Raw genomic sequence first — 227,148 nt, 5'->3', positions numbered from 1 at the left:
AACAGATTGTCGTGCATCACCTGGCCGAGCTTCTTGCCGGTTACGGCCTCGACCATCTTGCCGGCCCAGTCGATGCCGATTCCGTATTGCCAGCGCGCGCCGGGGTCGAACAACAGGGGCGTCGTCAGTGACGTGTCGAGCCCGGTGCCGATGGTCGGCACGTCCATGACCTCGCGATACCGCAGGATTTCCGGGTTCCAGATGTCGTAGCCGAAGCCCGCGGTATGCGTCAGCAGATGACGCAGCGTGATGTCGCGCGCGGGCTTGCGCAGGCGCGGCTCGCCTGCCGCATCGAAGCCTTCCAGCACCTTTACTTCGCCGAGATAGCGGATCACGTCCTTCGCCGGCGCATCGAGTTTCAGGGTGCCGCGTTCGACCTGCTGCAGGGCGACCGCGCCGGTCACCGCCTTGGTCATGGACGCGATCCACAAGACGGTGTCGGGGGTCATGTCGGAATCCTGGCCCAGGATCGCCTTGCCGAAGCCGCCCTCGTAGATCGTGCCGTTGCCGTCGGTCGCGACGGCCGCGACGCCGGGCACGTCGCCGCGCTGTACCGCTTCGCTCAGGAGCGTGTCGATGCGCGCCTTCATGATTTCACTCCTGCAAGGCCAACCGTGTCGAGCGCGAAGGCATAGCCTATCGCCACCTCGTCGAGGCGGGAGAAACGGCCCGACGCGCCGCCATGACCCGCACCCATGTTGGTGTGCAGGATGACCGGCCCCCCGCCCGTCATGGTCGCGCGCAGCCGCGCCACCCACTTGGCGGGCTCCCAGTAGGTGACACGCGGGTCGGTCAGGCCGGCCATCGCCAGGATCGCCGGATAGTGCTGCGCCGTCACATTGTCGTAGGGCGAGTAGGAGCGGATGTAATTGAAGGCCGCCGCGTCGGTGATCGGATTGCCCCATTCGGGCCATTCCGGCGGGGTGAGCGGCAGCTTGTCGTCGAGCATGGTCGCCAGCACGTCCACGAAGGGTACTTCGGCGAGGATGCCGGCAAACAGGTCGGGCGCCCGGTTGGCGACCGCGCCCATCAGCATGCCGCCGGCGCTGCCGCCGTGGCCCACGATGCGTCCGGCCGACGTGTATTGGGCCTGGATCAAGGCACGACCGGCCGCGACGAAATCGTCGAACGTGTTGGTTTTCTTCTCGCGCTTGCCGTCGAGATACCACGACCAGCCCTTGTCGGAGCCGCCGCGGATATGGGCGATGGCATAGACGAAACCGCGATCGACCAGCGACAGGCGGTTGGCCGAGAAGGACGCGGGCATCGCCATGCCGTAGGAGCCGTAGCCGTAGAGGAGCAGCGGTGCGCGGCCGTCGAGTACAAGGTCGCGACGATGCAGGATCGACACCGGCACCTCGGCGCCGTCGTGCGCAATCGCCGTGATGCGCGTCGTGACATAGGCGGCGGGATCGTGACCGGACGGAATCTCCTGGCGCTTGCGCAAGGTCCGCTGCCGCGTCGCCATGTCGTAGTCGTAGACTTCGCCCGGCGTCGTCATCGACGAATAGGCGAAACGCAGGGTCGTCGTGTCGAACTCGTACCCGCCGATCATGTCGAGCGAGTAGGCGGTCTCGTCGAAGGCGATCTTATGCTCGGCGCCGGTCGCCAGATCACGGATCACGATCGAGGGCAGGGCGTTGGAGCGCTCCAGTCTGACAAGATGCCCGGCATAGAGATCGACGCCCAGGATGTACGTGCCTGGCCGGTGGGGCACCAGTTCGCGCCAGTTGGCGCGCTCGGGAGCGGCGAGCGGCGCGGTGACGATCTTGAAATCGGTGGCGCCGCCCTCGTTGGTGAGGATGAACAGCTCGTCGCCGCGATCGGCGACACTGTAGCGCACGCCCTTTTCGCGCGGCGCGATCAGGCGTGGCTCGGCGTCGGAGCTCGAGAGATCGATCAGCCGTTCCTCGGTCGTGTCGTGGTCGCCGCCCGAGATGACGCAGAAGCGGCCGCTGGCGCTTTCGCCGATGCGGGTGAACCAGCCGGTGTCCTTCTCCTCGTACACGAGGACGTCGTCGGCCTGGGCCGTGCCCAGCCTGTGTCGGTAGACCTTCAGCGGACGATGATTGTCGTCGACCTGGACGTAGAAGAAGAACGAGGAATCGCGGCCCCAGACGACGATGCCGCTCGTCTCCGTCAGAATATCCGGTAGGTCCTCTGCGGTATCCCAGCGCCGGATGCGCAGGGTGAAGTATTCCGAGCCGCGCAGGTCGGCGCTCCACGCCTCGAGCCGGTGGTCTGGCGAATGCCGCGTGCCGCCGAACTTGAAGTACTCCGACGTCCTGGCCAGCGCGTCGCCGTCGAGGATCGTCTGCATCTCGCCGCCGTCGCGCGGCGTCCGGCCGATCTGCTGGTGCTGGCCGCCTTCGCGGAACTTCCAGAGATAGGAAAACGGCCCGTCCGGCGTGGGCACGCTCGAATCGTCTTCCTTGATGCGGCCGCGCATCTCCGCGACCAGCGTCTTCTGAAGCGCCTGCGTAGGGCCGAGCCTCTCCTCGGCATAGGTGTTCTCGGCCTCGACATAGGCGCGGATCTCGGGATCGAGCAGGGACGGGTCGCGCAGCACCTCCTGCCACTTCTCGTCCTTCAGCCACGCATAGTCGTCGGTGATCGTGACGCCGTGCAGGGTGCGGCGCGACGGGTGTCGCGGCGCGATCGGTGGCTTCATGGGGAACTCGCAGAGGTTAGTAGTTTCCGGCCTTTGCGGGCGCCTTGGCCGGCGCCGCGGGCTTATCGCCCAGCAGGCCGCGCATCTCGGCGCCCTTGGTGTCCCACCAGTCGGCGAGGATGCGGACGTCCCAGCCGATGCAGAAATGCTTCACGCCCATGTCCAGATACTTGGCGGCCTGGCTGGGATCGCGCAGCTCGACGCGGGGATGCAGGCCCTTCTTCAGCGCCGTCTCGATCGTCTTCTTCTCGGCCGCCACTACGTCGGGGTGGTTGGCCTGGCCGGTCAGGCCGATGCTCATGGAAAAGTCCGAGGCGCCGAACTGCACCATGTCGAGGCCCGGCACGTCGAGGATGCGGTCGAGATCGTCCACGCAGGACTTCTTCTCCACCATGATGGCGATCACCACCTCGTTCAGCGCATCGACATAGGCGGGCGAGCCGCCGGTGCGCACCGTCCCGACGTCGCGGCGCATCCCGACGCCGAGGCGCCCGCGGCCGCGCGCGCCCTGGGCCATCGTGGTTTCCGCGCGGACCGCGTCGACTGCGGCCTTGGCATCCTCAACCGAGCGGATGTCGGCGAACAGCACACTCTGGAAGCCCGAGCCGATCGCCCGCATGGCCTGGTGCGTGTACTGGGTCTGCTCGATCTTGATCATGCCCGACATGCCCATCAGCTCGAACGAGCGGCCGAGATTGTCGAGGTCGTGCATGGTGAAGGGCGCGTACTCGGCGGTGAATTCCACATAGTCGTACTGTTTGGAATGGCCGATCAGCTCCACCAGCGTCGGCCACGCCGACAGGATGTGCGTGCCGAGAGTGGGCTTGCCCTCGTTCAGGCGTTCGCGAAGCGGATTGCGGCTCATCTTGTTCCCCCAGGGTGGTCGTTCGGGCTAGTGTGGCACCTTGTGCAGGGGGAGTTCCATGTTTCCGACGAGAGATAAGCTGACAATCTGCTTCGCGCATGCGGCATACCAGATGAAGGCGCGGTTCGATGCCCGGAATACCGGCATCAACAGCTTCCAGGTGCGCAGCTACGACGAGTTCGTGCAGAGGGTCGGCGAGGCCGATGTCGTCTCGGCCTCGGGCATGTGGAAGAACGACATCATCCCCCACGCCACGAAGCTGAAGTTCGTCCAGTCCATCAGCTCCGGCATGGACCAGTATTCAAAGGAGTTGCTGGGCGCCAAGGGCATTCGCCTGGCAAGCGCCGCCGGCGTCAACGCCCGCGCCGTGGCCGAACACGCGCTGGCCCTGATCCTCGCGGTCTTCCGCCGGCTGCCCGAGGCGCGCGACAACCAGCACAAGAAGGTGTGGCGGGGCATGCTGGGCGACCTAACCCAGCGCGAGGACGAGCTGGGCGGAAAGACACTGTTGATCGTCGGCATGGGCCGGATCGGCAGCCATCTCGCCAAGCTCGCCAAGGCCTTCGACATGAAGGTGATCGGCATCCGCCGCGATCCCAAGGCCGGAACGAATGGGGCCGACGAAATCCATGCCATGGACGACCTGGTGAAGCTCGTCCCACAAGCCGACATCGTGGCGCTGACCTGCGCGCTGACGCCCGAGACCACCGGCCTGATGAGTGCAGCCGCTTTCGCGGCCATGAAGCCGTCATCGGTCTTCGTGAACGTCGCTCGCGGCAAGGTCGCTGATGAGGCGGCGCTGATTGGCACCATGCAAGGCAACAAGATCTGGGCGGCGGCACTGGACGTCACCGCCGAGGAACCGCTGCCGGCGGCATCGCCCCTCTGGACGATGCCAAATGTCTTCATCACCCCGCATACGGCCGGCGAAACCCGTGCCTATGAAGACAACGTCATCGACATCCTGATCGAAAACCTCGACCGCCTGTGGCGGGGCGAGACAACGCTCCGCAACCAGGTTCTGTAGGCCGAGGCTCCAAGCCTGCGTTCAAGAAGGACGCGCTAGTCCTTGTCCTTCTTGTTGTTGTTGTTCCGCTGAGGCTGCGGCTGCTGTTGTTGCGGCTCGGCCTTCGGCGGCTGGGCAATCTGCTGCTGCTGCGGGGCCGGCGCACGCGTCTCCCGATCCTTGGGAGCCTGCTGCTGTTGTGGCTGAGGCTGCGGGCGCTGGGGCTGAGCCTGCTGCGGCGGCTGTTGCGGCTCGGCCCGCGGCTGCGGGGCCGGAGCGGCCTGCCGAGGCGCTTCCTGACGGGGGGCAGCCTCAGGCTTGGGCGCTTGCTGCGGCGCGGCCTGGCGGGGCGCCTCCTGACGGGGAGCAGCCTCGGATTTCGGCGCGGGCTGCGGAGCAGCCTCCCGGGGCTCTTCCTGTCGCGACTGGGGAGTGGCGGCAGGTGCCCGCTGCGGCGCGGCCTGTTTCGGCTCATCCTGCTTCGGCTGCGGCGCCCCGTTCGGCTTCTGCTGATCGGGTACCGCCTGCTTGCGCTCTTCCTGACGGGATTGCGGCTCGGCCGACTTCTCGGTGGCGGGAGCGGCCTGCTTCGGCTCGTCACGCTTGGTGTCATCGCGCTTTGACGGCGACGGATCAGGCGTGGCCAGGGCGGGCTTCGGGGGCGCTGGGGCGGCCTCCTTCTGCGACGGCGCTGCCACCTTGCCAGGCTCCTGTTTCGCCGGTTCCGGCTTTCCCGACTCCTGCTTGGCCTGCTCGGGGGCCGCCTTGTCCGTCTCCTTGAGGGCGGGCGGGGCAGCGCCCTGACGCGGCTGCAGGGGCGGTGCCGTCGGCTTGGCCGTCTTGCCATCGGCCTTGTCGCCGGTCGCCGCCTTGCTGTCGGTCGAGGCGATCTTCGGACCCGGGGCGACAGGCTTCTTCTCGCCTTCGGCCGCCTTGGGCTTGGCCAGGGTCTGCATGTCCGCCACGGCGGTCTTGGCTACCGAAGCCTCAGGCCCCTTGGCCTGCGCGTCCGCCTGGCCCTTGGGCCCGGCCGCCGACTTGTCGTCGGTCGGCCGCGCGTTGGCCTTGCCATCGGCCACGGTGGCGATGGAAGCGGTCGGGGCCGGCGGTGCGGAGATGGGCGCAACGGCCGCCTTCGCGATCTGATCGGCCGTGACCTTCAGGGCGGCGCGCTGGACGGGCTGCGAGCGAACGAAGGCCTGCGACGGCACGATCGTCGCGAAACGCTGGTTCGCCAGCACGGGATTCTGGCCCGCGACGAAAGCCTCGCGGCGTTGCGCACGCTCCCAACGTTCCTGGAGTTCGCGATCCTGGATGCGCGCGGCGCGGTTGATGCGCTGATAGTAGTCGCGATTGGTCGAATAGGGCGGGACGTAGACCTCGCGCGGTCCGAGGGGGAACCAGCCTACCGGTCCGGCATTGCGGCCCTGGTTGCCGAGCTGCGCTGCCAATTCGAGGCCGCCCACGAAGGCGACCAGCGCCGGCGCGTAGACCGGGCGCTCCTCCCGCTGCGGCGGGACCCAGACCCAGCGGTTGTTGCTGTTGGCCCAGCGGCCATAGTGATAGGGCGCGAAGCCCCAAGGCTGTTCGTCGATCCAGGTCCAGCCCCACGGCTTCACGTAGGACCAGTGGCCGGTGCGATAGGGTGCCCAATCGGCCGGGGTGGAGCGAGGTACCCAGACCTGGCCGTAACTGCCGTCGTTCACCCAGTTGCCGTAGCCGTTGAGGTCCTCGTAGCCGGTCATGCCGGCCGGCAGGTATTGCGGCTGCTGGTCGTACACCACCTGCCGGTCGCGGGCCGCCCACGAGGCGGCCGGGGCTGGCGGGGCCGCTCTCACGGTCTTGAGCTGCATCGATGAGCCGTCGCCGTAGACTTCGCCGACTTCACCCGGCCGCACCGCCAGAGTCTGGCCGTTCAGGCCCTGAATCTGGGCCGCGCCCGCGCGCACGCCGAGGCGCGTCGGGTCCTGCTGGGAGCCCGCCTCGACATAGTAGTCACCCTGCTGCTGCAGCGTGATCGTCCCGCGTGGCGTCACGATCTCGTAGGGCTGCGTGGCCTCCATCTGCGTGGTTGTCTTCACATCGACCCGGCCCTGCGCCAGTTGCAGGCGGACCTGCCGGTCGTCGATCTGCGTCATGTCGAGCTCGGTGGACCCGTCCATGCGGATGCGCGTGCCGGCGAGCGACACTTCGCTGCGGGAATTGGGCTCGGTCCACAGGGCGTCGCCGGTCGTCAGGGGCGTGTTGACGACAGCCTTGCTCCAGCCATTCTCCTCGTCATCGTGGAACGAAACCGTGCCCTCGACATAAGCGAGACGCCCGACGCGGCCCGGCGGGTCGTTTTGAGTCTGCGCGAAGACGGTGCAGGTGATCAGGGAAGCTCCGACGAAACCGGCCAGAACCTTCATCGTCGTGCGTCCAAACACTTCGCCCATACGGGACCTCCTGCTAGGCTAGGTCTCGTGAACGCCCAGCCGCTATCGCGGTTGCGCGCGTGGAGAGAAACACAGGGGGAGAGAAGATGAGCGTCGCCGACCCGCACCGCGTCGTCCTGACCGGCGAGAACCCGTTCCTTCGCCTCAGCGAGAAGGACGGCGATCCCAATTCGACCGATGCCAGCTACTGGCGGATCCTGTTCTGCCCGGCGGGCCCCGGGAACGTGCTCTACCTGAAGAGCGAGCTGACGCACGGCCACTGGCGAATCTATTCCGACAACATCGCCATGGCGCGCTGGCTGCAACAGACCGTGCAGGGAATGCTCAATCCGGAGCTGAAGGACCTGTCGATTCCAGTGATCGACGCCGACTTCAGCAAGTCGGGCGACCCGCGCTACTTCTGGACCGAGTATGTCTCGGCGGCCGACGCCGAGATCGCGCTCACCTGGCACGATATCGGCGATCCTCTGCTGATCCACACCGAGCCCAACCAGGAGCCGAACCCGCGGCCCTACGGCGTCTGCACCGTGCTTGTCCCCGCGCTGTCCGGCCGGCTCACGCTGAACGGCCAGCAGGCCCGCGGCAAGCCCTGGCCGCGCGAGCGCGAAGGCCGCCCCTTCAGCACATCGGCATTGGCCTTCTCGGAGAGCTGGACGGAGCCGCGGTAACGCTTCAGGCGGCGCTCTGCACCATCGGGCGGAAGGTACCCTTTTCGGTGCCGCAGTCAGGGCATTGCCAGGTCGTTGGCAAGGCTGAAAAGGACGTGCCGGGCGGAAAGCCTTGCTGCGGCAGGCCCTGGGCCTCCTCGTAGACATAGTAGCAGCCCCGGCAGATGAAGCGCCGCTCGGGCGGCGAAGGCGCGGGCACCGGCGCGGCCCCTTGTTGGTGTGGATGGCCGAGCGGCACGGTCACCGGGGCGCCGACGCTGATGCTGCCTGTCTTGCGCGTAACCAGATAGACGCCCAGGTCCTTGTGGCCGAACGCGGTCCGCAAAGAGGTCGGAATATCGAGGTCGCGACGGCCATTCTGCGGATTGACGTTGGTCGCGCCGCATCGTCCGTTCCGCCGATCCACGCGCATCACGGCATCGCCGACGACGATGTCTCGCCCGATCCACTCGAATTCCTCCCAGGGCTGGAGGCCGTCGATGTAGATGTTGGCGCGAAAGCGCAGCGGATCGACCTCGACTCCCCACTGCTCTTCGAGGGCACGAACGGTCGCGAGATTGATCAACGATATGATCTTGTCCGGCTTGTCCATGAAATGGCCGCCTGTCTCGGCGCGCACCAGCCGTGGCGTGCCGTTCAGGGTGGGCACGAGCTGCTGGAAAAATGCCTCGACGTCGTTGCGCCCTTTCTCGCTGGCGAGATTGACGGCGAGGAGCTGCCGGCTGCCTTCCCGAATGGTGAAATCGAGCGTCTCGACGTCGAGATGCGTGCGCACCCGGGCCAGCGCCTCGTCGAGCATCAGCATCACGAACAGGCCCTTCTTGGCCCATTTGGTGACGTGCCCATCGATCGGGCTGCGGGGCCGCGCCAGCGCGAACATCCGGTCGTGGGGGAAAGCATGCCCGGCCTGGAGGACCACGTCGGTCACGCGCTGGGGGCTGAGGCCCTTGATCGGATAGCGGTAGATGTTGCTCACGACGGGCATCGGAATTCGGCTCTTGATTGGATCGTCCGAGCCCGAGCTTGCCCGAGGGGCGACTGGCCGACGTAGAGCCGGCTGTTGCGGAAAACGAGGAGCCAGATGGCCGGTCGCAGTGGACGCCGCAGGCAGGTCGACGCTCGGTAGTTCGAGGGCATCGTCGATCGCCTCGGAGAGGCGCGCGATCCCCTGCTCGATCTGGCGCGGCATGAGAGCCGCGTAGCCCAACAGGACGCCTCGGCGCGCGAGATCGGAATCGGTGGCGTCGTAGGCGCCGCCTCCTGCCATCGAGTAGACGCCGACCCGCGCGCGACGCGCGATCTCTTCGAGGACAGGCGCGTCCGGTACACCAACCGGCAGCCGCCAGAGAAGGTGCAGACCGGTCGATGCGCCGCTGATTTCGGCACCGCCGAATTGCCGCCGCAAGGCCAGGAGCAGAGCGTCGCGGCTTTCCTTGTAGCGGACCCGGATGCGCGCGAGATGGGCGGCATAGCTGCCGCTGCGGATCATCTCGGCAAGGGCGGCCTGGTCGAGCCAGGAATTGCCGTTGTTCAGCAGCGCCTTGGCGTTGCGCACCGCGACGGCGAGCGGCTCCGGCACGACGAGGTAACCGAGGCGAAGTCCGGCGCCGAGCGACTTCGAGAACGTGCCCAGGTAAAGGGTGCAATCGGGTGCCAGCGAAGCGATCGACGGCAGCGGCGAGCCTTCGTAGCAGAAATCACCGTCGCAATCGTCCTCGAGAATGTAGCACCCGGTGCGGCGCGCCCAGGCGATCAGGGCATGACGCCGTTCGAGCGACATGACATGGCCGGTCGGATATTGATGCGATGGTGTCACGAAGACGAGAGCCGCTGGGAACTGCGGCAGCGCATCGGTGACAATGCCCTCCGAATCGACGGGAACGCCGATGACCTGTGCGCCATGGGCTTCGAGGGCGAAGCGGGCGCCCTGATAGCAGGGATCCTCGATCACGCTGACCGTGCCGGGGCTCAGGAACAGGCGAGCTGCAAGGCTGATGCCTTCCTGCACGCCGCCGGTCACGACGACCCGATTGACGTCCGCGACGATGCCGCGCGCAGCCGCGACATGGCCCGCGATCGCCGTGCGCAGGACCGCGAGACCGGCGGGATCGGCATACTGCGACAGGCCCGTGGCGCCGCCATGAGACAGGCTCGCCTGAAGGAGACGGCGCCACGTCTTGAGCGGGAACAGTCCGACGCTGGGCCGGCCGGGGAAGAAATCGACGGCCAGCCGGTTGCGGTTCTTGGCCACCAGGTCTTGCGCGCGGATCGGCACCGAGGGGAGCGGCATCGGGGAGAGGCCGCTCATATCGGCTGCGAATGCTGTCCTGGCGACCGTCCGTGGCGTGTGCTCGGGCGGATGGCTTGCTGCGAACATGCCGGAGGCCCGGCGCCCTTCGACGTAGCTCTCGATCATCAGCCATTCGTAGGCGCGGACCACGGTGTTGCGCGACACATCGAGTTGGGCCGCGAGTTTGCGCGAGGACGGCATGCGGGCGCCGGGCGCGATGCGGCGTTGCACGATGGCGTCGCGGAGTTGCTCAACGATTTGCGCAGCCAGCGTGGCCGGCCGGGAGCGATCGAGAAGCAGCGGGATTTGCATCCTCGAGGGCTTGCAGAAGAGGTGCCAAGGCCAGCGCTGCCGATCGGTCCAGTTGATCAAAAGTCGAGGCGTCCAGAAGCGCAACTGGCCCTGTCCTGGTGGCGCAATCTGGAGCCATCGTACCCGCGCGCACGGCCAGTACGCCCAATAAGTCGGCAGATTTGCCCGAGTGCGAACGCTTGCTGTCGACATGGTGATCAAAGAGACGCCACTGCGCGCTTCATGCCTCATGCCGACTGGCACCCCCGCATTTCCCCACTGTGGCTCTCAGGTCTTTGTCCCTGCACCCGCATGCTGGGGCCACTCACGGATGACCAGAGAGGCGGGGGCCTCTCTTCCTGCAACGCGAACTGAGGAGAGAGCATATGAGAAAGGCACGAAATTCCTGGATGGGGGCGGTGGGCGGGGTGCTGCTCATGGCCTGCGGCCTTGGCGGACAGGCCCAGGCCCAGGCGCCGGAAACGATCAAGATCGGCATCCTTCATTCGCTGTCGGGAACGATGGCGATCAGCGAGACCATCCTCAAGGATCTGATGCTGATGCAGGTCGCGGACCTCAACGCCAGGGGCGGCCTGCTGGGCAAGAAGGTCGAGGCGGTGGTGGTCGACCCGGCGTCGAACTGGCCGCTGTTCGCAGAGAAGGCGCGCGAACTGCTGGTCAAGGACAAGGTGGTTGCCGTGTTCGGCTGCTGGACGTCGGTCAGCCGCAAGTCGGTGCTGCCGGTGTTCGAGGAGCTCAATGGCCTTCTCTTCTATCCGCTCGAATACGAGGGTGAGGAAGCCTCTTACAACATCTTCTACGGCAGCTCCGTTCCCGACAACAAGGCGATCCCGGCCGTCGACTATCTGATGAGCAAGGACGGCGGCGAGGTGAAGCGGTTCGTGCTCGAAGGCACGGACTACGTCTATCCGCGCACGTCCAACAAGATCATCCGCGCCTATCTGCAGAAGAAGGGGGTGAAGGAGGAAGACATCATGGAGAACTATACGCCGTTCGGCTTCGCCGACTGGCAGACCGAGGTTGCCGCCATCAAGAAGTTCGGCTCGTCCGGCAAGAAGACCGCCGTCATCTCGACGGTCAACGGCGATGCCAACGTTCCCTTCTACAAGGAGCTCGGCAACCAGGGCATCAAGGCGAAGGACATTCCCGTCATGGCCTTCTCGGTGGGCGAGGAGGAACTGGCCGGCGTCGATACCAAGCCGCTGGTGGGCCATCTCGCGGCCTGGAGCTACTTCCAGTCTGTCGACAATCCCGACAACAAGTCCTTCGTCGCCAAGTGGCGGGCCTACGCCAAGAATCCGAAGCGCGTGACCAACGATCCGATGGAGTCGGCCTACATCCTCTTCAACATGTGGGTGCAGGCGGTGCAGCAGGCGGGCACGACCAACGTCGATGCGGTCCGGCAGGCAATGACCGGTCAGAAGGTCAAGTCGCCCTCGGGCTTCGAGGTGACGATGGGATCCAATCATCACATGGCCAAGCCGGTGATGATCGGCGAGATCCAGGGCGATGGCCAGTTCGCCATCGTCTACCAGAGCAAGGCGATGCCGCCCAAGGCGTGGAGCCCCTATGTCGAGGCAAACGCCGGCCGGATTGCCGATTGGGCATGGCCGTGGGTTTGCGGCGGTTGCACGACGCCGAAGTACGCGGCCGCCGCACCGCAGTGATCTGATCCGCACAGGACGCCCGCTCGTCCCGTGGTGAAAGGGGAATGGCAGCTCGCAAGGGCTGCCATTCTTTTTGCCCGATCGCCTGGAGGCTCGTCGAACATCTTGGCGAGTTCGGTGTAGCTGTCGCGGCGGACGTGCTCGTCGTGGGTCCAGGTGACGACGGCTATTCCGACAACCTCGCCATGGCGCGCTGGTTGCAGCAGACCGTGCAGGGGATGCTCAATCCGGAGCTGAAGGACCTGTCGATTCCGGTGATCGACGCCGACTTCAGCAAGGCGGGCGACCCGCGCTACTTCTGGACCGAATACGTGTCGGCGGCCGATGGCGAGATCGCGCTCACCTGGCACGATATCGGCGATCCGCTGCTGATTCACACCGAGCCCAACCAGGAGCCGAACCCGCGGCCCTACGGCGTCTGCACCGTGCTTGTCCCAGCGCTGTCCGGCCGGCTCACGCTGAACGGCCAGCAGGCCCGCGGCAAGCCCTGGCCGGGCGAGCGGGAAGGCCGCCCCTTCAGCACATCGGCGCTCGCCTTTTGGGGAGAGCTGGACCGAACCCCGCTAGAAGTGTGACCGTCGTGGCGAGGTGGCGATCCGCATGGTGCCAAGCCTTTGCTTTTGGATTGGGGGCCGCCGACCGAGACCAAGCAACGCCCTCGGGACACTGCAAATGCAGGGCGTGTGAATGGGCTCAACAGACTGATTGCCGTCAATCGGTTTGGGATCGGATTGAAAGACTGAATCGGAGTAAGTTACTTTCCGAGCGCGCGGCCTCCAGGCGCGATAATCGAAAAGACGGGATGCGGACATGCTGACGAAACGCCAACTCCTTCAAACTGGCGCCGCCGCTGCCCTGCCCCTCGCGGCTTCGCCCCTCAACGGTGCGCGCGCGCAGTCGAGCGGCGGCCGACCCGGATTCTTCAAGGCCCGGGATATCGCCGAAGAGGGATTCATCTACGGCTTGCCGATCGTGATGAACTACGGCGTCATGTACGAGTACGCGGTCGATCGGACGTCGAGCCAGTTCAAGGCTCCGTTCAACCAGATCAAGAACGAACCCAACGTCTTCACTTACAAGGACACGGCGATTCCGACACCGAACAGCGACACGCCCTATTCGCTGGCGTGGCTGGATCTGAGGGCGGAGCCGATCGTTCTCTCGGTCCCCGCCGTTGATCCCAAGCGCTACTACTCGGTCATGCTTTGCGATGGCAACACCTACAACTACGGGTACATGGGGAGCCGTGCGACGGGAAGCGACGCCGGTGACTATATGGTCGTCGGACCGGACTGGAAGGGGGCCACGCCACCCGGCATCAGGAAGCTCTTCAGGTCGAGCACGCAATTCACGCTGGCCGCGTATCGCACCCAGCTTTTCGACGTGGCTGACCTGGACAACGTCAAGAAGGTTCAGGCGGGCTATCAGGTGCGAACGCTGTCTGCGTACCTCGGCCAGTCAGCGCCTCCGCCGGCGCCTGCCATCGACTTCCCGAAGTTCGACAAGGAGTTGGTGAAGCTGAACTTCTTCGAGTTCCTCGATTTTGCGCTTCAGTTCGCCCCGGAACAGCCGAACGAAAAGGATATTCGCGCCAGGCTGGCCAGCATCGGCATCGGTCCAGGCAAGACCTTCAATTTCAAAGACCTGTCGCTCGAGGACAAGGCCGAGATCCTGCTGGGGATGAAGGCGGGCGACCGCAAGGTCGATGCGGCCGTCGCTGCGGCGGGAAAGGCGGTCAACGGCTGGCGGGTGAGTTCGCTGTTCGGTGACAGCGCCTTCTACAATGGGGACTGGATGAAGCGGGCGGCCGGCGCCCGCGGCGGCATCTACGGCAACGACGCCGAGGAGGCGACCTATCCTCTGACGCGCAGCGACGGCGATGGCAAAACGCTGGACGGCAGTGCGAACAACTATGTGCTCACGTTCCCGGCCGGTCAGCTCCCCCCGGTCAACGCCTTCTGGTCGCTGACGATGTATGACGGCAAGACCCAGCTGCTGATCGAGAATCCGATCAACCGCTATCTCATCAACTCGCCGATGCTTCCGTCGCTGAAGACGAATGCGGATGGCTCTCTGACGCTCTACATCCAGAACAAGTCGCCGGGAGCGGACAAGGAAAGCAACTGGCTTCCCGCTCCGAACGGCCCGATCTATCTGGTGATGCGCCTCTACTGGCCCAAGACGTCGCCGCCGTCGATCCTGCCCGTGGGGGATGGTTCCTGGCAGCCTCCCGGCTTGAAGCGGGTCTCTTAGTTCGACGCACTCGACATTGTAGGATCAGACAGGCGCGAAGCCGTAGGCTTTGGCGAGTTCGGTGTAGCTGTCGCGACGGACCTGCTCGTCGTGGGTCCAGGTGACGACGGCCATCTCGTCGACGCCGACCCGCTCCTTGAGTTCGGTGATGCGTGCCGCCACTTCGGGGCCGGTGCCGACGAACGAGTCCTTGCGGAACTGTTCCATCTTCGCCGCTTCGTAGGCGGTGACAGGCGCCTGCGCCGCCTCGTCGGGCGGCAGCAACGGGCCCAGGATGTTCTTGTCGCGATTGATCCGGCTCAGCGCCCGCGACGTGAAATGGTACTGGGCCTTTTCCATCGTGTCGGCGGCCAGCGCCCAGACGCAGAGGGCGGAATGCGGTTCGGGATGGCGCGCGCTCGGGCGGTAGTTCTTCTTGTAGAGGTCTATGGCACGCTCGCCGCCGGCGCCGTCGCTGAAGAACCAGGCATAGCAGTAGGGCAGGCCGAACAGCGCCGCGACCTGGGCGCCGTAGTCGGAACTGCCGAGGATCCAGGCCTCCGGTGCCGTCGGGCTCTGGGGAAAGGCCTTCACCGTCGCGAAGGGATGGCGCTCGACCAGCGGTTCGTTGTGGACCCAGGCGATCAGGTCGCGCACGTCGGCCGGAAAATGTTCGGGCCGTTCGTTGGCCGCGGGATTGAGGGCGAAGGCGGTGCGCCCGTCCGAGCCAGGCGCGCGCCCGAGGCCCATGTCGATGCGCCCCGGCGCCAGGGCGTCGAGCACGCGAAAGACCTCGGCCACCTTGAACGGCGAGTAGTGCGGCAACATGATTCCGGCACTGCCGATGCGGATTCGCTCCGTCGTCGCCGCGATCGCCGCCATCACGATCTCGGGTGCGGTCCCGACGATGGTAGGATGGTTGTGATGCTCCGACACCCAGAAGCGCTCGTAACCCAGAGCCTCGCAGCGCTGGGCGAGCGACACGGTGTTGCGGATGGACTGGTCCTGCGGCCGGCCTGAAACGGCGATCGACTGGTCCAGCACGGAGAGGCGGAAGGGACGTGACATCGGCTGGAGATGGGCCTTGCGACCTATTCCGGCAAGGTCGCGATCATATAGAGCGTCTGGAGTTGCTGCGTCGGCCGTGCGTTCTTGCCGAACACGTCGCCGAAGATCGTGGCGATCTGGCCCGATCGGTAGATGTGGCTCAGCGCCCGGTCGACGGCCAGGCGGAAGGGGCCTTCGCCCAGCTTCATGGCGAGGGCGAAGGGCTCGAGGCTGAGATAGGTGTTCGCCAGCAGAATGCGGGCGGCGTCCTTGTGGTCCTTGATCATCGCGGTGAGCATCGCGCCGCCGGCGAAGTAGGCGGCGATCTCGCCCTTCTCCAGCGCCGTCATGGCCACCGTGAAGTCGGTGAAGGGGACGATGGTGGCTTTGATCTGGAGCGAGGCCAGCGCCTTGCGAAGTTCTTCTTCCGTCAGGGTGCCGGCAACCGCGCCGACCTTCTTGCCGGCGAGATCCTGCATGTCGCGCGGCCCGTCGTTGCGGATGGCGAAGCTCGTGCCGTCGACGAAGGTGGTGATGGAAAAGTCGACCACGGCACGGCGGTCGAGCGTCTCGGTGAGCGAGTCGCAGAGCAGGTCGATCTTGCCCTGCTTGATCATGTCGAGGCGGTTTTCGGTGGTGACGGGCACGAACTCGACCTTGAGGCCCGGCAGCTTGAGCTGCTGGGCGATGTCCTTGGCAACCGCCTCGCAGAGCTGGACCATGAAGCCGGCGGGCTGGCCGTTGGGGCCCTTGTAGGCGAAGGGATGGGCGTTCTCGCGGAAGCCGCCGCGGAGCACGCCGTTCTTGGCGATATCGTCCAGGGTGCCCGCCCAGGCGCTGCCGGCGGCCAGGAAGCCCAGGGTCACGGCAAGGCCGCTCAGGAATCGCTTCATCTCGTCCCTCTTTGAATGACGGCGAAACAATCCGATATTCGGCCCGTTGCCGCCACCGGAAATCCGGAGGAAGTCATGGCCCGTTCCAGGAAGTCGGCTCCCGCATCCCGTGTCACCGGCATCGACCACATTTCCATTCGGGTCAGGGACTATGAAAAATCGAAGGCCTTCTATGGCGGCCTGTTCGAGTTCCTGGGTTTCCAGGTGTCGGACGAGTACCCGTCCACCATCGGCTGGACCAACGGCAGCACGCGTTTCTGGATCGCGCCGGCGGAAGGGCGCAAGACGCACCGGATCGGCGATGTCGGCCTTCACCATTATGCCTTCCAGCTGCGCAGTCGGAAGGATGTCGACGCGCTGCAGGCCTATCTCGAAGGTCAGGGCGTACGCATCGTCGATGCCGCCGGGGAGTATTACGAGGACTACTACGCCGTCTTCTTCCTCGACCCCGACGGGCTGAAGCTGGAAGGGATGAAGTACGGCGAACTGACCGCGAAGCGGAAGCGCAAGCCCCCGAAGAAGAAGGCGTAGGCCGGTCGTTCTGCTTGTGGCGCGGCGCCCTGCGGGCCAAACTCCGGCCCGTTTTTCTGGATCCCGGAGGACCGCCAATGTCGACCGCCACTGCCGAAATGAAGACCCAGGCCCAGCCGGCCAATACCTACAAGCCCAAGGGCATGCTGATCGGCGGCAAGTGGGTCGAGAGCGCGTCCGGCGCCCGCATCACCATCGAGAATCCCGGCAAGCGCACGGCCGTGGCCGAGGTGCCGCGCGCGGCCGAAGCCGACGTCAACGCCGCCGTCGAGGCCGCCGAAAAAGCGTTCCCCGCCTGGAAGAACGTCGTGCCGCGCGAGCGCGGCAAGATCCTGCTCAAGATCGCCGAGGTACTCGAGGCGCGCAGCGAAGAGATGGCGCGGACCATCGCGCTCGAAACCGGCAATGCGCTGCGCACCCAGGCGCGCGGCGAGGCCAAGCTGGCCGCCGACATCTTCCGCTACTTCGGGGGCCTCGGCTCAGAGCTCAAGGGCGAGACCGTGCCGCTGGGCGAGCACGTGCTGTCCTACACGCGGCGCGAGCCGATCGGCATCGTCGGCGCCATCATCCCGTGGAACGCGCCGGTCATGCTGGGCGCGCTCAAGATCGCGCCCGCTTTGTGCGCCGGCAACGTGCTGGTCATGAAGGCGGCCGAGGACGCGCCGATGGCGGTACTGCTGATGGCCGACATCTGCCAGGACTTCCTGCCGCCCGGCGTGTTGAACGTGCTGACCGGCTACGGCGCGGAGTGCGGCGGCCCGCTGGCCAACCACCCGAAGATCCGCAAGCTCTCCTTCACCGGCTCGACCGAGGTCGGCAAGGTGATCATGCGCGCCGCGGCCGAGCGGATCGTGCCGGTCTCGCTCGAACTGGGCGGCAAGAGCCCCTCGATCGTCTATCCGGATGCCGACGAGGATTGGGCGGTCGACGGCATCATCAACGCCATGCGCTTCACCCGCCAGAGTCAGAGCTGCACGGCCGGCTCGCGCATGTTCCTGCATGAGGACATCTTCGACAGCTTCCTCGCGAAGCTGGAGAAGAAGACCACGACGCTGAAGATCGGCGATCCGCTCGACGAGGCGAGCGACATCGGGACCATCATCAACAACAAGCAGTACAGCAAGGTCTGCAAGTACGTCGAAGACGGGCTCGCCCGTTCCGACGCCAAGCTGGTGTTCGGCGGTCTGCCGCCCAAGACCGGCCCGTTGAGCGAAGGCTACTTCACCATGCCGACCGTGTTCGCCGACCGCTCGAACGACTGGCGTCTCGCCCGCGAGGAGATCTTCGGGCCGGTGCTGGTGGCGATCCGCTGGAGCGACGAGGCCGAGGCGATCCGCATGGCCAACGACAGCCATTACGGTCTCGCGGCCTATGTCTGGACGCACGATATCGGCAAAGGCCTGCGCGCCGCGCACGCGATCGAATCGGGCTGGGTGCAGGTCAACCAGGGCGGTGGCCAGACGCCCGGGATGTCGTACGGCGGCTACAAGCAGAGCGGCCTCGGCCGCGAATTCTCGCTCGAAGGCATGCTCGACAGCTTCACGCAACGCAAGAGCGTGACGGTCAACCTCGCGGTCTGACGGTTTGAGTAAAGGTCCCTCGCCACGCACGGGATGACATTATTGGGAGAGTTGGCGCAGTACGTCGCTCCAAGAAAAATTGTCATCCCGAGCGTTAGCGAGGGACCTTTCTCTTATTGCGGCACCCGCGTGTGAAAGTCGGTCGCCCCCTGATAGGCGTGACCGATCCGGTAGAGCATCGCCTCGTCGAACGGCCGGCCGACCAGTTGCATTCCGATCGGCGCGCCATTGACGTCGAAGCCGCACGGCACCGACAGCGCCGGAATGCCGAGCGTATTGAACGGACGGGTGAGGCCGGTAAAGCCCGCCACCATCTTCAGTACCGCCGGACCGCCCTTCGTTTCCGTATCGGTTTCCTCGATCGTGGGCAGAGGGAAGGGGATGGCCGGCAGCAGCACGGCATCGACGGCCTCCATCGCCGTCGATAGGAACTCCTTCACGAAGTGGGCGCGCAGCCGCAGCGCGTCGATATATTGCGTCGCCGGAATGAAGAACCCCGCCTCCATGCGCGTACGCACCTGATTTGCGTAGAGCTCCGGCGTCTTCTCCATCCACGGCCGGTGCATGGCGGCCGCCTCGCATTTCACCATCACTTCGGCCGCGCGGTAGAGCGCGGTGAAGTCGGGCAGGGTGACGGTCGAGACCTTGGCGCCCAATCGGCCCAGCGCGTCGGCGGCGGCCTGGATTGCCGCGCCGATCTTTGCGTCCAGGGGCGCAAGTCCTTCCTTCGGCAACGCAAGCCCGATGCGCAAGCCGGCGACGCCGCCGTCGAGCAGCGCTTCGTAGTCCGGTACCGGCTTCTCGCTGGTCGTCGAATCGTCTGGATCGTGGCCGGCGATGACCGAGAGCATGCGGGCATTGTCGCGCACGGTTCGGGTCAGTGGGCCGACATGATCGAGGCTCCACGAACGCGCGACCGCGCCGGCGCGGCTCACGCGGCCATAGGTGGCCTTCATGCCGACGACGCCGCAGGCGGCCGCCGGGAGGCGGATGGAACCGCCCGTATCGGAACCGAGGGCGCCGTAGACCATGCGGGCAGCCACCGAGGCGCCCGAGCCGCTGGAACTTCCGCCGGTCACGCGCGTCTGGTCCCACGGGTTGCGGCAATGGCCGTGATGGACATTGTGTCCGGTCGGGCCGGCGGCGAACTCCGCCATGTTGAGGAAACCCAGCTCGACCACGCCGGCCGCGTCGAGCTTGCCCAGCACCGTCGCCGTAACGGGCGCCGTCCAGTCGCGACGGATCGCACTGCCGCCGGTCGAGACCTCGCCCTTGCGGTAGTACATGTCCTTGTGCGCCATCGGCACGCCGTGCAGTGGCCCGCGGCTCTTGCCGGCGGCGAGTTCGGCGTCCATCGCCTTCGCCTGGGCCAGCGCCTTTTCCCGGTAGACGCGGAGAAAGGCATTGGTGCGCGGCTGCCAGGTCTCGATGCGCGCGAGGCAGGCTTCGGTGGCTTCGACCGAGGTGATGCGTCCCTCTGCGATGGCGTCGGCGATCGCCGTCAGATCCTCGAGGGCGAGATCGTCATTCCTTATTGCGGGACTCATGTGCGGGCTGCCTTCGCCATGACGCTGGCGAACGCGGCCGGTTCGTCGTCGAAGGTGAGGCGCTGGGCGGCGGCCTTGCGTACGGCATCGTTCAGGATCTCGACCTCGGCCGCCAGCTCGGCCAGCCGCTTGTCGTCGTAGGTCATGCCCTGCAGGCCCGCGGCAATGCCGGCGGCCGTCTTCGTCTTCTCGTCCATCACCGTCTCCTCAGAGCTTGAGCCGGCAGGCTTCCAGCCGGGCGCGATCCTCGGGCGTGAAGGTCATGATCTTGCGGACCTTCTGATCGAACTTCATGCCCACCGCCTCGGCACAAGCAGCAAGCGTGCCGCTCTCCGCCTCGAACAGGAAGTGGGTGAAGACGACGACCTTGTCGGAGAAGCTCGCCAGACCGCTCATCACAACGGCGAGGTCTCCGGCCTGCAACGGCCGGCGATAGTGGTTCAGCATCTCGACCACGACCGAACCTTCCTCGCGCTCCTGCATGGCGGCCCGGTCGAAGCCCAGATGGTTCCACAGAACCGGCGCCCCGTCGGAATACCGGCCGAACTGGTGGCGCGGCAGAAATTCAGCCCTCTCGTCGCATTCGTCGGGCGTGATCTGCGTCCGGCCGACCTCGATCAGGCCGACCGATGCTGCTTCGGCGAGGGTCAGGTCGGGCAGAGAGAGTTTGCCGACGCTGCGGGGCTTCGCCGTATCGGGCAGAGCGATGCATGCCGCTTTGGCGCGTGCACGAAATTCGGCGGGCCACGGACGGTTGCAGGTGATGGTGCGACGGATCGTGGCAGCGACCTCGCCCTTCGCGGGATTGCGCACTTCGTGATAGGCGACGATCTCGCGCTCGCCGACTTCGACCGGCGCAGAATGGACCTCGACCGGTTCGACCACGCGGAACTCGCGAACGTAGCGGACATGGTCGTCGGACGCTCGCGTCACGGCGCCGGCCGCGCGCTGCGCGCGCGGTCCGAAGCCCAGGCTCGCCAGCAGGCTGGCCGAGGCCTCATGGGCGAACTCGGTGTAGAATTGGACGTTCAGGTGGTTGTTCTCGTCGCACTGCCACGTGTTCACGGCGGTGCTGAAAGTCGGGATCAGGGCGGGGCTCGACACGCTTGATGCTCTCTGCAATCTGTGGATGACTGGCTTTGATGGCCCAAAAAGCCCCAAAAATCGACATTTTCCGCGCATTCCGCACTTGCGGGGGATCGATTCGTGGATAACCTTGGCGCCGTCAACGGTGCCCTGGGGCGTCAGGAGACGTTGGCGAAACCAAGAAATGTAAGGGACCCCCTCAACATGGCTACCAAACCCACTACCGTTCCCACCATTCCGCTTTCGAAGGTCGCAGCTGAGCTGGCCGAAAAGACGGGCATGACCAAGAAGGACGCGAGCGGCGCTCTCGACGAGTTCGTCGGCCTGGTCGTTCGTCACCTCAAGAAGGGCGCCAAGGTTCGCATCACCGGCCTCGGCATCCTGCAGGTCCGCGCCCGTCCGGCGCGCATGGGCCGCAACCCGGCGACTGGCGAAGCGATCAAGATCAAGGCGTCGAAGAAGGTTGCCTTCCGCGTCGCGAAGGATCTCAAGGACGCGATCTAACTCGTTCTCCACGAGTCAAGATTGGGCGGGTTCCGGCGCAGGCCGGACCCGCCCTTCTTTTTGTGCGCGAGCTCCTGTCATCGCAGGGCGATCATCACACGCGTTTGAACGAGCCTGCCGCGCCTTGTTCTAGTATAGCCGGAGCGCGACGCGAGCCGGCATGAACACATTCATCCTCCTGAAGATCCTTGCCACCCTGATGGTGCCGCCGGCTTCGCTGGCCGTCGGTGTCGTGTTGTGGCTCGCGATCCGGCTGATGGGCTGGCGCCGGCTCGCCGCCACCGTCCTTGGCCTTTCGATCTTCCAGACGCTCGTCCTGTCCTTTCCACCGGTATCGGGAATGCTGGTCGGCCTGCTCGAGTCCAAGGCCCGCGCACTCACGGCCGGCAACCCGTCCTGCTGCTATGAGGCGATCGTCGTGCTGGGCGGCGGCATCGCGCCGGCCTCGCCGCCGCACACCACCGAGCCCGAGCTGACGGAAGGGTCCGATCGCATCTGGCAGGCCGCGCGTCTCTATCGTGCGGGGGCGGCACCGAAGATCATCGTGAGCGGCGGCTCGTTCATCGAACAGCAGGGCGGTCCGGCCACCACCGAGGCCGAGGCCATGCGGCGCTTCCTGCTCGACCTCGGCGTTCCCAACGAAGCGATCGTCTCCGAAGGCAAGGCGCTCAACACGATCGAGAACATCGCCAACGTGCGCGACATCGTGAAGGGCGGGCGCGTCGCGATCATCACCTCTGCCTATCACGTGCCGCGCGCGGCAAAACTCGCGTCGAAGGGTGGGCTCGATTTTGCGATGTTCGGCGTCGACTGGAGCCCGCCGGACGCGGCGATGCCCTGGTGGGACCGCTGGCTGCCCTCCGTCGCGGCCCTGAATTTTTCGAACCGGGCGCTGAGGGAACTGGTCGCGCTCTCCTTCGACCGTCGCGGGGAGAGGCTCGCCCAATGACCGCCTATCGCCTCGATCGTCGGGCTGCCCTTGGCCTCGCCGCCGGCAGCTTGCTCGCGCCGCTCGCCCGGTCCGCCCGAGCACAGTCGTTCGACAAGCTGGTCTTCCAGACCGACTGGCGCGCCCAGGCCGAGCATGGCGGCTATTATCAGGCGCTGGCCGCCGGCCTGTACCGAAGGGCCGGCATCGACTGCGAGATCCGGCAGGGCGGGCCGAGCCTCAACATCGGCCAGCTGCTGCTGACGGGCCGTGTCGACATGACCATGTCGAACAGCTTCGAGGCCTTCACCTATCTGCGCGAGAACGCGCCGTTCTTCACCATCGCCTCGATCTTCCAGAAGGATCCGCAGGTCCTGATCGGCCATCCCGACACCGGCTTCGACGGCTTCGACGATCTGAAGGGGCGTACCTTGCTGATCGGCAGCGGCGGGCGCGTCACCTACTGGCCCTATCTCCGCAGGAAGTTCGGACTGAGCGACGACCAGCTCCGGCCCTACACGTTCAACATGGCGCCCTATCTCGCCGACAGGAACGTCGTGCAGCAGGGCTTCATCTCGTCGGAGCCCTATTCGATCTCGAAGGCCATCGGGCGCATGCCGCCGTACCTGTTGATCGCCGATGCAGGCTTCAGTGCCTACCAGACCACCATCGCCATCTCGCGCAAGCTCGCGACCGACAAGCGCGACCTGATCCAGCGCTTCGTCGATACCACGCTCCAGGGCTGGGCGCAGTATCTCGAAGGCGGGCCGGCCACCGAGGCCGCCAATGCGCTCATCAAAAGGGTCAATCCGGAACAGACGGATGATCGTATCGAGTATGCGATCAAGATGATGAACGAGCGTGGAATCGTGATGTCGGGGGATGCATTGCAGGGCGGAATCGGCGCCATGACGGATGCGCGCTGGCGGGGCTTCTATCATTCGATGGTCGATGTCGACGTGTTGCCGAGGGGGCTGGACGTAGCCCGGGCCTATACGCTCGACTTCGTGAACAAGGGTATCGGAAAGCCGAAGTGATCGGATCAGGAGGAGCTGCAATGTACCAGGTCAACGAAGAACATCAGATGCTGCGCGATCTCGTGAAGAAGTTCGTGCGCAACGAACTCATGCCGCTCGAGAAGAACGTCCTCGAGCGTTTCGCCACGGGCCAGCAGGCGTCGCTGTCCGACGACGAGAACGCCAAGCTCTTCAAGCAGTGCAAGGATCTCGGCCTGTGGGCGCTCGACGTGCCGGAGGAAGCCGGCGGCGCCAATCTGCCGGCCGTGGCGCTGGTTGGCGTCAACGAGGAGCTGGGCTACACCTGCGTGCCCTTCACCTTCCCGCCCGACTCGCCCAACCTGCACATGCTGCTGGCGACCGCGAGCCCCGAGCAGCGCAAGAAGTACCTCGAACCCTATGCGGCGGGCGAGACCAGCTCGGCGATCGCCATCTCCGAGCCCGGCGCAGGCGGCGATCCGGCCGGCATGAAGACCCGGGCGGTGAAGGACGGGACCGACTGGGTGATCAACGGTCGCAAGATCTGGATCAGCCGTATCGCCAAGGCCGATTTCACCATCGCCATGGCGGTGACCGACCCCAATCTCGGCGCCCGCGGCGGCATCACCGCCTTCCTGATCGACAAGGGCACGCCCGGTCTCGTCGTGGCCCGGGCCATCCCGATGCTGGCCGGCCAACGCACCTACGAGGTCGTGTTCGAGGATTGCCGCGTACCGGAGACGCAGGTGCTCGGCCGCATCGGTGCGGGCTTCGCGCCCATGCAGATGCGCCTCACGATTCGCCGCCTGCAGATGGGCTCGTGGTGCGTCGGCATGGCACAGCGGGCGCTCGACATGCTGGTCGAGCATGCCAGCCAGCGCGTCACCTTCGGCGAGAAGCTTTCGGACCGCCAGGCCGTCCAGTGGTGGGTGGCCGATGCGGCGATGAAGCTGCATGCCTGCCGCCTGATGGTGATGGATGCCGCGGTGAAGCAGGACGAGGGCCGCGACGTCCGCATGGAAGCCTCGATGATCAAGGTCTATGCGACCGAGATGGCGAGCGAGGTCATCGACCATGCGCAGCAGGCGTTCGGCGCCATGGGCGTGACGCAGGAGCTGCCGCTGTCGATCATGGCCCAGAAGGTCCGCACCATGCGCGTCTACGAGGGCCCGTCGGAAGTGCACCGCATGGTGATCGCCCGCCGCATCTTCGGCGGTCGTTGACAGGAAGAGGCAGGCAGGCGGATCATTTCCGCCTGCCACTGGCTTGAAGGAGCTGCCGCATGACCTACACGCTCGATACGTTTGTCAAGGACGCGCAGGTCGCGCTCAAGACGCATGAAGGATCTGCCGGCCGCGAGCAGGTTCGCGTGTTGCTGGAGAAGCTCCTGGCCAACCCGTCCTTTGTCGATGAGGCAGTCGGCCCGGCCGCGCCGATCGGTACGCGCAAGCTCTATGAGGACAAGGACCTCGGCTTCGTCGTGCTGGCGCATTGCAATCCCAAGCCGCACAAGAGCCCGCCGCACGATCACGGCGCCTCGTGGGCCGTCTACGGCCAGGCCGTGAAGTACACCGACATGAGCGAATACAAGCGCGTCGATGGCGGCAACGACGCGGGCGACGCCAAGCTCGAGCAGGTGAAGGCCTATCGCCTCGAACCCGGCCGCGCCGGCGTCTACGATGTCGGGGCGATCCACGCCATCGACTATCCCGATGGCAGCCGTTTCGTGCGCGTCACCGGCCGCGATCTCGACTATGTGCGTCGTCTCAAGTTCGACATGGCGGCCGGCAAGGCCATCACCATCGAAAGCGCGACGGCCGGCGCCAACTAGCGCCCCTCGGACCGTCCGCGCTTGCGCGGACGATTCGCATCGCCCCATTCCTCCATCGCATCGAGGATGGGGCCGAGGCTCATTCCCTTTTTCGTGAACGAATACTCGACGTGAGGCGGCACTGTGTCGTGCACCTTGCGCGACACGATTCCGTCCTGCTCCAGCGCGCGGAGCTGCAGCGTCAGCATGCGCTGCGTGATGCCGGGAACGAGGCGTCGCAGCTCGTTGAAGCGCCGCGGCTGGTCCTTCAGATAGAACAGGATCGTGGGCTTCCAGCGTCCGCCGATCACCTCGACCGTCGCCGTAACCGGGCACCAGGGAGCCTTCGTCTCGGCCATCGCGCACGCGCCTCCAAAACCATGACTGATACCTAGTATAAAAAATGTGCGTACTTATGAGAAGCGTACCGGAATGCTAGGGCGGCCTCCAACCCTGGAGGTCGCAATGTTCGTTGTCATGGGAGCCACTGGTCAGGTCGGTGGCGCAGCGCTCGAGGCCCTGAAGCATCGCGGTGTCGCCCTGCGCGCGGTGTCGCGCGATCCGGCGCACGCCCCGGGACTCGGGGTCGAGACAGTCCGAGGCGATGCGTCGGATACCGAAAGCCTCGCCACGGCCTTCGCGGGCGCGGAGGCCGCCTTCGTGATGCTGGTCCCGCCCTATCAGGCTCGGGATGTGCTGTCTGAGTCGCGCGTCCTGGCCCGGTCGATTTCCGCCGCGGTTCGCGCCGCACGGGTGCCGCACGTCGTGGCGCTCTCGTCGGTCGGGGCGCATCTCAGCGAGGGCAACGGCATCGTGCAGGTGCTGCATGACTTCGAAGCGGCCCTTGCCGACGTCGCGCCCTCCCTGGTGTTCCTGCGGCCGGGCGAATTCCTGGAGAACTGGGCGGGCATGCTGCCGGCCGTGCGCGAAGCGGGCGTGCTGCCCTCAGGCAAGGCCACACTCGACAAATGCCACGAGGCCGTGTCGGCGCTGGATGTCGGCCGCGCTGTGGCCGAGCTGCTGCTCGATCCGCGAGCGGGGACGCGCATCGTCGATCTCGCGGGGCCGGCGCCCTGTTCGGCGCTCGATGCGGCGGCGGTCCTGTCGCGTCTGCTGGGCAAACCGGTGACCGCGGTGCCGTCGTCGCGCGAACAGTCGGTGGCCGCGCTGGTGGCGGCGGGCCTCGGGGCCGACTATGCGGCGAAGCTCGCGGATCTCGACGAGGCGATCAATGCCGGGCGGCTGGACTTTCCGCCGGGCGGCGAGATGCGTCGCGGGACCGTGACGCTCGAGGCCGTGCTGCAGCGCCTCGTGGGCACCGTCTGACGCTCGACCGGAGGGATCGGCGGCCTGTCGCGCCGGCCGCCGCCACGGTCCCGTCCGTCGCCGTGCTGTGCTGTGCTAGGCCAAGCGCGCGGCGGCGGCCTGGTTGGCCTCCTCGCGCTTCTGCAGCATGGCGTGGATGCGCTCCTTCAGGCGGTTTACGCGCTCGGGGCCGGCCTTCTCGGGACTGCCGGAATCGAACGGCGGCTGCGGATCGTACTCGAGTGTGAGCTGGATCGACTTGGCGACTTCCTCGCCGGCCAGCTCGGCCACCAGGGTGAGTCCGAAATCGATGCCGGCGGTGACGCCGCCGCCCGAGATGCGATTGCGGTCGCGCACGACGCGTTCAGCGACGGGGATGGCGCCGAAGGCCGGGAGGAACTCGCGCGACGTCCAGTGGCAGGCGGACTTGTATCCCTTGAGGAGCCCCGCGGCGCCGAGCACCAGCGAGCCGGTGCAGACCGACGTGACGTAGCGCGCCCCCTCGGCCTGCTTGCGCAGGAAGGCGAGCGTCTCCTCGTCGGTCATCAGCGCGACCTGGCCGCCGCCGCCCGGCACGCAGATCACGTCGAGCTGCGGGCAGTCGTCGAAGGTGGTCGTCGGCACGATCGAGAAGCCGGAGTCCGTCCGCACGGGATCGAGCGTCTTCCAGATCATGTGAAGCTTGGCGTTGGGCACGCGACACAGGACTTGCGCGGGACCGGTCGCGTCGAGCTGGGTGACGTCTGGAAAGAGCAGGATGCCGATGTGAACCGTGTCTGCCATGAAATGTCTCCTCTGTTGGCCGGACCCTACGCAATCCCGTCTCTGGCAGAAATGACAAATATAAAGTAATTTCTGCCAATGCCAAAAGCCCACCGCATCGCCCTCCTGGCCTATGAGGGCTGCCAGCTGCTCGACGTGACCGGGCCCGCCGCCGTGTTCGGGGCGGCCAACGAGGGGCGCGAGCGTCCTGTCTATGAAGTGGAAATCGTCTCGCCCGACGGCGGCGCGGTCGCTTCCAATTGCGGCGTGTCGCTGGTGAGCCGTCGCTTGGGTGGGCGCTACGACACGCTGTTGGTGGCGGGCGGTTCGCGTGGGCTCAAGGCCGTGCTGGCGCGCGAGGACGTAAGGCGCTGGCTGCGCAGGGTGGCGCCGCAGACACGGCGCTTCGGGTCGGTCTGCACCGGCGCCTTCGTGTTGGCCGCGGCCGGGCTGCTCGACGGCAAGCGCGTGGCCACGCACTGGGCAAGTTGCGGGCGCCTCGCCGAGAAGTTCCCCGCGCTGACCGTGGATGCCGACGCGCTCTATGTCGTCGATGGCAAGGTCTGGACCTCGGCCGGCGTGACGACCGGCATCGACATGGCGCTGGCGCTGGTCGAGGCCGATCTGGGCGCGGCGGCGGCCAACTTGATCGCGCGGCACTTCGTGCTCTACGCGCGCCGACCCGGCTATCAGTCGCAGTTCAGCCCGCTGTTGCAGGCGCAGACCGAGGTCGATGCGCCGTTCGCCCGGCTGATCGAGTGGATGCAGACCCATCTCTCCGAACCGCTCGACGTGCCGTCGCTGGCCGCCCGCGCGGGCCTCTCGGAGCGCAGCTTCCATCGCAAGTTCGTCGAGGCCACCGGCAAGACGCCGGCGCACTTCGTCGAGGGGCTGCGGCTCGACGCGGCGCGCACGCTATTGGCCAAGGGGCTGCCGCTGAAGGCGATCGCCGGCCGGGTCGGCCTGCGCTCCTCGGCCCGGCTCGGTCAGGCCTTTGAGCGCCGATTTGGCATGGCGCCCTCGCTGTTTCGCGAGATGCACGCGACGTCAGTGCCGTAGGCGCAGGCTGCTCACGATCAGGGCGGTGAGGGCAAAGCCGGCGGCCAGCCAGATCGCGGCGCGTGCCGCATCGGCGGCACCCCCGCCCGAGAAATCGAACAGGCCGAATACGAGGGCGACCAACGCGGAGCCCATAGTCTGACCGAGCGTTCGGGCCGAGGCGATGATGCCGCCGGCGCTGCCGCTGCGGTCGCGCGGTACGGCGTTCATCATCAGCCGGTTGTTGGGCGAGGCGAAGATGCCGAAACCCGCGCCGCACAGGACCAGCCGCCACATGATGTTGAAGGCGGACGGGTCCGGCGGCAGCAGCGCGGTCAGGATCAGGCCCGAGGCCATGCAGGTGAGGCCGATTGCACCGAGCGCGCCGGCATGGTGGCGGTCGGCCAGCCGGCCGGCGATCGGTGCGACGCCAGCGAGCGCCAGCGGCCATGCCGTCAAGAGCAGGCCGGTCGCGGTGGCGTCGCGACCCAACACGGTATGGAAGAAGAAGGGCAGGCTGACGAAGGCGAGGCCCTGTGCCGCGAAGGTGCAGGTCGAGGCCGATATGGAGAGCGAGAAGATCGGCCGGGCGAAGACGTCGATCGGCATCATCGGGTCGGCGAGACTGCGCTGGCGCCAGACGAAGAGCGTGCAGAGCAGGGCCGAGCCGGCCAGCTCCGCGAGAATCACCGGCAGGGCATGGCCGTGGCCGACGCCGTCGATGCCGAAGATCAGCAGGCCGAACATACCGCCGGACAGGACCGCCGAGAGTACGTCGAACGGGCGCTTGGCATGGGTCGTCACCGGCAGGTAGCGGGCAGCAAGCAGGAAGGAGATCACGCCCAGCGGGATGTAGACGGCGAACAGGATCGGCCAACTCGTGATCGCGAGGAGGGCGGCCCCGAGGCTGGGGCCGGCGGCCAGCGAGGTCGCCACGACGGTGGTGTTGAAACCGAGGCCGCGGCCGAGCGCGGCGCGCGGATAGATCGACCTGACCAACGCGGGCTGGATGGCCATGATGGCCGCGCCGCCCAATCCCTGGAACGTGCGCGCGGCGATCAGCCAGGCAAACGAGGGTGCCAGCACGCAGCCGATCGAGGCCAGCGAGAAGACGACCAGGCCCCAGCGATAGACCGTGCGGTAGCCTACAATGTCGCCCAGTGCCGCCACCGGCAGCAGCATGATCATCAGGGCGATCTGGTAGGCGTTGACGATCCAGATCGAGCTTTCCGCGGTGATCGCGAGGTCGTTCGCGATGTAGGGCAGGGCGAGATTGGTCATCGAATTGCTGAGCACCGCCATCGACAGGCCGATGGTGATGGTCGCCACGGCGGCGAGGCGCCGTGGCCCCGAGGGCATGCCGTCGGGGAGCGGACCGGCTGAAGCGGGTTCGGCCATCTGTTACTGCGGAACCGTCAGTTCGTCGCCGCCGATGGTCGTGCGCTGCATCAGGCGCTTGTGCTTGGTCGCATCGTAGTAGGTGGCGCGATGCAGGACGGCGCGATTGTCCCAGACGATCACATCGCCCTCGCGCCAGGCATGGGACATCATGAATTCCGGCTGCTCGGCGCGTTGCGCCAGCTCCCACAGGATCGCCTTCGACATCGGCTCGGGCCAGTCGAGGATGCGGCCGGCATGGGCGCCGATATAAAGCGCACGGCGACCATTGATGGGATTGTCGCGGAACATGCGCTGCTTGACCGGCGGCAGCTCCGCCAGCGACTTGGCGCTCAGGATGCCCTTCTGGACGCGGTCGCGTGAATGAGCGAGCGCGTGTTCGGCCACCAGCGGATGGATCGTCGCCTGCAGGGCGGGCGGCAGCGCATCCCAGGCCGCGCGCATGTTCAGGAACTCGGTATTGCCGCCCTCGGGCGGGCAGATCCGCGCCGTCAGGATCGAGCACAGCGACGGGATGCGCTTGAAGGACGAGTCGGAGTGCCAGAAGTAGTTGGCCTTCTGGTAGATCATGCGCATGTCGTCCGGCGGGATCGGCTCGCCGGTCATGATGTCGAGGTTGGACTGGCGCTGGAACTTGGTGCCGGCGGCAGGATTGGCGCTGAGCGTCGTCTCCAGCGGGCCGAAATTTTCGCTGAAGGCGATCTGCGTGTCGTCGTCCATCGCCTGGTCGCGGAACAGGAGTACGGAATGTTCCTCGAAGGCGGCGCGGATCGGCCCGAACTCGCGCGCCGAGAGGGGACGTGTGATGTCGATGCCGGTGATCTCCGCGCCGAACAGCGGATGGAGCTTGCGGACTTCGATGCTGCCGGTGTTGCGCATGACTTCGTCCCTCAGTCGATGATCGCCTGGTAGGTCAGCACGCGCAGCTCGCGCCGGATCGGGTAGGTCGAGGAGGGCATGAGCTGCGTCAGCAGCACCACGGCCATGTCCTCGACCGGATCGATCCAGAAGGCGGTGGAGGCGGCGCCGCCCCAGGCATATTCGCCGGGCGTGCCGGCAATGTAGGCCTTGGCCGGGTCGAGCATGACCGAGAAACCGAGACCGAAGCCGATGCCGGTGTAGGTCGATTCCGAGAAGCGCGGCGTGCCCATGTCGGCCATGTCGCCGTTGAGGTGATTCATGGTCATCAGCTCGACCGTCTTGCGGCCCAGCAGACGCACGCCGTCGAGTTCACCCTCGTTCAGCATGAACTTGCAGAAGCGCAGATAGTCGGACGCCGTCGAGACCAACCCGCCGCCGCCCGAATTCACCTTGCGCGGCGCGAGGTAGCGGCTCTTGGCCGGATCGTCGATCAGGTCGAGCCTGCCGCCGGGGCCGGCGGCATAGTTGGCGGCAAAGCGATCGTGCTTGGCGGCCGGGACATGGAAGTCGGTGTCGACCATGCCGAGCGGGTCGATGACCTTTTCCTTGAGGTACTTCTCGAAGGGCTGGCCGGAGATCACTTCGACGAGATAGCCCAGCACGTCGGTAGCGACCGAATAGTTCCAGGCCTTGCCCGGCTGGGCGATCAGCGGCAGCTGGGCCAAGCGCTCGACGACCTGCTTCAGGCTGGTGTCCGCCGTCTGAAAATCGACGCCGCCTTCCTTGGCACGGTAGGCGGCATCGACCGCATTGCTCTCCATGAAGCCGTAGGTCAGGCCCGACGTGTGGGTGAGCAGGTCCCGGAAATTGATCTCGCGCTCGGCCGGCACGGTTTCGATCTTGCCCCGGCTGCCGCCCGACATGACGCGCGGGTTGGCGAAGGCGGGAATGAATTTCGAAATCGGGTCGTCGAGCTGAAACTTGCCCTCTTCGTAGAGCATCATGATGGCCGTCGAGGTGAGCGGCTTGGTCATGGAATAGATCCGGAAGATCGTGTCGGCGCGCATCGGCGTGTTGCGGGCCACGTCCGACTTGCCCACGACCTCGGCGAAGGCCAGTTCGCCCTTGCGCATGACGCAGGTCACCATGCCGGCCAGCTTTCCGCTGTCGACCCACTGTTTCATCCAGGTGCGCACGCGGTCGAGCCGCGCTGCGGAAAGCCCGACCTGTTCGGGGGTAACGAGCGGCAGCGTGTCCATGGCGATCCTCCCTTGAGCCCCGCTAGACTAGCCCAGGACGGTAGGGTTCAGACACGCAAAAGACGGGAGGCACCAATGGCGAGATTGTGCGAGGGACGGGTTGCGATCGTGACGGGCGGCGCCCGCGGCGTCGGCCGGGAGCACTGCCTGATGCTGGCGGAGCATGGCGCCAAGGTGGTCGTGAACGATTTGGGCGGTGACCGGGCCGGCAAGGGCAACGACGTGGGGCCCGCCCAGCAGGTCGTGAACGAGATCAAGGCGATGGGCGGCGAGGCCGTGGCCAACGGCGACGACGTCTCCGACTGGAATGGCGCCAAGCACATGATCGACCAGGCGGTCGAGGCGTTCGGCAAGCTCGACGCCATCGTGCTCAACGCCGGCATCTTGCGCGACCGCATGCTCGTCAACATGAGCGAGGACGAGTGGGACGCCGTCATCAAGGTGCACCTCAAGGGCACCTTTGCGCCGGCCCGCCATGCGGCGGCCTACTGGCGCGATCAGGCCAAGCTGAAGGGCGGCCCGGTCGATGCACGCATCATCACCACCACCTCGGTCTCGGGCATCTACGGCAATATCGGCCAGACCAACTACGGGGCGGCCAAGGCCGGCATCGCCTCCTTCACCATCATCGCCGCCCGCGAACTGGCGCGTTATGGCGTCACGGTGAACTCGATCTCGCCCTCGGCCTTCACCCGCATGACCGAGGACCTGCGCGAATACACGGAGGAGGACAAGAAGCGCCGTGACCCGAAGTGGATCGCCCCGGTCGCGACCTGGCTGGTGAGCGAGGACAGCCGCGAGGTGACAGGCCGCGTGTTCCAGGCCGGAAACGGCATTTTCGCCGTCGCCGAGGGCTGGCATAAGGGCCCGACGGTCGACCAGATCATGGATCCGGTGCAGGCCGGCAAGGTGCTGGGCGAGATCGCCAGGAAGGCGCGCAAGAACGCCGGGATGAACGGTCTCGATCTAGACTGACGACGAACAGGGACGAAGAAGGAAAACACATGAAGATGATCAATCGCCGCACGGCGCTTGCGGCCACGGCGGCGGCTGCCTTGATTCCGGGTGCTGCGCGCGCGCAGGCTTGGCCCAACAAGCCGATCCGCTGGGTCGTGCCGTATACGGCGGGCGGGCTCACGGATGTGGTGACGCGCCTGACGCTCGAGAAGATGAACGTCGGCCAGACTTTCGTGGTCGACAACAAGCCTGGCGCCAATTCGCTGATCGGTGCCGAAGCCGTCGCGAACGCTACGCCGGACGGCTACACCTTCCTCACCGTGATCGCCGCCCACGCCGCCAACAAGACCCTGTATGCCGGCAAGCTGAAGTTCGATCCGGTGAAGAGCTTCAGTCCGGTGTCGCTGGTGGGTGTCGCGCCGCTCCTGATCAGCGTCACCAACGGCCTGCCGGTGAAGAACGTGGCCGAGCTGATCGCCTACGCAAAGGCGAACCCCGGCAAGCTCTCGTTCGGCTCGTCGGGCGTCGGCGCGGCAGCGCATCTCACCAGCGAACTCATGAAGCAGGTGACCGGCATCCAGATGGAACACGTTCCCTACAAGGGGACGGCGCCGGCGCTGGCCGATCTCTCCTCGGGCAACATCCAGCTGCTGATCGACGCGCCGATCGGCGTGATGACCCAAGTGCGGGCGGGCAAGATTCGCGCCCTCGCCATGCTGTCGAAGGACCGCGTGCCGGGTGTCGAGGAAGTGCCGACCATCGTCGAGGCGGGCGGTCCGCTGATCGAATCGGCGACCTGGGTGATGTTCCTGGCGCCGGCCGGAACGCCGAAGGAGATCGTCGACAAGGTGTCGGCCGAAGTCTCGAAGGCGGTGAAGGACGAGGCGCTGCGCAAGCGGCTGGCCGAGCAGGCCGTCATCCCCGTCGGAGCGACCCCGGAGGACACGGGCAAGTTCCTGCAAAGCGAGATCGACAAGTGGGAGAAGGTCATCACCACCGCCGGCGTCAAAGCCGACGCCTGATCTCCCGAACCAAAGTTCAAGCAGCGGCGCCGGCAAAACCGGCGCCGCTGTCGTTTGACCATCTGTCTTTGTCAGTTGGCGGCGAAGCAATAGAGCAGTCCGACGCCGCCCGTCGTCACCAGAGCAGGCAGGTCGCAGCCGCGCGATGGATGCGACGTGTTCCAGGACTTGGAGGGCGCATCGTCGCGCAATCCCATGCGATCGGTGTGACCGACCATGGCGCTGCCTTCTCCATTTTTCGTCCAGTTGCCGCAGGTCATGTCCTTGTCCGGCGGGAAGGCGGTGCCGTCCGCCTGAGTGCCGGTCAGGATGTCGTGCTGGTTCACGGTGTAGAGCCGGCTGGGGATCAGCTTGCCGTTTTCGGCGACGCTTGTTTCGGCGGTGAGCTTGTTGTTGGCCGAGTGAAGATCCTCGACGCTGGCCGCGATCTGCACGCCGTTGGGATTGACCCACGGGCCCTTGCCGATGCGGTCCCTGGCATTGACTGCGGTCGCCCCGCCGACTGCCTGCGTGCTGAGGTAGGCGCGCCAGGTCTTGCTGCCCGCGCCCGCCTTGGCGGCGAGCGTCTGGCAATGCCGGTCGGCGCCCTCGAGACCGCCAAAGTTGGCGCCCTGTGGGCCGCCCACGCTGGTGATGAAGAACGTCATGTTGGGGAATTGGGGTGCTGGCTGCTGGGCCTGCGACGACGTGGCCGAAAAAGTCAGTGTTAAGAGCGTCGCGGCCACCGCCACATACCTCGATTGGATCGTCATGTCGGTTTCTCCCTGAATTTTCGCCACTTTGAGGGGTTTATCCTCGCCTTCACGCCTTGTGAGGCCCAGTCAATTTCCCGTGGGCTGCAGTTGTAAAAGCGTGATGCCGACAGTCTCTGTGCAGCCTCAGCGCTTTACTCGCTTCGTGCTGTGTCGTTTCCTCTCTTCATGGTTTCGACTTTGAGCCTGGCGAACGGGCTTACGCTCCTTTTCGCTGCCCTTTGCCTCTGGACGATGGCGGCGCAGTCGCGCGGTGGCGTCACGACGCTGGGCCGTGTGGCCTTGCCGGGTGGCTTTGCGCTGATGGCGACGTTGATGCTGCTCGCCGGTGTGTTCGAGGCGAGCGTGCTGTTCGACATCCTGTGGGTCGCGGCCTTCGCATTGGGATCGTTGATCGGGCGCATCCGCGGATGGATGCTGACCCTTCAGTCGAACAAGGACGCGGGCCTTGTTTCCCTGCCTGCGACGGTAGACGGCCTCATTGCGGCGATCATTCTCGTCGTCTTGTCCGTGATCGATTTCGTTTCCGCGATGCTCGGAGACGCCTTGATCACGCCCGGCTACGTCGCGGCAGCCAGTGCCCTGTGTGCCGGCTTTCTCGGTTACCGGGTCCTCGTCATCGCGTTGCGCGTCGTTCGCCCGACGCCCAACAAGGTTTCGAACGCCGTCTGACGGCGCCTCGACGTCAAGGCGTTTTCAACGTCACAAAGCTTTCAACGTCTCCAGCACCTTCGGCTGCGGCCATGCCCAGTCGCTCGCGCCTTCGTAGGCGCGCATCGCCCGCAGCACCACTTCGTCCGCGCGGGGCGGGCCGATGATCTGTATGCCGACGGGAAGTCCGGCCTTGGTGAGACCCGCAGGCATCGAAGCCGCCGGCTGGCCGGTGAGGTTGCAGGGCAGCGTATACGGCGCGCCCTTGGTCCAGCGCGGGAAAGCTTGCGAATTGTAGAGCGTATCGACCGGAGGTGCGGCCGTCGGTGCCACGGGCGCGAGCAGCAGGTCGTACTTGCGATGCCAGAGGGCGAGATCTCGCGCGAGCTTGCTCCGCGCCTCGAAGGCCCTGGCATAGTCGGCGAGCGTAATCGCCAGGCCTTTTTCCATGAGGGCGCGCAGGCCGGGATCGAGCTTGTCGTGAAGCTGCGTCGGGATCTGCCGGAAGCGGGTGGCGAAGCTGCCGATCCACAGCGGTTCGAAATGCTCCTGCAGCGGCTCGAACATCGGGCCGACTTCCTCGACCTGCGCGCCGAGCTCCTCGAAGCGCTTCGCCGCAGCGGCAACGAGGTCACGCACTTCCGGGTCGGCCTTCACATGACCGAGATCCAGGCTGAGCCCGATCTTCCATCCACGCACGCCGGCGTCGAGCCCGACCGTGTAGTCTCGCGCATCCGCCGGCAGCGAGCGCCAGTCGCGCGGGTCGGGGCCTGCCGTGATGTTCAAGGCCATCGCCGTGTCGAGCACTGTGCGCGCCAGGACGCCCTGGCTGATGACGTCGGCGAACGGTGAATCGGCGGGGAACTGCGGGATGCGGCCGTAGGAGGGCTTCAGGCCGACGAGGCCGGTGTGGCTGGCGGGAATGCGGATCGAGCCGCCGCCATCGTTGCCGTGGTTGAACGGATTGATGCCTGCCGCCGTAAGCGCGGAAGCACCGCCCGAGGAACCGCCGGGAGAGCGGGCGAGATTCCACGGGCTGCGCGTGGTGCCCTGCAAGGGCGAGTCGGTCAGCGCCTTCCAGCCGAATTCGGGGGTCGCCGACTTGCCAAGAATGATCATTCCCGCTGCAAGGAACCTGTCGGTTACTGCGGCGTTGTCGTGAGCCGCAGTCTCGTCCGTGGAATGCGATCCATAGCGCGTGGGCCAGCCTTTGACGTTCGTCGTATCTTTTATCGACGTCGGAATTCCGTCCAGCGGCGACAGCGGCTCACCTCTATGCCAACGCGATTCCGCAGCCTTTGCAGCAGCTTGCGCACCGTTTTCATCAATTAGGACGAACGCATTCAGATGAGGCTGCATGATTGATGCACGCTTCAGCATCGCGTCGACGACGTCGACGGGGGACGCGTCTCCTCGCGAGAAGAGTTTTGATAGTTCCGCTGCGGAAAGCCAGTCGAATGCAGACTCAGACATGCGTTTTTTGTCGGTTCTCGACGGAGGTTGGATGTTTCAGAGTGCAGGTGACGCAACAGTGTCGACTCTGATTTCTCCCAAGTCGAGAGCGTATTGGAGGACGTGATGGAAACCATCGCCGCGCTTGTCGCCGCCGGTGCCGCCTTCGGGGCAAGTTATGTCATCGGCCGTTCGTTGACCGCCTCGTCGCTCGTCGTCACCCTGGGCGGCTTGCTCGTGGGCGTCAGCTTCGCCGTCTTGTTCTTCGTTGCGACCGTGACGGTCGGGCATCTCACGCCCGGCCTGTTCGAACCCCGGTCGCTCGGTGTTCATTTCATCGCTCTGATCGTCGCGGCGCCGCTCGGGGGCGCTGCCATTGCGGCGCTCACTCACTGGCACGTCGAGCGTGTCGATGCGGCCCGCCTGCCGTTCTGATCTCGACGTCCGAGCGAAACGATCGGCTTTCCCGTACCGGCCTTGCGACGCTAAGCTCCCCGGCAAATAGGGGAGCGAGACATGGTCGAGGTGAAGCTCGGCGCCGGCACTGCCGTGCGCATCGAGGAAAGCTACGAACCGAACTTCGACGCCAAAACCTTCTTTCCCGATTGGGATCCCGCCGTCGTCGAGCGGCATCGCGACTGGCTGATGCCGGCGCACTATGACGAAGCCTCTGCCTTCCTGAAGCTCAGCATCCATAGCTGGCTGTTGAAGATCGGCGGCAAGAACATCCTGATCGATACCTGCGTCGGCAATCACAAGTCGCGTCCGCATCGGCCGAAATGGCATCTGATGGAGACGAAGTATCTTGAGCGGCTGAAGGCCGCCGGCGTCGAGCCCGATGGGATCGACATGGTGATGTGCACGCACCTTCACGTCGACCATGTCGGCTGGAACACGCGCCTCGAGAACGGCAGGTGGGTCCCGACGTTCAGGAATGCCAAGTACGTTTTCAGCCGCACCGACTACGACCATTACCTCAAGCTCGACAGCGATCCCGCGACCGGCCCGGTCAACGCCGGATCGTTCCGCGACTCGGTGTTGCCGGTGGTCGAGGCGGGGCTCACGCAGATGGTGGACGGCGCCGCCCAGCTCGACGAGAACCTCGAGGTCGAGCCGGCGCCTGGACATACGCCGGGCACGATCGCCATCAAGTTCGAATCGCGCGGCGAGAAAGCGCTGTTCTGCGGCGACATCCTCCATCACGCACTCCAGGTCTATCATCCCGAGTGGAACAGCTTTGCCTGCGCCGACGGCGCCGGCGCGCGCAAGAGCCGGCGCGAGGCGCTGGAGCACTGCGCGGGCAGCGGCGCGCGCCTGATGCCATGCCATTTCGGGGCGCCTTTCAGCTGCCACATCGATCACAAGGACGATGGGTTCGTGCCGCGCTTCGGCGGGCAATTCTAGGGAGAGAGACGATGATCTACGAGATGCGGGTCTACAGGTGCGTGCCGGGCCGTCTTCCGGCGCTGCTCAATCGCTTCAACACCATCACGCTCAAGATCTGGGAGCGGCACGGCATCAAGCAAGCCGGCTTCTTCACGACCCTGATCGGCGAGTCGAACCAGGAACTGACCTACTTCCTCGCCTGGGAGTCGCTGGCCGATCGCGAGAAGAAGTGGAACGCCTTCGCCGCCGATCCAGAGTGGCTGGCCAAGCGCGCCGAGACCGAGAAGGACGGCGCCATCGTCGAGAACGTATCGGTGCAGATGCTGACGCCGACGGGCTTCTCCTCCGTTCAGTAGTCGTTACTCCGCCTTGAGGCCCGCCTCTTTCGCGAGGCGGGCCCATTTGGCGAAGTCGTTGGACACATAGGCCGCGAACGCTGAAGGCGATCCGAATTGCGGATCGGCCCCCAGCGTCACGAATTTCTTTGCGATGTCGGGCGAGCGGATCGTGCCCTCGATGGCTGCGTGCAGGCGCTCGACAAGCGTCGTCGGTGCACCGGCCGGCAGGAACACGCCATAGGAGATCGCGGCTTCATAGCCCGGCAGTCCCGACTCCGAGATCGTCGGGATGTTCGGCGCCGCGGGCGAACGCGTGAGCCCGGTCTGTCCCAGCGCGCGCATCTTTCCGGCTTTCACGTGTGGCAGCGCCGTCGAGAGACCGCCGAAATACAGATCGACCTGGCCCGCCATGAGGTCGGCCATCGCAGGCCCCCCGCCCTTGTAGGGCACGTGCACGATATCGAGCCTGCTCATCACCTTGAAAAGCTCGAGCGCCAGGTGGGTCGCGCCGCCGGCGCCGGCCGAGGCGCCGTTCAGCTTGCCCTGATGCGCCCTCGCCACGTCCAGCAGGTCGGCAACCGTCTTGACCTCCAGATCGGGCCGAACGACGAGCAGCATCGGATTGATGCCGACGGGCGCCACGGCAATGAAGTCGGTCCGGATGTCGTAGGGGAGGGAGCGGCCCAGCGCCGGCGCGACCGTGGTCGAGCCGTTGGAGGCCAGCATGAACACGCCGCCGTCGGGCGGACTCTTGGCGGTGAAGCTGGCGGCGATCTCGCCGTTGGCGCCGGCCTTGTTCTCGACCACGACAGTGCGACCCAGCCGTTCGCCGATGCCGGGCGCGATCAGCCGCGTCAGCAGATCGTTGGGGCCGCCGGGCGGGAAGCCCACGATGAAGCGCAACGGCCGGTCGGGAAAGTCAGGTGACTGTGCGCGGGACCGCGTCCACGTCGAGGCCAAGGGCAGAGCGGCGAGGCCGGCGAGGACGCCGCGGCGAAAGAGCTTGCTCATCCGAGAAGTATGCTAGGCTTTTTGCAACACAGGGAGGAAACAAAAATGCGACGCAGAACTTTCGCGCGTGTGGGTACCGCGGCACTGGTTGGTTCACTGGCCGGTTGGCCGGCTATGGCGCAAAAGATCACCGGCGACGTCCGCTTCCTCTGCGGCTTCGCGCCCGGCGGCACGGCCGATCTGCTCTGCCGCATCATGGCGGAGGCCCTGACGCCGGAAGTCGGGCAGAAGGTGATCGTCGATACCAAGACCGGCGCCAGCGGCTTCATTGCCAATGAGGCGCTGGCCAACTCGAGCCCGGACGGCCGCACGATCGGCCTGGCCGCCATGGCGGCTCTGTGCGTTTCGCCGGTGATGCCGGGGCAGAAGCTGCCGATCAACGTCGACACCGACCTGACGCCGATCGCCAACGTTGCGGGCGTCACCAACATGCTGGTCGTCGGCAAGCACATGCAGTACCGCACGGTTCCGGAGATCATCGACTTCGCCAAGAAGAATCCCGGCAAGCTCACCTATGCGTCGGCGGGCAACGGCACCTCGCAGCATCTCGCCGCCGAGCTGTTCAAGAAGATGGCCGGCATCAACATGGTGCACGTGCCCTATCGAGGCGGTGCGCCCGCCATCCAGGACATGATCTCGGGCAATTGCGACATGATGTTCGGCAACATGCCGGAGTTCCTGGGGCAGATCGGCGGCGGGGGATTGATCCCGGTCGCCTTCGGCTCGCCCAAGCCCTCGCCGCTCTTTCCCAACCTGCCGCTGATCTCGAAGTTCCTGCCGGGCTTCGAGGTGGTGAACTGGTTCGGCGTTTTCGGCTCCAGGGGCTTGCCGGCCGACCTGGTCGAGCTTTGGAACAAGGCCCTGCGGGCGGCGGTGGCCAAGCCCGACGTACAGAAGCGCTTCGTCGAGAACGGCATGGACTCGGTGATCGGTTCGCCGGCCGAGTTCAAGGCGACGATCGTGGCCGATCGCAAGAAGTGGGAAGAGGTCATCAAGGGCGCGGGCATCCGCGCCGACTGACGATGCCTTTCGCCGCCACCGCGCACGGGACCCTTCACTACGACATCGTCGATCAAGTGGCGCCGTGGCGTGAGGCGCGCTTGCCGATCCTGTTTCACCACGGGATCGGCGCCAGCGCCGGGATCTGGGCGGGCTGGCGGCCGGCTCTGACCGATGCCTACCGGCTCGTGACCTTCGACATGCGCGGCTACGGCCGCTCGAACATTCCAGCCGAGGAATTCAAATGGTCGCTCGACCTGTTGGTCGACGACCTGTTCGCCGTGGCGGACGCCGCCGGGCTGTCGCGCTTTCACCTCGTCGGGGAATCGATCGGCGGAACCGTGGCAATGGCGGCGGTGCTCGCACGGCCGGCGCGAATCGCGACGCTGACGGTCAGCAACGGCGCCCATCTCGGCGCTTCGATCCAGCGTGCCGACGCCTGGCGGCGGCAGCTCGAGGAGGGCGGCTCGAAGGGCTGGTCCGACGCCTTCCTGCGCGACCGCTTCCACGACGGCGCGCTGTCGCCCGAACGCCGTGCATGGTTCGCCGCCGAACAGGAGAAGTGGTCGCCGGCCTCGATCCTGAATGCGCTCGGCGTGCTGATCGGCACCGACCTGACGCCGCGCCTGGCCGACATCGGGTGTCCGACCCTGCTGCTGCATCCCGACGCCAGTCCGTTCATCCCGGTCGCCGTGGTCGCCGACCTGCTGAAGGGGCTGCCCGATGCCGAGTTGAATATCTTCGGCCGATCACGTCACGGTCTGCCCTTCTCGCACGCTGTGCAATGCGCCCAGGCTTTGAGGTCTTTTCTCGACTCCCGCAGAGCGGACTGATATTCGAGTTGTCAGACAACTAAGAAAACGAGGAAATCATGAGACGGATTCTGGCTGGTGCCGCGGCGCTGGCGATCGCCTTCTCGGCCGTTCCGGGCTTTGCCCAGGAGAAGCTCACCGTCTGGTGGGTGAAGGGCTTCTACAAGTCCGAGGACGAGGCGCTGTTCGCCGCCATCAAGAAGTTCGAGGCCAAGACGGGCGTGAAGGTCGACCTGTCCCAGTACGCCGTGCAGGACATGATTCCCAAGACGGTGGCGGCCCTCGATTCCGGTTCGCCGCCGGACATCGCCTATTCCGACACCTACGACGTCCAGGTGGCGGGCAAGTGGGCCTACGACGGCAAGCTCGAGGACATTTCCGACGTCATCGAGCCGATCAAGGACCGGTTCGCGCCGGTCACCATCGAGACGGCTCTCCTCTACAACGACAAGGCCAAGAAGAAGGCCTTCTACGGATTCGTCCTCAAGCAGCAGACGCTGCACATCCAGTACTGGAAGGACATGCTGGCGACGGCGGGCTTCAAGGAAAACGACATTCCCGGCACGTGGAAGGAATACTGGTCCTTCTGGTGCGACAAGGTCCAGCCGGCCTATCGCAAGGCCACCAGCAGCCGCGTCTACGGCATCGGCAGCCCGATGGGCGTCGAATCGACCGATTCGTTCCAGTCGTTCCTGAGCTGGGTCGACGCCTACAACGTCAAGCTGGTCGACGATTCGGGCAAGCTGCTTGTCGACGATCCCAAGGTGCGCGAAGGCCTGATCGCCGCCCTGCGCGACTATACCGACGTCTATACCAAGGGCTGCACGCCGCCCTCGTCGACGACCTGGAAGGATCCCGACAACAACGTCGCCTTCCACAATCGCACGACGATCATGACCCACAATTACACGATCTCGATCGCCGCCAAGTGGCTGGACGATGCCAACAATGAGCAGCTCACGCCCGAGCAGCGCGCCGCCGGTCGCAAGGCCTATGACGAGCTGATCGCCACCGCCGGCTTCCCCAAGAAGCCCGATGGCACGCCGATGGTCTATCGCACGGCGGTCAAGGTCGGCGTGATCTTCCAGGACTCCAAGAACAAGCCGCGCGCGCGCGAGTTCCTGAAGTTCCTGCTCGAGGAAGAGAACCTCCGCCCCTACGTCGAAGGCGCACTCGGCCGCTGGTTCCCGGTGACCAAGGCCAGCCAGGAGAGCCCGTTCTGGCAGGCCGACAAGCATCGCAAGGCGGTCTACGACCAGTTCAAGGCCGGCACGCTGCCGTTCGAGTTCACCAAGAACTACAAGTTCACCATTCTCAACAATGAAAATGTGTGGGCCAAGGCGATGAACCGCGTGGTGAGCGAGAAGGTCTCGGTCGAGAAGGCCGTCGACGAGCTGATCGCCCGCATCAAGGAAGTCGCCAAGTAAGTCTGCTTTCGCGAGTACGCGTATGACGGCGACCACGATCGACACGACGGCCCGCCGGGAGAAATCCCGGTGGGCGGGCTTTGCGCTGTCGGAGCGGCAGGCCTGGAGCCTGCTGTTCGTCGCGCCCTATCTCGCGATCTTCGTCGGCTTCGTGGTGTTTCCCGTCGGCTACAGTTTCTGGCTGGCGCGCAGCCCGCAGCTCTATGTCGACCTCGCGGCCGATCCGATCTTCCTGCGGACGGTCATCAACACCTTCATCTTCCTGATCGTCGCCATCAACGTGAAGATGGCGCTGGCGTTGTTCCTGTCCGGCTTCTTCACGCACAAGCGCTGGTGGGTGAAGGTGCTCGCCGTGCTGTTCGTGCTGCCCTGGGCGGTGCCGTCGATCCCGACCATCCTGTCGGTGCGCTTCATGCTCAATCCCGAGTGGGGCGTCGTGAACCAGCTGATCTTCAAGTTGACGGCCGAGGACGGGCCGAACTGGCTGAACGATCCGGCGCTCGCGCTCACGCTGTCGATGCTGGTGCACATCTGGAAGTCGCTGCCCTTCTGGACGCTGATCCTGCTGGCTGGCCGGCTGGCCATCCCGGGCGAGCTCTACGAGGCGGCCTCGGTCGACGGCGCCGGTGCCTGGCATCGCTTCCGCTACATCACCTGGCCATCGATGAGCACGCTCTACGTCACCTGCACGCTCCTCTCGATGATCTTCACGGTGGGCGACTTCAACAGCGTTTACCTGCTGACCGGCGGCGGACCCGCCGACCTCACGCATGTGCTGGCGACGCTCGGCATCCGCTACCTGCGGCTCGATCAGGTGGGACTCGCCATGGCGTCGATCGTCTGTGCGTTGCCACTGATCCTGCCGCTGGTCTACTTCATGATGAAGCGTCTTTCGCGATGAGCCCGCGCAAGCTCCTGCGCACCATCGGCTTCGAGTCCGGATTGCTGCTGATCGGCATCCCGGTGCTGTTGTGGACGCTGATCCCGATCTACCACATGTTCCTGTTCGCGATTTCGCCCAAGGACGCGGCCTTCTCGGGCCAGCTTTGGCCGACCAATCCGACGCTGCGCAATTTCGAGATGGTGCTCGGCCAGAAGCACCATTTCCTCAATCATTTCTGGCTGCAGATGTTCAACTCCGTGGTCATCTCGATCGGCACGGCGGCGATCACGCTGTTCGTGGCGACCGCTGCAGCCTTTGCGATCAGCCGCCTGCGCATGAAGGGCGGGCGGACGGTGATGAACCTGGCGCTGCTGACCTATTTCATTCCGGCCGCCTTCCTGGCGGTGCCGATGTACAAGACCATGGGCATGTACGGGTTGCTGAACAACGACTGGGCCCTGGTCATCGCGATGGCCACCATCGCCTCGCCGTATGCGATCTGGATCCTGCGCCAGGCCTCCGACAAGCTGCCGGTCGAGCTCGACGAGGCGGCGATGATCGACGGCGCCTCGCCGTTCCAGCTCTTCCGCCTGATCTACCTGCCGCTGATGGTGCCCTCGCTGATCGCCGTCGGCACGTATGCGCTGCTGCTGGCCTGGAACGAATATCTCTACGCCTTCCTGCTTCTCTCGAAGGACACGGCGATCACCCTGCCGGTGGCGCTGGGCAACTTCCTCTCGGCCGACGATTCGCCATGGGAACTGCTGATGACGGCGGGCTTCCTCTACGCCCTGCCGCCGGCGGCGATCTACTATGCCTTCCGCCGCTACATGTCGTCGGGGCTGACGGCCGGCGCCGTGAAGGGGTAGGCGTCACCGGCGTCGCGTACGCGTCCGGGTGGAGAAGGAGGCCCTGAGCCGGTCGGCGAATTGCTCGACCTCGGTCCGCCAGCGCAGCGCCGGATCCCAGATGGCGGCCAGGTCCATGCCGAGGACGATGCCGTTGGCGATGATCTTGGCGGTGTGGAGATCGGTTCGGGTGGTTGCCGGGATGACGGCCGTGCCGAGGCCGGCTCGCGCCAGCGCCAGGATGACCGTTCCCGATCCGCCTTCGTGACGGATGCTGGGCGACAGCGACAGTAGCCGGAGGGCCGCGTCCAGGGTCAGGCGCGACTGGTATCCGCGGTCCAGCACCAGCAGGTCGCGCTCGCATAGAGCCCGGAGATCGATGCCGCTCCTTCGTTCGCCCGCGCTGAACGGCAGGGGCGACGCCGCCAGGATGTCCAGGCGCACGATCTGCTGATCGACGAGGCCCGTGTCGTAGCGCGGGCGCCCGGTGATGCCCATCGATGCGTCGCCGCTCAGCACGAGGTTCTCGATCTCGACGCCGTTCGTCTCGATGACGCCGATGCGGATGTTCGGCTTGTCCCGCACGAAATCGGCGATGCCCGGCGCCACCACCGTCTCGATCGTGTGCGCCGTCGCCGCGACGGTGATCTGCACGGAGGGCTGCACGCTGTTGGCGCGGGCGGCGGCTTCCAACCGGGCGATGCCTTCGAGAGCCGACGAGGCCAGCGGCAGCAGATCGTGCGCGTCGCTGGTCGCGACCATGCCGCGACCGGACGGCTCGAACAGCGCAAGCCCCAGCCGGTGCTGCAGTTCCGTGATGCGGCGCGACAGGGCCGACTGCGAAATATTGAGACGCTCGGCCGCCTCCACGAGCGATCCCGACCGATAGACGGCCACGAAGGATTCGAGGAGCCGCTTGTCCATTCGTGCATAAACCTCAGTAATAAGCCTGCAAACAATGCACTTCATGCATAAGGTGGTTCGGTGCTAGCGCTTCGTCAACCGCACCCGCCGTGGGGCGGATCGAGAGAGGAAGCCAGGGATGAAGCGCCGCCACCTCCTATCGCTCGCGTCTGCCGCTGCCGGATCGATGATCGCGAGCCCGGGCGCGCGCGCGCAGGGTGCCTATCCCGACCGGCCGATCACGCTGGTGGTCGCCGCCCCGCCGGGCGGTGGCACCGACATCGTGGGCCGCATCTTCGCCGAACATCTTTCCAAGGAGTTCGGCCAGCAGGTCATCGTCGACAACAAGGGCGGGGGAAACGGCAACATCGCCACCGCGCTGGTCGCGAAGGCCAAGCCGGATGGCTACACGCTGCTGATGCAGTACTCGTCGTTCCATTCGGCCAATCCGGCGATGATCAAGAACCTGAACTGGTCGCCCAAGGATCTGACGGGAGTGGCCATGGGGGCGATTGCGCCGCAGCTCATCGTCATCGCCAAGAAGGTGCCGGCCGACAACCTCAAGGACTTCATCGCCTACGCCAAGGCCAATCCCGGGAAGCTGAACTACGCATCCTTCGGGCCGGGCTCCGTGGCCCATATCGGCGGCGTCCTGCTCAACAAGGCCGCCGGCATCGATCTCGTCCACATTCCGTACAAGGGCGCGGGACCGGTCAGCGCCGATCTCGTGGCGGGCCAGGTCGATCTGGCGGTCATGAGCCCCCCGTCGCTGGCATCTCACATCCGCAACGGCAACGTGAAGGCGCTCGCGCTGGCGAGCGAGGCACGCCTTCCCACATTCCCCGAGATCCCCACGACGGCCGAGGCCGGTCTGCCGAGTTTCATCTTCGATGCATGGTACGGGATGTTCGCGCCGGCGGGAACGCCGAAGCCGATCGTCGACAGGCTGAACGCCGCCATGAGGAAGATCTCGAAGTTCGACGTCGTGGTCGAACGTTCGGCCCAGCTCGGAGTCGTCCTCAAGGACTGGACTCCGGAGCAGTTCGATCAGTTCGTCGCCACCGAAGGCGAGGTCTGGTCGAAGCTGATCCAGGAAAACAAGATCACCCTCGACGAATAGGCAACGGAGATACCCATGTCAGGCTCACTGAACGCCAATGCCGGCCCGCGCTATCGTCACACCGCCGATGAGAGCGCGCCCTACGAGACGATCACCGTCGACAAGCTGACGCCGATCATCGGTGCCGAGCTGGGCGGCGTCGATCTCAGCAAGCCCCTGTCCAACCGGCAGCAGGACGAGATCCATCGCGCGCTGGCCGAGAACCTGGTCATCTTCTTCCGCGACCAGGTGCTGACGCCGGAGCAGCATATGTCGTTCGGCCGCCTGTTCGGCGACCTGCACGTCCATCCCGCGGCGCCGCACGAACCGGGCATGCCCGAGATGATGATCATCCACTCCGACAAGAACAGCCCGCGCGCCAATGGCGAGGGCTGGCACACCGACGTGAGCTGCGAGGTCGAGCCGCCCATGGGCTCCATCCTCCACATCAAGACCTGCCCGCCGCGCGGCGGCGACACGCTGTTCGCCAGCATGTACGCGGCCTATGAAGCGCTTTCGGACCGCATGAAGGCCTATCTCGACGGGATGACGGCGCTGCACGACGGCGAGCCGGTCTATCGCGGCCTGTTCAAGCCGATCGGCGTGGCCGACAAGCCCGAGTATCCACGGGCCGAGCATCCGGTCGTGCGCACCCATCCGGTGACCGGCCGGAAGTGCCTCTACGTCAATGCCGGCTTCACGAGCCGACTGATCGGCGTGCCGCGCGACGAGGGCGATGCGATCCTGCGCTACCTCTACCAGCACATGGAGAACCCGCTGTTCCAGTGCCGCTTCCGCTGGCGCGAGAACTCGATCGCCTTCTGGGACAATCGCTGCGCCCAGCATCGCGCCATGTGGGACTACTGGCCCCACACGCGCAGCGGCCATCGCGTGACGGTCACCGGCGATCGCCCGTTCTAGGGATCAGGCACCTTTCGGCAGGGTCGCCATGAAGGCCTTGAGCCGCGGCGCCCACTTGGCGGCGTCGAGGCCTGAGGCGGAGTGGCCGAGTTCGCTGTCGATCTCGAAATAGTCGGCGGTGACACCGGCGGCCTTGAGCTTTTCCATGACCGCCGGTGCGATGGAGGGCGGGAAGAGCTTGTCGGTGCGCGAGATCACGTAGAGCACCTTGGCTTTGATCTTCGACATGTCCTTCTCGGCGTCGAAGTTCACGCTGGCCCGCCGCAGCACGACCAGCGAATTGCCGTCGAACACCTTGGACCACCCCTCGGCGCGGCGGACGATCTCGGCTTCACGGGCGGCCTTGTCGGGAAACTGCGCGGCGAGCTGCTCGTCGATGCCGTAGCGCTTCAGGGTCGCGACACGCATCTCGGTGAGCACCTTCGTGATGCCGCCATTCTCGTAGTAGTGGCCGCCGTTCCAGTTGGGATCCTTGGCCAGCGTATCGATCAGTGCCTTGACCGAGGCCTCGCCGCCCGAACCCTTGGGCGCGCTGACCACCGGCACCAGCCCGTCCATGAAGTCGGGATAGGTGACGCCCCACTGGAAGGTCTGGTAGCCGCCGAACGACGGACCGGCGACCGCCACGAGATGCTTCACGCCGAGACTGTCGAGCAGCGCCTTCTGGGCGTTGACGATGTCGACCAGCGTGATGGTCGGGAAGTCGGGGCCATAGGGCTTGCCGGTCTTCGGATTGACCTGCGCCGGGTTGGTCGAGCCGTAGGAGGAACCCAGCATGTTGGACGACACGACAAAGAGCCTGTTGGTGTCGATCGCCTTGCCCGGCCCGACCAGCCCGTCCCACGAGCCCTCCGCGCCGTTGGCGCCGACGCGCCCCGCCATGTGCTGGCTCGACGTGTAGCCATGCGTCAGAAGCACCGCATTGCGGCCATCGGGCGCCAGCGTGCCGTAGGTCTCGTAAGCAATCCGGACGTCGGGCATGACGGTGCCGCTCTCGAGGCGGAATTCCTTCAGGGTGAAGACCTGCTTCTGGATGTTCACGAGTTCTCCCTGGGCGGCAGCGCCCCTGGCGGCGATGAAAGGTGCAACGGCGAAGGCGGCCAGCAGTGGCCGACGGGACAGCGACGAAGTCATTCGAACCTCCTTGTGATGGTCGGCCCGGTTCAGGCGCGGGCAGGCTGAAGCGGCAGGCCTGCGACGGCGTGGGAGGCCAGCCGCACGCGGTCCTTCTCGGGGCGGATGAAGAGCAGGCCGATCAGGCCGCCGGCGAGAAGCAGGCCGCCGAGTATGACGTAGCCCTGTTCGTATCCGGCGATCGGCGTCGCGGCGTTCTGGATCATCGAGCCCATGATCTTGGGCGCGAGAATGCCGGCGAAGGTCACGACCGAGTTGGTGATCGCCAGCATCGCGGCGCGCTGCGGGTGCGGGGTGAGTTCGCTGATGATCATCGGCAGGACGACGTAGATCGTGCTGCCGAAGGCCGAGCCGAACACCAGGAAGGCGATTTTGAGACCGTCGGTCGGCATGGCGCCGACGAACGGGAGGGCGCATCCACCGGCGACGATCGTGAGACACGGCAACACGCCGCGGCAGAGGCGGCTGGAAACACCTTTCCGCTTCAGACGCTGGGAAACGTAGCCGCCGGTCAGCACGACGAGGGCCCCGAAGACCCAGGGCAGCACGGTGAGGTTGCCGCCGAGTTTCTGGCTGAAGCCGAGGCCTGCGACCAGATACGAGGTGAACCAGGTGAGGCCGAGCGCCAGGCCCCAGTAGCTGGCGAAGCCCGCGGCACAGACGGCAAGGATGGTGGGGCAGGTGAGAAGGTAGCGGTAGGGCACTCGCTCGTTGGTGGCCTCCCTGCTGCTGACCGGCGCATCGACGAGGGTCCCCTCGCGACCGAAGATCAACCAGAGGACGGTCCAGACCAGTCCCGCGATGCCGAGCGCCCCGAACGCCCAGTGCCAGGTGTAGGTCTCGATGATCCAGTTGAGCAGGGGAACGGCGATGATGACGCCGAAGGCCGATCCCTGGGCGATGACCGCGGTCGGCAGGCCGCGCAACGAATCGGGAAACCATTTGTAGATGGCGTGGGTCGCGACAGGACCGGCCGGGCCTTCGCCGGCGCCCAGGATGATGCGGCAGACGATCAGCGTCTCGAGGCTCACCAAGCCCAGCATCGGGAACTGCACCAGCGACCAGATGATCGCCATGACCAGCAGCGTGTGCTTGGTCTTCACGCGGTTGGAGATGAAGCCGACGACGATCGCCGAGATCGCGAAGAGCAGGAAGAAGGCCGAGCCGATATCGCCGAACTGCTCGGGTGTCAGGCCGAGATCCCGCGTGAGGGGAACGGCTGCCAGGCCGACGACGACCTTGTCGGCGAAGTTGATCAGCATGAAGAGGAAGAGCAGGGCGGTCATGCCCCAGGCCCCCTTGAGGGGCCGGTCCTGGACGGTCACGTGGGCGTTTCTCCTCGGCGTCCTGTTGACCGGACGCGCAATCCCATCTGACAGGGGATTGCTTCGCTACGTCAAGGAAATGCCGGGCATGCGGCGAAGCGCGGCGCGGGCGCCCAGTCTCCGGCGATCAGCTTCAGGCCGAATGAATATCAAACCGATGAGACCGCTTGCCAGCAGCAGGCCCCCCAGGATGGTGAAGCCGTTGTCGTAGCCGGCGAGCCGCGTGGAGGCGTCCTGCACCACGACGCCCATAGCGAAAGGCGCGACGACTCCGCCGAGGGTCATGATCGAATTCACGATGGCCAGCATGGCGGCGCGCTGCGAGTGCGGCGTCAGCTCGCTCACCACGAGCGGCACGACCACGAAGATCGTGCTGCCGATCGCGGTGCCGGCAACCAGGATCGCAAGCTTCAGGGCCGGCGCTGATGCGAGGCCGATGAACGGCAGGATGCAGCCGCCGGCCATGACCGCGGCCGAGGCCAGGATACCGCGCGAGACCCGGCTCGAGGCACCGCCTGCCTTCAGCCGCTGTGAGAGCCCGCCACCGGCGAGCACGACCACGAGACCGGCGATCCAGGGCAGGACGCTGAGATTGCCGCCGAGCGTCTGGCTGAAGCCCAGCCCGTCGACGAGGTAGGGCGTGAACCAGGTGAGGCCCAGCGCCAGTCCCCAGTAGCTGGCGAAGCCCGTGCAGCAGGCCGCCACGATGGTGGGACAGGTCAGGAGGTCGCGGTAGGGCACGCCCGCCTCGCCGTCGACGCGTTCCGTGACCGGAGGGTCGACCAGGGTGCCTTCGCGGCCGAAGAAGAACCACAGGACGGTCCAGAGCAGGCCCGCGATGCCGATGGCGCCGAAGGCCCAGTGCCAGGAGTGGTGGACGATGATCCAGTTGAGCGCCGGCACCGCCACGATGACGCCGATCGCCGAACCCTGTGCGACCACCGCGGTGGGGACGGCGCGCAGCGAATCGGGAAACCATTTGTAGAGCGCATGGGTGGCTACCGGGCCGGCCGGCCCCTCGGCGGCACCCAGCAGGATGCGGCACGCGATCAGCACCTCGAAGCTCACGAGGCCCAGCATCGGAAATTGCAGCAGCGACCAGAAGGCTGCCATCGCGAGCAGCGCATGGCGCGCCGGAATGCGATTGGCTGCGAAGCCGACCAGCACGGCGGAGAAGGGGAAGAGGAAGAAGAAGGCCGAGCCGATCAGCCCGAACTGCTCCGGGGTGAGCTGGAGGTCGGCCATGATCGGCTTTGCGGCGAGCCCGACAACCATCTTGTCGGCGAAGTTCACGAGCATGAAAAGGAAGATGAGGAATGTGATTCCCCAGGCCCCTTTGAGGGGCCGATCCTGACCGGCCAAGCGACGCTTCTCCCCTGCTCCCCTCGCGCATCAGATGTGATGCGACGTGGCTCGTCAAGGAATGGGGGCTCTCCCATACTTGGCCCAAGAAAACGGGAGTGAAACGAATGATCGGGACAGGCAGGACCAGCCGGCGCGCCGTGCTGGCGGGCGTAGCAGGGCTTATCGCGACCGGGGCGGCCCGGGCGCAGAACTATCCGACGTCGCGCGTCACCCTGGTGGTTCCGTTCCCGCCGGGCGCTTCGACCGACACCACGATGCGCGTGATTGCCGACAAGCTGTCTCAGATGTGGGGCCAGCCGGTGCTCGTCGACAACAAGGGTGGAGGTAACGGCATCATCGCGGCGGAGGCCGTCAAGAACGCCAAGCCCGACGGCTACACGCTGCTCGCCACCTCGTCGATGACGCATGCCGGCAATCCCGTGCTTTACGACAAGCTGCCCTACGATCCGATCGCCGACTTCGAGCCGATCACGCGCATGAGCCTGGTGCCGATGGCGGTGCTGGTCACCAAGAAGCTCGGCGTAAAGACGCTCGCGGAGCTGACGGCCAAGCTGAAGGCCGAGCCCGGCAAGCACAATTTTGGCTCGGGCGCGATCTCCGCGAGGGTGGCGGGCGAGCTCTATCGCATGCAGGCCGGCATCGACGCGGTCTCGGTGTCCTACAAGAACAACCAGCAGGCCGCGCCCGACCTGAACAACGGCATCATCACCTTCATGATCTGCGACACCGGCAGCGCAAAGATGATCCTGGCCTCGGGCTGGGCCGACGCGCTGGCGGTGACGCAGTCCGAGCCCTATTCCGCGCTGCCCGGCGTGCCGAGTGCGGCGCAGGCCGGCATGCCGGAACTGGTGTTCACGACCTGGTCGGCCTTCTACGCGCCCAAGGGCACGCCGCGCGAGATCATCGTGAAGCTGAACAAGGACATCATCGCCGCGGGCACGTCGCCCGAGATCCTGGCCAAGCTCGAGAACATGGGCGGCGCGCCGAGCTTCACCACGCCCGAAGGGCTGATGGAGTTCACCAAGAGCGAGATCGAGGCGTGGCGCAAGGTGGTGAAGGCCGCAAACATCAAGATCGAGTAGTGGGTCGAGCTTCGCTCGACCGACGAGCGTCAGGACATTGCTTGGCAATGTCCGGGAGCGCCGCAGGAAGAGCGATCAGACGAAGCTCATGACCCTTCCATCGACGTAAGACGTCGACACCTCCCTATTTGAATGGGAGGGCTATCGCATATGAGATAAGGGTCCCTCGCTCACGCTCGGGATGACACTGTTTGTTCGATCGGCGCACTGCGCAAATCTCGACAAAGTTGTCATCCCGAGCGTAAGCGAGGGACCTTTCCTTCCTCAGAGGCTGGCCGGAAATGAATTGAATCGATTCAATCACTTACCTCATCCTGAGGAGCCGCGCCTTGCGCGGCGTCTCGAAGGATGGGCAACAGGCAAGGTGCGCGTTCCCACCCCAGCGCGGAGGTTACTCCGCGCGACGAGACACATCGCTGCGCGATGTTCCTCAGGGGTGAGGTTATTGGGGATGTTCATAGCCCCTTGTTTTAGCTGCATTCATTTCCGGCCAGACTCTCAGGACGCCAGCCACTGCGGCCCGTTAAGGCATATGCGATAGCCCGAATTGAATGGAAAGGCGGCACAAAAAAGGGGCGCCTCGCGGCGCCCCTTTCTCTGTCACGATCCGCGAAGGATCACTTCTTCACGAACGGACAATTGCCGTCCTTCATCGGACGATAGGCCTCGTTGCCCGGAACCGTCGCGATCAGCTTGTAGATGTCGTCCTTGCTCTTGGACTCGGCCGGCGTCTTGACCTGGAACAGGTACATGTCGCGCTCCAGGCGGCCGTCCTCGCGCAGCTTGCCGTTCTTGGTCATGACGTCGTTGACGGGAATCTCCCGCATCTTCGCCATCACCGCCTTCGGCTCGTCGGTGCCGGCGGCCTGCACGGCCTTGAGGTAGTGCAGGGTCGAGCTGTAGACGCCGACCGTCAGCATGCTGGGGATTTTGTCCTTCTTGGCCCGGAAGCGCTTGGTCCAGGCGCGGGTCTCGTCGTTGAGATCCCAGTAGAAGGCCTCGGTGAGCACGAGGCCCTGCGCCACCGGCAGGGTCAGCGCGGCCACGTCGGTCGAGAAGACGAGCAGTCCGGCGAGGCGCTGGCCGGACTTGGTGATGCCGAATTCGCCGGCCTGCTTGATCGAATTGATCGTGTCCTGGCCCGCGTTGGCGAGACCGATGACCTTGGCCTTCGAGGCCTGGGCCTGGAGCAGGAAGGACGAGAAGTCCTGCGTGCTGAGCGGATGCTTGACGCCGCCCAGGACCTTGCCGCCGGCCGCCGTCACGACCGCGGTCACGTCGCGCTCGAGCGCGTGGCCGAAGGCGTAGTCGGCGGTGAGGAAGTACCAGGAGTCGCCGCCGTCCTTCACGACCGCACCGCCGGTCACCTTGGCCAGCGAGTAGGTGTCGTACACCCAGTGCGCACCCGTCTCCGAGCAGGCCGCGCCGGTCAGGTCGGCCGAGGCCGCGCCGGTGTTGATGTCGATCATGCCCTTTTCCTGGGCGATCTTGCGCACGGCCAGCGCCACCGACGAGGTGCCGATTCCGGTGATCATCTTCACGCCGTCGACGTCGTACCACTTGCGGGCGATCGCCGCGCCGACGTCGGGCTTGGTCTGGTGGTCGGCCTGCAGGATCTCGATCGGACGGCCGAGAACCTTGCCGCCAAAATCGTCGATCGCCATCTGCATGGCCTCGACCTCGCCCTGGGTGAGGTCGCCGTAGACGCCCGAGAAGCCTTCCATGACGCCGATCTTCAGCGGCTGGGGAGCCTGGGCCTGCGCATAGGCCGCCAGGCCGATGACGGCGAGACCGGCGACGGCGGCGGCCGCTCCGGCATGTCTGATACTGGTTGTGAATTTCACGGTTTTAATCCTCCCAATGTTTTCCCCGTTTCTAGTGGTCGGAAATCTATCCATCTGTCGGACGCGACGCCAGTGCTGGACAGCGGCTCAAAGCTTCGATTTATTCGCGACACAGGGAGAGCCGATGGCCAAAGAAGAAATAATTCTCGAGGCGTCCGGGCTGACGAAGGAGTTCAAGGGCTTCATCGCAGTCAAGAACGTCAATCTGCGCGTCAAGCGTCATACAATTCACGCGTTAATCGGGCCAAATGGTGCCGGCAAGACGACGTGCTTCAATCTGCTGACTCACTTCCTGTCGCCGACCGCCGGCCAGATTCACTTCAACGGACGCAACATCACCGGCAGTTCACCGGCGGCGATCGCGCGCATGGGCCTGGCGCGGTCCTTCCAGATCTCGGCGGTGTTTCCCCATCTCAGTGTTCGTGAAAACGTCCGCGTCGCCCTGCAGCGCAAGCTGGGCATCTCCTTCCAGTTCTGGCGCTCCGAAAGCGTGCTCGCCCGGCTCGACGCGCGGGCGCTGGAGCTGGTGGCCGCCGTCGGGCTCGCGGAGTTCGCGGAGGCCCAGGCCGTCGACCTTCCCTATGGCCGCAAGCGCGCGCTGGAGATCGCCACGACCCTGGCGCTCGAACCCGAGATGATGCTGCTCGACGAGCCGATGGCCGGCCTCGGCCAGGAGGACATCAAACGCATCGCCGACCTGATCCGCACCGTTTCCAAGGATCGCACCGTCCTGATGGTCGAGCACAACATGTCCGTCGTCGCCGACCTCTCCGACACGATCACCGTGCTGGCGCGCGGCGAAGTGCTGGCCGAGGGGCCGTACGCCACGGTTTCCAAGCATCCCGCCGTCGTCGAGGCTTATGTCGGAACCGGTCATGGCTGAGACATTATTGAAAGTCGCAGGCCTGCAGGCCTGGTACGGCGAGTCGCACATCCTGCACGGTGTCGACTTCGAGATTCGCCGCGGCGAGCTCGTCACGCTGCTCGGGCGCAACGGCGCCGGCAAGACGACGACCCTGCGGTCGATCATGGGCATTCTCGGCAAGCGCACCGGCTCGATTGCCTTCGAGGGCAAGGAGACGATCGGCATGCAGTCGGACCACATCGCCCGACTCGGCATCGCCTACTGCCCGGAGGAGCGGGGCATCTTCTCGAGCCTGAACGTCGACGAGAACCTGCGCCTGCCGCCGGTCGTCAAGCCGGGCGGGCTCAGCATCGATGAAATCTACAAGCTCTTCCCGAACCTGCTGGAGCGGCGGTCCAGTCAGGGCACCAAGCTTTCGGGCGGCGAGCAGCAGATGCTGGCCATCGGGCGCATCCTGCGCACCGGCGCCACCCTGCTGCTGCTCGACGAGCCGACCGAGGGCCTGGCGCCCGTGATCGTCCAGCGCATCGGCGAGATCATCCGCCAGCTCAAGAGCCGCGGCTTCACCATCCTGCTGGTCGAGCAGAACTTCCATTTCGCGGCCACGGTCGCCGACCGCCACTACGTCATGGAAGACGGCCGCGTGATCGACACGGTCGCCTCGGGCGACGTGCAGCAGAGCATCGGCAAGCTGCAAACCTATCTGGGGGTATGAGGCCGCCATGTTCGAACTTCTAGGCATTCCTCCCCAGGCGCTGTTCGGCCAGCTCCTGCTCGGCCTGATCAACGGCGCCTTCTATGCGATGCTCAGCCTCGGCCTCGCCGTGATCTTCGGCATGCTGAACGTCATCAACTTCACGCACGGCGCCCAGTACATGATGGGCGCCTTTGCGGCCTGGCTGCTGCTCGGCCTGCTGGACGTGCCGTTCTGGGCGTCGCTGGTGATCGCCCCGGTCATCGTCGGCCTGTTCGGCATCGTGCTCGAGAAACTGATGCTGAAACGCATCTATCATCTCGATCATCTCTACGGCTTCCTGCTGACCTTCGGCCTGGCGCTGGTGATCGAAGGCCTCTTCCAGTGGAAGTGGGGGTCCTCCGGCGCGCCCTATCCCAACCCGATCCCGGGCGGCTTCAATCTCGGCTTCATGTTCCTGCCGACCTATCGCGCTTTCGTCGTCGTGGCGGCGCTCGTGATCTGCCTGGCCACCTGGTATGGCATCGAGCGCACCAAGCTCGGCGCCTACCTGCGCGCGGCCACCGAGAACCCGACGCTGGTCCGCGCCTTCGGCATCAACGTGCCGCGGCTGATCACGCTCACCTACGGGCTGGGCGTGGCGCTCGCCGCTCTCGCCGGCGTGCTCGCCGCGCCGATCCAGCAGGTCTCGGCGCTGATGGGCGTCAACCTCGTGCTGGTCGTCTTCGCGGTCGTGGTCATCGGCGGCATGGGCTCGATCATGGGCTCGATCGTCACCGGCTTTGGCCTGGGCCTCGTCGAGGGCCTGACCAAGGTCTTTTATCCGCCGGCTTCCAACACGGTGATCTTCGTCGTCATGGCGCTCGTCCTGCTGGTCAAGCCGGCCGGCCTCTTCGGGCAGACGAAATGAACGCGCAACGCCTCCTCGTCGCGATCCTGGCCGCGCTGGCGCTGGCCGCGCCCTGGTTCGCCTATCCGGTGTTCCTGATGACGGCGCTGTGCTTCGCGCTGTTCGCCTGCGCCTTCAACCTGCTGCTGGGTTATGTCGGCCTGATGAGTTTCGGCCATGCCATGTTCTTCGGCACGGCGGGCTACTTCTTCGGTCACGTCGTGAAGGCCTGGGACATGCCGCCCGAACTCGGCCTGCTGGCCGGTGTCTGCGGCGCCGCGCTGGTCGGGCTGGTCACGGGCGCGCTGGCGATTCGTCGCCAGGGCATCTACTTCGCCATGATCACGCTGGCCTTCGCGCAGATGATCTACTTCTTCTGCGTCCAGGCGCCGTTCACGCATGGCGAGGACGGGTTGCAGGGCATTCCGCGCAAGGCGCTGCTGGGTGGGCTCATTCCGACCAAGGACGACCGCGTCCTCTATTACGTCGTGCTGGCGATCTTCGTGTTCGGCTACTGCGCCATCTACCGGATCATCCATTCGCCGTTCGGCCAGGTGCTGAAGGCCATTCGCGACAACGAACAGCGCGCTCAGTCGCTGGGCTACGAGGCCGACCGTTACAAGCTGCTGGCCTTCGTGCTCTCGGCGGCCCTGGCGGGCCTCGCCGGGGCGACCAAGGCCATGGTGCTGCAGTTCGCGACCCTGACGGACGTGAGTGCCGCCATGTCGGGCGAGGTCGTGCTGATGGCCCTGGTCGGCGGGCTGGGCACGATCGTCGGTCCGGTGGTCGGCGCCTTCATCATCATCACGATGCAGAACTACCTCGCCGCGACCGGCGAGTTCGTTCTGGTGATCCAGGGCGCCATCTTCGTCGTGATCGTGCTCGCCTTCCGCAAGGGCGTCGTCGGCGAGCTCGCGGAATGGTGGAAACGGCGACAGGCCCGCTGAGCGACCGGCGGGGCTTGCCCGCCGCGTTCATTCGCGCGAAGAACGAGCCCGTATCCAGGGGAAACCATCGACATGACCGAGCTTTCCGAAGACCAGCTGTTTGCCGAGCTGCGCAAGATCGATACGCCGACCATCACCAACGTGGTCGCGACCTATCCGAAGAATCCCCTCTGTCTCGGCCTCTACAATCCCTGGACCGAGAACTGGTACACCGACACGTCGATCCGCTGCATGTACCCCGAGATGGGCGCCATCATCGGCTACGCGGTCACCTGCGTGTACGGGCTGCCCGATCCGAACTTCGCCGGCCGGCTCAACTTCATGGACGTGGTCGACGCGCTCGATGCCATGAAGAAGCCGACCATCCTGGTCATCCAGCAGAAGTGGCCGCCCGAGCTGATGAACAAGGCGGGCCTCGCCGGTGAGATGATGACGACCTCGATGCAGGCGGTGGGCTGCGTCGGCCTGCTGTCGAACGGCCCGTCGCGCGACGTCGACGCGATCCGGCGCATGAAGTTTCAGATGCTGCTCGGCGGCGTCACGGCCGGCCATGGCGAAATGGCGGTGCAGTCGGTCAACGCACCCGTGTCGGTCGGCGGCATGGACGTGGCGCCGGGCGAGCTGATCCACATGGACGAGAACGGCGCGGTCAAGTTCCCCGCCCAGCATGCCCGTGCGGTGCTGAAGAACGCCCAGGCGATGCTGGCCGACGAGGCCGAAAAGCTCGAGAAGATGCGCAAGGCCAAGACGGCGGCCGAGATCCGGGCGATCAACTCGGGCGGCACCTACGGCGCCAAAAAAGGATAGAGGCCCGGCATGACCGAGACGGTCGCCGAGCCACGGCCTGTACGCTGGGGCCTGGCGGCAAAGCTGTTCGCGATCCTGCTGCTGCTGGGCGCGGTCGCGGTCATGATCACCGGCGTCCTGGGCTACATCCGCGCCCGAGAGGCGCTGGAGCGCGCGATCTTCGCCCAGCTCACGGCGGCGCGCGAGACCAAGGCCCACCAGGTCGAGTCGTATTTCCGCACCGTGCGTAACGAGGTCCGGCTGCTCGCGGCCTCGAAGATGGTCGTCGACGCCACGCGCGGCTTCCGCGAGGCGGTGGACGAACTGGACGCAAAGGAAGTGCCCGCCGACGTGAAGCAGGCGGTGCACGGATGGTACGACGCCCAGTACATGCCGATGGTGCGCAAGCTGCTCGGCAAGGACGTGAGCGCGGACGAATACCTGCCGATGACGGCCGCGCCGTACTTCCTGCAGGATCTCTACATCGTCAAGAATCCGCATCCCGAGGGGCGGCGCGATCTGCTCGACAACCCGGGCGACGGCAGCGCCTACAGCAAGGTCCACGCGATCTACCATCCGCTGATGCGGACGGCGGGAGCGACCCTGGGATTCCAGGATTTCATGATCGTCGACCCGCGGACCGGGCGGCTGATCTACACCGTCGACAAGGACCCCGATTTCGCGACATCGCTGCGGGCGGGCCCCTATCGCCATTCCAATCTGGCGGCCGCCGCGGCCCGTTGTGCGACGTCGCCCGACCCGTCGGCCACGTGCCTCGAGGATTTCTCAGCCTACCTGCCCGCGGAGGGTCTCCCCTCGGCCTTCATGGCGGCGCCGGTGATCGACCGGGGCGTCGTGACCGGCGTGCTGGTCGCCGAACTGTCGATCGAGGAGATCGACGCCATCGTCACCGGTGGTCGGCGCTGGCGCAACGAGGGCTTCGGCGCCACCGGCGAGGCCTACCTGATCGGGCCGGATTTCCTGGTGCGCTCGAGCGGCCGCAACTACTTCGAGAATGCCGACCTCTATTTCTCCGAGCTGAAGGCGGGAGGCGCGTCCGAAGAGGAGCTGGCCGCCATCAAGCGATTCGGGTCGCCCATCCTTCACCAGCGTGCCGACACGCCCGCGACCCGCGCAGCGATCGGCGGCGTGGAGGGAGTCGGCGAGGTCGTCGGCTATCGCGGCGTTCCGACGCTCGCCTCGTGGGGGCCGATCAGGATTCCCGGCGTGAAGTGGGCGCTCGTTGCCAAGATCGACGCGGCGGAGGCCTTCGCACCGGTCTATCGACTGGAGCGCGATCTCCTGATCGTGGGCGCCATCGCCTTCCTCGTGGTGATCCTGACGGGCGCCTGGCTGTCGCGCTCGCTGCTCGGCCCGCTGCGCGAGCTGACCGCCGGCGTGCGCCGTTTCGCGGCGGGCGATCATGAAGCGCATGTCCCGGTTCGGACGCGCGACGAGATCGGGCAGCTTTGCCTGGCCTTCAACGGGATGATCGACGACATCAACCAGAAGAACGTCGTGATCGAATCGAAGAACCGCGAGAACGAGGAGCTGCTTCTCAATGTGTTGCCGGCGCCGATCGCCAACCGCCTGCGCGGCGGCGAGAAGGGGATCGCCGACGGCTTCGCGGAAGTGACGGTCGCGTTTGCCGATCTCGTCGGATTCACCCAGCTGTCGTCGGAAATGCCGCCGTCCGAGGTCGTCACCCTGCTGAACGGCCTGTTCACCCGCTTCGATGTCGCGGCGAGCGAGCTGGGCATCGAGAAGATCAAGACGGTGGGCGACGCCTACATGGCGGTGTGCGGCCTGCCGGTTCCCGTGCCCAACCATGCCGAACGCATGGTGCGCATGGCGATCCGCATGGTCCACATCACGCGCGAGCACGCGATGGAGCATGGCGTGTCGATGAAGCTGCGCGTCGGCATCAACAGCGGTCCGGTGGTGGCCGGCGTGATCGGCAAGAGCAAGTACATCTACGATCTGTGGGGCGATACCGTGAACCTGGCGAGCCGCATGGAGTCGGGCGGTATTCCCGATTCGGTGCAGGTCACGCGCCCGGTCTACGAGAAGCTCAAGGACCAGTTCGTCTTCGAGGCGCGCGGCGAGCTCGAGGTCAAGGGCAAGGGCAAAGTCGAGGCCTGGGTGTTGAGGCTCTGAGCCTTCAGCCGAGGCCGAAGCTCAACTTGATGGCGATTACGAGTCCGGTGACGGCGATGCTCGACAGGATGAGACCGAAGACGCGGCTCACGATCTCGATGCCCGGCTTGCCGAGCAGGCGGAACAGGGTGCCGGCGAGCGCATAGGCCGCGAAGAGAAGACAAAGGCAGAGCGCCAGGATCGCCGTGGTCGTCACCTGCTCGCCAAACGAACGCACGGTGTTGTCGGTCAGTAGCACGACCGTGAGGATCGCGCCTGCGCCGGCGATTCCGGGAACGGCCAGCGGAAAGACGGCCCGCTGCAACGGCGTCGCGTCGGCCGGCATGGAGGCGGCTTCCTCGGTCACCTTGCCGAGCACCATCTTGAGCCCGAACAGCAGCAGGATGAGCGAGCCTGCAAGCTGGAACGAGGCCATCGGTATATGGAGGGCCGACAGAAGCGGCCGTCCGACCAGGATGAAGAACAGCATGATCAGGAACGCAACACCCACCGCATAGGCCGCGACCAGCAGCGACTGCCGCCTTGGCAGCCCGGCCGTGACCATGAGGAAGATCGGCACCGTGGCCACCGGATCGAGGATCACGATCAGGGTGACGAACTCGTAGAAGAAGTGGTTGAGGAAGGTCGGCGCCACGCGGCTGTCCTTTGCTGTTGTGCCTCAGGGAAGACGGCCGGCCCGGCGAGAATTGACGCCACGCTCTCTGTCTCTGGAAGCCGCTTGCGACGTAGATCCGAGAGTCTAGGTCACACGGTCCCGATCCAGAAGCGCAAAAACCCCATCTGCGTTCGCTCTCGTTCACTCCAGGGCTGCTCTGGGCGACGGACCCGCGACAATGGCCAGGTGGCTACCCTCGCTCAGCTGATCCTGACCATCGGTCACCACGACATCGCCTGGCCGGAGGCCCTCACGGACCACCACGACGTCATCGCTGGTCGTTCCCAGGATGAGCGGCCGGACGTGTGCCGTTTCGCTCTCGGTGACGATGTAGGTGTAATAGCCGACGTCGGATTGCCGGATGGCAGCCAAGGGAATGGTCAGGGCGGCACGTGATCCATTCCCGCGAACCACCACGTCGACGGACAGGCCGGGCGACAAGGCGCGATCCGTGTTGGGAAACGTGGCCACGAGGCGTCCGGTCCGCGTCTCTTGCGGGTTCCCATCGTCGCCGAGGACCAGGCGACCTTCGGCAAGCGGATGAAGCCTGTCCTTGCCGTAGGCTCGTACTCGGATGAGGTGATGCCCGTTCGATTGCGGCGGGACCGTGTGCAGCAACATTTCCGGCAGCGTGAAGACCACGGAGATGGGGTCGATCCGGCTGATGACGACAAGGCCCGTCTTGTCGCCGGGCGTGATGATATCGCCGATGCGGTGCAGTGGCCTGCCGACAACGCCCGAAGCGGGCGCGCGAATGTCGGTGGCATTCCGCTCGGCGCGAGCCTGTTCGACACGGGCCTCATCGTTTGCGATCGAGCGTTCGAGCAGGTGCGCCTGCACCTTCGACGCGGGCGTACTCGCCTGAAGCGCCTGAAGCGCCTGATCGCGGTCGCGGATCGCAATGGATTGATCCAGCTGGGCCTGGAAGGGCCGGGAGTCCAGTCGCGCGAGGAGGTCGCCGGCCTGTACCGGCTGGCCTTCGGTAAAGGCGATCTCCGAAAGCCGGCCCGCGATCCCGCTGCGAACGACGGTGGTCCTGCTGGCGACCGCTTCACCGATTCCCTTCAGATAGATCGGAACCTCGCGGATTGCCGCCGCCGCCGTGACCACGGGCATTGGGGCCTCGTTTGGCGTTGCCGTTCGTGAGCCAGACGATTGCGCCCAGGTCGGCCCAGCCGCGCCGATTGAGAAAGAGAGTATGAGCGTCGCGACACGAATCGCCCGTGTCTTGCGTCCGATGAGATCGAGAGGTGAAAGACGCATGGTGCAGCCTCCTGAGCAGGATGAAGCTGCGTACCGCATCGGGCGTCCGGAGGGACCTCACCAGAAAGGCTATGAGCCGGGCTCGTTGGTCTAGCCTCGCTATACTTTGGTTCAATGGAGAGGATCAGCCACCGTTGCGGGCCTTGGCCTTTTTCCCGAGGTCGCGGGCGAGATCAACGAACGCCTTGAGAGCGGCCGATGGATTGCGCCGACCCGGATAGTAGAGGCAGAGGTCGGCGATCGGCGGCGTCCAGTCCTCGAGTACGCGGGTGAGGCGACCGGCCGCCACGTCGGCGCGCACGTCCTGCTCCAGGAAGAACCCGATGCCGATACCTTCGAGAACCGCCGCGCGCGCCAGGCTGGCTTCGTCGAGAGTGATCGGCCCGCTCACATCGATCTGAACCGATTCGCCGCGTTTCTCGAAGTGCCATCTGAACAGCGATCCGTTCGGCAGACGGGTCCGGATGCATAGTTGTCCGGCGAGATCGGTCGGCGCGTGCGGTTTTCCGTGCTGCTTGAAATAGGCGGGCGAGGCGACCACGGCATGGCGCTGAGGGTGGCCGAGCGGGACGGCGATCATGTCGGCGGGCACAAGGTCTGCCCGGCGGACACCGAGATCGAAGCCGTCGGCAACGATGTCGACCAGGCGGCCCTCGGTCACGAGATCCACATGCACGTCGGGATGCCGGCGCAGGAACTCGAGAACGAGCGGGGAGATGATTTCGCGCGCACCGGCGGCGAAGGCGTTGATGCGCAGCGTCCCGGACGGGGTCGCCTGTTGGGATCGGACGGCGTCGAGGGCGCCGTGAATGTCGCGCAACGCCGGGTTCACCTGCTCGACGAAGGCGCGGCCCGCGTCGGTCAGGGACACGCTGCGCGTCGTCCGGTTGAACAGGCGCACGCCGACTTGCGCCTCCAGCTTCGCCACGGCGTTGCTCAGCCCCGTCGTCGACATGCCGAGCGCCAACGCGGCGCCGCGAAACGACCCCTCGCGGGCGATCGCGACCACGGCATCGAGCTCGTTGAGGAGGAGGCGGGAGATTTTCATTATCCCGAAAAAGGGAATTACACGTCCCGATTTGTCCCTCTAATCGGGACGCTTGTCCACGCTTACATGGTTCGCGTCGGACACACTCAGCAGGGAGAAGACCATGAAGCTGCCCACGCCCCTCCAGATCTACTTCGAGGCCGACCAGGCCGGTGGCGATGACGCGCCGTTGGAGGCCTTCGCGCCCGATGCCGTCGTTACCGACGAGGGCAGGACGCATGCCGGTCATGCCGCCATCGGCGCGTGGTGGCGTGCCGCCAAGGCGCAGTACGGCCATACGGCGGAGCCGTGCGAAGTCCGGGAGGAGGAGGGGCTGACCCTCGTTCGCGCCAGGGTGACCGGACGCTTTCCTGGGAGCCCCGCGATGCTCACCTTCGCCTTCCGCCTCGCCGACTCGCGGATCGCGGCGCTGAGGATCGGCGCATGAGCAGCTTTCTCGATCTCGAAGGCAGGACTGCGTTGATCACCTCGGGCACGCGAGGCGCCGGCGCGGCGACGGTCGCGCTCTTCCGTCAACTCGGTGCGCAGGTCCTCACGACGGCGCGATCGCGTCCAGAGGCGCTGCCGGCATCCGAGTTCGTCGCCGCTGATCTCACCACGGCCGAGGGCTGCGCCGACCTGGCTGCCGCAGCGCGCGAACGGCTCGGCGACATCGACATCCTGGTCCACATGCTCGGTGGTTCATCGTCGCCGGCCGGCGGCTTCGCAGCGTTGGGCGACGCCGAATGGACGAGGGAACTCGAGCTCAACCTGATGCCCGCCGTCCGGCTCGACCGCGCGCTCGTGCCCGCCATGGTCGAGCGGGGGCGCGGGGTCGTGATCCATGTCGGCTCGATCCAGAGCCGGCTGCCGCTGCCGGAGTCGACGACCGCCTATGCCGCGGCCAAGGCGGCGCTCTCCACCTACAGCAAGAGCCTCTCGAAGGAGGTCTCACCGAAGGGCGTGCGCGTCGTGCGCGTGTCGCCGGGCTGGATCGAGACCGAAGCCGCCCTACGGCTGACGGAGCGGATCGCGAGCGACGCCGGCGTCGACAGCGCGGGCGGCCGGGAGATCATCATGAAGGCGCTGGGCGGCATTCCCATCGGCCGTCCCTCGGCTCCGGAGGAGGTCGCGAACCTCATCGCCTTCCTCGCCTCGACGCGCGCCGCGACCATCACCGGTGCGGAGTACGTGATCGACGGCGGCACCATTCCGACCGCCTGAGGGAGAGCACGAGCGATGCTATCGGCCCGAGAGGTTCCAGCCGCCGATCCTGGCATAGATCGCGTCGCGCAGGCGCCGGACATGGGTGTTGAGGGCCGCCAGCCGCGGCGCCGTCTCGCCGGAAACCGTAAGCAGCGCCTCGCCCAGGCAACCGGCCCTGGTTCGCAACAGATCGCCCTGTTCCGTCAGTTCCACGAGGACCTGCCGCTCGTTCTCCGGATTGCGGGTCCGGCGCACCAGCCCTGCCTCTTCGAGACGCTTCAGCAGCGGCGTCAGCGTGCTCGACTCGAGGCCGAGCTGGTCGGCAATGACGCCGACGGCCCGGCGATCTTCGACCCAGAGAACGTTGAGCACGAGGTACTGGGGATAGGTGAGTCCCAGACCGTCCAGAAGGGGCTTGTAGGCGCGCTGGATCGCCATGTTGGCGGAATAGATCGAGTAGCAGAGCTGCTCCTCGAGGGGGACCGGCGCGCCGGTCCCGTTCTTCGCCTTCTTCACGTTCGCCTCCTGCGCTCGCCGGGACCGTGGCCCGGCGCCTCGGCCGGAAAAAGTATATCGCGATAATTATCGCGATTGACAAGTCTGCCTGCCGATACCAGCTAATAGATATCGCAATAAATAATATCGCAATATTTTAACCCAAGGAGCCACTCTCATGACCGACAATGCTGTTTCGGACTTCGCCCGGCGCGGGCGGGAAAATCAGGCGCGTCTGACGGCGGCGCTCCGCTCCGGCTACGACTTCATCGTGTGCGGTGCCGGCTCCTCCGGATCCGTGATCGCCCGCCGGCTGGCCGAGAATCTCGACGCCCAGGTCCTGCTGCTCGAGGCGGGCGGCAGCGACGAGTCCGACTCCGTCCTGAACCCGGCCCTGTGGCCCACCAATCTCGGCAGCGAGCGCGACTGGGGGTTCCAGGCGCAGCCCAATCCCCATCTCAACGGGCGCGAGATTCCGATGTCGATGGGCAAGGGGCTGGGCGGCGGGTCGAGCATCAACGTGATGGTCTGGGCCCGCGGACATAAGAGCGACTGGGAGTTCTTCGCGTCGGAGGCCCGCGATCCGCGCTGGGGCTACGAAAACGTGCTCGGCATCTATCGCCGCATCGAGAACTGGCAGGGTGCTCCCGACCCCGCATACCGAGGCACCGCAGGGCCGGTCTGGGTGCAGCCGGCTGCCTCGCCGAGCCCGCTCGCGCTGGCCATGCTGGACGCCGCGCGCGAACTCGACATCCCCGTGTTCGATCATCCCAACGGGCGGATGATGGAAGAGGAGGGCGGCGCGGCGATCACCGACATGCTGGTCCGCGACGGGCGGCGCCAGTCGCTGTACCGCGCCTACGTCCATCCGTGGCTCGATCGCCCGAACCTGACCGTGCTCACGGGTGCGCTCGTGCAGCGGGTGGTCTTCCAGGGCACGCGGGCGACCGGGGTGGAGCTCGTGTACGGCGGGCGGCGCATGAGCGTGGGCGCGCGGATGGAAGTCGTGCTGTCGCTCGGTGCTATTCAGACCCCCAAGGTCCTGATGCATTCGGGGATCGGCGAGCGTCGCCAGCTGGAGCGCTTCGGGATCCCGGTCGTTCAGAACCTGCCGGGCGTCGGGCGCAACCTGCAGGACCATGTGTCCTTCGGCTGTACCTGGGCCTTGTCGGAGCCTCTGGCTCCGCGCAACAGCGGCAGCGAGGCGACGATGTACTGGAAGAGCCGTCCCGACCTCGATACGCCCGATCTGCTGTTCTGCCAGGTCGAGTTCCCGGTGCCGAGCGAACGCACGGCGTCGCGCGGCGTGCCGGCTCACGGCTGGACGATGTTCGCGGGCCTCGCCCATCCCGAGAGCCGGGGCCGCCTGCGCCTGCAGAGCGCCGATCCGGCCGCGGCACTGGCGATCGACGCGAACTTCCTGTCCGACGCCCGGGACATGACGACGGCCGCGTCCTGCATCGAGCTCTGCCGCGCCCTGGGCAATGCGCAGGCCTTCCGTCCCTTCGTCACCAGCGAAGCCATGCCGGGCGACGTGAAGGGCGATGAGCTCGAAGCCTATGTGCGCGACGCGGCCGTCACCTACTGGCACCAGAGCGGCACCGCCAGGATGGGGCAGGACGATATGTCGGTCGTGGATGCGACGCTGCGGGTCTACGGCGTCAGCGGGCTGCGGGTGGCCGACGGCTCGATCATGCCGCGGGTCACCACCGGCAACACCCAGGCGCCCTGCGCCATCATCGGCGAACGCGCCGCGGAGATGATGCGGGAGGACCACGGTCTCTGATGCGCCGGTGCCGGGGCCCTCGGGCCCCGGCGTTGGCTTCCGCAGGGGGCTCGCCTACTGCTGCCCCTGCGCTTCCCTCTCCAGGCGGACGCAATCGATGCGATAGGAGAAGCGACCCATTTGTTCCAGTACGCCTTGCCTCTTCAGCGAGGCGATGACCCGAGTGACGCTTTCGCGGGAAACGCCCGCGAGTGCCGCGATATCCGTCTGGCGAAGGTGCCGCGTTACGACGACTCTGCCCGCGGGATCTTCCTTCTCGCCGAACAGGTTCATCATCTCGACCAGCGCCTTCGTCACGCGGACGCCTATCGGCTGGAAGCTTGCTGCGGCTTCTTCGTCCGCCTTCCGCAGGCGACGGACCAGCGTATCCAGCAACTGCTGGAGCAGGGCACTGTCGGTGAGGAAGAGGGCGTTGAGACCATTGCGCGCAACGAAATACAGTTCGCTCGGACGGATGGCTTGAACCGTTGCCGACCGCGGACCTTCGTCCAACATGGCCAGCTCGCCGACGACTTCGCCTGGCCCGAGCAATCCGAGGATACGCTCTTCACCGCTGGGCGACATGGAGGTCGCTTTCAGGATCCCACGGTTGATCCAGTAGCAACCGTCGCTCGCATCACCTTTGTGAAACAGGATCTGGCCGGCCTTCAGGGAAACGTGGCGGGCATGCGACTTAAGGGTTGGGGTTACCTGTTGCGGAACCGCAGGAAGCACGCCCTGAGGCGCCTGCCCGACCGCGCGCTCACTCGGGGCTTGAAAGGAAGCGCGCATTTCGGACGTTACCCTCGGCAACGACGTTTCGGCAGGCGGCTCTGTATGATCGCATATACACTGCAAGTATTTGTCGGGTTTTTGCCTGTCGTTTAGGCACTATCGCCACATCGGTGCGGTTTGATCTGTCACTCGAGACCTGATCATGGTGCTTTGGGGGCAAGCAGTATCAGGATCGTACGCTAGCGAACTCGCACCACTCTGGTGTGGATTCATTATCGCAGTCAAGACGAAATATTTCTCTCCCAGTGCGTCTACAGACGCACCGCGCTTCTTGGTGTCTCACTAAGTTGGATCGGACTCTTCCCCGCGCCGTCACTCGATAGCGCCGTGAACGGGAGAGCGATCCGGCAATCGTGTGGGACGAGAACCGGCTCGGCAATCGTGGGCACCGCAAGTGCCGACCTGGGAGTGTGGGACATGTCTGTTACTTCGGCTTCTATCGGCTCCATCAGCACGGACTCCGGCTCGAGCAGCACCGATTTCACCACGAACGACACGACTTTGACGTTCGCTGGCGTCTATACGTCGAATAATACGGGCGGCGCGAATCTGTACCTGTGGATCGACGGCACGCTCATCGGAACGATCTCCGCATCAGCGAACAGGACCAATGCGGCCTGGACGTACACGTACGGCACCGCTCTGGCAGAAGGCTCCCACAGCGTCGTCGTCAACACCAGCAATACCAATGTCGGCAGCGGTGTGCGGGATACCCAGGCTGTCGTCATCGACACGACGGTGGCCGCGCCGACGGTAGCGCTTGCCACGGACAGTGGCGCGAGCGCCGTCGACAACATCACCAAGGTTGGCACGTTGAGCGTGTCCGGCACCGAGTCGGGGGCGACGGTCGAGTACAGCGCGAACGGCACAAGCGGCTGGAGTACGTCGGCGCCGGCGCTGACGCAGGGCTCGAACACCGTCTATGTCCGCCAGACTGACGTTGCAGGTAACGTGAGTACGGCGACCAGTTTCACCTTCACCTACGACAACGTTGCGCCAACGACGACGATCGCAAGCGCTGCATTCAGCGCGGACACCGGCTCCTCGAGCTCGGACTTGATCACCAAGACAGCCTCGCAAACCGTCAGCGGCACGCTGAGCGCAAGCCTCGCGGCCGGCGAGACGGTGCAGGTCTCGCTCGACAACGGCACGACGTGGCAGTCGGCGACCGCGACGGTGGGACAGTCGACATGGTCTCTCTCGGGGGTGACCCTGACCACCAGCAGCACCCTGCGCGTCAAGGTCACCGATACGGCTGGCAACGACGGTACGGTCTACAGCAACACCTATACATACGACACGACGGCGGCGGCGCCGACCGTAGCCCTGGCGACGGACAGCGGCTCGAGCAGCAGCGACAAGATCACGAACGTTGGCACGCTGACGGTCAGCGGCACCGAGGCGAGTGCCACGGTGGAGTACAGTGCCGACGGCACGAACTGGGCCTCCTCGGCGCCGGCTCTGACGCAGGGATCGAACACCGTTTATGTCCGCCAGACGGACCTCGCCGGCAATGTCAGTGCGTCGACGACGTTCACGTTCACATATGATTCGGTGGCGCCGTCCAGCCTTTCTGCGTCGACCCTGGTGCTCGCTACCGCCAGCGACAGCGGCGTGAGTTCCAGCGACGAGATCACCAACGTCACGACACCCACCGTCACGACCAGCTCGCTCAACGGCATCGCGATGTCGGCGGGCGACGTGATCCAGGTTGTGGACACGAGCAATTCCAACGCCGTGGCCGGTACGTATGTTGTCCAGGTGGCCGACCTCTCTGGCGGCGCCTGGTCGGGGACGACCAAGTCGATCACCTTGTCCACGCTTGCGGCCGGGGACCACGCACTCGCCTTGCGACTGGTGGATTCGGCCGGCAACGTCGGAACGGCAGGGCCGTCGAACACGATTACGATCGACACCGCGGCTCCGACCCTCTCGAGTTCCTTCCCGGCGGCGGCCGCGACCAGCGTCTCGACGAACAACAGCATCGTCCTCACTTTCAGTGAGGCCGTCTATGCCGGTGGCGGCACGGTCACGGTCCAGCAGGGGGGTACAAACACTTTCGTCATGACGCTGACGGCTGGCGCCACGAGCGGAGCCTTCAGTACCGGCAGCGGCACCTGGACGATCGCGGGCAACAAGCTGATCATCGATCCGTCGGGCAATCTTACAAACTCAAGGACATACGACGTCGATATCACGAATACCGCGCTGAAGGACGCGGCGGGCAACGCCTATGCGGGCGTGACATCGTTCAATGGCTCGAACATCTACTTTACGACCGGCACGACGACCGATACGACGGCGCCCGGTACCACGGTTTCGACACTCGCCTTCTCGGCGGATACGGGCTCGTCGGGTACGGACTTCATCACCAGGACGGCCGCGCAGACGATTAGCGGCACGTTGAGCACGAATCTCGCGGCTGGCGAGACCGTCCAGGTGTCGCTGGATGGCGGCACCACATGGAAGTATGCCGACCAGTCGGCCGTGGGTTCGAGCACGTTCAGCCTCTCGAGCGCGACCCTTACGGGTTCGAACACGTTGAGCGCACGCGTCGTGGATGCAGCCGGCAACGGTGGCACCGCCAAGACGCAGTCCTACGTACTGGACACGACGGCGCCGAGTGCGCCATCGATCACGTCGGTGACGGACGACGCGGGCAGCGTCACGGGGGCGCTGTCCTCGGGTGCCCGCACGGATGATACCAACCTGACGGTGAAGGTGTCGCTCACCGGCACCAACGCGGTGGCGGGTGACCAGATCCAGCTGTTCAACGCGACGACGGCGCAGGGCACGGCCTACACGCTGACGGCAGGCGACATCACGAACGGCTTCGCCAATGTGGCGACCGGCGTGCTGTCGGACGGCACGACCTACGCCCTGAATGCCAAGGTGATCGACGTCGCCGGCAATGCGAGCTCGGCGTCGAGCAGCTTCAGCGTGACGGCGGACACGACGGCGCCGAGTGCGCCATCGATCACGTCGGTGACGGATGACGTGGGCAGCATCACGGGGGCACTGTCCTCGGGCGCCCGGACGGACGACACCAACCTGACGGTGAAGGTGTCGCTCACCGGCACCAACGCGCTGGCGGGCGACCAGGTCCAGCTGTTCAACTCGACGACGGCGCAGGGCGCGGCCTACACGCTGACGGCGGGCGATATCACGAACGGCTTCGCCAATGTGGCGACCGGCGTGCTGTCGAACGGCACGAGCTACGCGCTCAATGCCAAGGTGACCGACGCCGCCGGCAACACGAGCTCGGCGTCGGGCAGCTTCAATGTGACCGTGGACACGACGGCGCCGAGTGCGCCATCGATCACGTCGGTGACGGACGACGTGGGCAGCGTTACCGGCGCGCTGTCCTCGGGCGCCCGGACGGATGATACCAACCTGACGGTGAAGGTGTCGCTCACCGGCACCAACGCGGTGGCGGGCGACCAGGTCCAGCTGTTCGACGCGACGACGGCGCAGGGCTCGGCCTACACACTGACGGCGGGCGACATCACGAACGGCTTCGCCAATGTGGCGACCGGCGTGCTCTCGGACGGCGCGTATGCCTTGAACGCGAAGGTGATCGACGTCGCCGGCAACGCGAGCTCGGCGTCGAGCAGCTTCAATGTGACCGTGGACACGACCGCGCCGTCGGTGAGCGGGGCGGTGACGGGCTCGGCGACGGAAGACGCGGCGACTTCGACGCTCGATGCCTTGGCGTCGTCCACCCCGATCGGCGGCGAGACCCTGTCGATGACAAATGTGCCGGGAACGCTGCCGGCCGGCGTGACCTACGATGCGGGCACCCACAGCTTCACGCTGGATCCGTCGAATGCGGCCTACCAGCATCTGGCGGACGGCGCGACGACCACCGTGACGGTAAACTACAAGGTGTCGGACGGTCTGTTTACCACGCCGGCCAGCGTCAGCTGGACGGTGACCGGTACGAACGACGCGCCCTCTGTAAGCGGTGCAGTGACAGCCGAGGTAACCGATCATGGTGCGCCCTCGACCTTGGACGGGCTGGCGAACGCGAGCGCGGTGGACGACGGCGACACGCTGTCGGTGACGGACGTGCCGGCGACGCTGCCGGCCGGCGTGACCTTCGATCTGGCCACGCACAGCTTCTCGCTCGATCCGTCGGATGCGGCGTACCAGCACCTGGCGCCGGGCGACAGCGCCACGGTGACGGTCGACTACATGGTGTCTGACGGCACGAGCAACACGCCGGCCAGCATCGTCTGGACCGTCGAGGGCGCGGACGACGCGCCCTACGTCAGCGGCACGGTGACGGGCTCGGTGACAGAGGACGGTGCGACTTCGACGCTGGACGCGCTGGCGAATGCGAGCGCGGTGGACGACGGCGACACGCTATCGGTGACGGGCGTGCCGGGCACCCTGCCGGCGGGCGTCACCTACGATGCGGGCACCCACAGCTTCACGCTGGATCCGTCGAACGCGGCCTACCAGCATCTGGCGGACGGTGCGACCACGACGGTGACGGTCGACTACACGGTGACGGACGGGCTGCTGAGCACGCCGGCCAGCGCGAGCTGGACGGTGACCGGCACGGACGACGCGCCCTATGTCAGCGGTGCGGTGACGGGGTCGGCGACCGATCATGGCGCGGTCTCGACGCTGGACGCACTGGCGAATGCGAGCGCGGTGGACGACGGCGACACGCTGTCGGTGACGGGTGTGCCGGCGACGCTGCCGGCGGGCGTGACCTATGATGCCGGCACCCACAGCTTCTCGCTCGATCCGTCGGATGCGGCCTACCAGCACCTGGCGCCGGGCGACAGCACGACGGTTCAGGTCGACTACGCGGTGTCTGACGGCTCGAGCGACACGCCGGCCAGCGTGAGCTGGACGGTCGAGGGTGCGGACGACGCGCCATATGTGAGCGCTGCGGTTACCGGTTCAGCGACGGAAGACGGTGCGGTCTCTACGTTGGACGCCTTGGCGAACGCGAGCGCGGTGGATGACGGCGACACGCTGTCGGTGACGAACGTGCCGGCGACGCTGCCGGCCGGCGTGACCTACGATGCGGGCACCCACAGCTTCACGCTGGATCCGTCGAACGCGGCCTACCAGCACCTTGCGGACGGCGCGACCGCGACGGTGACGATCGACTACAAGGTGACGGACGGGCTGCTGAGCACGGACGCCAGCGTGAGCTGGACGGTGACCGGCACGGCCGATGCGCCGGCCGTGAGCGGTGCGGTGACGAGCGCTGCGACGGAGGATGGCGCGGTCTCGACGCTGGACGCGCTGGCAAACGCGAGCCTGGTGGACGACGGGGGCACGCTTTCGGTGACGGGTGTGCCGGCGACGCTGCCGGCGGGCGTGACCTATGATGCCGGAACCCACAGCTTCACGCTGGATCCGTCGAATGTCGCATATAGTTCGCTTGGACTTGGCGACACCACGACGGTGATTGTCAGCTACACCGTGACGGACGGTACGAACGACACGCCGGCCAGCGTGAGCTGGACAGTCAGTGGTGCGGCCGACGCGCCCATCGTCACCGGTGCGGTGACGGATGCAGCGACGGAGGACGGCGCGATCTCGACGCTGGACGCCTTGGCGAACGCAAGCGTGGTCGATGACGGAGGCACGCTGTCGGTGACGGGTGTGCCGGCGGTCCTGCCGGACGGCGTGACCTACGACGCGCTCACGCACAGCTTCACGCTGGATCCGTCGAACGCGGCCTACCAGCACCTGGCGCCGGGCGCCAGCACGACTGTGCAGGTCGACTACACGGTGACGGACGGCACGAGCGATACGCCGACCAGCGTCATCTGGACGGTTTCTGGCGCGGACGATGCGCCCACCGTCACCGGTACCGTGACCGGTTCGGCAACCGAGGACGGTGTTGTCTCGACGCTGGATGCGCTGGCGAATGCGACCGCGGTGGACGACGGGGAGACGCTGTCGGTGACGGGCGTGCCGGGCACACTGCCGGCGGGCGTGACCTACGACGCGCTCACCCACAGCTTCACGCTGGATCCGACGGATGCGGCCTACCAGCATCTCGCGGACGGTGCGACTACGACTGTGACGGTCGACTACCAGGTGACGGACGGGCTGCTGAGCACGCCGGCCAGCGTGAGCTGGACGGTGACCGGCACGGACGATGCGCCGTCGGTGAGCGGCGCGGTGACGGGTTCGGCGACCGACGGCGGAGCGGTCTCGACGCTGGATGCACTGGCGAATGCGACCGCGGTGGACGACGGCGACGTGCTGTCGGTGACGGGCCTGCCGGGCACACTGCCGCCGGGCGTGACCTACGACGCGCTTACGCACAGCTTCTCGCTGGATCCGCTGAACGCGGCCTACCAGTCCCTGGCGCTGGGCGACAGCGCGACGGTGACGGTCGACTACACGGTGTCTGACGGCACGAACGACACGCCGGCCAGCGTGAGCTGGACGGTGAGTGGCGCGGACGACGCGCCGGTCGTCACCGGCGCCGTGACGGGTTCGGCGACCGAGGATGGTGCGGTCTCGACGCTGGATGCGCTGGCGAACGCGAGCGCGGTGGATGCCGGGGAGACGCTGTCGGTGACGGACGTGCCGGGCACACTGCCGCCGGGCGTCACCTACGACGTCCTCACGCACAGCTTCTCACTCGATCCGTCGAACACGGCCTACCAGCATCTGGCGGACGGTGCGACCACGACGGTGACGGTCGACTACCAGGTGACGGACGGGCTGCTGAGCACGCCGGCCAGCGTGAGCTGGACGGTCGAGGGCACGGACGACGCGCCGGCCGTGAGCGGTGCGGTGACGGGTTCGGCGACCGATCATGGCGCGGTCTCGACGCTGGACGCGCTGGCGAATGCGAGCGCGGTGGACGATGGGGACACGCTGTCGGTGACGGGCGTCCCGGGCACACTGCCGGCGGGCGTCACCTACGACGCGCTGACCCATAGCTTCTCGCTGGATCCGTCGGATGCGGCCTACCAGCACCTGGCGCTGGGCGACAGCACGACGGTGACGATCGACTACACGGTGTCTGACGGCACGAACGACACGCCGGCCAGCGTGAGCTGGACGGTGAGCGGCGCGGACGACGCGCCGGTCGTCAGCGGCACGGTGACGGGTTCGGCGACCGAGGACAGCGTGGTCTCGACGCTGGACGCGCTGGCGAATGCGACCGCGGTGGACGACGGGGACACGCTGTCGGTGACGGGCCTGCCGGGCACACTGCCGCCGGGCGTAACCTATGATCCCGACACGCACAGCTTCACGCTGGATCCGACGAATGCGGCCTACGCCTACCTCTCGTTGGACGACAGCACGACGGTGACGGTCGACTACGAGGTGACGGACGGGCTGCTGAGCACGCCGGCCAGCGTCAGCTGGACAGTGAGCGGCACCCTGAACGGGACCGTCGCCGCCAGTGCCCTCAACGCCCTGGATGTGGCGCATGCGGAAGTCATTGATGCATCGCGCGTGACGACAGTCACCGGTGCCCTCGCCGACGTCTCGACCGCCTTCTCGTCTTCGGGCATCAGCGGACTGGGAGGAGCGGCCGCGGTCTTGTCCGACTCGACGCTGGCGGTCCTCGACCTGAATGCGCTGGACGGCATGACGACCGGCATCATCGACGCTTCGTCGGCAACGCTGCTTACGGGCAACCTGGGAGATGTCGTTACGACCCTGACCTCGAGCGGGATCAGCGGTCTGGGCGACGAGGCGGTCGCACTGACCAACCCGTCGATGTCGGCCGCCAGGCTGAATGGGCTGGACCTGCTGACGTCCGGCACAATCGACGCCTCGTCCCTCACCAGCGTGGTCGGTGCGGTTTCCGACATCAAGGCGGCCTACGCGTCCTCCGGGCTCAGCGGCCTCGGTGACGAGGTGCTGAACGTGCAGGACAGGACCGTGGCCGCCACGGACCTGAACGCGCTCAACGATTTGACCACCGGCACGGTCAACATGGGGGCGGTCCAGACGGTGACCGGGGCAGTGGCGGATCTGGCCCTTGCCTATTCCGCGAGCGGACTGAGCGGCAGAGGCAACGAGGCTCTCACGCTGTCGGATACGACCGCGGCTGCCACGGACCTGAACGCGCTCAACGCGGCGACGACCGGCATGGTCAACATGGCATCGGTCCAGACGGTCACCGGGGCATTGGCGGATCTGAGCGTTACCTATTCCGCTGCCGGGATCAGCGGCAGGGGTGACGAGGCGATCACGCTGTCGAGCACCACGGCGGTCGCTTCTGTCCTCAATACGTTGGACAGCAAGACGACGGGCGTGATCGACGCTTCGGCGGTCACGCTGGTTACGGGTACCCTGGCCGATGTTGTCGCAGCGTTCGTCTCGGCCGGCATCAGCGGCCTGGGCGACGAGGCGGTAACGCTGTCGAGCGCGAAGATGTCGGCCGCCGAACTGAATGCTCTGGATTTGTTGACGTCCGGCGCGATCGATGCCTCGTCGGCCACCAGTGTGCTCGGTACGATCGTCGACGTCTCTGCTGCCTATGCGTCCTCCGGGATCACGGGCCTGGGAGACGAGACGGTAACATTGTCGGACATCACGGCGGCGGCTACCGACCTGAACGCGCTCAACTCCGCGACGACCGGCACGCTCATCATGTCATCGGTCCAGACGATCACCGGGGCTTTGGCGGATCTGAGCGTTGTCTATACCGCCGCCGGCATCAGCGGCAGGGGCAACGAGGCGATCACGCTGTCCGACACGGCGGCGAACGCGGCTTCGTTGATGTCGCTGGACACCAAGACGACGGGCATGATCGACGCCTCGTCCGTGACGCTGCTGACCGGTACGCTGTCGGCGGTCACCGCCGCGCACGCCTCGGATGGAATCAGCGGACTGGGCAACGAGGGCGTCACTCTCTCGGACGCTTCGGTGTCGGCAGCCGGGCTGAACGCGCTGGACCTGCAGACGACCGGCCTGATCGATGCCTCGTCGGCGACAGGCTTGCGCGGCACGGTGACCGACCTCAACACGGCCTATATGTCCTCGGGCATCACCGGCCTGGGAGACGAGGGGATGACGCTGTCGGATACGACAGCGTCCGCCACGGACCTGAACGGGCTGAACGACCTGACGACCGGTACGGTCAACATGACGTCGGTCCTTACGGTCACGGGGGCGCTGGCCGATCTCAACGTTGCCTATACCGCCGCCGGCATCAGCGGCCGAGGTAACGAGGCCGTCACGCTGTCCGATACGACCGCGACCGCGACGTCGTTGAGCTTGTTGGACAGCAAGACGACAGGCGTGATCGATGCATCGTCGTTGACGCTGCTGACCGGTACGCTGTCGGCAATCGCCAAGGTCGGCGCCTCGGCTGGCATCAGCGGTCTGGGCAATGCCGCCTACGACGTAACCGGCACGACGGCGGCCGAAACCATCGTCGGTACGGCCCACGACGACAGGCTGAATGGTCTCACCGGCAACGACACGCTGATCGGTGGAGACGGCGCTGACACCTTCGTCTTCAGCACCGCGCTCAACAGCAGGAGCAACGTCGACAAGATCACCGACTTCAACGTGGCTCAAGGCGATGTCGTCGAGCTTTCCTCGACGATCTTCGCGGGCCTCGCCACGGACGCGGGAGGCCTCCTCTCGTCCGATGCCTTTGCCCTGAACACGGCGACGGGGGCCGCACCGCAGATCGTCTACGATAGCGCATCGGGTGCGTTGTATTACGACGCGAACGGCGCGGCGGCCGGCGGAGCCACCCAGTTCGCGACGCTGACGTCGCCGACGGGGGTGATCGATCACCATGGCTTCTGGGTCGTCTGACCGAGAAGACGGACGCGCATGAGCCCCGGGAGGCCGTGAGCCGCTCCGGGGCCGTTCGCGCAGTCGATTGGGGTGTCCGAGGTTGGCCAGGCGGCCGCCCATCCTGTTGAAAAGGGACGGGCTTCCTTGAAGCCGGCCGCGGCTATCCGCACGCATGCGGCGCTTGTGGGCGATTGGCCCTGAGGTTTTCACGAAACTCTCTGTAAGACCGAGGTGAGGCTACCTGAAGAATGCAACAGCTAATCGTTGCGTAAGGTATCTGTCCTTCCAGCACGTCGCCTTGGAGCAGAGTGCGGATTGAACTAGGGTGATCCCGCAATCCAAGTGCAGGGATCTCGATGGCTCTCGTCAAGAAGACCAAGTTCACCGCCGGCCGCGCGGGCGCCGCGAGCACCAAGGCGGCTGCCCCTGCAGGCGCGTCCGTTGCGACGCCGGCCGGCCGGTCCGGTGCTGCGGCCAGGGGCACGTCCGTTACGCGCGGCAAGGTGTCGGAGCGGTTGGCGGCTGCGACCGAGGAACTGGCGAGCGGTCTCACCGAGGCCTCGGCCGCGGCCGAGGAACTGCGCCGGTCGATGGACCAGATCGCCAGCGGCGCGGCCGAAGCGGCCGGTGCGTCGCAGGAACAGGCGGCGGCCATCAAGCGTGTGGTCTCGAGTCTCGCCTCGGCTCGCAGCCTGGCCGACGTGACCCGGCGGCGCACCGAAGTCGCCGAACTCTCCCTGGCAGAAGCGGCGGGCCAGATCACCACGTCGGCCCGCGCCATCGAGCGCAACGGCCAGCGGCAGGGTGAGTCCGTGGCGCTGGTCACGGAGCTGGAGCGCCGCGCGGGCGACATCGCGGCAATCACCCAGTCGGTCAGCCGGATCTCCGACCAGACCAACCTGCTGGCGCTCAACGCCGCCATCGAGGCCGCGCGGGCGGGTGAGCAGGGACGGGGCTTCGCCGTCGTGGCCGATGAGGTGCGGGCGCTGGCCGAGACTTCCGAGAAGAGCGCGCAGGTCGTGCAAAAGCTCGCCGACGAGATCCAGGCGGACGTGCGCGACGTTGCCGCCGCCTTGCAGAAGGCTGCGGCGGCCGCCGCCAGCCAGGTGAAGGCGGGCGGGGCGGTTGTGACCACCCTCACCACCTTGAGGCAGGACTTCCAGACGATAGCCCGTGGCAGTGACGATACGCTGACCGGTGTGCTTGAGGCCGAACGCGCCGCCAGCGAAGCCCAGAAGGGTGCGATGCTGGTTGCCGAGGCGGCCGAGGAGCAGACCGCGGCGGCGGGCCAGTCGCAAGTCGCGGTGCAGGAGCAGTCTAAGGCACTCGACCAGGGGCAGCTCGCCGCCCAGGCACTGGCGCGGATCGCCGAGAAGGTCCGGGCGGGCGACGAAACGCTGGCGGCCGCCGAGCAGGTCGGCGCCACGGCCGAGCAACTGTCGGCAACAATGCAGGAATTGTCCGGCGCTGCGCAGCAGATCAACAGCGCCGTGTCGCAGATCAGCCGGGGTGCGCAACAGCAGTCGGCGGCGACGCAGCAGACCTCGGCGGCGCTGACGCAGATCGAGAAGAATGCCCGGGCGGCTCAGACCAATGCCACCCGCGCCGAGGAGCGGCTGGCGGCACTGCGCACGATGCTGGGGGAAAGCGCCTCCGCGGTCGACGACCTGCTGGCGGGTGTCGCCGGTGGACTGGAAGAATCGCGCGCCGCCCTGGGGACGATCGGCCGACTCGAAGCGGTCGGCCGTCGCATCGAGAAGATCGTGAGCGGCATCTCGCTGATCGTCGTGCAGACCACGATGCTGGCGGTGACAGGATCGATCGAGGCGGCGCGGGCCGGTGCCGCCGGGCGGGGCTTCGCCACCGTCTCCAACGACATTCGCGGTCTTGCCCGCGAGGCGGCGGAGAGTGCCGACACCATCAAGGACAAGGTGGGCGGCATCCTCGACCAGATCGCCTCGGTGCGGCGCGACCTCGAGCAGATCGTTGCCGCGGTCGATGTCGAGGTCCAGGCCAACCGTTCCCTGCAGGCCGTCTTCGCGAAGGTGACGGACGAGGCCTCTACGCTGGCCAACGCCACTCGCGAAATCCTGCACAGCGCCGACCAGATCCTGTCGTCCACGGTCGAGACGGCCGCCGGTGCACGGCAGATCGCGGCCGCCGCCGAAGAGGCGAGTGCGGCATCGCGCCAGGCCGCGCAGGCATCGGCCGAGCAGGCCCGCGGCACCGAGGACCTTGCCGCCGCGATCGAGGAGATCGCCTCCCTTGCCGACGAGTTGCGCCGGGATCGGAGCTGACGTGGCGGCGACCGCAACGGTCTCTCCAGCGGCGTCCCCGCAGATTTCCGCGGTGGCAACGCGGCGCTTCCTGACGTTTCGCGTCGAGAATCGGCTCTATGCCCTGCCGGCCGAAGAGGTGACGGAGGTCATCCTCATGCCGGCGCTCGCCCGCGTACCGCATGCACCGAAAGGATTGCTGGGCGTCGCCAATCTGCGCGGGGCGGTGCTGCCGGTGGCGGGGCTGCGCGGGCTGCTGGACCTTACCGATGCGCCGGCCACACGCGCCCTCGTGCTCGACGGCGCCGCTCCGGTCGCGCTGGCGGTCGATTCGGTTGAGGCGCTGGTCACGATCGCGGACGACCGGATCGAAACGCGGCCTGCGGAGCTGGCGGCCCGGCCTGGCGAGACACTCCGCGGCGCTTTCGCCGTCGGCGACTCAGATACCGTCGCCAGCATCGTCGACGTGGCGGCGCTGATCGCGGCCGCGTTCATAGCGCAGGATCGTCCGCGCCATCGCCACGCCGTATCCGCTGCCGGTCGTTCGCAAACCGCGCCCGGCGCCAACGACGAGCGGCGACGGCTGGTCAGTTTCGAAGTGGCGGGGCAGGAATTCGCCCTCGATCTCGGCTCGGTGCAGGAGATCATCGATGCGCCGGCCGGCCGTGCGACGTTGCCGGCCAGTGACGGCGCCGTACTCGGCGTCGCGTCGTTCCGCGGCAGCCTGCTGCCGCTCCTGTCGCTGCGCGGGCTGCTGGGCTTCGCCGAGTCGACCCAGTCGACCGGCCGCGAGAAGGTCGTCGTCGCGCGTATCGGCCCGGCGCTCGTCGGCCTGATGGCCGATCGCATGCGTACGCTGTTCGCGGCCGATGCCGACTCGATCGAAGAGGTGCCGCCCGTGCTCGCGGCCCGGATCGGGGGCGAGGCCCGGGTGACGGCGATCTATCGCGGCGAGGGCGGCCGCCGCCTCGTATCGTTGCTGGAGCCACGAACCCTGTTCAAGGAGGAGGTCATGCAGCGACTGGGGGCCGCGCGGTCCGCCGTGCCGGCCAGCAGCGACGAGACGCAACAGGAGCGGGGCGAGGAACGGCAATTCGTGGTGTTTCGCCTGGCCGACGACGAGTTCGCGCTGCCCATCGAGGCGGTGAACGAGGTCGCCCGTGTTCCCGAGCAGATCACGCGCGTTCCCAAGACGCCGAAGTTCCTCGAAGGCGTGATCAACCTGCGCGGCGAGGTCCTGCCGGTGGTCGACCAGCGCCGTCGCTTCGATCTTCCGGCGATGGCAGACAGCCGCGCGCGGCGTCTGCTGGTGGTGCGGACGGCACAGCATCGAGCCGGCCTCATCGTGGATTCGGTGTCGGAGGTGATGCGCTGCTTGGCCGACGAGATCGAGCCGGCGCCCAGCCTCACCGGCGAGAAGGTCCGCCTCGTCCAGGGCGTGGTCAACCTCGACGGGGCAGGGCGCATCGTTCTCATCCTCGATCCGGCTGAACTGCTGACGCGGGCCGAACGCGGCCTGCTCGACGCGCTGGAGAAACCGGAGAAGGCGCGTCCGTGATCCGCCTGCTCGTCGTCGACGATTCGGCGTTGATGCGGCGGCTTCTCGGTCAGATCTTCGCCGGCGAGCCGGAGTTCGAAGTCGAGTTCGCCCGCAATGGCGTCGAGGCCCTCGAACGGATTGCATCGTTCGACCCCCAGGTCGTGACCCTCGACATCAACATGCCGCAGATGGACGGGCTGGCCTGCCTCGACCGGATCATGGTCGAAGCGCCGCGCCCGGTCGTCATGGTCTCGTCGCTAACCGCCGAGGGCGCCGAGGCGACCCTCGAAGCGCTGCGGCTGGGTGCCGTCGATTTCGTCGCCAAGCCCGAGGGTGCGATCTCGCTGCATCTCGATGCCTTGAAGGCGAATCTGGTCGGCCGCGTGCGGGCGGCCTCGCAGGCACGAATCCGCTCGAGCACGCGCCTGCGCGACCGCATCCGCCACCGCATTGGCGGCGCGGCCTCGGCCGCTTCCCGACGACCCACCCAGAGGCCGGCCGGGCCCGAGCCCGAGCCCATCGCGGCGGTGGGTGACGGGCTCGTGCTCGTGGGCACGTCGACTGGTGGACCGCCGGCGCTGGAGGCGCTGCTGACGGCGCTGCCCGCCGACTTCCCGTGGCCGGTCGTTGTGGCCCAGCACATGCCGGCGGCCTTCACGGGCGCCCTGGCGCGACGGCTGGACGGGCTCTGTGCGGTGACCGTCAAGGAGGTGAGCCGCACCACCTCCTTGCGGCCAGGCCATGTCTATATCGGTCGCGGAGACGCCGATGTCGTCGTGGCGCGGCTGACCGGGGGACTGGTCGCCATGCCCCGCGCGGCCGATCCCGACTATCCTTGGCATCCAAGTACCGAGCGTCTCGTTGTGAGCGCGATGGAACACGTGGCACCGACTCAGCTGATCGGGGTGTTGATGACGGGAATGGGATCCGACGGCGCGCAGGCGATGGCCTCGCTGCGCAGCCTCGGCGGCCGCACCATTGCGGAATCCGAGGAAACCGCCGTCGTCTGGGGCATGCCGGGCGAACTGGTGCGGCGGGGCGGGGCGGAGTGGACCCTGCCGCTGCCCGAGATCGGCCCGCGGCTCGTGCGGCTGGTGCCCTGACATGCCCCTGGTTCGCAAGCCACCGGGCGGGCCGGCAGCGTCACAGCCGGTGAGCTTTAATGCCCACAGCCTGGCGGCCGGCGACGACGACGCACGCTGGGCCGCCGCCCGCGCTGCCGCCTCGCATCCCGAGGCCGTTGCCGCTCTGGCCGAGGCTTTGCCGCGCGAACGCGAACCGCGCGTGCGCGAGGCGATCCTCACCAGCCTTGCGCGGATCGGTTCGGCCGAAAGCGCCAGCGCGCTGCTGCCTCATCTCAGGTCCGACGTTGCGAGCCTGCGGACGGGCGCGCTCGATGCGCTGCGCGCGATGCCGGCTGCCGTCGCGCCCCACCTCCCGGCGCTGTTGAGCGACGATGACGCCGATGTCCGGCTGTTGAGTTGCGAGCTGGTGCGGGAGCAGCCTGAGAGCCAGGCCAACCGGTTGCTGGCGGCCGTGCTGGAGGGCGAGGACGATGCGAATGTCTGTGCCGCAGCACTGGAGGTCGCGTGCGAAGTGGGCGACAGCGGACTGCTGGCGGCCCTCATCCGCTGCGAGCAGCGCTTTGCGACGGACCCGTTCCTGGCGTTCAGCATCGCCGTGGCGTGCGAGCGGATCGAGTCCCAGCGCGCGGGTTCCCGTGACTGAGTTCCCGCCGGTTTCCGAGGAGGAGTTCCGCAAGATCAGCGAATTCCTCTACCGGCGCACCGGCATGGTCTTCGGCGAGACCAAGCGCTACTACGTGCATCGCCGCATCGCCGAGCGGATGGCCGCGCTCGGCTACGAGGATTTCTCCGCTTACTTCCACCGCTTGAGGGCCGACAGCAAGGGCGAGATCGAGCAGTTCATCAACGCCTTCACCGTCAACGAGACGTACTTCTACCGCGAGGACCACCAGCTTCGTTGCCTGACCAACGACATGCTGGCCGAGCGCATGCGCGCGAAACCGCCGGGTGCGCCGTATCGCCTGTGGTCGGTGCCGTGCTCGACCGGCGAGGAACCGTATTCGCTCGCGCTGTGGCTGCTCGAGAACTGGCCCGAGGTCGACACGCACGAGATCGAAATCGTCGGATCGGACATCGACACCGATTGCATCGAGGCGGCCCGTGCCGGCTTCTACGGCGCGCGCGCCCTGATGCGACTGACTCCTTCGCTGGTGGAGAAGTATTTCGAGCCGGCCGGCCCCGATCAGTGGCGCCTGGTTTCCGATCTGCGCGACTCCGTGCAGTTCAGTCCCGTCAACATCGTCGATGCCGGATCGGTGCGGGCGCATGGCACCTTCGACGTCATCTTCTGTCGCAACGTCCTCATCTATTTCGACGATGCCGCACGCCGCCTGGCCGCCGAGAACCTCTATGAAAGTCTCGCACCGGGTGGTTTCATCTGCCTCGGCCACACGGAATCCATGAGTCGCGTGTCGCCTCTGTTCGAGGTACGCCGTTTCGCCGATGCCATCGTCTACCAGCGACCGCGGGGGAAAGCCCATGGATGATGCTTCCTCGTCGAGGCGCATTCTGATCGTCGACGATGCCGGCCTCGTGCGCCGCTTTCACCGCGACGTGCTGGAGAAAGCCGGCTTCTCGGTGGTCGAGGCCCTGAACGGAGTCGAGGCGCTGGAGAAGATTCTCGCCGAGCCCTTCGACCTGGCGGTGGTGGACGTGAACATGCCGCAGATGGACGGCGTCACATTCCTCGCGGCGTTGCGGGCTCTGGATGGCATCGAGGGATCGCTGCCCGCGCTGGTCGTCAGCACCGAGGCGGCGGCGCACGACCGGGAGGCGGCGCGGGCAGCCGGCGCCAACTTCTATCTCGTGAAGCCGGTTCGCCCGGATATCCTCATCGAGCATGTGACGCTGATGTGCGGGGGCCCTCGATGAACGAGTTCATCGAGCAGTTCCTCATCGAGGGGCGTGAGCTGGTGGCGCAGGGGAGCGACGACCTGCTCGCGCTGGAGGAGAATCCCGGCGACCGGGAGCGTCTCGACAGCGCCTTCCGCGCCTTTCACACGCTCAAGGGCGCGGCCGGTATCGTCGACTTCGAGGCCATGGCGCAGGCGCTTCACGCCGGCGAAGACGTGTTGTCTGCCGTGCGATCGGGCGCGGTCGTGATGACCGCCGCGCTGACGGATCTCTGCCTCGCCTGCCTCGACCAGGTGACGACATGGATGGACCAGATGCAGGCCACGGGCGAAGTCCCCGCCGACGCCCAGGCCCGCGCCGACCAGATCGTCCGGCAATTCCGTCTGGTCAGCGAGGCCGCCGGGGCGGGCGCCGAAGCATCGCCGGACCTCCGGCCGGAAACGTCGCCCGACGTCGATGGACAGGGCGGCTCGTTGCCCCAGGCTGCGCGCGGCATCCTGGAAGAGCAGCTCATGCTCCTGCGCGATGCCGCGCCAGCAGGTCTTGCGGGTCGTCGGGCATCCGCCGTCCGGGTCGCAGCCCGTGTCCTGCGAGCGATCGACAGGGCTTCGGCGGCCGAGCAGCTCGAAAACCTCGCCGGAGCGACGGTGCCGCCGGAGTCGGTCGGGGAGGGGGTGGCCGACCTGCTGAAGGAGCTTTGGCCTGCGGCGGCGTCGCAGGCCGGGAATCTTGGGGCGGCGCCGGCAGAGACGTCGGTGCGTGTCGACGTCCACCGGATCGACGCGCTGGTGAAGCTGGCGGGCGAACTCACCGTCGCCAAGAACGCACTCGGCCACTGCGTACGCCTGATCGATGAGGGCGAGAGCGATCCGCGGCAGGCGGCGGCCGAGCTGAAGGCGCAACATCTGCGTCTCGAGCGTCTGGTCGCGGACCTGCAGCGGTCGGTGGTGGCGCTGCGCGTACTGCCGCTCCAGACGGCCTTCCAGCGCTTCCCGCGACTTGTGCGAGAGATGGCGAGTGCGCTGGGCAAGCCGGCGCGTCTCATGGTCGAGGGAGCTGCCACGGAGGCGGACAAGACCATCGTCAGCGCGATTTCAGAGCCGCTTCTGCACGTGATCCGCAACAGCCTCGATCACGGGCTTGAAACGGCCGCGGAGCGCGTCGCCCTGGGCAAGCCCACGATCGCCACAATCCACCTGCGCGCGCTGCGCCAGGGCGAGCACATCGTCATCGAGGTCGAGGATGACGGTCGCGGCGTCGACCTCGACCGGGTGCGCGCCGTGGCCGCCGAGCGCGGTGTGGCATCGAAGATGCTTCTGGACACGATGAGCGACGCCGAGGCGATGGACCTCATCTTCGCACCGGGCTTCTCGACGGCGGCGGCCGTGAGCGACCTGTCCGGTCGCGGTGTCGGCATGGACGTCGTGCGCACGACCGTCGAACGGCTGGGCGGTAGGGTCTTCCTCACCAGCCGGCCCGGGCTCGGTACGCTGGTGCGCTTCAACCTGCCGTTCACGGTGATGATGACGAGGGTCATGACCGTCGAGGCGGGCGGGCAGATGTTCGGCCTGCCCCTGGAAGCGGTGGTCGAGACCGTGCGCGTCCCGCGCACCGCCATTGCTTCCGTGGGCGCGGCGCGGGCCTTCGTCCTGCGCAATCGTACGATTCCCGTCATCGATCTGGGCAAGGCGCTGGGCTGGGAGCGTGCTGTCGGGGCGGCTGACGCAATCATCGTCGTGGTCAGCGCGATGGGCCAGCTGGGCGGCCTGGAGGTCGACCGGCTGGGCGACCGGCTCGACGCGATGCTGACGGCGCCCGATGGCCTGCTGGCGGAGGTGCCAGGCATCGACGGCACGACCCTTATGGGCGACGGTCGCGTCCTGATTGTACTCGATGTGAGAGAATTTCTTTGATATCGGTGCGTCTCAACGTTACCCATCGAACAGAAACGACATTGGGTGTTGACGTACACGTCGCCGGGGGAGACACGGGGCGATGAGCTACAGAATTCTGATCGTGGACGACAGCAAGCTGGCCCGCATGGCCGTGGCCAAGGTGCTGGCGGCTGTCCATCCCGACTGGATCCGGGTCGAGGCGGCAAACGCCGACGAAGCGGTTGCGCGGGTCGGCGAGACCGCGGTCGACCTCGCGGTGCTGGATTTCAATATGCCCGGTCGCGACGGTCTCGCGCTCGTTGCCGAGCTTCACGCGCTGAAGCCCGGCATGCCCCTGGCGGTCATCTCGGCCAACCACCAGACCGAGATCGTCCAGAGGGTCGGGGAGGCGGGTGCCACGTTTCTTGCCAAGCCGCTGACCGAAGCGGCGCTGCGCACGTTCCTCGAGTCCGCGGTAAAGCGTCTCGAAGCTGCAAAGACGTGACAGAGATCCTCGACGAACTCGAGCTCGACGCTCTGACCGAGATGGTCAATATCGGTGTCAACCGGTCGGCGGCGAGCCTGCGTGAGATGGTCGGCGAGCAGGTCCATCTCTCGGTACCGCGAGTGGCCCTCGTCAGCCGCGAGAAGGCGATCGCCACCCTGGGCGAGGGCAACCCCGACACGCTGGTGGGTGTGCATCAGGTTTTCGAAGGCGACATCGTGGGGCGCGCCCTACTGCTCTTTCCGGATACCAAGAGCCTGGAACTGGTCCGCGCCGTCGCCGGCCCCGACCTCAGCCTCGAGGAAATCATCGAGCTCGAGCACGAAGCGCTGGCCGAGATCGGCAACGTCATCCTGAACGGTTGCCTGGCCACCATGGCGAACATGCTGCAACGAAGCCTCAAGATGTCGTTGCCCGAGATCCTGCGTGGCGACGCGTCCAAGTTCTTCAGCCTCGCGCCGCCGCCCGAGGCAGGCGAGGTCGTGATGCTTCTCTACATCGACTTCGCGCTTCGCAGCCGCGACATTCGTGGCTACATCGCGATGCTTATGGACATGCCCTCCCTGGCCGTGATGAAGGTCATGTTGCGCGAGTTCATCGATCGCACGGCGGGCGGCGTCGTGCCGCTCCATGATCACTCCTGACTTTCATCCCGCCGTGTCGACATTCGACGCGGTCGACATTGGACTGGTCATCCTCGACGGGGATCAGTGCGTCCGGGCGTGGAACGCCTGGATGGAATCCGCCAGCGCCATTCCAGCAAGCGAGGCGATCGGCCGCTCTCTCGACGTGCTGTTCCCTGGGCACATCACGGCGCGTTTCTCTTCCGCCGTGTCGCATGCGCTCGAACTGGGGACGTCCGGCCTCCTCACCCACGCGCTCCACCCGCCGCTTCCCCTGCGCACGCGCAGTGGCCAGCCGCTGATCCACAACCTGGCGATCGGCCCGCTGGGCGATCCGCCCACGCGGCACTGCCTAGTCCAGTTCACCGACGTCACCGCCACGGTCGGTCGGGAAAAGGTCCTGCGGGAGCGCCAGAATGCGCGTTACGACGCCGTTGTGGGCGGTGCACCCGACGCAATCCTGACGCTCGACTCCGGCGGCACGATTCAACTCGTCAATCCGGCCGCCGCGCAGGAGTTCGGCTACGCGACCACGGAGCTGGTGGGGCGCAAGCTCGAAGCACTGCTGCGCGATCCCACCGACTGGAGCAACGCCTTCCGGTCGGTCCTGTCGGGCACGCCGCTCGCCCGTCCGGTGGAACTGGTGGCGGAACGGCGCAGTGGCACGCCCAGCTACCTAGAAGCTTCCGCCTCGCGCTGGGAATCGGACAAGCGCGTCTTCGTCACGGTGATCCTGCGCGACGTGAACGAGCGTCGCATGGCCGTCGACGCACTGCGCCTGCTGAACCGGACCCTCGAGCGCCGTGTGGCGCAGAGTACCGCCGATCGCACGCGCATGTGGAGCCTGTCGGCAGACGTGATGGTTGTCGCCGATCGCGACGGCACCATGAATTCGATCAATCCGGCCTGGACCCAATTGCTCGGGTGGCCGGAACCCTCTCTTGTCGGCGCAAGTCTGTTCGATTTCGTCGTCGAGGAGGACCGCGCGCGGTTCAGGGCGGAGTTGCAGACCCTCTTTACCGAAGGCGCCCCGCGGCGGATCGAGGTCGGAATGCGGACGGCCGACGGTGGCAGCCGGCGGGTCGAATGGAGCGGTGTCGCGGGCGACGGTCTGGTGCAGGCCGTGGGACGCGACGTCACCGCCGAGCGCGAGGCCGAGAAGGCCCTGGCGAAGGCCGAGGAGGCGTTGCGCCATTCGCAGAAGATGGAGGCGATCGGCCAGCTCACCGGCGGCATCGCCCACGACTTCAACAATATACTGACCGCCATCATCGGCTCGATGGAGGTCCTGAAGCGCCGCATCCGGGCGGGCCGCTTTGACGACCTGCAGGGCTTCATGGATGGTGCCATCGCCTCGGCCAATCGCGCCGCCGCTCTGACGCACCGCCTGCTCGCCTTCGCACGCCGCCAGCCGCTCGACCCCAAGGCTGTGGACGTCAACCGGCTCGTGGGCGGCATGGAAGACCTGTTGGGCCGGACGCTTAACGAGAATGTCAGGCTTGAACTCGCGCTGGAGGCCGGGGTTTGGCCGGCGCTGACCGATGCGCACCAGCTCGAGAACGCGATACTGAATCTCGTGATCAATGCCCGTGACGCCATGCCCGGGGGCGGGGACCTCGTCATCACGACAACCAACGAAGTCGTGCAGGAACGCCAGCGTTTCGGCCAGGAGGAGGTCGAGCCCGGCGACTACGTCGTGATCGGTGTCCGCGATACCGGGTCCGGAATGCCGTCCGACGTCGTTGCCAGAGTATTCGAGCCGTTCTTCACGACCAAGCCGATCGGGCAGGGGACGGGCCTCGGCCTGTCGATGATCTACGGTTTCGCACGCCAGTCGCGCGGTGTCGTCCGGGTCGAAAGCGAAGTCGGCCATGGCACGTACTTCCGGCTTTACCTGCCGCGCTACGCAGGCGATGTGCAGCCGCGCGCTGTTGCGGCCAACCAGGAATTCGAAAAGGGCTCCGGAGAAACTGTTCTGGTCGTGGAGGACGATTCGCACGTCCGCATGATCATCACGGATGTGCTGAGGGAACTTGGTTACTCCTGTCTGGAAGCGGGCGATGGCCAGGCCGCATTACCGGTCCTGACCTCCAACACCACGATTGATCTTCTGATCACAGATGTCGGGCTGCCGGGAATGAACGGCCGCCAGATCGCGGAGATCGCCCGCAGGCACCGGCCCGCACTGAAGATCCTCTTCGTCACCGGTTATGCCGAGCACGCTACCGGCCATTCGCCATTCTTGTCCGCGGGCATGGAGATGGTGACAAAGCCGTTCGCGCTTGACGCACTTGCGCTAAAAATTCGTGCCATGCTCGGAAAATAGCAGGTCGATGAATGATGGCTGCAATGCCGGGTAAGTCCGACGAATAGGCTGGCGCCACAGCCTCTACAGGCTTCACAAACAAAGTGATCACAGTTACCCGCGCGCGACAATTCGTGCTCTGTGGGATGGACCTGTGGGACATATCGAAGCCTTCGAACGCTGAATCCGAATTTGGATTCAGTTTCAAAGCGCTAAATGGCGGACCCGGCGAGATTCGAACTCACGACCTCTGCCTTCGGAGGCAATTTTGCCGGCTCCTCCGAATAGCACGATAGGGCACGCTACGATGCGATATGTACTTGAAATTACTAGATCTTTCGACTTCTTTGACCGAAATGGGTACTCGAGCATTCGCTCCCATTTCCGACCGGCTGCTTCCGTGGTGCTTCCGCGAAAGCAGTCCGTCTCCAGCGGGGAGAACGTCGCATGACGAAGCTGACTAAGCGCACCGTGGACGCGGCCGATATCCGCAAAGCGGACTACTTCGTCTGGGACGATGACCTGCCTGGCTTCGGCTTGCGCGTTTTTGCTTCGGGCAAACGTAGCTACCTGATCCAGTACCGTGCCGAAGGACGGACGCGGCGCTACACCATTGGTCTACATGGCGTGTGGACGCCCGAGACAGCTCGGCAGGAAGCCAAGGCTCAGCTTGGGCGTGTCGCGCGCGGCGACAACCCCGCTGAAGAACGCCAACTCGATCATAAGGCAATAACCGTCAAGGAGCTTTGCGCCCTTTATGTCGCTGATCTGAATGCCGGACTTATCCTCGGGAAGGGTGGCCGCCCGAAGAAGGCTACAACGGTTGACACCGATACAGGCCGCATTGATCGACATATCATTCCATTGATCGGTACGCGACGGGTCAAGGATCTCTCCAACGCCGACATTAACAGAGTCTTGAAGGACATCATGGCCGGGAAGACGCGCGTGTCAGTCAAGACCGAGAAGCTGCGCGGCAGAGCGATCGTGCGTGGCGGCGCGGGAACGGCGGCCCGGACGGTCGGACTGCTCGGAGGCATCCTCACCTATGCGGTCGAGGCCGGCATCATCGACCGCAATCCAGCACATGGTATCAGAAAGCCGAAAGACAACGTTCGCAACCGCCGCCTCACTCACGCCGAGTATCGGACTTTGGGCGAGATGCTGCGGGAGGCCGCCGAGAATGAGAAGTATGCGATCACGGTCGACATCATTCGACAGATCGCCCTGACTGGCTGCCGTCGCACGGAAATGATCAAGCTGATGTGGACAGAAGCCGATACGGAAGGCAGCTGTCTGCGCCTCGCTGATAGCAAGGAGGGGGCCTCCATCCGTCCGATTGGGCTTCCAGTAGTCGAGTATCTTGAGGAACGGCGTAAGGATCAAAAGAACACCTATGTCTTCCCAGGCCAGGACGATGACAATGTGTTTGGGAGCTTCCCGAATCATTGGGAGCAGATATTCAAGGACTCGCCGCTTGTTGGTGTGACGCCGCACGTCCTCCGGCATAGCTTCGCCAGTATCGGGAATGACCTCGGCTTCACCGAAGCCACCATCGCTGCGCTCGTCGGCCACTCCAAGGGATCAGTTACAAGCAAGTACATCCATACGCTCGACACAGCTCTGATCATGGCCGCCGATACGATTTCATGCTTCATACAGGGCCTCCTTGACGGCAGGGAATTCAGGAAGACTGCCTACGCCCTTGATAGGGGTTCCCGAAAGGCGGCTCTTTCGCGATTTCTAATAGAGGCGGGCGGGGAAGAGGTTGAGATATAGCGCCTTGCGGCCTAGCTTAGACGGCCGCACCGTCAAGTGCGTGCTTTTGTTGGCGCAAACGCTCGTTTCGCTTCTCGGGAGTGAGCTTGGCGCCTGCCGTGAGACGGGCGAGCAGACGACTTAGTCAATCGAAGCTCTACGCTGTCTCGAGCGGCCACAAAGGCAATCAGTGAGTAGTCCAGCCAATACCGCCACCGGAGACGTACGATTAGCAGCATTGCGAAGGTAATGGGCGAGCCAGGCGATTGGACAATGTCCGTCATGGTGGCGACGTCTTCGGCACTCGGCCTCACGGAGAACGAAGGGTGAGAGTGCCATTCGCCAAGATAGTTGAAGCGCTCGTAATCCCGACCGGTGCGGTCGAAGAAATCATCGAGCGTCGCTCGATGAATCTGCGGGTCTCGGCGGAAGTGCGTGTGCGAGCCGGAAAAGCCATCGACTGAGAAGTCGACAATGCGAAAATGGTCGGGAGACAATTGTTCGGCCATAAGCATGCCGCCGATCTCACGGCGGCCGGCCTTGCGAAGAGCTAGTCGAATGCGCCGTTCAACCTCCGGTGTCTGTTCGACCTTCATCCTTGGCCTTCTTCAAGAGTGCAACCATGAAATCGATGGCTTCCTCTGTTCTCTCTGGAGTGGATGTAGACCATGGTCCATCGGGAACGAAGTCGATCGGCCTGGTGTCGAAGGGGGCGGTAAAGATCCAGGCTGCAGCGAGACCAACGGCATAGGCCGGATGAGGAAAAGCCGATTCCGCGGGCTGAATCAAAGTGTCGAGCGCCAGCCTCGTCGCATGCGCGGCGATCACGGCAACGTCAGCGTCATCCGCAATAAGAGGCCGATCGTCCGGGCCGGCCGCACCGTATTCGCGATCGCCGCCGTGCCAAGGGACGCCCTGATCGTGGCACCAGGTAAGATATTGCCGCCGGGCCGAATGCGGCGGCGGCTCTTTATCAGGTCTCACCCTGGCTACGAAGCCACCAATGCCACCGGCGTAGACTTCCGCCCACACCATCGGGTGAAGACCGCTGCGCGCCGCCGCAGCGACAAAGTTGAAGGCGTGGGCATCTGCGGTGGCATCAACCAAGAGATCGCAGGTGGCCAACTCATCGAGCACGATTGCTGTGCCGCCCGAGGATTCTTGGCCGCCCAGAGCGAAACGAAACACTCGCACCTTTATGCCTGACGCCAGGGCCAGCAAGCGAGCCTCGAGCGCTTCTACCTTGTGGGCGCCGACACTGCCTCCGTCGAGCTCGTGACGCAGCAAATTGCCCGGCTTCAGGATGTCATCGTCTACTAGGACGATTGCGCCCACACCGCACCGGGCAAGACTTGCGGCAATCTTCGAGCCGAGCGACCCGCAGCCGACAAGCCCCACCTTTTTCGAATGAAGCGTTGCGTAGCTGGAGGGCAAGCGGCCGCCCACGTCGTCCGAAAAGTCGACAGTCTGGTAGGGAATCACATGCCGTTCGCCGGCCTTCAGATATGAAAAGAACGCTCGTGCCGAATGCTCGGTCGCGAGCACAACAAAGCGGTTCGAATGATCATCAAAGAACTCCGCTGGCGTGGCGCCAGCGTCTTGGACCAATCGCTCCAATGCAGCGTGGCCTGGCCGTATGGGCACACTGTCGAGACTTGCGACGCGCAGCAGAAGGCATGCTTCACCGGCCGTTCCAGGGATGGATAGGCCCGTTTCGACCCAGTCTGGTGCTGTTTCCGAGCCAAGTCGTCCGACATGCGCCGTCCAGATCTTTTTCGGGGGCTGCGCTTCCTTAACGAAGCCTTGCTGAATGCTGGGGCAGGGAAGGGTGCCCACATGCTCGAGTAGGCTTCGCGTCACCAAGAACCGAAATGTCTGACCTCGCAAGTCCTGGCCAGTCGACGTGTGATGTGCCGAAGGCGCCGGTGCTCGGTGCTCCGCATCCGGATCTTCGGCCGCCAAGAGCCGATGAGCGCTTTCGATCATTATCGCGCCAGTAACAGCAGGATCCCAATTGTCGGCCCGGTACTCGAGGCAAAGCTCGCCGCCGTCGCCATACTGATGCCCAGATAGGCGCCGGCCGTCTCGTGGCGTGATCTGCGGAGGTGCTGCCGGAAACAACGCCGGATAAGTCAGCAGAAATGGATAGGTTATTCCGCTGACCGTGATGTCGAAGTCGAAACCAAGCCTAAACGCCGGAAGCGCCCGAGGTGCTGCCGTTGAGAGCCACGAATGGTCGATCTGCAGCTTCTCGATGGCTGCAACTTCCTGCTTCGCGCGAACCGGATTCTGCACCCACCACATCAGCCAAATCCACGCGGCTTGTCATCAACGCGAGGCGCCTTGGGGAAAGCCAGCGGAGCTGCCGCCGGCGCGGCAGTGCCAACGCTCAATAGGCTCGCCCCAGCCTGCGCCCGCGACTCCGCCCGGTCACTGAAGAAGGTGGTTGCAAACACCTTGTCCCAGCACTTCAAAGCTTGTTGCCGTGTGCACCCGTACTCAAAGAGCGGCGCCAAACTGTCGATTGCTTCTGAAAGCTTATCGCGCAGAAATCGTGCGCGCGCATCGTCTGGTCCGGAGGTGATTGTTTCGTTCGGCGTGACAGGGTGATCGATGACAAGAGATCCGCGCAGCCGATCCCGGATTGCGACCATCGTATTGTAAAGCGCCTTGTCCTCCCGGCCGGCATCGGCACGATAACGCTCCGTCACCAGTTTGGTGATGCCGAAGCCGCTCAGGACCTGCCCCTTCCAACTGTCGCGGCTGCGAGCATATTTCTTGATCAGCCGCACGATGCGGCGAAGCTGCCGTCCGTTGCTTGTGTCGGGGCTCTGGCGGTCGTTCTCGGCCTCGAACCATGAAGCAACGGCACGCGCATCCGAGCGCTTCCAATCGCTGGCCGCAAGCTCGTAGTGATAGGTGTCATCTCCCCAGAGGTTCTTGGTCGTCACGCGTCGATAGACCGGTACGTCGACATGAAAACCGGCTTCGTAGTAGACCCGCACGCAGTTTTTCCGGACCTCCGGCGGTTTTTTAAAAGACCCATCATCTAGAGCGTCCCGCACCATCTGACGCGCTTGCAGGCCAGACATCTCCGCACCCCGATCGCCGACAAGGTCTTCCTTGTGAAAATAGACGCCGTCGTCGATGTCGTAGTCCTTGCCGGGGTGCTGCGTCATGGTCTTCATGGCGTAGCTTCCCTGGACGACGAACTCCCGTGGCGCAGGCTTCCCCGCGCTGCTGAGACCTTTCTTGAGACGATCGCGATTGGCGTTTCGCCGGTTGCGCATATCGGTCTGCTCAGCCTGCGGCAAGGTCACCTTCTCGTTGTGATATGCCAATACGTCCTTTGCACAATCGAACATATTCTACGTCCTCTTTTCTGTTGCTAGCCTGCCGCCGTGTTTGCTGTCTTCTACGACCCGTCGGAGACTGGCTCGGTACGTGGCGGCGCCGAGCTGAACAGCGCGCAAATCAGAGCCGCTTCTGGATCGCTGTTCGCATACGCACATTTGCTGTTGGTCATGTCGGCGTCCGTGCGCGCCTGGTTGACGAGGGCCTGAATTGCCTCGGGACGCGTCTCGTCGAGACCGAGATAGGGGATCAGGGCAGCTGGCACCCTTTCACTGGGGAAACGGATGATCGTGCATTTGCGGTCGACGTGACGCGCAAGCTTCTTGGCGACATGGTCGAACGCGAATTGCTGGGCATCGATGGAAAGCGCCGCCGCTTCGCCGCCGAACTTCCATTCGGCCAGGCCGCGATGAGTGGCGTCTTTCGAGATTTGCTCCCCTGCCGGCATCGGGCAGGTCCCAAGGCAGAAGATCTCGATTTCCTGACCGGATTTGGTGAGATCGAGCGCATCGACCAGACCGACCAGCACAGGATTGTTCGCCCACAGCCCACCATCAACGAACATGTTGAAACCGTCGGTCTCATCCTGAAGCTGGTTCGGCGCGGCTTGAACGTTGGCCGACGCGACAGCTGCAGGATGATTGACGGCCGCAAGCGAGCGATAGACGGGTGCTGCCGATGTTGCGAGGCAAACATCCACCAAGCTGTAGTTGTCGTCGCGATGATTGGTGCCCGGAAGGTGTGGGGTCTTGAACACCCACGCCCGATGCTGGCTCATCTCGACCGCCGGGATGGCGAGAGCAATGTGCCGCTCGGTGTAGACTTGGCCCATCGTCTTCTGGCCGAGCTGAGCTTGGAGCGCCGCGCGCAGGCTTTCCGTACCTGCTGCCAATGCAGCCGGCCGCTTGTAGAGGTCAACGATCGCACTGCTCAGGCCGGAAGGCATTGCCCGTGGAAAGATGCTCGCCCCGTATCGCCGGTAGAGTGCCACGACATTCTTCAGCGGCACGTCGGCGGCGAGAGCGCAGGCGATGATCCCACCGGTGCTGGTGCCGACGATCAGATCAAAGGCCGCTCCAATATCAAGGGCAGCGACATTGCGCTGCCGCGCAAAAGTCGCTGCGACAAGATCCAGATAGGTAGCGGTATACGTTCCGCGCATCCCTCCGCCATCCAGGCTAAGGACTCTAAAGGGTCGCCGCTCAGTCATGGTCGATGCTCGCACTTTTCTCGTTCATTGAATCCACTTAACGGCCGTTAAAAAAAATCAGCCCACCCGCTGATACACAAACTCGACGCCACCTGAATTCGCGGCACTCTCTCGCCGGAGCAAGAATCCCTGCTCCCAGAGCTGTTTGAACTTCATGCTCGCATTCGCGATCGTCATATCGCTCTTGCTCTCCGCAAACTCAGCGGCACGCACGGTTGGATGACGCAGTGCAAACTGAAAAGCCTCCCGGCAACCCTGGGTCGGTTCCGCTCCAATAAGCCGGCCCGTCCTTCCTTCCCACACGAGAAGCGGTTGGCCCTTCCTTGCCGCTGCAGCATCCCAATTCTCGATCAGATCGGGGTCAGTCAAGTCGATCAGACAAAAGCCTTTGCTTCCACGATATCGCCGCGCAATCTCCACCACCGTTTCCGAAGCAAACGATATGTCAACCCGCTTGACGTCCTTCATGGAGATCTTAAACACTCTCGTTCCTGGGCTTTCTTCCACCGATCTGAGCAGACGCTGATAGACCTCGCGTCCCTGTGCACGCCCCCAACCTTCTGGGCGATCCATGATTTCACGCAGGGCAAGCACGCGAACGTCCTCGTTCATTTAATCCATTTAAGCAGACTTGGTCGATAAATCAACCCCCAAGCCGGAAGCCGAACCCAATGTGTGTGCCCCACATGAGCGGAAGCCCGTCGTAACAGTCCGCAGTGTTGACCTTATAGGCGCCTCGCGCGGGGATCAGCACGACGCGCTGACGGGGCAGTCGCACATCGAGAACGGCTTGAAATTTGATGGCCTTGGCGGCGCTTCCCTTCAGCCCACAGCCCCGATCGGGACCGTGCCGAGATAGTCCCTGCCGAAATATTTCGACAAGCAGTTGGGTATCGGAAAGGTCTGTGAGCCTCGGAAATTCCTTTCCTATGGTCGGCCGGAGCGTTTGCATGATCCCAAGACCGCTGTCCGACACCGCCACCGAGAGCCGATCGCCCTTCGGATAGACCTGTAGCGCCGCGTATCCGTCCAGGACGGTGCTGCTATGGGAGAAGACGTTGTCGATCAGCTCGGCAAAGATGGTCCATGCCGCGCCTTCAAGCTCGGCAGCGTCCGGCCGAGTATGGCAAGAACGCATGAGAGCGGCGGTCAGGCGGGTAGGAAGTTCTTCGTCGCGCTCATCCTTGCTGATACGAGCGATCTCGACCAGCGCCGCGTTACCTCCCCGGTGGGCTTCTGCCGCTGAATAGCCTGGCCGAGACGGGAGCACTTCAACTTCAGCCGCGAGATGGTCGAAGAAGCCCATCCGATTGAGGTATCCCATTGTCCCGGTATCGCCCTCTTCGAATTTCATGCGCACGCGTCGTGTTGTCGCCGCCAGTTGATTGGCGAGGGACAGAAAGCGGATCGCCGCTTCGACCATGATCTTGCAGCCGCTGGGGACGTCGAATGTCACCTCGAATGTCCCCGGATCATGGGGGCCGCAGGAAGCGCGTAGCGCGAGATCAAAGCGCGAGGCGTTGATCCATTGGGCCGGAAACCGAACTTCGCAGTGCACTGACTACCTATTCAGAAGGACAGGGCGCAACTCATGATAGCACACCAATCGTGGCAATTACCCACTTTGCTTGCGCGCCCTTGGTCGCTAGCCGCGCTTGTCTTTGGACTCTAGGGCAACGGCGTGTTCAGCCCATTCGTGCAGAGCGCCAGCGGTGACGTCCTGTGTCCCCGGTCACTGCAGCGGAGAGTGAGAGGGCTGCGCGGTTTCCACGACGGATTGGAGGTCGAGAGAGTGTCTCCCGGCCGTCCGTCGCGGAGTATTCCTCATGGCAAAGGTCGTTCAGAAGATCACCCTCAGCGCTTCGCGCGACATCCCCTTCAACAGGCTGGTGCTCAGCCAGTCCAACGTCCGGCGCCTGAAGGCGGGCGTCTCGATCGAGGACCTGGCCGGGGACATCGCCCGGCGCGGGCTCCTGCAGAGCCTCAACGTCCGGCCAGTGCTCGATGCCGAGGGCGCCGAGACCGGCATGTTCGAGATCCCGGCCGGCGGGCGCCGCTACCGGGCCCTCGAACGGCTGGTGAAGCAGAAGCGTCTTGCCAGGACGGCGCCGATCCCATGTATCGTGCGCGACCCCACGGTCGAGATTTCGGCTGAGGAGGATTCTCTGGCTGAGAACATCCAGCGCGTCGCCTTGCATCCACTGGATCAGTTCCGCGCCTTCAAGGTTCTGCGCGACCAGGGCGCCGGCGAGGAAGAGATCGCTGCCCGGTTCTTCGTCACGCCTGCCGTGGTGAAGCAGCGGCTGCGCCTGGCATCGGTCTCCGAGAAGCTGCTCGGGATCTATGCCGAGGACGGCATGACCCTGGATCAGCTCATGGCTTTCACGATCACCACCGACCATGCCCGGCAGGAACAGGTCTGGGAGGCATTGCAGCAGTCCTATGACAAGGAGCCTTACCTGATCCGCCGCCAGCTCACCGAGAGCGCCGTGCGCGCGTCGGACCGACGGGCGCGGTTCGTAGGGCTCGACGCTTATAGGGCAGCGGGCGGGGCGGTCCTCCGCGACCTGTTCGAGGAGGACAACGGCGGCTGGCTCCAGGACATGGCACTGCTCGATCGCCTGGCGACCGAGAAACTGGCGGCCGAGGCCGAGAAGATCGCCGGTGAAGGCTGGAAGTGGATCGAGGTGGCCGTCGACTTCCGGTACGGCCATGTCGGTCACCTCCGGCGGCTCGACGGCGTGGTGGGCGAACTTGCGCCCGGCGAACAGGCGACGTTCGACGCCCTGACCGCCGAGCAGGTGAAGCTTGAGAGCGAGTACGAAGGCGCCGACGAGTTGCCGGACGAGGTCGACACTCGGCTGGGCGAGATCGAGGAGGCGCTTGCAGCCTTGGAGAGCCGTCCGGTCCGCTACGAGCCGGCCGAGATCGCGCGTGCCGGCGTGTTCGTCAGCATCGACGCCGACGGACGCCTTGCCGTGGATCGCGGCTATGTCCGGCCGGAGGACGGGCCGATGCAGGTCGGCAGCGAAGACCTGCAGGAAGGCGAGACCGGCGGGGCGGCTGAGACAGCGTTTGCCACTCCCGCCCAGCGCACCGTCATCACCATCGGAGGCGACCAGCCGGAGGACGGTGACGACGACACGATCAAGCCGCTTCCGGAACGGCTCGTGAGCGAGCTGACGGCTCATCGCACCCTCGCGCTGCGGGACGCGGTGGCGAGCAACTCGCAGGTTGCCCTCACGGCGCTGCTGCACAAGCTCTGCCTCGACACCTTCCAGCACAGTGCCCCCGGCGCGTGTCTGGAAGCCTCGGTGCGGCATGTGTTCTTCCCGGCCCAGTCGGCCGATTTGAAGGACAGCCCCTCGGCCAAGGCGGTCGCCGACCGGCACGAAGCCTGGAAGGCCGAGCTGCCCAAAGAGGAGGACGCGCTGTGGGATTGGCTCGCTGCCCTCGACGACAGCCGTCGTGTCGCGCTGCTGGCACATTGCGTATCATTCGGGGTGAACGCTCTTTACGAGAAGGGCGACCGGTACGGCGGACCGGGCGTGTCCGCCCACGGCGTGCAGCAGCGCATCGCCCAGGCCGACCGGCTGGCCCGCGCCGTCGGTCTCGACATGGTCGAGGCCGGCTGGCGGCCCACCGTTGACAACTATCTCGGCCGCGTCACCAAGCCCCGCATTCTGGAAGCGGTGCGCGAGGCCAAGGGCGACCAGGCAGCACAGCTCATCGACCATCTTAAGAAGACCGAAATGGCGAAGGAGGCCGAGCGGCTGCTCGACGGCACCGGCTGGCTGCCCGAGCCGCTGCGGCTCGCTGACAGTGCGGACATGCCAGACACTCCCGCGGACCCGGCCGAGGAGCTTCCCGCTTTCCTCGCCGGCGGAGAAGGGGGTGTAGCGGCCGACGAGTCGGAGCCGCGTCCCATCGCTGCGGAATAGTGTGAACACCGCGGGTGGCCTCGGTCCTCCGCGGTGTCTTCGCCAATCGTTGGAAAAGCCCGGCCGCCGTGCCGGGCTTTTCCTTTGAGGGATTCCTCACCTTCGACGCGCAAGGCGAGAGGGAGAGGACGGCCGGGACGGGTTTGAGCCGGGCAGGTCCAGAGAGAGCGCCTTCCGGTTCGGACCGTCCCGCTCTCCCGAGGTCTCTTCCATGTCGAATGTCTCCTTCTCGGCGGCGGCGCCCGCGCCGCTACGCTCGCTCGCTGGCGTTCCTGCGGATGCGTTCGCCGGCATTGCCGCGGCAGCGCACCTTCTTCTCCCTCACCTCGAGCGTGGCAGCCGCATCGATGCGGTTGTCCTGCGCGCCGCAATGGAACACGCCTTCGGCGGCTCCGACGCCGCCGGGGCCTGGGACTGGAAGACCGCCTACGATGCCTGCGAGGCGGCGACCGTGCTGTTCATGCGCAAGTTCGGCCCGACCATTCGGGCACGGGCTGCTACGCCGGCTGCCGAGCTGTCCATGCTCGGCAGGATTGCGGCCCTTCTTCCCACCCATACCCGCCGATCCGAGGAGAGCCAGGCGCTGCAGCAATTCTCGACGCCGCTCGCTCTCGGGTTTGTCGCCGCCAGCGCTGCTGCGACCACCCCGGCCGATCTCGTGCTCGAGCCTTCGGCCGGCACGGGCCTGCTCGCCATCTTCGCGGAGCTTGCCGGCAGCGGCCTGCACTTGAACGAGCTGGCGGCCACGCGCGCGGCCTTGCTCGGGCGCCTGTTTCCGGCTGTCGCGACGACACGCTACGACGCGGCTCACATCCACGACCATCTCGACGATGCCGTGCGCCCGAGCGTCGTGCTGATGAATCCGCCATTCTCGGCAGCGGCGCATGTTGACGGCGCCGTGGCGGATGCCGCCCTGCGCCATGTCTCCTCGGCGCTTGCGCGGCTCGCCGAGGGCGGGCGCCTGGTCGCGATCACCGGCGCCAGCCTGTCGCCGGACTATCCGTCTTGGCGCGAGGCCTTTGTCCGCCTCCAGGAACGCGGCCGTGTCGTGTTCAGCGCTGCCATCGATGGGCGCATCTATGCCCGTCACGGCACCGCGGTCGAGACCCGGCTGACGGTCATCGACCGCGTACCGGCCGATGATCCGAGGTCGTTTCCAGCATCACGCGGCATGGCACCCGATGTTGCCAAGTTGCTCCAATGGGTGTCGTCGGATGTTCCACCGCGCTTGCCTGTGCATGGTAACGCGCTTCCTGCCTCCGTCCCTCCCATCACGGTCATGTCGAGCCGAAGGCTCGCGCGGCAGCCACGCGCCGTTGCCGGCGATCCTCTTGAACGAGTGGGGGCGGACCTCGCCTACGAAACCGTGGACTGGAAGCCGGCCGAGGGCGGCAGCCTTACCGAGGCGCTGTACGAAGGATACGAGCTGCAGTCGATCCGGATTGTCGGTGCGCAGGCCCATCCGACACGGCTCGTGCAGTCGGCGGCGATGGCGTCCATCGCACCGCCTAAGCCGAGCTATCGGCCATGCCTGCCGGCCAATGTCATCGCCGAGGGCCTGTTGTCCGACGCGCAGCTCGAGAGCGTCGTCTATTCCGGCGAAGCGCACCTCGGGCATCTCGCCGGATCGTGGGTGGTCGACGAGACCTTCGACCTCGTCTCGGCCGCACCCGACGGTGCCGAGGATGCCGTTCGCTTCCGGCGCGGCTGGATGCTGGGCGACGGCACGGGCGCCGGCAAGGGTCGCCAAGTCGCCGGCATCCTGCTCGACAACTGGCTGCAGGGTCGCAAACGCGCGGTGTGGGTGTCGAAGTCCGACAAGCTGATCGAGGACGCCCAGCGCGACTGGTCGGCGCTGGGGATGGAGCGCTTGCTGGTCACGCCGCTCGCCCGCTTCCGCCAGGGCACGCCGATCCGCCTGGAGCACGGCATCCTTTTTACCACCTACGCCACGCTACGGACCGACGCACGCGAGGAAAGAGTTTCGCGGGTCCGGCAGATCGTCGACTGGCTGGGATCGAACTTCGATGGAGTGATCGTGTTCGACGAAAGCCATGCGATGGCCAATGCCGCCGGCGGCAAGGGCGAGCGGGGCGACCAGGCGCCGTCGCAGCAGGGCAGGGCCGGCTTGCGCCTGCAGCACGCGCTGCCCAACGCCCGGGTCGTGTATGTCTCGGCCACCGGGGCCACCACTGTGCACAATCTCGCCTACGCGCAGCGGCTGGGACTGTGGGGCGGCGAGGACTTTCCGTTCGCCACGCGCGCCGAGTTCGTGCAGGCGATTGAGGCCGGCGGCGTAGCGGCAATGGAGGTTCTTGCTCGCGACCTCAAGGCGCTTGGCCTCTACGCGGCACGATCCCTGTCCTACGAGGGAGTAGAGTACGAGTTGGTCGAGCATGCGTTGTCGCGCGAGCAGATCCGCATCTACGACGCCTATGCCGGCGCCTTCCAGGTCATCCACAACAACCTCGACGCCGCCCTGCAGGCTGCCAACGTCACCGGCGAGCGCGGCACGCTCAATGCCCAGGCGAAGTCCGCGGCACGCTCGGCTTTCGAATCCGCCAAGCAGCGCTTCTTCTCACACCTGATCACCTCGATGAAGACGCCGGCCCTGATCCGAGGGATCGAGCGCGACCTCGAGGACGGACATGCCGCCGTCATTCAGATCGTCTCCACTGGCGAAGCGCTTTTGGAGCGTCGGCTTTCCGAAGTTCCAACCGAGGAGTGGGGCGACGTACAAGTCGACATCACGCCGCGCGAGTACGTGCTCGACTATCTGGCGCACAGCTTCCCGACCCAACTGTTCGAGCCCTTCACGGACAGCGACGGAAATCTCTCTTCCCGGCCGGTCCATCGTGACGGTCAGCCCGTGCAGTGCCGCGACGCCGTCGACCGGCGTGACCGCCTGATCGAGCGACTGGCTTCGCTCGCCCCCGTACAGGGTGCGCTCGACCAGATCGTGCAGCGTTTCGGTACCGACCTGGTCGCCGAGGTGACCGGCCGATCCCGACGGATCGTTCGGAAGGGCGACCGGCTCTGCGTCGAGAACCGGGCGGCCTCCGCCAATCTCGCGGAGGCGCAGGCCTTCATGGACGACGCGAAGCGCATCCTGGTGTTCAGCGATGCCGGCGGTACCGGCCGTTCCTACCATGCCGACCTTTCAGCGCGGAACCAGCGGCTGCGGGTTCACTATCTGCTGGAATCAGGCTGGAAGGCGGACACAGCCATTCAGGGGCTGGGGCGCAGCAACCGCACCAACCAGGCACAGCCGCCGCTGTTCCGGCCGATCGCCACCAATGTGAAGGCCGAGAAGCGCTTCCTGTCGACCATCGCCCGGCGTCTCGACACCTTGGGTGCCATCACCAAGGGCCAACGCCAGACGGGTGGGCAGGGCCTGTTCCGGGCCGACGACAATCTCGAATCGCCCTACGGCCGGGCAGCGCTGCGCCAGCTCTACCTGCTGCTGTTCGCCGGCAAGGTCGAGGGCTGCTCACTGGAGGCCTTCCAGGCAGCTACCGGACTGCATCTCACGGACCGGGACGGCAGCCTGCGCGAGGAGCTGCCGCCGATCACGACCTTCCTCAATCGTCTGCTGGCCCTCACCATCGGCCTTCAGAACACGCTGTTCGGTGTGTTCGAGGATTTGCTGCGCGCGAAGATCCAAGCGGCGCGGGTCTCAGGGACCTACGACGTCGGCGTCGAAACCCTGACGGCCGAGAGCTTGACGGTGACGAAGCGCCAGGTGGTGTATGTCCATCCGACGACCGGCGCCGAGACGCAGGTCTTCACCGTCCGCCGCCAGCAGCGCAATCAGCCTCTTGCCTTGGCCGAGGCACTGGACAGGATCGGCGACCCGCGTGCGGTCCTGCTCGTGAATGCGCAGTCGGGCCGGGCAGCGGTACAGGTCCCGGCGCCCAGCGTCATGCTGGACGATGGCGAGGTCGAGCGCCGCGTCCGGCTTGTGCGGCCGATGGAGCGGACCGCCCTTTCGGTAGCGGCCCTCGAGCAGTCGCACTGGCAGCGGTCAGATCAAGCTGCCTTTGCCCAAGCCTGGGCACGCGAACTCGCAGAGATACCTCCTTACACGGAGAGCGAGCTCCATATCGTCACCGGTCTGCTGCTGCCGATCTGGAAGCGGCTGCCGGACGAGTCCATGCGGGTCTACCGCCTGCAGACCGATGCCGGCGAGCGTGTCATCGGCCGGCTGGTCTCGCCGGCCTGGGTGGCGCAAGCCGTCTGCGCCGATGGCGTGAGCCTCGCGCCGGCGGATGCCTGGACCGCCGTGCTTGATGGTCGGACCATCCTCGAACTCCAGAACGGGCTGTCACTTCGCCGCGCCAAGGTCATGGGCCTGTTCCGGGTGGAACTCTGCGGCTTCACCGACGGGATGGTCGATCGCCTGAAGGCGATGGGCCTGATCTCCGAGATCATCGCCTGGAAGCTGCGGCTATTCGTGCCGACCGGCGCCAATGGCCCGGAGATCCTGGCGGCGTTGATGGATCGCTACCCGATCGTGCGCATCGCCGATCGGATGACGGCGTGAGGGCAGTCATGCCATCGCACGCGGCGGACCTGGCCCGCCGCCTGGCGCGCAATGCCGAGGCGGTGTGCCGTCACTATCTCTCCAACGGCCGTCGTGAGGGCCGCTACTGGCTGGTCGGTGACGTCGCCAATACCAAGGGCCGCAGCCTCTTTGTTCGCTTGAGCGGACCGGACCATGGCAGGGGTGCCGCCGGCAAGTGGACCGACGCCGAGTCGGGCCAGCATGGCGATCTTCTGGACCTCATCGCCCTCAATCGCGGGTTCGACCGCTTGCGCGATACCCTGGAGGAGGCGCGCAGGTTTCTCGCTCTGCCACAAGACTCGCTCGCTCCGCGACAGGATCGTCTTCGCGCACCGCGCGGTTCGCCTGAATCTGCGCGCCGTCTCTACGCAATGTCCCGATCGATCGCGGGCACGTTGGCGCAAACCTACCTGCAAAGCCGAGGGATCGTAGCTGTGCCCGATGGTGACCCGCTACGTTTCCATCCGCGCTGCCATTATCGGCCCGACGAGCACAGCCCGACCGAGACCTGGCCGGCCCTGATCGCTGCCGTGACGGACCTTGGTGGCGGGATCACCGGAGTGCATCGCACCTGGCTCGATCCCTCCGGACGGGACAAGGCGCCGATCGCTTCACCGCGACGGGCCATGGGGCACCTTCTCGGGCACGGAGTTCGCTTCGGCATGGCCGCCGACGTCATTGCCGCCGGGGAGGGGATCGAGACCATGCTGTCCCTGCGCATGATCCTGCCGACCCTGCCGATGGTGGCCGCGCTCTCGGCCAACCACCTTGCCGCCCTGCTGCTTCCCCCGACACTGCGCCGTCTTTATGTCGCCCGCGATACCGACCCGGCCGGTGACTCCGCCACGGCCAGCCTGTGCACCCGCGCGGAAGCCGCCGGTATCGAGCCGTTCGTCCTGTCGCCTTGTCTAGACGACTTTAATGACGATCTCCGATACCGGGGAATCGAATGGCTCCGCGCATCGGTGCGCCGACAACTCGCCCCGCCGGACGTGGCGCGTTTCCTGGCTTTGGTTCGTGAGGGGATGAGCACGGGCGCGTGAATCTCTTCGTCATTGGTCGCTCTACTGCCCTTCGGATCGGACCGGAGCGCGCCCCGGCCTTCTAGAGGGGCGATCGGACGGCAGCCAGGCCGTTCCCGCAACGGCGATCCTTCAGCTTTCTTCCCCTGCCGGCTGCGCCGGCATTCCTCGCGAGGCAAGAAAGCCTCGGCCGGCCGTCCTCCGCTGCGCTCCGGCCGCAAGCGCGGTGCCGGGCCGTCCTGCCTGCCGCCTGTCGACGCCCACGAAGGCCGCGATGGGCGCGACCGATCCGACAAAGGACAGCATCATGGCGACCCACGACGATTCCGACTTCGAGCCCGTGCACGCATCATCCCCGACCGATCACGTCCTCACAGAGCTGCAGCTGCATGGCCATCGTCCCTTCCAGGACGAGCCCGATCCCCGCCCGCTGCCGGAAGGCAGCACCATCGCCGGCGCGGTCGTCGACATCTTCGATGCGCTGGTCTCGACCCTCACCGACACCCGCCTCGAGCCCGACTTGGAGGACTTGCTTTGGTCGGCCATCAACCTGTTCCATCGCGCGGTCGACCGGATCGAACGCGAGCTCGACGGCAATGAGCAGGCGCAGCGTCGCAGCCAGAAGGAGCAGAACGGCTCGGAGGTCCGCTCGGTCGAGCTGGAGCGTCTCGTCGCCGAGGGCCTGACCCTGATCGAGCGCCGCAATGGAATGGAGCTCTTCCGCGATCAGGCCGCCGAACGCTTCGAGGTCCACACCGGCTCGACCTGGCGGCCACGCACCGGCTCGATGGTCAACCATCGGGCTCTCACCGCCGCGATGATCGACAGTCGCGAATTCCTGAATGCGCGGCGCCGCGCCGAGACCGAACTCCTTGTTCCGGCCGGTCCCAAGATCGCCTTCACCGGCGGTGCTGACTTCAACGACCACCAGCTCATCTGGAGCACGCTCGACAAGGTCCGCGTCAAGCATCCCGACATGGTGCTGCTGCACGGCGGCTCGCCGACCGGCGCCGAGCGCATCGCCGCTCGCTGGGCCGATAGCCGCAAGGTCACCCACGTGCCGTTCAAGCCCGACTGGGCCCGTCACGCCAAGGCCGCACCCTTCAAGCGCAACGACCAGATCCTGGAAGTCCTGCCGATCGGCGTCATCGTGTTCCCGGGCTCGGGCATCCAGGAGAACCTTGCCGACAAGGCGCGCAAGCTCGGCATCCCGGTCTGGCGCTTTGGTTCGGGTGGCGCGTGAGCGCCACCTCTTTCCTGCGCCCACGGGCATATGGGAGCGCTCTAACCTTGTTCTATGAGTAAGCCTTTCAAATTGCGCATGACGGTGGCAGACACGACAGCGGGCGGCATGCCGTGCAGGCGTGCCAAACCATCTACAGCGATCCAGACATCGCTCGGCACGGTCGGACGGGCGGCGGTCTGGGTGAATGGTCCATCTGTTTCCGTCAGAACTCGATCCAATGGGAGCGCCTTGGTTATCGCTGCGCGCTTCTCATTCGCGAGCATCTCCGCGTTCACCGAAAAATAACAGCCGAGATCGACCGCCCTCTTGGCCTCCGCTGCGGTGCCGGTGAACCAATGAAGCACCACGCGACCGCGGGTAGGCGGCAGGTAATGCTCGATCATGTCGAGCACGGCCTTGGTCGCTCGGACGCTATGGGTTGTTACGATCTTGTTCCCCGCCACCGCGCAGAGCGATAGTACGCGAGCAAAAATCTCCTTCTGCGTTTCAAACGACTTGTAGAATCGCGGGCTGGCGTCCAACCCGACTTCGCCCACATAGCGGGTTCGCGGCAGCAATTCCTCCCAAAGCCCGATTTCGTGAGCCCGTTCGGCGACCAGTTGAGGATGCAAGCCGAGAGCTGCCCGAACATGACGAGTGGCAGATGCCAGTTGGTGGTTCCGTGGCCAAGCCTTGGGCGTGGTAGTCACGGTGAGGGTGAACACGCCGTCGCGCTCGCAACGCTCCACCGCGGCCGCGTGGTCGGGGTAGAGATCGAGGTGGCAATGAAAATCGACGAGACCAGATCGCATAGGGCGTCTTACGACGGTGCGGCTCTAACGCCAGTCAGCAACCGTCCAACCTCCTCCAATCCGCGGCGATAGACATCGGCCAGGGCATCGTGCCGGGAAGGATCATCGTAGAGTGGCCCCGGCTTGTGTATGAGGGCCTTGGCGAGATCCGGGCGCTTCGATAACCGTGCGATCGCGAGCTGGAAGGATCGGACCTGCTGACCTTCGGCGTGCTTAGTGTCCAGCGTGGCGGCCTTCAGGTCGGGCACGTTGTAAACTGTCGCATCCTTGCCTCCCAGGGACGCCCGTCGAATGAGACATGGGAGGCAGTACCCACAGTGCCCCTGCGGCGTCTTGGTCCAGCGCCCCTTCGTTGGCGACGAACATGATAGCGACAATCGGGTGAGCTGCTTTAGCAGCGCCGGATTGGCGCATTGGGCAACCATCTCCCCCTTGGTCTTATCCCAATAGGGATTCTCAATCTTCCCCCCGACGCCAAGCGCCCGGAGCAAATCATTCCACCGGGCCATGTAGAAAGGATGCGTGGTCCGGGTGCTGAGAGCGCCCAGCCGAAGCCGATCGAGCGGCACATTGAGCGCGATCAAGCCATTCTCCGGAACCTTGAGTACGAAGTCGCGGCCGAGCGCGGTGCCGGCGGCGACGCCCAAGGAGAAGAACAGGAACGAGCGGCCGCGCGTCGTGTCCTCCGATCCGACATCCTCGACCAGCCCATTATCGAAGCTCATCCATACCCGCAGCCGATCGAAGGCGGATGATTTGTAAGCGGCTTTCAAGCCGTCGAAACACTGCTCCTGCGACTTGCTCACCAGCCCTTCGCCGGCATGGCTGACCAGAAGCGGCGTCTCGCCGGCATTTAAGCTGTCGATCGCACCGATCAGACTGTCCAAGCCACCGGAGAAGAGACTCACACCGTCGAATGGGGCGGGTATAAGGGTGGGGGCCGTGGCAGGAACCAGTCTTGCATAGCCCTTGGCCCGTTTGCGGAATCCGACATCCCACCTGTCGCCGGTCAGGAAGTTCAAGGCGCGGACCAGAATTGGCGCTGCGGTCGTCCATCGCACCGGATCACTCACGGGGATGACCAGGCGAATCTCGCGCGTCCAAGCGTCCTGCGATTCCGTGGAGCGGGAGATGCGGGTGTCTGCCGCATGGACGTGGGCCGCTACCAACAGCATGTCCGCGCCGATCTCGCTCGGGGTCAGATGCAGCGCCTTGAGATCGCCTAAGGCGCGGCCGATCCCGTGATCGAGACGCTTGCCCGCCACCAACTGCAAAATCGATGCGACCTCGTCGCGCGCCTTCGGAACGCGGATCCTATCGTCCAGCCCGAAACGGCCGATGATGACATGGCGCCTCATTTCGCTGCCTCCCCATCACCCATCGTCTGCAACACATCGAAGGCAGATTGATAGACGTTGGTCACAAAGCCCATCACCGCGTCGGGCGGCAGCGACTGAACGTTGACGCCCGCGGCGTTGATGGCGTCGCTGACACCGCGCTGGATGAAATCACGCAGTTGCGCTTGCACCCTCTCAGCGGCCCGCGGGTCGGCCGGCAAGGTCACGACCTTGGTGCCGATGTCGTTGCAGATACGAGCCTCGATCGCGTGCGTCGCATATAGTTCCAAGACGGTCTGGATCTGACCGGGTGTCAGCGCATCGATATCGGTGATGCCGGCGCTGGCGAGATCGGCGATCGTCTCAACGAAAGCGTCTCGCGCGATTCCCTCGTCGATCGACCCGCCTTCGGGGCAGATGTAATCGGCAAGCCCAGCGAACACTTCCTCGATCGGCCGCCCGGCGAGGCTTTCAAGGTTGAGCGTTCGCAGCGCTTCGCGAACGCCATTGGCGCTGGCATCGTTGAGGAATCGTATGAGCCCGGCACCCGCCCCTCTCGAAGAGCCCATACGTTGCGCGGCCTGGCGCGATCCGCCCGCCGATTTGGAAACATATTGAGAGACAGCGCGGCCGAGGCTTCTGCGGTCGCTGCCGCCCGAGCTTACGAAGCGCGTGAAATTTCTTCTGGCAGATGTAAACCGATCCGATGACCCTGCCGGCGCGGTCGGCCGAGCCGCCGGCGCGGGAGGAACTGCTGGGGGCGGTCCATCAGGCGACGGCGCTTGTGTTCCGTCGCCATCACCCCCGCCCGAGCCGGCGCCGCCGTCGCCGTCATCCCGCAGCCAACTCGGGATGAGCGGCGTCCCGCCGCCAGCGCCGCCATAAGCGTTCGACGTGCCCATCAGCGGCCACCTTTCCGCGTGCGAAGCGCAGCGCTGGCCGTTGTTTTCAAGAAGGTCGATTGCGACGTCGACCATCCTTGGAGGAGCTTTTCGAACCGAGCTACGGCGTCGGCATCCTTGATGATGCTTTCCCAGCCCGACGCCGGCCATGGCCCGCACCGATCGGCCGGCAAGGCTTCGAGCAGATCGAGAAGGTTGGCTTGCAGCGTCGGGTGCGCGCGAACCAAAACGGCGAGCCCGTCTATGCCGGGGGGCGCCGTATCAAAGGAATCGCCGCCCATAACGCGTCCGCGCAGCTCCTCGAAGACCTGAGCGGCCTCGGCTGGAACGAGCTGCTTGAGTTCACCTTCGAACGCCTGAACGGCCAGTTTCGGGCCGAGCAGCTTTTCGACCACCGCCGCGAGTCGTCCAAGGACCGAGGCTGCACCGAAATAGTCCTTTCGATCCTTCGTCACGAACAGGTAAGGGCGCAGATCGACTTCCGCCAAGGCGGGTGACAGCCGCGCCCAAGCCCGTATTGCGTCGGCCGCCTTCCATTCCGTCAGGATAGCGCTATCCTTGGAGTCCAGCACGGTGGCCGGCTTTGCGTGATCGGTTGAACTGATCTTCGATCCGGTTCGCTTGGCCTTGGCGGCTGGCTTCTCCTCCGACGCGGCGGCCTCCAGCGCCGCCAAATCTGCGCAGCGGCCGTCCGGATCTCGGGCAGCGGCGCTTGCGATCTGGTCAAACAATCTGGAGAGGAACCTCTCGGCCAGCATGAGCTTCGCCAGGACAGGCAGTTTCACCTCCTCTCCGAAGCCTCGAGCGAGCGCAGTCTGATGCCGTAGTAGTAGGGTGTTTAGGAAGCGCTTGATCTGGCGCGGATTACCCTGCGTCCCGCTGGCCAGGATCGGACCGATCTGATCGCTAAGTGTGAGCGCGTTCTGGACCTGGCCAGCTTTGTTGCCCAAGGTGGTCTTGACCGTCTGCGCGTCGAGCCCGGCCGTTTGCCAGGGCCGCTTGAGCAATTCACGTGCCACGGTGATGAGCGCCGAGTAAGCGGGGTCGTCATCGCCTAGCTCGGCACCCATGAGCAACAGGGTGACGTAAATACGGGTTTCGGTCTCACCCAAAGCCGGAATCCGGAACGGGATCTGGATGAGCTTCTCAAGATAGTTGCGCGCATAGTCGCGTGGGCCGGTCGTGTCCGGCAACTCAGGGAAATGCTTGCGAACCGAGTATTCGATCATCGCCTCGTCGGCCGCGACGATGAACGCGGTGCGGGCGGTGAAGAAGAACAGGCGGACGGCTTCGAGCGTTTCAATCGCCGTGTCCGGCAGGCAGCGGTCGAGATCGTCGATGAGGACGATCAGTTGCTTGACGCCCGCCTGCTTGAGCAGATCGTCAAATGCCTTCCGGAACGCCTCGATCTCTTCGGGGACATTCTTCGACTCGCCGGGCTTTAGCAAACCCTGCACACCATCGATGGCCTTGTCGTAATTCTCTTGGGTGGCGAGTTTCGATGGATCGGCGAAAATTCCCTTTAAGGTCCCGACCACCGCGCCAACCTGATCAGCTGTTGGGATGCCCGTGAATGCGGTGAAAGCGAGACCGCCACCGCGACGCGCTATCTTGAGCCAGTCGATGCGCTTGAAGATGTCTTTTACGGCCATGCCGGCTTGGGTGAGCAATGGACGCTTTTCGACAAGGCCAGTGACGATACCTTCGATCAGCGCGATTTTGGCATCTTCGAATCCCTGAAAACGCCAGCCGTTGAATTTGATGCAGAGGACATCCTTGTCCGAGCTGAGGCCGTTCTCGATCATCTCCAAGATGCTGGATTTGCCGGCGCCCCAGTCGCCATGAACACCGATGGTCACGGCGCGCTCGGGCTTCTCGCGCAGCAGCTCTATAATGGTCTTGGCGATCGCCTCGTTGTTGAGGAGATCCACTCTCGTCTCATTGTCAGTAAGAATCATCCCGTCCCTTGGTCTCGACGATTCATAGTGGCTACGCCGTGCTCCCCGCGAACAATGTGCCGCAATAATGCGAATTTGGCTATATAATCATGTGCGCCGTAAGGTTGGGCTTCTGTAGGTCGCCGGGTTCTACAGCGTGTCCGGTCTGAACTGCGATCGCCGGCTGATGACCTTGCCGGCGACCATGAACACGCCGTCCCCGGTGTAATGAAGCGTCTCGGGATGCTTCGGCGAGGCCGCGACATGCGCCTTCACCACCTCGAAGATGAAGAAGTTGTCCTTCGAGATCAGGGGGCCATCCGCCAGCCGGCATTCGAAGCTGGCGTGGCATTCGGCGATCAGCGGCGCTTTTACATACTCCGCCGGCGCTGGCGTGAGCTTGAACTTCTCGAACTTGTCCACCTCCGCACCTGAGCTGTTGCCAACACCGACCACCTGATCGGTGAGCGCGGTCGTCGGCAGGTTGATGACGCATTCCTTGCTGCGCCGGATCAGGCCGAAGCTGTGATTGCCGCCGGCGATCACGCAGCCGATGAGGGACGGCGTGAATTCCATCACGGTGTGCCACCCCATTGTCATGATGTTGCGCTCGTCACCATGCGCCGATGTGACCAGCACGATCGGGCCTGGCTCCAGGTAACGGCGTATTTTGGAGACCGGCAGGTCGGTCTTGCGACGGGACCTTGTCATCTTCGTCCCTTGGGCTGGAGTGCGGTTCCTCGAAGTCACTGCATCAGCGTCACTCATTTGCAACCAAGAGTCTCTCTTCTGCCACTTTCTATCCTGATAAGATTAGCCGGCGCCATGGTGGTGGTGGAAGGCGCGACCGTTTGATCCTGGTCACGGAGATCCACCATGCTCGCTGTCGGCATCGTTCTCAGCATCGTCGGCCTTGGCTTCTTCTGCCGGCTGCTGTTCACGCTTGCCATCTATGCGCTCCCCACCTTCGCCGGTCTCTCTGCGGGATTGGCGGCGTTTCACAGCGAGGCAGGTGCCACTGGTGCGATCACCGTCGGATTGCTGGTGGGTGGCGCGACTTTGGCGCTTGGACAATTCGCCTTTGCGGGCACGCGCACGCTACTCATCCGCGCCATCTTCGGTATGCTCTATGGCGTTCCAGCTGCAATCGCTGGCTATCAGGTGTCGTATGCCTTGGCGGGCATTGGCATGCCCGGCAGTGCATGGCAGACGGCATTTGCCGTGGTCGGCGCCGTCGTCTCAGGGTGCACGGCCTTCTCGCGACTGGCACTGTTGGCTCCGCCGCCGGACGGGCGGGGCGCGGGGAGCGCTTATCTGCCTGCTGACGGGCGGCTGCACGATCAGGGGCGCTGATGCTTTTGTCTCTCCATCATCGAACAGGTTGGCAGAGATTGTGGCAGCGAACGCTTGCCTCGACGCGACAGGTGAACGTATCCCACTATGGCCACTTCGAGACGCCTTTCCTCTGGCAAGCCGACAAGATGCAGGCGAGGGGCGCTGTCTGCGATCCGTTGAGCTGGGATGATGCCGTCGTTTTTCTACGCTATGGCCGCCGTCTGTTCGCCCGGTGTGCCAGTCCTCTTGCGCTGGGCCCTTCAGGTTGGCCACGACTTCTCCCGAGGATGCTGTTCGGCGCGCGACCCACGGCCTCTTTCTTGGCTGATCTGGCCAGAGGACGGCTGCGCCTCGATCGCCTGAGCCGCAACGGCGGCGGTTCGACTTTCTTCCCCTGGGCTTCGCCCATTCCTCGCGAGGCAAGAAAGTCGCCCCGCCGCCATCCTCCGCTCTGCTCCGGCCCGTGAACGGGTGCGGCGTCGATCGCCTCCGGCCTGCAGATCGCCATCGAGGCCGCGATGGTCGCGGGGCTCGAAACAGCACAGGAGAAGTCACATGGCCAACATCGGTACCTTCAAGAAGTCCGGCAATGAGTACCAGGGCGAGATCGTCACGCTCAGCGTCCAGGCGAGGGGCGTGCGCATCGTCCCCGAGGCCAACCGGTCCAACGACAACGCCCCCAGCCACCGGGTGTTTGTCGGCCGGGCCGAGATCGGGGCCGCCTGGTCGAAGCGCTCCAACGAGGGCCGCGACTACCTCTCGCTCAAGCTCGACGATCCGAGCTTCAACGCCCCCATCTTCGCCAACCTGTTCGACGACGAGGACGGCGACGGCTTCAGCCTGATCTGGTCGCGCAGCCGCAAGAAGAACGGCGAGTAAGCCCCAGGCTCCCGGAGCCCCGCCCGGTCCGCCGGGCGGGGCTTTTCTCTGCTCGGGCGGCCGTGATTTCTGGAAGGCCGGAAGGCTGCCATGGGATAGCGCTTGTCAGCTATCGATCGTTCTTTCGTTCGTCTTGGAGGGCTGAAGGGATTGGGCGCATCCGGCTTCGCCGGACCGGGCTCTATGCGGCCGATTGGGGAGGAGGCGGCCGCACGAAGCCACCCTTCAGTTGAAGCGAGGGAAGGGTGTCTTCGCCTGACGGAAACGATCCCTTGCGCTCACGACCGTGACTTTTGAACCGATTCCACAAGCAGGTCAGCCGGACGCACGTTCAAGGACTCCGCCACTTGCAAGATGGTCAGGAGAGTGACGTTCTGCAGCCCTCGCTCGATCGCACTGACGTAGGCCCGATCCACACCCATCCGAGCGGCAACGGCCTCCTGGCTGAGGCCCGCAGCCCGTCGATAGACACGGACGTTGGCACCGAACACCTTGCGAATGTCCATCCGCAGGATAGGAGGCAATCGCGTATTCTGGCGCTACGTACTATAATACGCGGCCAAATTTGCTGGCGCGGCGACGTCTCTATGCTTTTATGCAGATCAGGCTGCAATGGTCTTCACGATGCCCCGGGTGAGCATGGAAGTTGATGGATGTGATGCGTGCCTTGCATCACCCCTGGCCGAGGGGGCTGTGACTATGCGGTGGTTGGAGTTCCGATGGATGTTCTTCCTTCGCTGCGGTTCCCGAGATGACGACGCCTGCCTTTGACGACTGCCCCCCCGAGAGCGACGGGGTCACGCCGTATGACGAGCGGCACTTCGCGACGTATCTGCGCTTGCTGGACGCCGCAGCCGAGGCGGCAGACTGGCGAGAAGTCGTGCGTATTGTCTTCGAGCTTGATCCGGAGAAGGAACCCGACCGCGCACGCCTGGTCTACGACACTCATTTGTCCCGGGCGCGGTGGATGACCGAGAAGGGCTTCCGTGATCTCTTGCGCGCATCGCGCAACTGACGGTCAAATTCCCGGGAAGGGACATCGAGATAGCCGCTTGAGGGCGTCTTCGCATGACATCGCGCGTTCGGCGTTCGGGCTCTTCAACAACCTTTGGTCGCATGAAAGGCTTCGGTCCCTCAGCCCTGAGTTCGCGTAACGGAGTCTTTGATGACCAAGAGACCCGATTGGAGGTCGCCCGACTATGTCGAAGCGTTGAAGGACCTCGATCGTGCCGGCTTCGCGTGGGAGTTCCTGCGGCGCAATCCAGCCTATCGAGATGATTACGACCGGATCGACGAAGATCCGGAAGAATCGGAATTGAGCCCGGAGTCGGTGGGAGGGAACTGGGGGCTTTCCTTTCGCCCGCGACCCCTCACTCGATGCGACAGCCGCGCAGGTTTCATGGCGGCCTGAGCTGCTTGCCCACGCCGTGATGCTGGTTCCCGCACCCGAGGGCTTCGAAGGCGCCTATCGCTTTGAAGCTCTTGGTCGGCTGTCGTCATCGGTGAATCTCCAGCGCGGCGGTGAGCGGCACTGCATCGTGAAGGATGCCGCCGGCTCCCATCACTTGTGGCTCAAGGGCGAGCGCCCGGCACTGCCGATGGCGGCGCTCGTCCCCTTGGATGAGACCGTTCTCCTTCGCTTGGCCGGCCTGATGCGCCTCAAGCGCCGCCTCGATCGCCACCCGGCCGGCCCGCTTCCGTCCGCCTGGCAGGTCACGGCGCGGCTCCGCAGACGCCTTCTCGACATGATCCGCGCGCTGGACGGTCACCTGGAGGGGGCAAGCTATCGCGAGGTGGCGAGGGCGCTTTATGGCGCGGAGGCGGTTGCCCGGTTCCCCTGGAAGACCTCATCCGTCCGGGGGCAGACGATCCGATTGGTCGCCGATGCCGTGGCCATGATGGACGGGGGTTATCGAAAGCTGCTGCGCGCCAGCCGCTAGCCTCACCCCATACCAAGGCGGGGGTATCGCCAACCTGAGAGGCCAGTTCGTCATCCGCCCGGAACGCGAATCTCCGCCACGGTGACCGTCGTTACGCCGTCGCCCCTCGACGGCTCTCGCCAGAACCACGGAGCCATCCCCATGCCCGATCCTGCCGCCGGCCTGCCACCGCGCTTTTTGCGTACGCCGGAAGCCGCACGCTTTCTCAGCCTCTCTGGACGTACCCTCGAGAAACACCGAACCTACGGCACCGGCCCCACCTACCGGAAGATCGGCGGTCGTGTCGTCTACGCCGTCGAGGATCTCAAGGCCTGGGCTGACCGCGGGGCCAAGGTGTCGACCTCCGATCCCGGGACGGGGACTGTGCTGCCCGCAAAGCCGCACACAAACCCGCATGCCAATGCGCCTCGAGTTCGGCGCTGAGCGGAGGCCAAACGTGACCTCCAAACACAAGCGCGTCAGCGAGCGGGACCAGCTCGACCTGTTCAGGGCGCTGCCCGGCGCTCTTGCGCCGCGTGACGCCCAGGACCTCATGGCCTATCCGTTTTTCTCACTCGCCAAATCGAAGCGTGTCTGCCCGATCGACTACCGAACCCGTACGATCGCAATCCGCGTCGAGGCCGTGCCAGACCGCGGCATGGCGACCATCTGGGACGCCGATGTGCTGATCTGGGCTGCCTCGCAGATCGTCGAGGCGCGGGACGCAGGCTTGAAGACCTCGCGTCTGATGGCTGCTACACCGTACGAGATCCTGACGTTCGTTGGCCGCGGCACCGGCGCCCGGGACTACGATCGCCTGAAGGCGGCGTTCGACCGTCTCCAGTCCACCACCGTGCTGACGTCCATCCGTCAACCTGCAGAGCGGCGGCGCCATCGCTTCTCCTGGATCAACGAATGGAAAGAGACGGCTGACGCCCAGGGGCGTCCGCTCGGCCTCGAGCTCATTCTGCCGGACTGGTTCTATGCCGGCGTTCTGGATGATGCGCTGGTGCTCACGATCGACCGTGCGTACTTCGATCTGACGGGCGGCCTGGAGCGCTGGCTTTACCGGATCGTCCGCAAGCACGGCGGCCGCCAGGCCGGCGGCTGGAGCTTCGATTTTTCGCATCTTCACGCCAAGTCCGGCAGCCTCTCGCCGCTCAAGCACTTCGCTTACGATGTGCGTGAGATCGTCCGCCGACAGTCACTGCCCGGGTATCGGCTTTGCATCGAGCGCGGCTTCCGCGGCACGGAGCGGCTTGAGTTCGTGGCCATTTCGCGCAGCCCGCTTATCCAGCGGCCGATGGGTGCTTCTGGGGACAAGCTGTGACTCGGCTCGTGCTTTCCGGGACGTGGACCATCGTGCCATCAGGGACCCGATCCTCGTGCTATCGGGGACCAGAATCTTCGGATTCGCTTTGGCACTCAACGGCTTGGCTCCTCCTTAACTTCCCTAACCCAGATTCCTTCGGAATCTGTCTAACGCGCCACGTTCATCCACCGCTGGGGATAACAGCCTCGCCGGGAGGGGAAGGGTCCAGGATCGCGGATCCGATCCGGGCACAAGGCTGCGCATGACCGACCTCACGCATGTCGAACTGCTGTGGCTCGAGAAGCAGATCGAACGATGGATCCGCTTCGGCCGGCCCGTAGATGAGCGGATCCTGGATCGGCGGCGGCGGGTCCTTTCTTTTACGCCAGGCAGCACCTTCGGCTTCGTGCGCTGGGCCGCCAACGACCACGGAACGATCGCCTCGCGTATCGATATCCTGCGCGCCGTGCGCTCAAGCGAAGCCTGCGCCACCATCCCCTACGTCCGGCCGGGTGCGGACATCCTTTTGCGCGCTTCAGGCTGGGCGAAGGTCAAGCATGTGTTGCAGATGATCGACATCGTCGAAGCGCTGGGCGTCGATCCCGCCGACGCGGCACCGGATTACTGGCGCCATGTTCACAGTCGTCTGGCGGTCGGGGAAGCGTTGAGGCCCTACACGATGGCACGCCATAAGGCTTGGCTGCTGCGGCAGAGGCTCGAGTCGTGATGCGCCACGTGTGCGTTTGGCTGATTGCGTTGGGTGTCGTCAGCCTGATGGCGCCGGCCGTCTTGCAGCCGCATCGCACGATTGTGTGGAATGCGTCGGCCAGTGTTCCCGTCGGGCTTTACCTTCTCGATACGACTGACGAGAGATATGTCTCTGAACTGGTTGCTGTGCTGCCGCCCGAACCGCTTGCGACCTTCCTTGCGGCCGGCAACTACCTGCCGCGCGGCGTTCCCATGCTGAAACATGTGCTGGCGGTCCCCGGCCAGACCGTTTGTCGAGAGGGCCTCGTCGTCACCGTCGATAAGGTTGCTGTCGGAATGGCGCTTGAGCGTGATCGCCAAGGGCGACCTTTGCCGGTTTGGCAGGGCTGTCGCGTTGTCCCTGAGGACGCACTCTTCCTGATGAATGCGCGATCGGCGGACTCGCTGGACGGGCGATATTTCGGGCCACTGCCGCGATCCGCCGTTACCGGTCGCGCTCACCCAGTTTGGACAAAGGAGGATTGATCATGAAATTGCGCCAGGACGAAGTGACCGCCCGATCGAACGTAAAACGTCGTGACCCTTCCTCCCTCCCGGCCAAGACCTTTCACAAGACCATCCGGTTGATCGTATCGATGGCCGCGATTCCTGTTGTCGCACTCTCGGTATCATCCGGTGGTACCGCGCTCGCCCAATCTGCCACCACGATGTTGCGAAAGACCTCACCGGACACGGGTCCCTATGCAAGCTTCGTGCGCGAAGCGGCCCAGCGTTTTGGCGTGCCGGCATCCTGGATCGGAGCGGTGATGGCGATCGAAAGCGGTGGTGATGTGCGGGCTCTGTCGTCCCAAGGCGCGAGGGGATTGATGCAGGTCATGCCCGCAACCTGGGCTGATTTGCGTGTCCGACATGGTCTCGGTGACAATCCGTATGATCCACGTGACAACATCCTTGCGGGAGCGGCCTACTTGCGCGAGCTTCATGAGCGCTACGGCTCGCCCGGCTTTCTGGCCGCTTATAATGCAGGTCCCGGGCGTTACGACGACCATTTGGCCACAGGCCGAGCGTTGCCGTACGAGACGCAACTCTACGTGGCTACCCTCGCGCCGCTCATCGGAGAACGGCATGCCGATGACATTTTTGCCGTCAGCCGTCGCATCGTTCCTTGGCAGGAAGCGCCGCTATTTGTAACGCGGGGTCAGGACAAGTCCGCAGTCACGCCGTCGGCGCCCAAGACGACAACTGAACGGCCATCAGGCGGCCGGTCTGCCGAGAGCTTATCGCGGTTAGAAGTACGGGTCGGCAGCTTGTTTGTTCGCAATGGAAACGCAGTGCGTCTGCCCTGATGCGGAGAACAGACGACAGGATTATCAAGCTGTGCTCGTGAGAGTGCTCCTGAGGTTCATCGGCCCAGAGACCCCAGATGTATGCGTCCGGTTTTCGCACGTCGCTCAGGTCTTGACGTGATTCGCGGCCTTCCAAGCCCACGGTAGCAGCTCGTCGATTCGGTTGATTGGGTGCCCGCCGACCATCCGCGTCAGAACATCGTGCAGATAGGCGTATGGTTCGACGCCATTCAACTTGCAGGTTTCGATGAGCGTGCACACCGTCGCCCAACGGGCTCCGCCGCCATCGCTGCCGGCGAAGAGATGATTCTTGCGCCCAAGCGCCACCGGCCTGATGGCCCGCTCGACCGGGTTCGTGTCGAGCTCGATGCGGCCGTCGTACAGGAATCGGGTCAACCCATTCCAGCGCGCGAGTGCGTACCGCATCGCCTCGGCGAGTTTTCCGCGGCCAGGCAGATGCGGGAGGTGTGTTTCCAGCCAGATCTGCAGCCCGTCGATGATCGGCTTGGCGAGCGTCCGTCGCGCGGCCAGCCGGTGCGCCGACGACTGACCGCGCACCTGCGCTTCGACAGCATAGAGGCCGGCGATCCGGCGCAGAGCCTCGTGTGCCAACGGCGTATCTTCGGCTTGCGCGACCTCATAGAACTTGCGCCTCGTATGGGCCCAGCAGGCGGCGAGCACGACGTCGCCCCGTATCGTCAGCCGCTCGAAGCCGGCATAGCCATCGACGTGCAGCACTCCCTTGAAGTGTTCCAGATGCGCCGCTGGCCGCTCCGCCCTCCGGTCCGGCGCGAAGATGTAGACCGCCGCGGGCGGCGCCGGTCCGCCCCATGGTCGCTGATCACGCGCATAGACCCAAAGCCGCCCAGTCTTCGTTCGTCCACGGCCCGGATCGAGAACCGGGATTGGCGTGTCGTCGGCGAACAGATGATCGGAGGCGAACACGTCCTTGCGCAGGCGATCGTCCAGCGCCTCGAGCCACCAGCACGCGCCGCCGACCCAGCCGGCGAGAGTCGAGCGCTCCAGCTCGACGCCGTGGCGGGCGAAGATCTGCGCTTGCCGATAGAGTGGAGTGTGGTCGCAGTACTTGCTGACCAGCACCTGGGCGAGCAACGCCGGTGTCGCCAGCCCACCGGCGATCGGCCGTTCCGGCGCGGGCGCCTGGGCCACGGTCTTGCACGTGCGACAGGCGTATTTCGGGCGCGTGATGCGCAGTACACGGAGCTGGGCGGGAACCCAGTCCAGCATCTCGCTGACGCTCTCGCCAATGCTGTGCAGGACACCTCCACAACACGGACAAGCGCCGTTCGCCACGTCGATCACGACCTCTTCGCGAGGCAGATGATCGGCCAGCGGCTTGCGCCGTGGCCGCTTGTCGGCGATCTCGACGGCTTCCTTCGGATCGCTCGCTTCGGCGCGCCCGATGTCGCTATCGAGATCTTCCAGACCGAGGGCGAGCTGATCGGGATCGAGGCGCTCGGAACGGCGGCCGAACTGCGTCCGCTGAAGCTGTTTGATGATCGTCTGAAGTCGCTCGATCTCGCCGTCACGATGCTCGACGACGGCCGCCATGTCGCGCAGAAGACCGTGCAGCAGGGCCATGTCGGACGGCAGATTGTCGAGATCGAGCCGCATGCCCGATTCTACTTTTGTTCGAGTCGGCGACCAAGAACTTTTCCTTCCTGGTGCTTCAGTTGCATCGCTTTAGCCGACTCTCGCAGGCCTCCAGACGCGTTCGGGCGAGCGCCAGTCTATGCCTTCGATCAACATGGCCAGCTGCGCCGGCGAGAGCGTCACCGCGCCGCCGGGTTCATACATGCGTGGCCATACGAAGCCGCCCCGATCGATGCGCTTGGTGAACAGGCACAGCCCGTTCCCATCCCAGAACAACACCTTCAGGATCGACGCCCGTTTACCGCGGAAGGCGAACAGATGGCCCGAGAAGGGGTCTCGCTTCAGCTGCTCCTGGACCAACGCGGCAAGCCCGTCCATTCCCTTCCTCATGTCGGTGTAACCAAGCGCCAGGTGCACCTTCACGCCCGCCGGAACGATCATCATCGCTTGTTCTCCTGCTCGGCGACGTGCACCCGGACCGCCTCTGGGTCGGTGCCCTCGGGTGCGAACACACGGCGCCCGTCAGACAGGTCGACCGCGGTCATGCCGTCGGGAACCGGGAGAAGATCCGGCAGCACGAGCGCACCTCCGTTGACACCCGCGCCGCTCGTCTTCTCTGTCCCGGCCACGGCGACCGACACCAGCCTGGCCGGTTGCTCCGCACCAAAGCCGAACTGGATGCGCCAACGGAACACCATGCTGGTGGAGATGTCATGGCGCCGGCACACCGCCGCCACGCTCACTCCAGGCGCCTCCGACTCCATGACGATCGCCAGCTTCTGTTCATCGCTGAAGCTGCGTCTGTTCGACCGCCGATCGTACTGCGGCCCGGCCGTCGGCGGTTCTGTCAACGCCGTTTCGACGGAGAGATCCTTAGCAGCGCTGCTAACACCGCTGCTTATTTTCGGGCGAGCACTGGGATGAAGCCGGGCGCGCCAGTCGATCGCAACCTCGCCGCTGTCGATCAGATCTCGCCAGCGGCGCAGGCTGTGCTGCGAGAGCTTCGTCGCCGCGGCATACTGCCTGACGGTCATGCCGCTCCAGTTCAGCGTCTCGACATGCATCGCCCAGTACGCCTGGACCGCCTGGTTGCGCTTGTCTTCGGACAGCTTGAACCGGCGCCCCTTGCGACGTCTGCGATGCTCGTCGTGCTCGGTTTCGGCAAGGATTCGGGCGTTTTGCACACGGATCTTGGCCACTTCAACATCGGCGATCGCACGCAGCCAACGTGTAAACGTCGTGTCCGTGAGATGGTGCGTCCGACAGTAGCGGCGCTGCGACAGGCCGCTGCGCTGCCAGGCCTCGATGTGCACAGCCCACCACTCTCGGCGCGCCGCATTCTCAAAATGTTTCGTTGCCACCGGAGAACCTCCCATGAACGAAGGAACCCGATTTGGACCGACGGTGCACTTGCTGAAGGTCGTGCAAGACTCGGACGCTTACCCCCAGATCATGGACGGCAAGATAAAGCGGGTGGCCCCGCTGCCGTCGCTCCACTCCTAAAGGCCTGTCTGCACGTTGTTTTTTGAGAGTGCCGCGCCGGCTCCTCGAGACAGATCTGCGTCTCTTGAAGCAGTTTTCTCTTTGTTTTCAATGCTCCAAGCGCCGTCTCTTCTGGGACAGAGTCTTCCGCTGCTACGCGGGCGACGTCTTTTCTACGCCACGCCGCGATCCCGGCGTTCTGACGCTTGCGGCGCTTGGTTTCGCTGCCAATCGTTATGCCATGTCGCGCGATGACGACGATTTCCGTCTCCGGCCCGGAAGGATCCAGGATCGCGGTGACGCGCGGATCGGGAGACGTCGCGCCGGGAGCAGGAGTAGCCGTGCGTCTACTTTCAACGGGCAAATACAGCAGGCTATCCGACGGGCTGGCGGCAATCCCTCTCGATTGGGCGAGGCCGGGAAGGGCGGCGGCCGGTTCAACGAACGGGGGCGCGGGGCCTCGGTGGCCGCGGCGTTGAAGAACCGGAATGCCTGGAGCCGAGTCGATGGCATCCGCACCCGCTCACGTCGGGTCGCGGTCAAGGCTCGCATCGTGAGGCTCAATCCGCAGCGAGGCGCGGCCAGGGGACGGCAGTTCGTCAGCGCCAAAGCCGTGGATGCCCATCTGCGGTATCTCCAGCGCGATGGTGTGACGAAGGACGGAGAAAGGGGCCAAGTCTACTCGGCCAGCCAGGATGTTGAGGATGGTCGTGCATTCGTGGAACGGGGCCGGGAAGACCGCCACCAGTTCCGCTTCATCGTGTCGTCCGAGGAGGGTGTCGAGCTCTCTGATCATCGCGCGACCACCCGCGAACTCATGAAGCAGATGGAGGTCGACCTGGGTACCCACCTCGACTGGATCGCGGTCGATCACCACAACACCGGCCACCCACACACGCACATCATCGTTCGGGGCGTGACCGACGATGACAAGACTCTCAACATCGCTGGCGATTACATCGCTTATGGCGTCCGGGAGCGGGCTAGCGAAATCGTAACCCGGGAGCTCGGCCGCCAGACCGAGCATGAAGTGTCCCGCGGCTTGGAGCGCGAAGTCGACGGTGGACGCTTTACGCGCCTCGACCGCATGCTGCTCGCCGAGCAGCGGAGCCGAAACGAGTTTACCGACCTGAGGCCGGATCGGGACATGCTCGAAAGCCTGCGACAGAACCGGGCGCTGCTGATTGAGCGGGCGCGCAAGCTGGAGCGCATGGGCCTGGCCACCGAGGTGGAGCCAGGCCGGTGGACAGTGTCGCCCACGGCCGAACCCGTCTTGCGGGAGCTGGGAGAGCGTGGCGACATCATCAAGACCATGCATCGGGCACTGGACCGGGAAGGGTTGGGCGACGCCCGCGCAATCGCAGGCTATGTCCTGCATCGCGAGGAGATGACAGCGCCGATCGTTGGTCGGGTGCTCGACAAGGGGTTGGCGGGCGACGAGATGGGCGAGCGCATGAGGCTCGTCGTCGACGGCGTGGACGGGCATGTCCATCATCTCGAGATGGATCCTGCCGGAGTAGAGAATATTCAGCGCGGCATGATCGTGACTGCTGGTGCCGGCGAGACGGGACCGCGCGCATCGGACCGCAATATCGTGGCCATTGCCGGAGAAGAGGGTATCTATCGGCCAGCCGCGCATCTGGAGCACGCTGTCGGCACTGTCGAGCGTTTGGGCGGCGATCCGGCGGCCTACGTCCGATCCCATGTCCGGCGCCTCGAGGCGCTGCGACGGGCCGGCCATGTCGAGCGGATCGACGCCGATCACTGGCGCATTCCCGCCGATTTGGCCGAGCGCGGGCGGGCATATGACCGCACGCGGGACCGCGCGGCCGGTCGGGTGACCGTCCTTTCGACGTTGGGGCTCGACCAGCAAGTCGGCCATGAGGGCGCGACGTGGCTCGACCGAGAGTTGGCCTCTCGTCGGCGCACCGTTCTGGCAGACGACGGATTTGGCCGGGACGTGACCGACGCGCTGACCAGGCGTCGGCGATGGCTGGCGGACAAGGGGTATGCGACGGAAGTCGGTGACGGCCGGGGCCGGATTTCTCGCGACTTGGTGCAGCGGCTTGAGGCTCGTGACGTCGAGCGCGTCGGCCGCGCGCTCGCCGCCGATCGGGGGCGGGAATGGCAGCCCGCCATTCCGGGAAACCACGTTGCCGGGACGCTGGTCGGCTCCACGCAGCTTTCGAGTGGACGGTTTGCCATGATCGACGACGGGCTTGGCTTCAGCCTGGTCCCGTGGCGGCCCGCGCTCGAACAGCATGTCGGCCGCCTCGTGTCAGGGGTGGCCTTGCCCGGCGGTGATGTCGGCTGGTCGCTTGGACGACGCCAAGGACTGGGGCTGTAACTCGAAGAGGAAGAGCGCGGCAGACCGGTTCACGGCACTCACCAAATTGCACGCCAGGGCCGCCGGCTGAGCGCTCTGCGCGTCGTCGGCATTGAACGGATGGCAAGCGACCGCTTGATCTCCTCGTCATGTCTGCGACGAAGATCCTGTGGGGGCAGATCACCCTCGTTTTCGCCATCGTGCTCGTAGCCGTATGGGCATCCACGCAATGGACGGCCTGGCGGCTGGGTTATCAGCCCCAGCTCGGGCCACCATGGTTCGAACTCGCCCAGGTACCGATCTATTTTCCTCCAACCTTCTTCTGGTGGTGGTACGCCTTCGACGCCTATGCCCCCGCGATCTTCGTGGAGGGCGCCTGTATCGCGGCCTCGGGTGGCTTTATTTCGATCGGGGTCGCGATCGGCATGTCGGTGTGGCGCGCGCGAGAAGCGAAGAACGTGGCGACTTATGGTTCAGCTCGTTGGGCGACTGCAGTCGAGGCTCGCCATGCAGGCTTGATTGGTCCGGACGGCGTGGTGCTTGGCAAGCTCGGCGCCGACTACCTGCGGCATGAAGGACCGGAACACGTTCTCTGCTTTGCGCCGACGCGAAGCGGCAAGGGCGTCGGTTTGGTCGTGCCGACCTTGCTGACCTGGCCGGGCAGCTCGATCGTTCACGACATCAAGGGAGAGAACTGGGAGCTGACGTCGGGCTTCCGGTCTCGGCACGGCCGCGTGCTCCTGTTCGATCCCACTAATGCGGCGTCGGCCGCCTACAATCCGTTGCTCGAGGTGCGTCGCGGCGAATGGGAAGTCCGCGATGTCCAGAACATTGCCGATGTTCTGGTCGATCCCGAAGGCGCGCTGGAGCGGCGCAATCATTGGGAGAAGACCAGTCACGCCCTTCTGGTCGGTGCGATCCTGCATGTCCTGTATGCCGGTGAAGACAAGACGTTGGCAGGAGTTGCCGCATTTTTGTCAGACCCAAAGCAGCCGATCGAGACGACACTCAGGGCAATGATGACCACGGCGCACCTCGGCGAGGCGGGTGTCCATCCGGTCATCGCGTCGGCCGCGCGGGAGCTGCTGAACAAGAGCGAGAACGAGCGCTCGGGCGTACTCTCGACCGCCATGTCCTTCCTCGGACTATACCGCGACCCCGTGGTCGCCCAGGTGACGCGTCGCTGTGATTGGCGCATCCGCGATCTCGTCGAGAACGAGCGACCGACGACCCTCTACCTGGTCGTACCGCCGTCCGACATCAGCCGGACCAAACCGCTGGTGCGCCTCGTGCTCAACCAGATTGGCCGCCGACTTACCGAAGAGCTCCACGCCAAGGGACGGCGGCACAGGTTGCTGCTCATGCTCGACGAGTTTCCTGCTCTGGGTCGCCTCGACTTCTTCGAGTCGGCACTGGCTTTCATGGCCGGTTACGGATTGAAGGGCTTTCTCATCGCCCAGTCGCTCAATCAGATCGAGAAGGCCTACGGTCCCAACAACGCCATCTTGGACAACTGCCATGTCCGTGTGTGCTTCGCCACCAACGACGAGCGCACCGCGAAGCGCGTCTCGGACGCGCTCGGCACGGCGACCGAAATTCGCGATGCCAGAAACTATGCCGGGCACCGGCTGAGCCCGTGGCTAGGCCATCTCATGGTTTCTCGGCAGGAGACGGCGCGGCCGTTGTTGACGCCTGGCGAGGTCATGCAGCTGCCAGCGAGCGACGAGCTGGTCCTGGTTTCTGGGTGCCCGCCAATCCGCGCCAGGAAGGCGCGGTACTACGAGGACCGGCAGCTGACAGAACGTCTGCTACCACCGCCAGAGCCAGAACGGCTGGGAGATTCCGGCGTCACGCTGGATGATTGGAGTGCCAAAGCTTTTCCAACGGTTCAGGCGGCACGCGGAGAGGGAACCGGCGGTCTTCAGGGAGGGCAGCCCGTCGACGATCCCGCCAATGGCGGCATTCGTCGAGAGCCGGAGCTTGCCGAGCATGAAGACATCGCGGCCGAGCCCGTCACGCCGTCGCCCGAGTTCGAGTTTGCCGAGGATGAAGCCGACGAAGATGCGGTGCGAGCTCGCCGTTTGCGCGCGACGGCTCGGGGGCTCGCCCGCCAGGCCACGATGGATCCTGGCGATGGAATCGACTTGTGAGTGGATAGATGCGCACCAAGCATACGTTTCGCCTGCCACCCGATTTGGGGCTGAAGCTTGCCGACTATGCGTCGCGCAAACGTGTGCCGCAGGCCCATATCGTGGAGACCGCACTCGCCTCGTTTCTGTCGCCTGATGCCTCCGAAAGGCTGGAAGGAGCGCTCGGTCGTCGGCTGGACCGGCTCGTTCGACAGGTCGAGCGTCTGGAACGCAATGTCACCATCTCGAATGAGGCGCTGGCGCTGTTCGTTCGCTTCTGGCTGACCACCACGCCCTCGTTGCCAGACGGCGCACAACAGGCCGCGCAAGCGAAGGGTCGCGAGCGGTACGAAGGCTTTGTCGATGCTTTGGGCCGGCGCCTGGCGAAGGGCCGGACGCTATCGGAGGAGATTTCACAGGACATCGAGCCAGACGAGGGTGCGGAACGCGACTCGCCCAAGGAGCCAGTTTAGCAGTCCCGCTCATTCGCACGCCCTTCTACGCCAGAGCACTACGACCCCTCCGTTGTTGTTGCGCACGGTACGTTGCTGCTTCTTCTAATCGACCCCGTTCGATGACCGCTACTTGCGGTCCTGCATTCCGGGGTAACGATGACGGTCCATTCCTTCCAGGCAGAAGTTATCTCGCGCGGCGCCCGCATGCTGCGCACGGCGCTCGGACCCGCCATCGCGAATTGGCTCGAGGATCCGTCGGTCGTCGAGGTGATGCTCAATCCCGATGGTCGACTCTGGATCGATCGGCTGTCGACCGGCCTGGTCGAGACGCAGGAGACATTGGCAGCCGCCGAAGGTGAGCGCATCGTGCGGCTGGTGGCTCACCATGTCGGCGCCGAAGTCCACCCGGCGAGCCCGAGGGTATCGGCCGAGCTGCCCGAGACGGGAGAACGGTTCGAGGGCCTGCTGCCGCCCGTCGTCGCGGCGCCCACCTTCGCGATCCGAAAGCCTGCGGTCGCCGTCTTCACTCTCGACGACTACGCCGCGGCCGGCATCATGACGATGGGCGAGGCGAACGCGCTTCGGCATGCGGTTGCCGATCGCCGGAACATCCTGGTGGCCGGCGGTACCTCGACCGGCAAGACGACACTCGCCAATGCGCTCCTGGCCGAGGTGGCGAAGACCGACGACCGCGTGGTGCTGATCGAGGACACCCGTGAACTGCAATGCCGTGCCGCCAACCTCGTCGCCTTGCGTACGAAGGATGGCGTAGCGTCGTTGTCCGAGCTGGTGCGCTCGTCGTTGCGGCTGCGGCCGGACCGCATACCGATCGGCGAGGTGCGGGGCGCCGAAGCCCTCGACCTCCTGAAGGCCTGGGGCACAGGCCATCCCGGTGGCATCGGCACCATTCACGCCGGATCGGCGATCGGCGCGTTGCGGCGTCTCGAGCAGCTCATCCAGGAAGCCGTCGTCACGGTGCCGCGCGCCTTGATTGCCGAGACGATCGACCTCATCGCCGTGCTGTCCGGTCGGGGGAGCGCCCGTCGGCTGACGGAACTCGCCCGCGTCGAGGGCCTCGGCGCCAACTCGGACTACGCCCTCTCAGCTACAGGAGAATCTCAATGACGCGCTTCGGGATACGACACGCTGTTTCGGCGGTCGCAAGCTTGTCTACGGTCCTGCTCGTCCTCTCGTCGACCGCTCATGCGGCGGGCTCCAGCATGCCCTGGGAGCAGCCATTGCAGCAGGTCCTGCAATCGGTGGAAGGACCGGTCGCCAAGATCGTCGCGGTGATCATCATCATCGTCACCGGTCTCACCCTGGCGTTCGGCGACAGCTCCGGTGGATTTCGGCGCCTGATCCAGATCGTGTTCGGTATTTCGATCGCCTTTGCCGCCTCGAGTTTCTTCCTCTCCTTTTTCTCGTTCGGCGGGGGGGTCCTGGTCTGATGACCGAGCCCGTTCCCGGCTTCGTGGTGCCGCTCCACCGCGCCCTCACCGAGCCGATCCTGCTGGGCGGCGCGCCGCGCTCGATCGCGATCCTCAACGGCACTCTGGCGGCGGCCATCAGCCTGGGACTGCGCCTCTGGGTCGCCGGCCTGCTGATCTGGCTTGTCGGTCACGGTTTGGCCGTCTGGGCGGCCAAGCGCGACCCGCTCTTCGTCGAGGTGGTGCGTCGCCACCTGCGCATCCCGGGCCGGCTCGGCGTCTGAGGAGGCTGTCATGATGAATCTCGCCGAATACCGGAACTCCGCAACTCGCCTGGCTGACTTTCTGCCGTGGGCAGCACTCGTTGCTCCCGGCCTTGTCCTTAACAAGGATGGCTCGTTCCAGCGAACCGCGCGGTTCCGCGGCCCCGATCTCGACTCGGCGGTGCCGGCGGAGCTGGTCGGTGTCGCGGGACGGCTGAACAACGTCCTCCGCCGTCTTGGATCGGGCTGGGCGCTGTTCGTCGAAGCGCAGCGGCAGCCTGCCAGTATCTACCCGGAGGGAAGGTTTCCGGACGCGGCATCGGCGCTGGTCGACGCCGAGCGAAAGGCGGCCTTCGAGGAAGAGGGGACGCATTACGAATCGGCCTACTACCTGACGTTTCTGTATCTCCCACCGGCCTGGGAATCTGCTGGTGCCGAGCGCTTCTTCTATGAAGGCCGCCACCGCGTTGCAGGAGCGGATGCTCGTGAGATTCTGGCAGGCTTCATCGACCGGACGGACCGTGTGCTGCATCTTCTCGACGGTTTCATGCCCGAGTGCCGCTGGCTCGACGACGCAGAGACGCTGACTTACCTGCATTCTTGCATCTCCACCCGGTGCCAGCGTGTGCGCGTGCCGGAAGTGCCCATGTATTTGGACGGGCTGCTGGCCGATCAGCCCCTAACCGGCGGGCTTGAGCCGAAGCTTGGCAACTGCCATCTGCGGGTGCTCACGATCGTCGGTTTCCCCGGAACAACCACGCCGGGACTGCTCGAAGATCTCAATCGTCTGGCCTTCGCCTATCGCTGGTCGACGCGTGCGATCCTGCTCGACAAGACCGACGCCACGCGGCTTCTGACGCGAATCCGCCGTCAGTGGTTCGCCAAGAGGAAGTCCATCGCGGCCATCCTCAAGGAGGTGATGACCAACGAGGCGACGACGCTCGTCGACACCGATGCGCACAACAAGGCGATCGACGCCGATGCTGCCCTGCAGGAGCTCGGCTCGGACGCCGTCGGGGCGGCCTACTGTACGGTGACCGTCACGGTATGGGACGAGGATCCGCGCGTCGCAGACGAGCGGTTGCGTCTCGTCGAAAAGGTGATCCAGGGCCGCGACTTCACTTGCATGGTGGAGAGGGTCAATGCCGTCGATGCGTGGCTGGGCTCACTTCCAGGGCATGCCTACGCCAATGTGCGCCAGCCGCCCGTCTCGACGCTGAACCTGGCGCACATGCTCCCGCTGTCGGCGGTCTGGGCGGGACCCGCGACCGACGAGCACTTCGGTGCGCCGCCGCTGTTCTTCGGCAGGACCGAGGGGGCGACGCCGTTCCGCTTCTCGCTTCATGTCGGCGATGTCGGCCATACGCTCGTGGTCGGCCCGACGGGCTCCGGCAAGTCCGTGCTGCTGGCCCTTATGGCGTTGCAGTTCCGGCGCTACGACAAGGCGCAGGTCTTCGCCTTCGACTTCGGCGGTTCCATCCGTGCCGCTGCGCTCGCGATGGGCGGAGATTGGCACGACCTCGGCAGCGCGCTGGGCGAGGAGGAAAGGGATCCCGTTGCCCTCCAGCCGCTGGCGGGCATCGACGATGTCGCGGAGCGAGGCTGGGCGACCGACTGGATAGCAGCACTCCTGGCCCGCGAGAAGATCGACCTCACGCCCGAAGTGAAGGACCATCTGTGGTCGGCCCTCGGGTCGCTGGCATCGGCGCCCGCCGAAGAGCGCACCCTGACGGGGCTGTCGGTGCTGTTGCAGGCGGCCGCTCTCAAGCGGGCCCTCCAGCCCTACTGCCTGGGAGGTGCCTATGGCCGTTTGCTGGATGCAGAGGCCGAACGGCTTGGCAGCACGTCGGTACAGGTCTTCGAGACCGAGGGGCTCATCGGAACAGATGCCGCGGCTGCCGTGCTCGCCTATCTCTTCCATCGAATTGAGGCACGTCTCGACGGCAACCCGACCCTTCTGATCGTCGACGAGGGCTGGCTCGCCCTGGATGACGAGGATTTCTCGGACCAGCTGCGCGAATGGTTGAAGACCTTGCGTAAGAAGAACGCCTCCGTTGTGTTCGCGACGCAATCGCTTTCAGACATCGATGGCTGCGCCATCGCGCCGGCCATCATCGAGAGCTGCCCGACCCGGCTCTTCTTGCCGAACGAGCGGGCGATCGAGCCGCAGATCTCAGAGATCTATCGCCGCTTCGGTCTCAACGATCGTCAGATCGAGATCCTTTCCCGCGCGACTCCGAAGCGCGACTACTACTGCCAGTCCCGCCGCGGCAATCGCCTGTTCGAGCTAGGCCTTGGCGCGGTGACGCTCGCCCTCACGGCGGCCTCGTCGAAGGCCGACCAGGCCCTGATCGAACGCGTTCTGGGTGAGCACGGCCGTAAGGCTTTCCTTGCCGGCTGGCTTCAGGCGCGCGGCGTGCCGTGGGCTGCCGATCTCATCCCCGACCTCAGCACAGGAGAATCGTCATGATTTCTATCCGTCGTTGCAGCGTTACGCTTGTAGCCATCCTCGCTCTCTCCGGCGGTGCGTTGCCGGCCTGGGCGCAGATGCACGTGTTCGATCCCAGCAATTATTCGCAGAACCTGCTGACCGCGGCGCGCACGCTCGAGCAGGTCAACAATCAGATCCTGTCGCTGCAGAACGAAGCGCAGATGCTGATCAACCAGGCCCGCAATCTCGCGAGCCTGCCGTACTCTTCGCTACAACAGCTTCAGCAGTCTATCGGGCGGACCCGTCAACTGCTCAGCCAGGCCCAGAACATTGCCTACGATGTCCAGCAGATCGATCGGGCCTTCTCGACGACCTATGCGCCGGCGTCGGCGAATCAGTCGGCCCAATCGCTGATCGCCAATGCGCAGACGCGTTGGCAGAATTCCGTCGCGGGCCTGCAGGATGCGCTGCGCGTTCAGGCGACGGTGGTCGGCAATCTCGACACCAACCGCTCAGAAATGTCCGCCTTGATTGATGCCAGCCAGGGCGCGGCCGGGGCACTGGAGGCGGCGCAAGCCGGCAACCAGCTCATCGCGCTTCAGGCGCAGCAGCTCGCCGATCTCACGGCGGCGGTCGCTGCGCAGGGCCGGGCACAGAGCCTCGAGGCGGCGGCGCGCGTGGCGGCCCAGGACCAGGCGAGGGAGCAGCTTCGCCGCTTCCTTGCGCCTAACACCGGCTACCAGCCGTCGACCATTCGCATGTTTCATGAATGATCCCCGTCGCGTGTGGGAAAACGGGACGGAGTGAAAGCCGATGGGCGGCACTGGCGTTATCGACCGGTTCCTCGCAGTCTTTACGAGCTACATCGACAGCGGCTTCGGGTTGCTGGGCAGCGAAGTGGGTTTCCTCGCGGCCACCCTTGCCGCGATCGACCTGACGCTGGCCGCGCTGTTCTGGGCCTGGGGCCGGGACGAAGATATTATCGCCAGGCTCGTTAAGAAGACCCTGTTCATCGGGGTCTTTGCCTACCTCATCGGCAACTGGAACAGCCTCGCCCGCATCATATTTGAGAGCTTCGCCGGCCTTGGCCTGAAGGCCTCCGGTACGAGTCTGTCGGCGGCGGACTTTCTCCGACCGGGGCGGGTCGCCCAAGTGGGGCTTGATGCCGGACGCCCCCTCCTGGAGTCGATTTCAGGACTGATGGGCTACATCAGCTTCTTCGAGAACTTCATCCAGATCGTGGTGCTGCTGTTCGCCTGGGTCGTGGTGCTGCTGGCCTTTTTCATTCTTGCCGTTCAGCTCTTCATCACCCTGATCGAGTTCAAGCTGACGACGCTCGCCGGCTTTGTGCTCATTCCCTTCGGACTCTTCACCAAGACGGCGTTCCTGGCCGAGCGGGTGCTGGGCAACGTCGTTTCCTCCGGCGTGAAGGTGCTGGTGCTGGCGGTCATCGTCGGGATCGGCTCGACGCTCTTCTCTCAGTTCGCCTCGGGCACCGGTGCCCAGCCCTCCATCGAGGATGCCATGGCGCTGGTGCTGGCCTCCCTGGCCCTGCTGGGCCTCGGCATCTTCGGGCCCGGCATCGCCAATGGCATCGTCTCGGGCGGACCTCAGCTAGGGGCCGGCGCGGCGGTGGGCACCGGGTTGGCTGCCGGTGGGCTTGCCGCCGCAGGCGGCGCCCTTGCGACGGGCGGCGCGAGTGCGCTGGCCGGTACCGCAGGCGCGGCCGCCCGAGGCTCTGCGGCCCTGGCAGGTGGCGCCGCGGCTGCCTATCGCGCCGGTGGTCTGTCCGGCGTGACCATGGCTGGCGCATCCGCCGCAGCCAGCCCGCTCCGCCGGGCGGCCGAAGGCGTTTCGAGCAGCTTTGCAGCCGGCGGGCGTGCCGCTGCCGGAGGTGCCGAGACGGGCGCTGCTGCTGCATCGGCGGACACACCGCCCGCTTGGGCGCGGCGCATGAGGCGGAGCCAGGCCGCCAGTCACGGCGCTTCCGCCGCCACGCACGTCATCCGTTCCGGTGATCACGGTGGTGGCGGCTCCTCCATCGATCTCTCTGAAGGGAACCATTGATGTTCAAGCGTTCGTCCGTCCGTTACGGCCACGCTCCCGTGCCGGAAACGCCCTACCAGAAAGCTGCGCAGGTCTGGGACGACCGGATCGGTTCCTCCCGCGTGCAGGCCAGGAACTGGCGCCTGATGGCGTTCGGTTGCCTGGCGCTGGCCGCCGGTCTTGCCGGTGGGCTCGCCTGGCAAGCGGCGCGGGGGACGATCACGCCCTGGGTCGTCGAGGTCGACAGGCTTGGCCAGGCGCAGGCGATCGCGCCGGCCGACGCCTCCTATCGGCCGACCGATCCGCAGATCGCCTTTCATCTTGCACGCTTCATCGAAGATGTGCGCGGGCTGCCATCCGACGCGGTCGTGCTGCGCCAGGGCTGGCTGCGGGCATACGAGTTCACGACCGATCGTGGCGCTGCGGCCTTGAACGACTATGCCCGCCGCGCCGATCCTTTCGCGAGACTTGGCAAGATGCAGATCTCCGTCGAGGTCTCGAGCGTCATCAGGGCGTCGCCGGAGAGTTTCCGGGTGGCCTGGACCGAGCGTCGCTACGAAAGCGGTCAGCTCGCCGCCACCGAGCGCTGGACCGCCATCCTCACCATCGTAATCGAAACGCCACGCGACGCCGATCGTCTGCGCAAGAATCCGCTGGGTGTCTTCGTCAACGCCATCAACTGGTCGAAGGAGCTCGCACAATGAGGTACCACCGCATGCGGCTAGCCATTTTCGTCTCCCTGCTGGCGGTTACGGGATGTGCGTCCACGAAGCCGCCGCAGATCAGTTACGACGAGAGCGTGCCGCCGCTACCGGTGTCCTCGGCACTCGCCGAGGATCCACCGCCGCGGCCTCTGCACATCCCACCGGTCTGGACGCCGGCGCGCGGAGGACCGGGCGATGCAAGGGATCCGGTGGCGCGCGTTGATGCTGCCAACGGCGCCGCGCGGGTGGAGCCGCGCCGCGAGGGCTACTTCAACGCCGTGCAGGTGTTTCCGTATAGCCCGGGAGCCCTCTATCAGGTCTACGTAGCCCCGGGACGGGTCACCGACATTGCCCTGGAGCCTGGTGAGCAACTCACCGGCTCAGGCCCAGTGGCCGCCGGTGACACGGTACGCTGGATCATTGGCGATACGGAGAGCGGCAACGGCGATACGCGTCGCGTGCACATCCTGGTCAAGCCAACCCGACCTGCCATTGAGACCAACCTTGTGGTCAACACCGACCGGCGCACGTACCTCATCGAGCTGCGGGCCAACGAGCGACCCTATATGCCCTCGGTCGCCTGGTTCTACCCCGAGAGCCGAGGCAAGAGCCTTCGCGCCCTGCCCCCGGTGGCGGTCCTCCCGGAAATAGCCCAGCGCCGGTACCGATACTCGATCGAGGGCGACAAGCCGCCCTGGCGGCCGATCAACGCCTACGACGATGGGCGCAAGGTCTATGTCGAGTTCTCGCCCGGCATCGTACAGGGCGAGATGCCGCCTCTCTTCGTCGTCGGCGAGGACGGCAAGCCGGAGCTCGTCAACTCCCGTGCACATGGCAACGTCCTGATCGTCGATCGCCTGTTTGCCGCGGGCGAATTGCGACTTGGCGGCGAGAGCCAGCAGATCGTCCGGATCGTCCGCACAGACGGAAGACCCTAGCGATGACCGATCCTCATCTGAATTCCAGCAACTCGACGGTCACTCAACCCTTTAGGCTGCGGTCGGAGGGCCCGCGCGTCACCCGTCTGTCGCGCACTGTGCTGATTGGCGGGACGGCGGTGGGCCTGATTCTGGTCTGCGGCGCCGTGCTGTGGGCTTTACAGGGCGATCGGCTGCGTGGCGTCGCGCCGCAGGAACTCTACACCACCGACCGGTCTCGCGTCGCCGACGGCCTGGCGGCGCTGCCGCGCGATTACACCGGCATCCTTCGGGATGTTCCCCCACTCGGGCCGCCGCTGCCGGGCGACCTGGGCCGGCCGATCTTGGCAGCCCAAGGTCAGCCCGCGCCCTTGTCGCCCGATCCCGAGCAACAGCGCCGGGCTCAGGAGGCGGAAGCCGCCCGCGTCAGCCGCCTGTTCGCGCCCGGCAATCGCCAGACACAGCCTGGTGCCGCAAGTATTCCCGCGTCTCAGCCATCACTGTCGGCAGCGACGTCGTCGACCGATGAAGCTGCGATCCAGAACGGACAGGACCGCAAGCTCGCGTTCATGAATGCGCCGGTCGATCGGAAGACGACGAGTGCCGATCGTCTGGCGCGGCCCGCTTCGCCGTTTGTGCTGCAGGCTGGCGCCGTCATTCCCGCGGCATTGATCACCGGCTTACGGTCCGACCTGCCGGGGCAGATTACCGCCCAAGTGACCGAGAACGTCTATGACACGCCGACGGGTGGAGCGTTGCTGATTCCTCAGGGGGCACGGCTGATCGGCGTCTACGACAGCCAGGTTAGCTTCGGGCAATCCCGTCTTCTTCTGGTCTGGACGCGGCTGCTTCTCCCGAACGGCTATTCGATCGTGCTCGAACGACAACCCGGGGCGGATGCCAGCGGCCAAGCTGGTCTGGAAGACGGTGTCGACCACCACAGGGGATCCCTGTTCAAGGCGGCGCTTCTTTCCACCATTCTGGCGGTCGGCACCGAACTCGGCTCGGATCAGAACGATAGCGATATCGTCCGTGCCCTGCGCCGTGGTGCGGGCGACACGCTGAACCAGGCTGGACAGCAAGTGGTGCGGCGCAACCTCAACATCCAGCCAACCCTCACGATCCGCCCTGGTTATCCGGTCCGGGTCATCGTGACCCGCGATCTCGTGCTGCAGCCTTACCGGGGATAGGAGATACGTCATGTCCAAGCTCAAGCTCGGTGCCATTCTGGACGAGAAGCCTGTGAAGCTGACGGTGGAGCTGCCGGCAGCAATTTTCCGGGATCTCATTGTCTATGCGGAGGCGCTTGGCCGGGAAACGGAGCAGACGTTCGATCCAGCGAAACTTGTGGCTCCCATGCTGGCTCGATTTATGTCTGCGGATCGAGCCTTTGCGAGAGCGCGCCGATCCGCAAAGGGCAAGATGGAAAGCGCCGGCTCCTAGCCTAGGAGCGTGGGGTGGTGCGTGTGCCGGAGCGTTTCCAGGAATCTGGTAAGAGCCGGGTTTCGGTTGTGTTCCTCCCAGCATGCTGTGAAGGTGATATGGCTCGGACCTGATGCATCACGTATTTCGCGAAACCGGACTCCGGGATAGGCAACACTCGTCCAAGACTCGCAGTGAACGCTGACATGAAGCCCTGCTTCCACCATTCCTAGAACATTCTCATTACTGGCATCCCATGTCTCGATCTTGGGCCCACCCCCCGGTGCCGCAAGCTTCCGGAGAACCAGGTTCCGCAAATCGGATCCGGGATCCCACTGGCTGAGGAGTATTGTCTCGTCTTTGAGATCGCTCCAGTCGATTACCTCACTGTTTGAGAGTGGGTGCCTCGAAGACAGTGCTACCACAATGCGCTCCGACCATAGCGACATCGTAAGTCCACCATGTTGTCGCGCGTCTCCAGCAACGATAGCAACGTCGACATCTCCAGTCCCAAGAGAGGCTACCAGCTGACCGCGAGATCGTTCGGTAACCTGTATGGTAATCTCTGGGAATGCCTTGATGTGCTCCGCCAAGATCGAGCGTACCTTGCTGGCCGATATCGCCGTACCGAATCCTGCTTTCAGCACGCCTGTTTCTCCGCGGTCCGCCAGCTGCGACGCCCTAACCATTTCGTCTATTTCGCCGAAGAGACGACGGGAAGCCTGCGCCATGCTCGTCCCAGCGGGTGTAAGGCGTACGCCTCCGCTCGAGCGCTCGAACAAAGAAACACCAAGTTGCCCCTCGAGGTGGCGGATCCGGCGACTGAGTGCCGATTGCTTGATGTTGAGGGCTGTTGCGGCTTGCCGAAAACTCCCGTGCTCAGCGGCCGCGATTACGCTCCGCAAGGAACTCAGATCGAGGTTCATAATCGGAATGTCTACTGTGATGGAAGGACAGTTCCTCTGATAGTTGATGAAAATTGGCTTGCTGGTTTCCGCTAGCATAAATTTCCGCAATCTCTGGGGCTCAGCATTGCCAAGTGATACGTCTGTGGCATGTTGCGATGTAACGTCGAATACCGCCCCGTCAGATTCTAAACGGTTCTTGTCAATCAGGACAGAAAGGGCGTCGTTTCGGCCGCATGACGCGTGGACGTCAAGGAGCGGGTCGCGAGAAATTTGAATTGCATGCCGGGCTCGTGGCGCTTGCAACATCGGCCCGGCCAACCTGTGAGTCCCCGTTCGTGAGGGATCACATGGGACACAGTTAACGCTGCCAGCTGGCTGGGCTTGGCACTACGTGAGCATGCCGGATCCCGTGGAATGGCTTGATAGGCTTCGACAAGCACAGCTCGATGTGAAGGCGGCCATCTATCTGGAGTTCGACGACTTGTCCGACAGGTTCGGTGTCCAGACCCGCGAAGTCGATCGCGCCATGGCGAGCATCGACGACACGCTCTCTGACCTGATCTACGACGTCATGGTCGATACGTCGCGCGGCGGATGTATATCGACTTCGATGAGGCCGAAGCGTTGGCGGAACAACGCGCCCGTCCTGGTTGGGCTGAGCACAGCATGCTTTCAGTTCGTCTCCAGCAGGCCGGCCACGAAATGTTTGAGAGGCCGCTCGCGCGGGAGATTTTTGAACGTGTCCGAACCTAATCCGCGTCGGAAATTCCGGCTTTGCGGAAGCTTGCTGCGGCTTGGCGCAAAGCGTCGACGCAGGTCATGATAATGAGATTGTTGGCCAGGCACCCGCCGTTCGGCTGGAACACATTGAGCAGCCGGCGCCGCGTCGACCGGGAGAGCTTCTTTCAAGTCGTTCTCGAAGCCCACGGCGTACAGATTCGCCCTCCGACCATCGACGCGGCGTGGCCTCGTGGCGCTACCGCGGAGAAGCGTCTGGTCCGCACCGTCAAGTCTTGCTCGACGGCTGAACCTTTCGCCCTGCGGCGGTTGTTTGCGAGAAACCCGACCGTCAATGAGTGTGTGTTCCCATCTGCTGCGATGGACGGCGCCCAGCAAATCGCGCAACGCCCGTCACGCGCCGCCCGGCTGGGAGTTGCAAAGGCGTGCCACTTGCCACAGTTTTTTGACTATCTCATTTCTGCGTGAGCATCTGAATTCCTGACAATTCACCTCAGTCAGGACCGAGTTCTCGGTGGAGGCTGCGTTTGGTTGTACCGTATCGTTGCAAGAGTGTCGCCACCCCCACAGCGACAGGTCGTCAATCTCCGGGGCGCAACGTCGCATGTTTAACTGCGTGATTGTATAACGCCGCTGCATTCCCCGATAACTAGCGTGTGAGGTTCCTGGCACCCGCTTGGCTGGCACTAATGTTCCGACGGAGCGCGCGTTTCGTCCGGATGATCTGCATTGTGTCGCTTGCAATCGCCAGTGTTCTCCACGTCGCCAACGATTTTCGCGCGAACAGCCTGGTGCAGGCCGAAACGGCCGTTTCCAGTGCCGCAGATGACTTAGGCACGGACGGAGCCCCTGTCTCCGAGGCTTGCCACAGCTGCTCGATTGCGCCGTATTTGGACGCGGTATTTCCTGTGACCGTCGTGGCCACCACGGCCGAGGTGCCTGAAGGACGTCTTGTTCAGGTGTCAGCTGTCTCCCGGAACATAACAGGACCACCCCCCAAGAACTGATATCATCGTGTTTCGTTCGTCGTGGCGGCCTATCCCGCGCGACGTGCCGATGAATGCTTTTCTGGGGTCAGATCATGTCAAACCGCGTAGTGGGAGCACTGTGTGCAGCGCTGCTTGTCGTCACGCATGCGAACGGAGCCTCGTCGCAGACGCCTCCTGCTGCTTCTCAGCGTGCATCGACCGCAGCGCCGCAGCGAACGCCGAACGGGGTGCTCACTCTTCGTCAAGCCTTGCAGCAGGCGGTGAACGCTAGCCCCCGCATCGACATTGCTGATCGCAACATGGGCATGGCTGATGGCCGTCGCAGGCAGGCCGGCGCGATGCCCAATCCGACGATCGGATTCGAGGTAGACAACTTCGCACCGGGTAACTCCGAGAATGTCGGCGGTGCGGAGACGACGCTGATGCTGAGCCAGCTCATCGAGCTTGGCGGCAAACGCGACGCGCGTGTGTCGGCGGCGCTCGGCGATGCCGATGCCATGCGATGGGAGAAGGAGGCGACGCGTCTCGAGCTCCTCTCGGAGACGACGCTCGCCTTCGTCGAAGCCCTGTCGGTGCAGCGGCGCATCCAGATCCTGGAGCGTCAGGCGGCGACCCTTGAACGGCTCGTGCCGTTGATGCAGCGCCGGGTCGATGCGGGTGCCTCTTCCCCGTCGGAAGTGACCCGAACCCAGACCGCAGTTGGTGTAACGCGTCTCGAAATCGAGCGCACCCGCTTGGCCCTTGCCGTGGCCCGGAGAGATCTCACCGGCTTGATGGGGCGTGATCTCCCTGATTTCACCTCCGTTTCCGGAGACTTCAATCGGCTGGTCAGACCGGCGCCGCTCGAAGCTCTGATCAAGGCGATCGACGACAATCCGCAGCTCATGCGCTGGACGGCCATTCGCGCTCAACGGGATGGTGACCTGCTGGTCGCACGACTGAAGCCGATTCCCGATGTCACCGCCAGCGTCGGCTGGCGCTACTACTCGGACACTCAGCAGAGCGCCGTCCGACTGGGCGTCTCGATGCCGTTCCCGGTTCTGGATAGAAACCGCGGCGGAATCCAGGAGGCGCAGGAGAACTCGCGTAAGGCGCATTCCGAGCGCGCTTCGAACCGGCTGGCCTTGATCACCATCGTGGCGAAAGCGTACGACACGGCGAACAGCCAGCTCATCCAGCTCGACCTCGTCCGCAAGACGATTCTGCCGGCGGCACGGCGAACTTACGCCACCATCGAAGAAGGATACGGCCAGGGCCGCTTCACGGTTCTGGAAATCCTGGACGCTTATCAGACGGTCGCCGACGCCGAACTGAAGGAGCACGAGGCGCTGACGAGCTTCCATTCGGCCGTTGCCACCATCGAGGGCCTCACCGCAAGCCCGATCAATCTCACGAGGGCAAAACAATGAAGTTCGTTAAGAAGGCAGTCGGCTACCTGGTGGTGGCGCTGGTATGCGCCGGCATTCTTGGCGCGGCCGGCTATTACGTTTTCGACTCGCGATTCGCCAATCAGTCCAAGGCGGCCGCCGGCAAAGGTGAAGCTGCGGAGAAGGAGGGCGAAGGCCACGACGAGGGGGTCAAGCTCACGGATGCGCAGCTAGCCAGCGCGGGTATCGAGCTGCTGACCGCGGGTCCGCGGGAACTTCGCGACATTCTGCAGCTCAACGGCTCGGTGCAGCCCAACCAGGAGACACTAGTCAAGGTGACGCCGCGGTTCCCGGGGGTCATCCGCAGCATGCGCAAGCGGCTGGGCGACGCCGTCAAGAAGGACGATGTGCTGGCGACGGTCGAGAGCAACCAGAGCCTGACGGTCTATGAGCTCAAGGCGCCGATCGACGGCACGGTGATCGACCGCGACGGGACGCTGGGAGAGTTCGCGTCGGAAGCGCGGCCGCTTTTCACGATCGCCAACCTGTCGACGATGTGGGTGGACTTTGCCGTGTTCCGAAAGGACTTCACCCGGGTCCGCCTCGGCGACGCCGTCTCGATCGACGTAGGCGACGGTGGGGCGCCGATCGAAGCGAAGATCGACTATCTGTCGCCGATCGGCGCCAGCGACACCCAGTCGGCCATCGCGCGGGCGATCGTGAAGAACACTGACGGGCGGCTGCGGCCCGGTCTGTTTGTCGATGGCAAGGTCGTGCTGTCGGCGCGGCCAGTTGATGTCGCGGTCAACACGGCCGCCCTGCAGACGCTGGAGGGCAAGACCGTGGTGTTCGTGCGGAGCGGCGACACCTTCTCGGCGCGGGAAGTGGAGCTGGGCAACCGGGACGCCGACTGGGCGGAAGTCACGTTCGGTTTGGTCGCGGGCGATGTCTATGCGGCGAAAAACAGCTTCGTGGTCAAGGCAGAGATCGGCAAGGCCGGCGCGAGCCACGCGCACTAGGGGCGAGAGGATTCCTCGGTCATGATCAACAAGATTCTCGCTTTCTCCATCCAGAACCGCTGGCTCGTCATCATGGCGGCCATCGCGATGGGCGCGTTGGGCGCGTGGAACTTCACGCGACTGCCGATCGATGCCGTGCCGGACATCACGAATGTCCAGGTGCAGGTCAACACCGTAGCGCCCGGCTACTCGCCGCTGGAGGTCGAGCAGCGCATCACCTTCCCGCTGGAGACGGCGATGGGTGGCCTGCCGAAGCTCGAATACACGCGCTCGCTGTCGCGCTACGGCCTCAGCCAGGTGACCGTGGTGTTCAAGGACGGCACGGACATCTACTTCGCCCGCCAGCTGGTCAACGAACGCATTCAGCAGGCCAAAGAGCAGCTGCCGCCGGGTACCGAGACGGCGATGGGACCTGTGTCGACGGGTCTCGGCGAGATCTACATGTATGCGGTCGAGGCCAAGCCGGGCGCTAAGAAGCCCGATGGCGAGCCTTACTCGGCGACCGACCTGCGGACGATCCAGGACTGGATCATCAAGCCGCAGCTCAGGACGGTACCGGGCATCGTCGAGGTCAATACGATCGGCGGATACGAGAAGCAGTTCCATGTGCTGCCCGATCCGGCAAAGCTCATGGCCTATCGTCTGTCGTTCCGCGACGTCATGCAGGCGCTTGCGACGCACAATGCGAATGTTGGCGCGGGCTACATTGAGCGCAACGGCGAGCAGTACCTGGTTCGCACACCGGGGCAGGTGAATACCCTGCCGGAGATCCGCGACATCGTCATCGGGACGAGGGGCGGCGTGCCGATCCGGATTTCGGACGTGGCGGAGGTCAAAGAGGGGACGGATCTGCGCACGGGCGCGGCGACGCTCGACGGCAAGGAAACCGTGATCGGCACGACGATGCTGCTGATCGGCGAGAACAGCCGGACGGCGGCGCAGCGCGTGGCGGCCAAGCTGGATGTCATCGCCCGCTCGCTGCCCGACGGCGTGGTGGCGAGGGCGATCTATGACCGCACCAAGCTTGTTGAGGCGACGGTTTGGACGGTCGAGAAGAACCTTCTCGAGGGCGCGTTGCTGGTCGTCGTGGTGCTGTTCCTCATCCTGGGCAACTTCCGGGCGGCGTTTGTCACGGCCTGCGTGATTCCGCTGTCGATGCTCTTCACCATCACCGGCATGGTGCAGAACCATATCAGCGCCAACCTGATGAGCCTCGGCGCTATCGACTTCGGCATCATCGTCGACGGCGCGGTGATCGTGGTCGAAAACTGCCTGCGCCTGCTCGCCGAGGAGCAGCACAAACGCGGCCGTCTGCTGACCCGGAAAGAACGGTTCGAGACGATCCTCGCCGGCGCCCAAGAAGTGATCAAGCCGAGCCTGTTCGGAACCGTGATCATCGGTGTGGTCTACCTGCCGATCCTCACGCTGACCGGGGTGGAAGGAAAGATGTTCACGCCGATGGCCCTGACCGTGCTCATGGCGCTGACGGGAGCGGCGATCCTCTCGATGACGCTGGTTCCGGCCGCGGTCGCGCTGCTGGTGACCGGAAAGGTCTCCGAGAAGGAGAACTTCTTTATGCGCGGCGCGCTGACCCTCTACGCGCCGGTGCTGGATGCGGCGATTCGGCTTCGCTACGTGGTGATCGGGCTGGCCTTCGTGATGGTCGGCGTGGCGGGGGTGGCAGCGTCGCGGATGGGTGGCGAATTCATCCCGTCACTCGACGAAGGTGACATCGCCATGCATGCGATGCGTATTCCCGGCACCAGCCTCAGCCAGTCCGTCCAGATGCAGGAGGCACTGGAGAAGGCGGTCCTGGAGTTTCCCGAGGTCAAGGAGATCGCGGCGAAGATCGGCACAGCCGAGGTCGCGACCGATCCGATGCCGCCGAACGTGGCCGACAACTTCATCCTGCTGAAGCCGCGCTCGGAATGGCCGGATCCGAACCGGTCCAAGGCCGACCTGGTGGCGGCGATCGAGAAGCGCGTCGAGCAGATCCCCGGCAACAACTACGAGTTCACTCAGCCCATCCAGATGCGCTTCAACGAGCTCATCTCAGGCGTGCGCAGCGACCTCGGCATCAAGATCTTCGGCGACGACCTCGACACGCTGCTGTCGATCGCGAACAAGGTGCAGTCTGTCGTGCAGGCGGTGCCTGGTGCGGCCGACGTGAAGACCGAGCAGGTGAGCGGCTTGCCGATGCTCACGGTGAAACCCAACCGCGCGGCCCTCGCGCGCTACGGAATCACCCTGGCTGAGCTGCAGGAGGTCGTGGCGATCGCGGTCGGCGGCCGCGAGGCCGGGCTGATCTTCGAGGGCGACCGCCGCTTCGACATCGTTATCCGGCTGCCCGAGCGGATGCGTGTCGACGTCGATGCGCTGTCGTCTTTACCGATCCCCGTCCCCGTCCCGCCGGGCGGCAAGGAGAGCGGCTCCAAAGACGGTCGGGCGATCGTCCAGACGGGTATCGGCACCGCGGCTCCCTACATCCCGTTGTCGGCGGTCGCCTCCATCGAAATCGCACCGGGCCCCAACCAGATCAGCCGCGAGAACGGCAAGCGCCGCGTGGTCGTGTCGGCCAACGTGCGCGATCGCGATCTTGGCTCCTTCGTGACGGAGGTCCAGAAGCGCGTAACCGAGCAGGTCAAGCTTCCGGCGGGCTACTGGATCGGCTGGGGCGGCCAGTTCGAACAGCTCGTCGCGGCGTCGGAGCGTCTCGCCATCGTCGTTCCGGTGGCCCTGCTCATGATCTTCGTGCTGCTCTGCATGAGTCTCGGTTCGGTGAGTGACGCGCTGTTGGTGTTCAGCGGCGTGCCGCTGGCCCTGACCGGAGGGATCGCCGCGTTGGTGCTGCGCGATATTCCGCTCTCGATCAGCGCCGGCATCGGGTTCATCGCCCTTTCCGGCGTGGCCGTGCTGAACGGGCTGGTGATCATCTCGTTCATCCAGGGGCTGCGGGAGCAGGGGCGAACGGTGGACCAGGCCGTGCGAGAAGGCTCCATGAAGCGGTTGCGCCCCGTCCTCATGACCGCGCTGGTGGCGTCGCTGGGCTTCGTGCCGATGGCGCTCGCGACGGGCGCGGGCGCTGAAGTACAGCGGCCGCTGGCCACCGTCGTCATCGGCGGGATCATCTCGTCGACGATCCTGACGCTGGTCGTTCTGCCTGCACTGTACGCCCTGTTCCATCGTGACAAGCCTGTTCAACAAGAGGAGATGACATGAAGAAGTTTTTTATCGCCGCGGCGATGGTGCTGTGGGCCAGCGTGGCCGTGGCCCAGCATAACCATGCCGCCACGAAGGGCCCGAACGGCGGGCCTATGCAGGACGTCGCCGGCACGCACGCCGAGCTGGTAGTCGCGGGCAACACCGTCACCATCAATCTTTTCGACGAAAGCAACAAGCCGGATCCCGCCAAGGGATTCAGCGGCACGGTCCTGATCGTATCCGGGAGCAATCGCGAGACGGTACAGCTCGCTGTCACGGGAGAAAGTTCGCTAAAGGGTGAAGCCAAGGTGGTCATTCCGACCGGCGCACAGGTAACCCTCGTGCTGAAGAACGCCGCTGGAAAATCAGGCCAGGTGAAATTCTAAGCAGTGTCAAGCGCGACTGCCTTACGGGGCAGTCGCGTCCTTAACGAGGATCGACATCGCGTTAGACGAATTGTCGATGAACTTTGAGGACCCGCACTGGCGCCGCAAGCGCTGGCCGGCGATGCGGCCCTCGGTTGCGTTCGAAAAGATGGTTGTGAATATCGTGCTTCTCGAACCGTCGACACGAAGGGTCTGCTAACCGAAAGCCGTCGTTGCCTACCGTATCCGAATGATTCAGCCTTGGTCTTCTAGGATCTTCAACCGGGGCGGAGTCGATTCGGTGATTATAATATTGTGGTAGACGGGATGCTCGCTGTCGCTCTCTTTCAAGCGTATCTCGTTGCACTAAGCAGAGATTTCGCCACCACCCCCACGGTCCCGACACTCCTAATCGGCTTCGCCCCTTTGTTGAATGTTGCGCCAAGTCAACGACAGAGGCGTGCTTTTTCGTTCGATTCGAACGTTTTGATGTATCGAGGTCACGCTTCATGAAAAAGGAGCAATCGGATGCAGTAAAGCCTGCTGCGGAGGTTGAGGGCAACGCCCAAGCCAGAGATCCCCTCGACGTTCACATCGGCAAGCAGCTTCGCCGGCGACGTCGCGCCTTGAGAATTCGATTGAAGAAACTGAGCAAGGATGTCGGCGTAAGTATAAGACAACTGCAGAGATACGAACTCGGAAGCAATAGGGCCATCGCCCGTCGACTGTTTGATTTCGCTCGTACATTGAATGTGTCCCCCTGCTATTTTTTCGAGGGATATGGAGAACCCATGTGCCGGGTCTCGAAAGGGCGTGCGTCGGACGAAGAAGCGGCGATGGCTATAGGACATTCTAGCCGGGAATCGCTGACACTCCTGCGTGCGTATCATAAAGTGGAGTCGCCGCATCTCCGGCAGGAGATACTCCGTATGGCACTGGATCTCGAGGGGCTTTAGATTGCTACGTCAGGCAAACAGGGACTGCCCCTGTTTGGGCTGGCCGCAAGCCAGCTAGTCACTTGCGCCACGATCAATGTCGATGGCGGCCGGCGCCTGATTCAGCGCGAAACCAGCTCGGGCGGCCGAGCCGTCTGAGCTGCCTATGCGGAACTCCCGCTCACCCCCCGTCAGACTTGCTGTCTAGGCGTTCAACGACACCACGCATACGGCCGTCGCGGCCGAACATGATTGTGACGCTGGTATATTCCACACCGCCGGGCTGATCTTTTAGGTAATGCCAGTGGGCGACCCTGCCACTGCCATACCCCTTGAAATGACTAGCGGTGCCGAGCTGCGCGGCGGCGTCCTCGTAGGTCGACTGCCCTGGCTTGAGCGTATCAGCCGCGGCAATGTCGAATGGTTGACCGATCGAACGGCCGCATGCGCTGAGCGCTAGTATACAGGTAAGGGCGGCAATTCCGTTGTAAGCCGCCTTCCGCGGTTCCCAAGACATTCGCACACCTCCTCTTGCGGTCCCCAAGCCAAGCATACTCGACTGGATCTTTAAATTCATTGATGGAGAAGCGGCGCTCCTTGGACGTAGTTCAATGGCCTCGTCGAAGCGTCGGTCGAGATGATCTTGCATCTGGCTTTATTCGTCTGTCCGACACTTCTCGAATGCATGCAACTGACGCGCGAGCCGTCCCCACCCGCTCAAACCGAATAGCAAGGATACACTAATTCTCTATATGTCGCGATCTCACTGGTCGCATCGGCCTTAGAAAGAGTTGCCGTCGGCGCCATAAGTGGTCGAACTGGATTTGGTGCGCGCCGCGGCCCGCGTTTCGGTTGTTGCCGAGGTAAGGTTGCGCCGCAGGAAGGTTAGGCCATCTCCATTGCCTCCTGGAGGTCTTTGGCACCAGCGTTCCGTGCGACCGCGCGCGCACGGCTAAGCTAACAGTGAAAGAAGTAGGCGAGATAAAGGCAGGCCCAAACGGATCGGTGCCCGACTGTGTGCTCTTACCGTTCGAGATTGGTAAGGAGGGACGGCGGCGCAAGGCGTGGGGCTGTACGGTCGTGCACTGTACAGTTTTGCCTCTATCTCGGAAGGGCTCTTAGATCGGAAGTCTATAGATAGATTATCAGTGAATGCGACTAGGCAGGCACAATGGGCGCATTGACGCGGCCGCTTTGTTGGCGTTCATTAATATGATGAGAAGTCGGGCGCACACACTCGTCTCACACCAAGTCGCAGTCTACTTTCGGCTGTTTTGTGTGTTGATGATTGCCGTCGTCACGACTCTTCATTTGTGCGGACGGGCGGAAGCGAAGGTCCTTCAGGTGAAGGCCATCCGCCTGCATGAATTGACATGCCAAACTGATCGTTCGAAAAATTCAACCATGGATTGATCTGTGTCATTGCGTTGCCGAGCCGATTGGCGCCCTCTGAACAAGGGGGCGGCGTATGACAACCTTCTTCGTTCGAACGGGAGTGTGAACCGCCCGACAGTACCCGCGCAGGTGGTGAGAGACGTTAGGTAGTTGACGGTGGATGTCGTCCGGCGTCATCCTTCCGGAATGAGGCTGTCGGACCACCGCTTCTGGAGATTGCACTTTCGGAGAGTGATGGGAGTGCTCTGCTTGCTGACCCTGACGTTCATCGCGGCATTCCATGTGCCCGGGGCGAAAGTGATTGACCGGACGGCCGGCTACGCGGAAGTTATCGATGCCGATGCTTCAAATGATACATCGTCGATCAAAATCCAGGTGAGTTACGACCATTGCCATGTATGTGGTGTAGCCGCGCCGGCCGCTGCACTGGCAGGTCGCTTGGTTCGGCTGATGTTGCCGCCGAGGAGCCACGGTCAGCTTGCCGCCATCAATCCGAAGACGGCACGGCCTCCGCCTAGAAGCTGATCTGAGTATGCGCGGGCTTCGGCGCGCGGCACTCATCCCGCGGCGTGTCCGATCGGCTTGCGTTGCCGTCCCGAGGGCGGCCGCGACTACCATCGGTTCCGATTGATCGTTCGTACAGACGTCTCTGCCAAGTGTGACTTCGTCCCTGACCGACGCTTCGCATGAAGCTGGGCGATCACCAAGGACGCCAGGGCACTGGAAGTAGGTGAAGATCATTGCCGGCGCTGCCCGAGTGCAGCTCGGGCGATCACCGTATCAGCGAACAGCAATCCCCCAATCGATGCGGAGAAAGATGCAGTCGATACAACAAAAGGAGAATTCAGTGGAAAATAGTCAATCAACGAATGAGGCGCGAAGCAACGCCACCAGCGCAGTCGTTCCGTTGACTGCCATTCCGGAGCATGGCGGTGCAAGCGCAAAAGCGCCATCGGATGAACATTTGGCATCAAACGATGCGCTCGATGCCGACCATCCTGCCAATGCGGTCTGGTCCTATGTCGGGCAGACGGATCTCGCGGAGATTCGAGATGCGATCGGAGAGATGACTCATGCCGCGCTTCTCTCGTCGACGGATTTGCGGGTTCTGATGTCGCTGTGGCTGTACGCGTGCATAGAGGGTGTCGGAAGTGCGCGACAGGTCGTGCAATTGTCGGAGACGCATCCCGGCTTCAGATGGTTGCGGTGCGGCCAGAACCTCGATCATCAGACGCTGTCGGATTTTCGATGGGAAGGTGCCGCCATCGTGGATCGGAAAATTCGACAGGGGCTCGTCTCTTTATGGTCGCAGGGACGGATCAGCATCGCCTCGTTGAGGGACGGCTGCGTTCGCGTGCGAGCATCCAACACATTAAAGTTCCGTCGACTGGCAAGCGTCGCCTATCTTTTGGCCGAGGCGGAGGAGCGCATTTCTAGGCTTCGGCAGGAGATCGACACTGAGGCCGTTCCGTTGCCTCGCCGCTCGAGGGCGGATCGTGAAGCGGGACTGGCCGGACCGGCTTGGTGATCCGATGCAGTGCTGCAGTTCCGACGAAGGGCAAGCCGAAGCGGAGTGCCTCGGAAGCCGTCGCCAAAAACGAAGAGAGCGGCCCCGAAGGACCGCTCCCCCCGTCGCGCAAGGTCGACTTTCCGCCTAGAAGCGCAGATCCATGCCGATCAGCAGAGCCCAGGAGTTGGCGCTCACTGCATTGCTGGGGCCAGCGGCGTTGTAGTAGAGGCCGCCACCGGTAACCTTCACGCCCGGCCCGAGCGCGTAGTTGATGCCGAGCTCGAACTTCTGGACCGACTCCTGACCGAAGCGGAGCGATCCTGGGGTGTTGGGGCCAGCAAACGCGGTATTGTTCACGCCCATCACGCCGCTTGGGGCCGTGCCGCCAACAGCGCTCGTGCCAGTCGCCACGCTTTGAACGACAGCGGAGCCGTTTCCGTTGGTGTTGTACGAACCCGTCCAGTTGAACGACATCTGCCAGGCACCGGTCTCGTACATCAGACCCGCCGTGTAGAAGCGGGTATCGTTGTCTACGCCGGTATAGTAGTTGGCACCGAGGCCGTTGTTGTCCCAGCCGACGGCGCCGCCGAGGGTGAATCCCTTGAAGCCGAACTGGGCACCGACGACCCATTGCTTCCAGGAAGCAAGGTTAGAGCCAGTAACTTGGTTCGCGGCCAGCTGGAAGGGAGCGTTGCCAGGCACGAACTGGGCATACATGTACGCGCCGTATAGGGCGACGCTTACATCGCCGAACTTGTTCAGATAGTTGGCGCCGACGTCGAAGACGTTCTGGTAGGAGTAGTCGGCGGTGAAGCAGTTCGGCGCGGAGGTGGCGTTGGCATAGCCGCAGATGCCTCCGGTGTTCGTCGTCGGTCCGACGTTGTTCGCGTTGATTGCGAACTGGCCCGTCACGAAGTTGACCTTCGGGCGGAATCCAAGGCCGATTTGCAGACCCTGAAAGCGCGGTGTGAAGTAGTTGAGGCCCTGTGCGTCCTGGACTTGGCCAGCGTTCGTCGTGGTCGTGGCATGAAACCACGCCTTGTTGTTCAGGGTGACGGACTGATTCATCCAGGCAAAGTTGGTGTTGTGCTGGATGGCGCCGAAGCCGATCAGCGCGGATGGCGTACCGTAGTACATGCGGTATGTGGCAGGGTCGCGCGAGCCGAATTCGACGCGGCCCCAGTCGCCGAAAGCGAATAGGAAGGCTTCGTCGATGTACTGCGGGCCACCGACATCCTGTCGCGGATTCCAGGCTTCGAGTTCGACGTGCACGCCGACGGACGTGCCGTTATCCAGTTTCGTCTGGCCGATGAAATGGATTTCACCTTCCTGCTGGAAATTCATTCCCTTGTACTGCGTGTACGACCCGTCCGTGGCATAGGTCGAGTCGATGTTACCGGCGAGCGCGTAGAAGGTGTAGTAGCCGCCGACACCGATCTTGATCGGATCAGCGGCCATGGCCGGACCGGCCACAAGCCCAGCGACGACCAACGCGGTCGAGCCCAATAGAAGCTTTTTCATCATTCTCCCTCGATTATCAACAGCTGTGGAAAGGTGCCGATTCCGTTGATGAATCTCGGTTGATGGTGAAGGAGATACCGTCAGACGTACCGTCGGAGAGAATCGCGACTGATGATGCGTGGCGCGGTTGCAGATCGACTTTCGATTCAATGCATCGAGAAGCGATGATGTGCTCGAGCATATGTTGGCTCTCTTCTCTGTAGCGACATCGAAGTTGGTGGTGCGATGAAATTGTGTGGCGTGCGCCGCGCGATACTAGATCGGCTATCGCCGTTACAACCCTAGCTGGCCCTCGCGAGTAACATCGCGCCGAAGTCTTTGTGAGAGCGACGGGATGACGAATGTCCCACTCATGCTGAGGAGCGGGCCACGAGGCGCGTGCTGGAGTTGCGGCACAGGCGTCACCCGAAGTGTCCTGCCGGTGAAGGACACGGTGCGCGTGGCCTACACGAGGCCACATGGATCGTGACATTCGCGGCGTTGGTGGTTCGAATCAAATGCGACTGGAGTCGGGCTCGTGGCTGTCGCGAGGCATTGCCGGCCTGCAGGCTCGTGTTACCGGCCGCGCGGCGGTCGCGCAGCCTCCGACCGTCGCTGTCGGAGCGCATTGGTGCCTGCGCCACACTCCCGATGGTCGTCGCCGGCCGAACGATCTGCCCAACTGGCCGCAATCGGGCCAGGCGTCGCTGCGGCTACTCCCCGAAGGAAGCGGCCTCGTGTTCCCCATGAGCGTAGTCGGCGGCGATCCGCGGCCCTGGAGAAGCCGTCGAGCCAGAGGCCTCGTGGTGCGGGGTCACGGGCTGCCGGGGCGGGTACAAGACCGGCGTCCGCTGTTGTCCCTCGACCCAGGAATCGATCATGTCCGCCCACTCTTGAAGCATGTGACGGCGCTGTTGCTCGTATTCGGCCTTGTTGTAGACGCCGCGCGAAGAGCGACCTTCCTCGTGGGCTAGGCACTTTTCGATCCAGTCGCGATTAAAGCCCAGCTCGTTCAGCAGGGTGGAACCGGTACGTCGAAGATCGTGCACGGTGAAGGCTGCGAGGGGGACGCCGTCCTGTTTGGCCCTGGCAGCGACGGCGGCCGTCACGCGGTTGAGGGTCGCGTGCGACATCTGCATGTCGATGTTGTGGGGCGAGGGCAGAAGAAATCGCGATTTGCCGGCTTTCGTCTTGAGAATCCGCATGTATTCCAGCGCCTGGCGGGACAGGTAGACGTTGTGGGCCCGATTGCGCTTCATGCGCTCCTTGGGGATCGTCCAGACCGCGCTTTCGAAGTCGACCTCGTCCCAAGTCGCATTCTGCAGCTCGCTCTTGCGGACCATGGTGAGCACGATCAGCCGGAATCCGATTTGAATGGCCGGCTTGGTCACGAGGTCCAGGAGCTCGAACAGGAGGCGGATCTCCTGACGGGACAGGGCCCGGTCTTTTGGAACGAACGTCGCGATCGAGGCCTTGCCGACTTCATCCGCGGGATTGGTGACCTTTTCCCCATGGAGAATTGCGTAGCTGAAGATCTGTTTGACGACGTCGCGCACGTGAATGGCCGTCGCCGGGGCTCCGCGGTCCCTGACTTTCCCGCACAGCGCGCGCAGGTCATCGGCCGTGACCTCGGTGAGGAGACGATTTTTCCATAGGGGCAGGACGTCTCTTTCGTAGATGATGCGGCGTCCTTTGCGCGTGCTCTCGGCCATGGGCGCATTTCCGATCCAGCGCGCTCCGAAGTCGCCGAAGTTTTTGGCTTCCTTCAGGCGCCGCTTCTTTCGCTGCTTCTCCAAGGCGGGCGACTTCCCTTCGGACACTGAGCGGCGCGCTTCCAGACACTGCTCGCGCGCGCCCGACAGGCTCGTGCCGTCGCGGCCGAAGCGCCCGATCGTGAGCGTTTCCCGACGTCCATTCAGCCGATAATCATAACGAAATATTATTACGCCTGATGGCTTAACTACGGCGTACATGCTGTCACGATCTGAAATCTTGTAGTCGCGCTCCCGAGGTTTCAAACGCTTTAATGCAGTTACCGTGAGCATATATGCCTCCGCTTCATACCAATTATGCGGCACTCAAACAGGAGGGGGCGTTAACAATGGCGCGAAATTAAGCAATAAAGGTTGCTTTTAGCAACTCATATCGAGCCTAGACCAAAACTATCCACCGGCTCTGGATAAGGCAACCGAAAAAATACCGACGGCAATACCGTCAGCCTGCAGCCGACTCCGGATAGCAGTCGGATTGAATATCGTTATTTTTCAATGCGTTATGGGAGAGCCTCTAGAGCGAAAGTGGAGTGAATCATCCTCCCTCTCTTATCGATTAAAGGCGGCTCCATAAAAAACCGAATAGCGGTTAGGGGTCAAGAAACGTCGATGTTTTGCCAGCGTTTGCCCCTCGGCTGTGGCGCAATTGCCACATTTTTAGGCGGTACAACAGGGTCTTGACCCTAGTTTTGACAGATTTAGCTTCCCCGGATCGCTTGTGAGTTGCATGATAAGATTTATGGTTGTGGTCGAAAAGCGAAATCATGAGCCCTGTACCACCCGTAATTAAATTACCAAAATGCGAATCGAACCGGCGTGATTCTACTGAAATAAAATTACACGAAAAGCTGATTATGGGTCAATCTAGGCTTCGTAGTCCTCGGTTTGGACCGGTCATTGATTTCGCCAGTTGCGAATGCGGTATCGCCCATTCAATCGGCGTCGGGCCAAGCGGGGTAAGGGGCCTTCCCCTGCCGACGAGGCCGGACGTTCGGTCCGAATCGATAACGCGAGTGCGGAGGCTCGGCCCAAGTAGCCCAGTCCGGAGTGCCTCTCGGCTCGTTCTGAGCTTCTGGGCCACCGGCAGCGGTCGTTGATTGAGAGGTCGTTAGCCTCATTGCGCCGCAGAGCCCGGCTAGGCGAACCTATTGCTCGGGCAGTTTCTTCGCGTCGGCTGCATTATGCCGTGCCGACGGTTTTGCATCTTTCGCCGCGACATTCAGCATTTCGACCCGCGGAGTTCGCGACCTGAGCGTTGCGAAAGTCACGATGCTCAAGATCGCCGCGATATCGTACAGACCATAGCCGACGGCACCGCCGAGCGCGCCGGTGGCCCACAGGCTGGCCGCGGTCGCGGTCCCGAACGCGTGATTTCCCCCCTTGAGGATAGCGCCGCCGCCTATGAAGCCCACCCCGGTGATCAACCCCTCGAGAATCCGGGCCTGCCCGCTAGAGGTCTCGCCCAGCACCTGAATTGCGACCAGCACGAACCCGCAGCTCGCGATCGCAACGAGGGGGAATGTGCGCAGGCCGGCGCTTCGTTCATGTCGCTCGCGGTCCCAGCCGATCGGCAGCGCGAGGGCATAGGCAATTGCAAGATCCGCTAGGTGCGAGACCATCTCCAGCCAGTTCAGAGATTCAAATCGCACCGCAACCTCCATGAATCTGTGGGCCCGAAGACAAGAAACGACGCCCGTGTCCGGATCGATCGTGCGACCCGAACTCGAGCTTCTTCAGTACCGAAGCACGGCTTCGGTCCCGCGAAGAGCTTCGTCCTCGATTTGGATCGTGAGATGGGTCAATCCGAATTGTTCCTTCATCGCTTCGAGTGCGGCGGCCAGCACATCTCGGCGCGAGGCCGCTTCGCCTACGACGAGGTGACCGCTCATCGCGACGGCGCCGGAGCTAATGGTCCAGACATGGAGGTCATGTACCAACGTCACTCCGGGTATCTCGACGAGGGCGCGCTCGAGAAGGCCCATGTCGATCTCCGGAGGGGTCCCCTCCATCAGGATATGGATGGCCTGCTTCAGGAGAACCCAGGTGCGGGGAACGATGAACAGGCCGATTCCCGCGCCGATGATCGGATCTACGATATTCCAGCCCGTCACCAGTACTGTTCCGGCGGCCACGATGACGCCTAACGAGCCGAGCATATCGGCCAGCACCTCGTAATACGCTCCCTTAACGTTCAGGCTCTCACTGGAGCCTCCGGCAAGCAGCCTCATGCTGATGAGATTCACCACCAGACCGGCAGACGCTACCGCGAGCATCGGCCCGCCGATGACTTCGGGCAGGCTGTAGAAACGCTGATACGCCTCGTAGAGGATGTAGATCGTCAGGAGAAGGAGCACGACGGCGTTGGTTAGTGCCGAGAGTACTTCCATTCTTACATATCCAAACGTATTACGCGGCGTCCTCGGACGTTCGCCAAAGCGAATCGCAATCAATGCTAGGGCAAGTCCCCCCGCGTCCGTAAGCATGTGCGCGGCGTCGGCCAAGAGGGCGAGGCTGCCGGTCCACAAACCGCCGACGATCTCAATGGCCATGAATGTAGAAGTCAGTGCCAGGGCAATGAGGAGCTGCTTCTTGTGCCGGGCCGCCGCCGTTGAGACGCCTAAGCTCGCGTTATCTGGTGATGCAAAGGTCATTGGGCGAGTCCTGAATTGACGACCGCCCGGCATCCTTATTGAGAGGCGGGCCCGCCTGTCCTGTCCGTGGTTGAACGGCTCGGCAGATGTTCGGTTCCGTACTTGCCCATCCACGCTGCCTGTCTTTGCACACGACTCTCGTGTGAGTTGTGCGAATTCAACCAATGTTAGGTGGACGGTGGTCGGGGACGCATGCCAGCATACGTTTTCGCCAAGGGGTTTCCATGAGTTCGCATTTCTTCGATCGGTTTTTTGGCGGCCGCGGACGTAGTGGCGGCCACGGCCACGGCCGCGGACATGATGGTGAGCGATACTACCGAGACGCGGATCCACGCGAAGCATCCGTTCGCGAACGTGTCATCGTCTGCCCAGCATGTCGTTCTGACAACCAGCCCGACAGCCGATTCTGCGGCAGTTGCGGACGACAGTTGGGCGCTGCATCGATCATGTGCTCCAAGTGCAATACGGCGATCGAAAATGGAGCCAAGTACTGCTCCTCCTGCGGGACGGCTGCATCAAGCGCTCCCTGATTGCTCGACGAGCCGCCGCTGCGTTCAGCACTAGATATCGTCGCGCTGGGTTTGTATGGGGCATCCTTGAATCGGTGGCTTGAGCTTGCAGTAGTTGTCCGACAGAGCCCTCGATCATTGGATGCAAGTTTCGCGATTTGAGACCATGAGACCAGCCGAACATTTGCGAAGCGCCAGCCACTATGCGGCCGGCGAGAACATGGCGACGGCGCCCGTCCTCTATATTCACGGGACGGCAGGGAATTCAGTCAAGCTGTCGGTGTTGATCGCCGCTCCATCGAAACAGCCGCGGCCTGTCGTGAGAGTCGAAGAAGCGGACGTCGCAGCCAAACTGGCGATGGAACATGAAGACTGGAGCGTATGGTTATACGCCTTTGATCTGCGCATGGGTTCGGACGCGTCTTACGAAGTCGGCGGTATCAAATATGGAGTGAATACCGATTTCTCTGCCGACCTTCGCATTGCGTTCGTGTCCTGCAACGGACAGGAGCACGGAGACGTGGAGCGGCCGGCGGATGAACGAAACCGACTTTGGCGTCGCCTCCTGGTCCAGCATGCCGAACGCCCATTCCAGCTGTTGCTTCATGGCGGGGATCAGGTTTACGCCGACGAACTCCTCGACATACATCCGCTCTTGCGCGAATGGGCGGACGGCTCGACTTGCACCAACTTGGATGCCATTCCGGAGGCCATCCAGATACTCCGAGGGGCCTTTCTCGGAATTTACCTGCACAATCTTCAGCAACCTGAGCCGGCCTGGCTGCAATCGCGCATTCCATCTCTTGCGATGTGGGATGATCACGACATTTGCGACGGATGGGGGTCGCTTTCAGAAGCGAAGCTCGATTCGCCTGTCGGTCAGGCACTTTTTGCCACCGCGAGGGAGTTCTTCCTCGTGTTCCAGCTGGGCGTAATGCCAATTGGCCATACCGAACTGTCGCTGGACGATACGGGCGTCAGCCTGACCTGGCATCTGGGCCTACCCGGACTGGATGTCATCGCTCCAGATCTGCGCTCAGAACGGAGGCCCGATCGGGTAATGGGTCTGAAAGGCTGGGATACCGTCTCGCAGGCCTTCGCCTCCGTGCGGCAGGGCCATGTATTCGTGCTGTCGACCGTGCCGGCGCTGGGGCCGCGATTGTCGATGCTCGAGGCGGTCGTCGGGTTGGGCGGACTGCTGCACAAATACGAAGACGATCTGCGCGACCAGTGGCAGAGCAAATGGCATCGCGAGGAGTGGGGCAGGTTTATGTCGCTGCTCGCCGAAGTGCATGAACGAACGCCGGTGACTGTGCTGTCCGGCGAGATTCACCTCGCGGCCCGGGGAACGTTCGATCTCTCGTCAGGCCCGATGCACCAGCTCATTGCTTCCGGGATAGCGCACCCAGCGCCGTCGCGGCTGTATGCGGCCCTGTTGAAAGTCGTCTCATTGCTTCCAATGGACCTGCTCGACGAGGGCACGATATCCATGCGTCCGCTGCCTGGTCTGCGGGCGCGATATGTTGCGCAACGCAACTACCTGATCCTGGAGCGGCAGAGCGGAATATGGCTTGCGCACTGGGAACTCGAAGGCAGTGGACCGACCCGACCGCTCGACCTTTCCTCCCGCTATCGGGACGGGAAATAGTGCGTGGGCAAAGGTCTCTGTACGACGTTCATCCTCTTGGTGTGACAGCTGGGCGCTTCGCGACAACCACGCCCAGCTTCGAATGGACCGTAAGCAGGAACGTTTGTGTCAACAATGGGCACATGTGATGGCTTTTCGCAGAGCTTCTTCTAGCGAAGCGAGTTGCCTATTGGATCAATTGCAACTGGCTGTCTGTTGACGTTTGGTCGGGGCAGCCAACATAGTGGGACTGTGCAGCAAGCAATTTCCTCGCGATTGGAATCGCTTCCGAGACGGATTGCGGCATTGGTATGCCTCCTCGCGGTCGCGTTCGTTGCTTCTTTCCATTTGTGCAAACTCGGCGGCACGACCCGATACGAGCTCGGAGCGAATTTCGCCGCAAGCGTCGATGGGAATACCTCGTCAGAACCGAACGCCGTCGTCTTCGATGCTTGCCATGTATGTGCAGTTGTCGTGGTTCCGGAAATCCTCATCACGGCATATTCTATCCGTGGCCCTGTTCCGTCGTTGCGCGCGACGCCGCTCGTTTCCGTTCCAGTCAAGGATGTCGGGCCACCCCCCAAAGCCTGATGGATGCCGTGCCGCCACGGCCAGGTGCTTTGCGAAGGATCCCTTCGGAAAGTTGCAAAGCCACCAAGCTCTGTGACGGCGAGGTGTCTCGATTCTCCAAGCCTTGATGAGAGCCTGGCTTCTTTCCTGAACCTCTCAAACTAAGTCGTGGTGATGCGCAAGGATCAGCTCATCAAGTCTCTTTGTTTTGCCCGACTACTCTCAACGAACTCCAAGTAACGCCATTGCGCACAACGCAGATGGCTCACGTAGGATCAAGCATTATGAAGAAGCTATTGATTGCGCTCGCCTTGTTGCCTGTTGGCTATGCGCCTGCTTATGGGCAGACACCAACGCCGGTCTCTTCGGCATACGAAGGTAACGTCGGCGATTGGGCACTGGGTCGATGGACGGGTGTCCGATACGCCGATTCTACCTACTCAAGCCTGACAACAGAAGAGCGGGTGTTGACCGTTGCTCGGCTCGCCGATGGGAAGGTTGGCTGCCAATGCACGAGTTCCGCCGATCCGTCGGCTGCGCAATGGGCAACGCAGTGCGTGGTTACTGCCGGATCGATAACGGTGCGTACGCCACAAGCTCACGTGGAGTTGGATCGACATGGCGCGGAGCTTGACGGCAGATATGTCTCCGCCGGAACCCGCTTCAAGGTTCACATGAAGCGAGTCGCAACAGTCGCCAAATAGTTGCTGTAGAGCCTCGGACCAGCGGAGAGAGGTATAGTGTTGGTGGACGCCTCACTGCGGCTTGCCTGGGGCTGTTTGAAGGAGTGCCTTCCGCCTGATTGAACATCGGGCGGAAGGATTCTTTAGTATTTTCAAAGGCCAAAGAAAGGTGCTGACGGAAGATTCCTCGAACGCACGCCCTCTCTTTGGCTGGCCGAGCACCGGGTACAGGGCAAGACGCCGCATCTTTTGGCGCGTGATTGTATAACCCTGGCGTTTTCGTAGACAACGGGCCACGTGAGGAACCCGGTAGGTCATCGATTTGCACTTATGTTTAGGCGGAGCGCGCGCTTCGTCTGGATGCTGTGCGTCGTGTCACTGGCGCTGGCCAGCGTTCTCCATGTCGTCAACGATTTTCGCGCCAACAGCCAAGAACTGACTCAAACGGCGATCTCTGCCGCCGCGGATGACGTTAGCACGGACGGAGCGCCCGTCGCCGAGGCTTGTCACAGCTGCTCGGTCGCGCCGTACTTCTCCGCAGCATCTCCCGTGTATGTCTCAGCCACCTCTGCTGACGTGCCCGAAGGACGTCGTATCCAAGTGTCGGCCATCTCACTCCGCATAGCAGGACCACCCCCCAAGAACTGATCCCGTCGTGTTTCGTTCGCCGTGCCAATTTTACCGGCGCGGCGCACCGATAAACGCTTTTCTGGGATCAGATCATGACAATCCGCGTAGTGGGAGCGCTATCCGCAGCAATAGTGCTGTGGGCTAGTATGGCCTTTGCACAGCACCACATGGCAACGATAGGTCCTAATGGCGGGCCGCTACGGGACATCGTTGGCGTGCATGCCGAGCTGACGGTTATTGGAAGCGCCGTCACCATTAATCTCCTCGATGAGCATAGCAAGCCAAGTTCTGCAAAAGGCTTCAGCGGCACCGTCCTGATTGTCGCGGGGGCGGCCAGTGAGACCGTGCAGCTCACTGTGTTCGGAGACAGCGCGCTGAAAGGGGAGGCAAAGACGCCAGTCTCACCGGACGCGCAAGTCACGCTCCTCTTGAAAAACGCGGTTGGCAGGTCCGGACAAGCGAAGTTCTAGTTTAAGGCCGGTGTTTGGCTACTTGTTCACACAGTGGCGCTTCCTTTCTCCAACAGATGATTCTTACGGACTTAGCTGGAATTGTAGAAAAAGTGAGTTCGGCAAAATGCTCGATAACGCCTCGCAAGAACTAATGATGAGCGCCGATCAACGTCGTTGGCATCGCGAGCGGCGATCGGCTTGGTTGCGCCTCGTCGCGCTCGCGGTCCTCATCGTAAATCTCGGGCTGGCCAGCCGTCCGGACAGTGTGATTGTTCACGTCAACGTCATCGCCGCATACGGTGTTGCTACAATCGTCGCACTCTTGCTTGCCGAATTGCGGTGGGGAGCGAGATGGTTCGCGTGGATCTACATTGTATTCGACGCTCTGCTCGTCGTTGTGCTGTTCCATGAGCATCTTTTTGCGCCGAGCAAGGAAGTCGATCACACGCTGACGGCACCGTCGCTCGCGATTGGGTTCCTGTTATTGATGCATGTGGCACTGCGCTTGCGCCCCATGATGGTTGCTCTGTTCTCAAGTCTCGTGATCCTCGGTTGGCTTACGCTGTTGACGGTTGCAGTAGAAGCGCATCTTGGGAAGGGAGAGGCTCTTGCACTGGACTGGTCATCCTTTCTGACCGAGGCAGCGCTCGCGGCGGCCTTTGGCTTCGCGGCGCTCGTGTGCGGCCTTCTCACGTATGACCACAATGTGCTGCTTAAAGCCGCTGTACTCGCTGAGCGGCGGCGAGCAAGTCTCAGCCGCTTCTTTTCACCGACCGTCCTGACGGAGCTGCAGGCAACGGGTGCTTCCCTGGCTCTTGCGCAGCGCGACGTCGCGGTCCTGTTTGTCGACTTACGATCGTTCACGCGATTGAGCGAGTCGATTCCGCCAGCGAGCTTGGCGAACCTCCTGGTCGAGTTTCGGGAACTCGTTACCCGGGAGGTGTTCGCCCACGGTGGAATGATCGACAAGTTTATCGGTGATGGGGTGATGGCTGCTTTCGGCCAGCCAAAATCGACACCCGATGACGCGGCTCGTGCATTGGAATGCGCACTCCATCTAACTACGGCGCTTCGCGGATGGCGCGATGCTCGCGAGAGGCGCGGCGAAATCGGGCCGCAGGCAGGCGTGGGTATTCACTTCGGCACGGCAATCGGAGGGGTGCTTCGTAGTGGCTCGCACGACGAATTCACTCTCGTGGGCGACGTGGTGAACGTTGCCCAGAGGCTAGAGCAACTTTGTAAGCCTTTGGGAGCGTCTATCGTTGCGTCATGGGAGGTCATCACCGCAGCCGGAGGGGCGATGGGCGCCGCATGGAGCTACGAAAATGACGTGGAGCTTCAGGGACGGGTGGGGCGAATGCGGATCGGTTATCTGCTGCGTGACACGGGGGCGATTGAACCGCGATCCTGTCGAGAAGGGAGTCTAAATGATGAATGAGCTGCTTCCGATCGCGGTAGGCCGACCGCCGGGCAGTGGCGCGTCGCTGCCCCTGCCTTACTTGCCGTTGACGATCAATCCGATCACTTCGACCGATTCCACTGGATCCGTCGAGTTCTAAGGAGGACCTCATGCCGAACCAGGCACGCGATACCGCCGCCGTAAAGGACGAGGCGAGCCCGCACCGTCATTCGCATTCGGAGGATGAAGGACGTGCGCAGGGCGGCCGGCATGACCACGGGGAGGACGACGGCCATTCACATGCAGATGGCGGCATTCTGGGCCGGCACACCGAGCTGATATTCTCTCTGGGGTGCGGGATACTGCTGGGTGTCGGCTTTGCCATTGAGAAGTTGAGCGATACCTCGCCCAGCTGGCTACCATTGAGCTTCTATTGCGGCGCTTACCTGGTAGGTGGTTTCTTTACGGTGCAGGAAGCACTCGCCAACATTCGGCGTGGAAAGTTCGAAATCGACACGCTCATGCTGGTGGCTGCGGTAGGTGCAGCAATTCTCGGTGCCTGGGCCGAGGGTGCGTTGCTCCTGTTCCTCTTCAGCCTCGGGCACGCGCTCGAGCATTTCGCCATGGGGCGAGCCACGCAGGCCATCGAGGCCCTCGCCAAGTTGGCGCCGCAGACCGCGACCGTGAAGGTCGACAACGAAATGCGAGAAGTGCCAGTCGAGCAGCTCTCCGTGGGCGATATCGTCATTGTCCGTCCCAATGAGCGTCTTCCGGCGGACGGTTTCGTGGTGGAGGGACGGTCCAGTGTCAATCAGGCACCCGTAACTGGTGAAAGCATTCCGGTCGACAAGCAGCCAGTGGAAGACAGGGACACTGCACGGGCAAGACCCGACAGTACCGGAGCATCGTCGAAGGTGTTCGCGGGAACAATCAATGGATCCGGTGCCCTCGAGGTGGAGGTCACCCGCACCTCGAAGGAGTCGGTCCTCGCCAAGGTCGTCAAGATGGTCAGCGAGGCCGAAGCGCGGAAGTCGCCCAGTCAGCGCTTCACCGACAAATTTCAGCGGATCTTCGTGCCAGCTGTGCTCTTTCTCGCCGTTGCGCTCCTTGGCGCAGGCTTCGTGGTGGATGAGCCTTTTGCGGCCAGTTTCTATCGCTCGATGGCCGTTCTTGTCGCGGCAAGCCCTTGCGCTCTTGCGATTGCGACGCCGAGCGCAGTGCTGTCGGGCGTGGCGCGCGCTGCCCGTGGTGGCGTGTTGATCAAGGGCGGTGCGCCGCTTGAAGCACTGGGCGCCATCCGCACCATCGCCTTCGACAAGACAGGTACCCTCACGGAGGGCAATCCCCGCATCGCCGACATCAGGCCGATGGAAGGCGTGACCACCGAGGAACTGCTTGCCACAGCCGTCGCCGTAGAGGCCGCAAGCGATCACCCGCTGGCACAGGCCATTGTGCACGACGGTCGGCAGCGACTGGGAAATCGAAAGATCGACCCCGTGACCGACCTGCAGAGCCTGACTGGCCGTGGTGTGCGCGCAAGCTACGATGGAGAAGCCGTCTGGATCGGCAAAGCCGAGATGTTCGGAACTGACGACGTGCCGGCGATCGGCCCGGCGGCCAAATCGGCAGTCGAAGCACTGCGAGCAGCCGGCCAGACGACCATGGTGGTCAGGAAGGGCGAGCGCGACCTCGGCGTGATTGGCCTCATGGATTCACCGAGATCCTCTGCGCGGCCGGTTCTGGCGCGCCTCAGGGAATTGGGGATCACCCGAATGGTCATGCTGTCGGGAGACCATCAGAAGGTCGCCTTAGCCATCGCCAAGGACGTCGGCTTGGACGATGCACGCGGCGATCTCATGCCGGACGACAAGGTCAGGACGATCGGGGAATTGAAAGCTGACGCAAAACAGATCGCAATGGTGGGAGATGGCGTGAACGACGCGCCCGCGATGGCGTCCTCTACAGTCGGAATCGCCATGGGTGCGGCGGGATCCGATGTAGCTCTGGAAACTGCCGATGTCGCCTTGATGGGAGATCGGTTGGAAACTCTTCCGTTCGTCATCGGCCTCAGCCGTGCCACTCGTCGGATCATCCTGCAGAATCTGGTCGTGAGCCTCGGAGTCGTCGCACTCCTGGTCCCGGCGACGATCCTTGGCCTGGGTATCGGTCCTGCGGTGGCGGTGCACGAAGGTTCGACACTTCTGGTCGTCTTCAACGCACTGAGGATCTTGGCCTACCGGGATAACGCAACATGAGAAACCAGCTCGTTGAGGTGGCCAGTTTCAAGAAGCCCGGGCGGGCATCCACGATAAAGGACCCCCTCGATGTTTATGTGGGGAGGCGGCTCCGTCGACGCCGGCTTGCTTTGGGAATTAGCCAGTCGAGCCTCGGTGAGTCAGTGGGCGTGAGCTTCCAACAAGTTCAGAAGTACGAAAGCGGAGCCAATCGGGCGGTTGTGCGGCGTCTGTACGATTTCGCCCGGACACTGAATGTGTCTCCCGGATATTTCTTTGAAGGTTATGGCGAAAGTATGCGGTGCGCCATGCCTTTTGCCGAGTCGCAAAAGCAAGAGGCGCCTGCTCTACCTCACTCGGCAGAGGAAACACTTGTGCTTGTGCGTGCTTATCGCAACGTCGAATCCGCACCTCTTCGTCAAGAGATCCTTCGGATGATCCTTGGTCTTGAGGGCATGTAGATGTGCGTGCCGCAATCACTTCACGCGCCAGCACTCTTGAGAGCAGTCGCGCAATACCGGATTGGCGAACTCGGTAGTCACGTCGTTTTCGGGTGGGGCTGCAGATGAGTCGGGAAGTTGATTCATTTCTTAGCGGTTCAATGGTGAACCGCATCACTGGGAGGCAGGCATGAAGGTTATGTTGGTTGTGATGGCTTTGTTGGTACTGGCAGGGTGCTCCGGGACTCTGCCTGTGTCCGGCGAGACCGTCGATGGTGAGAAATTCTCCGGCACCTTCAGCCGACGTACCGATGGCATCGGAGGCACGGTGACCTTGGTCAGCGACAAGGGACCAAGCTGTGATGGTCGCTGGCATCTGGATGACGTCGACCGTATGGGGTCAGTTGTCCTCAAGTGCAGTGATGGTCGGACCGGCACCGCGGAACTCGATGCGGGGCAGCTAAATGGGACCATGAGAGGAATGCTGGGAGGCAAGCGCTTCGAAGGCACTTTTGAAGATCCCACGCAGCCGGCCGCGCGCTAGGAAGCTAGCCGCAAGAGTCTGGCTGCGCTGCGCAATGAAAAAGAAGGGGAATCAAAATGTATCTGACAAGCACCAACTCGCCACTTGAGGTGGAGTTTCGTCCCAACCTTCTCTTGTTTCCAAGGCCTGTAAGAGGGTTGGTGCCGATCGTATCGAATGAGGAATACGAGCGCGAACGACGAGGTGAATGGGGAGCCAGCACGCTGGCCTCTCGCGGTAGTCCGCGGACAAATGTGTTCGAGAGATAGTCACAAAGCCACTGAATGGCCAAGGACGATTGCATGGCACGAGTGGTGTGCGTCGATGAGGTGCTCGAAAATCCTCACTGCCTGAGAGTTTGAAATCGAGATGATTCTACCTGATCTTACTGCCGATCATGCCTTGTTCCTCGATCTGGACGGCACGTTGCTCGAAATCGCAGCGACACCGGATCTCGTCGTCGTTCCGCCGACACTACCGTTAGTGCTGGATCGAGTTCGCTCTCTTCTTGATGGAGCGCTGGCAATAGTGAGTGGTCGATCGCTTGCAACCATCGATCAACTGTTGAAACCCTTCGTTTTGGCGGCCGCCGGTGAACATGGCGCCGGTATACGCTTCAACAACAGTACCGTAGAGGAGACGCCGGAAGGCTTGGGCATTCCGCGGCCATGGAGCGAAGCGCTCGATGCCGCTGCCAGTCAATGGCGAGGAATGTTCATCGAGCCTAAGCCGCATGGCGTGGCTGTGCACTATCGCCTGGTGCCGGAGCGCCGAGACGATATTTGGAAGCTCGTTCGGTCCCTCGTGACGGATGATCATCCCTGGTTTCGGCTCATTCCAGCACGGAAGGCAATCGAAATCGGTCCGCGCTCCGTTTCGAAAGGATATGCCGTGGATCGGCTGATGAACGACGCCGCATTTAGAGGGCGACGTCCTATTTTTGTTGGCGACGATTTTACCGACGAGGCGGGCATGAGTGCTGCCACCCGTCTTGGGGGTATGGGCTTGCGGGTCCAGGAAGCTTTCAAAGGTGATCCGGCATTGGTGCGCGCTTGGCTCAGACGAAACATCGAACGGAGCGACAAGTCAGGGGCGTCATTGCCTGCTGAAGGACATGCAGGGTGATCGGCACAGCACGAGTTGCCTGTTCGATGGTCCGAGAGAAAGTCGGGCTTGCGACGGCCAAGTGCTTGGAGCCATGGACGTCGGCGTCCGGTATCCAGTCGTATTCTGGCGGCGATGTTGTGACTGCCGTTCGGTCATATCTGATGATAGCGGGCGGGGAGTAGTTACATGGCAAGAACAGCCGTTCCGTCGGAACGTTTTCTTCGCTTTGTTAAGGGGCGCCAACGGCTTTTGCTGTCTATTGCAGCGGGTGCAATAGCGTTCATGGCGTTACCAGCGGAGATGCGCCTAAACACCCAGCTGCTCATCTCGTGGGACGTCTTGGCAATCCTGTACGTCGGGACGACCTTCAGAATGATCTGGGTCTCTAATGTCGATATCTGCCGCCGCCACGCGAAATTCAATGACGAAGGAGGCGGTATTATTCTGATGATTGTCGTGATCAGTGCATCCGCCAGTTTTGCAGCTGGGCACCTCGAAGAATGGGCCTGTCAGCGACCTGCTGTCCATGGCACCGGACGTTTTGTGGGTTCGGCGTGGCTTGGTGAGCGCCATCAGCGGCTTTTTGCCTCCTGACGCTCAGGTTGGTGCGTAGCGGACGGACTCATCCCGTCATGCGGCGGCAGCTCGTTCCAGGATCACCAGGCGGCGGATGTTGTAGGCGAGATTCTGAAGCCCGATCTTGACCTTCGCACGCACGATGCCGATCGTGCGGACGAGTCGTCCACCTGGCGCGTTCTCCTGGGCGCCGAACACGTGCTCGATGCGCGCCCGCACCTTGCTCTTCCTGGTGTTTGCCTTTGTCTCCGCATCGCTCAGCGGATGATTGCGGTGTCCGCGCTTGTGGATACGGCTCCTGAAGCCCCGCGCCTTGAGCTTCCGCTCCGTCTCGGCCGAGCGATAGGCACTGTCGGCGTACACCTCGCTCGACGTGTTGCCCTTGTTCAGAAGATCGTCAATCGCCTGGCTATCGTGGACACTCGCGTCGGTAACCCCGTATTCGCGGATCAGCTTGTACCGGGCATCGGCGTTCACATGGTTCTTGTAGCCGAAGAAGCTACGCCCATGCTTCTTGGTCCAACGCGCGTCCTTGTCCTTCTGCCGATTCTTTGCAGGCCTTTTCTTCCAGTCCCTGGGCGTCGTGCCGGCCTTGACCTGATCGTTCTCGTCCCGGCTGTTGCTCTGCCGGGGCACAGGAACGATCGTGGCATCGACCATCTGGCCACCGCGCGCGATGTAGCCCTTGGCTTCGAGATGCTGGCCAAAACGCTCGAACAGCTTGTCGATCAGACCAGCCTTGGCGAGCTTCTCGCGGAACAGCCACAGCGTCGTGCCATCCGGAATGCTGGCCTCGATGCCAAGCCCGAGAAAGCGCGTGAACGACAGACGGTCGCGCACCTGGTACTCGATCTGCTCATCCGACAAATTATACAGCGACTGCAAGATCAACATTCGGAACAGAACGAGCGCGTCGATTGGCTTGCGGCCAGCGCTGCTCTTTCTGGCCTCGTCGGCGGTCAACACCACAGCCTCGATGTCGCCTCGGAACGTCTCCCATGGCACCAGTGCAGAGATACCAACCAAAGGATCGCCCTTCGCAGACAGCGCAGAAAGCCGTTTGTCCGCATCGAAGAAGCCGAACTGCGCCATCATCGCCCTCGCCGAACCATCTCGTCAGCTACGAGACTCACACACGTCAGTCAGTGGCGCTATTATTCGAGGTGCCCAGCTATTTTCCTGGAGCTCGCTACCGTCAAGTCACAAGGAAAAGGCATGGTTGAATGCTTGGCGGTGGCAGGCGTGACAGTAACGCTGTCGTGGATCTTCACCCACCTCACCTTCGCATTGCATTACGCAAGCGTCTACTACAAGCCGGATGATGACGGTCCGGGCGGTCTTCGCTTTCCGGGAGGTCGCATGCCGGACTATAGTGACTTTCTCTATTATTCATTCGTAATTGGTTGCGCAACGCAGACTGCAGACGTGGTAACATCTTCGCGTAGCATGCGTGTCATTAGCCTTTCCCAAGGTGTTGTCGCATTCATCTTTAACTCTGCGATCGTTGCGTTAATGATCAATGTTGGATCCGGCCTCGCATGAGTAGGGCTCGTCGACGCGAGCGCGTCGGGGTGTCGCTGCATTGTAGCGTGCCACCGACACGGCAAGTGCCAGTTAGCTGCGCTTTGCGAATCTCCGGGCCCTGAAGATCCATGTACTGCTGACCGTACATTCCGATCGGCATGGTGGTGCTGCCTCGGAGCCGGTTCGCGCCGGTCTGGCGGTCGTTGAATAAGTCGGGTCCGGCGTCGATGTGCCGGGCCGACCACAGCGGCAGCTCACCAGAGTCTCAAAAGATGTAGACGGCTAGATCGCCATATGCTCGAGCGTCTCATATCATCTTGCTCAAGCGTGTGCGCGTCGACAGCGCTGCTACTCTTACGTTCAGTCCCTTTTCGCCCAAACACAAAAGTGTAGCATCGACTTTTCGGCTACCCCTTTGTTCCCATTAAATTCTCGTGCCGATTCTGCATAGTTGAGCTCATTCGGGTTTAATACCGGTCACATTGTCAAAGCGGTTCAACTGCGGTCTGCCGCATACGGACGTCATTCTCAGAGGGCTGGTTCCAAAAAATTGAGCGGCTAAGGATCATTGTACCCCCTTGTAGTCCCTGCCGAAGCTGCATGGCTGAGGTGGTTCTTCTTTTCGTCACGCCGCCGCTTTCTCGCGGTCATCCTGCAATCGGTCGAGGGCATTGGGGATCGCGAGTGATAGATTGACTTGGACGTCAGTCACCGCATCTTTCCGACCGTCGAGATATTTACGCTCAAGCTGTCGCACCTTCTCGGCAGACCGCGGGTCGATCTGGAAGTCAAGGCTATCGACTTCCTCATAAATGAGACCTCTGCGAAACGAGGTTTTTGAATGGAAGGATCATCTCTCGGCGATGTCGGCCATGAGGAGTTTGGCCGGCGATCGGTGTTGGGGGAGATGAGGAGGGCGGCGTCAGGCTGTAATGACGGCGGCACGACGTAGATTGAGGGCCAGGCAGAGCAGCTCCAGCTGCAGAGCATTGCGATCGAGCCGGAAGTAGCGGACGCGGCAATAACCGTAGCAGCGTTTGAGGGTGGCGAAGACGTGCTCGATGCCGGCCCGGATCGGAGCGATCAGTCGATTGCGCTGCCGCTGCCAGTGGGGCAGGCCGGCCTGGTGCTTATGGCTGCGATGCATGATGCGGTCCTTGATGCCGAGGACCTTGAGCCGGCGGCGGCGCTCTTTGTGCTCGTAGGCGCGGTCAGCGTAGACCGCCTTCTCGTCGCCCAGGATCAGCTCGTCGGCGACCTGGCTCTCGTAGACCTTGGCCGGCGTCAGCCGCGCGCGGCGGATCAGGCGCGAACCTTGATCCATGGCGACATGGGCCTTGTAGCCGAGGTGCGACCAGCCCCGCTGGCGCGTCCAGTTGGCATCGGGGTCGAGGTCGCTGCGGCCGGCCTCGCCACTGGCGGTCGCTGCCGGCGGCTTGGCCTGTGCGGCCATGAGCGTGGCGTCGATCATCGTGCCCTGCTTGAACATCAGGCCGCGACCTTCGAGCTGGCGGTTCAACTCCTCCAGCAGCCGGTCGCCCAGGCCCGCGCCGATCAGGGCCTGCCGGAAGCGGCACAGGGTCGTCTCGTCCGGCGCCGTCTCATCCAGCGCAAAGCCGCAGAAACGGCGGAACGACAGGCGGTCGCCCAGCGCCCTCCTCCAGCCCCGGATCCGAAAGGCCGTACCACTGCTGCAGCAACAACGCCTTGAACATCGCCAGCGCCCGGTACGGTGGCCGCCCGCTCTCCCCGGGCCGCACGCGCGACAGCAACTGCTCGAACCGCGCCCAATCCACCAGGCTTGCGATCTTCTCCAATCGCGCGTTGCTGCCCAGGCCCTTGGCCATGAACGCCTCGGCTAGCCCCAGCTGACCGTCCTGACCTCGCTTCATCACAGCCTCCGTCAGAGGCTTCCTGTGAATCACCAATCCCCCAAAACACCAAGACCTTTTGCAGAGGTCTCATAAATGGGGACGATGCGTGCGGAGGTCCCTCGCCCGATGATCCTGTAGTCAGGGTTTGCTGGCAGACCGTCTCGAGAGACGGAGGAGTGCATCTTGATTTTCACTCCAAGGGTACGCCGTGCGACATTGCCTTGACCCTATAGTTACCACAGGGCTCATAGGGTGATGGCATCGGCTCTGTCGAGGTTAGAAATATGACCGCTGGCACGGTTTTGAAACTGCGAATCCAGGGTATGGATTGCGCGGCCTGCGCGACCAAGATCGAGAACGCGTTGCAGCGTCTGCCCGGCGTCAGCGACATCGCGGTGAGCTATAGCCAGGAATCCCTGTCGCTGCTGGTCGACGAGGACCGCACATCGCGCGTTTCCATCGAAGGCAGAATCCGTGCCCTCGGCTTCACGCCGGTTAGTGGCGACGCCGCGGCGAATACGATAGCTGGTGAGCGCAAGCCCGCGCAGGCGTGGTGGCGCACGCCGCGCGGACGCTTGGTGATCGGCACCGGTGCATTGCTGGTCCTGGCCTATGCGGTCTCCCATATCGAGCCGTCGTGGTCGGCGTGGCCCTACATCGCCGCGACCGTGATCGGGCTGATCCCGATCGTCCGCCGGGCGGTCGCCGGTGCGACTATGGGTACGCCGTTCAGCATCGAGACGCTGATGAGCATCGCCGCGACCGGCGCCCTGATCATCGGCGAGGCGCCCGAGGCCGCAATCGTCGTTTTCCTGTTCACGACCGGAGAGCTGCTAGAAGGCGTGGCGGCGGGTCGCGCGCGGGCGGGCATCGAGGCGCTGATGGACCTGGTGCCGCGCACCGCACAGCGCATCCGCGGCTCGCAGGTCGAGACCGTGCCAGTGGACGAGCTTGCGCCCGGCGACGTCGTCATGGTGCGGGCGGGCGACCGAGTGCCGTCCGACGGTGAGGTGAAAGACGGCACTTCCGAGGTCAATGAAGCGCCGGTTACGGGCGAGTCGGTGCCTGTCGTCAAGAAGCCGGGCGCGGCCGTCTATGCCGGCAGCATTAACATCGACGGCGAGCTGCAGATCACGATCAACCGCGCCGCCGCCGACAACACAATCGCGCGCATTATCCACGCCGTCGAGGAGGCGCAAGCCACCAAGGCGCCGGTGGCGCGCTTCATCGACAGCTTCAGCCGCTGGTACACGCCGGCCGCTATGGTAGTGGCGCTGCTGGTCGTCGTCGGGCCGCCGCTGCTGACCGGCACTGACTGGTTCACCTGGATCTATCGCGGGCTCGCCGTGCTGCTGGTCGCCTGCCCCTGCGCCCTGGTCATCTCGACCCCGGCGGCCGTAGCATCGGGCCTGGCGAGCGGTGCGCGGCACGGGCTTTTGATCAAGGGCGGCGCCGCTCTCGAGATGCTGGGCAAGGTCAAAACCGTGGCCTTCGACAAGACCGGCACGCTGACGAAGGGCAAGCCACAGGTCACGGACATCGTGGCCCTCGCCGGTTCGGCCGATGACATGGTGGCCAAGGCCGCGGCGGTCGAGCGCGGCTCCAGTCATCCGCTGGGTGTCGCGATCCTGGCTGAAGCGGCCAAGCGAGGCGTGGTGATCCCGCGCGCCTTCGGCGGCAGCACCGCAATACCGGGTAAGGCCGTCATCGCGCGCCTACGGGCGGGCTTCGTCTCCGTTGGCTCGCCGCGCTACGCGGGGGAACACGCCGCGTTCGCTGACGAAACGAAAAGACGCATCGCCATGTTGGAGGGCGAAGGCAAGACCGTTGTCGCCGTGTTGGAGTCCAGGCGCGTGCTCGGCCTGATCGCGCTGCGCGACGAGCCGCGCGACGACGCCCGGGAAGGACTCGAACGGTTGCAGGCGCTAGGTGTGCGGACCGTCATGCTGACCGGTGACAATGAGCTCACAGCCGGAGCGATCGCGGGCTCGCTCGGCCTCGAGGCGCGCGCCGGGCTGCTGCCTGAAGACAAGCTCAAGGCGATCGCTCACTACAAGGCGATGGCGCCCATCGCCATGGTCGGCGACGGCATCAACGATGCGCCGGCGCTGGCGGCGTCCTCGGTCGGCATCGCCATGGGCGGCGGCACCGACGTGGCGCTGGAGACGGCCGACGCGGCGCTCCTGAAGGAACGCGTCACCGGTGTCGCCGAGCTGATCGAATTGTCGCGAGCAACGCTTGCCAACATCTGGCAGAACGTCACGCTGGCCCTGTCGCTCAAGGGTGTGTTCCTGGTGACCACGCTGTTCGGCGCCACCCCGCTGTGGATGGCGATCCTCGCCGACACCGGCGCTACAGTGCTGGTGACGGCGAATGCTCTGCGCCTGCTACGTTTCCGAGGGGCATGAAGGCGCCAAGTAGCCAGCCTGGCTCGCAAATCAGAGCCTAGACCCATTGGCCATAGCCATACGCGAGGGCAGTCCAGATTGGGTTCGCGTACCGCCACAGCGATGTCAGCACCATTCAGGCTGCCACGGCATGGCGGGACGGTGGCAGCTACAGTCCGTCCTTCGGCACGATCAATGTCGGCCCAGGCTTTGCGCTTACGCTACGGCTCAAGTTAGCAGGCTAAGCTGGTTGCGCTCCCGCAACAGTCTCAAATTGCGAAGCTGGAGCAGACCGACTCCCTCCTGGCTCAGGTCATTTGTTACGGCGCCACGCCTCCTAGGACGCGAGTGTAGGTCTTGCCGTCTAGGACACGCTGGACCTGATCAGTCTTCGTGCGCCGATATGAGTGACGTCGAACATAGCTCTACCCCCCGGCGATCTAATCTAGGGGAGGCCACTCCACCGGCGCTACGCGTGCCCGCCGCAGTCGAGTACCGCTACTGTCCGAATGGCTGCTAAGCGCTGGGTACATTGGTGGGTACATCAAAAATCGCACTTGCAAAAAAACACGTTACTTCAACTATTTAGAAGGAATGCCGATTCCGTCTCGGGGCACCATTTTCCATCCGGCCTTGTTCTTTGTCGTCCGCGATCGTTCGCCGATTCGCGACCTGCTGCGGAGTAGTCAAGGTCGTGCTGCCGCTGGCACTTGGTCGAGTGACCGAGACATAGATCATCCTGTAGCTACGCCACGACTTCATCGCGTGTCAGTCACGATCACATTGCGGAGTACGCCCTACGCTACAATACGCCTCCGAATGCTTCCGTAGTGCTTCCGCGGAAAATCCGAGTGCCGAGAGAACAAATTGCGTTCTCTTCAAATGCTTAAGAACATGCGATAAAATGGCGGACCCGGCGAGATTCGAACTCACGACCTCTGCCTTCGGAGGGCAGCGCTCTATCCAGCTGAGCTACGGGTCCAGCGGGGCGGAACATACCGGAGGGGCCTCTGCAGCGCAACGCACGCGCGGAGAGGCGGGAAGCAGGCAGGGGATCGCCCGCCGGGGCCGAGGTTGAACGATGCAGGCCGACTGTTAAGGTCGTCGCCACAAAGAGAACAAGCGCTATACCCGCGTATTTGCTGAGGTTTTTCGGGAGGATCCAGCCGTGTCCGATCACGCTCTTCGTCACGCCGTCAACATCAAGGCGGATGCCGCCAAGGTCCATGCGGCCCTCACGACCCTGGAGGGGCTCAAGGGCTGGACCATGGCCGAGGTCTCGGGCGGCAGCGGCGTGGGGAGCCAGTGGACTCTGAAATATGCTGACGGGCCGACGTTCGTCTGGGAAGTGGCGTCGGAAGGGGCCGATACGGTCGTCTGGAGATGCGTCGAAGGGCCTGGCGACGCGGCCGGCACCAGCGTCTCGTTCAACCTCGGCCAGACGCCGCACGGGCGGGTTCACCTCACCTTCGCCCATTCCGGCTGGCCGCATCAGAAGGGCAACTTCGAGAAGTGCAACGCCCTCTGGGGCATGATGCTGCATCACCTCAGGGCCTTTGCCGAGCATGGCAGGACCGCCCCGGCCTATTCCTGATCTCCCCCTCTCATTCGGGTAAGACAATGCAGCAGTCTCTCTCCGACTTCGTCGAGGCGATGGACAAGGCCGGCTTCCTCGTGCGCGTCAAGGACGAGGTCCGTGTCGACCAGGTGCCGAAGATCATGGAGGCCCATCCGACCAAGGCCGTCCTGATCGAGAAGATCAAGGACACCGAGTTCTCGGTGCTGGCCAACGCCTATTCGAACCAGGAGATGTTCGCCTGGGCCATGGGCTGCGACAAGACCAAGACCGGCCTCGAAATGGTGGCGCGCTCCAAGGGCCGGGTGAAGTGGGAGACGGTGACGACGGCGCCCTGCAAGGAAGTGATCCTGAAGGGCGACGATGTCGACCTGACCCGCCTGCCGCTGTTCCTGCACCACGATCGCGACGGCCACGCCTACACCAACGACAATCTGTTCATCAGCAAGCATCCCGATACGGGCGTCTACGACTGGGGCATCTACCGCTCGATGTTCCGCACCAAGAACGAGAAGTCGGTCGACATGACCTGCACCTCGCACCGCCAGCGCATCCACGCGATGGCCGCGGCCGCGAAGGGGCAGAACCTCGAGGTCGCGATCGTGCTGGGCGGTCCCACCATCGACAAGATCGCGGCGCTGGTCGGCGTCACCGCCGACACCGACGATTTCGAGGTCCTGGGCGCCTTCTATGGCGAGCCGGCCAAGATGATCAAATGTGAGACCATCGACGTGATGGTGCCGGCCAATGCCGAGATCGTGCTCGAATGCGAGCTGATGGCGCTGGAGGGGCTGGTCTACGACGAAGGCCCGTACGGCGAGTTCACCGGCATGTACGGCGGCGGCATCAAGCACAATTATCGCCTCAGGGTGAAGGCGATGACCTACCGCAAGGGCGGCATCTTCCAGCATTGCACCATCGGCGGCCTGCATCCCTGGTACACCGACAACATGCTGCAGCTGCCGGCGATCGAGGCCGACCTGTTCAACGGGCTGAAGCAGGGCGGTATCGACGTGCGCGAGGTCCGCTGTCCGCTGGGCGGCCTGTCCAACATCGCCTACGCCAAGATCCATCCGCTGGGCGCCGGCGATTCCAAGCAGGCGCTGGGCATCATGCTGACATGCTCCAAGCAGGGGCTTCCGAAGATCGCCATGGTCTTCGACACCGATGTCGACATCTGGGACGACCAGGCCGTGCTGGCCGCGATGGCCTACCGCTACATGCCGGACAAGGACACGGTACGGCTCGACGGGCTCAACACCATGACCGTCGATCCCAAGAGCACGACGCTCGGCATCTCCTCCAAGATCGGCATGGACTGCACGGTGCCCCTGGGTCCCGAATGGAACTCCAACGAGTTCGTGCGCAGCACCGTCACCGATCTCGGCGATCCGCCCGCCGGACTGAAGATGATGACGGAAGAAGAGCTGACGAAGGACATGGAGGCGTTCATCCGCGCCGAGCCGCGCGCCTGGCACGACATCCTGAAGCAGTATCACGGCCAGCCCTATCCGGTGCTCTACCGCGCCTTCGGCAACCTGCGGCACAAGCTCGGCCGCACCAACGATCCGCCGTGGTACCGCTACACGCTCTCCGACACACCGTTCTCGTGGGAGGCGAAGCCTGCGCCGCTGAACCACTCGGACCCGCGCCACATCAAGACCGGCGGCTGAGGACATTCGAATGGCAGGGAACGAACCCGTGCGGCGCATGGTGGTCGGCATCACCGGCGCGTCGGGCACGGTCTATGGCATCCGCGTGCTCGAGGCGCTGCGGGCGCTGAAGATCGAGAGCCATCTCGTGATCTCCAAGGCCGGCGACCAGACGCGCTCGCTCGAGACCGACGTCTCGGCCTCGGAGCTGCGGGCGCTGGCCGATCACGTCCATGCGCCCGGTGATATCGCGGCTTCCATTTCGAGCGGCTCGTTCCAGACCATGGGCATGATCGTGGCGCCCTGCTCTGTGCGGACCCTGAGCGAGATCGCGACCGGGGTGACGTCGGGTCTGGTTTCTCGCGCCGCCGACGTCTGCCTGAAGGAGCGGCGGCGGGTCGTGCTGATGTTCCGCGAGACGCCGCTGCATGCCGGCCACATCAAGAGCATGCTGGCCGTCACCGAAATGGGCGCCATCGTCGCGGTGCCGTCGCCGGCCTTCTACACGCGCCCCAAGACGGTCGACGATATCGTGACGCATTCGGTCGCGCGCGTGCTCGACCTGTTCGGGCTCGATACCAAGACCTTCCCGCGATGGACCGGCCCTTCCGGCGTGGAGAAGCCGGCCGTTGCCAGGCGCCGGAGCCGCACATGATGAAGAGACGCCTCGTGATCGCCGTCCTGATGATGGCGCCGGCTGCTTCTGCCGTGCGCGCCCAGCAACCGTCGGGCGACGTCCGCGTGGTCGAGTCGACACCGGCGGCCCATGCCCGGATCGGCGCAAGGAGCAGCGCCTTCTTCGTGCGCTTCGACCGGCCCGTCGACCACATCAAATCGACCCTGGTCATCAGGCAGGGCGACAAGGTCGTCGAGCGCCTGCACCCGCGTCTGGAATCGGCCCCTGAAGTGCTGTTCGCCGCCGCGCCGACCCTGCCGCCGGGCAGCTACATGCTGCACTGGGCGGTGATCACGGTGCAGGGAACGAAGGCGATCGAGGGCGACATTCCCTTCCAGGTCTCCGACCAGTAGGCACGGCGTGCCGCCTGTCCCTTCAAGTCACCTTGAGGATCCTGCGGCCCACGAAGATCGTGAGGAAGGCCACCGCCACGCCGAGCGCGGCTTCGGCCACGCGGTCGACCAGGATGGGCGGCCAGGGGGCGCCGCGGCTCAGATTGCTCATGCCGATGGCCAGCGGGCAGAAGAAGAGCAGGGCGACACCGTAGTTGCGCGAGACCGCGATCTCGGCGACGGCCTGGCAGATCACGATGATCGCGATCAGCGCGAGAGGGCCGGGTTCGAAGGAGAACAGCAAGGCAGCGATCGCCACGCCGCCCAGCGTGCCCAGCATCAGATGGATGGCACGCCGCCAGACATCTTTCGCGGCCAGCGCCGGCATCAGGGCGGCGACGGTGACGGCTGCCCAGAACGGATGGCCGATGCGCAGGGCGAGGGCCAGCGACCAGGCCGCCAACACGCCGAGCGTCGCGGCGGCCAGTACGACCAGGTGCTGGCGGCGGTCGAGGTCGGCATAGCCCGAAGCGATGCGTCGTCGCCATCCGTCTGGTTTCTCCGCAGCGGGCGGTGCGCCGATCGTGTTGATCGCCGCCAGCAGCACCGAGAAGGCCGCGCCGGCCGCACCGACGGCGAGAGCGAGCGGCACGTTCTCCCATTTCGTGGGAATGGCCGCGATGATCAGCAGCACCAGCACGAAGAACATCTCTCCGCGAGGTATCCAGCGCATCGCAGAGCCCAGCGTGACGCCGGCGATCACCGTGAGGGCCAGCAGGACGCCCAGCACCGCGATTGGCGCCTGAGAGGCGGACCAGGCCATGCCCGCCGCGATGGTGAGGACCAGCCCGGTTCCCGCGACGATCTGGCTCTCGACCCGCTGCTTCGCGGGTTCGCTGTGGCCGTAGAGCATCGCCAGCCCGCCAAACGCCGCATAGACCGCGAGATCGAGCCGGTCGATCGCGTCCAGCGCCAGCAGGGGCAGGCCCACCGCCGCGGCCACCCGAATGGCCGATTCGACGTCGTGGCGATGAATGTCGGCAAACAGCTTTCGCATCACGCTTTGTACTCGCGAACCGCAAGGAAGGATTGACCATGCCTTATCAAGATCTGCGGGCCTTCCTGAAGGACCTGAAGAATGCGGGGGAGCTCGTCGAGATCGCACGTCCCGTGTCTCCCAAGTATGACATCGCCAGGGCGCTCGCCAAGGCGAGTGCGATGCAGGGGCCGGCGCTGCTGTTCACGCAGACGGGCACCGACTTCCCGCTGGTGGCCGGCATCTACGGCAACCGCAGGCTGGCGCTGAAGGCTTTCGAGGCGTCGGAGGAGACGATCCACGGCAAGGTCCTTCAGGGCATCAACAACCCGATCGCGCCCGTCGACTTCAAGGGCACGCCGCCCTGCCAGGAGGTCGTGCTGACGGGCGATGCGATCGACGTCACGAAGCTGCCGGTGCCGATCTACAGCCCGAAGGACGGCGGGCCCTACATCACCGCCGGCATCGTCGTGTCCGAGAATCTCGAGACCGGCGTGCCCGACATCGGAAACTACCGGATGCAGGTCCACGGGCCGAGGGAACTCGGTGTCTTCTCCGCGCCCAACCATCGCTTCGGCAAGAACATCGCCCACGCGACCCAGATGGCAAAGCAGCTCCGCGGCGCCCTCGTGATCGGCGTCGATCCGCTCACGATGTATTCCTGCCAGGTCCAGTCGAGCGATTCGACCAACGACTGGTTCGTGGCGGGCGGCCTGCGCGGTTCGCCCGTCGAGCTGGCCAAGGCGGTCACCAACGACATGAAGGTGCCGGCCTGGGCCGAGATCGTGATCGAATTCACCGTCGATACCAACGACCAGAAGGTCGAAGGCCCGCTCGGCGAGTATACCGGTTACTACACGCCGGCCTCTCCGAAGCCCGTCGCCCAGATCACAGCGATCACCCATCGCAAGGGCGCGATCTTCCAGGGGCTGCTGACCGGCAAGCCGATCACCGAGAACCATGTGCTGAAGCAGATCCCGTTCGAGACCTCGATCCTGCGCCAGCTCCAGGCCCAGTTCCCGACGATCAGCGACGTCTCCATCAACAGTTCAGGGGGCGTCCAGACCTATGTCGTGATCGCGATGAAGCCGCGCTACGAAGGGGAGGCGCGGCAGGCGATCCTCGCCACGATGGCCGGCAACCTCCATCCGAAATGGGTGATCGTCGTCGATCCCGACATCGACATCCGCAATTCCGCGGAGGTCGAGTGGGCGCAGTCGTTCCGCGTGAAGCCGAGCCAGGACGTCTTCGTCGTCGACCGCACCGCCGCCGCGCCGCTCGATCCCTATACCAACGGCGGCTACTCCTCCTCGGTCGGCATCGATGCCACCCGGCCGTTCGGCGAGGACTTCCCGGAGGTCTCGGAAGTGCCGGGCTGGAAGGACTTTCCGGTGCCGGAACTCGACGCCGTGACGCGCAAATAGCGCCGCTGACAGCCTGTCGGGCTTGGCGCGGCGTCCGGTTTGGGCGACAGTCCGCGCATAAACCGGGAGGAATAAACGACATGATCGACCACAACCGCCGCGGCTTCGTCCGCGCTTCGGGCGCCGCCGCCGTACTCGCCAGCTTGGGACTCGCCGGCCGCGCCGGCGCGCAGGGCACCCCGCCGCTCGAGACCGTGCGCATCGTCACCGGCTTCCCGCCGGGCGGCACCTCCGACACGCTGTGCCGCCGCGTCGCCGAAGGGCTGAAGGGCACCGCCTACACCAAGGTGGCCCTCGTGGAGAACAAGGCCGGCGCCGGCGGCCAGATCGCCATCCAGTCGATGAAGGGCGCGCCGACCGACGGCAGCGTCATCCTGCAGACGCCGGCTTCGATGCTGATGATCTATCCGCACATCTACAAGAAGCTCGCCTACGATGCCTTCACCGACGTGACCCCGGTGACGCTCGCCTGCACCTTCGATTTCGGCTTCTGCGTCGGGCCGGCCGTGCCCGACAGCGTGAAGAACATCCCGGAGTTCCTGGCCTGGTGTAAAGCCAATCCGGACAAGGCCAATTACGGCTCGCCGGCCGCCGGGTCGGTGCCGCACTTCATCGGCGTGCTGCTGGGCCAGGCGGGTGGCGTCGAGCTGAAGCACGTCGCATATCGCGGCACCCAGCCCGCCGTGCAGGACATGGTCGGCGGCCAGATCCAGGCCGTGTCCGGCCCGGTCGGCGAATTCACGCAACAGGTCGCCGCCGGCAAGGCGCGCTTCCTCGGCACCTCGGGTGCCACCCGCAGCCGCTTCGCGCCGGACGTTCCGACCTTTGCGGAGCAGGGCTACAAGGACCTGGTCTTCTCCGAATGGTTCGGCTTCTTCGCCCCGGGCGGCACCCCGGCGCCGGTCGTGATGCGCGCCAACGAAGCCCTGCGCGCCGCGCTCGCCCAAAAGGACGTGATCGACGGCCTCGCCGTCATGGGCCTCGAGGTGAAGTCCTCGACCCCGCAGGAACTCGCCGCCCTCCTGAAGGAGAGCTACGACCGCTGGGGCCCGATCGTGAAGAAGATCGGGTTTACGGCGGATTCCTGACGCGGCCAGTCAGCGGAGCGCGCGCTCCAGTGGCGCGCTCCTTTGAGGTCACACCCGCTTCGCGTCGTCGCGTGCGTAGGTCGCGACGGCGCGGTCGACCAGGGTCTTGCGGTCGATCTTGTTGGTTCCCGCGAGCGGCAGCTCGTCGACGAACCACACCGCGCGCGGGTGGGCGTAGGCGGGGCCGTTGTCGAGGGCGAAGCGGCGCAGCGCCTCCTCGGTCGGTGCCGTGCCGGGTTTGGCGACGACGAAGGCGACCGGGAGCTGGTACTTGATCTCGTCCGGCACCGGCACGACGCAGGCCTGCGCTACGTCGGGATGCAGGCCCAAAAGCTTCTCGACCTCGCCCGGATAGACGTTCTCGCCGCCGCACTGGAACATGTCGTCGGCGCGGCCGACGAAGAACACGAAGCCGTTCTCGTCGCGGCGCATCACGTCGCCGGTGTCGTACCAGCCGTCGATCAGACGCTTCTTCGTATCGGCCTCGCGGTTGAGATAGCCGCTCATCAGCGCCGGCGTGCGGATGTGCAGCACGCCCTGCGTGGCGCCGGTCTCCGCGCCGCCGACGAACTTCACCTCGATGCCAGCGCGCGGATAGCCGAGCGATCCCATGGGCTTGGCGATGCCGTCGGGATGCGGGCCGAAGCCCAGCGGCCCGGACTCCGTGGTGCCCCAGCTGTTGGCGGTCTCGGCATTGGGGAACAGCCGGTGCATCTGCTCGAAGAACTCCGCCGTCGAGGGCGCCGAGCCGGTGACCGCCGTGGTGACGCAGCCGAGGTCGGCCTTCGCCAGTTCCTCCGTCTCGCGCATCACCAGCGCGAGCATGGTCGGCACCGAGGTGATCATCGCGACGCGCTGGCGATCGATCGCGCGGATGAAGCCGCGGGCGGTGAAATTGGTCATCAGCACGATCGTGCCGCCGTTGATCATGGCCATCTTGGCGCTGAACAGGCCGTTCATGTGGAACAGCGGCGCGGCGATGATGATCTTCTGGCCTTCGATGCCGGGCCGCTGCTCCGGCGTCGCGCCGGTCGCCCAGAGGTAGCCGCCATGCGTGAGCGGCACGCCCTTGGGCAGGCCGGTCGAGCCCGACGTGTAGAGGATCATGGCGACTTCTTCGGGCGCCATGTCGACCGGCTCGAACGACCCTGCGTCCAGCAGACTGTCGAGCTCCTCGATGGCGACGGTCGGCACCAGCGAACCGACCAGTGGCGCGCGCTCGGCGTCGGCGATCGCCAGCTTGATGGCCGAGTCCTTCATGATGTGTGCCACGGTCTCGCGCGGCAGCTTGTGATTGACGCAGACCGACACGAGCCCGGCCGCCATGGTGGCCATGTAGAGCACGAGATAGTCGGCGCTGTTGGCCGCGACGATGGCCACGGCGTCGCCGCGTCCGAGCCCGCGCTTCAAGAGGCCGCGCGCCAGGGCGGCGATGCGCAGCCGCGCCTCGCCGTAGCTCAGGCGAAGCTGTTCGTCGCCCTCCGGCGAGACCTGGATGATGAAGGGCCGGTCGGCCGGCGCCTGCGGGTCGAGGATGGCAGCGAGATTCTTCGGGCTCATGATTTCCTGATTGATCGACGGACGATGGCTCTGCAAGCGACGTGCCGGGTCTCAGCCGCGGCGATGGAATTGCGAGCCGCCATACGACTGATCGGTCGGCACGATCTCCATGAAGCTCACATCCATGCGCTGCGGCGCGCCCAGCACGAACATGACCGCTTCGGCGATGTCGGTCGGCTGCAGCGTCTCGAAGCCTTCGTAGAAGCGGCGCCGTCCTTCCTCGCGATCTTCCAGCAGGCCGAGATGGGCGCCGGTTTCGACCCGGCCCGGCGAGATCTCGGTCACCCGCACGCCCGACCCGTGCAGGTCGAGGCGCAGCGTCTGGCTGAGATTGTGGATGGCGGCCTTGGTCATGGCATAGACCGGCATGCCGGGCAGCGCCCAGGTGCCCGACGTCGACCCGAGATTGACGATGTGGCCCAGCCCGCGTCCCCGCATGCCCGGCACGACGGCGGCCAGACAGTTCAGGGTGCCGCGCAGGTTCACCTCCATCAGGGTTGCGATGTCGTCGGGCGCGGTCTCCCACGACAGGCCGCCGCGCACGGGGGCGGAGGCGTTGTTGACCAGGATGTCGGCATCGAGCGAGCCCAGGGCGCTCAGCACCGCGTCGCGATGGGAAATGTCGAGCGCCATCGGCCGGCAGCCGGTTTCCCGCGCGAGTTCCGTCAGATCGTCGGCGGAGCGGGCGACGGCATAGACGTCGAGCCCGCCGATCGTGAGTTCGCGGACGACGGCCGCGCCGATGCCGCGGCTCGCCCCGGTGACGATGGCGGTACGATAGCGATCGAGTGACACGGCTTCCTCCTTTGCCCGGCGCGAACGGCCGCCTAAAATGCCACCATAGCGCATCGAAGCTGGAGCAAGGCATGGCCAAGAAAGTCTTTCCCGACGGCACGGAGGTGGCGGGCTTCTACGTGCGCACCATCAGGAGCGGTCCGTTCGTGTTCGTGTCGGGCACGACCTCGCTCAATCCCAAGGGGCAGGTTCAGGGCAAGGATGCAGCCCAGCAGACGGCGATCACCATGCGCAAGATCGAGGCCGGGCTGAAGTCGGCGGGGGCGAAGCTCGGCGACCTCGTGCGGACGACGATCTACGTGACCGACATTCGCGACATGGGCGCCGTGACGACGGCCCTGGGCAAGTCGCTGAAGGGCGCGGTGGTCACATCGACGCTGGTGGCCGTGAGTGCCCTTGCCGTGCCGGGCCTGCTGGTCGAAATTGAGGCTACGGCCGTCGTCGGCGAGTGATGAGGCGCGACGGTTGATCGGGGGAGAGAGTTGGATGAGCGGTAAGAGAGCAGGGTTGCTGGGGCGCCGACAGGCGCTGATCGGGTCCGTGGGGGCCGTGGGCACGATGCTGGCGGCGCCGGCGATCGCCCAGCAGCGGGTCAAGTCCGGAACCGTCACGATCGAGCAGGTCCAGGTGGCCTTCTTCGGCAGCGGTAACGTCGGCAGCGGCACGTTGCATTACGAGGGCCGCTACTATCGCTTCTCGGTCGGCGGCCTGGGCGTCGGCGGATTCGGCGTCTCGAAGATGGAAGCCTATGGCGACGTCTACAATCTGAAGGAACTGCGCCAGTTTCCCGGCGCCTACGGCCAGGCGCGCTACGGCGCGGCCTACGGCGACAAGGGCAAGGGCGAGATGTGGCTGGAAAACACCAACGGCGTGATGATCGACCTGAAGACGCGCCGCCAGGGGCTGGCCGTGTCGCTCGGCGCCGACGCCGTGATCATCGATTTCAAGTGAGGCGGCCGATGACGATGCTCAGCCGCGCCCTCGCGGGCGCCCTCGTTCTCCTGTCCGCCGTTCCGGCCGTCGCGCAGGACGAGACACAGACCTTCAATGCCTTCGCGGTGGTGCTCGCCAACGGCTCGGTCGTGCGAGCCGCCGAGAAGCAGCTCCTCGTGGCGGGCAACCTGGCCGGTCCCATGTTCATCGAGACCGACGAGGGGCCGCAGCAGGCCGGCCGCGTGGGATGCGCGCTGTCGTCGAAGATCGACCAGGAAAGCCGCAAGACCAGCGCTTCGGGCGCCTGCACCTTCACGGCCTACGATGGCGCCACCGCCTGGGGCGAATGGGAGTGTGCCGGCTACGAACTCGTCGGCTGTCGCGGCACGTTCAGGCTGACGGGTGGCACGGGCCGCTTCGAGGGCGCGAGCGGCGAGAGCACGCTCATCTGGCGTCCCACGGCCTACGAGCTGAAGAAGCAGCTCGACGGGATGGCGCTCGACAATGCCAGCGGCATCGTCCTGTGGCGCGAGTTCAAGCTGAAGGGCAAATAGCCCTCAGCCGGCCGGCGGATAGGGAATCCGGTTGCGCTGGAGGAGCTCCTCCAGCGCCTTGATGCCTTGCGGGTAGCGGCCCTTCTGGCAATCGACGCCGGCCCCGAGACGCGCCAGGTTGGGGCCGCCGGAGCCTTCGCCGCGTTGCAGATTGTAGCGGTCGTAGAGCGCCCCGAGCTGGGCGCAGCGGGCCGCCAGTTGCTGGTCGGTCTGCTGGGCGTGCGCCGGAGCAACAACCAGCGCCGGGGCCGCGAGGGCGCACCAGACCAGGATACCGCAACAGGCTCTCATGTCCCGCATTAGGACATGAATCGCGCGACCTTGCACCTGTCCGGCGGCGCGAGGTACTGTCGAGTGCCCCTCTGATGGGGCCAAGGGGAGAGAGAATGACGACGCGATCGACGATGCAGTGGGTGTTCGTGATGGGCATCGCAGCTCTGGTCGCGGCCTGCGGCATGGCGAAGAGCACGCCCGGCGAGGATCCCCGCACGGAATCGAATGCGGCCACGGTGACCTGGACCGACGGCAAGCCCGCCATCGCGATCAGCTGCAAGGAACCCGGCGGTTGCCAGACTCGCGCGGTCGCGATGTGCGGCAGCACCGGCGGCGATTACAAGACGCTGAAGATGGAAAACATGCCGACGCGCGGCGACATGTCGGAAGTCCGCGGCGCCGCCTCGGTCATCATTCGCTGCGGGACCTAGCGCTCGCCTGACCGCTGCGCTTCGAGCCCCACAGGCTCGCCATCTCGGGCAGGGATTTCGAAGCGTCCGCGCCCGACGGCAGCTGGGCCTCGTGATTTGATATCCACGCCACGACATCTTCCGTGACGGCCGGCCCGGCCTTGTCGCGCATCAGCAGGTGATAGCCTTCCTTGTAGAAGGCGAGCTTTGAGTCGGGGCGCGGCGGCATGATCGCGATGGCTGCCTTGACCGGCTCCTGCGGCACGATGCGGTCGCCCAGCCCGTACATCATGAGATAGGGCTCCTTGACCCGGGCCGCGGAGGCGCGCGCGTCGTCCATCAGGTCGACCAGCCCGTAGGCCAGATCGAGGCGGGGCTGGCGCAGCATCATCGGGTCGTTGCGCAGCTTGTCGATGGTCTTGGGATTGTCGGTCGGCTTGTAGTCGATCGAGGTCGGCCCCGCGGGCATCCAGGGGATGGTGTGGGCGAAGAACCACAGGCCGGCGCTGGTCAGCGGCCCGAACGTGTCGCGCGAGCGGACCGCCGCGGCCGACAGGATCAGCCCGTCCGATTCGGTCCCGCGATCGGCTGCCACCAGCACCACGGCCCCGCCCATGCTCTCGCCGGCCAGATAGAAGGGCACGCCGGGATGGCGGGCGCGCACCAGGGCGGCCACCGCTTTCGCATCGTCTACGAGCGTGTCCGTGCCCGGCCAGCGGCCGCGGGTCGGGCTGCCGCCGAAGCCGCGCTGGTCGTAGGCATAGGTGGTGATTCCGGCTTCGGACCAGGTCCCGGCCGGCTCCTCCCAGGCCATGCGGTAGTCGCCGAAGCCGTGCAGGGCCAGGATGACCGCCTTGGGGGCGCCGTTTGCCGCAGGCCAGACCGACAGCGGTAGCGAAGTTCCGTCCGCCGCGACATAACGGTCGTCGGTCAGCCGCGGCGTCTGCACCGCGCCGCCCGCCGGAACGACCGTCGGGGCGCAGGCTGAGAGCATGACCGCGGCCGCGGAGGCCGCTATCATCCGCCGGCGTAACAGGAGTGGGATCGTGACGGAGCCGTTTGAAGTCATCACTGTCGATACTGACCGCGTCGCCTGCGATGGCGGTGGCGGCGCGTTGGGCCATCCCAAAGTGTACCTCAACCTGGGCCCGGAAGGACACGTCGAGTGTCCCTATTGCAGCAGGCTCTACAAGCTGCGCGAAGGCGCACATCCCGCCCACGCTCACTGAGGGGTCGACCCCATGAAACAGCTCGGTGAAGGCTGGAACTGGCGCGACCTCAAGGTCGGCGACAAGTTCGTCACCTATGGCCGAACGATCTTCGAGGCCGACCTCCTGAATTTCGTGACCCTTTGCGGCTTTTCCGAGGAGCTGTTCACGAACCGGGAGTACATTCGCGAACACGCCCCGATGCGCGGCGGCCATCCCGTGCCGGGCGCCCTGGTCTACTCCATGGCCGAGGGGCTGGTGATCCCGACGACCCTGCAGGGGACGGGGCTCGCCTTCCTGTCTATGGGCTTCGACATCAAGGGCCCGACCTACGTGAACGACACGATCCACGTCGAGATCGAGGTCACCGAGATCAAGCCGACCTCCAAGGATCCGATGCGCGCGCTGGTGCGGACCACCAACCTGGTCAAGAACCAGAAGGGCGAGACGGTGCTGATCTACACACCGCTGCGCATGCTGCAGGGAAGCTGACCTTCAATGCCGATGCCGACGGATGCCGAGATCGCCCGCTACCGCGAGGATGGCGCGGTCTGCCTGCGCAACGCCATTCCCATGGAATGGATCGAGCGGATGCGCGCGGCGGTGGACGACGACATGAAGAGTCCGGGCCCGATGGTCCGGATCAACACGCCGCAGGGTGCGCCCGGCCTGTTCTTCGTCGACTTCCAGCTCTGGCAGCGCCACCCCGCGGCCCGCGCCTTCGTCTACGAATCGCCCGCGCGCGAGATCGTGGCGAGCCTCATGGGCTCGAAGGAGGTCGTCTACTATCACGACCATCTGCTGGTGAAGGAGCCGGGCACGCAGGAGCGCACGCCCTGGCATCACGACCAGCCCTACTATCCGATCGACGGCGAGCAGGTCATCTCGCTGTGGACGCCGCTCGATCCCGTCGACCGCGAGACCTGCGTCGAATACGTGAAGGGCTCGCATCGCTGGGGCCGCTGGTTCCAGCCCAAATTCTTCAAGCAGGGCGGCGTCGACCTGCAGGTGCAGGACAGCCGCTTCGAGCCGCTGCCCGATCTCGATGCCCAGCGCGGCGAACACGAGTTCCTGGCCTGGGACATGGAGCCGGGCGACGTCATCGCCTTCCACGCGCTCACCCTGCACGGCGCCTCGGGCAACCGCTCGAGCGCCCGTCGCCGTCGCGCCTGGGCGACGCGCTGGTGCGGCGACGATGCCCGCTACGGCGCCCGCGCCGGACAGATCTCACCGCCGATCGAGGGCCATGGTCTGAAGCAGGGCGACCGGCTCGAATGCGAGACCTTTCCGAAGGTGTGGCCCGCCTAGTCGAGGGAAGGCGGCCGCAGGTGCGCGCTCCTAGGAGCCCGTGTCGAAGGCGTCCAGCCACTCGCGGGCATGGTGCAGCTCGCGGAAGATCTTCACCGGGCGGTCGCCCTGGGCCAGCACCTCGAACAGGCTTGCCTGCTCGTAGGCCTCTTCCGTGACTGCGACGATGGCGAGGGGCCCCAGCGTGCTGACCTGCATGTAGGCGCGGATGCGGGCGCCGAGCGCCATCATGTCGGCATCGCTCAACATGACGGTGGCGTGCGTCATGTCGAAGATCTTGCGGTAGGACATCACGTCGGCGATGGCCACGCCGTCGAGATAGGTGGCGATGTCCTGGAGCCGCAGCTCATCGCGCGCGACGGCGATCACGAGTCGGTGCGGCTTGGAGATCGTCCACTGAACCGGCATGTGAACGCACTATGCCGTAACGACCGCGGAACCGACAAGCGCTCGCGTGTTATGGAACCAGCACGGCCTTGCCGACGACCGTGCGCTCCTCGATCAGGCGAAAAGCCTTCACCCAATCTGCAAGGTCGTAGGTCGCGGCCACGGTCGCCTTGAGCTTTCCCTCGGTGAACCAGCGCGTCAGGTCCTTCTGAGCCTCGGCCACCAGCGCACGGCGCTTCACGAGCGCCTCCGCTTCCTTCGGCGACGGCACGCCCTTGCCGCCCCAGCCGTTCCAGTAGCCGTAGTAGAAGCCGATCACCGTCACGTTCTTGACCAGCAGGATGTTGGCCGGAATCTGCGGGACGGTGCCGCTGGCAAAGCCCATCGGAATGATCCGGCCCTCGGGCGCCACGCAGCGCAGCGAGGCATCGAAGGCCGATCCACCGACCGGATCGTAGATCACGTCGGCGCCCCGCCCCCCGGTGATTTCCAGCACCTTGGTGCGCAGGTCCTCGGCGCGATAGTCGATCAGGTGGTCGGCACCGGCCTCGCGGGCCGCCTTCAGCTTGTCGGCGCCGCCGGCGCTGGCGATCACCACCGCGCCCATCGCCTTGCCGACCTCGATGGCGGTCAGGCCCGAGCCGCCGCCCGCGCCGTGCACCAGCAGCACTTCACCGGGCTGCAGGTTGGCCTTCCACTTCAGGGCGCCATAGGCGGTGGGGTAGAGCGTCGGGAAATTCGTCGCCTCGGCGTAGGGCATGATCTCGGGAATCTGCACCAGGTTCGCGGCCGTGGCCGTCGCGTACTCTGCGAAAGCGCCCTGGCTGACGCCCGTCGCGATGCGGTCGCCGACGGCGACATTGGTCACCCCGTCGCCCAGCGCCACGACATGGCCGGCCAGTTCGTTGCCGGGCACGTAGGGCAGGGCGGGCTTGTTCTGGTGCTTGCCCTGTACGCCCAGCATCGCAGCGAAGCTCACGCCGGCGGCGCGGACCCGAACCAGAACCTCGCCCGCCTTCGGCACGGGCTGCGCAATGTCCTCGATCTTCAGAGTGTCGATCGGACCATAGGCATGACAAACAAGCGCCCGCATATCCCTACCTCTTGGATTACTTCTTGAACTCTATTTCTTGAATTGGCCGTGCCGGCCTTCGCCCTGGGCGAAGCGCGCCGCGCCGCCCTGCGATTCCTGCCGCCTTGCGTCCAGCGACAGTTCCATCTCGCGACGGATCGCCGAGGCTTCGTCGCGGTCGAAACTCTCGTAGGCGGACTGGCGGTCCGACGTCATGGCGATCGGCGGGAAGCCCGCGATCTGGCGGGCCAGGGTCTCGGCCTCCGCGCGCGTCGTGCCGCGCGCCACCTTTCGTGTGGCGAGCCCGATCGCGATCGCCTCGTCGGCGCCGACGGCGCGTCCCGTGAGCAGCATGTCCATGGCGCGGCCCTGGCCCACGATGCGCGGCAGGCGCACGGTCGTGCCGTCGCTCATCGGCACGCCCCAGCGGCGCGAAAACACACCGAAGGTCGCCGTGTCGTCGACGATGCGGATGTCGCAGAACAGCGCGACGCCCAGGCCGCCGGCGCAGGCGTGGCCCTCGATCGCGGCGATCACCGGCTTGGAAAGCGGCGCGCGCAGCGGCCCCTGGTCGCTGCCGGCCCAGGGAAAATAGTCGGTGCCCGAGCCCAGTTCCTTGAGATCGGCGCCGGCACAGAAGGCGCCGCCCGCGCCGGTCAGCACGGCGACTCGCGCCGCGGCGTCGGCCTCGAAGGCGCGCAGCGCATCGGCGAGCCCGTGCGCGGCCTCGTTGTCGAGGGCGTTCCGGGCCTGCGGCCGGTTGATGATGATGGTGGTCACCGGCCCCTGGGCCTCGACCACGATTTTCGGCGTGCTCATGCCATCGTCTTAGCGAACCGTGGCGAGCTCGTCTTCAAGCTGGGGGTTGGAGCGGGCCGGTGTGCGGAAGTACCACCAGTTCTTCTGGGCGGTCCAATGTTCCTTGCGGGCGGTACCGCCGCCCCACACGCAGCGCTTGAAGTCTCGTGTTGCGGCCATGAACGCGCGATCGGCCTCGTCGAGCTTCAGCGCGTGGTCGCCCATCTCCTCGCGGCCGAACATCGGCAGGGCCTCGAGGATCAGCTCGCGCACGTCGACATCGTTCAGCCAGTTGTCGAGATCGAACGTGTAGTCTTCCCGCTCGAGTCCGCGGGCGAAAGTCGCCCACTGGTCGATCAGTTCCTGCAGGTCGGCCACGTTGGGCGGGCCGGGCGGTGGTGACGTCGGGTTCAATCGTTCCCTCTTTCGGATTGTCGGCGGTAGTAGCGCTCGCCGTCGTTGGGTTTGAAGAAGGTGCGTATGACGCCGTTGGCATTGAAGGCGATGAAGGCGCCGGTGTCACGGTCGAAACGCGTCACGACACCATCGCGCCGCACCGTCTCGAGGATCGGTCCGCCGACCTTGGCATCGCGCAGGAGCTGCGCCTGCCGAAGATAATCCTGCTTGGTGATGCGGCCGAACTCGCTGCCATGCTTCTGGTAGTGATCGTCGAGGCGACGCTGGTCGGCGAAGCCAATGTTCGCGCCCCAGCCCTGGCCCGCCTCGCGCGCCTCGGCGGTGAGCGCAGGTCCGCGCGCGGCCTCGCGCTGGCCGCGTTCGGAAGTCTGGGTCCAGAAGAGGAAGATCGCGACCGCCGCCAGCGCCGCCGTTAGGAGACGGCGCCACGGCACGCCGCGGGAGCGGACGTTCATCCCCTATTGTGCGCCGCCTTTGAACCAGCGCGCAATCATGCGGCGCTCGGCATCGGTGATGTTCGTCATGTTGCCGGGCGGCATGACGCGCGAGGCGGCGGCCTGCTGGTTGATCGCCGCGGCCATGGCGTGAATTTGCGCCGGCGTCTCGAGCATCAGTCCCTTGGGCGGCGCCAGGAAGCCTTCCTGGGTGGGCTTGGCGGCATGGCAGGGCGTGCAGCGCGTCTGGATGATGGGCTGGACCTCGGCGAAGGCGACCGGGGCGCCGCCATCGGCGGTGGGACGCGGCAGGGCGAGCAGGGCGGTGAAGGCGATGAAGACCAAGCCCGCGGCCAGAACCAGCGGGTTGGCGTTTCCCTTGTGGCGCTGGACGAACCACACCCGGATCAGGGCGCCGGCGATCGAGATCGTCAGCAGCAGCACCCAGTTCCATTCGTGGCCGTAGAGGCCGGCGTAATGGTTGCTGATCATCGTGAACAGCACGGGGAGTGTGAAATAGGTGTTGTGGACCGAGCGCTGGCGGCCGCGCAGCCCGTGGATCGGATCGGGGATGCGGCCTTCTTCCTTGGCCTTCACCAGCTCGCGCTGGCCGGGGATGATCACGAAATAGACGTTGAGCACCATGATGGTGCCGAGCATCGCGCCAAAATGGATGTAGGCGCCGCGGCCGGAGAAGATGTGGCAGAGCGCCCAGGCGGCGGCGACGCAGTAGAGGAAGACGAGGCCGCCCAGCACGACCTCGTCCTGGCCCAGGATCGACCGGCAGAGAAAGTCGTAGACCAGCCAGCCCAGCACCAGGAATCCGAGCCCGATGGCGATCGCCTGCGGCTTCGTCAGCGGCAGGACCGACGGATCGATCAGCGCGACCTCGGCCCCGTAGTAATAGACGAGGCAGAGCAGGAAGAAGCCGGTAACGAGCGTGGTGTAGGCTTCCCACTTGAACCAGTGCAGTTCCGGCGGCAGCCGCTCGGGCGCCACCTTGAACTTCTTGGCCGTGTAGAAGCCGCCGCCATGGACCGCCCACACCTCGCCGCCGATCCCCTTGGCCTCGTCGGCCGGGTCGAGCGGTTTGTGCAGGTGGTTGTCCAGCCAGATGAAATAGAAGGAAGCGCCGATCCAGGCGATGCCCACGATCATGTGGGCCCAGCGCAGGATCAGATTCAGCCACTCGACGACGTACGGGTCCATTGATCCTCTGGTGCGCAGACCTAGTGCGCGGTCTCGGCTTCCCGGCCGGCTGCCGTGGCGTCGGCCACCGCCGCCGCGCCACTGCGCATGCCGTTGAAGTAGGCGTTGAGCGCTATGGCGGCGATCGAAGCCAATAAAATCCCGCTATGCAAGAGCGGACTGAGGGCTTTCGGCATGTGCCCGAAGAATCTCTCCGAAACCTGCGGAATCATGCCGAGGCCCATGCTGACGGCAACGATGTAGGTGTTGCCGGGATTGCCGCGGAAGTCGACGCGCGACAGGACGCGGATGCCGGTGGCGCAGATCATGCCGAACATGACGATGCCGGCGCCGCCCAGGACGAACTGCGGGACCGAGGCGACGATCGTGGCCATCTTGGGGAACAGGCCGAGGATCAGCATGATCACGCCGCCGGTCGCCGTGACCCAGCGCGAGCGCACGCCGGTGATGCCGACCAGGCCGACATTCTGCGAGAACGAGGTGTAGGGGAATGTATTGAACACGCCGCCGATCAGGGTGCCGAGACCGTCGGCGCGCAGGCCCCGCGTCATTTCCTCCTGGCCGATCGTGCGGTCGGTCACTTCGCCCAGGGCGAGGAATACGCCGGTCGATTCGATCATCACCACGATCAGGACCAGGCTCATCGTGAGGATCGCCAGCAGGTCGAAGGTCGGCCAGCCGAACTGGAACGGTTGGACGAGCTCGACCCATTTGGCTTGGGCAACGCCGGCGAAATTCACCTCGCCCAGCGCGAAGGCCACGCCGAATCCGGCGACCAGCCCCAGAAGGACGGCAATGTTGCCGAGGAAGCCGGTGCAGTACTTGGTGGCGCCCAGGATGACCACAAGCACCAGGAACGACACCGCGAGATAGAGCGGGTCTCCGAAGCGCGGATTGCCGGCGCCGCCCGCCGCCCAATTGATGCCGATCCCCAACAGGGAAATGCCGACGACGGTGATGATGGTCCCGGTGACCACCGGGGGAAACAGGGGCAGCAGCCGGCTGATGAGCGGCGCCACCAGAATGCCGAACAGGCCGGCGCCGATCACCGCGCCGTAGATGCCGAGCAGGCCCAGTCGCGGGTCGGCGGCCATCGCCAGCATCGGGCTGACCGCGGCGAAGGTGACCCCCATCATCACCGGCATCCGAATGCCGAAGCCGCGAAAGCCGACGCTCTGGATCAAGGTGGCAATGCCGCAGGCGAACAGGTCGGCATTGATGAGGATCGCCACCTGCTCCTTCGGAAGGTTCAGCGCACTGCCCAGGATCAGGGGGACGGCCAGGGCGCCGGCGTACATCACGAGGACGTGTTGCAGACCGAGTGGCAGCAATCTGGCCAGCGGCGGCTTTTCATCCACCGCATGGATGGTGTGGTCAGGCATCGGTCTTCTCTCCCCCCGAGCGATGTCGCCGCTTCCTCGACCCCCGGGCCGCAACCGGCGTGCCACCCGGCAAAAACGCCAATTCAGACTCGCCTAAGGAAGTGGAGGGCGGTAAATCGCCCTTTCGACTGTATCCGAAAGAATTTCGAGGGGAACGAGAATGGCGGCTTTGGACCTTCCGGCGGGCGTGACGATCGACGGTGCCCTCAAGCCCGGCTTCGAAAAGGTGCTCACCAAAGAGGCAGTCGCCTTCGTCGCCGACCTGCAGCGCAAGTTCAATGCCCGCCGCGAAGAGTTGCTGGCGCTCCGCGTCGAGCGCCAGAAGCGTCTCGATGCCGGGGGGAAGCCGGACTTCCTGCCCGAGACCGCCAAGATCCGCGAGAGCGACTGGACGGTCGCGCCCCTGCCCAAGGACATCCTGGACCGCCGGGTCGAGATCACCGGACCCGTCGATCGCAAGATGATCATCAACGCGCTGAACTGCGGCGCCAACGTCTTCATGGCCGACTTCGAGGATGCCTCGACCCCGACCTGGGCCAACATGGTCGAAGGCCAGTACAATCTGGCCGACGCGGTGCGCCGCCAGATCGACTATGTCGATCCGGTCAGCGGCAAGTCCTACAAGCTGAACGAGAAGACCGCCGTGCTGTTCGTCCGCCCGCGCGGCTGGCATCTGCTCGAGAAGCACATGACGGTCGACGGCAAGCCGATGTCGGGCTCGCTGTTCGATTTCGGCCTCTACTTCTTCCACAATGCCAAGGAAGCGCTGTCGCGCGGCACCGGCCCGTATTTCTACCTGCCCAAGCTCGAGAGCCATCTCGAGGCGCGGCTGTGGAACGACGTGTTCGTCGCCGCCCAGGACGCGCTCGGCGTGCCGCAGAAGTCGATCAAGGCCACGGTGCTGATCGAGACGATCGTCGCCACCTTCGAGATGGACGAGATCCTGTGGGAGCTGAAGGATCACTCGGCTGGCCTCAATTGCGGCCGCTGGGATTACATCTTCTCCTTCATCAAGAAGTTCCGCGAGCAGGAGTGGGCGGTGCTGCCGGATCGCGGCACGGTCGGCATGACCTCGCACTTCCTGCGCTCCTACAGCCAGCTCGTGATCAAGACCTGCCATCGCCGCGAAGTGCATGCGATGGGCGGCATGGCGGCGCAGATTCCGATCAAGAACGATCCCAAGGCCAACGACGAGGCGATGGGCCGCGTCCATGCCGACAAGAAGCGTGAGGCCGGCGACGGCCATGACGGTACCTGGGTCGCCCATCCCGGCCTGGTGCCGATCGCCAAGGCCGAGTTCGATGCGGTGATGAAGGAAGCCAACCAGATCGCGCGCAAGCGCCAGGACGTGCACGTCACCGCCGCCGACCTGATCCAGATCCCCACGGGGCCGAAGACCGAGGCGGGCCTGCGCCAGAACGTGGCCGTGGGAATCGGCTATGTCGAGGCGTGGCTGCGCGGCATCGGCTGCGTGCCGCTGTTCAACCTGATGGAAGACGCCGCCACCGCCGAGATCAGTCGCGCGCAGGTCTGGCAGTGGGTGCGCCACAACCAGAAGCTCGACGACGGCCGCGCCATCACCAAGGAACTCGTCCGCCAGATCGTGCGCGAGGAGAACGACAAGGTGAAGGCGCAGATCGGCGAGGAAGCCTATGCCAAGGGCCGCTACGAGGACGCCGCCCAGCTGATGATCGACCTGGTCGAGCAGCCGCAGTTCTACGAGTTCCTGACCCTGCCGGCCTACGATCGCATCATGGCCGACGAGAAGGCGGCGGCCTGAGAGGGCTGATCAAGCACTTACCTCATCCTGAGGAGCGCCGCTTCGCGGCGCGTCTCGAAGGATGGGCAACAGGCAAGGTGCGCGTTCCCACCCTTCGAGACGCATCGCTGCGCGATGCTCCTCAGGGTGAGGTTATCGGGGGCTATTCATAGCCTGTTGTTTTTGGCTGCATTCTTTTCGAGTCAGACTCTGAGGACAGACGATGATCAAGACCGTTTATGACGTCGCCTCCGCGGGCAAGCCCGATGCGCCCGCGATCGGCGCGCCCGGCCGGCCGTGGCTCACCTATGGCGACCTGAAGAAGCTGACCGACGATACGCTGGCCACGCTCAACGGCGTCGGCATCGGCCGTGGCGACAGGGTGGCCATGGTGGCGCCGAACGGACCGGAGATGGCGTCCTCGTTCATCGCCGTTGCGTCGGGCACGAGCTCGGCGCCGCTCAACCCGGCCTATCGCGCCGACGAGTTCGAGTTCTATCTCGACGATCTGAAGCCCAAGGCGGTGATCGTGCAGCAGGGCATGGACAGCCCGGTGCGCGGCATGGCGGAGAAGGTCGGCGTGCCGATCATCGAGCTGATCCCGACCGTCGACGGTCCGGCCGGCAGCTTCACGCTCGACGTGTCGGCGCTGAAGCCGGCCAAGGCCGACAAGCCCGGCACGTCGGTCGACGGTGAGATCGCCCTGGTGCTGCACACGTCGGGCACGACGGCGCGGCCCAAGATCGTGCCGCTGTCGACGGCCAACCTCGCGGCCTCGGCGCGCCACATCGCGGCCTCGCTGGCGCTGACGCCGAACGACCGCTGCATGAACATCATGCCGCTGTTCCACATCCACGGGCTGATCGCCGCGACGCTGTCGTCGCTGGGCGCCGGCGCGTCGGTCTCCTGCACGCCGGGCTTCAACGCGCTGCGCTTCTTCGCCCAGCTCGAGGAGGTGAAGCCCACTTGGTACACGGCCGTGCCGACCATGCACCAGGCGATCCTCACCCGCCTGCGCAGCCATGCCGACGCCGCGAAGGCCGCCAAGCTGCGGTTCATCCGCTCCTCGTCGGCCTCGCTGCCGCCGCAGGTCATGCTCGAGCTCGAAGCCGCGTTCGACTGCCCGGTGATCGAGGCCTACGGCATGACCGAGGCCAGCCATCAGATGGCGTCCAACGCGCTGCCACCGGGCAAGCGCAAGCCGGGTGCCGTCGGCCTGCCGGCCGGTCCGAAGATCGCCATCATGGACGAGGCCGGCCATTTCCTGCCGCAGGGCGCGATCGGCGAGGTCGTGATCCAGGGACCGAACGTCACGGCGGGCTACGACAACAATCCCGATGCCAACCTGAAGGCTTTCGCCGACGGCTGGTTCCGCACCGGCGACCAGGGCCGCTTCGACGAGGATGGCTACCTGTTCCTGACGGGCCGCCTCAAGGAGATCATCAACCGCGGCGGCGAGAAGATCAGCCCGATCGAGGTCGACACGATCCTGATGGATCATCCGGCGGTCGAGCAGGTCGTGACCTTCGCGATTCCCCATCCCATGCTGGGCGAGGATGTCGGCGCGGTCGTCGTGCTGCGCTCGGGCCAGGAAGCGACGGAGCGCGAGCTGCGCGACTTCGTGGCCAAGCATGCCGCCGACTTCAAGGTGCCGCGCAAGGTCGTGTTCGTGAGCGAGATCCCCAAGGGTGCCACGGGCAAACTGCAGCGCATCGGCCTGGCCGCCAAGCTGGGCCTGGGCGAAGCGAAGGCCTGAGGATCGCACCGTGACCTCGATCTGCGTTTTCGGCGCCGGTGCGATCGGCGGCCTGATGGCGGCCAAGCTCGAAATGGCCGGCACGCCCGTCACCGTGGTGGCGCGCGGCCCCCACGGCGAGGCGCTGCGTACGAGGGGCCTCGTCCTGTTGAGCGAGGGCAAGGAGACGGTCACCGAGCCGAAGGTCGCCTCCGATCCGAAGGAGATCGGCCCGCAGGACTATCTCGTCCTGACCCTGAAGGCGCATTCGCTCTTGCCCGCGATGGCGCAGCTCAAGCCGCTGATCGGGCCGCACACCACCATCGTCGCGGCGATCAACGGCGTGCCCTGGTGGTACACCTACAAACTGGGCGGCGAGTTCGAGGGCAAGCGCATCGAATCGGTCGATCCCGACGGGGCGCTCACGGCCGCGCTGCCGCCGTCGCAGGTGCTGGGCAGCATCGTCTATCCGGCGGCCGACGTGGTCGAGCCCGGCGTGATCCACCACACCTATGGCGACCGCTTCACCCTGGGCGAGCCGGACGGCAGCCGCAGCGAACGGGCGGCGAAGCTCTCCGAGCTGCTGATCAAGGCCGGTCTCAAGGCGCCGGTGCGCCCGCGCATCCGCGACGAGCTGTGGGTCAAGCTCTGGGGCAACATGGCCTTCAATCCGATCAGCGCGCTGACCGGGGCGACCCTCGACAAGGTGATCGGCGACCCCGGCACGCATGCCGTCTGCCGCGCCCTGATGGTCGAGGGCCAGGCCGTCGCCGAGAAGCTCGGCGTCAAGTTTGCCATCAACGTCGACAAGCGCATCGCCGGCGGCGCCGAAGTGGGTTCCCACAAGACCTCGATGCTGCAGGACCTCGAACGCGGCCGTCCGCTCGAGATCGAGGCGCTGCTGGGCGCCGTCGTCGAGATGTCGGAATGGGTCGGTGTCGACATGCCGATCGGCCGCAGCGTGCTGGCGCTGGTCCGCCAGCGCGCCGCGATGCGCTGAGGTGATGAGGCGCTGAAATGGAGAAGGTCGAGCTCGTCTTCGATCCCGACAATGCGCGCGCCGCGGGCTATGTGGGCGAACGTCTCTCGATGTTCAATGCGAGCCGCACCGGCAGGTCCGACTACTATCCCTGCAAGATTTTCATGAAGGGCGAGAAGGGCGAAACCCTGGGCGGCCTCCTCGGCTACGTCTGGTCGGACTGGCTGTTCGTGTCGATCCTCTGGGTCGACGAGGCGCTGCGCGGCCAGGGCCATGCCACGCGCCTGATGGACGCTGCCGAGGACTATGCCCGCCAGCGCGGCTGTCACTCGGCGCATCTCGACACCCACACCTGGCAGGCCCGCCCGTTCTACGAAAAGCGCGGCTACGAGGTCTTCGCCACCCTCGACGACTACCCGCCGGGCCATAAGAAGTTCTTCCTGAAGAAGCGCCTCTAGCAGGTCGCCGGGACGTCGGAATCCCGGCCAATAAACGAAACAAACGAAATAAACGAAACAATCGAAGCCAGTGTCGCACCCTCCCGGAATTCGGGTCGGGGTGACCGTCAACGGACCGGCACTGGTGGCCCTTTGTTTCGAAAAACCCAATTAGAACAGCGCGTTAGATCCCTTCCAAGTTCGATATACCTCATCCTGAGGAGCGCCGTGAAGCGGCGCGTCTCGAAGGATAGGCAGCAGTCTGGGGGGCGTGTTCCCACCCTTCGAGGCGCATCGCTGCGCGATGCTCCTCAGGGTGAGGTGGATGGGTCAATTTGAGGCGGAAGGCATTTGAAGGGACCTTGCTTCACCCGGAAGCCGGCAAGTCATCGGGATGGGATCTTTCCGCCGGGTCACGCGGAGTTTACCTCGAGGGGCTCGGCATCGGTACAGATGACGGGTGCCGAATCACGGTTGGTCGGCTTGGAACGGGGCGATGAGCAAGACACTCATTGCCGAACTTCAGACGGGTTGTTTGTCGTCTGCAGGCGGGCCCTAAGATCTTGTCGGGCGTCGATGTCCGTTGCCGCCAGTTCGATTGGAAAGGCTCAATACCAAGTATCTACAAGGTAGTAGTGATCGCCGAGCGAACGAATGGAATAGGACGAGTGCCCCGGATAAGACGGGTGGGACAGCCACAAGAAGCGATCGGTTAGCGCTCGATCGGGACTGCCGAGAGTGTCGCTCTCATCGAACCAGATCTCTTCGAAGGTTTGGGTGCTGCAGCACCAAACGCTCGTGTCGAGATCGGACACCTTTATGAAGCGAGGCGTCCCGGTGTTCGGCGTGGCGGCCACTTTCGCATCATACGCTGAGCGCATTGTCAGGAATTCGATTTTGTGGACCAGTCGGGTCATCGGTCCTGCGAAGGTGGCAGGTGAGATAATCACCAGTGCGACGAATGCGAGGAATGCCGATGAAGCCAGGGCGGCGGTCCATTGCCTGAACCAGAGGCGCCTCAACACGACGACGCTCCAGCCGATGACGGAAATCGGCACAAGTACAAGAAAGAACAGCAGATCCAGTACGAACAGCGGCCGCATTGCGTAGGTCATCATGAAAACGCAGCAAGTGGCGGCAACGGTTCCTACGGATGCGATCAAGAGCGGCAGCAATGCCGGTCTTCCCGCGGGGGAGCGGGGCGTCATCTACGCAGACCCCAGCTCCTTCAACCTCTTGTCGAGCGACAGCAGGTCGGCCCAGCTCTGGCGTTTGCTGGCGGGGGTGCGCAGCAGATAGGCGGGATGGAAGGTGGGCAGCGCCGGGACTTCGCTGCCGTCGTCGAGCGTGAGCGTCGTCCATTTGCCGCGCAGGCGGGTGATGCCCTCGGTCGTGTTCAGCACGGCCTTCACCGCCGTGCCGCCGGCCAGCACCACGATCTTGGGCCTGGCGAGTTCGATGTGGCGGCGCGTGAAGGCGAGGCAGATCGCCTGCTCGGACAAAGTCGGCGTGCGATTGCCCGGCGGCCGCCAGAACAGGATGTTGGTGATGTAGAGGTCGCGCTCACGGCTCATGCCGATGGCTGAGAACATGCGGTCCATGAGCTGGCCGCTGACGCCCACGAACGGCTTGCCGAGCCGGTCCTCGTCGGCGCCCGGCGCTTCGCCGACGATCATCACCGGCGCGCCGGCCATGCCATCGGCGAACACCGTGTTCTTGGCGGTGCGCTTCAGGGCGCAGCCCTCGAAGGCGCGCACGGCTTCCTCGAGTTCGGCGATGGTGGTCGCCCGGCGCGAGATCTCGCGCGCATCTTCGGCGAGCTGCGGCGATTCCAGCGGCACGGGCGCGCGCACGACCGGCGGTGCGGCCGGCGCGCGGATCGGGGTCGGCGTGGCCGATGTCGAAGCGGCCGGTGTCGAAGCGGCCGGTGTCGAAGGAGCGGGGCCCGCGGAGGCCGCAGGGGCCGCGACGACGGCGGCGGGCGGCGGCAGCGCGAAGCGGTCGATCGCGTCCTCGCCGATCGTCTCGTCGATCCCGTGATCGACGTACCAGCGCAGCAGCGCGGCGGCGTCCTGCGGAGCGAACGCCGCCTCGGTCATGCCAGGCTCTTGATGAAAGCGCCCAGGATCGGCGCCCACATGGCGGCGTCGGCATGGCTGGCCATGTGGCCCTTGTCCGACGGCATCTCGACATAGGTCAGGTCGACGCCGGCCTTGCGCATGTCGAGTGCATGGGCGGCGCAGTCGGTGAGATCGAACAGCTTGTCGGTCTTGGAGATGACGTAGAGGACCTTGGTCTGCTTGAGCCGGTCGTATTGCTGGGTGATGTCGAAGCCGTCGATCGCGCGGCGCAGGGTGACCAGCGAATGGCCGTCGTAGATCTTCGCCCAGCTCTTGGCGGCGACCTTGGCCTCGGCTTCGCCCTGGCCGTAGTTCAGCAGCGTCTCGTAGCGGATCTGCTCCAGCGCGGCCGGAATGCCGCCGTTCTCGTAGTACCAGCCACCGTTCCAGTTCGGGTCGCTGGCAAGACGCGCCTGCAGCGCCTCCAGGCCGCCCAGGCGACCGGGCGCGCGCGGCGCGGTGACCGAAGCGGCGATGCCCTTCATGAAGCCCGGGTAGGACGCGGCCCACTGGAACGACTGGAAGCCGCCCATCGACGGGCCGACCACGGCCATCAGGCTCTTCAGTCCCAGCGAATCGACCAGCAGCTTCTGGCTGGCGACCATGTCGCGCAGGGTGATCTCCGGGAAGGTCGGACCGTAGGGCTTGCCGGTGCCGGGATCGATCGAGTTGGGCCCCGAACTGCCGTGGGCCGAGCCCAGCGCGTTCACGGAGACGACGAAGTAGCGGTCGGTGTCGATGGCCTTGCCCGGCCCGATCAGCCCGTCGAACCAGCCGGCAGACCCTTCCGTCACGCCGCGCCCGTGCTTGCCGGCGGCATTCTTGCCCGCAGCGTGATGGGACGAGGTGTAGCCGTGCACGACCAGGATGGCGTTGTCCCGGGCCGGCGACAGCGTGCCGTAGGTTTCGTAGGCAAGTTCGAGGACGGCGAGCGTCTTGCCACTTTCCAGCCTGAAATCGCGTGCAGAGAAGGTCTTGCTCTCGATTTCGATCAACTCAGGCACAGGAATTCCCCTTTTCAGCGGGTGGCGATCCTGCCCCCGACACGCTATCTAAATCAAAGGATTGCCGTCCGACAGGCGCGCGTCCACCGGGAAAATGGAATTGCAGGGCGATACAGCATGACGCGCGAGGCGATGGAATACGACGTGGTGATCGTGGGCGGCGGTCCGGCCGGACTGTCGGCGGCGATTCGCCTGAAACAGCTCGCCGCCCAGCGCAATCACGAAGTGTCGGTCTGCGTGCTGGAAAAGGGCTCCGAGCTGGGCGCCCACATCCTGTCGGGCGCCGTGGTCGATCCGATCGGCCTCAACGAGCTCATTCCCGACTGGAAGGAGAAGGGCGCGCCGCTCGAGACCCAGGTCACCGACGACCAGTTCCTGTTCCTGACCAAGAGCGGCTCCTACCGCTTCCCCAACTTCCTGCTGCCGCGGCTGATGAACAACCACGGCAACTACATCGTCAGCCTGGGCGAGGTCTGCCGCTGGCTCGGCCAGCAGGCCGAGGCGCTGGGCGTCGAGATCTATCCCGGCTTCGCCGCCGCCGAGGTGCTCTACCACGAGGACGGTTCGGTGAAGGGCGTCGCGACCGGCGACATGGGCATCGGCAAGGACGGCAAGCACAAGGACAGCTACACGCCCGGCATGGAGCTGCACGCCAAGTACACGCTGATCGGCGAAGGCGTGCGCGGCTCGCTGGCCAAGCAGCTGATGGCGAAGTTCGACCTGCGCGACGGCGTCGATCCGCAGAAGTTCGGCATCGGCATCAAGGAACTGTGGCAGGTCGATCCGGCGAATTTCCGCAAGGGCCTGGTTGTCCACTCGCAGGGCTGGCCGCTGTCGGAGACGAACAGCTCGGGCGGCTCGTTCATGTACCATTTCGGCGACAACCTGGTCGCCATCGGCCTCGTGGTGCATCTCAGCTACGAGAACCCGTATCTCTCGCCGTTCGACGAGTTCCAGCGCTTCAAGACCCATCCCGACGTCGCCAAGTATCTCAAGGGCGGCAAGCGGCTGGTCTACGGCTCGCGCGCCATCAACGAAGGCGGGCTGCAGTCGATCCCGAAGCTCACCTTCCCGGGCGGCGCGCTGATCGGCTGCTCGGCCGGCTTCGTCAACGTGCCGCGCATCAAGGGCAGCCATAATGCGGTCAAGAGCGGCATGCTGGCCGCCGAAGCCGCCTTCGAGGCGCTGGCCGGCGGCAAGACCGGCGGCGACGAGCTGATCGCCTATCCGGTGAAGCTGAAGGCGTCGTGGATCTGGAAGGACCTCGACAAGGTTCGCAACGTGAAGCCCGCACTGAAGTGGGGCACCACGCTCGGCACGCTCTATGGCGGCATGGACATGTGGCTGCACGATCTCGGCATCCGCGTGCCGTGGACCCTGCGGCACCACAAGGCCGACCACGAGACGCTGCGGCCGGCCAGCGAGTTCCAGCCGATCCAGTATCCCAAGCCCGACGGCGTGATCTCGTTCGACAAGCTCTCCTCGGTGTTCCTGTCGAACACCAACCATGAGGAGGATCAGCCGGTTCATCTGAAGCTGCGCGATCCGTCGATCCCGATCGCCGTGAACCTGCCGCTCTATGCCGAGCCCGCGCAACGCTATTGCCCGGCCGGAGTCTACGAGGTCGTGACCGCCGACAACGGCCAGCCGCGCTTCCAGATCAACGCGCAGAACTGCGTGCACTGCAAGACGTGCGACATCAAGGATCCCGCGCAGAACATCGACTGGACCGTGCCCGAAGGCGGCGGCGGTCCCAATTATCCCAACATGTGAGCCGTATGAACCGCACCCCCTTCGCGCTGCTTTCTGCAGCGCTGCTGTTCGCTCTTCCTCTCCCCGGCCAGGCCCAGCAGGGCCCGGCCCCGCAAGGCGGCGCTCGCGCGCCGACGACCCGCCCGCCCGCCGTCCAGCCGGGCCAGCGCCTGGCGCCGATCTCGCTGCAGGGCCGCTACCTCGCCGCCCGGGTCGGCGAGCAGGACCATGACTACGATGCCGCGGCCGATCAGATGGATCAGGCCCTGGCGCTGACGCCGCTCGATCCGGAACTGATCTATGCCGTGTTTCGCCTGCGCATGTATGCGGGCCGGATCGATTCCGCCGCCGAGCTTGCGCCCGCGGTGCTGACGACCCGCCCGGGCGACGGTTTTGCCAACCTCGTGATGGCGATCGAGGCGGTCAAGAAGGCGGACTACAAGGCGGCTGAGCGGCAGCTCACGCAGATCGGCGCCGAGAACCAGCTGGGCGCCCTGCGCGAATATGTGATGGCCTGGCTGAAGGCCGGCGAGAAGGACTTCGCGGCGGCGCGTTCGTTCCTGTCGCGCCTGAAGCCCGCGGCCGGCGAGCGCGCCGAAGCGCCGGCGCTGGTGATCGAGGCCCAGATCGACGAGATGGCCGGTGACAAGGACGCCGCCGAGGCGAAGTACCGGCGCGCCATCTCGCTCGACCGCAACGGCCTGCGCACGACGATCGCGGTGGCCGAAGGGCTGCGGCGGCTCGGCAAGGGCGACGAAGCACGCGAGATCCTGAAGACCTACGGCACGCGCTACAGCGATTCCGTGGTCATGGACGGTCTGATGGGCCCCAACGCCCCGATGCCCAAGCCGCCGTCGCCGGCTTCGGGAATCGCCGACATCCTGTTCGACATCGGCGGCATCCTCGCGGCCGACCCGCGCAACCAGCGCACCGACCTCGCCCTGATCTTCTATCAGCTCGCCACGGCGCTGAAGCCCGAGCAGGATTTCGCCTGGCTGATGATCGCCGGCGTCTACGAGCAGTTCGGGCAGGTCCCCAAGGCGATTGCTGCCCTCGGCAAGATCAGTCCCAACTCGCCGCTCTACTGGCAGGCGAGGCTGCGGACCGCGGCGCTCGACGCCCAGGAAGACAAGTTCGACCAGGCCGTCGCCCGTCTCAGGACCCTCGTGGCCGAGAAGCCCGACCGCATCGACGCGGCCCTCACCCTCGCCGACCTGCTGCGCGGCAAGGATCGCTTTCCCGAGGCGGTGGCCGCCTACGACACGGCGATCTCGCGCCTCGGCAAGCCCGACGAGCGTCACTGGCAGGTCTATTTCGGCCGCGGCATCGTGCTCGAGCGCGTCAAGAACTGGCCGAAGGCCGAAGCCGACATGAAGAAGGCGCTCGAACTGTCTCCCGAGCAGCCCTACGTGCTGAACTATCTCGGCTACAGCTGGATCGACCAGGGCCTGCACCTGCAGGAAGGCATGAAGATGCTGGAGCGCGCGACAGAGCTGCGGCCGGACGACGGCTCCATCACCGACAGCGTTGGCTGGGCTTATTATCGCCTCGGCCAGTTCGAGAAGGCCGTCGAGTGGCTCGAGCGCGCGACCGAGCAGAAGGGCGACGATTCGACGATCACCGATCATCTCGGCGACGCCTACTGGCATGTCGGCCGCCGCCGCGAGGCCCGCTTCCAGTGGGAGCGCGCTTTGCACCAGAAGCCGGACAAGGACCGTCTGCCGGTCATCCAGGACAAGATCGCCAACGGCCTCAACCCGTCGAACGACAAGCCGACCGTCTACGAGAAGGCGGCCGACAGCAAGCAGGGCGGCTGATCGCGGGGTGTCGCTCGCGCGGGCCAAGGTCAATCTCTGGCTGAACGTCGTCGGACGCCGCGCCGACGGCTTTCACCTGCTCGACTCGCTGGTGGCCTTCACCGATCTCGCCGACGAGATCGAGATCGCGCCTTCATCGACCTTGTCCCTGGAAGTGGTGGGGCCGCAAGCTTCCGCGCTCGAAGGTGATCCGGACAATCTCGTCCTGAAGGCGGCGCGCCTTCTCGCCGGACGTGCCGGACTGGCCCCGCGCGCCGCACTGCGTCTCACCAAGCGTATCCCAGTGGCGGCCGGGCTGGGGGGCGGCTCGGCCGATGCCGCCGCGGCCCTGCTCGCCCTGATCGACCTGTGGCGCGTGGCCATGCCCGAGGAGGAACTCTTCGATCTCGCCGCCACGCTTGGCGCCGACGTGCCCATGTGCCTCGTCGGACGACCGGCACTGGCGACGGGCATCGGCGAGCGCCTGGCGCCCGCGCCGGCTCTGCCGGCCTGCGCCATCCTGCTGGTTAATCCGGGCGTCGCGCTGCCCACGCCGGCCGTCTTCGCCGCTCGGGAGGGAGGATTCTCTACAGCCATGCCTCTTGGCAACGGCTGGGCGAGCCTCGGCGAATTCGCTCAGGACCTCGCGCGCCGCGGCAACGATCTGACGGACGCGGCGATTTCGCTGCGGCCGGAGGTGGCCGCCGTCCTCGACCGGCTGCGGCACAGCGAGGGCGCCGCCCATGTCGCGATGAGCGGCACTGGGGCGACCTGCTTTGCTCTGTATGGATCCGATGAGGAGGCGCGGCGCGCGGCGTCGCTGCTTCCCGATTCCTGGTGGCGGCACGCCGGCCGCCTGGCCTGAGCTACGCCCGGGCGCGGTGGCGGACGACGAGCAGCGTCGTCAGGAGAAGCACGGCGCCGGCCTGGTGCATCGTGGCGATCGGGATGCTGACGCCGCTCAGGATGGTGGCGACCCCGAGGCCCAGCTGCAGGAAAGCCATCGTCGCTGCGGCCAGCGTCTCCGAGCGCGGCGCCCGCCAGGCCATGACCAGCACGCCCAGCACCAGCAGCTTGGCCAGCCAGCGATGCACGAACTGGATGGTGGTGCCGTTCTCGAAGAAGTTGATCCACGCCGGTGAGAGGTCGAACAGGCCGGGCGGGATCCAGTAGCCCGACATGTCGGGGAAGGTGCTGTGCGCGGTGCCGGCGCGCAGGCCGGCCATGAAGGCGCCCCAGACCAGCACGACCAACAGGAAGGCAAGCAGCGCCGTCGCCTTGCGCGCGGTCTTACGGTCGTCGCGGTGGACGGGGCGGGGACTGAGTTCGAGGATCAGCCAGACCGTGTAGGCGTAGAGGATGATCGCCAGCAGCAGGTGGGCGGCGAGGCGGTAGTGGCTGACCGAGGGCCGGTCGACGAGGCCCGACGCCACCATCGCCCAGCCCAGCGCACCCTGCAGGCCGCCCAGCACGAGGAGCGCGAACAGGCGCGGCTTGAGATGCGGGTTGAGGGCGCCGCGCCACCAGAACCAGGCCAGCGGCAGGGCGAAGACGAGACCGATCAGCCGGCCCCACAGGCGGTGGATGTACTCCAGCCAGAAGATCTCGCGAAACTCGGGCACCGTGAAGTCGCGGTTCACCAGGCGGCCCTGCGGCGAGGACAGGTACTTCTGCAGCTCCGCCTGCCAGGCCGTATCCGAGAGCGGCGGCAGCCAGCCGGTGACCGGGCGCCATTCGACCATCGACAGGCCCGATTCGGTGAGCCGGGTCAGGGCGCCGATGACGATCATGAAGAAGATCATGCCGGCGACGACGATCAGCCACTGGCGCACGGAGGCGGGGACTTGCTGCATGGCCGCCGGAACATGGGGGAAGCGGGGGCCGCCGTCATCAGGCATAAATGTCGCGAAGGACGGCGTCGTCGGGGTGTCTTGCGCTGGCCGTCCGCCTTGTTTAACGGTTCGCATACGAACAATTTTCATCCATCGTTCCGGAACATCGCAATGACTGCGTCCCCGCTGGCCCCGCCGGTCACCTTCGGGTCGAGCTTCAGTGACTTCTACGATCGCGAAGGGCTGGTCGGATTGGACGCCGCCTTCGTCGAATGGCTGAAGGACGCGAATGTCGACGTCCATGCCCGCCTGATGGCGGCGCGCGCCGCGCCCGACGCGATCGCCGCCAAGGATGAATCCAATCTGCTGATCGAGCTGGCGCGTCCGCTCGAGGATTTCGTGGCGGCGTTGTTCGGCGTCGCCCTCGAAGCGGCCGAGCTGCGCGCCCGCCACCGGCGCCTCGCGCCGCTCTACGACTGCAAGCGCCTGTTCGTGCAGCGCTATGTCACCCGCACCCTCAAGCCCGAGGCCGCACAGGCCCTGGACGGAGCCGCCGTCACGGCAGCCTTGAGCCTCCCCGTCTCGTTCGAGGCCGGACTCGAAGCCTGGGAACTGGCCTTCGCGCTCAAGGTTCGGGACCTGATCGGGGCCGAGTTCAAGGTCGAGACGCCGACGCCCGAAGTCGAGGCCCTGACGCGCTACGCCGCCTGGGCGCTGCATCATCCCGACGGCAAGCGCCGGCACCAGGACGGACCGCTGTTCAAGGTGCCGCACAAACTCGACTTCGAGCATCTCGTGCCGATCGAGACCGAGATCGTCGATGGCGTGACGCGCATGAAGCTGCCGCGGCCGCTGCTGCGCCATCGCGAGGGATTTGCCCTGACCGACCAGGGCTTCGACCTCGTGCGCGCCCTCGATCACGCCAATTACTGCATCTGGTGCCACAACCAGGGCAAGGACAGCTGCTCGCGCGGGCTCAAGGATCGTAAGACCGGCGCGTTCCAGAAGTCGCCGTTCGGCGTGACGCTCGCGGGCTGTCCGCTCGAAGAGAAGATTTCGGAGATGAACCTGCTGAAGAGCGAGGGCTTCTCCATCGGCGCGCTGGCGATGGCCGCGGTCGACAACCCGCTGCTGGCGGCCACCGGACACCGTATCTGCAACGATTGCATGAAGGCCTGCATCTATCAGAAGCAGGAACCGGTCGACATCCCGCAGATCGAGACCCGCACCCTGAAGGACGTTCTGGGTCTACCCTGGGGCTTCGAGATCTACTCGCTGCTGACACGCTGGAATCCGCTCAACCTGCGCCGTCCGATTCCGCGTTCCTCGACGGGACGCACCGTGCTGGTGGTCGGTCTCGGTCCGGCGGGCTTCAACCTGGCGCATCATCTGATGAACGACGGCCACACCGTGGTCGGCATCGACGGGTTGAAGATCGAGCCTCTGCCCGAGACACAGTCGGGCGTCGCCCTGGACGGCACGCGCGTGCCCTTCGCGGCGGTGAAGGACGTCGCGAGCTTGCGCGAGAATCTCGGCGAGCGCGCGATGGCGGGGTTCGGCGGCGTCGCCGAGTACGGCATCACGGTCCGTTGGGACAAGAACTACCTGAAGATGGTGCGGCTGCTGCTGGAGCGGCGCGCGCAGTTCTCGATGTTCGGCGGTGTGCGCTTCGGCGGCACGGTCACGGTCGAGAGCGCCTTCGCCATGGGCTTCGACCACATCGCGCTCTGCGCCGGCGCCGGCAAGCCCACGGTGCTCGACCTGCCCAATGGTCTAGCGCGCGGCGTGCGCGCGGCGTCGGACTTCCTGATGGCTTTGCAGCTCACGGGGGCCGCCAAGAAGGACTCGATCGCCAACCTGCAGATCCGCCTGCCGGTCGTCGTGATCGGCGGCGGCCTGACAGCGATCGATACCGCGACGGAGTCGCTGGCCTACTATCCGCTGCAGGTCGAGAAGTTCCTCGTCCGCCACGAGACGCTGGTCGCCGAGCGCGGCGAGGCGGCGGTGGGCGCGAACTGGTCGCCCGAGGAACGCGAGATCGCGGAGGAGTTCATCGCCCATGCTCGGGCCATTCGGGCCGAGCGCGAACAGGCGGCTCGCGAGGGCCGCGACCCCGCGATCACGAAGCTGGTGACCGGCTGGGGCGGCGTGTCGCTGGTCTATCGCCGCCGCCTGATCGATTCGCCGTCCTATACGTTGAACCACGAGGAAGTGCTGAAGGCGCTCGAGGAAGACATCCGCTTCGTCGAAGGCCTGTCACCCGTCGCGGTCGAGATCGACGAGGCGGGGCAGGCGAGGGCCCTGAAGGTCGCGGGCGAGCAGAACGGCGCCAAGGTCGAAGCGATGCTGCCGGCCCGCACCATCCTCGTCGCCGCCGGCACGCAGCCCAACACGGTGCTGGCGCGCGAGGATGCGACGCACGCCTTCATCGACGGCAAGTATTTCCGCGCCCTCGACGAGGCGGGCAATCACGTGACACCCGAGCGCGTCTGCAAGCCGGGCGACGTGCGCGTGCTGATGTACCGCCACGCCGACAACCGCTTCATGTCGTTCTTCGGCGATCTGCATCCCTCGTTTGCCGGCAACGTCGTGAAGGCGATGGGCGGGGCCAAGCAGGGCTATCCGGTGCTGACGCGGGCGATGACGGCGCTGCCGCCGGCCCGACGCACCCCGGCGGAGATTCTCGAAGAAGCCAACCGTTCGTGGCGCGCCCGCGTGGTCCGAGTGGACCGGCTGACGCCCACCATCATCGAAGTCATCGTCGAGGCACCGGCCGCCGCCCGCAACTTCGAGCCCGGCCAGTTCTACCGCCTGCAGAACTACGAAGCGTGTTCGCTGCGGGCCGAGGGCACCCTGCTCACCATGGAAGGCCTCGCGCTCACCGGTGCGTGGGTCGACAAGGAGAAGGGCCTGCTGTCGCTGATTGCGCTGGAGATGGGCGGTTCGTCCGACCTTTGCGCGATGCTGAAGCCCGGCGAGCCGGTGATCGTGATGGGGCCGACCGGCGCGCCGACCGAGATCGAACCGGGCGAGACCGTGGTGCTGGTGGGCGGCGGCCTCGGCAACGCCGTGCTTTTCTCGATCGGCCAGGCCTTCCGCAAGGCCGGCAGCAAGGTGCTGTACTTCGCCGGCTACAAGCGGGTGATCGACCGCTACAAGGTCGAGGAGATCGAGGCGGCGGCCGACGTCGTCGTCTGGTGCTGTGACGAGGCGCCGGGCTTTGCGCCGGGCCGCCCACAGGACAAGTCGGTCGTCACCAACATCGTCGAGGCGATGCGCCTCTACGCGTCGGGCGAACTCGGCGACCAGCCGATTCCCTACAGCACCGCCGATCGCATCGTGGCCATCGGCTCCGACGGCATGATGAACGCGGTGCGCCTCGCGCGGCATGCCGCGTTGAAGCCGTACCTCAAGCCCGAGCATGTGGCCTTCGGCTCGATCAACTCCCCCATGCAATGCATGATGAAGGAGATCTGCGCCCAGTGCCTGCAGCTCCACAGGGATCCGGAGACCGGCAAGGAGACGGTGGTCTTCTCCTGCTTCAACCAGGACCAGCGGCTCGATCTCGTCGATTTCAACAATCTGCGCCAGCGCCTGCGCCAGAACTCCGTGCAGGAAAAGATCGGCGCCCTCTGGATCGACCGCTCGCTGCGCCAGCTCGGGGTGCGCGGCTAGACGAAGATCTTCCGCGCCACGATCACCAGCAGCGCGACCGACGCCACGACGATCACCAGCAGCGTGAGCACGATGCCGGCCGCTCGGCCGGGATTGGTGTCCGCCGTCCGGGCGAGACCGAAGGCATGGGCGAGCCGCGCGACGATGAAGCCGATGCCCAGCGCATGGACCAGTACGCGCGAGCCGCCGTTGATCTCGAGCAGGGCCAGCAGGACCAGCACCAGCGCGGCGTACTCGGCGAAGTTTCCGAACACCCGGCTCATGCGGCTCATCTCGGCATCGCCGCCGTCGCCGAGACTGACCCGGCTCCGGAAACGCTGACGGATCACCAGCGCCGCAAGCAGCACACAGAGAAGCCCCGTGAGGGCGGCATAGAAGGCGGTGACGAACGGCAGGGCCGGCATTGCCATGAGGGGATCTCCTAGGGAGCGCGCACGAAGCGGAACAGAACCTTGTCCTGGCTGTAGTAGCGTAGCTGGTCCACGACCTTGGGAAAATATTCGCTGCCCACCGTCACCGGCATGAAGGCGTCGAGATCGAGGGGGCGCACGCCGACATGGAAGCCCGCGCCGCTGAACGCCTTGGCGACACTGTCCAGCGAATGATCGTAGAGCGGGATCGACGAGGTTTCGGCGATCACCTTGCGCCAGCGCGGCCAGACGGCGCTGTCCTTGTGGCAGCCCATGGCCGCGACATAGGTCCCGCCCGGCTTCAGCGCCGCCTTGATATCGGCCGCATGCGCGGCGAGGTCGGGCAGGAGGTAGAGCACTTCATGGCTGAAGGCGAAGTCGAACGTCCGGCCGAGCGTGGCCGCACTTTCGCTCACCCTGTAGTCGATCGGGCGATGTCCCTTCAGCAGCTCGGCACGGTCCACCGACTCCCGCGCGATGTCGATGCCGACGCCGGCCTTGAACGGGTGGCGGTCGTACAGCATCCGCAGGAAGCCGCCCTGGTTGCAGCCGTAATCGAGCACGGACGACGGGCGCAGGTCCTCATGGATCGAAACGTCGATCATGCGCCGCCAGATCGGCGCATGGGCGGCGCCCATCGCCTCCTCGTCGGCTTCGTTGCGATTCCACGTCCGGATGATCGAAGGCCGTTGCATCGCTTCCTCCTGTGAGGCAGCGAACCTATCACGCCCTCGTTACGCCCGTCCGCGCCAGGGGTGCACGAGCAATGGCCCGGCGACCAGGCTGCCGAAGGTGACGATGCCGACCGCGATGGCGGTGAAGACGCCGGGCAGTCCCCAGCCGAGATGCTCGATGGCGAACCAGCCGCCCAGCGACGCCACGAACAGGCGCGTCACGCCGGCGGCGAAGGGCGCTTTCATGCGGCCGGCGCCCTGGCTGGCGAAGGACAGGGTCATGCCGATGCCGAACACGAAGTAGAAGGGCGCGACGCGCGTCACGTAGGCCACGGTGGCGGCGATCACGTCGGGGTCGTTGGTGAACAGGCGGGCCCAGCCTTCGGGGAACAGCGCGACGATCCAACCGAAGGCGCCGATGCCGAAGCCCGCGACCAGGCTGCCGATCCAGGCGGCGCGGACGGCGCGTCGCCAGTCGTTGGCGCCGGCTGCCACGCCCACGATGGTCGTAAGGCCGGAGCCGATGCCGAAGGCCAGCGGCACCAGCATGAATTCTAGCCGCACGCCGATGCCGTAGCCGGCCAGGGCGGCGATGCCGAAGCGGCCGACCAGCCCGGTGACCAGCATGGCGGTGAGGTTGGCGGTGAAGGCAGAGAAGGAGGCGATGAGGCCGACCCGCAGGATCTCGCAGAACAGCCGGCCCTGCAGGGGGATGCCGGTCGTCGCCGGGACGAAGCCCAGTTTGCCGCTCCACAGCGCGCGCGCCTGCAACAGCGCCGAGACCGCTGAGGTCAGCAGGGAGGAGATGGCCGGGCCGGCCATCCCCAGGCCCGGCCAGCCGCCGATCCCGAGTGCGAGGACGTAGGAGAGCGGGACCTGCGCGAGAGAGGAGATCAGCATGTAGCGGCCGGGCGTGGCCGCGTCGCCGCCGCCGCGCAGCAGGGCCGACAGGAAGAAGTTGGCCCAGATGAAGATCGAGCCCGTGAACAGCACGTGGGAGTAGGTGAGGGCATTGCCGAGCGCAGCGCCTTCGCCGCCCAGCATGCGATAGAGCGAGGGCGCGGCCGTCCAGGCGAGCAGGGTGAAGAGCAGCGCCAATGCCGCGCCGAGGACCAGCGCATGCAGCACGAGGGCGCGGGCATCTCCGGTCCGGCCAGCGCCCAGGGTGCGGGCCATGGCGGCCGCCACGCCACCGCCCATGCCGCCGGCCGCCATCATGGTCATCATCATCATCAGCGGGAAGACGAGGGCGAAGCCCGCCAGGGCGTCGGTTCCCAGCCGGCCGAAGATGAAGGTCTCGGCAATAGCCACGAAGGTCTGCACGATCATGACGGCGGTGGTGGGGGCAGACAGCTTCCACAGGCTCTTGCCGATGGGCGCGGTGAGAAGAGGGTGCGACAGGACGGGACTCCAAATTGGGTGCATATGCACGATATCAGGCCGCGCCCTCGTGTCACCTTACAAACGCTGCCCGGGGCATTAGCTTTCGCGCATGACCCATTCCGAACGCCCCCTCGCCAAGCCCTCGGTCCAGACCGAAAACGACCGCGTCATCGTGACGGAATGGCGGTTCCCGCCCGGCAGCCACACCGGCTGGCACCGCCACGATCACGACTATGTCGTGGTGCCCATCACCACGGGCGAACTGCACATCTTCGACGGCAAGGCGACCGTGCCCGCGCCGCTTCGGGCCGGCGTCTCATATTCCCGCCAGACCGGGGTCGAGCACGACGTCATCAACCCCAACGATTTCGAGTTCGTTTTCGTCGAAATCGAGATCAAGGCCTGACGCTTCCGCCGGGCTGCCCCGCGCCCGCTCGCATTGACTTGGCCCCGTGCAGGGGTCATATGGGGTCCGCCCAGCGGTCCGGCTCGATCCTCGAGCCTTATGAGACTGCTCCAAGTCCAGCGGAAAGAATGGACTAAACTACGGAAATTAAATGAGTTTTGAGAGTTTGGGGCTGAGCGCCCCGGTACTGCAGGCAGTGGCCGACAAGGGCTACACGACGCCTACCCTCATCCAGGAAAAGGCCATTCCCATCGTCCTGATGGGCCGTGATGTGCTCGGATGCGCCCAGACGGGCACCGGAAAGACCGCCTCCTTCGTCCTCCCGATGATCGACATTCTCTCGGAGGGCCGCGCCAAGGCGCGCATGCCGCGCTCGCTCATCCTGGAGCCGACGCGCGAACTGGCCGCCCAGGTGGCCGAAAACTTCGAAATCTACGGCAAGAACCACAAGCTCAACATGGCGCTGCTGATCGGTGGCGTGAGCTTTCCAGACCAGGAGCGCGCGCTGGAACGCGGCGCCGACGTCCTGATCGCGACCCCCGGCCGGCTGCTCGATCATTTCGAGCGCGGCGGCATCCTGCTGAACGACGTCAAGATCCTGGTGATCGACGAAGCCGACCGCATGCTCGACATGGGCTTCATCCCCGACGTCGAGCGCATCGTCGCCACCCTGCCGCCGCTGCGCCAGACCCTGTTCTTCTCGGCCACCATGCCGCCGGAGATCAAGCGCCTGGCCGACCGCTTCCTCAGCAATCCCAAGGAAGTCACGGTCTCGGCACCGGCCTCGGCCTCCAAGAACATCGTGCAGGGCCTCGTGGTCGTGCAGGAAGACGACAAGCGCGAGGCGCTGCGGGCCCTGATCAAGGAACAGGACATCAAGAACGCGATCGTGTTCTGCAACCGCAAGCGCGACGTGGCGATCCTGCAGGCATCGCTAAAGAAGCACGGCTTCAATGCCGGGGCGCTGCATGGCGACATGAGCCAGCCCGCCCGCATGGAGACGCTGGAGAAGTTCAAGCAGGGTGAGATCCAGATCCTGGTCGCCTCCGACGTCGCGGCCCGCGGCCTCGACATCGTGGCGATGAGCCACGTGTTCAATTTCGACGTGCCGTTCTCGCCCGAGGACTACGTCCATCGCATCGGCCGCACCGGCCGCGCCGGCAACACCGGTCATTCCTTCACCCTGGCCTCGCCCGATGAGGGCGGCCTGGTCGAGGCGATCGAGAAGCTGATTGGCACCACCATCCCGCGGGTGGAAGTCCCGGGCATGGAACTGCTGGCCTTCGAACCGTCCGACGGACGTCGCCGCGGCCGTGGTCGCGGACGCGGTGGTTCCAGCAGCAGCAGCAGCGCTCGTGGCCGCAGCAGCGGTGGCAGCAGCAGCCGTCCGCCGAAGGAAGTGCGCGCCGAGAAGGCACCGCAGCCCGAGAGCACGGCGCGTCCGGCACCGGAAGCCCGTCCGGAGCGGGAGGCCCGTCCCGAACGTGCAGCGCGCCCGCCGCGTGAACCGCGGGCCGAGCGTCCTTCCCGCGAGGCCCGTCCGGCGCGCGAGACAGGTCCCGAGCGTGAGACACGTCCCGAGCGGGAAGCCCGGCCGCCGCGGGAGTCCCGCTCGGACCGGCGTCCGGAGCGTTCCGATCGCTCCGACCGTTCGTCCCGCCCCGACCGCCGTGATCGTGACGACAGCCCGGCGCCGCTCGGCCTCGGCGATCACGTGCCGGCTTTCCTCGCCCGTCCGACGCGCTAGAATCCCGCGTCGCGGCGGAGGGCGTTGATGCAGACAATATTCGTCATGGTGAAGTGCGAGCTCGGCAAAGCCTATGAGGTTGCCGACAATGCCGTCGCCGTCGAGCAGGTCTCGGAGGTCTACTCGACCTCCGGGCAATACGATCTCCTGATGAAGTGCTATCTCGACGAGAAGACCGACATCGGCCATTTCGTGACGAGCGAGATCCAGACGCTGCCGGGCGTGAAGGACACGTTCACCCTGATCACGTTCAAGGCGTTTTCCTGAGCACCGCCGTTCCGCGCCGGCATTTCCCGCGGGGCGAGGACTTCCTGCTCCTCCCGCCCTCTCTCCAGCCTTACGCCTACCGCAACGTCGATAAGCTGTTCGCCCATCGTGCGATCCGTCGCGGCCCCGATTCCCGGGAGCTGCCGCGCGGGATTGAGATTGCGCCGGTCTATGTCGCCGGCGGCCGCGAACACGACATCGCCTCGTTCATGGATCGCAACGTGATCGTGGGCATTCTGGTGATCCATCGCGGCAGGATCGTGCTCGAACGCTACGGCCTCGGCCTCCAGGAGCATGATCGCTGGTCGACCATGTCGACCGTCAAGTCGATGACGGCGATGCTGGTCGGTGCCGCGGTTCATGACGGTGTCATCAAGTCGATCGACGATCGCCTCACAGACTATTTGCCGGCCCTCAGGGACTCGGCCTATGAAGGCGTGACGTTGCGGCATGTCATGACGATGTCTTCGGGCGTGCGCTGGACCGAGATCTATCCAGACCGGAACTCCGACGTGAATCGCTATAGCAAGTCGCTGGCCGACAAGGTGCCCGACGGCGTGCTGAAGCTGATGGCCTCGCTGCCACGCGCTCATCCGCCGGGCAGCTCCTTTCTCTACAATTCCGGCGATACGTTCCTGCTGGGCGCCGCGCTCACCCGCGCGGTGGGCAAGCCACTCGCCGATTACATGTCGGAGAAGGTCTGGCAGCCCGCCGGTATGGAATGCGACGCCTTCTATACGCTGGAAAGCGACGGCGGCCAGGAGATCGGCGGCAGCCGAGCCGGCGTGGTCCTGCGCGACTTCGGCCGCTTCGCCGAGTTCGTCCGCAACGACGGTGTCATAGACGGCAAGCGCGTGCTGCCCGAGGGCTGGGTCGAGGCGGCGGCGACGCCTGCTTTCAAGGTGCCCGCGCCTGTCGTCCCCGACATCACGCATTACGGCTACAGCTGGTGGCTGGGCGACGGGGTGATGGCGGCGATCGGCCATGCCGGCCAGCGCATCGACATCTATCGCAAGGAAGATCTCTCGGTGGTGACGCTCGCGGCCCTGCCGCAACCGCCCTATGTGCCGGCCACCGACCACGATCGCCGCGCGGAGATCGTCACCTTCACGCAGGCCGTGAGGGCGGCCTGCTCGGCCACCAAATGAGAGAGCTGACGATGTCGACGACACCCGCCAAGAAACTCGAACTCCTCGTCGAACGTGTCGTCATGGGCAGCCGCTGGCTGCAGGCGCCGCTCTACATCGGACTGGTCTTCGTGCTGGGCGTCGTGGTCGTGAAGTTTCCCTTCAAGATCTGGGAACTGATGCGCAAGGCGATCTCCGCCGAGGAGGCCGATCTCGTGCTGGCGGTGCTGTCGCTGGTCGACCTGATCATGGTCGCCAACCTGGTCGTGATGGTGATCATCTCCGGCTACGAGAATTTCGTCAGCCACATCGACGTCGACAGTTCGCGCGACAGGCTCGCCTGGTTCGGCAAGCTCGATGCCGGTTCGCTGAAGATCAAGCTCGCAAGCTCGATCGTGGCGATCTCGTCGATCCACCTGCTCCAGCGCTTCCTCGAAGCCGGCGATTACGACAACGGCAAGCTCTATGCGCTGGTCGTCATGCACATGGCGTTCGTGGTGTCGGCGCTGCTGCTGACCTACATCGACAAGATCGCCTCCGACAAGAAGGGGGCGGGCGGGCATTGAGCACCGGAGGCAAGGCGGCACTCGCCATCTGGGTCGACATCGATCCGGCCGATCAGGCCTTCTTCGAGCATTGGCACAGCCGCGAACATCTGCAGGAGCGCGTCTCCTGTCCCGGCTGGCTGCGCGGCAGCCGCTTCAAGGGCCTGACCCGGCCCGGCCGCTACCTGTTGTTCTACGATGCCGACAAAGCCGCCGCCTTCGAGAGCGAGACCTATTACGCCCGCCTGCGCAGCCCCAGCGAGATGAGCCGAGCGCTCTTTCCCAAGTTCCGCAACACCTCGCGCACCGTCTGCGCCGTCGAGCAGCGCTGGGGCGAGGGCATCGGCGCGGCCGTCCTGACCTTGCGCATGAAGGCAAGCAACGTCGCGCCCTTCGACAAGCTCGCCTCGCCGGAGACGGCCCGCGTCGACCTGCTCTCCGGCCGCGCCAACATCGGCCAGGCGCAGACGGCCGAAAAGGAACTGCGCGGCACGCCCGATCAGCAGATCGAGCGGGCGCTGGTGGCGTTCTTCTGGTCGGTGGAAGCTGCGCAAGCCGCGCGGGAGCGACACGCCCCCGAGGGAGAAGTCTTCGCCCTCCGGCACACCGTGTCGAAGAGCGATCTCTGAATTGTCATCCCGAGCGTCAGCGAGGGATCCTTCTCTGATCGGAAAGATCCGTCGCTTCGCTCGGGATGACAGCTTCGCTGTCAGTTGATCAGCCCGTAGAACTTCCCGGCGTTGGTGCAGGTGATCATCTTCACCTGCTCGGCCGGCACGTCGGCGAACTGTTCCTTGATGTACTTGTCGGAGTGCGGCCACACGCCGTCGCCGTGCGGGTAGTCGGAGCCCCACATCAGACTCTCCGCGCCCATGTCGTCGATCAGCTTGGCGCCGATGCGGTCGAACTGGAACGTGGCCTTGCACTGGCGCCGCCAGTAGTCCGAAGGCTTCATCTTCATGCCGAGATCGTGGAAGCGGTCCTCCCACTCGAAGTCCATGCGGTCGAGCGCGTAAGGGATCCAGCCGCAGCCCGATTCCCCGAAGGCGATGCGGACGTTGGGGAAGCGCTCCAGCACGTTGGCGCCCATGATCGCGGCCAGGATGTTCACCAGGTTCATCTGGAAGCCCGAGACCACGGTGAAGAACACGGACCGGCCGACGCGACCGGGATACTTCTCGATGGTGCCGGGCGGGACGTTGGGGAAGGTATGGAAGTGCAGCGGCAGCTGCACGTCGTTGACCGCCTTCCACAGCGGGTCCCACATCGGGTGCCACATCGGCTCCATGTCCCAGGAGCACGAGAGCTCCAGGCCCTTGATGCCCATCTTCGCGACCCGGTAGATCTCATGGACGGCGGCGTCGATGTCGCCGTAGGGCAGGCAGGCCAGGCCGATATGCCGGTCGGGATAGTGGCTGCAGAAATCCTTCAACCAGTCATTGTAGATGCGCAGCATCTCGTTGCCGGCCTCGCGGTCGTTGAGACGGCTCGCGGCGCCCAGGATGCCGTAGATCACCTCGGCGTCGACGCCGTCGCGATCGAGATCCTTTATGCGCAGATGCGGGTCTGAAATCCGGCGGATGTCCTTGGCGCCGTCGGCATAGAGACCGGTCTCCGCCATGATGTCGACGCGGCCGTGCTTGCCGGGCACGAACTTGGAGCCGGACGGACCGACGCCGTTCTTGAAGCCGAAAGAGGCGCCGTTCTTGGCCACCCACTTCGGCCCGTCATCGGTGTCGGTGACGTAGGGCATGCGCTCCTTGAGGTCGCGCGGCGCCATCGACGTGAACAGGTCGGGCGGCATCCACGGCAGGTCGAGGTGGCTATCGGCCGAAATGCGCTTGTATTGCATGGCGTTTCGCTCCCTTTGATTTGCTCAGGGAATTATGCGCCGTCTGAAAGGCGTAGCAATGCCCCTGCTATTTCGCGGGTCGGCTATCGAAGTAGGCGCCTTCGCTGCCGAGGAAGACCATCATTGCGACGACGAACACGATCGGCAGGACGCGTCGCCAGACGGACGCGGCGGTATCGCGCGGGAGTGAGCGGCGCCGCAGCCAACCCCACAGCGCGTAGAGGAACCACACCGGCATGGCGATCATCAGGGTGAACTGGGCGGCCCCATGGAAGGCGCCGATCCCGGCCGCTTCTGGGCCTGCGCCCTGCAGGCGCAGTTGAATGACCAGGACGGCGGCGAGTGCGACGCGGACGATCAGCAGCAGCGTCGCCGCGGCGGACAGGCCCAGAGAAGCCGCCGGAAGGGTGAATCGCCGAATGGCCGGACGAACCAGCCGGCTGCCCGCGGGGCCGCAAACGCGGCGATCATGACGATGAGCATGGTGGGCAGAAGCACGCCCATGCCGAAGAACGCCCGCCCGACGAAGTAGCAAACCGCCACGGTGAGGATCGTGAGCCAGACGCTCTCGGCCACGGAGCCGGCGATGCCGAAAGCGCGATCCCAGCCAACATTCTCGCCACGCGCTTCGGCCTGCTGCAGCGCCTCATCGGATCGATAGCTGTCGTAGCCGCCGCGCTTCACTTAGCCCCCCGCTTGCCGCCATATTGTGTGCGGCATCGTTCGGTCGCTCAAGGACGTGGAATGACAACAGACACCGCTTCCCGTCTCGACGGGGACTTCGACTACATCATCGTGGGTGCCGGCTCGGCCGGATGCGTGCTCGCGAACCGGCTCTCCGCCGATCCGCGGAATCGCGTGCTCGTGGTCGAGGCGGGCGGCCGCGATAACTGGATCTGGTTCCACATTCCGGCCGGCTATCTCTTCGCCATCGGCAATCCGCGCGCCGACTGGATGTTCCAGACCGAGAAGGAGCCGGGGCTCAACGGCCGCGCGCTCAACTATCCGCGCGGCAAGGTGATCGGCGGCTGCTCGGCCATCAACGGCATGATTTCGATGCGCGGCCAATCACAGGATTACGATCACTGGCGGCAGCTCGGTCTCACCGGCTGGGGCTGGGACGATGTCGCGCCGGTGTTCCGCAAACTCGACAGTCACTTCCTGGGCGATACCGAGCATCACGGCGCCGGCGGCGAATGGCGGGTCGAGGAATCGCGCGTGCGCTGGGAGGTGCTCGATGCGGTGATCAAAGCCGCCAACGAGATGGGCATTCCGCAGACAGGGGACTTCAACACCGGCGACAATACCGGCGTCGGCTATTTCCACGTGAACCAGAAGCGCGGCGTGCGCATGTCGGCGGCGCGCGCCTTCCTGAAGCCGGTGCTGAAGCGGCCGAACCTCCGGCTCGAGACCGGCGTGCTGGTCGAGAAGCTGTCGTTCGAGGGCAAGCGCTGCACCGGCGTACTCTATCGCCAGGACGGCCGCCTCGTCGAGGCGAGGGCGCAGGGTGAGGTCATTCTCGCCGCCGGCGCGGTCGGTTCTCCGCAGATCCTCCAGCTCTCCGGCATCGGCGCGCCGGACTGGCTGGGCGAGGTCGGCATCCCGGTGCTCCACGCGCGCGAGGGCGTCGGGCGGAACCTGCAGGACCATCTGCAGCAGCGGGCGATCTACAAGGTCAACGGCGTAAAGACCCTCAACATGACCTATCACTCGCTGGTCGGCCGGGCTTTGATGGGCATGCAATATGCATTGCTGCAGAAGGGGCCGCTCACCATGTCGCCCTCGCAGCTCGGCATCTTCACGCGCTCTTCCCCGGATCAGGAAAGGTCGAACATCGAATTTCATGTGCAGCCTCTTTCGCTCGACAAGTTCGGCGAGCCGCTGCATCGCTTCCCGGCGATCACGGTGAGCGCCTGCAACCTGCGCCCGACTTCGCGGGGCACGATCAAGCTGCGTTCGGCCGATCCGTCGGCCAAGCCCGTCATCGCGCCCAACTATCTTGCGACCTACGAGGACCGCACCGTGGCAGCCGACGCGATCCGCGTGACGCGGCGCCTGATGCGCCAGCCCGCGATGCAGCCCTATCATCCGGAGGAATATCTGCCCGGGCCCAGCGTTGGCGACGACGATGCCTCTCTCGCCAAGGCGGCCGGCGACATCGGCACCACGATCTTCCACCCCGTCGGGACCGCGAAGATGGGACTGCCTTCGGATCCGCACGCCGTGGTCGACGAGCGACTGAGGGTCATCGGTCTGCAGGGGCTTCGCGTGGTCGATGCGTCGGTCATGCCGACCATCACGTCGGGCAACACCAACACACCCACGATCATGATCGCCGACAAGGCGGCTGGAATGGTCCTTGCGGACAACAAACAAGGAGGCATGCGTGCGTAAGAAAATTCTTGGACTGATCGCGGCGGTCGGTCTTTCGGTGCCGGCCGTTGCCATGGCGCAGCAGCCTTCGACGCTGCGGGTGGTGGCGCATTCGGACCTCAAGATCCTCGATCCGATCTGGACCACCGCCTTCATCGTGCGCAATCACGGCTACATGATCTACGACACGCTGTTCGCGCTGGACGGCGAACTCAAGATCAAGCCGCAGATGGTCGATACGTGGAAGATGAGCGACGACAAGCTCACCTGGACCTTCACGCTGCGCGACGGGCTCGAATTCCATGACGGCCAGCCGGTCACGACCGAGGACGTGATCGCCTCGCTAAAGCGCTGGGCGTCGCGCGACAGCCTGGGCACCATCCTGTGGGCGAAGGTCGCGGAGCTGAAGGCGGTCGATGCCAAGACCTTCCAGATCGTGCTGAAGTCGCCGACCGGCGTCGTGCTGCAGGCGCTGTCCAAGCCCTCGGGCAACCCTTTCATCATGCCCAAGCGCATCGCCGAGACGCCGGGCACGGACCAGATCAAGGAGTTCGTCGGATCGGGCCCGTTCATTTTCAAGGCCGATGAATGGAAGCCCGGCGACAAGACCGTCTACGTCAAGAACCCCAAGTACAAGCCACGGCCTGAGCCCGCGTCCGGCCTGGCCGGCGGCAAGATCGCCAAGGTCGACCGGGTCGAATGGCTCGCCATTCCCGACCAGCAGACGGCGGTGAACGCGCTGCAGGCCGGCGAGATCGACGTCATCGAGGCGCCGCAACACGACCTCTATCCGCTGCTGAAGAAGGACCGCAACGTCTCGCTGGTGACCACCAACAAGTGGGGCAACCAGTACATCTATCGCTTCAACCAGCTCTTCAAGCCGTTCGACAATGCCAAGAACCGGCAGGCGATGCTCTATGCGCTGAACCAGAAGGACTTCCTGAACGGGGTCATCGGCGACCCCGAGTACTATACGGTCTGCAAGGCCATGTTCATGTGCGGCGGCCCCTACGAGACGACCGCAGGCTTCGCCGACAAGTACGAGAGCGACTTCGCCAAAGCCAAGCAGTTGCTCGCCGAGGGCGGCTACGACAACACGCCGGTCGTGCTGCTGCATTCGACCGATCTCTACGTGCTGACGAACATGGCGCCGATCGCCAAGTCGCTGATGGAGAAGGCCGGTATGAAGGTCGACATGCAGTCGATGGACTGGCAGACGCTGGTCGCGCGCCGCGCCAAGAAGGATGCACCGGACAAGGGCGGCTGGAATGTGCTCATCACCTCGACCTCGGGAGCCGATTCGCTCGATCCGCTGACTTACAGCTTCATCAGTGCGGCCTGCGACAAGGCCTGGTTTGGCTGGCCGTGCGACGCCGAGATCACGCGCCTGCGTGACGCCTTCGCCGACGAGACCGACGAGGCCAAGCGCAAGGAGATCGTCGAGAAGCTCCAGCTCCGCGCCGCCGAGGTCCCGACGCATGCCTTCCTGGGCCAGTACAACAATGCGATGGCCATCCGGAAGAATGTCGTCGGCAGCGTCGTCTCGCCGGTGCCGGTCTTCTGGAACATCGAGAAGAAGTAGGGGGCGTGCGGAACCGGCTTCATTTCCGGCAAGGCAGTGCAGACTGAACTTTTCGCCGGGCGGGACGTTGTGCGCGCGCAACCTTTCGCCCGGAGCCCGACATGACGATGCAAAGAAGTGCAGGATGGTGATCGCCGATCAGGGGGCGTGGGCCAAGGCCGAGCTGCTCGCCCGTCGCATCTACCAGCTCACGACGGTGCCGATGCGCTCCGAGAATCACCCGACCTGGGATCCGACATGGCGCAAGGCCATGGAAGCGGCTTTCGCTGCCATCGGCTCGGGAGAGGAAGAAAGGATGGATGGCGCGCTGGTGCAGCTCGAGAAACTTGCGCGCAACATGTAGTCCGGATGTGTATTTGAGGCGCTTTTGAACCTCTGTGGCGAGTGCGGCCGCAATGCAACCAAATCGGGGCAGAGGAGTTATTCGCTCGTGGTTCCATCATGAGCGGGGAAGTTCGAATGAAGAAATTCTTGGCAGCAGCGGCTTTCGTGGCATTAGCGCCGGCAGCCGTTCACGCGCAGACAATCAACGCGCAGGAAGGCTTCTACATCGGCGCTGGCGGCGGCGCCGCGTGGTTCCTCGGTTCGAATTCCAATGCCAGCACGTGGACGGGCTGGGCTGTCGGCGGCAAGGCGGGTTACGACTTCGTCGGTCCGCGCTTGGAACTCGAAGTAGGCTACGGCCAGATTCCGACCTCGGCCAACATCCCGGGCACGGCGATCAACGGCAAGGTCGGCCAGCTCAATGTGATGGCGAACCTGCTGTACGACTTCATGCCGACCTCGGTCATCACCCCGTACATCGGAGCCGGTGCGGGTGTCGCGTTCGTCGACAGCAATTCCTCATTGGGCAGCACCCAGTTCGCCTATCAGGGCATGCTGGGCGTCGCCTACAACGTCAATGAGCAGCTCCGCTTCACGGTCGAAGGCCGCTACGTCGGCACGACGAACCCGAGCGTCAACACGCCGTTCGGCAATGTGACCTTCCAGAACAACAACATCCTCGCCCTGGCCGGCGTGACCTACAAGTTCGTCTCGCCGCCGCCCCCACCGCCGCCGGCTCCGACGATGGTGGCGCCGCCGTCGTTCATGGTGTTCTTCGACTGGGATCGCGCGAACCTGTCCGCCCAGGCCCTGACGACGATCAAGCAGGCCGCCGACTCCTACAAGCAGAAGGGCAACGCCCGCATCACCGCGACAGGTCACACCGACACGTCGGGCGCGCCGGCCTACAACATGGCGCTGTCGCTGCGTCGTGCGAACGCCGTCAAGGACGCCCTGGTTCGCGAAGGCGTGCCGGCGACCGCGATCGCGGTGGTTGGCCGTGGGGAGCAGGGCCTGCTGGTCCAGACCGGCCCGAACGTCCGCGAGCCGCAGAACCGCCGCGTCGAAATCGTCATCCAGTAAGGCGATCGTTCACGCTGATTACACCGCGCCGGCAACGAACCGGCGCGGTGCGCGTTAGAAGCATGCCGGACCTCACCGTCCGGCCCTCCGGTTGCAGCCTTCCAACCCCTCTCCCCGAGTGGCGTCGGCTGCGACCGGAGACCTCTCTTCCCGATATCCTCACCCCGTGCCGTCCCGGCCTCTTCGTGAGCGCCGGTGTTGTTGCGTGTTCGGGTGGCACGGCTGGTAATTCGGCAGGAGCAGTGGCCATCGCGTGATCGCGCCTGCTCGCGGTTCAGTGAACGCAACCTGCAGGCTCCCTCACACGTTCTTTCGCCAACAATTCACGCGCAGGAGACTCTCATGCTGAAGTTCACGAATATCGCTCTCGTTGCGGCTCTCGGCTTGGGTGTCGCTGCCTGCGGAAACAATCCGACGGATCGTGCCCTCACCGGCGGTGCGATTGGCGCCGGTACGGGCGCCGTGGTCGGTTCGACCATGGGTGCCCCGGTGGCCGGTGCGGTGGTGGGTGGCCTGGGTGGCGCTGCGATTGGCGCCGCGACGACGCCGCGCAACGACGGCTACTACCGCTAATCTCACCTCTTTGACCGAAGCGGGGGGTGGGCACTGAGAGGTGCCCACCCTTTTTCGTGTGCGGATCGGAGGGGGCAATGCAAAAATGCGATGCATGGCCCGCCTCTTCACACGCAATATCGAGGACTTCACGTGCGAGCGCTGCGGCACCTCGGTTCAGGGCAACGGTTTCACGAACCATTGCCCGTCCTGCCTGTGCAGCAAACACGTTGACGAAAATCCCGGAGACCGCGCCGCGAACTGCGGCGGCCTGATGGAGCCGATCGCCGTCGAGCAGGCGCGCGGCCGCTACATCATCGTGCATAAGTGCCTGAAGTGCGGCCAGGTGAAGAGAAACAAATCCTCACCGGATGACAGTTCCCGCGCCCTGGTCGAGGTGGCCCGGCGGAGAGCCATGTCTTGAGGGGCTTAGCCCTCCTTGTCTTCGTGATCGTCGCCGTTTGCGGCGGGGCCGCGTCTGCTCAGGGTGTTGAGCACATCGAACAGGCATGGCGCGACTGGATGGCGAAGACCCAGCGCACGCGCGGTGGACTGGCGGTGATGCAGGCCGGGCAGCAGCTGCACGAGGCGAGTGCGGGCGGTCTCACTCCCGGAGCCCAGGTCCCCTACGCGAGCCTGTCCAAGGCGATAACCGGTGTCTGCATCGCCACGCTGATCGAACGGGGAACGCTCTCCTTCGAGACCACGGTGGCGCAGGCGCTGACCCGGACGCTGGTGCGCACCGGCCGTCCGTCCGATCCGCGCCTGCTGGCAGTGACCATTTCCCAACTTCTGGTCCATCGTGCGGGCTTCGGTTCCTCGACCGGCGGTGGCGGCGAACTGGCGAACTACCTGCGTCGCAACTCGGGCGGTCGCACCGCTTTCGACGAACAGCTCCGATGGCTGTTCGCCCGTGGCCTGCAATACCCGCCGGGTGAGCGCTTCGAATACTCGAACGCGAACTACCTGATGCTGGGTGCCATCATCGAGGAGGCGGCCGGCCAGCCCTACGAGCGCTACTGCAAGGCGGCGGTGCTGACGCCCCTGGGCGCGCGGCAGGCCATGCTCGATCCGGCCTGGCGCATCCTCTCGAGTTACGGCGGCTGGCGGATGCCACTCTTCGAGTACGCCCGCTTCTACCAGGCCTTTGCCTTGGGCAATCCCGCGATCGGTCCACGGTCGCGGCAATGGATGATGTCCCCCGAGGGCAAGCAGGTCGGCGGCGGTGTGCACTACGGGCTCGGTACCTTCGTCCGGCCGACCGCCCGCGGCGGCGGCAATTTCTGGCACGCCGGCCGCTGGATCTACGATCTTCCCGGCGCCCACGATGGGCCGCTGAGCGCTTCCTACTCGACCTTCGCGGTGCGGCTGGGTGCGCTCGACGTCAATATGGTGAGCTATGCCGAACCGGGCCGCGAGCAGGGAGATGGCAGCCTCGACCGGATCCTGGGCGACGCGGCGCGCGGCGTGAAGCGATGGCCGTGACTCGGTGGACCGGCGGATCAAGACCGGCACCACCGGTCAATGCGTTGGCGGCCGCCGGGGTGCCTTATGCCCCAGGCAGTGCCAGTTTCGGGGCGGCCTTATGGGGCAACGTCCGCGCCGTTCCGCTGTGCACCCACGCTATGACGCAAACGAACGCAGCACCTTGCCCGGGCGCGAAGCAGGGTCGGCGCAGAATCCCGTCTTGTCGGCGGCCCGATTGCCGTTGATCCAGACGCCGTGCAGGCCGACGGCGCCGGCGGTGAGGCGGGCCGCGCCGGCCGGCAGGTCATGGGCGCGCCGCTTAGGTCCACGCGCCACGGTCGCCGGGTCGAACAGCATCAGGTCGGCGGCGAGGCCCTCGCGCAGCAGGCCGCGATCCTGGATGCCGAACAGCTTCGCCGGCTGACCGGTCAGGCGATGCACCGCGTTCGGCAGGTCGAGCACGCCGAGGTCGCGGCTCCAATGCCCCATCAGATGCAGGCCGAAGCCTGCGTCGCAGAAGAAGGTGAGATGCGCGCCGGCGTCGCTCAGCGAGATATGGGTGTTGGGATCCGCCAGGATACGGCCCACCGCCTCATCGTCATTGTGCAGAAGCTGCGCCACGAACATCGTGTCGAGATTCTCCGACAGGGCGAAGTCGAGGATGAAGTCGAACGGCTCCTTGCCAGCAGCCTTGGCGAGCTGGGCCAGCGTGGCCCCTTCCATGGCGCGGTTCTCGTCCTTTGCGGTCTCGACGACAAACAGCTTGTCCCATTCGCCGTTGAACAGCAGCCGGCCACGCTTGGCCAAAAGCTCCTCCCGCACCGAGGCACGCCAGGCCGGATCGCGGTAGATCTTCGCGAGCTCTGCCGGATCGTGCGCCGCCATCGCCGGCTTCCACGCCTGCATGCTCTCGAACAGGTAGGGGCTGTGGAAGGTGAAATCCATGCTGAGCGGGCAGCAGGAGGTTTGCGCCACCAGGGTGCGGCCGCGGGCGCGGGCCGCGTTCACCTGGTCGAGCGTGGTGAAGGCGGCTTCGGGATTGGTGTTCGAATGGAACAGCGCGGCGATCACGACCGGGCGGTTGGCTTCGGCGGCGATCTCCTCGAGATACGGGATCGTCGTCGTGCGGCCCTTGGTCAGCATGTAGACGCCGGTACCGCGCTCGCCCATCGCCTTCACCAGCGTGCGCAGCTCATGGTCGTCGGCCAGGCGCGACGGCATCGGCGTGCCGCCCTCGCCATTGTGCGCTTCCGAGGTCGAGGAGGCGAAGCCGACGGCGCCCGCCGCCATCGCCTCGCGCACAAGGTCGGCCATCCGGGCGACCTCGTCCGCACTGGCTGCGCGCTCGGTGGCATCGCCGCCCATCACGAAGGTGCGGATCGCGGAGTGGCCGGCGAAGCAGGCGACGTTGGGGCCGACGCCATTCGTCTCCAGCATGTCGAGATATTGCGGGAAGCTCTCGAAGCCCCAGTTGATGCCGGCGCGCAGCGCGTCGAGCGACATGCCCTCGACATGGGTCAGGTGGCGCATGGTGAGATCGCGATCGGCCGGCTTGCACGGCGCGATGGTGAAGCCGCAATTGCCCAGGATCGCGGTGGTGACGCCCAGCGCCGGCGAGGGATCGACGAAGGGATCCCAGGTGATCTGCGCGTCGTAATGGGTGTGGCCGTCGATGATGCCCGGCGCCAGCGCCAGCCCGTCGGCCTTCACGGTCTCCTTCGCGGCGCCGAGCTTCGGGCCGATGGCGGCAATCCTGCCATCCTTCACGCCGAGGTCGCCCTTGAGGGGCTGGGCGCCCGAACCGTCGTGGATTTCCGCATCCTTGATGACCAGATCGAACATGTTTTTTTCCTCCCGGATTGACCCTAGTCTGTCAGCAAGGAAATGGAACGGGAGGATTGCATGACAGGCATGACGCGGCGCGGCTTCGTGGTCGCGGGCACGGCGGGTGCGGCATTCGGACTGGCGCCGGCGATCGTCCGTGCGCAGGACTATCCGACCAAGCAGGTCCGGGTGGTGGTGCCCTATCCGGCGGGCGGCGGCACCGACCTGGTAGCGCGCCTGGTCATCCCGCGCCTCGCGGAGCGGTGGAAGCAGACGGTCATCATCGACAACAAGGGCGGCGCCAGCGGCATCCTGGGCAGCGAGATCGTCGCCAAGGCCCCGCCCGACGGTTACACGCTGCTGGTCACCACCAGCGCCCACACGATCAATCCCTACACCACGAAGGTCCTGCCCTACGACACCGAACGCGACTTCACGCCGGTGACGCCGCTGATCGAGGGGGCGCTCGCGCTGATCGGCTCGCCCAAGGCGGGTATGGACTCGATGGAAAAATTCATGGCGGCGGCGAAGGCCAATCCCGGCAAGTACCAGTTCGGCAGCACCGAGAACACGACCCGCATGGTGGGGGAGCTGTTCCGGGTGAAGAGCGGGCTGCAGATCGAGAACGTGGCCTACAAGGGCGCCGCACCGATGATGCAGGAGCTGGCCGGCGGCCATATCCCGGTGGGCTTCACCAGTCCGCTGACGGTAATGTCGCACCACCGGGCGGGTACGCTGCGCATGCTCGCGGTGAGCGGTAACAAGCGGCTGCCGGGCCTCGAAGACATTCCGACCATCGCCGAGGCGGGCGTGCCGGGCGTCGACACGACGGCCTGGTTCGCGCTGTTCGGTCCGGGCAAGATGTCGCCCGCGCTCGCCAACCGCATGCGCGACGATGTCGTGGCGGTCCTGGCCGAGCCCGAGATGCAGGCCAAGATCCGCGACCTGTCGAGCCTGCCGGGCGGCGAGGCGCCGGACGCCTTTGCCCAGCGGA

207 protein-coding genes and 1 tRNA gene (2 of these 208 only partly in view) are annotated in these 227,148 nt (G+C 65.0%); 132 read left to right on the top strand and 76 right to left on the bottom strand.

Annotation, left to right across the window (positions count from 1 at the left end):
• The 3 genes in view from ACP15H_RS18195 to ACP15H_RS18185 are tightly spaced (at most 16 nt apart) and all read right to left on the bottom strand, a layout consistent with a single transcriptional unit that may run on beyond the window.
• Positions 1–590: the 5' portion of a serine hydrolase domain-containing protein gene (locus ACP15H_RS18195; RefSeq protein WP_425067564.1), read on the bottom strand. It extends 574 nt beyond the left edge of the window; 590 of the gene's 1,164 nt are visible here — the first part of the coding sequence; it begins with the start codon at positions 588–590; its stop codon lies beyond the left edge, outside the window.
• On the bottom strand, positions 587–2,671 hold the full coding sequence (locus ACP15H_RS18190; RefSeq protein WP_425067563.1) for a S9 family peptidase: 2,085 nt from the start codon (positions 2,669–2,671) through the stop codon (positions 587–589). The genes ACP15H_RS18195 and ACP15H_RS18190 overlap by 4 nt, the downstream gene beginning before the upstream one ends.
• A 16-nt stretch (positions 2,672–2,687) precedes the next feature.
• Entirely contained in the window at positions 2,688–3,536 is an 849-nt protein-coding gene (locus ACP15H_RS18185; RefSeq protein ID WP_425067562.1) for an HpcH/HpaI aldolase family protein, read from the bottom strand.
• 112 nt (positions 3,537–3,648) lie between these two features.
• Here ACP15H_RS18185 and ACP15H_RS18180 point away from each other — a divergent pair, with 112 nt between their 5' ends.
• A complete protein-coding gene (locus tag ACP15H_RS18180) occupies positions 3,649–4,563 on the top strand; it encodes a D-2-hydroxyacid dehydrogenase (RefSeq protein WP_425067561.1) in 915 nt (304 codons plus the stop codon).
• Between the two features lie 35 nt (positions 4,564–4,598).
• On the opposite strand, the gene ACP15H_RS18175 is transcribed toward ACP15H_RS18180, so the two are convergent.
• Entirely contained in the window at positions 4,599–6,977 is a 2,379-nt protein-coding gene (locus ACP15H_RS18175) for a DUF6600 domain-containing protein (protein ID WP_425067560.1), read from the bottom strand.
• Positions 6,978–7,063: 86 nt separating this feature from the next.
• Between ACP15H_RS18175 and ACP15H_RS18170 the strand changes: the two genes are divergently transcribed.
• Positions 7,064–7,645 (top strand): hypothetical protein, encoded by a 582-nt coding sequence (locus ACP15H_RS18170; RefSeq protein WP_425067559.1) that lies wholly within the window; start codon positions 7,064–7,066, stop codon positions 7,643–7,645.
• A gap of 4 nt (positions 7,646–7,649) precedes the next feature.
• On the opposite strand, the gene ACP15H_RS18165 is transcribed toward ACP15H_RS18170, so the two are convergent.
• Positions 7,650–10,247: an aminotransferase class I/II-fold pyridoxal phosphate-dependent enzyme gene (locus ACP15H_RS18165; protein WP_425067558.1), complete on the bottom strand. Its 2,598-nt coding sequence runs from the start codon at positions 10,245–10,247 to the stop codon at positions 7,650–7,652.
• A gap of 365 nt (positions 10,248–10,612) precedes the next feature.
• On the opposite strand from ACP15H_RS18165, the gene urtA reads away from it, so the two are divergent.
• The 3 genes from urtA (at position 10,613) to ACP15H_RS18150 (ending at position 14,167) form a co-directional block, all read left to right on the top strand.
• Entirely contained in the window at positions 10,613–11,914 is a 1,302-nt protein-coding gene (gene urtA / locus ACP15H_RS18160) for an urea ABC transporter substrate-binding protein (protein WP_425067557.1), read from the top strand.
• 44 nt (positions 11,915–11,958) lie between these two features.
• The gene (locus tag ACP15H_RS18155) at positions 11,959–12,489 is read left to right on the top strand and encodes a hypothetical protein (RefSeq protein WP_425067556.1); all 531 of its coding nucleotides are present in this window, start codon (positions 11,959–11,961) and stop codon (positions 12,487–12,489) included.
• A gap of 235 nt (positions 12,490–12,724) precedes the next feature.
• Positions 12,725–14,167 carry a DUF1254 domain-containing protein gene (locus ACP15H_RS18150; RefSeq protein ID WP_425067555.1) on the top strand — a complete coding sequence of 481 codons (1,443 nt, stop codon included), beginning with the start codon at positions 12,725–12,727 and terminating at the stop codon, positions 14,165–14,167.
• Positions 14,168–14,191: 24 nt separating this feature from the next.
• Here the strand turns inward: ACP15H_RS18150 and ACP15H_RS18145 are convergent, their stop codons facing one another.
• Together ACP15H_RS18145 and ACP15H_RS18140 are read right to left on the bottom strand one after the other, a co-directional pair.
• A complete protein-coding gene (locus ACP15H_RS18145) occupies positions 14,192–15,214 on the bottom strand; it encodes an LLM class flavin-dependent oxidoreductase (protein ID WP_425067554.1) in 1,023 nt (340 codons plus the stop codon).
• A 23-nt stretch (positions 15,215–15,237) separates the two neighbouring features.
• Positions 15,238–16,086, bottom strand: coding sequence for an amino acid ABC transporter substrate-binding protein (locus ACP15H_RS18140; RefSeq protein ID WP_425067553.1), 849 nt, complete (start codon positions 16,084–16,086; stop codon positions 15,238–15,240).
• A gap of 75 nt (positions 16,087–16,161) precedes the next feature.
• Between ACP15H_RS18140 and ACP15H_RS18135 the strand changes: the two genes are divergently transcribed.
• The gene (locus tag ACP15H_RS18135) at positions 16,162–16,617 is read left to right on the top strand and encodes a VOC family protein (protein WP_425067552.1); all 456 of its coding nucleotides are present in this window, start codon (positions 16,162–16,164) and stop codon (positions 16,615–16,617) included.
• 77 nt (positions 16,618–16,694) lie between these two features.
• On the top strand, positions 16,695–18,197 hold the full coding sequence (locus ACP15H_RS18130) for an aldehyde dehydrogenase family protein (RefSeq protein WP_425067551.1): 1,503 nt from the start codon (positions 16,695–16,697) through the stop codon (positions 18,195–18,197).
• Between the two features lie 113 nt (positions 18,198–18,310).
• Here ACP15H_RS18130 and ACP15H_RS18125 read toward each other — a convergent pair whose 3' ends face one another.
• The 3 genes from ACP15H_RS18125 to ACP15H_RS18115 are packed head-to-tail and all read right to left on the bottom strand — an operon-like array spanning position 18,311 to position 20,848.
• Positions 18,311–19,744: an amidase gene (locus ACP15H_RS18125; RefSeq protein WP_425067550.1), complete on the bottom strand. Its 1,434-nt coding sequence runs from the start codon at positions 19,742–19,744 to the stop codon at positions 18,311–18,313.
• Complete coding sequence (locus ACP15H_RS18120; RefSeq protein ID WP_425067549.1) at positions 19,741–19,941, bottom strand: hypothetical protein; 201 nt, start codon at positions 19,939–19,941, stop codon at positions 19,741–19,743. The genes ACP15H_RS18125 and ACP15H_RS18120 overlap by 4 nt, the downstream gene beginning before the upstream one ends.
• A gap of 10 nt (positions 19,942–19,951) precedes the next feature.
• Positions 19,952–20,848: an acyl-CoA thioesterase gene (locus tag ACP15H_RS18115; RefSeq protein WP_425067548.1), complete on the bottom strand. Its 897-nt coding sequence runs from the start codon at positions 20,846–20,848 to the stop codon at positions 19,952–19,954.
• 186 nt (positions 20,849–21,034) lie between these two features.
• Here ACP15H_RS18115 and ACP15H_RS18110 point away from each other — a divergent pair, with 186 nt between their 5' ends.
• The 5 genes from ACP15H_RS18110 to ACP15H_RS18090 all read left to right on the top strand — a co-directional run bounded on the left by ACP15H_RS18110 (position 21,035) and on the right by ACP15H_RS18090 (position 25,088).
• A complete protein-coding gene (locus ACP15H_RS18110) occupies positions 21,035–21,334 on the top strand; it encodes an HU family DNA-binding protein (RefSeq protein WP_298309615.1) in 300 nt (99 codons plus the stop codon).
• A 160-nt stretch (positions 21,335–21,494) separates the two neighbouring features.
• Positions 21,495–22,283, top strand: coding sequence for a YdcF family protein (locus ACP15H_RS18105; protein WP_425067547.1), 789 nt, complete (start codon positions 21,495–21,497; stop codon positions 22,281–22,283).
• Positions 22,280–23,299, top strand: a complete 1,020-nt coding sequence (locus ACP15H_RS18100) for an ABC transporter substrate-binding protein (protein ID WP_425067546.1) — start codon at positions 22,280–22,282, stop codon at positions 23,297–23,299. The genes ACP15H_RS18105 and ACP15H_RS18100 overlap by 4 nt, the downstream gene beginning before the upstream one ends.
• Positions 23,300–23,319: 20 nt before the next feature.
• Positions 23,320–24,480, top strand: coding sequence for an acyl-CoA dehydrogenase family protein (locus ACP15H_RS18095; RefSeq protein WP_425067545.1), 1,161 nt, complete (start codon positions 23,320–23,322; stop codon positions 24,478–24,480).
• Positions 24,481–24,539: 59 nt separating this feature from the next.
• Positions 24,540–25,088 carry a hypothetical protein gene (locus ACP15H_RS18090; protein ID WP_425067544.1) on the top strand — a complete coding sequence of 183 codons (549 nt, stop codon included), beginning with the start codon at positions 24,540–24,542 and terminating at the stop codon, positions 25,086–25,088.
• On the opposite strand, the gene ACP15H_RS18085 is transcribed toward ACP15H_RS18090, so the two are convergent.
• Positions 25,085–25,426 carry a winged helix-turn-helix transcriptional regulator gene (locus tag ACP15H_RS18085; protein ID WP_425067543.1) on the bottom strand — a complete coding sequence of 114 codons (342 nt, stop codon included), beginning with the start codon at positions 25,424–25,426 and terminating at the stop codon, positions 25,085–25,087. The genes ACP15H_RS18090 and ACP15H_RS18085 overlap by 4 nt on opposite strands.
• A gap of 118 nt (positions 25,427–25,544) precedes the next feature.
• On the opposite strand from ACP15H_RS18085, the gene ACP15H_RS18080 reads away from it, so the two are divergent.
• Entirely contained in the window at positions 25,545–26,393 is an 849-nt protein-coding gene (locus tag ACP15H_RS18080; RefSeq protein WP_425067542.1) for an NAD(P)H-binding protein, read from the top strand.
• A 75-nt stretch (positions 26,394–26,468) separates the two neighbouring features.
• On the opposite strand, the gene ACP15H_RS18075 is transcribed toward ACP15H_RS18080, so the two are convergent.
• A complete protein-coding gene (locus tag ACP15H_RS18075) occupies positions 26,469–27,155 on the bottom strand; it encodes a DJ-1/PfpI family protein (RefSeq protein WP_425067541.1) in 687 nt (228 codons plus the stop codon).
• Between the two features lie 78 nt (positions 27,156–27,233).
• Between ACP15H_RS18075 and ACP15H_RS18070 the strand changes: the two genes are divergently transcribed.
• Positions 27,234–28,193: a GlxA family transcriptional regulator gene (locus ACP15H_RS18070; RefSeq protein WP_425067540.1), complete on the top strand. Its 960-nt coding sequence runs from the start codon at positions 27,234–27,236 to the stop codon at positions 28,191–28,193.
• On the opposite strand, the gene ACP15H_RS18065 is transcribed toward ACP15H_RS18070, so the two are convergent.
• The 3 genes from ACP15H_RS18065 to ACP15H_RS18055 are packed head-to-tail and all read right to left on the bottom strand — an operon-like array spanning position 28,182 to position 31,690.
• Positions 28,182–29,570: an MFS transporter gene (locus tag ACP15H_RS18065; RefSeq protein ID WP_425067539.1), complete on the bottom strand. Its 1,389-nt coding sequence runs from the start codon at positions 29,568–29,570 to the stop codon at positions 28,182–28,184. The two genes, ACP15H_RS18070 and ACP15H_RS18065, sit on opposite strands and share 12 nt — an antisense overlap.
• Before the next feature lie 3 nt (positions 29,571–29,573).
• Positions 29,574–30,449: a TauD/TfdA dioxygenase family protein gene (locus tag ACP15H_RS18060; protein WP_425067538.1), complete on the bottom strand. Its 876-nt coding sequence runs from the start codon at positions 30,447–30,449 to the stop codon at positions 29,574–29,576.
• 11 nt (positions 30,450–30,460) lie between these two features.
• The gene (locus tag ACP15H_RS18055) at positions 30,461–31,690 is read right to left on the bottom strand and encodes a serine hydrolase domain-containing protein (RefSeq protein WP_425067537.1); all 1,230 of its coding nucleotides are present in this window, start codon (positions 31,688–31,690) and stop codon (positions 30,461–30,463) included.
• Positions 31,691–31,765: 75 nt separating this feature from the next.
• On the opposite strand from ACP15H_RS18055, the gene ACP15H_RS18050 reads away from it, so the two are divergent.
• On the top strand, positions 31,766–32,665 hold the full coding sequence (locus ACP15H_RS18050) for an SDR family NAD(P)-dependent oxidoreductase (protein WP_425067536.1): 900 nt from the start codon (positions 31,766–31,768) through the stop codon (positions 32,663–32,665).
• Positions 32,666–32,694: 29 nt separating this feature from the next.
• On the top strand, positions 32,695–33,669 hold the full coding sequence (locus ACP15H_RS18045) for a Bug family tripartite tricarboxylate transporter substrate binding protein (RefSeq protein WP_425067535.1): 975 nt from the start codon (positions 32,695–32,697) through the stop codon (positions 33,667–33,669).
• Between the two features lie 71 nt (positions 33,670–33,740).
• Here ACP15H_RS18045 and ACP15H_RS18040 read toward each other — a convergent pair whose 3' ends face one another.
• A complete protein-coding gene (locus tag ACP15H_RS18040; protein WP_425067534.1) occupies positions 33,741–34,421 on the bottom strand; it encodes a lectin in 681 nt (226 codons plus the stop codon).
• Between the two features lie 234 nt (positions 34,422–34,655).
• On the opposite strand from ACP15H_RS18040, the gene ACP15H_RS18035 reads away from it, so the two are divergent.
• Complete coding sequence (locus ACP15H_RS18035; RefSeq protein WP_425067533.1) at positions 34,656–35,093, top strand: hypothetical protein; 438 nt, start codon at positions 34,656–34,658, stop codon at positions 35,091–35,093.
• Positions 35,094–35,123: 30 nt separating this feature from the next.
• Here ACP15H_RS18035 and ACP15H_RS18030 read toward each other — a convergent pair whose 3' ends face one another.
• The gene (locus tag ACP15H_RS18030) at positions 35,124–36,545 is read right to left on the bottom strand and encodes an amidase (RefSeq protein ID WP_425067532.1); all 1,422 of its coding nucleotides are present in this window, start codon (positions 36,543–36,545) and stop codon (positions 35,124–35,126) included.
• Positions 36,546–36,650: 105 nt separating this feature from the next.
• On the opposite strand from ACP15H_RS18030, the gene ACP15H_RS18025 reads away from it, so the two are divergent.
• The 3 genes from ACP15H_RS18025 to ACP15H_RS18015 all read left to right on the top strand — a co-directional run bounded on the left by ACP15H_RS18025 (position 36,651) and on the right by ACP15H_RS18015 (position 38,266).
• Complete coding sequence (locus ACP15H_RS18025) at positions 36,651–36,959, top strand: hypothetical protein (protein WP_425067531.1); 309 nt, start codon at positions 36,651–36,653, stop codon at positions 36,957–36,959.
• An 81-nt stretch (positions 36,960–37,040) separates the two neighbouring features.
• Complete coding sequence (locus tag ACP15H_RS18020) at positions 37,041–37,928, top strand: MBL fold metallo-hydrolase (RefSeq protein WP_425067530.1); 888 nt, start codon at positions 37,041–37,043, stop codon at positions 37,926–37,928.
• A gap of 11 nt (positions 37,929–37,939) precedes the next feature.
• The gene (locus ACP15H_RS18015) at positions 37,940–38,266 is read left to right on the top strand and encodes an NIPSNAP family protein (protein WP_295139782.1); all 327 of its coding nucleotides are present in this window, start codon (positions 37,940–37,942) and stop codon (positions 38,264–38,266) included.
• A gap of 3 nt (positions 38,267–38,269) precedes the next feature.
• Here the strand turns inward: ACP15H_RS18015 and ACP15H_RS18010 are convergent, their stop codons facing one another.
• The gene (locus ACP15H_RS18010; RefSeq protein WP_425067529.1) at positions 38,270–39,259 is read right to left on the bottom strand and encodes a Bug family tripartite tricarboxylate transporter substrate binding protein; all 990 of its coding nucleotides are present in this window, start codon (positions 39,257–39,259) and stop codon (positions 38,270–38,272) included.
• 114 nt (positions 39,260–39,373) lie between these two features.
• Here ACP15H_RS18010 and ACP15H_RS18005 point away from each other — a divergent pair, with 114 nt between their 5' ends.
• Genes ACP15H_RS18005 through ACP15H_RS17985 form a run of 5 tightly spaced genes read left to right on the top strand, consistent with a single transcriptional unit; the run spans position 39,374 to position 44,249 of the window.
• A complete protein-coding gene (locus ACP15H_RS18005; RefSeq protein WP_425067528.1) occupies positions 39,374–40,279 on the top strand; it encodes a Bug family tripartite tricarboxylate transporter substrate binding protein in 906 nt (301 codons plus the stop codon).
• 2 nt (positions 40,280–40,281) lie between these two features.
• Complete coding sequence (locus ACP15H_RS18000) at positions 40,282–41,091, top strand: alpha/beta fold hydrolase (RefSeq protein ID WP_425067527.1); 810 nt, start codon at positions 40,282–40,284, stop codon at positions 41,089–41,091.
• Positions 41,092–41,129: 38 nt separating this feature from the next.
• Complete coding sequence (locus ACP15H_RS17995) at positions 41,130–42,497, top strand: ABC transporter substrate-binding protein (RefSeq protein ID WP_425067526.1); 1,368 nt, start codon at positions 41,130–41,132, stop codon at positions 42,495–42,497.
• Positions 42,498–42,519: 22 nt separating this feature from the next.
• Positions 42,520–43,398, top strand: coding sequence for a carbohydrate ABC transporter permease (locus ACP15H_RS17990; RefSeq protein ID WP_425067525.1), 879 nt, complete (start codon positions 42,520–42,522; stop codon positions 43,396–43,398).
• The gene (locus ACP15H_RS17985) at positions 43,395–44,249 is read left to right on the top strand and encodes a carbohydrate ABC transporter permease (RefSeq protein ID WP_425067524.1); all 855 of its coding nucleotides are present in this window, start codon (positions 43,395–43,397) and stop codon (positions 44,247–44,249) included. Before ACP15H_RS17990 ends, ACP15H_RS17985 begins: the two co-directional genes overlap by 4 nt.
• A 3-nt stretch (positions 44,250–44,252) precedes the next feature.
• On the opposite strand, the gene ACP15H_RS17980 is transcribed toward ACP15H_RS17985, so the two are convergent.
• Positions 44,253–45,152, bottom strand: a complete 900-nt coding sequence (locus ACP15H_RS17980) for a LysR family transcriptional regulator (RefSeq protein ID WP_425067523.1) — start codon at positions 45,150–45,152, stop codon at positions 44,253–44,255.
• 118 nt (positions 45,153–45,270) lie between these two features.
• Between ACP15H_RS17980 and ACP15H_RS17975 the strand changes: the two genes are divergently transcribed.
• Both ACP15H_RS17975 and ACP15H_RS17970 read left to right on the top strand, forming a co-directional pair.
• A complete protein-coding gene (locus ACP15H_RS17975; RefSeq protein WP_425067522.1) occupies positions 45,271–46,251 on the top strand; it encodes a Bug family tripartite tricarboxylate transporter substrate binding protein in 981 nt (326 codons plus the stop codon).
• 15 nt (positions 46,252–46,266) lie between these two features.
• Complete coding sequence (locus ACP15H_RS17970) at positions 46,267–47,151, top strand: TauD/TfdA dioxygenase family protein (RefSeq protein ID WP_425067521.1); 885 nt, start codon at positions 46,267–46,269, stop codon at positions 47,149–47,151.
• 3 nt (positions 47,152–47,154) lie between these two features.
• Here ACP15H_RS17970 and ACP15H_RS17965 read toward each other — a convergent pair whose 3' ends face one another.
• From ACP15H_RS17965 to ACP15H_RS17955, 3 genes are all read right to left on the bottom strand, one after another.
• On the bottom strand, positions 47,155–48,285 hold the full coding sequence (locus ACP15H_RS17965; RefSeq protein WP_425067520.1) for a homoserine O-acetyltransferase family protein: 1,131 nt from the start codon (positions 48,283–48,285) through the stop codon (positions 47,155–47,157).
• Positions 48,286–48,314: 29 nt separating this feature from the next.
• On the bottom strand, positions 48,315–49,610 hold the full coding sequence (locus ACP15H_RS17960; RefSeq protein ID WP_425067519.1) for an MFS transporter: 1,296 nt from the start codon (positions 49,608–49,610) through the stop codon (positions 48,315–48,317).
• Positions 49,611–49,676: 66 nt separating this feature from the next.
• The gene (locus ACP15H_RS17955; protein WP_425067518.1) at positions 49,677–50,909 is read right to left on the bottom strand and encodes an MFS transporter; all 1,233 of its coding nucleotides are present in this window, start codon (positions 50,907–50,909) and stop codon (positions 49,677–49,679) included.
• A gap of 170 nt (positions 50,910–51,079) precedes the next feature.
• Here ACP15H_RS17955 and ACP15H_RS17950 point away from each other — a divergent pair, with 170 nt between their 5' ends.
• On the top strand, positions 51,080–52,057 hold the full coding sequence (locus ACP15H_RS17950) for a Bug family tripartite tricarboxylate transporter substrate binding protein (RefSeq protein ID WP_425067517.1): 978 nt from the start codon (positions 51,080–51,082) through the stop codon (positions 52,055–52,057).
• Between the two features lie 617 nt (positions 52,058–52,674).
• Here the strand turns inward: ACP15H_RS17950 and ACP15H_RS17945 are convergent.
• Positions 52,675–53,901, bottom strand: a complete 1,227-nt coding sequence (locus tag ACP15H_RS17945; RefSeq protein ID WP_425067516.1) for an ABC transporter substrate-binding protein — start codon at positions 53,899–53,901, stop codon at positions 52,675–52,677.
• A gap of 124 nt (positions 53,902–54,025) precedes the next feature.
• Between ACP15H_RS17945 and ACP15H_RS17940 the strand changes: the two genes are divergently transcribed.
• From ACP15H_RS17940 to ACP15H_RS17915, 6 genes are all read left to right on the top strand, one after another.
• Positions 54,026–54,784 carry an ABC transporter ATP-binding protein gene (locus ACP15H_RS17940; protein WP_425067515.1) on the top strand — a complete coding sequence of 253 codons (759 nt, stop codon included), beginning with the start codon at positions 54,026–54,028 and terminating at the stop codon, positions 54,782–54,784.
• On the top strand, positions 54,777–55,481 hold the full coding sequence (locus ACP15H_RS17935) for an ABC transporter ATP-binding protein (RefSeq protein WP_425067514.1): 705 nt from the start codon (positions 54,777–54,779) through the stop codon (positions 55,479–55,481). The genes ACP15H_RS17940 and ACP15H_RS17935 overlap by 8 nt, the downstream gene beginning before the upstream one ends.
• A 7-nt stretch (positions 55,482–55,488) precedes the next feature.
• Positions 55,489–56,370, top strand: coding sequence for a branched-chain amino acid ABC transporter permease (locus ACP15H_RS17930; RefSeq protein WP_422010982.1), 882 nt, complete (start codon positions 55,489–55,491; stop codon positions 56,368–56,370).
• Positions 56,367–57,296, top strand: coding sequence for a branched-chain amino acid ABC transporter permease (locus tag ACP15H_RS17925; protein WP_425067513.1), 930 nt, complete (start codon positions 56,367–56,369; stop codon positions 57,294–57,296). The genes ACP15H_RS17930 and ACP15H_RS17925 overlap by 4 nt, the downstream gene beginning before the upstream one ends.
• 72 nt (positions 57,297–57,368) lie before the next feature.
• Complete coding sequence (locus ACP15H_RS17920; RefSeq protein ID WP_425067512.1) at positions 57,369–58,103, top strand: RraA family protein; 735 nt, start codon at positions 57,369–57,371, stop codon at positions 58,101–58,103.
• 9 nt (positions 58,104–58,112) lie between these two features.
• A complete protein-coding gene (locus ACP15H_RS17915; protein WP_425067511.1) occupies positions 58,113–60,239 on the top strand; it encodes an adenylate/guanylate cyclase domain-containing protein in 2,127 nt (708 codons plus the stop codon).
• Between the two features lie 4 nt (positions 60,240–60,243).
• Here ACP15H_RS17915 and ACP15H_RS17910 read toward each other — a convergent pair whose 3' ends face one another.
• From ACP15H_RS17910 to ACP15H_RS17900, 3 genes are all read right to left on the bottom strand, one after another.
• Complete coding sequence (locus ACP15H_RS17910; RefSeq protein WP_425067510.1) at positions 60,244–60,873, bottom strand: MarC family protein; 630 nt, start codon at positions 60,871–60,873, stop codon at positions 60,244–60,246.
• 162 nt (positions 60,874–61,035) lie between these two features.
• Positions 61,036–62,010, bottom strand: coding sequence for an efflux RND transporter periplasmic adaptor subunit (locus ACP15H_RS17905; RefSeq protein ID WP_425067509.1), 975 nt, complete (start codon positions 62,008–62,010; stop codon positions 61,036–61,038).
• A gap of 271 nt (positions 62,011–62,281) precedes the next feature.
• Positions 62,282–63,205 (bottom strand): LysR substrate-binding domain-containing protein, encoded by a 924-nt coding sequence (locus ACP15H_RS17900; protein WP_425067508.1) that lies wholly within the window; start codon positions 63,203–63,205, stop codon positions 62,282–62,284.
• 103 nt (positions 63,206–63,308) lie between these two features.
• Between ACP15H_RS17900 and ACP15H_RS17895 the strand changes: the two genes are divergently transcribed.
• Positions 63,309–63,632, top strand: coding sequence for a nuclear transport factor 2 family protein (locus ACP15H_RS17895; protein ID WP_425067507.1), 324 nt, complete (start codon positions 63,309–63,311; stop codon positions 63,630–63,632).
• Complete coding sequence (locus ACP15H_RS17890; RefSeq protein WP_425067506.1) at positions 63,629–64,408, top strand: SDR family oxidoreductase; 780 nt, start codon at positions 63,629–63,631, stop codon at positions 64,406–64,408. The genes ACP15H_RS17895 and ACP15H_RS17890 overlap by 4 nt, the downstream gene beginning before the upstream one ends.
• An 18-nt stretch (positions 64,409–64,426) precedes the next feature.
• Here ACP15H_RS17890 and ACP15H_RS17885 read toward each other — a convergent pair whose 3' ends face one another.
• The gene (locus ACP15H_RS17885; protein WP_425067505.1) at positions 64,427–64,906 is read right to left on the bottom strand and encodes a MarR family winged helix-turn-helix transcriptional regulator; all 480 of its coding nucleotides are present in this window, start codon (positions 64,904–64,906) and stop codon (positions 64,427–64,429) included.
• Between the two features lie 157 nt (positions 64,907–65,063).
• On the opposite strand from ACP15H_RS17885, the gene ACP15H_RS17880 reads away from it, so the two are divergent.
• The gene (locus ACP15H_RS17880) at positions 65,064–66,671 is read left to right on the top strand and encodes a GMC family oxidoreductase (RefSeq protein WP_425067504.1); all 1,608 of its coding nucleotides are present in this window, start codon (positions 65,064–65,066) and stop codon (positions 66,669–66,671) included.
• 54 nt (positions 66,672–66,725) lie between these two features.
• Here the strand turns inward: ACP15H_RS17880 and ACP15H_RS17875 are convergent, their stop codons facing one another.
• On the bottom strand, positions 66,726–67,442 hold the full coding sequence (locus tag ACP15H_RS17875; protein WP_425067503.1) for a Crp/Fnr family transcriptional regulator: 717 nt from the start codon (positions 67,440–67,442) through the stop codon (positions 66,726–66,728).
• Between the two features lie 420 nt (positions 67,443–67,862).
• Between ACP15H_RS17875 and ACP15H_RS17870 the strand changes: the two genes are divergently transcribed.
• The 12 genes from ACP15H_RS17870 (at position 67,863) to ACP15H_RS17815 (ending at position 91,042) form a co-directional block, all read left to right on the top strand.
• Positions 67,863–77,219: a VCBS domain-containing protein gene (locus ACP15H_RS17870; RefSeq protein WP_425067502.1), complete on the top strand. Its 9,357-nt coding sequence runs from the start codon at positions 67,863–67,865 to the stop codon at positions 77,217–77,219.
• Between the two features lie 338 nt (positions 77,220–77,557).
• Positions 77,558–79,498, top strand: a complete 1,941-nt coding sequence (locus tag ACP15H_RS17865; protein ID WP_425067501.1) for a methyl-accepting chemotaxis protein — start codon at positions 77,558–77,560, stop codon at positions 79,496–79,498.
• Between the two features lie 52 nt (positions 79,499–79,550).
• Positions 79,551–81,035, top strand: a complete 1,485-nt coding sequence (locus tag ACP15H_RS17860) for a chemotaxis protein CheW (RefSeq protein ID WP_425067500.1) — start codon at positions 79,551–79,553, stop codon at positions 81,033–81,035.
• Positions 81,032–82,120, top strand: coding sequence for a chemotaxis-specific protein-glutamate methyltransferase CheB (cheB, locus tag ACP15H_RS17855; RefSeq protein WP_425067499.1), 1,089 nt, complete (start codon positions 81,032–81,034; stop codon positions 82,118–82,120). The genes ACP15H_RS17860 and cheB overlap by 4 nt, the downstream gene beginning before the upstream one ends.
• Before the next feature lie 49 nt (positions 82,121–82,169).
• The gene (locus ACP15H_RS17850) at positions 82,170–82,745 is read left to right on the top strand and encodes a HEAT repeat domain-containing protein (protein WP_425067498.1); all 576 of its coding nucleotides are present in this window, start codon (positions 82,170–82,172) and stop codon (positions 82,743–82,745) included.
• Positions 82,738–83,589, top strand: coding sequence for a CheR family methyltransferase (locus tag ACP15H_RS17845; protein WP_425067497.1), 852 nt, complete (start codon positions 82,738–82,740; stop codon positions 83,587–83,589). The genes ACP15H_RS17850 and ACP15H_RS17845 overlap by 8 nt, the downstream gene beginning before the upstream one ends.
• Entirely contained in the window at positions 83,582–83,974 is a 393-nt protein-coding gene (locus tag ACP15H_RS17840; protein ID WP_425067496.1) for a response regulator, read from the top strand. Before ACP15H_RS17845 ends, ACP15H_RS17840 begins: the two co-directional genes overlap by 8 nt.
• Positions 83,971–85,869 (top strand): chemotaxis protein CheA, encoded by a 1,899-nt coding sequence (locus tag ACP15H_RS17835; protein ID WP_425067495.1) that lies wholly within the window; start codon positions 83,971–83,973, stop codon positions 85,867–85,869. Before ACP15H_RS17840 ends, ACP15H_RS17835 begins: the two co-directional genes overlap by 4 nt.
• An 82-nt stretch (positions 85,870–85,951) precedes the next feature.
• Entirely contained in the window at positions 85,952–86,335 is a 384-nt protein-coding gene (locus ACP15H_RS17830) for a response regulator transcription factor (protein ID WP_425067494.1), read from the top strand.
• Positions 86,332–86,979 (top strand): chemotaxis protein CheX, encoded by a 648-nt coding sequence (locus ACP15H_RS17825; RefSeq protein ID WP_425067493.1) that lies wholly within the window; start codon positions 86,332–86,334, stop codon positions 86,977–86,979. Before ACP15H_RS17830 ends, ACP15H_RS17825 begins: the two co-directional genes overlap by 4 nt.
• Entirely contained in the window at positions 86,966–89,284 is a 2,319-nt protein-coding gene (locus ACP15H_RS17820) for a PAS domain S-box protein (protein ID WP_425067492.1), read from the top strand. The genes ACP15H_RS17825 and ACP15H_RS17820 overlap by 14 nt, the downstream gene beginning before the upstream one ends.
• Before the next feature lie 426 nt (positions 89,285–89,710).
• Positions 89,711–91,042 (top strand): tyrosine-type recombinase/integrase, encoded by a 1,332-nt coding sequence (locus ACP15H_RS17815; protein ID WP_425067491.1) that lies wholly within the window; start codon positions 89,711–89,713, stop codon positions 91,040–91,042.
• Between the two features lie 32 nt (positions 91,043–91,074).
• On the opposite strand, the gene ACP15H_RS17810 is transcribed toward ACP15H_RS17815, so the two are convergent.
• The 6 genes from ACP15H_RS17810 to ACP15H_RS17785 are packed head-to-tail and all read right to left on the bottom strand — an operon-like array spanning position 91,075 to position 97,041.
• On the bottom strand, positions 91,075–91,617 hold the full coding sequence (locus ACP15H_RS17810) for a Mov34/MPN/PAD-1 family protein (RefSeq protein WP_425067490.1): 543 nt from the start codon (positions 91,615–91,617) through the stop codon (positions 91,075–91,077).
• Positions 91,589–93,325 (bottom strand): ThiF family adenylyltransferase, encoded by a 1,737-nt coding sequence (locus tag ACP15H_RS17805; protein ID WP_425067489.1) that lies wholly within the window; start codon positions 93,323–93,325, stop codon positions 91,589–91,591. Before ACP15H_RS17805 ends, ACP15H_RS17810 begins: the two co-directional genes overlap by 29 nt.
• Complete coding sequence (locus ACP15H_RS17800; protein WP_425067488.1) at positions 93,325–94,386, bottom strand: cyclic GMP-AMP synthase DncV-like nucleotidyltransferase; 1,062 nt, start codon at positions 94,384–94,386, stop codon at positions 93,325–93,327. Before ACP15H_RS17800 ends, ACP15H_RS17805 begins: the two co-directional genes overlap by 1 nt.
• A 50-nt stretch (positions 94,387–94,436) precedes the next feature.
• Positions 94,437–95,585, bottom strand: coding sequence for a CBASS cGAMP-activated phospholipase (locus ACP15H_RS17795; protein WP_425067487.1), 1,149 nt, complete (start codon positions 95,583–95,585; stop codon positions 94,437–94,439).
• A 57-nt stretch (positions 95,586–95,642) separates the two neighbouring features.
• Positions 95,643–96,197, bottom strand: coding sequence for a hypothetical protein (locus ACP15H_RS17790; protein WP_425067486.1), 555 nt, complete (start codon positions 96,195–96,197; stop codon positions 95,643–95,645).
• 31 nt (positions 96,198–96,228) lie between these two features.
• Positions 96,229–97,041, bottom strand: a complete 813-nt coding sequence (locus tag ACP15H_RS17785) for a hypothetical protein (protein WP_425067485.1) — start codon at positions 97,039–97,041, stop codon at positions 96,229–96,231.
• Between the two features lie 370 nt (positions 97,042–97,411).
• On the opposite strand from ACP15H_RS17785, the gene ACP15H_RS17780 reads away from it, so the two are divergent.
• The 4 genes from ACP15H_RS17780 to ACP15H_RS17765 all read left to right on the top strand — a co-directional run bounded on the left by ACP15H_RS17780 (position 97,412) and on the right by ACP15H_RS17765 (position 106,355).
• Complete coding sequence (locus tag ACP15H_RS17780; protein WP_425067484.1) at positions 97,412–99,526, top strand: ParB/RepB/Spo0J family partition protein; 2,115 nt, start codon at positions 97,412–97,414, stop codon at positions 99,524–99,526.
• A gap of 211 nt (positions 99,527–99,737) precedes the next feature.
• Positions 99,738–104,069, top strand: a complete 4,332-nt coding sequence (locus tag ACP15H_RS17775; RefSeq protein ID WP_425067483.1) for a strawberry notch-like NTP hydrolase domain-containing protein — start codon at positions 99,738–99,740, stop codon at positions 104,067–104,069.
• Positions 104,070–104,077: 8 nt separating this feature from the next.
• Positions 104,078–105,133, top strand: a complete 1,056-nt coding sequence (locus tag ACP15H_RS17770; protein ID WP_425067482.1) for a DUF7146 domain-containing protein — start codon at positions 104,078–104,080, stop codon at positions 105,131–105,133.
• A 286-nt stretch (positions 105,134–105,419) separates the two neighbouring features.
• Positions 105,420–106,355 carry a DUF2493 domain-containing protein gene (locus ACP15H_RS17765; protein ID WP_425069924.1) on the top strand — a complete coding sequence of 312 codons (936 nt, stop codon included), beginning with the start codon at positions 105,420–105,422 and terminating at the stop codon, positions 106,353–106,355.
• 41 nt (positions 106,356–106,396) lie between these two features.
• Here ACP15H_RS17765 and qatD read toward each other — a convergent pair whose 3' ends face one another.
• The 5 genes from qatD to ACP15H_RS17740 all read right to left on the bottom strand — a co-directional run bounded on the left by qatD (position 106,397) and on the right by ACP15H_RS17740 (position 112,036).
• A complete protein-coding gene (gene qatD, locus ACP15H_RS17760; RefSeq protein ID WP_425067481.1) occupies positions 106,397–107,149 on the bottom strand; it encodes a Qat anti-phage system TatD family nuclease QatD in 753 nt (250 codons plus the stop codon).
• Positions 107,150–107,157: 8 nt separating this feature from the next.
• Entirely contained in the window at positions 107,158–108,507 is a 1,350-nt protein-coding gene (qatC, locus tag ACP15H_RS17755) for a Qat anti-phage system QueC-like protein QatC (protein ID WP_425067480.1), read from the bottom strand.
• Positions 108,504–109,463 carry a Qat anti-phage system associated protein QatB gene (gene qatB / locus ACP15H_RS17750; RefSeq protein WP_425067479.1) on the bottom strand — a complete coding sequence of 320 codons (960 nt, stop codon included), beginning with the start codon at positions 109,461–109,463 and terminating at the stop codon, positions 108,504–108,506. Before qatB ends, qatC begins: the two co-directional genes overlap by 4 nt.
• Positions 109,388–111,319, bottom strand: a complete 1,932-nt coding sequence (gene qatA, locus ACP15H_RS17745) for a Qat anti-phage system ATPase QatA (RefSeq protein WP_425067478.1) — start codon at positions 111,317–111,319, stop codon at positions 109,388–109,390. The genes qatB and qatA overlap by 76 nt, the downstream gene beginning before the upstream one ends.
• 156 nt (positions 111,320–111,475) lie before the next feature.
• Positions 111,476–112,036: a flavin reductase family protein gene (locus ACP15H_RS17740; RefSeq protein WP_425067477.1), complete on the bottom strand. Its 561-nt coding sequence runs from the start codon at positions 112,034–112,036 to the stop codon at positions 111,476–111,478.
• A 165-nt stretch (positions 112,037–112,201) separates the two neighbouring features.
• On the opposite strand from ACP15H_RS17740, the gene ACP15H_RS17735 reads away from it, so the two are divergent.
• Both ACP15H_RS17735 and ACP15H_RS17730 read left to right on the top strand, forming a co-directional pair.
• On the top strand, positions 112,202–112,678 hold the full coding sequence (locus ACP15H_RS17735; protein WP_425067476.1) for a hypothetical protein: 477 nt from the start codon (positions 112,202–112,204) through the stop codon (positions 112,676–112,678).
• A 537-nt stretch (positions 112,679–113,215) separates the two neighbouring features.
• Positions 113,216–113,539, top strand: a complete 324-nt coding sequence (locus tag ACP15H_RS17730; RefSeq protein ID WP_425067475.1) for a DUF736 domain-containing protein — start codon at positions 113,216–113,218, stop codon at positions 113,537–113,539.
• 278 nt (positions 113,540–113,817) lie between these two features.
• Here the strand turns inward: ACP15H_RS17730 and ACP15H_RS17725 are convergent, their stop codons facing one another.
• On the bottom strand, positions 113,818–114,045 hold the full coding sequence (locus ACP15H_RS17725) for a helix-turn-helix domain-containing protein (protein WP_425067474.1): 228 nt from the start codon (positions 114,043–114,045) through the stop codon (positions 113,818–113,820).
• 245 nt (positions 114,046–114,290) lie between these two features.
• Between ACP15H_RS17725 and ACP15H_RS17720 the strand changes: the two genes are divergently transcribed.
• The 8 genes from ACP15H_RS17720 (at position 114,291) to ACP15H_RS17685 (ending at position 118,824) form a co-directional block, all read left to right on the top strand.
• On the top strand, positions 114,291–114,554 hold the full coding sequence (locus tag ACP15H_RS17720; protein WP_425067473.1) for a DNA -binding domain-containing protein: 264 nt from the start codon (positions 114,291–114,293) through the stop codon (positions 114,552–114,554).
• Between the two features lie 150 nt (positions 114,555–114,704).
• The gene (locus tag ACP15H_RS17715) at positions 114,705–114,950 is read left to right on the top strand and encodes a transcriptional regulator domain-containing protein (protein ID WP_425067472.1); all 246 of its coding nucleotides are present in this window, start codon (positions 114,705–114,707) and stop codon (positions 114,948–114,950) included.
• A 19-nt stretch (positions 114,951–114,969) separates the two neighbouring features.
• On the top strand, positions 114,970–115,479 hold the full coding sequence (locus ACP15H_RS17710; protein ID WP_425069923.1) for a DUF2285 domain-containing protein: 510 nt from the start codon (positions 114,970–114,972) through the stop codon (positions 115,477–115,479).
• A gap of 141 nt (positions 115,480–115,620) precedes the next feature.
• Entirely contained in the window at positions 115,621–115,902 is a 282-nt protein-coding gene (locus tag ACP15H_RS17705) for a helix-turn-helix transcriptional regulator (protein WP_425067471.1), read from the top strand.
• The gene (locus ACP15H_RS17700; RefSeq protein WP_425067470.1) at positions 115,880–116,788 is read left to right on the top strand and encodes a replication initiator protein A; all 909 of its coding nucleotides are present in this window, start codon (positions 115,880–115,882) and stop codon (positions 116,786–116,788) included. Before ACP15H_RS17705 ends, ACP15H_RS17700 begins: the two co-directional genes overlap by 23 nt.
• A 244-nt stretch (positions 116,789–117,032) precedes the next feature.
• Positions 117,033–117,497, top strand: a complete 465-nt coding sequence (locus ACP15H_RS17695) for a DUF2840 domain-containing protein (RefSeq protein WP_425067469.1) — start codon at positions 117,033–117,035, stop codon at positions 117,495–117,497.
• Positions 117,497–118,003, top strand: a complete 507-nt coding sequence (locus ACP15H_RS17690; protein WP_425069922.1) for a S26 family signal peptidase — start codon at positions 117,497–117,499, stop codon at positions 118,001–118,003. The genes ACP15H_RS17695 and ACP15H_RS17690 overlap by 1 nt, the downstream gene beginning before the upstream one ends.
• Before the next feature lie 2 nt (positions 118,004–118,005).
• Entirely contained in the window at positions 118,006–118,824 is an 819-nt protein-coding gene (locus ACP15H_RS17685) for a lytic transglycosylase domain-containing protein (protein ID WP_425067468.1), read from the top strand.
• A gap of 105 nt (positions 118,825–118,929) precedes the next feature.
• Here the strand turns inward: ACP15H_RS17685 and tnpC are convergent, their stop codons facing one another.
• The 3 genes from tnpC to tnpA all read right to left on the bottom strand — a co-directional run bounded on the left by tnpC (position 118,930) and on the right by tnpA (position 121,799).
• On the bottom strand, positions 118,930–120,459 hold the full coding sequence (gene tnpC / locus ACP15H_RS17680) for an IS66 family transposase (RefSeq protein WP_370692526.1): 1,530 nt from the start codon (positions 120,457–120,459) through the stop codon (positions 118,930–118,932).
• A gap of 69 nt (positions 120,460–120,528) precedes the next feature.
• A complete protein-coding gene (gene tnpB / locus ACP15H_RS17675; protein ID WP_296321565.1) occupies positions 120,529–120,882 on the bottom strand; it encodes an IS66 family insertion sequence element accessory protein TnpB in 354 nt (117 codons plus the stop codon).
• Positions 120,879–121,799, bottom strand: a complete 921-nt coding sequence (gene tnpA / locus ACP15H_RS17670) for an IS66 family insertion sequence element accessory protein TnpA (RefSeq protein ID WP_304845260.1) — start codon at positions 121,797–121,799, stop codon at positions 120,879–120,881. Before tnpA ends, tnpB begins: the two co-directional genes overlap by 4 nt.
• A 206-nt stretch (positions 121,800–122,005) precedes the next feature.
• On the opposite strand from tnpA, the gene ACP15H_RS17665 reads away from it, so the two are divergent.
• The 13 genes from ACP15H_RS17665 to ACP15H_RS17605 all read left to right on the top strand — a co-directional run bounded on the left by ACP15H_RS17665 (position 122,006) and on the right by ACP15H_RS17605 (position 136,061).
• Positions 122,006–124,267 carry a DUF3363 domain-containing protein gene (locus ACP15H_RS17665; RefSeq protein ID WP_425067467.1) on the top strand — a complete coding sequence of 754 codons (2,262 nt, stop codon included), beginning with the start codon at positions 122,006–122,008 and terminating at the stop codon, positions 124,265–124,267.
• 128 nt (positions 124,268–124,395) lie between these two features.
• Positions 124,396–126,396 (top strand): conjugal transfer protein TraG, encoded by a 2,001-nt coding sequence (locus tag ACP15H_RS17660; RefSeq protein WP_289298436.1) that lies wholly within the window; start codon positions 124,396–124,398, stop codon positions 126,394–126,396.
• 8 nt (positions 126,397–126,404) lie between these two features.
• A complete protein-coding gene (locus ACP15H_RS17655; protein ID WP_289298434.1) occupies positions 126,405–126,848 on the top strand; it encodes a CopG family transcriptional regulator in 444 nt (147 codons plus the stop codon).
• A gap of 138 nt (positions 126,849–126,986) precedes the next feature.
• The gene (gene trbB, locus ACP15H_RS17650; protein ID WP_289298433.1) at positions 126,987–127,955 is read left to right on the top strand and encodes a P-type conjugative transfer ATPase TrbB; all 969 of its coding nucleotides are present in this window, start codon (positions 126,987–126,989) and stop codon (positions 127,953–127,955) included.
• Complete coding sequence (locus ACP15H_RS17645; protein WP_425067466.1) at positions 127,952–128,278, top strand: TrbC/VirB2 family protein; 327 nt, start codon at positions 127,952–127,954, stop codon at positions 128,276–128,278. Before trbB ends, ACP15H_RS17645 begins: the two co-directional genes overlap by 4 nt.
• Positions 128,278–128,541 (top strand): VirB3 family type IV secretion system protein, encoded by a 264-nt coding sequence (locus ACP15H_RS17640; RefSeq protein WP_425067465.1) that lies wholly within the window; start codon positions 128,278–128,280, stop codon positions 128,539–128,541. Before ACP15H_RS17645 ends, ACP15H_RS17640 begins: the two co-directional genes overlap by 1 nt.
• A 10-nt stretch (positions 128,542–128,551) precedes the next feature.
• Positions 128,552–130,990, top strand: a complete 2,439-nt coding sequence (gene trbE, locus ACP15H_RS17635) for a conjugal transfer protein TrbE (protein ID WP_425069921.1) — start codon at positions 128,552–128,554, stop codon at positions 130,988–130,990.
• A complete protein-coding gene (gene trbJ, locus ACP15H_RS17630) occupies positions 130,987–131,724 on the top strand; it encodes a P-type conjugative transfer protein TrbJ (protein WP_425067464.1) in 738 nt (245 codons plus the stop codon). The genes trbE and trbJ overlap by 4 nt, the downstream gene beginning before the upstream one ends.
• Positions 131,725–131,764: 40 nt before the next feature.
• Positions 131,765–133,018, top strand: a complete 1,254-nt coding sequence (gene trbL, locus ACP15H_RS17625; protein WP_425067463.1) for a P-type conjugative transfer protein TrbL — start codon at positions 131,765–131,767, stop codon at positions 133,016–133,018.
• On the top strand, positions 133,018–133,701 hold the full coding sequence (gene trbF / locus ACP15H_RS17620; protein ID WP_425067462.1) for a conjugal transfer protein TrbF: 684 nt from the start codon (positions 133,018–133,020) through the stop codon (positions 133,699–133,701). The genes trbL and trbF overlap by 1 nt, the downstream gene beginning before the upstream one ends.
• A complete protein-coding gene (gene trbG, locus ACP15H_RS17615; RefSeq protein WP_425067461.1) occupies positions 133,698–134,639 on the top strand; it encodes a P-type conjugative transfer protein TrbG in 942 nt (313 codons plus the stop codon). The genes trbF and trbG overlap by 4 nt, the downstream gene beginning before the upstream one ends.
• Positions 134,640–134,641: 2 nt before the next feature.
• Complete coding sequence (locus tag ACP15H_RS17610; RefSeq protein WP_425067460.1) at positions 134,642–135,808, top strand: TrbI/VirB10 family protein; 1,167 nt, start codon at positions 134,642–134,644, stop codon at positions 135,806–135,808.
• Positions 135,809–135,818: 10 nt separating this feature from the next.
• Positions 135,819–136,061 carry a DUF2274 domain-containing protein gene (locus ACP15H_RS17605; protein ID WP_425067459.1) on the top strand — a complete coding sequence of 81 codons (243 nt, stop codon included), beginning with the start codon at positions 135,819–135,821 and terminating at the stop codon, positions 136,059–136,061.
• On the opposite strand, the gene ACP15H_RS17600 is transcribed toward ACP15H_RS17605, so the two are convergent.
• On the bottom strand, positions 136,058–136,966 hold the full coding sequence (locus ACP15H_RS17600) for a LysR family transcriptional regulator (RefSeq protein ID WP_425067458.1): 909 nt from the start codon (positions 136,964–136,966) through the stop codon (positions 136,058–136,060). The genes ACP15H_RS17605 and ACP15H_RS17600 overlap by 4 nt on opposite strands.
• A 379-nt stretch (positions 136,967–137,345) precedes the next feature.
• On the opposite strand from ACP15H_RS17600, the gene ACP15H_RS17595 reads away from it, so the two are divergent.
• From ACP15H_RS17595 to ACP15H_RS17565, 7 genes are all read left to right on the top strand, one after another.
• Positions 137,346–137,771, top strand: a complete 426-nt coding sequence (locus tag ACP15H_RS17595) for a hypothetical protein (RefSeq protein WP_156716901.1) — start codon at positions 137,346–137,348, stop codon at positions 137,769–137,771.
• Positions 137,772–137,773: 2 nt separating this feature from the next.
• On the top strand, positions 137,774–138,154 hold the full coding sequence (locus ACP15H_RS17590) for a hypothetical protein (protein WP_156716902.1): 381 nt from the start codon (positions 137,774–137,776) through the stop codon (positions 138,152–138,154).
• A 613-nt stretch (positions 138,155–138,767) separates the two neighbouring features.
• Positions 138,768–140,084 carry a TolC family protein gene (locus ACP15H_RS17585; RefSeq protein ID WP_082751753.1) on the top strand — a complete coding sequence of 439 codons (1,317 nt, stop codon included), beginning with the start codon at positions 138,768–138,770 and terminating at the stop codon, positions 140,082–140,084.
• Positions 140,081–141,061, top strand: a complete 981-nt coding sequence (gene ihpB / locus ACP15H_RS17580; protein ID WP_068190717.1) for a divalent metal ion exporter adaptor subunit IhpB — start codon at positions 140,081–140,083, stop codon at positions 141,059–141,061. Before ACP15H_RS17585 ends, ihpB begins: the two co-directional genes overlap by 4 nt.
• Before the next feature lie 21 nt (positions 141,062–141,082).
• A complete protein-coding gene (locus tag ACP15H_RS17575; RefSeq protein ID WP_068190719.1) occupies positions 141,083–144,280 on the top strand; it encodes a CusA/CzcA family heavy metal efflux RND transporter in 3,198 nt (1,065 codons plus the stop codon).
• Entirely contained in the window at positions 144,277–144,648 is a 372-nt protein-coding gene (locus tag ACP15H_RS17570; protein ID WP_068190720.1) for a hypothetical protein, read from the top strand. The genes ACP15H_RS17575 and ACP15H_RS17570 overlap by 4 nt, the downstream gene beginning before the upstream one ends.
• A 488-nt stretch (positions 144,649–145,136) precedes the next feature.
• Positions 145,137–145,583 (top strand): helix-turn-helix domain-containing protein, encoded by a 447-nt coding sequence (locus ACP15H_RS17565; RefSeq protein ID WP_082751749.1) that lies wholly within the window; start codon positions 145,137–145,139, stop codon positions 145,581–145,583.
• Between the two features lie 160 nt (positions 145,584–145,743).
• Here the strand turns inward: ACP15H_RS17565 and ACP15H_RS17560 are convergent, their stop codons facing one another.
• The gene (locus ACP15H_RS17560; RefSeq protein ID WP_068190723.1) at positions 145,744–146,079 is read right to left on the bottom strand and encodes a hypothetical protein; all 336 of its coding nucleotides are present in this window, start codon (positions 146,077–146,079) and stop codon (positions 145,744–145,746) included.
• A 1,127-nt stretch (positions 146,080–147,206) separates the two neighbouring features.
• Between ACP15H_RS17560 and ACP15H_RS17555 the strand changes: the two genes are divergently transcribed.
• Positions 147,207–147,482, top strand: a complete 276-nt coding sequence (locus ACP15H_RS17555; protein ID WP_156716906.1) for a hypothetical protein — start codon at positions 147,207–147,209, stop codon at positions 147,480–147,482.
• A gap of 205 nt (positions 147,483–147,687) precedes the next feature.
• Positions 147,688–148,485: a transposase gene (locus ACP15H_RS17550; RefSeq protein WP_156716907.1), complete on the top strand. Its 798-nt coding sequence runs from the start codon at positions 147,688–147,690 to the stop codon at positions 148,483–148,485.
• 126 nt (positions 148,486–148,611) lie between these two features.
• Here the strand turns inward: ACP15H_RS17550 and ACP15H_RS17545 are convergent, their stop codons facing one another.
• The 4 genes from ACP15H_RS17545 to ACP15H_RS17530 all read right to left on the bottom strand — a co-directional run bounded on the left by ACP15H_RS17545 (position 148,612) and on the right by ACP15H_RS17530 (position 154,390).
• Complete coding sequence (locus ACP15H_RS17545; RefSeq protein ID WP_082751751.1) at positions 148,612–149,991, bottom strand: porin; 1,380 nt, start codon at positions 149,989–149,991, stop codon at positions 148,612–148,614.
• Between the two features lie 689 nt (positions 149,992–150,680).
• The gene (locus tag ACP15H_RS17540) at positions 150,681–152,012 is read right to left on the bottom strand and encodes a site-specific integrase (RefSeq protein ID WP_082751752.1); all 1,332 of its coding nucleotides are present in this window, start codon (positions 152,010–152,012) and stop codon (positions 150,681–150,683) included.
• An 872-nt stretch (positions 152,013–152,884) separates the two neighbouring features.
• A complete protein-coding gene (locus ACP15H_RS17535; RefSeq protein WP_425069920.1) occupies positions 152,885–153,358 on the bottom strand; it encodes an MgtC/SapB family protein in 474 nt (157 codons plus the stop codon).
• 114 nt (positions 153,359–153,472) lie between these two features.
• Entirely contained in the window at positions 153,473–154,390 is a 918-nt protein-coding gene (locus ACP15H_RS17530; protein WP_068190733.1) for a cation diffusion facilitator family transporter, read from the bottom strand.
• 164 nt (positions 154,391–154,554) lie between these two features.
• On the opposite strand from ACP15H_RS17530, the gene ACP15H_RS17525 reads away from it, so the two are divergent.
• The 10 genes from ACP15H_RS17525 to ACP15H_RS17480 all read left to right on the top strand — a co-directional run bounded on the left by ACP15H_RS17525 (position 154,555) and on the right by ACP15H_RS17480 (position 165,158).
• The gene (locus ACP15H_RS17525) at positions 154,555–154,920 is read left to right on the top strand and encodes a zinc ribbon domain-containing protein (protein ID WP_082751709.1); all 366 of its coding nucleotides are present in this window, start codon (positions 154,555–154,557) and stop codon (positions 154,918–154,920) included.
• A gap of 145 nt (positions 154,921–155,065) precedes the next feature.
• Positions 155,066–156,547 (top strand): alkaline phosphatase D family protein, encoded by a 1,482-nt coding sequence (locus ACP15H_RS17520; protein ID WP_425067457.1) that lies wholly within the window; start codon positions 155,066–155,068, stop codon positions 156,545–156,547.
• Positions 156,548–157,380: 833 nt separating this feature from the next.
• Positions 157,381–157,800, top strand: coding sequence for a hypothetical protein (locus tag ACP15H_RS17515; protein ID WP_156716868.1), 420 nt, complete (start codon positions 157,381–157,383; stop codon positions 157,798–157,800).
• A 755-nt stretch (positions 157,801–158,555) separates the two neighbouring features.
• The gene (locus ACP15H_RS17510) at positions 158,556–158,879 is read left to right on the top strand and encodes a hypothetical protein (RefSeq protein ID WP_068190396.1); all 324 of its coding nucleotides are present in this window, start codon (positions 158,556–158,558) and stop codon (positions 158,877–158,879) included.
• Between the two features lie 106 nt (positions 158,880–158,985).
• Entirely contained in the window at positions 158,986–160,299 is a 1,314-nt protein-coding gene (locus ACP15H_RS17505; RefSeq protein ID WP_425067456.1) for an adenylate/guanylate cyclase domain-containing protein, read from the top strand.
• Between the two features lie 131 nt (positions 160,300–160,430).
• Positions 160,431–162,515: a heavy metal translocating P-type ATPase gene (locus ACP15H_RS17500; RefSeq protein ID WP_082751708.1), complete on the top strand. Its 2,085-nt coding sequence runs from the start codon at positions 160,431–160,433 to the stop codon at positions 162,513–162,515.
• Positions 162,512–162,955, top strand: a complete 444-nt coding sequence (locus tag ACP15H_RS17495) for a helix-turn-helix domain-containing protein (protein WP_068190393.1) — start codon at positions 162,512–162,514, stop codon at positions 162,953–162,955. Before ACP15H_RS17500 ends, ACP15H_RS17495 begins: the two co-directional genes overlap by 4 nt.
• 169 nt (positions 162,956–163,124) lie before the next feature.
• A complete protein-coding gene (locus tag ACP15H_RS17490; RefSeq protein WP_068190392.1) occupies positions 163,125–163,478 on the top strand; it encodes a hypothetical protein in 354 nt (117 codons plus the stop codon).
• A gap of 348 nt (positions 163,479–163,826) precedes the next feature.
• Positions 163,827–164,582 carry a trehalose-phosphatase gene (gene otsB, locus ACP15H_RS17485; protein WP_425067455.1) on the top strand — a complete coding sequence of 252 codons (756 nt, stop codon included), beginning with the start codon at positions 163,827–163,829 and terminating at the stop codon, positions 164,580–164,582.
• Positions 164,583–164,750: 168 nt separating this feature from the next.
• Positions 164,751–165,158 carry a DUF1345 domain-containing protein gene (locus tag ACP15H_RS17480; protein WP_425067454.1) on the top strand — a complete coding sequence of 136 codons (408 nt, stop codon included), beginning with the start codon at positions 164,751–164,753 and terminating at the stop codon, positions 165,156–165,158.
• 36 nt (positions 165,159–165,194) lie between these two features.
• Here the strand turns inward: ACP15H_RS17480 and ACP15H_RS17475 are convergent, their stop codons facing one another.
• Entirely contained in the window at positions 165,195–166,232 is a 1,038-nt protein-coding gene (locus ACP15H_RS17475) for an IS5 family transposase (RefSeq protein ID WP_425069919.1), read from the bottom strand.
• On the opposite strand from ACP15H_RS17475, the gene ACP15H_RS17470 reads away from it, so the two are divergent.
• The gene (locus tag ACP15H_RS17470) at positions 166,170–166,682 is read left to right on the top strand and encodes a DUF1345 domain-containing protein (RefSeq protein ID WP_425069918.1); all 513 of its coding nucleotides are present in this window, start codon (positions 166,170–166,172) and stop codon (positions 166,680–166,682) included. The genes ACP15H_RS17475 and ACP15H_RS17470 overlap by 63 nt on opposite strands.
• 904 nt (positions 166,683–167,586) lie before the next feature.
• Here the strand turns inward: ACP15H_RS17470 and ACP15H_RS17465 are convergent.
• Both ACP15H_RS17465 and ACP15H_RS17460 read right to left on the bottom strand, forming a co-directional pair.
• Positions 167,587–168,273, bottom strand: coding sequence for an IS5 family transposase (locus ACP15H_RS17465; RefSeq protein WP_425069917.1), 687 nt, complete (start codon positions 168,271–168,273; stop codon positions 167,587–167,589).
• Positions 168,266–168,556: a transposase gene (locus ACP15H_RS17460; RefSeq protein WP_425067453.1), complete on the bottom strand. Its 291-nt coding sequence runs from the start codon at positions 168,554–168,556 to the stop codon at positions 168,266–168,268. The genes ACP15H_RS17465 and ACP15H_RS17460 overlap by 8 nt, the downstream gene beginning before the upstream one ends.
• 266 nt (positions 168,557–168,822) lie before the next feature.
• Between ACP15H_RS17460 and ACP15H_RS17455 the strand changes: the two genes are divergently transcribed.
• Positions 168,823–170,946 (top strand): heavy metal translocating P-type ATPase, encoded by a 2,124-nt coding sequence (locus ACP15H_RS17455; protein WP_068190389.1) that lies wholly within the window; start codon positions 168,823–168,825, stop codon positions 170,944–170,946.
• Between the two features lie 884 nt (positions 170,947–171,830).
• Here ACP15H_RS17455 and ACP15H_RS17450 read toward each other — a convergent pair.
• Positions 171,831–171,907: transfer RNA gene (locus ACP15H_RS17450), tRNA-Arg, on the bottom strand.
• Between the two features lie 186 nt (positions 171,908–172,093).
• Here ACP15H_RS17450 and ACP15H_RS17445 point away from each other — a divergent pair.
• The 4 genes from ACP15H_RS17445 to ACP15H_RS17430 are packed head-to-tail and all read left to right on the top strand — an operon-like array spanning position 172,094 to position 175,182.
• A complete protein-coding gene (locus ACP15H_RS17445) occupies positions 172,094–172,519 on the top strand; it encodes an SRPBCC family protein (RefSeq protein WP_425067452.1) in 426 nt (141 codons plus the stop codon).
• 26 nt (positions 172,520–172,545) lie between these two features.
• Positions 172,546–174,174 carry a UbiD family decarboxylase domain-containing protein gene (locus tag ACP15H_RS17440; RefSeq protein ID WP_425067451.1) on the top strand — a complete coding sequence of 543 codons (1,629 nt, stop codon included), beginning with the start codon at positions 172,546–172,548 and terminating at the stop codon, positions 174,172–174,174.
• Between the two features lie 10 nt (positions 174,175–174,184).
• Positions 174,185–174,808: a UbiX family flavin prenyltransferase gene (locus ACP15H_RS17435; RefSeq protein WP_425067450.1), complete on the top strand. Its 624-nt coding sequence runs from the start codon at positions 174,185–174,187 to the stop codon at positions 174,806–174,808.
• On the top strand, positions 174,805–175,182 hold the full coding sequence (locus ACP15H_RS17430; RefSeq protein ID WP_425067449.1) for a copper resistance CopC family protein: 378 nt from the start codon (positions 174,805–174,807) through the stop codon (positions 175,180–175,182). The genes ACP15H_RS17435 and ACP15H_RS17430 overlap by 4 nt, the downstream gene beginning before the upstream one ends.
• Positions 175,183–175,204: 22 nt before the next feature.
• Here the strand turns inward: ACP15H_RS17430 and ACP15H_RS17425 are convergent, their stop codons facing one another.
• Positions 175,205–176,218 carry an FUSC family protein gene (locus tag ACP15H_RS17425; RefSeq protein ID WP_425067448.1) on the bottom strand — a complete coding sequence of 338 codons (1,014 nt, stop codon included), beginning with the start codon at positions 176,216–176,218 and terminating at the stop codon, positions 175,205–175,207.
• Positions 176,219–176,256: 38 nt separating this feature from the next.
• Here ACP15H_RS17425 and ACP15H_RS17420 point away from each other — a divergent pair, with 38 nt between their 5' ends.
• Both ACP15H_RS17420 and ACP15H_RS17415 read left to right on the top strand, forming a co-directional pair.
• A complete protein-coding gene (locus tag ACP15H_RS17420; RefSeq protein ID WP_425067447.1) occupies positions 176,257–177,621 on the top strand; it encodes a UbiD family decarboxylase in 1,365 nt (454 codons plus the stop codon).
• A gap of 80 nt (positions 177,622–177,701) precedes the next feature.
• Entirely contained in the window at positions 177,702–178,709 is a 1,008-nt protein-coding gene (locus tag ACP15H_RS17415; protein ID WP_425067446.1) for a Bug family tripartite tricarboxylate transporter substrate binding protein, read from the top strand.
• 48 nt (positions 178,710–178,757) lie between these two features.
• Here the strand turns inward: ACP15H_RS17415 and ACP15H_RS17410 are convergent, their stop codons facing one another.
• Positions 178,758–180,269, bottom strand: coding sequence for a class I adenylate-forming enzyme family protein (locus tag ACP15H_RS17410; RefSeq protein WP_425067445.1), 1,512 nt, complete (start codon positions 180,267–180,269; stop codon positions 178,758–178,760).
• 51 nt (positions 180,270–180,320) lie between these two features.
• A complete protein-coding gene (locus ACP15H_RS17405) occupies positions 180,321–181,064 on the bottom strand; it encodes an SDR family oxidoreductase (protein ID WP_425067444.1) in 744 nt (247 codons plus the stop codon).
• 71 nt (positions 181,065–181,135) lie between these two features.
• Here ACP15H_RS17405 and ACP15H_RS17400 point away from each other — a divergent pair, with 71 nt between their 5' ends.
• From ACP15H_RS17400 to ACP15H_RS17390, 3 genes are read left to right on the top strand one after another with little or no spacing between them, the layout of a single operon-like run.
• Positions 181,136–181,516 (top strand): Rid family hydrolase, encoded by a 381-nt coding sequence (locus ACP15H_RS17400; RefSeq protein ID WP_425067443.1) that lies wholly within the window; start codon positions 181,136–181,138, stop codon positions 181,514–181,516.
• 34 nt (positions 181,517–181,550) lie between these two features.
• Entirely contained in the window at positions 181,551–182,015 is a 465-nt protein-coding gene (locus ACP15H_RS17395; protein ID WP_425067442.1) for a hypothetical protein, read from the top strand.
• 8 nt (positions 182,016–182,023) lie between these two features.
• Positions 182,024–182,551 (top strand): hypothetical protein, encoded by a 528-nt coding sequence (locus ACP15H_RS17390; protein ID WP_425067441.1) that lies wholly within the window; start codon positions 182,024–182,026, stop codon positions 182,549–182,551.
• A 3-nt stretch (positions 182,552–182,554) separates the two neighbouring features.
• Here ACP15H_RS17390 and ACP15H_RS17385 read toward each other — a convergent pair whose 3' ends face one another.
• Positions 182,555–182,842, bottom strand: a complete 288-nt coding sequence (locus ACP15H_RS17385) for a hypothetical protein (protein ID WP_425067440.1) — start codon at positions 182,840–182,842, stop codon at positions 182,555–182,557.
• A gap of 95 nt (positions 182,843–182,937) precedes the next feature.
• On the opposite strand from ACP15H_RS17385, the gene ACP15H_RS17380 reads away from it, so the two are divergent.
• Entirely contained in the window at positions 182,938–183,255 is a 318-nt protein-coding gene (locus ACP15H_RS17380; RefSeq protein WP_425067439.1) for a hypothetical protein, read from the top strand.
• Here the strand turns inward: ACP15H_RS17380 and ACP15H_RS17375 are convergent.
• Positions 183,236–184,228 (bottom strand): lysophospholipase, encoded by a 993-nt coding sequence (locus ACP15H_RS17375; RefSeq protein ID WP_425067438.1) that lies wholly within the window; start codon positions 184,226–184,228, stop codon positions 183,236–183,238. The two genes, ACP15H_RS17380 and ACP15H_RS17375, sit on opposite strands and share 20 nt — an antisense overlap.
• A gap of 52 nt (positions 184,229–184,280) precedes the next feature.
• On the opposite strand from ACP15H_RS17375, the gene ACP15H_RS17370 reads away from it, so the two are divergent.
• From ACP15H_RS17370 to ACP15H_RS17360, 3 genes are read left to right on the top strand one after another with little or no spacing between them, the layout of a single operon-like run.
• Positions 184,281–184,463, top strand: coding sequence for a zinc-finger domain-containing protein (locus tag ACP15H_RS17370; protein ID WP_425067437.1), 183 nt, complete (start codon positions 184,281–184,283; stop codon positions 184,461–184,463).
• Between the two features lie 12 nt (positions 184,464–184,475).
• Positions 184,476–184,934, top strand: a complete 459-nt coding sequence (locus ACP15H_RS17365) for a MaoC family dehydratase (protein ID WP_425067436.1) — start codon at positions 184,476–184,478, stop codon at positions 184,932–184,934.
• A 6-nt stretch (positions 184,935–184,940) separates the two neighbouring features.
• On the top strand, positions 184,941–185,750 hold the full coding sequence (locus ACP15H_RS17360) for a phytanoyl-CoA dioxygenase family protein (protein ID WP_425067435.1): 810 nt from the start codon (positions 184,941–184,943) through the stop codon (positions 185,748–185,750).
• A 30-nt stretch (positions 185,751–185,780) separates the two neighbouring features.
• On the opposite strand, the gene ACP15H_RS17355 is transcribed toward ACP15H_RS17360, so the two are convergent.
• The 7 genes from ACP15H_RS17355 to ACP15H_RS17325 are packed head-to-tail and all read right to left on the bottom strand — an operon-like array spanning position 185,781 to position 191,449.
• The gene (locus tag ACP15H_RS17355) at positions 185,781–186,158 is read right to left on the bottom strand and encodes a hypothetical protein (RefSeq protein WP_425067434.1); all 378 of its coding nucleotides are present in this window, start codon (positions 186,156–186,158) and stop codon (positions 185,781–185,783) included.
• Between the two features lie 49 nt (positions 186,159–186,207).
• Positions 186,208–187,230: an NADPH:quinone oxidoreductase family protein gene (locus ACP15H_RS17350; protein ID WP_425067433.1), complete on the bottom strand. Its 1,023-nt coding sequence runs from the start codon at positions 187,228–187,230 to the stop codon at positions 186,208–186,210.
• A gap of 30 nt (positions 187,231–187,260) precedes the next feature.
• On the bottom strand, positions 187,261–188,028 hold the full coding sequence (locus tag ACP15H_RS17345; RefSeq protein ID WP_425067432.1) for a crotonase/enoyl-CoA hydratase family protein: 768 nt from the start codon (positions 188,026–188,028) through the stop codon (positions 187,261–187,263).
• 9 nt (positions 188,029–188,037) lie between these two features.
• Positions 188,038–188,421, bottom strand: a complete 384-nt coding sequence (locus ACP15H_RS17340; RefSeq protein ID WP_425067431.1) for a hypothetical protein — start codon at positions 188,419–188,421, stop codon at positions 188,038–188,040.
• Positions 188,418–188,879, bottom strand: a complete 462-nt coding sequence (locus ACP15H_RS17335; RefSeq protein WP_425067430.1) for a hypothetical protein — start codon at positions 188,877–188,879, stop codon at positions 188,418–188,420. The genes ACP15H_RS17340 and ACP15H_RS17335 overlap by 4 nt, the downstream gene beginning before the upstream one ends.
• A 3-nt stretch (positions 188,880–188,882) precedes the next feature.
• Complete coding sequence (locus tag ACP15H_RS17330; protein ID WP_425067429.1) at positions 188,883–190,067, bottom strand: urate hydroxylase PuuD; 1,185 nt, start codon at positions 190,065–190,067, stop codon at positions 188,883–188,885.
• A 20-nt stretch (positions 190,068–190,087) separates the two neighbouring features.
• Positions 190,088–191,449 (bottom strand): nucleobase:cation symporter-2 family protein, encoded by a 1,362-nt coding sequence (locus ACP15H_RS17325; protein ID WP_425067428.1) that lies wholly within the window; start codon positions 191,447–191,449, stop codon positions 190,088–190,090.
• A 160-nt stretch (positions 191,450–191,609) separates the two neighbouring features.
• Between ACP15H_RS17325 and aceB the strand changes: the two genes are divergently transcribed.
• From aceB to ACP15H_RS17305, 4 genes are all read left to right on the top strand, one after another.
• On the top strand, positions 191,610–193,229 hold the full coding sequence (gene aceB, locus ACP15H_RS17320; protein ID WP_425067427.1) for a malate synthase A: 1,620 nt from the start codon (positions 191,610–191,612) through the stop codon (positions 193,227–193,229).
• A 202-nt stretch (positions 193,230–193,431) separates the two neighbouring features.
• Positions 193,432–194,964, top strand: coding sequence for an acyl--CoA ligase (locus ACP15H_RS17315; RefSeq protein ID WP_425067426.1), 1,533 nt, complete (start codon positions 193,432–193,434; stop codon positions 194,962–194,964).
• Positions 194,965–194,974: 10 nt separating this feature from the next.
• Positions 194,975–195,943, top strand: a complete 969-nt coding sequence (locus tag ACP15H_RS17310; protein WP_425067425.1) for a 2-dehydropantoate 2-reductase — start codon at positions 194,975–194,977, stop codon at positions 195,941–195,943.
• A 17-nt stretch (positions 195,944–195,960) separates the two neighbouring features.
• Entirely contained in the window at positions 195,961–196,380 is a 420-nt protein-coding gene (locus ACP15H_RS17305) for a GNAT family N-acetyltransferase (RefSeq protein WP_425067424.1), read from the top strand.
• Positions 196,381–196,967: 587 nt separating this feature from the next.
• Here ACP15H_RS17305 and ACP15H_RS17300 read toward each other — a convergent pair.
• The 3 genes from ACP15H_RS17300 to ACP15H_RS17290 all read right to left on the bottom strand — a co-directional run bounded on the left by ACP15H_RS17300 (position 196,968) and on the right by ACP15H_RS17290 (position 199,483).
• Positions 196,968–197,477: a hypothetical protein gene (locus ACP15H_RS17300; protein ID WP_425067423.1), complete on the bottom strand. Its 510-nt coding sequence runs from the start codon at positions 197,475–197,477 to the stop codon at positions 196,968–196,970.
• A 90-nt stretch (positions 197,478–197,567) separates the two neighbouring features.
• Complete coding sequence (locus tag ACP15H_RS17295) at positions 197,568–198,458, bottom strand: uracil-DNA glycosylase family protein (RefSeq protein ID WP_425067422.1); 891 nt, start codon at positions 198,456–198,458, stop codon at positions 197,568–197,570.
• Positions 198,455–199,483 (bottom strand): homoserine O-acetyltransferase family protein, encoded by a 1,029-nt coding sequence (locus tag ACP15H_RS17290; RefSeq protein ID WP_425067421.1) that lies wholly within the window; start codon positions 199,481–199,483, stop codon positions 198,455–198,457. The genes ACP15H_RS17295 and ACP15H_RS17290 overlap by 4 nt, the downstream gene beginning before the upstream one ends.
• A 117-nt stretch (positions 199,484–199,600) precedes the next feature.
• Between ACP15H_RS17290 and ACP15H_RS17285 the strand changes: the two genes are divergently transcribed.
• Genes ACP15H_RS17285 through ACP15H_RS17275 form a run of 3 tightly spaced genes read left to right on the top strand, consistent with a single transcriptional unit; the run spans position 199,601 to position 203,896 of the window.
• Entirely contained in the window at positions 199,601–201,256 is a 1,656-nt protein-coding gene (locus ACP15H_RS17285; protein WP_425067420.1) for an electron transfer flavoprotein-ubiquinone oxidoreductase, read from the top strand.
• A 5-nt stretch (positions 201,257–201,261) separates the two neighbouring features.
• Positions 201,262–203,052 carry a tetratricopeptide repeat protein gene (locus tag ACP15H_RS17280; RefSeq protein WP_425067419.1) on the top strand — a complete coding sequence of 597 codons (1,791 nt, stop codon included), beginning with the start codon at positions 201,262–201,264 and terminating at the stop codon, positions 203,050–203,052.
• A gap of 7 nt (positions 203,053–203,059) precedes the next feature.
• On the top strand, positions 203,060–203,896 hold the full coding sequence (locus ACP15H_RS17275) for a 4-(cytidine 5'-diphospho)-2-C-methyl-D-erythritol kinase (protein WP_425067418.1): 837 nt from the start codon (positions 203,060–203,062) through the stop codon (positions 203,894–203,896).
• 1 nt (position 203,897) lies between these two features.
• Here the strand turns inward: ACP15H_RS17275 and ACP15H_RS17270 are convergent, their stop codons facing one another.
• Complete coding sequence (locus ACP15H_RS17270) at positions 203,898–204,884, bottom strand: COX15/CtaA family protein (protein WP_425067417.1); 987 nt, start codon at positions 204,882–204,884, stop codon at positions 203,898–203,900.
• A 150-nt stretch (positions 204,885–205,034) separates the two neighbouring features.
• On the opposite strand from ACP15H_RS17270, the gene ACP15H_RS17265 reads away from it, so the two are divergent.
• Positions 205,035–208,538, top strand: a complete 3,504-nt coding sequence (locus ACP15H_RS17265; protein ID WP_425067416.1) for an FAD-dependent oxidoreductase — start codon at positions 205,035–205,037, stop codon at positions 208,536–208,538.
• Here ACP15H_RS17265 and ACP15H_RS17260 read toward each other — a convergent pair.
• Genes ACP15H_RS17260 through ACP15H_RS17250 form a run of 3 tightly spaced genes read right to left on the bottom strand, consistent with a single transcriptional unit; the run spans position 208,535 to position 211,047 of the window.
• Positions 208,535–208,948, bottom strand: a complete 414-nt coding sequence (locus tag ACP15H_RS17260) for an MAPEG family protein (RefSeq protein WP_425067415.1) — start codon at positions 208,946–208,948, stop codon at positions 208,535–208,537. The genes ACP15H_RS17265 and ACP15H_RS17260 overlap by 4 nt on opposite strands.
• 11 nt (positions 208,949–208,959) lie before the next feature.
• A complete protein-coding gene (locus tag ACP15H_RS17255; RefSeq protein WP_425067414.1) occupies positions 208,960–209,643 on the bottom strand; it encodes a class I SAM-dependent methyltransferase in 684 nt (227 codons plus the stop codon).
• 39 nt (positions 209,644–209,682) lie between these two features.
• Positions 209,683–211,047 (bottom strand): MATE family efflux transporter, encoded by a 1,365-nt coding sequence (locus ACP15H_RS17250; RefSeq protein ID WP_425067413.1) that lies wholly within the window; start codon positions 211,045–211,047, stop codon positions 209,683–209,685.
• Positions 211,048–211,114: 67 nt separating this feature from the next.
• Here ACP15H_RS17250 and ACP15H_RS17245 point away from each other — a divergent pair, with 67 nt between their 5' ends.
• From ACP15H_RS17245 to ACP15H_RS17220, 6 genes are all read left to right on the top strand, one after another.
• Positions 211,115–211,411 carry a cupin domain-containing protein gene (locus ACP15H_RS17245; protein ID WP_425067412.1) on the top strand — a complete coding sequence of 99 codons (297 nt, stop codon included), beginning with the start codon at positions 211,115–211,117 and terminating at the stop codon, positions 211,409–211,411.
• Between the two features lie 151 nt (positions 211,412–211,562).
• The gene (locus ACP15H_RS17240; RefSeq protein ID WP_425067411.1) at positions 211,563–213,158 is read left to right on the top strand and encodes a DEAD/DEAH box helicase; all 1,596 of its coding nucleotides are present in this window, start codon (positions 211,563–211,565) and stop codon (positions 213,156–213,158) included.
• A 27-nt stretch (positions 213,159–213,185) separates the two neighbouring features.
• A complete protein-coding gene (locus tag ACP15H_RS17235; RefSeq protein WP_425067410.1) occupies positions 213,186–213,425 on the top strand; it encodes an Lrp/AsnC ligand binding domain-containing protein in 240 nt (79 codons plus the stop codon).
• A gap of 209 nt (positions 213,426–213,634) precedes the next feature.
• Complete coding sequence (locus ACP15H_RS17230; RefSeq protein WP_425067409.1) at positions 213,635–214,573, top strand: serine hydrolase domain-containing protein; 939 nt, start codon at positions 213,635–213,637, stop codon at positions 214,571–214,573.
• Positions 214,574–214,584: 11 nt separating this feature from the next.
• Positions 214,585–215,118: a TIGR00645 family protein gene (locus ACP15H_RS17225; protein WP_425067408.1), complete on the top strand. Its 534-nt coding sequence runs from the start codon at positions 214,585–214,587 to the stop codon at positions 215,116–215,118.
• A complete protein-coding gene (locus ACP15H_RS17220) occupies positions 215,115–215,726 on the top strand; it encodes a hypothetical protein (RefSeq protein ID WP_425067407.1) in 612 nt (203 codons plus the stop codon). Before ACP15H_RS17225 ends, ACP15H_RS17220 begins: the two co-directional genes overlap by 4 nt.
• Before the next feature lie 80 nt (positions 215,727–215,806).
• Here the strand turns inward: ACP15H_RS17220 and ACP15H_RS17215 are convergent, their stop codons facing one another.
• From ACP15H_RS17215 to ACP15H_RS17205, 3 genes are all read right to left on the bottom strand, one after another.
• Entirely contained in the window at positions 215,807–216,949 is a 1,143-nt protein-coding gene (locus tag ACP15H_RS17215) for an amidohydrolase family protein (RefSeq protein ID WP_425067406.1), read from the bottom strand.
• 67 nt (positions 216,950–217,016) lie between these two features.
• The gene (locus ACP15H_RS17210; protein ID WP_425067405.1) at positions 217,017–217,196 is read right to left on the bottom strand and encodes a hypothetical protein; all 180 of its coding nucleotides are present in this window, start codon (positions 217,194–217,196) and stop codon (positions 217,017–217,019) included.
• A gap of 110 nt (positions 217,197–217,306) precedes the next feature.
• Positions 217,307–217,633, bottom strand: coding sequence for a hypothetical protein (locus tag ACP15H_RS17205; protein ID WP_425067404.1), 327 nt, complete (start codon positions 217,631–217,633; stop codon positions 217,307–217,309).
• A gap of 60 nt (positions 217,634–217,693) precedes the next feature.
• Here ACP15H_RS17205 and ACP15H_RS17200 point away from each other — a divergent pair, with 60 nt between their 5' ends.
• The 7 genes from ACP15H_RS17200 (at position 217,694) to ACP15H_RS17170 (ending at position 224,348) form a co-directional block, all read left to right on the top strand.
• A complete protein-coding gene (locus ACP15H_RS17200) occupies positions 217,694–219,343 on the top strand; it encodes a GMC family oxidoreductase (protein WP_425067403.1) in 1,650 nt (549 codons plus the stop codon).
• Positions 219,336–220,904 carry an ABC transporter substrate-binding protein gene (locus ACP15H_RS17195; protein WP_425067402.1) on the top strand — a complete coding sequence of 523 codons (1,569 nt, stop codon included), beginning with the start codon at positions 219,336–219,338 and terminating at the stop codon, positions 220,902–220,904. Before ACP15H_RS17200 ends, ACP15H_RS17195 begins: the two co-directional genes overlap by 8 nt.
• Before the next feature lie 124 nt (positions 220,905–221,028).
• The gene (locus ACP15H_RS17190; protein WP_425067401.1) at positions 221,029–221,247 is read left to right on the top strand and encodes a hypothetical protein; all 219 of its coding nucleotides are present in this window, start codon (positions 221,029–221,031) and stop codon (positions 221,245–221,247) included.
• A 116-nt stretch (positions 221,248–221,363) separates the two neighbouring features.
• On the top strand, positions 221,364–222,311 hold the full coding sequence (locus ACP15H_RS17185; protein WP_425067400.1) for an OmpA family protein: 948 nt from the start codon (positions 221,364–221,366) through the stop codon (positions 222,309–222,311).
• A 342-nt stretch (positions 222,312–222,653) separates the two neighbouring features.
• A complete protein-coding gene (locus tag ACP15H_RS17180) occupies positions 222,654–222,884 on the top strand; it encodes a bacteriocin (protein ID WP_425067399.1) in 231 nt (76 codons plus the stop codon).
• Positions 222,885–222,978: 94 nt separating this feature from the next.
• A complete protein-coding gene (locus ACP15H_RS17175; RefSeq protein ID WP_425067398.1) occupies positions 222,979–223,287 on the top strand; it encodes an RNHCP domain-containing protein in 309 nt (102 codons plus the stop codon).
• A gap of 23 nt (positions 223,288–223,310) precedes the next feature.
• Positions 223,311–224,348 carry a serine hydrolase domain-containing protein gene (locus ACP15H_RS17170; RefSeq protein ID WP_425067397.1) on the top strand — a complete coding sequence of 346 codons (1,038 nt, stop codon included), beginning with the start codon at positions 223,311–223,313 and terminating at the stop codon, positions 224,346–224,348.
• A gap of 138 nt (positions 224,349–224,486) precedes the next feature.
• Here ACP15H_RS17170 and ACP15H_RS17165 read toward each other — a convergent pair whose 3' ends face one another.
• Positions 224,487–226,172 carry an N-acyl-D-amino-acid deacylase family protein gene (locus ACP15H_RS17165; RefSeq protein ID WP_425067396.1) on the bottom strand — a complete coding sequence of 562 codons (1,686 nt, stop codon included), beginning with the start codon at positions 226,170–226,172 and terminating at the stop codon, positions 224,487–224,489.
• Between the two features lie 60 nt (positions 226,173–226,232).
• Between ACP15H_RS17165 and ACP15H_RS17160 the strand changes: the two genes are divergently transcribed.
• Positions 226,233–227,148: the 5' portion of a Bug family tripartite tricarboxylate transporter substrate binding protein gene (locus ACP15H_RS17160; protein ID WP_425067395.1), read on the top strand. It continues 62 nt past the right edge of the window; 916 of the gene's 978 nt are visible here — the first part of the coding sequence; its start codon is at positions 226,233–226,235; its stop codon lies beyond the right edge, outside the window.

The organism is Reyranella sp. (assembly GCF_965249915.1).
In the GTDB taxonomy this organism is placed as follows: domain Bacteria; phylum Pseudomonadota; class Alphaproteobacteria; order Reyranellales; family Reyranellaceae; genus Reyranella.
The sequence above is the reverse complement of the archived record's forward strand: the minus strand, read 5'-3'. Positions and strand labels throughout refer to the sequence as shown.

What these genes read in the sequence shown, in the direction of transcription:
- ACP15H_RS18190 (WP_425067563.1), bottom strand. Translation starts at nt 2,671, where the DNA reads ATGAAGCCACCGATCGCGCCGCGACACCCGTCGCGCCGCACCCTGCAC.
- ACP15H_RS18185 (WP_425067562.1), bottom strand. Translation starts at nt 3,536, where the DNA reads ATGAGCCGCAATCCGCTTCGCGAACGCCTGAACGAGGGCAAGCCCACT.
- ACP15H_RS18180 (WP_425067561.1), top strand. Translation starts at nt 3,649, where the DNA reads ATGAAGGCGCGGTTCGATGCCCGGAATACCGGCATCAACAGCTTCCAG.
- ACP15H_RS18175 (WP_425067560.1), bottom strand. Translation starts at nt 6,977, where the DNA reads ATGGGCGAAGTGTTTGGACGCACGACGATGAAGGTTCTGGCCGGTTTC.
- ACP15H_RS18170 (WP_425067559.1), top strand. Translation starts at nt 7,064, where the DNA reads ATGAGCGTCGCCGACCCGCACCGCGTCGTCCTGACCGGCGAGAACCCG.
- ACP15H_RS18165 (WP_425067558.1), bottom strand. Translation starts at nt 10,247, where the DNA reads ATGCAAATCCCGCTGCTTCTCGATCGCTCCCGGCCGGCCACGCTGGCT.
- urtA (WP_425067557.1), top strand. Translation starts at nt 10,613, where the DNA reads ATGAGAAAGGCACGAAATTCCTGGATGGGGGCGGTGGGCGGGGTGCTG.
- ACP15H_RS18155 (WP_425067556.1), top strand. Translation starts at nt 11,959, where the DNA reads ATGGCAGCTCGCAAGGGCTGCCATTCTTTTTGCCCGATCGCCTGGAGG.
- ACP15H_RS18150 (WP_425067555.1), top strand. Translation starts at nt 12,725, where the DNA reads ATGCTGACGAAACGCCAACTCCTTCAAACTGGCGCCGCCGCTGCCCTG.
- ACP15H_RS18145 (WP_425067554.1), bottom strand. Translation starts at nt 15,214, where the DNA reads ATGTCACGTCCCTTCCGCCTCTCCGTGCTGGACCAGTCGATCGCCGTT.
- ACP15H_RS18140 (WP_425067553.1), bottom strand. Translation starts at nt 16,086, where the DNA reads ATGAAGCGATTCCTGAGCGGCCTTGCCGTGACCCTGGGCTTCCTGGCC.
- ACP15H_RS18135 (WP_425067552.1), top strand. Translation starts at nt 16,162, where the DNA reads ATGGCCCGTTCCAGGAAGTCGGCTCCCGCATCCCGTGTCACCGGCATC.
- ACP15H_RS18130 (WP_425067551.1), top strand. Translation starts at nt 16,695, where the DNA reads ATGTCGACCGCCACTGCCGAAATGAAGACCCAGGCCCAGCCGGCCAAT.
- ACP15H_RS18125 (WP_425067550.1), bottom strand. Translation starts at nt 19,744, where the DNA reads ATGAGTCCCGCAATAAGGAATGACGATCTCGCCCTCGAGGATCTGACG.
- ACP15H_RS18120 (WP_425067549.1), bottom strand. Translation starts at nt 19,941, where the DNA reads ATGGACGAGAAGACGAAGACGGCCGCCGGCATTGCCGCGGGCCTGCAG.
- ACP15H_RS18110 (WP_298309615.1), top strand. Translation starts at nt 21,035, where the DNA reads ATGGCTACCAAACCCACTACCGTTCCCACCATTCCGCTTTCGAAGGTC.
- ACP15H_RS18105 (WP_425067547.1), top strand. Translation starts at nt 21,495, where the DNA reads ATGAACACATTCATCCTCCTGAAGATCCTTGCCACCCTGATGGTGCCG.
- ACP15H_RS18100 (WP_425067546.1), top strand. Translation starts at nt 22,280, where the DNA reads ATGACCGCCTATCGCCTCGATCGTCGGGCTGCCCTTGGCCTCGCCGCC.
- ACP15H_RS18095 (WP_425067545.1), top strand. Translation starts at nt 23,320, where the DNA reads ATGTACCAGGTCAACGAAGAACATCAGATGCTGCGCGATCTCGTGAAG.
- ACP15H_RS18090 (WP_425067544.1), top strand. Translation starts at nt 24,540, where the DNA reads ATGACCTACACGCTCGATACGTTTGTCAAGGACGCGCAGGTCGCGCTC.
- ACP15H_RS18085 (WP_425067543.1), bottom strand. Translation starts at nt 25,426, where the DNA reads ATGGCCGAGACGAAGGCTCCCTGGTGCCCGGTTACGGCGACGGTCGAG.
- ACP15H_RS18080 (WP_425067542.1), top strand. Translation starts at nt 25,545, where the DNA reads ATGGGAGCCACTGGTCAGGTCGGTGGCGCAGCGCTCGAGGCCCTGAAG.
- ACP15H_RS18075 (WP_425067541.1), bottom strand. Translation starts at nt 27,155, where the DNA reads ATGGCAGACACGGTTCACATCGGCATCCTGCTCTTTCCAGACGTCACC.
- ACP15H_RS18070 (WP_425067540.1), top strand. Translation starts at nt 27,234, where the DNA reads ATGCCAAAAGCCCACCGCATCGCCCTCCTGGCCTATGAGGGCTGCCAG.
- ACP15H_RS18065 (WP_425067539.1), bottom strand. Translation starts at nt 29,570, where the DNA reads ATGGCCGAACCCGCTTCAGCCGGTCCGCTCCCCGACGGCATGCCCTCG.
- ACP15H_RS18060 (WP_425067538.1), bottom strand. Translation starts at nt 30,449, where the DNA reads ATGCGCAACACCGGCAGCATCGAAGTCCGCAAGCTCCATCCGCTGTTC.
- ACP15H_RS18055 (WP_425067537.1), bottom strand. Translation starts at nt 31,690, where the DNA reads ATGGACACGCTGCCGCTCGTTACCCCCGAACAGGTCGGGCTTTCCGCA.
- ACP15H_RS18050 (WP_425067536.1), top strand. Translation starts at nt 31,766, where the DNA reads ATGGCGAGATTGTGCGAGGGACGGGTTGCGATCGTGACGGGCGGCGCC.
- ACP15H_RS18045 (WP_425067535.1), top strand. Translation starts at nt 32,695, where the DNA reads ATGAAGATGATCAATCGCCGCACGGCGCTTGCGGCCACGGCGGCGGCT.
- ACP15H_RS18040 (WP_425067534.1), bottom strand. Translation starts at nt 34,421, where the DNA reads ATGACGATCCAATCGAGGTATGTGGCGGTGGCCGCGACGCTCTTAACA.
- ACP15H_RS18035 (WP_425067533.1), top strand. Translation starts at nt 34,656, where the DNA reads ATGGCGGCGCAGTCGCGCGGTGGCGTCACGACGCTGGGCCGTGTGGCC.
- ACP15H_RS18030 (WP_425067532.1), bottom strand. Translation starts at nt 36,545, where the DNA reads ATGTCTGAGTCTGCATTCGACTGGCTTTCCGCAGCGGAACTATCAAAA.
- ACP15H_RS18025 (WP_425067531.1), top strand. Translation starts at nt 36,651, where the DNA reads ATGGAAACCATCGCCGCGCTTGTCGCCGCCGGTGCCGCCTTCGGGGCA.
- ACP15H_RS18020 (WP_425067530.1), top strand. Translation starts at nt 37,041, where the DNA reads ATGGTCGAGGTGAAGCTCGGCGCCGGCACTGCCGTGCGCATCGAGGAA.
- ACP15H_RS18015 (WP_295139782.1), top strand. Translation starts at nt 37,940, where the DNA reads ATGATCTACGAGATGCGGGTCTACAGGTGCGTGCCGGGCCGTCTTCCG.
- ACP15H_RS18010 (WP_425067529.1), bottom strand. Translation starts at nt 39,259, where the DNA reads ATGAGCAAGCTCTTTCGCCGCGGCGTCCTCGCCGGCCTCGCCGCTCTG.
- ACP15H_RS18005 (WP_425067528.1), top strand. Translation starts at nt 39,374, where the DNA reads ATGGCGCAAAAGATCACCGGCGACGTCCGCTTCCTCTGCGGCTTCGCG.
- ACP15H_RS18000 (WP_425067527.1), top strand. Translation starts at nt 40,282, where the DNA reads ATGCCTTTCGCCGCCACCGCGCACGGGACCCTTCACTACGACATCGTC.
- ACP15H_RS17995 (WP_425067526.1), top strand. Translation starts at nt 41,130, where the DNA reads ATGAGACGGATTCTGGCTGGTGCCGCGGCGCTGGCGATCGCCTTCTCG.
- ACP15H_RS17990 (WP_425067525.1), top strand. Translation starts at nt 42,520, where the DNA reads ATGACGGCGACCACGATCGACACGACGGCCCGCCGGGAGAAATCCCGG.
- ACP15H_RS17985 (WP_425067524.1), top strand. Translation starts at nt 43,395, where the DNA reads ATGAGCCCGCGCAAGCTCCTGCGCACCATCGGCTTCGAGTCCGGATTG.
- ACP15H_RS17980 (WP_425067523.1), bottom strand. Translation starts at nt 45,152, where the DNA reads ATGGACAAGCGGCTCCTCGAATCCTTCGTGGCCGTCTATCGGTCGGGA.
- ACP15H_RS17975 (WP_425067522.1), top strand. Translation starts at nt 45,271, where the DNA reads ATGAAGCGCCGCCACCTCCTATCGCTCGCGTCTGCCGCTGCCGGATCG.
- ACP15H_RS17970 (WP_425067521.1), top strand. Translation starts at nt 46,267, where the DNA reads ATGTCAGGCTCACTGAACGCCAATGCCGGCCCGCGCTATCGTCACACC.
- ACP15H_RS17965 (WP_425067520.1), bottom strand. Translation starts at nt 48,285, where the DNA reads ATGACTTCGTCGCTGTCCCGTCGGCCACTGCTGGCCGCCTTCGCCGTT.
- ACP15H_RS17955 (WP_425067518.1), bottom strand. Translation starts at nt 50,909, where the DNA reads ATGCTCGTGAACTTCGCCGACAAGATGGTTGTCGGGCTCGCCGCAAAG.
- ACP15H_RS17950 (WP_425067517.1), top strand. Translation starts at nt 51,080, where the DNA reads ATGATCGGGACAGGCAGGACCAGCCGGCGCGCCGTGCTGGCGGGCGTA.
- ACP15H_RS17940 (WP_425067515.1), top strand. Translation starts at nt 54,026, where the DNA reads ATGGCCAAAGAAGAAATAATTCTCGAGGCGTCCGGGCTGACGAAGGAG.
- ACP15H_RS17935 (WP_425067514.1), top strand. Translation starts at nt 54,777, where the DNA reads ATGGCTGAGACATTATTGAAAGTCGCAGGCCTGCAGGCCTGGTACGGC.
- ACP15H_RS17930 (WP_422010982.1), top strand. Translation starts at nt 55,489, where the DNA reads ATGTTCGAACTTCTAGGCATTCCTCCCCAGGCGCTGTTCGGCCAGCTC.
- ACP15H_RS17925 (WP_425067513.1), top strand. Translation starts at nt 56,367, where the DNA reads ATGAACGCGCAACGCCTCCTCGTCGCGATCCTGGCCGCGCTGGCGCTG.
- ACP15H_RS17920 (WP_425067512.1), top strand. Translation starts at nt 57,369, where the DNA reads ATGACCGAGCTTTCCGAAGACCAGCTGTTTGCCGAGCTGCGCAAGATC.
- ACP15H_RS17915 (WP_425067511.1), top strand. Translation starts at nt 58,113, where the DNA reads ATGACCGAGACGGTCGCCGAGCCACGGCCTGTACGCTGGGGCCTGGCG.
- ACP15H_RS17905 (WP_425067509.1), bottom strand. Translation starts at nt 62,010, where the DNA reads ATGCCCGTGGTCACGGCGGCGGCGGCAATCCGCGAGGTTCCGATCTAT.
- ACP15H_RS17900 (WP_425067508.1), bottom strand. Translation starts at nt 63,205, where the DNA reads ATGAAAATCTCCCGCCTCCTCCTCAACGAGCTCGATGCCGTGGTCGCG.
- ACP15H_RS17895 (WP_425067507.1), top strand. Translation starts at nt 63,309, where the DNA reads ATGAAGCTGCCCACGCCCCTCCAGATCTACTTCGAGGCCGACCAGGCC.
- ACP15H_RS17890 (WP_425067506.1), top strand. Translation starts at nt 63,629, where the DNA reads ATGAGCAGCTTTCTCGATCTCGAAGGCAGGACTGCGTTGATCACCTCG.
- ACP15H_RS17880 (WP_425067504.1), top strand. Translation starts at nt 65,064, where the DNA reads ATGACCGACAATGCTGTTTCGGACTTCGCCCGGCGCGGGCGGGAAAAT.
- ACP15H_RS17875 (WP_425067503.1), bottom strand. Translation starts at nt 67,442, where the DNA reads ATGCGCGCTTCCTTTCAAGCCCCGAGTGAGCGCGCGGTCGGGCAGGCG.
- ACP15H_RS17870 (WP_425067502.1), top strand. Translation starts at nt 67,863, where the DNA reads ATGTCTGTTACTTCGGCTTCTATCGGCTCCATCAGCACGGACTCCGGC.
- ACP15H_RS17865 (WP_425067501.1), top strand. Translation starts at nt 77,558, where the DNA reads ATGGCTCTCGTCAAGAAGACCAAGTTCACCGCCGGCCGCGCGGGCGCC.
- ACP15H_RS17840 (WP_425067496.1), top strand. Translation starts at nt 83,582, where the DNA reads ATGGATGATGCTTCCTCGTCGAGGCGCATTCTGATCGTCGACGATGCC.
- ACP15H_RS17835 (WP_425067495.1), top strand. Translation starts at nt 83,971, where the DNA reads ATGAACGAGTTCATCGAGCAGTTCCTCATCGAGGGGCGTGAGCTGGTG.
- ACP15H_RS17830 (WP_425067494.1), top strand. Translation starts at nt 85,952, where the DNA reads ATGAGCTACAGAATTCTGATCGTGGACGACAGCAAGCTGGCCCGCATG.
- ACP15H_RS17820 (WP_425067492.1), top strand. Translation starts at nt 86,966, where the DNA reads ATGATCACTCCTGACTTTCATCCCGCCGTGTCGACATTCGACGCGGTC.
- ACP15H_RS17815 (WP_425067491.1), top strand. Translation starts at nt 89,711, where the DNA reads ATGACGAAGCTGACTAAGCGCACCGTGGACGCGGCCGATATCCGCAAA.
- ACP15H_RS17810 (WP_425067490.1), bottom strand. Translation starts at nt 91,617, where the DNA reads ATGAAGGTCGAACAGACACCGGAGGTTGAACGGCGCATTCGACTAGCT.
- ACP15H_RS17805 (WP_425067489.1), bottom strand. Translation starts at nt 93,325, where the DNA reads ATGTGGTGGGTGCAGAATCCGGTTCGCGCGAAGCAGGAAGTTGCAGCC.
- ACP15H_RS17800 (WP_425067488.1), bottom strand. Translation starts at nt 94,386, where the DNA reads ATGTTCGATTGTGCAAAGGACGTATTGGCATATCACAACGAGAAGGTG.
- ACP15H_RS17795 (WP_425067487.1), bottom strand. Translation starts at nt 95,585, where the DNA reads ATGACTGAGCGGCGACCCTTTAGAGTCCTTAGCCTGGATGGCGGAGGG.
- ACP15H_RS17790 (WP_425067486.1), bottom strand. Translation starts at nt 96,197, where the DNA reads ATGAACGAGGACGTTCGCGTGCTTGCCCTGCGTGAAATCATGGATCGC.
- ACP15H_RS17780 (WP_425067484.1), top strand. Translation starts at nt 97,412, where the DNA reads ATGGCAAAGGTCGTTCAGAAGATCACCCTCAGCGCTTCGCGCGACATC.
- ACP15H_RS17775 (WP_425067483.1), top strand. Translation starts at nt 99,738, where the DNA reads ATGTCGAATGTCTCCTTCTCGGCGGCGGCGCCCGCGCCGCTACGCTCG.
- ACP15H_RS17770 (WP_425067482.1), top strand. Translation starts at nt 104,078, where the DNA reads ATGCCATCGCACGCGGCGGACCTGGCCCGCCGCCTGGCGCGCAATGCC.
- ACP15H_RS17765 (WP_425069924.1), top strand. Translation starts at nt 105,420, where the DNA reads ATGGCGACCCACGACGATTCCGACTTCGAGCCCGTGCACGCATCATCC.
- qatD (WP_425067481.1), bottom strand. Translation starts at nt 107,149, where the DNA reads ATGCGATCTGGTCTCGTCGATTTTCATTGCCACCTCGATCTCTACCCC.
- qatC (WP_425067480.1), bottom strand. Translation starts at nt 108,507, where the DNA reads ATGAGGCGCCATGTCATCATCGGCCGTTTCGGGCTGGACGATAGGATC.
- qatB (WP_425067479.1), bottom strand. Translation starts at nt 109,463, where the DNA reads ATGGTCGACGTCGCAATCGACCTTCTTGAAAACAACGGCCAGCGCTGC.
- ACP15H_RS17740 (WP_425067477.1), bottom strand. Translation starts at nt 112,036, where the DNA reads ATGACAAGGTCCCGTCGCAAGACCGACCTGCCGGTCTCCAAAATACGC.
- ACP15H_RS17735 (WP_425067476.1), top strand. Translation starts at nt 112,202, where the DNA reads ATGCTCGCTGTCGGCATCGTTCTCAGCATCGTCGGCCTTGGCTTCTTC.
- ACP15H_RS17730 (WP_425067475.1), top strand. Translation starts at nt 113,216, where the DNA reads ATGGCCAACATCGGTACCTTCAAGAAGTCCGGCAATGAGTACCAGGGC.
- ACP15H_RS17725 (WP_425067474.1), bottom strand. Translation starts at nt 114,045, where the DNA reads ATGGACATTCGCAAGGTGTTCGGTGCCAACGTCCGTGTCTATCGACGG.
- ACP15H_RS17720 (WP_425067473.1), top strand. Translation starts at nt 114,291, where the DNA reads ATGACGACGCCTGCCTTTGACGACTGCCCCCCCGAGAGCGACGGGGTC.
- ACP15H_RS17715 (WP_425067472.1), top strand. Translation starts at nt 114,705, where the DNA reads ATGACCAAGAGACCCGATTGGAGGTCGCCCGACTATGTCGAAGCGTTG.
- ACP15H_RS17710 (WP_425069923.1), top strand. Translation starts at nt 114,970, where the DNA reads ATGCTGGTTCCCGCACCCGAGGGCTTCGAAGGCGCCTATCGCTTTGAA.
- ACP15H_RS17705 (WP_425067471.1), top strand. Translation starts at nt 115,621, where the DNA reads ATGCCCGATCCTGCCGCCGGCCTGCCACCGCGCTTTTTGCGTACGCCG.
- ACP15H_RS17700 (WP_425067470.1), top strand. Translation starts at nt 115,880, where the DNA reads ATGCGCCTCGAGTTCGGCGCTGAGCGGAGGCCAAACGTGACCTCCAAA.
- ACP15H_RS17695 (WP_425067469.1), top strand. Translation starts at nt 117,033, where the DNA reads ATGACCGACCTCACGCATGTCGAACTGCTGTGGCTCGAGAAGCAGATC.
- ACP15H_RS17690 (WP_425069922.1), top strand. Translation starts at nt 117,497, where the DNA reads ATGCGCCACGTGTGCGTTTGGCTGATTGCGTTGGGTGTCGTCAGCCTG.
- ACP15H_RS17685 (WP_425067468.1), top strand. Translation starts at nt 118,006, where the DNA reads ATGAAATTGCGCCAGGACGAAGTGACCGCCCGATCGAACGTAAAACGT.
- tnpC (WP_370692526.1), bottom strand. Translation starts at nt 120,459, where the DNA reads ATGCGGCTCGATCTCGACAATCTGCCGTCCGACATGGCCCTGCTGCAC.
- tnpB (WP_296321565.1), bottom strand. Translation starts at nt 120,882, where the DNA reads ATGATGATCGTTCCGGCGGGCGTGAAGGTGCACCTGGCGCTTGGTTAC.
- ACP15H_RS17660 (WP_289298436.1), top strand. Translation starts at nt 124,396, where the DNA reads ATGTCTGCGACGAAGATCCTGTGGGGGCAGATCACCCTCGTTTTCGCC.
- ACP15H_RS17655 (WP_289298434.1), top strand. Translation starts at nt 126,405, where the DNA reads ATGCGCACCAAGCATACGTTTCGCCTGCCACCCGATTTGGGGCTGAAG.
- trbB (WP_289298433.1), top strand. Translation starts at nt 126,987, where the DNA reads ATGACGGTCCATTCCTTCCAGGCAGAAGTTATCTCGCGCGGCGCCCGC.
- ACP15H_RS17645 (WP_425067466.1), top strand. Translation starts at nt 127,952, where the DNA reads ATGACGCGCTTCGGGATACGACACGCTGTTTCGGCGGTCGCAAGCTTG.
- ACP15H_RS17640 (WP_425067465.1), top strand. Translation starts at nt 128,278, where the DNA reads ATGACCGAGCCCGTTCCCGGCTTCGTGGTGCCGCTCCACCGCGCCCTC.
- trbE (WP_425069921.1), top strand. Translation starts at nt 128,552, where the DNA reads ATGATGAATCTCGCCGAATACCGGAACTCCGCAACTCGCCTGGCTGAC.
- trbJ (WP_425067464.1), top strand. Translation starts at nt 130,987, where the DNA reads ATGATTTCTATCCGTCGTTGCAGCGTTACGCTTGTAGCCATCCTCGCT.
- trbL (WP_425067463.1), top strand. Translation starts at nt 131,765, where the DNA reads ATGGGCGGCACTGGCGTTATCGACCGGTTCCTCGCAGTCTTTACGAGC.
- trbF (WP_425067462.1), top strand. Translation starts at nt 133,018, where the DNA reads ATGTTCAAGCGTTCGTCCGTCCGTTACGGCCACGCTCCCGTGCCGGAA.
- trbG (WP_425067461.1), top strand. Translation starts at nt 133,698, where the DNA reads ATGAGGTACCACCGCATGCGGCTAGCCATTTTCGTCTCCCTGCTGGCG.
- ACP15H_RS17610 (WP_425067460.1), top strand. Translation starts at nt 134,642, where the DNA reads ATGACCGATCCTCATCTGAATTCCAGCAACTCGACGGTCACTCAACCC.
- ACP15H_RS17605 (WP_425067459.1), top strand. Translation starts at nt 135,819, where the DNA reads ATGTCCAAGCTCAAGCTCGGTGCCATTCTGGACGAGAAGCCTGTGAAG.
- ACP15H_RS17600 (WP_425067458.1), bottom strand. Translation starts at nt 136,966, where the DNA reads ATGAACCTCGATCTGAGTTCCTTGCGGAGCGTAATCGCGGCCGCTGAG.
- ACP15H_RS17595 (WP_156716901.1), top strand. Translation starts at nt 137,346, where the DNA reads ATGCCGGATCCCGTGGAATGGCTTGATAGGCTTCGACAAGCACAGCTC.
- ACP15H_RS17590 (WP_156716902.1), top strand. Translation starts at nt 137,774, where the DNA reads ATGAGATTGTTGGCCAGGCACCCGCCGTTCGGCTGGAACACATTGAGC.
- ACP15H_RS17585 (WP_082751753.1), top strand. Translation starts at nt 138,768, where the DNA reads ATGTCAAACCGCGTAGTGGGAGCACTGTGTGCAGCGCTGCTTGTCGTC.
- ihpB (WP_068190717.1), top strand. Translation starts at nt 140,081, where the DNA reads ATGAAGTTCGTTAAGAAGGCAGTCGGCTACCTGGTGGTGGCGCTGGTA.
- ACP15H_RS17575 (WP_068190719.1), top strand. Translation starts at nt 141,083, where the DNA reads ATGATCAACAAGATTCTCGCTTTCTCCATCCAGAACCGCTGGCTCGTC.
- ACP15H_RS17570 (WP_068190720.1), top strand. Translation starts at nt 144,277, where the DNA reads ATGAAGAAGTTTTTTATCGCCGCGGCGATGGTGCTGTGGGCCAGCGTG.
- ACP15H_RS17565 (WP_082751749.1), top strand. Translation starts at nt 145,137, where the DNA reads ATGAAAAAGGAGCAATCGGATGCAGTAAAGCCTGCTGCGGAGGTTGAG.
- ACP15H_RS17560 (WP_068190723.1), bottom strand. Translation starts at nt 146,079, where the DNA reads ATGTCTTGGGAACCGCGGAAGGCGGCTTACAACGGAATTGCCGCCCTT.
- ACP15H_RS17545 (WP_082751751.1), bottom strand. Translation starts at nt 149,991, where the DNA reads ATGATGAAAAAGCTTCTATTGGGCTCGACCGCGTTGGTCGTCGCTGGG.
- ACP15H_RS17540 (WP_082751752.1), bottom strand. Translation starts at nt 152,012, where the DNA reads ATGCTCACGGTAACTGCATTAAAGCGTTTGAAACCTCGGGAGCGCGAC.
- ACP15H_RS17535 (WP_425069920.1), bottom strand. Translation starts at nt 153,358, where the DNA reads ATGGTCTCGCACCTAGCGGATCTTGCAATTGCCTATGCCCTCGCGCTG.
- ACP15H_RS17530 (WP_068190733.1), bottom strand. Translation starts at nt 154,390, where the DNA reads ATGACCTTTGCATCACCAGATAACGCGAGCTTAGGCGTCTCAACGGCG.
- ACP15H_RS17525 (WP_082751709.1), top strand. Translation starts at nt 154,555, where the DNA reads ATGTTAGGTGGACGGTGGTCGGGGACGCATGCCAGCATACGTTTTCGC.
- ACP15H_RS17520 (WP_425067457.1), top strand. Translation starts at nt 155,066, where the DNA reads ATGAGACCAGCCGAACATTTGCGAAGCGCCAGCCACTATGCGGCCGGC.
- ACP15H_RS17515 (WP_156716868.1), top strand. Translation starts at nt 157,381, where the DNA reads ATGAAGAAGCTATTGATTGCGCTCGCCTTGTTGCCTGTTGGCTATGCG.
- ACP15H_RS17510 (WP_068190396.1), top strand. Translation starts at nt 158,556, where the DNA reads ATGGCCTTTGCACAGCACCACATGGCAACGATAGGTCCTAATGGCGGG.
- ACP15H_RS17505 (WP_425067456.1), top strand. Translation starts at nt 158,986, where the DNA reads ATGCTCGATAACGCCTCGCAAGAACTAATGATGAGCGCCGATCAACGT.
- ACP15H_RS17500 (WP_082751708.1), top strand. Translation starts at nt 160,431, where the DNA reads ATGCCGAACCAGGCACGCGATACCGCCGCCGTAAAGGACGAGGCGAGC.
- ACP15H_RS17495 (WP_068190393.1), top strand. Translation starts at nt 162,512, where the DNA reads ATGAGAAACCAGCTCGTTGAGGTGGCCAGTTTCAAGAAGCCCGGGCGG.
- ACP15H_RS17490 (WP_068190392.1), top strand. Translation starts at nt 163,125, where the DNA reads ATGAAGGTTATGTTGGTTGTGATGGCTTTGTTGGTACTGGCAGGGTGC.
- otsB (WP_425067455.1), top strand. Translation starts at nt 163,827, where the DNA reads ATGATTCTACCTGATCTTACTGCCGATCATGCCTTGTTCCTCGATCTG.
- ACP15H_RS17480 (WP_425067454.1), top strand. Translation starts at nt 164,751, where the DNA reads ATGGCAAGAACAGCCGTTCCGTCGGAACGTTTTCTTCGCTTTGTTAAG.
- ACP15H_RS17475 (WP_425069919.1), bottom strand. Translation starts at nt 166,232, where the DNA reads ATGGCGCAGTTCGGCTTCTTCGATGCGGACAAACGGCTTTCTGCGCTG.
- ACP15H_RS17460 (WP_425067453.1), bottom strand. Translation starts at nt 168,556, where the DNA reads ATGAAGCGAGGTCAGGACGGTCAGCTGGGGCTAGCCGAGGCGTTCATG.
- ACP15H_RS17455 (WP_068190389.1), top strand. Translation starts at nt 168,823, where the DNA reads ATGACCGCTGGCACGGTTTTGAAACTGCGAATCCAGGGTATGGATTGC.
- ACP15H_RS17440 (WP_425067451.1), top strand. Translation starts at nt 172,546, where the DNA reads ATGCAGCAGTCTCTCTCCGACTTCGTCGAGGCGATGGACAAGGCCGGC.
- ACP15H_RS17435 (WP_425067450.1), top strand. Translation starts at nt 174,185, where the DNA reads ATGGCAGGGAACGAACCCGTGCGGCGCATGGTGGTCGGCATCACCGGC.
- ACP15H_RS17430 (WP_425067449.1), top strand. Translation starts at nt 174,805, where the DNA reads ATGATGAAGAGACGCCTCGTGATCGCCGTCCTGATGATGGCGCCGGCT.
- ACP15H_RS17425 (WP_425067448.1), bottom strand. Translation starts at nt 176,218, where the DNA reads ATGCGAAAGCTGTTTGCCGACATTCATCGCCACGACGTCGAATCGGCC.
- ACP15H_RS17420 (WP_425067447.1), top strand. Translation starts at nt 176,257, where the DNA reads ATGCCTTATCAAGATCTGCGGGCCTTCCTGAAGGACCTGAAGAATGCG.
- ACP15H_RS17415 (WP_425067446.1), top strand. Translation starts at nt 177,702, where the DNA reads ATGATCGACCACAACCGCCGCGGCTTCGTCCGCGCTTCGGGCGCCGCC.
- ACP15H_RS17410 (WP_425067445.1), bottom strand. Translation starts at nt 180,269, where the DNA reads ATGAGCCCGAAGAATCTCGCTGCCATCCTCGACCCGCAGGCGCCGGCC.
- ACP15H_RS17400 (WP_425067443.1), top strand. Translation starts at nt 181,136, where the DNA reads ATGGCCAAGAAAGTCTTTCCCGACGGCACGGAGGTGGCGGGCTTCTAC.
- ACP15H_RS17395 (WP_425067442.1), top strand. Translation starts at nt 181,551, where the DNA reads ATGAGCGGTAAGAGAGCAGGGTTGCTGGGGCGCCGACAGGCGCTGATC.
- ACP15H_RS17390 (WP_425067441.1), top strand. Translation starts at nt 182,024, where the DNA reads ATGACGATGCTCAGCCGCGCCCTCGCGGGCGCCCTCGTTCTCCTGTCC.
- ACP15H_RS17385 (WP_425067440.1), bottom strand. Translation starts at nt 182,842, where the DNA reads ATGAGAGCCTGTTGCGGTATCCTGGTCTGGTGCGCCCTCGCGGCCCCG.
- ACP15H_RS17380 (WP_425067439.1), top strand. Translation starts at nt 182,938, where the DNA reads ATGACGACGCGATCGACGATGCAGTGGGTGTTCGTGATGGGCATCGCA.
- ACP15H_RS17375 (WP_425067438.1), bottom strand. Translation starts at nt 184,228, where the DNA reads ATGCTCTCAGCCTGCGCCCCGACGGTCGTTCCGGCGGGCGGCGCGGTG.
- ACP15H_RS17365 (WP_425067436.1), top strand. Translation starts at nt 184,476, where the DNA reads ATGAAACAGCTCGGTGAAGGCTGGAACTGGCGCGACCTCAAGGTCGGC.
- ACP15H_RS17360 (WP_425067435.1), top strand. Translation starts at nt 184,941, where the DNA reads ATGCCGATGCCGACGGATGCCGAGATCGCCCGCTACCGCGAGGATGGC.
- ACP15H_RS17355 (WP_425067434.1), bottom strand. Translation starts at nt 186,158, where the DNA reads ATGCCGGTTCAGTGGACGATCTCCAAGCCGCACCGACTCGTGATCGCC.
- ACP15H_RS17350 (WP_425067433.1), bottom strand. Translation starts at nt 187,230, where the DNA reads ATGCGGGCGCTTGTTTGTCATGCCTATGGTCCGATCGACACTCTGAAG.
- ACP15H_RS17345 (WP_425067432.1), bottom strand. Translation starts at nt 188,028, where the DNA reads ATGAGCACGCCGAAAATCGTGGTCGAGGCCCAGGGGCCGGTGACCACC.
- ACP15H_RS17335 (WP_425067430.1), bottom strand. Translation starts at nt 188,879, where the DNA reads ATGAACGTCCGCTCCCGCGGCGTGCCGTGGCGCCGTCTCCTAACGGCG.
- ACP15H_RS17330 (WP_425067429.1), bottom strand. Translation starts at nt 190,067, where the DNA reads ATGGACCCGTACGTCGTCGAGTGGCTGAATCTGATCCTGCGCTGGGCC.
- ACP15H_RS17325 (WP_425067428.1), bottom strand. Translation starts at nt 191,449, where the DNA reads ATGCCTGACCACACCATCCATGCGGTGGATGAAAAGCCGCCGCTGGCC.
- aceB (WP_425067427.1), top strand. Translation starts at nt 191,610, where the DNA reads ATGGCGGCTTTGGACCTTCCGGCGGGCGTGACGATCGACGGTGCCCTC.
- ACP15H_RS17315 (WP_425067426.1), top strand. Translation starts at nt 193,432, where the DNA reads ATGATCAAGACCGTTTATGACGTCGCCTCCGCGGGCAAGCCCGATGCG.
- ACP15H_RS17305 (WP_425067424.1), top strand. Translation starts at nt 195,961, where the DNA reads ATGGAGAAGGTCGAGCTCGTCTTCGATCCCGACAATGCGCGCGCCGCG.
- ACP15H_RS17300 (WP_425067423.1), bottom strand. Translation starts at nt 197,477, where the DNA reads ATGATGACCTACGCAATGCGGCCGCTGTTCGTACTGGATCTGCTGTTC.
- ACP15H_RS17295 (WP_425067422.1), bottom strand. Translation starts at nt 198,458, where the DNA reads ATGACCGAGGCGGCGTTCGCTCCGCAGGACGCCGCCGCGCTGCTGCGC.
- ACP15H_RS17285 (WP_425067420.1), top strand. Translation starts at nt 199,601, where the DNA reads ATGACGCGCGAGGCGATGGAATACGACGTGGTGATCGTGGGCGGCGGT.
- ACP15H_RS17280 (WP_425067419.1), top strand. Translation starts at nt 201,262, where the DNA reads ATGAACCGCACCCCCTTCGCGCTGCTTTCTGCAGCGCTGCTGTTCGCT.
- ACP15H_RS17270 (WP_425067417.1), bottom strand. Translation starts at nt 204,884, where the DNA reads ATGCAGCAAGTCCCCGCCTCCGTGCGCCAGTGGCTGATCGTCGTCGCC.
- ACP15H_RS17265 (WP_425067416.1), top strand. Translation starts at nt 205,035, where the DNA reads ATGACTGCGTCCCCGCTGGCCCCGCCGGTCACCTTCGGGTCGAGCTTC.
- ACP15H_RS17260 (WP_425067415.1), bottom strand. Translation starts at nt 208,948, where the DNA reads ATGGCAATGCCGGCCCTGCCGTTCGTCACCGCCTTCTATGCCGCCCTC.
- ACP15H_RS17255 (WP_425067414.1), bottom strand. Translation starts at nt 209,643, where the DNA reads ATGCAACGGCCTTCGATCATCCGGACGTGGAATCGCAACGAAGCCGAC.
- ACP15H_RS17250 (WP_425067413.1), bottom strand. Translation starts at nt 211,047, where the DNA reads ATGCACCCAATTTGGAGTCCCGTCCTGTCGCACCCTCTTCTCACCGCG.
- ACP15H_RS17245 (WP_425067412.1), top strand. Translation starts at nt 211,115, where the DNA reads ATGACCCATTCCGAACGCCCCCTCGCCAAGCCCTCGGTCCAGACCGAA.
- ACP15H_RS17240 (WP_425067411.1), top strand. Translation starts at nt 211,563, where the DNA reads ATGAGTTTTGAGAGTTTGGGGCTGAGCGCCCCGGTACTGCAGGCAGTG.
- ACP15H_RS17235 (WP_425067410.1), top strand. Translation starts at nt 213,186, where the DNA reads ATGCAGACAATATTCGTCATGGTGAAGTGCGAGCTCGGCAAAGCCTAT.
- ACP15H_RS17230 (WP_425067409.1), top strand. Translation starts at nt 213,635, where the DNA reads ATGGATCGCAACGTGATCGTGGGCATTCTGGTGATCCATCGCGGCAGG.
- ACP15H_RS17225 (WP_425067408.1), top strand. Translation starts at nt 214,585, where the DNA reads ATGTCGACGACACCCGCCAAGAAACTCGAACTCCTCGTCGAACGTGTC.
- ACP15H_RS17215 (WP_425067406.1), bottom strand. Translation starts at nt 216,949, where the DNA reads ATGCAATACAAGCGCATTTCGGCCGATAGCCACCTCGACCTGCCGTGG.
- ACP15H_RS17210 (WP_425067405.1), bottom strand. Translation starts at nt 217,196, where the DNA reads ATGATCGCCATGCCGGTGTGGTTCCTCTACGCGCTGTGGGGTTGGCTG.
- ACP15H_RS17200 (WP_425067403.1), top strand. Translation starts at nt 217,694, where the DNA reads ATGACAACAGACACCGCTTCCCGTCTCGACGGGGACTTCGACTACATC.
- ACP15H_RS17190 (WP_425067401.1), top strand. Translation starts at nt 221,029, where the DNA reads ATGGTGATCGCCGATCAGGGGGCGTGGGCCAAGGCCGAGCTGCTCGCC.
- ACP15H_RS17185 (WP_425067400.1), top strand. Translation starts at nt 221,364, where the DNA reads ATGAAGAAATTCTTGGCAGCAGCGGCTTTCGTGGCATTAGCGCCGGCA.
- ACP15H_RS17180 (WP_425067399.1), top strand. Translation starts at nt 222,654, where the DNA reads ATGCTGAAGTTCACGAATATCGCTCTCGTTGCGGCTCTCGGCTTGGGT.
- ACP15H_RS17175 (WP_425067398.1), top strand. Translation starts at nt 222,979, where the DNA reads ATGGCCCGCCTCTTCACACGCAATATCGAGGACTTCACGTGCGAGCGC.
- ACP15H_RS17165 (WP_425067396.1), bottom strand. Translation starts at nt 226,172, where the DNA reads ATGTTCGATCTGGTCATCAAGGATGCGGAAATCCACGACGGTTCGGGC.